Origin of the sequence: Sphingomonas sp. Leaf17 (genome assembly GCF_001421505.1) — a bacterium.
Classification (GTDB): Bacteria; Pseudomonadota; Alphaproteobacteria; order Sphingomonadales; family Sphingomonadaceae; genus Sphingomonas.
On the sequence record NZ_LMKL01000001.1, the window covers coordinates 1 to 226,326 of the forward strand.

The 226,326-nt window shown below is 67.6% G+C and carries 216 protein-coding genes, 2 tRNA genes and 2 pseudogenes (1 of these 220 only partly in view); 109 read left to right on the forward strand and 111 right to left on the reverse strand.

The window, feature by feature from the left end:
* Positions 1–189: 189 nt before the first annotated feature.
* Positions 190–1,425: a phospholipid carrier-dependent glycosyltransferase gene (locus ASE75_RS00005; RefSeq protein ID WP_055927040.1), complete on the reverse strand. Its 1,236-nt coding sequence runs from the start codon at positions 1,423–1,425 to the stop codon at positions 190–192.
* 94 nt (positions 1,426–1,519) lie between these two features.
* Between ASE75_RS00005 and ASE75_RS00010 the strand changes: the two genes are divergently transcribed.
* Genes ASE75_RS00010 through ASE75_RS00025 form a run of 4 tightly spaced genes read left to right on the forward strand, consistent with a single transcriptional unit; the run spans position 1,520 to position 4,490 of the window.
* Complete coding sequence (locus ASE75_RS00010) at positions 1,520–2,728, forward strand: trans-sulfuration enzyme family protein (protein ID WP_055927043.1); 1,209 nt, start codon at positions 1,520–1,522, stop codon at positions 2,726–2,728.
* A complete protein-coding gene (gene apaG, locus ASE75_RS00015; RefSeq protein WP_055927046.1) occupies positions 2,725–3,123 on the forward strand; it encodes a Co2+/Mg2+ efflux protein ApaG in 399 nt (132 codons plus the stop codon). The genes ASE75_RS00010 and apaG overlap by 4 nt, the downstream gene beginning before the upstream one ends.
* On the forward strand, positions 3,120–3,911 hold the full coding sequence (locus ASE75_RS00020; RefSeq protein WP_055927049.1) for a LysR family transcriptional regulator: 792 nt from the start codon (positions 3,120–3,122) through the stop codon (positions 3,909–3,911). Before apaG ends, ASE75_RS00020 begins: the two co-directional genes overlap by 4 nt.
* Before the next feature lie 60 nt (positions 3,912–3,971).
* Positions 3,972–4,490, forward strand: a complete 519-nt coding sequence (locus tag ASE75_RS00025) for a hypothetical protein (RefSeq protein ID WP_055927051.1) — start codon at positions 3,972–3,974, stop codon at positions 4,488–4,490.
* 49 nt (positions 4,491–4,539) lie between these two features.
* Here ASE75_RS00025 and ASE75_RS00030 read toward each other — a convergent pair whose 3' ends face one another.
* The 15 genes from ASE75_RS00030 to ASE75_RS00100 form a co-directional block, all read right to left on the reverse strand.
* On the reverse strand, positions 4,540–5,643 hold the full coding sequence (locus ASE75_RS00030) for a glycosyltransferase family 2 protein (RefSeq protein WP_055927054.1): 1,104 nt from the start codon (positions 5,641–5,643) through the stop codon (positions 4,540–4,542).
* Positions 5,640–6,683, reverse strand: a complete 1,044-nt coding sequence (leuB, locus tag ASE75_RS00035; protein ID WP_055927057.1) for a 3-isopropylmalate dehydrogenase — start codon at positions 6,681–6,683, stop codon at positions 5,640–5,642. The genes ASE75_RS00030 and leuB overlap by 4 nt, the downstream gene beginning before the upstream one ends.
* A 49-nt stretch (positions 6,684–6,732) precedes the next feature.
* The gene (recO, locus tag ASE75_RS00040) at positions 6,733–7,464 is read right to left on the reverse strand and encodes a DNA repair protein RecO (RefSeq protein WP_055927060.1); all 732 of its coding nucleotides are present in this window, start codon (positions 7,462–7,464) and stop codon (positions 6,733–6,735) included.
* Between the two features lie 28 nt (positions 7,465–7,492).
* Positions 7,493–8,404: a GNAT family N-acetyltransferase gene (locus ASE75_RS00045; RefSeq protein WP_235512441.1), complete on the reverse strand. Its 912-nt coding sequence runs from the start codon at positions 8,402–8,404 to the stop codon at positions 7,493–7,495.
* Positions 8,401–9,351, reverse strand: a complete 951-nt coding sequence (locus ASE75_RS00050) for a polysaccharide deacetylase family protein (RefSeq protein ID WP_082463703.1) — start codon at positions 9,349–9,351, stop codon at positions 8,401–8,403. The genes ASE75_RS00045 and ASE75_RS00050 overlap by 4 nt, the downstream gene beginning before the upstream one ends.
* A gap of 71 nt (positions 9,352–9,422) precedes the next feature.
* Positions 9,423–11,345 carry an excinuclease ABC subunit UvrC gene (gene uvrC, locus ASE75_RS00055; protein ID WP_055927063.1) on the reverse strand — a complete coding sequence of 641 codons (1,923 nt, stop codon included), beginning with the start codon at positions 11,343–11,345 and terminating at the stop codon, positions 9,423–9,425.
* A 428-nt stretch (positions 11,346–11,773) separates the two neighbouring features.
* On the reverse strand, positions 11,774–12,094 hold the full coding sequence (locus ASE75_RS00060; RefSeq protein WP_055927066.1) for a DMT family transporter: 321 nt from the start codon (positions 12,092–12,094) through the stop codon (positions 11,774–11,776).
* A 239-nt stretch (positions 12,095–12,333) separates the two neighbouring features.
* On the reverse strand, positions 12,334–12,987 hold the full coding sequence (locus ASE75_RS00065; RefSeq protein ID WP_055927069.1) for a F0F1 ATP synthase subunit B family protein: 654 nt from the start codon (positions 12,985–12,987) through the stop codon (positions 12,334–12,336).
* The gene (locus ASE75_RS00070; protein ID WP_055927072.1) at positions 12,980–13,474 is read right to left on the reverse strand and encodes a F0F1 ATP synthase subunit B family protein; all 495 of its coding nucleotides are present in this window, start codon (positions 13,472–13,474) and stop codon (positions 12,980–12,982) included. The genes ASE75_RS00065 and ASE75_RS00070 overlap by 8 nt, the downstream gene beginning before the upstream one ends.
* A gap of 74 nt (positions 13,475–13,548) precedes the next feature.
* Positions 13,549–13,776, reverse strand: coding sequence for a F0F1 ATP synthase subunit C (locus ASE75_RS00075; RefSeq protein WP_055927075.1), 228 nt, complete (start codon positions 13,774–13,776; stop codon positions 13,549–13,551).
* A gap of 42 nt (positions 13,777–13,818) precedes the next feature.
* Positions 13,819–14,610, reverse strand: a complete 792-nt coding sequence (locus tag ASE75_RS00080; protein WP_055927078.1) for a F0F1 ATP synthase subunit A — start codon at positions 14,608–14,610, stop codon at positions 13,819–13,821.
* A 34-nt stretch (positions 14,611–14,644) separates the two neighbouring features.
* Complete coding sequence (locus ASE75_RS00085; RefSeq protein ID WP_055927081.1) at positions 14,645–14,965, reverse strand: AtpZ/AtpI family protein; 321 nt, start codon at positions 14,963–14,965, stop codon at positions 14,645–14,647.
* A gap of 188 nt (positions 14,966–15,153) precedes the next feature.
* On the reverse strand, positions 15,154–15,531 hold the full coding sequence (locus ASE75_RS00090) for a YdbL family protein (protein WP_055927084.1): 378 nt from the start codon (positions 15,529–15,531) through the stop codon (positions 15,154–15,156).
* Between the two features lies 1 nt (position 15,532).
* Positions 15,533–15,715 (reverse strand): YnbE family lipoprotein, encoded by a 183-nt coding sequence (locus ASE75_RS00095; protein ID WP_055927087.1) that lies wholly within the window; start codon positions 15,713–15,715, stop codon positions 15,533–15,535.
* Between the two features lie 47 nt (positions 15,716–15,762).
* Entirely contained in the window at positions 15,763–18,870 is a 3,108-nt protein-coding gene (locus tag ASE75_RS00100) for an intermembrane phospholipid transport protein YdbH family protein (RefSeq protein WP_235512442.1), read from the reverse strand.
* 189 nt (positions 18,871–19,059) lie between these two features.
* On the opposite strand from ASE75_RS00100, the gene radC reads away from it, so the two are divergent.
* The 13 genes from radC (at position 19,060) to ASE75_RS00165 (ending at position 31,208) form a co-directional block, all read left to right on the forward strand.
* Positions 19,060–19,749, forward strand: a complete 690-nt coding sequence (radC, locus tag ASE75_RS00105) for a RadC family protein (protein WP_055927091.1) — start codon at positions 19,060–19,062, stop codon at positions 19,747–19,749.
* A 304-nt stretch (positions 19,750–20,053) separates the two neighbouring features.
* Complete coding sequence (locus tag ASE75_RS00110; protein WP_055927093.1) at positions 20,054–21,472, forward strand: methyl-accepting chemotaxis protein; 1,419 nt, start codon at positions 20,054–20,056, stop codon at positions 21,470–21,472.
* A 105-nt stretch (positions 21,473–21,577) separates the two neighbouring features.
* Complete coding sequence (locus tag ASE75_RS00115; RefSeq protein WP_082463704.1) at positions 21,578–23,431, forward strand: methyl-accepting chemotaxis protein; 1,854 nt, start codon at positions 21,578–21,580, stop codon at positions 23,429–23,431.
* A gap of 43 nt (positions 23,432–23,474) precedes the next feature.
* Positions 23,475–23,747: an STAS domain-containing protein gene (locus ASE75_RS00120; protein WP_055927095.1), complete on the forward strand. Its 273-nt coding sequence runs from the start codon at positions 23,475–23,477 to the stop codon at positions 23,745–23,747.
* A gap of 13 nt (positions 23,748–23,760) precedes the next feature.
* Positions 23,761–25,935, forward strand: a complete 2,175-nt coding sequence (locus tag ASE75_RS00125; protein ID WP_055927099.1) for a chemotaxis protein CheA — start codon at positions 23,761–23,763, stop codon at positions 25,933–25,935.
* Positions 25,932–26,810 (forward strand): CheR family methyltransferase, encoded by an 879-nt coding sequence (locus tag ASE75_RS00130; protein ID WP_055927101.1) that lies wholly within the window; start codon positions 25,932–25,934, stop codon positions 26,808–26,810. Before ASE75_RS00125 ends, ASE75_RS00130 begins: the two co-directional genes overlap by 4 nt.
* Positions 26,807–27,832, forward strand: coding sequence for a protein-glutamate methylesterase/protein-glutamine glutaminase (locus ASE75_RS00135; protein WP_055927102.1), 1,026 nt, complete (start codon positions 26,807–26,809; stop codon positions 27,830–27,832). Before ASE75_RS00130 ends, ASE75_RS00135 begins: the two co-directional genes overlap by 4 nt.
* Positions 27,820–28,374 (forward strand): chemotaxis protein CheD, encoded by a 555-nt coding sequence (locus ASE75_RS00140; protein WP_055927105.1) that lies wholly within the window; start codon positions 27,820–27,822, stop codon positions 28,372–28,374. The genes ASE75_RS00135 and ASE75_RS00140 overlap by 13 nt, the downstream gene beginning before the upstream one ends.
* 35 nt (positions 28,375–28,409) lie before the next feature.
* Positions 28,410–28,775, forward strand: a complete 366-nt coding sequence (locus ASE75_RS00145) for a response regulator (protein WP_055929060.1) — start codon at positions 28,410–28,412, stop codon at positions 28,773–28,775.
* A gap of 25 nt (positions 28,776–28,800) precedes the next feature.
* Entirely contained in the window at positions 28,801–29,244 is a 444-nt protein-coding gene (locus tag ASE75_RS00150; RefSeq protein ID WP_055927108.1) for a chemotaxis protein CheW, read from the forward strand.
* 39 nt (positions 29,245–29,283) lie between these two features.
* Positions 29,284–30,294, forward strand: coding sequence for a chemotaxis protein CheB (locus tag ASE75_RS00155; RefSeq protein ID WP_235512444.1), 1,011 nt, complete (start codon positions 29,284–29,286; stop codon positions 30,292–30,294).
* On the forward strand, positions 30,291–30,668 hold the full coding sequence (locus ASE75_RS00160; protein WP_235512445.1) for a hypothetical protein: 378 nt from the start codon (positions 30,291–30,293) through the stop codon (positions 30,666–30,668). Before ASE75_RS00155 ends, ASE75_RS00160 begins: the two co-directional genes overlap by 4 nt.
* A gap of 84 nt (positions 30,669–30,752) precedes the next feature.
* A complete protein-coding gene (locus tag ASE75_RS00165) occupies positions 30,753–31,208 on the forward strand; it encodes a MarR family transcriptional regulator (protein WP_055927114.1) in 456 nt (151 codons plus the stop codon).
* A 33-nt stretch (positions 31,209–31,241) separates the two neighbouring features.
* Here ASE75_RS00165 and ASE75_RS00170 read toward each other — a convergent pair whose 3' ends face one another.
* From ASE75_RS00170 to rpiA, 5 genes are all read right to left on the reverse strand, one after another.
* Positions 31,242–32,042, reverse strand: coding sequence for a Cof-type HAD-IIB family hydrolase (locus ASE75_RS00170; protein ID WP_055927116.1), 801 nt, complete (start codon positions 32,040–32,042; stop codon positions 31,242–31,244).
* Positions 32,039–33,025, reverse strand: coding sequence for a phosphogluconate dehydrogenase (NAD(+)-dependent, decarboxylating) (gene gnd, locus ASE75_RS00175; protein ID WP_055927119.1), 987 nt, complete (start codon positions 33,023–33,025; stop codon positions 32,039–32,041). The genes ASE75_RS00170 and gnd overlap by 4 nt, the downstream gene beginning before the upstream one ends.
* Before the next feature lie 121 nt (positions 33,026–33,146).
* On the reverse strand, positions 33,147–34,271 hold the full coding sequence (tal, locus tag ASE75_RS00180; protein WP_055927122.1) for a transaldolase: 1,125 nt from the start codon (positions 34,269–34,271) through the stop codon (positions 33,147–33,149).
* A complete protein-coding gene (tkt, locus tag ASE75_RS00185; RefSeq protein ID WP_055927126.1) occupies positions 34,268–36,364 on the reverse strand; it encodes a transketolase in 2,097 nt (698 codons plus the stop codon). The genes tal and tkt overlap by 4 nt, the downstream gene beginning before the upstream one ends.
* A gap of 69 nt (positions 36,365–36,433) precedes the next feature.
* Positions 36,434–37,123: a ribose-5-phosphate isomerase RpiA gene (gene rpiA / locus ASE75_RS00190; protein WP_055927129.1), complete on the reverse strand. Its 690-nt coding sequence runs from the start codon at positions 37,121–37,123 to the stop codon at positions 36,434–36,436.
* A gap of 385 nt (positions 37,124–37,508) precedes the next feature.
* Here rpiA and ASE75_RS00195 point away from each other — a divergent pair, with 385 nt between their 5' ends.
* Positions 37,509–38,006 carry a MucR family transcriptional regulator gene (locus ASE75_RS00195; RefSeq protein ID WP_055929067.1) on the forward strand — a complete coding sequence of 166 codons (498 nt, stop codon included), beginning with the start codon at positions 37,509–37,511 and terminating at the stop codon, positions 38,004–38,006.
* 126 nt (positions 38,007–38,132) lie between these two features.
* Here the strand turns inward: ASE75_RS00195 and ASE75_RS00200 are convergent, their stop codons facing one another.
* The 13 genes from ASE75_RS00200 to flgB all read right to left on the reverse strand — a co-directional run bounded on the left by ASE75_RS00200 (position 38,133) and on the right by flgB (position 48,873).
* Positions 38,133–39,035 (reverse strand): flagellar motor protein MotB, encoded by a 903-nt coding sequence (locus tag ASE75_RS00200; RefSeq protein ID WP_055927131.1) that lies wholly within the window; start codon positions 39,033–39,035, stop codon positions 38,133–38,135.
* 3 nt (positions 39,036–39,038) lie between these two features.
* The gene (gene motA / locus ASE75_RS00205; RefSeq protein WP_055927136.1) at positions 39,039–39,902 is read right to left on the reverse strand and encodes a flagellar motor stator protein MotA; all 864 of its coding nucleotides are present in this window, start codon (positions 39,900–39,902) and stop codon (positions 39,039–39,041) included.
* A gap of 226 nt (positions 39,903–40,128) precedes the next feature.
* On the reverse strand, positions 40,129–41,028 hold the full coding sequence (locus tag ASE75_RS00210) for a flagellin N-terminal helical domain-containing protein (RefSeq protein WP_055927139.1): 900 nt from the start codon (positions 41,026–41,028) through the stop codon (positions 40,129–40,131).
* Positions 41,029–41,033: 5 nt separating this feature from the next.
* Positions 41,034–42,380 (reverse strand): flagellar hook-associated protein FlgK, encoded by a 1,347-nt coding sequence (gene flgK / locus ASE75_RS00215; RefSeq protein ID WP_055927144.1) that lies wholly within the window; start codon positions 42,378–42,380, stop codon positions 41,034–41,036.
* Positions 42,377–42,706, reverse strand: coding sequence for a rod-binding protein (locus tag ASE75_RS00220; RefSeq protein ID WP_156340021.1), 330 nt, complete (start codon positions 42,704–42,706; stop codon positions 42,377–42,379). Before ASE75_RS00220 ends, flgK begins: the two co-directional genes overlap by 4 nt.
* Entirely contained in the window at positions 42,703–43,797 is a 1,095-nt protein-coding gene (locus ASE75_RS00225; protein ID WP_055927147.1) for a flagellar basal body P-ring protein FlgI, read from the reverse strand. The genes ASE75_RS00220 and ASE75_RS00225 overlap by 4 nt, the downstream gene beginning before the upstream one ends.
* A gap of 13 nt (positions 43,798–43,810) precedes the next feature.
* Positions 43,811–44,542: a flagellar basal body L-ring protein FlgH gene (locus tag ASE75_RS00230; protein ID WP_055927150.1), complete on the reverse strand. Its 732-nt coding sequence runs from the start codon at positions 44,540–44,542 to the stop codon at positions 43,811–43,813.
* Between the two features lie 2 nt (positions 44,543–44,544).
* Entirely contained in the window at positions 44,545–45,333 is a 789-nt protein-coding gene (flgG, locus tag ASE75_RS00235; RefSeq protein WP_055927152.1) for a flagellar basal-body rod protein FlgG, read from the reverse strand.
* A gap of 10 nt (positions 45,334–45,343) precedes the next feature.
* A complete protein-coding gene (locus ASE75_RS00240; RefSeq protein WP_055927155.1) occupies positions 45,344–46,096 on the reverse strand; it encodes a flagellar basal body rod protein FlgF in 753 nt (250 codons plus the stop codon).
* A 29-nt stretch (positions 46,097–46,125) separates the two neighbouring features.
* Positions 46,126–47,394: a flagellar hook protein FlgE gene (locus tag ASE75_RS00245; RefSeq protein ID WP_055927158.1), complete on the reverse strand. Its 1,269-nt coding sequence runs from the start codon at positions 47,392–47,394 to the stop codon at positions 46,126–46,128.
* Positions 47,395–47,427: 33 nt separating this feature from the next.
* Positions 47,428–48,114: a flagellar hook assembly protein FlgD gene (locus ASE75_RS00250; RefSeq protein WP_055927159.1), complete on the reverse strand. Its 687-nt coding sequence runs from the start codon at positions 48,112–48,114 to the stop codon at positions 47,428–47,430.
* 2 nt (positions 48,115–48,116) lie between these two features.
* Complete coding sequence (flgC, locus tag ASE75_RS00255; RefSeq protein WP_055927162.1) at positions 48,117–48,527, reverse strand: flagellar basal body rod protein FlgC; 411 nt, start codon at positions 48,525–48,527, stop codon at positions 48,117–48,119.
* Position 48,528: 1 nt separating this feature from the next.
* Entirely contained in the window at positions 48,529–48,873 is a 345-nt protein-coding gene (flgB, locus tag ASE75_RS00260) for a flagellar basal body rod protein FlgB (RefSeq protein ID WP_082463705.1), read from the reverse strand.
* Between the two features lie 459 nt (positions 48,874–49,332).
* Here flgB and ASE75_RS00265 point away from each other — a divergent pair, with 459 nt between their 5' ends.
* From ASE75_RS00265 to ASE75_RS00300, 8 genes are all read left to right on the forward strand, one after another.
* Positions 49,333–49,995 (forward strand): MotA/TolQ/ExbB proton channel family protein, encoded by a 663-nt coding sequence (locus ASE75_RS00265; protein ID WP_055927170.1) that lies wholly within the window; start codon positions 49,333–49,335, stop codon positions 49,993–49,995.
* Positions 49,992–50,528, forward strand: coding sequence for a flagellar motor protein MotB (locus ASE75_RS00270; protein ID WP_235512446.1), 537 nt, complete (start codon positions 49,992–49,994; stop codon positions 50,526–50,528). Before ASE75_RS00265 ends, ASE75_RS00270 begins: the two co-directional genes overlap by 4 nt.
* An 11-nt stretch (positions 50,529–50,539) precedes the next feature.
* Positions 50,540–51,070 carry a flagella basal body P-ring formation protein FlgA gene (locus ASE75_RS00275; protein ID WP_327196301.1) on the forward strand — a complete coding sequence of 177 codons (531 nt, stop codon included), beginning with the start codon at positions 50,540–50,542 and terminating at the stop codon, positions 51,068–51,070.
* A 64-nt stretch (positions 51,071–51,134) separates the two neighbouring features.
* Positions 51,135–51,431, forward strand: coding sequence for a flagellar biosynthesis anti-sigma factor FlgM (gene flgM / locus ASE75_RS00280; protein WP_055927173.1), 297 nt, complete (start codon positions 51,135–51,137; stop codon positions 51,429–51,431).
* Entirely contained in the window at positions 51,418–51,732 is a 315-nt protein-coding gene (locus ASE75_RS00285) for a hypothetical protein (RefSeq protein WP_055927176.1), read from the forward strand. The genes flgM and ASE75_RS00285 overlap by 14 nt, the downstream gene beginning before the upstream one ends.
* 98 nt (positions 51,733–51,830) lie before the next feature.
* Entirely contained in the window at positions 51,831–52,700 is an 870-nt protein-coding gene (locus ASE75_RS00290; RefSeq protein WP_055927180.1) for a hypothetical protein, read from the forward strand.
* A 3-nt stretch (positions 52,701–52,703) separates the two neighbouring features.
* A complete protein-coding gene (gene flhA, locus ASE75_RS00295) occupies positions 52,704–54,770 on the forward strand; it encodes a flagellar biosynthesis protein FlhA (RefSeq protein WP_156340023.1) in 2,067 nt (688 codons plus the stop codon).
* Positions 54,767–55,504, forward strand: a complete 738-nt coding sequence (locus tag ASE75_RS00300) for a FliA/WhiG family RNA polymerase sigma factor (protein ID WP_055927182.1) — start codon at positions 54,767–54,769, stop codon at positions 55,502–55,504. Before flhA ends, ASE75_RS00300 begins: the two co-directional genes overlap by 4 nt.
* A 180-nt stretch (positions 55,505–55,684) precedes the next feature.
* Here ASE75_RS00300 and ASE75_RS00305 read toward each other — a convergent pair whose 3' ends face one another.
* Positions 55,685–56,020, reverse strand: coding sequence for a hypothetical protein (locus tag ASE75_RS00305; RefSeq protein ID WP_055927185.1), 336 nt, complete (start codon positions 56,018–56,020; stop codon positions 55,685–55,687).
* A 331-nt stretch (positions 56,021–56,351) separates the two neighbouring features.
* Here ASE75_RS00305 and ASE75_RS15705 point away from each other — a divergent pair, with 331 nt between their 5' ends.
* On the forward strand, positions 56,352–56,633 hold the full coding sequence (locus tag ASE75_RS15705; RefSeq protein ID WP_055927188.1) for a DUF1993 family protein: 282 nt from the start codon (positions 56,352–56,354) through the stop codon (positions 56,631–56,633).
* A 257-nt stretch (positions 56,634–56,890) separates the two neighbouring features.
* Here the strand turns inward: ASE75_RS15705 and ASE75_RS00315 are convergent, their stop codons facing one another.
* Both ASE75_RS00315 and ASE75_RS00320 read right to left on the reverse strand, forming a co-directional pair.
* Positions 56,891–57,712 carry a flagellin N-terminal helical domain-containing protein gene (locus ASE75_RS00315; protein ID WP_055927191.1) on the reverse strand — a complete coding sequence of 274 codons (822 nt, stop codon included), beginning with the start codon at positions 57,710–57,712 and terminating at the stop codon, positions 56,891–56,893.
* A gap of 244 nt (positions 57,713–57,956) precedes the next feature.
* The gene (locus tag ASE75_RS00320; protein WP_055927194.1) at positions 57,957–58,778 is read right to left on the reverse strand and encodes a flagellin N-terminal helical domain-containing protein; all 822 of its coding nucleotides are present in this window, start codon (positions 58,776–58,778) and stop codon (positions 57,957–57,959) included.
* A 291-nt stretch (positions 58,779–59,069) separates the two neighbouring features.
* On the opposite strand from ASE75_RS00320, the gene ASE75_RS00325 reads away from it, so the two are divergent.
* The 18 genes from ASE75_RS00325 to ASE75_RS00410 all read left to right on the forward strand — a co-directional run bounded on the left by ASE75_RS00325 (position 59,070) and on the right by ASE75_RS00410 (position 74,360).
* Entirely contained in the window at positions 59,070–60,344 is a 1,275-nt protein-coding gene (locus ASE75_RS00325; RefSeq protein WP_055927197.1) for a sigma-54 interaction domain-containing protein, read from the forward strand.
* Complete coding sequence (gene fliE, locus ASE75_RS00330) at positions 60,341–60,697, forward strand: flagellar hook-basal body complex protein FliE (protein WP_055927200.1); 357 nt, start codon at positions 60,341–60,343, stop codon at positions 60,695–60,697. Before ASE75_RS00325 ends, fliE begins: the two co-directional genes overlap by 4 nt.
* A gap of 1 nt (position 60,698) precedes the next feature.
* Positions 60,699–62,432 (forward strand): flagellar basal-body MS-ring/collar protein FliF, encoded by a 1,734-nt coding sequence (gene fliF, locus ASE75_RS00335; RefSeq protein WP_055927201.1) that lies wholly within the window; start codon positions 60,699–60,701, stop codon positions 62,430–62,432.
* 6 nt (positions 62,433–62,438) lie between these two features.
* A complete protein-coding gene (gene fliG / locus ASE75_RS00340; RefSeq protein WP_055927204.1) occupies positions 62,439–63,452 on the forward strand; it encodes a flagellar motor switch protein FliG in 1,014 nt (337 codons plus the stop codon).
* Positions 63,433–64,221 (forward strand): FliH/SctL family protein, encoded by a 789-nt coding sequence (locus ASE75_RS00345; RefSeq protein WP_235512447.1) that lies wholly within the window; start codon positions 63,433–63,435, stop codon positions 64,219–64,221. The genes fliG and ASE75_RS00345 overlap by 20 nt, the downstream gene beginning before the upstream one ends.
* Positions 64,215–65,546 carry a FliI/YscN family ATPase gene (locus ASE75_RS00350; protein ID WP_055927212.1) on the forward strand — a complete coding sequence of 444 codons (1,332 nt, stop codon included), beginning with the start codon at positions 64,215–64,217 and terminating at the stop codon, positions 65,544–65,546. The genes ASE75_RS00345 and ASE75_RS00350 overlap by 7 nt, the downstream gene beginning before the upstream one ends.
* A gap of 1 nt (position 65,547) precedes the next feature.
* The gene (locus ASE75_RS00355) at positions 65,548–65,973 is read left to right on the forward strand and encodes a hypothetical protein (RefSeq protein WP_055927215.1); all 426 of its coding nucleotides are present in this window, start codon (positions 65,548–65,550) and stop codon (positions 65,971–65,973) included.
* Between the two features lie 39 nt (positions 65,974–66,012).
* Positions 66,013–67,173, forward strand: a complete 1,161-nt coding sequence (locus ASE75_RS00360) for a flagellar hook-length control protein FliK (RefSeq protein ID WP_055927218.1) — start codon at positions 66,013–66,015, stop codon at positions 67,171–67,173.
* 19 nt (positions 67,174–67,192) lie between these two features.
* Positions 67,193–67,840, forward strand: coding sequence for a flagellar basal body-associated FliL family protein (locus tag ASE75_RS00365; protein ID WP_055927220.1), 648 nt, complete (start codon positions 67,193–67,195; stop codon positions 67,838–67,840).
* A 4-nt stretch (positions 67,841–67,844) separates the two neighbouring features.
* Complete coding sequence (locus tag ASE75_RS00370; protein WP_055927223.1) at positions 67,845–68,798, forward strand: flagellar motor switch protein FliM; 954 nt, start codon at positions 67,845–67,847, stop codon at positions 68,796–68,798.
* On the forward strand, positions 68,795–69,085 hold the full coding sequence (fliN, locus tag ASE75_RS00375) for a flagellar motor switch protein FliN (protein ID WP_055927226.1): 291 nt from the start codon (positions 68,795–68,797) through the stop codon (positions 69,083–69,085). The genes ASE75_RS00370 and fliN overlap by 4 nt, the downstream gene beginning before the upstream one ends.
* 6 nt (positions 69,086–69,091) lie before the next feature.
* Complete coding sequence (locus tag ASE75_RS00380; RefSeq protein WP_055927229.1) at positions 69,092–69,346, forward strand: flagellar biosynthetic protein FliO; 255 nt, start codon at positions 69,092–69,094, stop codon at positions 69,344–69,346.
* Positions 69,343–70,206 (forward strand): flagellar type III secretion system pore protein FliP, encoded by an 864-nt coding sequence (gene fliP / locus ASE75_RS00385; RefSeq protein ID WP_055927231.1) that lies wholly within the window; start codon positions 69,343–69,345, stop codon positions 70,204–70,206. Before ASE75_RS00380 ends, fliP begins: the two co-directional genes overlap by 4 nt.
* Positions 70,207–70,212: 6 nt before the next feature.
* Positions 70,213–70,482, forward strand: coding sequence for a flagellar biosynthesis protein FliQ (gene fliQ / locus ASE75_RS00390; protein ID WP_055927235.1), 270 nt, complete (start codon positions 70,213–70,215; stop codon positions 70,480–70,482).
* A gap of 4 nt (positions 70,483–70,486) precedes the next feature.
* Complete coding sequence (gene fliR, locus ASE75_RS00395; RefSeq protein ID WP_055927238.1) at positions 70,487–71,260, forward strand: flagellar biosynthetic protein FliR; 774 nt, start codon at positions 70,487–70,489, stop codon at positions 71,258–71,260.
* The gene (flhB, locus tag ASE75_RS00400) at positions 71,260–72,393 is read left to right on the forward strand and encodes a flagellar type III secretion system protein FlhB (protein WP_055927241.1); all 1,134 of its coding nucleotides are present in this window, start codon (positions 71,260–71,262) and stop codon (positions 72,391–72,393) included. The genes fliR and flhB overlap by 1 nt, the downstream gene beginning before the upstream one ends.
* A gap of 81 nt (positions 72,394–72,474) precedes the next feature.
* Positions 72,475–73,962 carry a flagellar filament capping protein FliD gene (gene fliD, locus ASE75_RS00405; protein ID WP_055927246.1) on the forward strand — a complete coding sequence of 496 codons (1,488 nt, stop codon included), beginning with the start codon at positions 72,475–72,477 and terminating at the stop codon, positions 73,960–73,962.
* Entirely contained in the window at positions 73,947–74,360 is a 414-nt protein-coding gene (locus ASE75_RS00410; RefSeq protein WP_327196302.1) for a flagellar export chaperone FliS, read from the forward strand. Before fliD ends, ASE75_RS00410 begins: the two co-directional genes overlap by 16 nt.
* A gap of 26 nt (positions 74,361–74,386) precedes the next feature.
* Here ASE75_RS00410 and ASE75_RS00415 read toward each other — a convergent pair whose 3' ends face one another.
* The 6 genes from ASE75_RS00415 to ASE75_RS00440 form a co-directional block, all read right to left on the reverse strand.
* A complete protein-coding gene (locus ASE75_RS00415; RefSeq protein WP_055927249.1) occupies positions 74,387–75,070 on the reverse strand; it encodes a Fe2+-dependent dioxygenase in 684 nt (227 codons plus the stop codon).
* 49 nt (positions 75,071–75,119) lie between these two features.
* Positions 75,120–77,522, reverse strand: coding sequence for a TonB-dependent receptor (locus tag ASE75_RS00420; protein WP_055927252.1), 2,403 nt, complete (start codon positions 77,520–77,522; stop codon positions 75,120–75,122).
* Between the two features lie 78 nt (positions 77,523–77,600).
* On the reverse strand, positions 77,601–77,894 hold the full coding sequence (locus ASE75_RS00425; protein ID WP_055927256.1) for a ribbon-helix-helix domain-containing protein: 294 nt from the start codon (positions 77,892–77,894) through the stop codon (positions 77,601–77,603).
* Complete coding sequence (gene cobT, locus ASE75_RS00430; RefSeq protein ID WP_055927259.1) at positions 77,891–79,714, reverse strand: cobaltochelatase subunit CobT; 1,824 nt, start codon at positions 79,712–79,714, stop codon at positions 77,891–77,893. Before cobT ends, ASE75_RS00425 begins: the two co-directional genes overlap by 4 nt.
* A 6-nt stretch (positions 79,715–79,720) precedes the next feature.
* Positions 79,721–80,740, reverse strand: coding sequence for a cobaltochelatase subunit CobS (gene cobS / locus ASE75_RS00435; protein ID WP_055927262.1), 1,020 nt, complete (start codon positions 80,738–80,740; stop codon positions 79,721–79,723).
* A gap of 117 nt (positions 80,741–80,857) precedes the next feature.
* Positions 80,858–81,532 carry a winged helix-turn-helix transcriptional regulator gene (locus ASE75_RS00440; RefSeq protein ID WP_055927264.1) on the reverse strand — a complete coding sequence of 225 codons (675 nt, stop codon included), beginning with the start codon at positions 81,530–81,532 and terminating at the stop codon, positions 80,858–80,860.
* Between the two features lie 218 nt (positions 81,533–81,750).
* Between ASE75_RS00440 and ASE75_RS00445 the strand changes: the two genes are divergently transcribed.
* Positions 81,751–82,131: a DUF1428 domain-containing protein gene (locus ASE75_RS00445; protein WP_055927267.1), complete on the forward strand. Its 381-nt coding sequence runs from the start codon at positions 81,751–81,753 to the stop codon at positions 82,129–82,131.
* Positions 82,132–82,150: 19 nt separating this feature from the next.
* Here ASE75_RS00445 and ASE75_RS00450 read toward each other — a convergent pair whose 3' ends face one another.
* Positions 82,151–82,684: a J domain-containing protein gene (locus tag ASE75_RS00450; protein WP_235512448.1), complete on the reverse strand. Its 534-nt coding sequence runs from the start codon at positions 82,682–82,684 to the stop codon at positions 82,151–82,153.
* A 117-nt stretch (positions 82,685–82,801) separates the two neighbouring features.
* Between ASE75_RS00450 and ASE75_RS00455 the strand changes: the two genes are divergently transcribed.
* The 17 genes from ASE75_RS00455 (at position 82,802) to ASE75_RS15710 (ending at position 96,590) form a co-directional block, all read left to right on the forward strand.
* Entirely contained in the window at positions 82,802–83,092 is a 291-nt protein-coding gene (locus ASE75_RS00455; RefSeq protein WP_055929088.1) for a BolA family protein, read from the forward strand.
* Positions 83,089–83,796: a glutathione S-transferase gene (locus ASE75_RS00460; protein ID WP_055927270.1), complete on the forward strand. Its 708-nt coding sequence runs from the start codon at positions 83,089–83,091 to the stop codon at positions 83,794–83,796. Before ASE75_RS00455 ends, ASE75_RS00460 begins: the two co-directional genes overlap by 4 nt.
* Positions 83,793–84,257: an NUDIX hydrolase gene (locus ASE75_RS00465; RefSeq protein ID WP_055927273.1), complete on the forward strand. Its 465-nt coding sequence runs from the start codon at positions 83,793–83,795 to the stop codon at positions 84,255–84,257. Before ASE75_RS00460 ends, ASE75_RS00465 begins: the two co-directional genes overlap by 4 nt.
* Positions 84,247–85,146, forward strand: coding sequence for a pirin family protein (locus tag ASE75_RS00470; protein ID WP_055927276.1), 900 nt, complete (start codon positions 84,247–84,249; stop codon positions 85,144–85,146). The genes ASE75_RS00465 and ASE75_RS00470 overlap by 11 nt, the downstream gene beginning before the upstream one ends.
* Before the next feature lie 99 nt (positions 85,147–85,245).
* Entirely contained in the window at positions 85,246–86,127 is an 882-nt protein-coding gene (locus ASE75_RS00475; protein WP_055927279.1) for an alpha/beta fold hydrolase, read from the forward strand.
* A 74-nt stretch (positions 86,128–86,201) separates the two neighbouring features.
* Positions 86,202–86,879, forward strand: coding sequence for an ATP phosphoribosyltransferase (gene hisG / locus ASE75_RS00480; RefSeq protein WP_055927282.1), 678 nt, complete (start codon positions 86,202–86,204; stop codon positions 86,877–86,879).
* Complete coding sequence (gene hisD, locus ASE75_RS00485) at positions 86,876–88,171, forward strand: histidinol dehydrogenase (RefSeq protein WP_055927285.1); 1,296 nt, start codon at positions 86,876–86,878, stop codon at positions 88,169–88,171. Before hisG ends, hisD begins: the two co-directional genes overlap by 4 nt.
* Before the next feature lie 8 nt (positions 88,172–88,179).
* Entirely contained in the window at positions 88,180–88,632 is a 453-nt protein-coding gene (nusB, locus tag ASE75_RS00490; RefSeq protein ID WP_200922284.1) for a transcription antitermination factor NusB, read from the forward strand.
* A gap of 171 nt (positions 88,633–88,803) precedes the next feature.
* A complete protein-coding gene (gene thiL, locus ASE75_RS00495) occupies positions 88,804–89,709 on the forward strand; it encodes a thiamine-phosphate kinase (RefSeq protein WP_055927295.1) in 906 nt (301 codons plus the stop codon).
* A 147-nt stretch (positions 89,710–89,856) separates the two neighbouring features.
* Positions 89,857–92,010: a sodium-translocating pyrophosphatase gene (locus ASE75_RS00500; RefSeq protein WP_055927298.1), complete on the forward strand. Its 2,154-nt coding sequence runs from the start codon at positions 89,857–89,859 to the stop codon at positions 92,008–92,010.
* An 89-nt stretch (positions 92,011–92,099) separates the two neighbouring features.
* Positions 92,100–94,052, forward strand: coding sequence for an alpha/beta hydrolase family protein (locus tag ASE75_RS00505; protein WP_055929091.1), 1,953 nt, complete (start codon positions 92,100–92,102; stop codon positions 94,050–94,052).
* Positions 94,053–94,176: 124 nt separating this feature from the next.
* Positions 94,177–94,395: a translation initiation factor IF-1 gene (infA, locus tag ASE75_RS00510; protein ID WP_003049127.1), complete on the forward strand. Its 219-nt coding sequence runs from the start codon at positions 94,177–94,179 to the stop codon at positions 94,393–94,395.
* Between the two features lie 102 nt (positions 94,396–94,497).
* On the forward strand, positions 94,498–95,106 hold the full coding sequence (locus ASE75_RS00515) for a Maf family protein (RefSeq protein WP_055927301.1): 609 nt from the start codon (positions 94,498–94,500) through the stop codon (positions 95,104–95,106).
* A gap of 7 nt (positions 95,107–95,113) precedes the next feature.
* Positions 95,114–96,067 carry a ribonuclease gene (locus tag ASE75_RS00520; RefSeq protein WP_055927304.1) on the forward strand — a complete coding sequence of 318 codons (954 nt, stop codon included), beginning with the start codon at positions 95,114–95,116 and terminating at the stop codon, positions 96,065–96,067.
* On the forward strand, positions 96,064–96,246 hold the full coding sequence (locus ASE75_RS14995; protein ID WP_082463708.1) for a DNA gyrase inhibitor YacG: 183 nt from the start codon (positions 96,064–96,066) through the stop codon (positions 96,244–96,246). Before ASE75_RS00520 ends, ASE75_RS14995 begins: the two co-directional genes overlap by 4 nt.
* A 41-nt stretch (positions 96,247–96,287) precedes the next feature.
* Positions 96,288–96,363, forward strand: a tRNA-Phe gene (locus ASE75_RS00525).
* A gap of 71 nt (positions 96,364–96,434) precedes the next feature.
* Positions 96,435–96,590 (forward strand): hypothetical protein, encoded by a 156-nt coding sequence (locus ASE75_RS15710; RefSeq protein WP_200922285.1) that lies wholly within the window; start codon positions 96,435–96,437, stop codon positions 96,588–96,590.
* 245 nt (positions 96,591–96,835) lie between these two features.
* Here ASE75_RS15710 and ASE75_RS00530 read toward each other — a convergent pair whose 3' ends face one another.
* Positions 96,836–97,621: a glycosyltransferase family 2 protein gene (locus tag ASE75_RS00530; RefSeq protein ID WP_235512449.1), complete on the reverse strand. Its 786-nt coding sequence runs from the start codon at positions 97,619–97,621 to the stop codon at positions 96,836–96,838.
* A 185-nt stretch (positions 97,622–97,806) separates the two neighbouring features.
* On the opposite strand from ASE75_RS00530, the gene ASE75_RS00535 reads away from it, so the two are divergent.
* The 3 genes from ASE75_RS00535 to ASE75_RS00545 are packed head-to-tail and all read left to right on the forward strand — an operon-like array spanning position 97,807 to position 103,055.
* On the forward strand, positions 97,807–99,423 hold the full coding sequence (locus ASE75_RS00535) for a hypothetical protein (protein ID WP_156340027.1): 1,617 nt from the start codon (positions 97,807–97,809) through the stop codon (positions 99,421–99,423).
* A 54-nt stretch (positions 99,424–99,477) separates the two neighbouring features.
* Positions 99,478–101,967, forward strand: coding sequence for a DegT/DnrJ/EryC1/StrS family aminotransferase (locus ASE75_RS00540; RefSeq protein WP_055927313.1), 2,490 nt, complete (start codon positions 99,478–99,480; stop codon positions 101,965–101,967).
* Positions 101,964–103,055, forward strand: a complete 1,092-nt coding sequence (locus ASE75_RS00545; protein ID WP_055927316.1) for a glycosyltransferase family 2 protein — start codon at positions 101,964–101,966, stop codon at positions 103,053–103,055. Before ASE75_RS00540 ends, ASE75_RS00545 begins: the two co-directional genes overlap by 4 nt.
* Before the next feature lie 137 nt (positions 103,056–103,192).
* On the opposite strand, the gene ASE75_RS00550 is transcribed toward ASE75_RS00545, so the two are convergent.
* On the reverse strand, positions 103,193–103,912 hold the full coding sequence (locus ASE75_RS00550; RefSeq protein WP_443025280.1) for a murein L,D-transpeptidase catalytic domain family protein: 720 nt from the start codon (positions 103,910–103,912) through the stop codon (positions 103,193–103,195).
* Positions 103,913–104,126: 214 nt separating this feature from the next.
* Between ASE75_RS00550 and ASE75_RS00555 the strand changes: the two genes are divergently transcribed.
* The 8 genes from ASE75_RS00555 to ASE75_RS00590 all read left to right on the forward strand — a co-directional run bounded on the left by ASE75_RS00555 (position 104,127) and on the right by ASE75_RS00590 (position 114,330).
* The gene (locus ASE75_RS00555; protein WP_235512450.1) at positions 104,127–104,726 is read left to right on the forward strand and encodes a L,D-transpeptidase family protein; all 600 of its coding nucleotides are present in this window, start codon (positions 104,127–104,129) and stop codon (positions 104,724–104,726) included.
* Between the two features lie 69 nt (positions 104,727–104,795).
* Positions 104,796–105,575 carry a trehalose-phosphatase gene (gene otsB, locus ASE75_RS00560; RefSeq protein WP_082463709.1) on the forward strand — a complete coding sequence of 260 codons (780 nt, stop codon included), beginning with the start codon at positions 104,796–104,798 and terminating at the stop codon, positions 105,573–105,575.
* Positions 105,572–107,353, forward strand: coding sequence for a glycoside hydrolase family 15 protein (locus tag ASE75_RS00565; protein WP_055927319.1), 1,782 nt, complete (start codon positions 105,572–105,574; stop codon positions 107,351–107,353). The genes otsB and ASE75_RS00565 overlap by 4 nt, the downstream gene beginning before the upstream one ends.
* Positions 107,350–108,747 carry an alpha,alpha-trehalose-phosphate synthase (UDP-forming) gene (gene otsA, locus ASE75_RS00570; RefSeq protein WP_055929102.1) on the forward strand — a complete coding sequence of 466 codons (1,398 nt, stop codon included), beginning with the start codon at positions 107,350–107,352 and terminating at the stop codon, positions 108,745–108,747. The genes ASE75_RS00565 and otsA overlap by 4 nt, the downstream gene beginning before the upstream one ends.
* Positions 108,748–108,766: 19 nt before the next feature.
* A complete protein-coding gene (locus tag ASE75_RS00575) occupies positions 108,767–109,741 on the forward strand; it encodes a bile acid:sodium symporter family protein (RefSeq protein ID WP_055927322.1) in 975 nt (324 codons plus the stop codon).
* A gap of 53 nt (positions 109,742–109,794) precedes the next feature.
* The gene (locus tag ASE75_RS00580) at positions 109,795–110,937 is read left to right on the forward strand and encodes a fumarylacetoacetate hydrolase family protein (RefSeq protein ID WP_055929106.1); all 1,143 of its coding nucleotides are present in this window, start codon (positions 109,795–109,797) and stop codon (positions 110,935–110,937) included.
* Between the two features lie 11 nt (positions 110,938–110,948).
* Entirely contained in the window at positions 110,949–111,749 is an 801-nt protein-coding gene (locus tag ASE75_RS00585) for an SDR family NAD(P)-dependent oxidoreductase (protein WP_055929109.1), read from the forward strand.
* A gap of 103 nt (positions 111,750–111,852) precedes the next feature.
* Positions 111,853–114,330 (forward strand): glycoside hydrolase family 3 protein, encoded by a 2,478-nt coding sequence (locus ASE75_RS00590; protein ID WP_055927324.1) that lies wholly within the window; start codon positions 111,853–111,855, stop codon positions 114,328–114,330.
* Between the two features lie 304 nt (positions 114,331–114,634).
* Here the strand turns inward: ASE75_RS00590 and wrbA are convergent, their stop codons facing one another.
* Together wrbA and ASE75_RS00605 are read right to left on the reverse strand one after the other, a co-directional pair.
* Entirely contained in the window at positions 114,635–115,237 is a 603-nt protein-coding gene (gene wrbA / locus ASE75_RS00600) for an NAD(P)H:quinone oxidoreductase (protein WP_055927329.1), read from the reverse strand.
* A gap of 51 nt (positions 115,238–115,288) precedes the next feature.
* Positions 115,289–116,014, reverse strand: coding sequence for a pirin family protein (locus ASE75_RS00605; protein WP_055927333.1), 726 nt, complete (start codon positions 116,012–116,014; stop codon positions 115,289–115,291).
* A 111-nt stretch (positions 116,015–116,125) separates the two neighbouring features.
* On the opposite strand from ASE75_RS00605, the gene ASE75_RS00610 reads away from it, so the two are divergent.
* Together ASE75_RS00610 and ctrA are read left to right on the forward strand one after the other, a co-directional pair.
* Positions 116,126–117,049, forward strand: a complete 924-nt coding sequence (locus tag ASE75_RS00610) for a LysR family transcriptional regulator (RefSeq protein ID WP_055927335.1) — start codon at positions 116,126–116,128, stop codon at positions 117,047–117,049.
* Between the two features lie 96 nt (positions 117,050–117,145).
* On the forward strand, positions 117,146–117,847 hold the full coding sequence (ctrA, locus tag ASE75_RS00615; protein WP_055927338.1) for a response regulator transcription factor CtrA: 702 nt from the start codon (positions 117,146–117,148) through the stop codon (positions 117,845–117,847).
* A gap of 256 nt (positions 117,848–118,103) precedes the next feature.
* On the opposite strand, the gene ASE75_RS00620 is transcribed toward ctrA, so the two are convergent.
* The 3 genes from ASE75_RS00620 to ASE75_RS00630 all read right to left on the reverse strand — a co-directional run bounded on the left by ASE75_RS00620 (position 118,104) and on the right by ASE75_RS00630 (position 121,236).
* Positions 118,104–118,532: a hypothetical protein gene (locus tag ASE75_RS00620; protein ID WP_055927340.1), complete on the reverse strand. Its 429-nt coding sequence runs from the start codon at positions 118,530–118,532 to the stop codon at positions 118,104–118,106.
* A gap of 47 nt (positions 118,533–118,579) precedes the next feature.
* The gene (locus ASE75_RS00625; RefSeq protein ID WP_235512451.1) at positions 118,580–120,091 is read right to left on the reverse strand and encodes an amidohydrolase; all 1,512 of its coding nucleotides are present in this window, start codon (positions 120,089–120,091) and stop codon (positions 118,580–118,582) included.
* Between the two features lie 278 nt (positions 120,092–120,369).
* On the reverse strand, positions 120,370–121,236 hold the full coding sequence (locus ASE75_RS00630; protein WP_055927343.1) for an NAD(P)-dependent oxidoreductase: 867 nt from the start codon (positions 121,234–121,236) through the stop codon (positions 120,370–120,372).
* A 59-nt stretch (positions 121,237–121,295) separates the two neighbouring features.
* Here ASE75_RS00630 and ASE75_RS00635 point away from each other — a divergent pair, with 59 nt between their 5' ends.
* Both ASE75_RS00635 and ASE75_RS00640 read left to right on the forward strand, forming a co-directional pair.
* The gene (locus ASE75_RS00635; RefSeq protein WP_055927345.1) at positions 121,296–122,540 is read left to right on the forward strand and encodes a threonine ammonia-lyase; all 1,245 of its coding nucleotides are present in this window, start codon (positions 121,296–121,298) and stop codon (positions 122,538–122,540) included.
* 158 nt (positions 122,541–122,698) lie between these two features.
* A complete protein-coding gene (locus ASE75_RS00640; protein ID WP_055927348.1) occupies positions 122,699–123,490 on the forward strand; it encodes an arginyltransferase in 792 nt (263 codons plus the stop codon).
* A 34-nt stretch (positions 123,491–123,524) separates the two neighbouring features.
* Here ASE75_RS00640 and ASE75_RS00645 read toward each other — a convergent pair whose 3' ends face one another.
* Positions 123,525–124,352, reverse strand: a complete 828-nt coding sequence (locus ASE75_RS00645) for an IS5 family transposase (protein WP_082463710.1) — start codon at positions 124,350–124,352, stop codon at positions 123,525–123,527.
* Between the two features lie 236 nt (positions 124,353–124,588).
* Here ASE75_RS00645 and ASE75_RS00650 point away from each other — a divergent pair, with 236 nt between their 5' ends.
* Complete coding sequence (locus ASE75_RS00650) at positions 124,589–124,864, forward strand: hypothetical protein (RefSeq protein ID WP_055927351.1); 276 nt, start codon at positions 124,589–124,591, stop codon at positions 124,862–124,864.
* 149 nt (positions 124,865–125,013) lie between these two features.
* On the opposite strand, the gene ASE75_RS00655 is transcribed toward ASE75_RS00650, so the two are convergent.
* From ASE75_RS00655 to ASE75_RS00670, 4 genes are all read right to left on the reverse strand, one after another.
* Positions 125,014–125,820, reverse strand: a complete 807-nt coding sequence (locus tag ASE75_RS00655; RefSeq protein ID WP_055927354.1) for a transglutaminase family protein — start codon at positions 125,818–125,820, stop codon at positions 125,014–125,016.
* Complete coding sequence (locus ASE75_RS00660; protein WP_055927357.1) at positions 125,820–126,755, reverse strand: alpha-E domain-containing protein; 936 nt, start codon at positions 126,753–126,755, stop codon at positions 125,820–125,822. Before ASE75_RS00660 ends, ASE75_RS00655 begins: the two co-directional genes overlap by 1 nt.
* Complete coding sequence (locus ASE75_RS00665) at positions 126,755–128,263, reverse strand: circularly permuted type 2 ATP-grasp protein (RefSeq protein WP_055927360.1); 1,509 nt, start codon at positions 128,261–128,263, stop codon at positions 126,755–126,757. Before ASE75_RS00665 ends, ASE75_RS00660 begins: the two co-directional genes overlap by 1 nt.
* 70 nt (positions 128,264–128,333) lie before the next feature.
* Positions 128,334–130,367, reverse strand: a complete 2,034-nt coding sequence (locus tag ASE75_RS00670) for a protein-disulfide reductase DsbD family protein (RefSeq protein ID WP_055927363.1) — start codon at positions 130,365–130,367, stop codon at positions 128,334–128,336.
* A gap of 73 nt (positions 130,368–130,440) precedes the next feature.
* Between ASE75_RS00670 and ASE75_RS00675 the strand changes: the two genes are divergently transcribed.
* Entirely contained in the window at positions 130,441–132,114 is a 1,674-nt protein-coding gene (locus ASE75_RS00675) for an alkaline phosphatase family protein (protein WP_082463711.1), read from the forward strand.
* Positions 132,115–132,238: 124 nt separating this feature from the next.
* On the opposite strand, the gene ASE75_RS00680 is transcribed toward ASE75_RS00675, so the two are convergent.
* The 5 genes from ASE75_RS00680 to ASE75_RS00700 form a co-directional block, all read right to left on the reverse strand.
* Positions 132,239–133,165 carry a right-handed parallel beta-helix repeat-containing protein gene (locus ASE75_RS00680; RefSeq protein ID WP_055927366.1) on the reverse strand — a complete coding sequence of 309 codons (927 nt, stop codon included), beginning with the start codon at positions 133,163–133,165 and terminating at the stop codon, positions 132,239–132,241.
* Positions 133,166–133,371: 206 nt separating this feature from the next.
* Positions 133,372–136,089, reverse strand: a complete 2,718-nt coding sequence (gene metH / locus ASE75_RS00685; protein WP_055927369.1) for a methionine synthase — start codon at positions 136,087–136,089, stop codon at positions 133,372–133,374.
* Positions 136,090–136,208: 119 nt separating this feature from the next.
* Positions 136,209–137,255 (reverse strand): homocysteine S-methyltransferase family protein, encoded by a 1,047-nt coding sequence (locus tag ASE75_RS00690; RefSeq protein WP_055927372.1) that lies wholly within the window; start codon positions 137,253–137,255, stop codon positions 136,209–136,211.
* The gene (metF, locus tag ASE75_RS00695; protein WP_055927374.1) at positions 137,252–138,181 is read right to left on the reverse strand and encodes a methylenetetrahydrofolate reductase [NAD(P)H]; all 930 of its coding nucleotides are present in this window, start codon (positions 138,179–138,181) and stop codon (positions 137,252–137,254) included. The genes ASE75_RS00690 and metF overlap by 4 nt, the downstream gene beginning before the upstream one ends.
* On the reverse strand, positions 138,178–139,137 hold the full coding sequence (locus ASE75_RS00700) for an ArsR/SmtB family transcription factor (RefSeq protein ID WP_055927376.1): 960 nt from the start codon (positions 139,135–139,137) through the stop codon (positions 138,178–138,180). Before ASE75_RS00700 ends, metF begins: the two co-directional genes overlap by 4 nt.
* 137 nt (positions 139,138–139,274) lie before the next feature.
* Here ASE75_RS00700 and ASE75_RS00705 point away from each other — a divergent pair, with 137 nt between their 5' ends.
* The 5 genes from ASE75_RS00705 to ASE75_RS00725 all read left to right on the forward strand — a co-directional run bounded on the left by ASE75_RS00705 (position 139,275) and on the right by ASE75_RS00725 (position 143,018).
* Positions 139,275–139,556, forward strand: coding sequence for a hypothetical protein (locus ASE75_RS00705; RefSeq protein WP_055927378.1), 282 nt, complete (start codon positions 139,275–139,277; stop codon positions 139,554–139,556).
* Positions 139,557–139,639: 83 nt separating this feature from the next.
* Positions 139,640–139,825 carry a hypothetical protein gene (locus ASE75_RS00710; RefSeq protein ID WP_055927381.1) on the forward strand — a complete coding sequence of 62 codons (186 nt, stop codon included), beginning with the start codon at positions 139,640–139,642 and terminating at the stop codon, positions 139,823–139,825.
* Positions 139,822–140,778 (forward strand): aldo/keto reductase, encoded by a 957-nt coding sequence (locus ASE75_RS00715; RefSeq protein WP_055927384.1) that lies wholly within the window; start codon positions 139,822–139,824, stop codon positions 140,776–140,778. Before ASE75_RS00710 ends, ASE75_RS00715 begins: the two co-directional genes overlap by 4 nt.
* Before the next feature lie 88 nt (positions 140,779–140,866).
* Positions 140,867–141,847 carry a diguanylate cyclase domain-containing protein gene (locus ASE75_RS00720; RefSeq protein WP_082463712.1) on the forward strand — a complete coding sequence of 327 codons (981 nt, stop codon included), beginning with the start codon at positions 140,867–140,869 and terminating at the stop codon, positions 141,845–141,847.
* A 151-nt stretch (positions 141,848–141,998) separates the two neighbouring features.
* Positions 141,999–143,018 (forward strand): hypothetical protein, encoded by a 1,020-nt coding sequence (locus ASE75_RS00725; protein WP_162233694.1) that lies wholly within the window; start codon positions 141,999–142,001, stop codon positions 143,016–143,018.
* Positions 143,019–143,034: 16 nt separating this feature from the next.
* Here the strand turns inward: ASE75_RS00725 and ASE75_RS00730 are convergent, their stop codons facing one another.
* Positions 143,035–144,441, reverse strand: coding sequence for a helix-turn-helix domain-containing protein (locus ASE75_RS00730; RefSeq protein WP_055927390.1), 1,407 nt, complete (start codon positions 144,439–144,441; stop codon positions 143,035–143,037).
* A 234-nt stretch (positions 144,442–144,675) separates the two neighbouring features.
* Between ASE75_RS00730 and ASE75_RS00735 the strand changes: the two genes are divergently transcribed.
* A complete protein-coding gene (locus ASE75_RS00735; protein WP_055927392.1) occupies positions 144,676–145,626 on the forward strand; it encodes a cation diffusion facilitator family transporter in 951 nt (316 codons plus the stop codon).
* 13 nt (positions 145,627–145,639) lie between these two features.
* Entirely contained in the window at positions 145,640–146,272 is a 633-nt protein-coding gene (locus ASE75_RS00740; RefSeq protein WP_055927397.1) for a hypothetical protein, read from the forward strand.
* Between the two features lie 5 nt (positions 146,273–146,277).
* Here the strand turns inward: ASE75_RS00740 and ASE75_RS00745 are convergent, their stop codons facing one another.
* From ASE75_RS00745 to ASE75_RS00755, 3 genes are read right to left on the reverse strand one after another with little or no spacing between them, the layout of a single operon-like run.
* Positions 146,278–146,949, reverse strand: coding sequence for a DUF4893 domain-containing protein (locus ASE75_RS00745; RefSeq protein ID WP_235512452.1), 672 nt, complete (start codon positions 146,947–146,949; stop codon positions 146,278–146,280).
* A complete protein-coding gene (locus tag ASE75_RS00750; protein ID WP_055927404.1) occupies positions 146,946–147,731 on the reverse strand; it encodes a 3-hydroxybutyrate dehydrogenase in 786 nt (261 codons plus the stop codon). The genes ASE75_RS00745 and ASE75_RS00750 overlap by 4 nt, the downstream gene beginning before the upstream one ends.
* Positions 147,732–147,754: 23 nt before the next feature.
* Positions 147,755–148,849 carry a patatin-like phospholipase family protein gene (locus tag ASE75_RS00755; RefSeq protein WP_055927406.1) on the reverse strand — a complete coding sequence of 365 codons (1,095 nt, stop codon included), beginning with the start codon at positions 148,847–148,849 and terminating at the stop codon, positions 147,755–147,757.
* A 204-nt stretch (positions 148,850–149,053) separates the two neighbouring features.
* On the opposite strand from ASE75_RS00755, the gene ypfJ reads away from it, so the two are divergent.
* On the forward strand, positions 149,054–149,968 hold the full coding sequence (ypfJ, locus tag ASE75_RS00760; protein ID WP_055929122.1) for a KPN_02809 family neutral zinc metallopeptidase: 915 nt from the start codon (positions 149,054–149,056) through the stop codon (positions 149,966–149,968).
* 191 nt (positions 149,969–150,159) lie between these two features.
* On the opposite strand, the gene ASE75_RS00765 is transcribed toward ypfJ, so the two are convergent.
* Entirely contained in the window at positions 150,160–151,149 is a 990-nt protein-coding gene (locus tag ASE75_RS00765; protein WP_082463783.1) for an NADP-dependent oxidoreductase, read from the reverse strand.
* A gap of 195 nt (positions 151,150–151,344) precedes the next feature.
* Between ASE75_RS00765 and ASE75_RS00770 the strand changes: the two genes are divergently transcribed.
* Positions 151,345–151,420 (forward strand) — tRNA-Ala (locus ASE75_RS00770).
* Positions 151,421–151,451: 31 nt separating this feature from the next.
* Here ASE75_RS00770 and ASE75_RS00775 read toward each other — a convergent pair.
* Positions 151,452–152,741 carry a glycoside hydrolase family 130 protein gene (locus tag ASE75_RS00775; RefSeq protein ID WP_055927413.1) on the reverse strand — a complete coding sequence of 430 codons (1,290 nt, stop codon included), beginning with the start codon at positions 152,739–152,741 and terminating at the stop codon, positions 151,452–151,454.
* 219 nt (positions 152,742–152,960) lie between these two features.
* On the opposite strand from ASE75_RS00775, the gene ASE75_RS00780 reads away from it, so the two are divergent.
* Entirely contained in the window at positions 152,961–153,908 is a 948-nt protein-coding gene (locus tag ASE75_RS00780; protein WP_055927416.1) for a cation diffusion facilitator family transporter, read from the forward strand.
* A 7-nt stretch (positions 153,909–153,915) separates the two neighbouring features.
* Here the strand turns inward: ASE75_RS00780 and ASE75_RS00785 are convergent, their stop codons facing one another.
* From ASE75_RS00785 to ASE75_RS00890, 23 genes are all read right to left on the reverse strand, one after another.
* A complete protein-coding gene (locus ASE75_RS00785; RefSeq protein WP_055927419.1) occupies positions 153,916–155,082 on the reverse strand; it encodes a deoxyguanosinetriphosphate triphosphohydrolase in 1,167 nt (388 codons plus the stop codon).
* Entirely contained in the window at positions 155,079–157,415 is a 2,337-nt protein-coding gene (locus ASE75_RS15980) for a tetratricopeptide repeat protein (protein WP_055927423.1), read from the reverse strand. The genes ASE75_RS00785 and ASE75_RS15980 overlap by 4 nt, the downstream gene beginning before the upstream one ends.
* 118 nt (positions 157,416–157,533) lie before the next feature.
* The gene (gene ftsZ, locus ASE75_RS00795; protein WP_055929124.1) at positions 157,534–159,033 is read right to left on the reverse strand and encodes a cell division protein FtsZ; all 1,500 of its coding nucleotides are present in this window, start codon (positions 159,031–159,033) and stop codon (positions 157,534–157,536) included.
* Positions 159,034–159,148: 115 nt separating this feature from the next.
* Positions 159,149–160,411 carry a cell division protein FtsA gene (ftsA, locus tag ASE75_RS00800; RefSeq protein WP_055927426.1) on the reverse strand — a complete coding sequence of 421 codons (1,263 nt, stop codon included), beginning with the start codon at positions 160,409–160,411 and terminating at the stop codon, positions 159,149–159,151.
* Between the two features lie 4 nt (positions 160,412–160,415).
* The gene (locus ASE75_RS00805; RefSeq protein WP_082463715.1) at positions 160,416–161,360 is read right to left on the reverse strand and encodes a cell division protein FtsQ/DivIB; all 945 of its coding nucleotides are present in this window, start codon (positions 161,358–161,360) and stop codon (positions 160,416–160,418) included.
* The gene (locus ASE75_RS00810; protein WP_268796015.1) at positions 161,357–162,289 is read right to left on the reverse strand and encodes a D-alanine--D-alanine ligase; all 933 of its coding nucleotides are present in this window, start codon (positions 162,287–162,289) and stop codon (positions 161,357–161,359) included. Before ASE75_RS00810 ends, ASE75_RS00805 begins: the two co-directional genes overlap by 4 nt.
* A 5-nt stretch (positions 162,290–162,294) precedes the next feature.
* The gene (murB, locus tag ASE75_RS00815; protein ID WP_235512453.1) at positions 162,295–163,224 is read right to left on the reverse strand and encodes a UDP-N-acetylmuramate dehydrogenase; all 930 of its coding nucleotides are present in this window, start codon (positions 163,222–163,224) and stop codon (positions 162,295–162,297) included.
* Complete coding sequence (locus tag ASE75_RS00820) at positions 163,194–163,391, reverse strand: hypothetical protein (protein WP_055927431.1); 198 nt, start codon at positions 163,389–163,391, stop codon at positions 163,194–163,196. Before ASE75_RS00820 ends, murB begins: the two co-directional genes overlap by 31 nt.
* Positions 163,388–164,815, reverse strand: a complete 1,428-nt coding sequence (gene murC / locus ASE75_RS00825; protein ID WP_055927434.1) for a UDP-N-acetylmuramate--L-alanine ligase — start codon at positions 164,813–164,815, stop codon at positions 163,388–163,390. Before murC ends, ASE75_RS00820 begins: the two co-directional genes overlap by 4 nt.
* Complete coding sequence (murG, locus tag ASE75_RS00830) at positions 164,812–165,951, reverse strand: undecaprenyldiphospho-muramoylpentapeptide beta-N-acetylglucosaminyltransferase (protein WP_055927441.1); 1,140 nt, start codon at positions 165,949–165,951, stop codon at positions 164,812–164,814. Before murG ends, murC begins: the two co-directional genes overlap by 4 nt.
* Positions 165,948–167,177: an FtsW/RodA/SpoVE family cell cycle protein gene (locus ASE75_RS00835; protein ID WP_055927444.1), complete on the reverse strand. Its 1,230-nt coding sequence runs from the start codon at positions 167,175–167,177 to the stop codon at positions 165,948–165,950. Before ASE75_RS00835 ends, murG begins: the two co-directional genes overlap by 4 nt.
* Positions 167,174–168,568 (reverse strand): UDP-N-acetylmuramoyl-L-alanine--D-glutamate ligase, encoded by a 1,395-nt coding sequence (gene murD, locus ASE75_RS00840; RefSeq protein WP_055927447.1) that lies wholly within the window; start codon positions 168,566–168,568, stop codon positions 167,174–167,176. The genes ASE75_RS00835 and murD overlap by 4 nt, the downstream gene beginning before the upstream one ends.
* On the reverse strand, positions 168,565–169,635 hold the full coding sequence (gene mraY, locus ASE75_RS00845) for a phospho-N-acetylmuramoyl-pentapeptide-transferase (RefSeq protein ID WP_055927450.1): 1,071 nt from the start codon (positions 169,633–169,635) through the stop codon (positions 168,565–168,567). The genes murD and mraY overlap by 4 nt, the downstream gene beginning before the upstream one ends.
* Before the next feature lies 1 nt (position 169,636).
* Positions 169,637–171,007, reverse strand: coding sequence for a UDP-N-acetylmuramoyl-tripeptide--D-alanyl-D-alanine ligase (locus tag ASE75_RS00850; RefSeq protein WP_055929129.1), 1,371 nt, complete (start codon positions 171,005–171,007; stop codon positions 169,637–169,639).
* 5 nt (positions 171,008–171,012) lie between these two features.
* Positions 171,013–171,165, reverse strand: coding sequence for a hypothetical protein (locus tag ASE75_RS15295; RefSeq protein WP_156340029.1), 153 nt, complete (start codon positions 171,163–171,165; stop codon positions 171,013–171,015).
* Positions 171,162–172,577 carry a UDP-N-acetylmuramoyl-L-alanyl-D-glutamate--2,6-diaminopimelate ligase gene (locus tag ASE75_RS00855; RefSeq protein ID WP_055927452.1) on the reverse strand — a complete coding sequence of 472 codons (1,416 nt, stop codon included), beginning with the start codon at positions 172,575–172,577 and terminating at the stop codon, positions 171,162–171,164. The genes ASE75_RS15295 and ASE75_RS00855 overlap by 4 nt, the downstream gene beginning before the upstream one ends.
* 10 nt (positions 172,578–172,587) lie before the next feature.
* Positions 172,588–174,306 (reverse strand): peptidoglycan D,D-transpeptidase FtsI family protein, encoded by a 1,719-nt coding sequence (locus tag ASE75_RS00860; RefSeq protein WP_055927454.1) that lies wholly within the window; start codon positions 174,304–174,306, stop codon positions 172,588–172,590.
* Entirely contained in the window at positions 174,303–174,956 is a 654-nt protein-coding gene (locus ASE75_RS00865) for a hypothetical protein (RefSeq protein WP_055927458.1), read from the reverse strand. Before ASE75_RS00865 ends, ASE75_RS00860 begins: the two co-directional genes overlap by 4 nt.
* On the reverse strand, positions 174,953–175,885 hold the full coding sequence (rsmH, locus tag ASE75_RS00870; protein WP_055927460.1) for a 16S rRNA (cytosine(1402)-N(4))-methyltransferase RsmH: 933 nt from the start codon (positions 175,883–175,885) through the stop codon (positions 174,953–174,955). Before rsmH ends, ASE75_RS00865 begins: the two co-directional genes overlap by 4 nt.
* A complete protein-coding gene (locus tag ASE75_RS00875) occupies positions 175,882–176,382 on the reverse strand; it encodes a division/cell wall cluster transcriptional repressor MraZ (protein WP_055929131.1) in 501 nt (166 codons plus the stop codon). The genes rsmH and ASE75_RS00875 overlap by 4 nt, the downstream gene beginning before the upstream one ends.
* A 333-nt stretch (positions 176,383–176,715) precedes the next feature.
* Positions 176,716–178,209: a S41 family peptidase gene (locus ASE75_RS00880; protein WP_235512454.1), complete on the reverse strand. Its 1,494-nt coding sequence runs from the start codon at positions 178,207–178,209 to the stop codon at positions 176,716–176,718.
* A gap of 95 nt (positions 178,210–178,304) precedes the next feature.
* Entirely contained in the window at positions 178,305–178,601 is a 297-nt protein-coding gene (locus ASE75_RS00885; protein ID WP_235512455.1) for a hypothetical protein, read from the reverse strand.
* 49 nt (positions 178,602–178,650) lie between these two features.
* Positions 178,651–179,637 carry a cysteine synthase A gene (locus tag ASE75_RS00890; RefSeq protein WP_055927465.1) on the reverse strand — a complete coding sequence of 329 codons (987 nt, stop codon included), beginning with the start codon at positions 179,635–179,637 and terminating at the stop codon, positions 178,651–178,653.
* A gap of 174 nt (positions 179,638–179,811) precedes the next feature.
* On the opposite strand from ASE75_RS00890, the gene ASE75_RS00895 reads away from it, so the two are divergent.
* From ASE75_RS00895 to aat, 3 genes are all read left to right on the forward strand, one after another.
* Positions 179,812–180,198, forward strand: a complete 387-nt coding sequence (locus tag ASE75_RS00895; protein ID WP_055927468.1) for a hypothetical protein — start codon at positions 179,812–179,814, stop codon at positions 180,196–180,198.
* 176 nt (positions 180,199–180,374) lie between these two features.
* A complete protein-coding gene (locus ASE75_RS00900) occupies positions 180,375–181,082 on the forward strand; it encodes a ParA family protein (protein ID WP_055927471.1) in 708 nt (235 codons plus the stop codon).
* 2 nt (positions 181,083–181,084) lie between these two features.
* Positions 181,085–181,822, forward strand: a complete 738-nt coding sequence (gene aat, locus ASE75_RS00905; protein ID WP_055927474.1) for a leucyl/phenylalanyl-tRNA--protein transferase — start codon at positions 181,085–181,087, stop codon at positions 181,820–181,822.
* Positions 181,823–181,857: 35 nt separating this feature from the next.
* Here aat and ASE75_RS16090 read toward each other — a convergent pair.
* Both ASE75_RS16090 and ASE75_RS00915 read right to left on the reverse strand, forming a co-directional pair.
* A pseudogene (locus tag ASE75_RS16090) lies at positions 181,858–182,301 on the reverse strand (DUF2155 domain-containing protein); the annotation flags it as partial.
* Positions 182,298–182,690: an NADH:ubiquinone oxidoreductase subunit NDUFA12 gene (locus tag ASE75_RS00915; protein WP_055927480.1), complete on the reverse strand. Its 393-nt coding sequence runs from the start codon at positions 182,688–182,690 to the stop codon at positions 182,298–182,300. The gene ASE75_RS00915 and the pseudogene ASE75_RS16090, both read right to left, overlap by 4 nt.
* Positions 182,691–182,832: 142 nt before the next feature.
* Between ASE75_RS00915 and ASE75_RS00920 the strand changes: the two genes are divergently transcribed.
* Positions 182,833–184,107, forward strand: coding sequence for an SAM-dependent methyltransferase (locus ASE75_RS00920; protein WP_055929137.1), 1,275 nt, complete (start codon positions 182,833–182,835; stop codon positions 184,105–184,107).
* Between the two features lie 48 nt (positions 184,108–184,155).
* On the opposite strand, the gene ASE75_RS00925 is transcribed toward ASE75_RS00920, so the two are convergent.
* The 3 genes from ASE75_RS00925 to ASE75_RS00935 all read right to left on the reverse strand — a co-directional run bounded on the left by ASE75_RS00925 (position 184,156) and on the right by ASE75_RS00935 (position 185,906).
* Complete coding sequence (locus ASE75_RS00925) at positions 184,156–184,653, reverse strand: DUF192 domain-containing protein (RefSeq protein WP_055927483.1); 498 nt, start codon at positions 184,651–184,653, stop codon at positions 184,156–184,158.
* On the reverse strand, positions 184,650–185,201 hold the full coding sequence (locus tag ASE75_RS00930) for a cold-shock protein (RefSeq protein ID WP_055927485.1): 552 nt from the start codon (positions 185,199–185,201) through the stop codon (positions 184,650–184,652). Before ASE75_RS00930 ends, ASE75_RS00925 begins: the two co-directional genes overlap by 4 nt.
* A 147-nt stretch (positions 185,202–185,348) precedes the next feature.
* Positions 185,349–185,906, reverse strand: coding sequence for a RecX family transcriptional regulator (locus tag ASE75_RS00935; RefSeq protein ID WP_082463718.1), 558 nt, complete (start codon positions 185,904–185,906; stop codon positions 185,349–185,351).
* Between the two features lie 149 nt (positions 185,907–186,055).
* Here ASE75_RS00935 and ASE75_RS00940 point away from each other — a divergent pair, with 149 nt between their 5' ends.
* Both ASE75_RS00940 and ASE75_RS00945 read left to right on the forward strand, forming a co-directional pair.
* Positions 186,056–187,825 (forward strand): fatty acyl-AMP ligase, encoded by a 1,770-nt coding sequence (locus ASE75_RS00940; protein ID WP_055927491.1) that lies wholly within the window; start codon positions 186,056–186,058, stop codon positions 187,823–187,825.
* Between the two features lie 82 nt (positions 187,826–187,907).
* On the forward strand, positions 187,908–190,265 hold the full coding sequence (locus ASE75_RS00945) for a putative bifunctional diguanylate cyclase/phosphodiesterase (protein ID WP_055927494.1): 2,358 nt from the start codon (positions 187,908–187,910) through the stop codon (positions 190,263–190,265).
* 2 nt (positions 190,266–190,267) lie between these two features.
* On the opposite strand, the gene ASE75_RS00950 is transcribed toward ASE75_RS00945, so the two are convergent.
* The 4 genes from ASE75_RS00950 to ASE75_RS00965 all read right to left on the reverse strand — a co-directional run bounded on the left by ASE75_RS00950 (position 190,268) and on the right by ASE75_RS00965 (position 194,059).
* Positions 190,268–190,720, reverse strand: coding sequence for an MAPEG family protein (locus ASE75_RS00950; RefSeq protein ID WP_055927497.1), 453 nt, complete (start codon positions 190,718–190,720; stop codon positions 190,268–190,270).
* 126 nt (positions 190,721–190,846) lie between these two features.
* A complete protein-coding gene (gene lpdA / locus ASE75_RS00955; protein WP_055927499.1) occupies positions 190,847–192,241 on the reverse strand; it encodes a dihydrolipoyl dehydrogenase in 1,395 nt (464 codons plus the stop codon).
* A 63-nt stretch (positions 192,242–192,304) separates the two neighbouring features.
* Complete coding sequence (locus ASE75_RS00960) at positions 192,305–192,685, reverse strand: acyl-CoA thioesterase (protein WP_055929140.1); 381 nt, start codon at positions 192,683–192,685, stop codon at positions 192,305–192,307.
* Between the two features lie 21 nt (positions 192,686–192,706).
* Positions 192,707–194,059, reverse strand: a complete 1,353-nt coding sequence (locus tag ASE75_RS00965) for a pyruvate dehydrogenase complex dihydrolipoamide acetyltransferase (protein WP_055927504.1) — start codon at positions 194,057–194,059, stop codon at positions 192,707–192,709.
* A 109-nt stretch (positions 194,060–194,168) separates the two neighbouring features.
* Between ASE75_RS00965 and ASE75_RS00970 the strand changes: the two genes are divergently transcribed.
* On the forward strand, positions 194,169–194,624 hold the full coding sequence (locus tag ASE75_RS00970; protein ID WP_055927507.1) for a universal stress protein: 456 nt from the start codon (positions 194,169–194,171) through the stop codon (positions 194,622–194,624).
* Positions 194,625–194,647: 23 nt separating this feature from the next.
* Here the strand turns inward: ASE75_RS00970 and ASE75_RS00975 are convergent, their stop codons facing one another.
* On the reverse strand, positions 194,648–196,075 hold the full coding sequence (locus tag ASE75_RS00975; protein WP_055927511.1) for a putative nucleotide-diphospho-sugar transferase: 1,428 nt from the start codon (positions 196,073–196,075) through the stop codon (positions 194,648–194,650).
* Positions 196,076–196,275: 200 nt separating this feature from the next.
* On the opposite strand from ASE75_RS00975, the pseudogene ASE75_RS00980 reads away from it, so the two are divergent.
* A pseudogene (locus tag ASE75_RS00980) lies at positions 196,276–196,663 on the forward strand (glycine zipper 2TM domain-containing protein).
* Between the two features lie 258 nt (positions 196,664–196,921).
* A complete protein-coding gene (locus tag ASE75_RS00985; protein ID WP_055929143.1) occupies positions 196,922–198,202 on the forward strand; it encodes a M20/M25/M40 family metallo-hydrolase in 1,281 nt (426 codons plus the stop codon).
* 6 nt (positions 198,203–198,208) lie between these two features.
* Here ASE75_RS00985 and ASE75_RS00990 read toward each other — a convergent pair whose 3' ends face one another.
* The 5 genes from ASE75_RS00990 to ASE75_RS01010 form a co-directional block, all read right to left on the reverse strand.
* Complete coding sequence (locus ASE75_RS00990; protein ID WP_156340033.1) at positions 198,209–198,745, reverse strand: PH domain-containing protein; 537 nt, start codon at positions 198,743–198,745, stop codon at positions 198,209–198,211.
* 47 nt (positions 198,746–198,792) lie between these two features.
* Positions 198,793–199,932 carry an RcnB family protein gene (locus tag ASE75_RS00995; protein WP_055927516.1) on the reverse strand — a complete coding sequence of 380 codons (1,140 nt, stop codon included), beginning with the start codon at positions 199,930–199,932 and terminating at the stop codon, positions 198,793–198,795.
* A gap of 134 nt (positions 199,933–200,066) precedes the next feature.
* The gene (locus ASE75_RS01000; protein ID WP_055927519.1) at positions 200,067–200,549 is read right to left on the reverse strand and encodes a GAF domain-containing protein; all 483 of its coding nucleotides are present in this window, start codon (positions 200,547–200,549) and stop codon (positions 200,067–200,069) included.
* 239 nt (positions 200,550–200,788) lie between these two features.
* On the reverse strand, positions 200,789–201,214 hold the full coding sequence (gene arfB, locus ASE75_RS01005) for an alternative ribosome rescue aminoacyl-tRNA hydrolase ArfB (protein ID WP_055927523.1): 426 nt from the start codon (positions 201,212–201,214) through the stop codon (positions 200,789–200,791).
* 18 nt (positions 201,215–201,232) lie between these two features.
* Complete coding sequence (locus ASE75_RS01010; protein ID WP_055927526.1) at positions 201,233–201,910, reverse strand: RluA family pseudouridine synthase; 678 nt, start codon at positions 201,908–201,910, stop codon at positions 201,233–201,235.
* 30 nt (positions 201,911–201,940) lie between these two features.
* Here ASE75_RS01010 and ASE75_RS01015 point away from each other — a divergent pair, with 30 nt between their 5' ends.
* From ASE75_RS01015 to ASE75_RS01040, 6 genes are all read left to right on the forward strand, one after another.
* Positions 201,941–202,720, forward strand: coding sequence for a M15 family metallopeptidase (locus ASE75_RS01015; RefSeq protein ID WP_055929147.1), 780 nt, complete (start codon positions 201,941–201,943; stop codon positions 202,718–202,720).
* Positions 202,721–202,839: 119 nt separating this feature from the next.
* Positions 202,840–206,280: a glycosyl hydrolase 2 galactose-binding domain-containing protein gene (locus ASE75_RS01020; protein ID WP_235512456.1), complete on the forward strand. Its 3,441-nt coding sequence runs from the start codon at positions 202,840–202,842 to the stop codon at positions 206,278–206,280.
* A 59-nt stretch (positions 206,281–206,339) separates the two neighbouring features.
* Positions 206,340–208,280 (forward strand): glycoside hydrolase family 97 protein, encoded by a 1,941-nt coding sequence (locus tag ASE75_RS01025; protein WP_200922286.1) that lies wholly within the window; start codon positions 206,340–206,342, stop codon positions 208,278–208,280.
* Entirely contained in the window at positions 208,277–209,617 is a 1,341-nt protein-coding gene (locus ASE75_RS01030; protein WP_055927532.1) for a sugar porter family MFS transporter, read from the forward strand. Before ASE75_RS01025 ends, ASE75_RS01030 begins: the two co-directional genes overlap by 4 nt.
* Entirely contained in the window at positions 209,614–210,366 is a 753-nt protein-coding gene (locus tag ASE75_RS01035; RefSeq protein ID WP_055927535.1) for a GDSL-type esterase/lipase family protein, read from the forward strand. The genes ASE75_RS01030 and ASE75_RS01035 overlap by 4 nt, the downstream gene beginning before the upstream one ends.
* Positions 210,363–211,811 (forward strand): carboxylesterase/lipase family protein, encoded by a 1,449-nt coding sequence (locus tag ASE75_RS01040; protein ID WP_055927538.1) that lies wholly within the window; start codon positions 210,363–210,365, stop codon positions 211,809–211,811. Before ASE75_RS01035 ends, ASE75_RS01040 begins: the two co-directional genes overlap by 4 nt.
* Positions 211,812–211,932: 121 nt before the next feature.
* Here ASE75_RS01040 and ASE75_RS01045 read toward each other — a convergent pair whose 3' ends face one another.
* The 3 genes from ASE75_RS01045 to ASE75_RS01055 all read right to left on the reverse strand — a co-directional run bounded on the left by ASE75_RS01045 (position 211,933) and on the right by ASE75_RS01055 (position 217,619).
* Positions 211,933–212,829 (reverse strand): ROK family protein, encoded by an 897-nt coding sequence (locus tag ASE75_RS01045; protein ID WP_235512457.1) that lies wholly within the window; start codon positions 212,827–212,829, stop codon positions 211,933–211,935.
* A gap of 137 nt (positions 212,830–212,966) precedes the next feature.
* A complete protein-coding gene (locus ASE75_RS01050) occupies positions 212,967–214,220 on the reverse strand; it encodes an ROK family transcriptional regulator (RefSeq protein WP_055927541.1) in 1,254 nt (417 codons plus the stop codon).
* Between the two features lie 126 nt (positions 214,221–214,346).
* On the reverse strand, positions 214,347–217,619 hold the full coding sequence (locus tag ASE75_RS01055; RefSeq protein WP_082463721.1) for a TonB-dependent receptor: 3,273 nt from the start codon (positions 217,617–217,619) through the stop codon (positions 214,347–214,349).
* Positions 217,620–217,867: 248 nt separating this feature from the next.
* On the opposite strand from ASE75_RS01055, the gene ASE75_RS01060 reads away from it, so the two are divergent.
* Genes ASE75_RS01060 through ASE75_RS01075 form a run of 4 tightly spaced genes read left to right on the forward strand, consistent with a single transcriptional unit; the run spans position 217,868 to position 223,342 of the window.
* Complete coding sequence (locus ASE75_RS01060; protein ID WP_082463722.1) at positions 217,868–219,373, forward strand: tryptophan halogenase family protein; 1,506 nt, start codon at positions 217,868–217,870, stop codon at positions 219,371–219,373.
* Complete coding sequence (locus tag ASE75_RS01065; protein ID WP_055927548.1) at positions 219,370–220,767, forward strand: tryptophan 7-halogenase; 1,398 nt, start codon at positions 219,370–219,372, stop codon at positions 220,765–220,767. The genes ASE75_RS01060 and ASE75_RS01065 overlap by 4 nt, the downstream gene beginning before the upstream one ends.
* Positions 220,764–222,281 (forward strand): tryptophan halogenase family protein, encoded by a 1,518-nt coding sequence (locus ASE75_RS01070; protein ID WP_055927550.1) that lies wholly within the window; start codon positions 220,764–220,766, stop codon positions 222,279–222,281. The genes ASE75_RS01065 and ASE75_RS01070 overlap by 4 nt, the downstream gene beginning before the upstream one ends.
* Positions 222,278–223,342: an aldose epimerase family protein gene (locus tag ASE75_RS01075; RefSeq protein ID WP_156340035.1), complete on the forward strand. Its 1,065-nt coding sequence runs from the start codon at positions 222,278–222,280 to the stop codon at positions 223,340–223,342. The genes ASE75_RS01070 and ASE75_RS01075 overlap by 4 nt, the downstream gene beginning before the upstream one ends.
* A gap of 16 nt (positions 223,343–223,358) precedes the next feature.
* On the opposite strand, the gene ASE75_RS01080 is transcribed toward ASE75_RS01075, so the two are convergent.
* The 3 genes from ASE75_RS01080 to ASE75_RS01090 form a co-directional block, all read right to left on the reverse strand.
* Positions 223,359–224,168 (reverse strand): FadR/GntR family transcriptional regulator, encoded by an 810-nt coding sequence (locus tag ASE75_RS01080; protein ID WP_235512458.1) that lies wholly within the window; start codon positions 224,166–224,168, stop codon positions 223,359–223,361.
* Positions 224,169–224,249: 81 nt separating this feature from the next.
* Complete coding sequence (locus tag ASE75_RS01085) at positions 224,250–225,173, reverse strand: Gfo/Idh/MocA family protein (RefSeq protein ID WP_055927556.1); 924 nt, start codon at positions 225,171–225,173, stop codon at positions 224,250–224,252.
* A protein-coding gene (locus tag ASE75_RS01090) for an aldehyde dehydrogenase (NADP(+)) (RefSeq protein ID WP_055929162.1) crosses the window boundary here: on the reverse strand, positions 225,170–226,326 show its 3' portion. The gene runs 427 nt beyond the window's last position; only the last 1,157 of its 1,584 coding nucleotides appear in the window; the start codon falls outside the window, past its right edge; it ends in the stop codon at positions 225,170–225,172. Before ASE75_RS01090 ends, ASE75_RS01085 begins: the two co-directional genes overlap by 4 nt.

The following is a 226,326-nucleotide window of genomic DNA, read 5'->3' on the forward strand; positions in this document are numbered from 1 at the left end:
CCGACCAACCATCCGGTCAACCGCTGCGGTGAAACCCCTCTACGTCCAACCACCCCACACGTCAAACACAAACTGAAACTTTTCTGACTTTTCCTCAAAAATCACGGAACTACACGCCGTCGGCGCGTCGCTCCGGTGATATCCGTCATCGAATGCCCGAATCACTGGTACCGCCACGAATTCCCGGCATCACGCCCAACTGCCAAGCCACATCCAGCGCCTGAACGCGTCCGGTGCCGGAAGCTCCGCCGCCGACAGGATGGGATGAAAATACACGAACACGATGGTCGCCAGCGCCAGACAGCTTTCGTCCCAGTGGCGCACCGGTCGCTGGCGGGCGAACGCGATCGCCAGGACGATGCATAGCCAGATGCTCGACAGATAATAGTAATAGAAGAACCCGAGCGACTTCGGGATGATCGCCCAGATCAGCAGCGACCCGGCCCACAGCCCCGCGGCGGCCCCGGCCATGGCGTCGCGCCGACGGATGAGCATCCACAGGCACACGCCCACCGCCACCAGCCCGCCCCACATCACCACCGGGTTGCCGATCATCAGCACCCCGCGCACTGCACCATCGACCGGCTCGTACAGATACCAGATCGGCCGCAGATCGAGCGGCCACGTCCACCAGGACGACTGATAGGTATGCGCCGGCAGCACCTGGGTCTGATAGCCCCACATCTCACGCTGGAAGGGTATGAGCCGCGCGGGCGTCATCGGGCTGTCATGGTAGAAAAAGGCCGGCAGGAACGTCGCGAAATAGGTGGCGACACTGCCCACGCCCAGGGACGCCAGCGCCGCGAACCACCCGATCGTTCCGAAGGACGTCGGATGGCGCCGGCGGATGACCACGAAAGCGACGCCGGCAAAGGCCACATACGGCACCGCCGTCCACTTGACCCCGACCGCCAGCCCCAGCAGCACCGCGCCACCCAGCCATCGCCGCCACGCCTCTCCCCGACCGCCTGCACGCGCGCTCCAGAGCAGCATTGCCACCGCCAGCACGACGAAACACGCAAGGAACCCGTCGAGCATCGCAATCCGTGCCTGCACGAACACCGTGAAGTTCATCAGCGCGAACAGGCTGCCGATCACCGCCGGTCGCAGCCGCCCGACCATCAGCCACAGGATCCAGAACACGCCCAGCACGGTCGCGGTCCCCGCAATGCTCGACAGGATCCGCCACCCCAGCGGCCCGTCGCCGAACAACGCGATACCGGCCGCGATCAGGGTCTTGCCGAGCAACGGATGTTCGGGATTGTGCGATGGACCCAGCGCCAGCAGCGCGCGGGCGGCGGGCAGGTAGTGTATCTCGTCGAACATCGGTTTCGACGGAACGGTCAGGCGATAGCTGAACAGCGCCTGCGCCAGCACCGCGATGGCCGCCGCCGCGCGGCGTGGCGTGTTGAGGATCGGTCGCATCACCGCCTGTGTCCGCCAGCGCGCGCGATATCTCAAGCGGCAAAACCCGCGCCATAGTTGACGCCGCCCCCCCCTGCCCTGCAAAGCGACGCGCATGAAGCGCAAAGCCGGCCAGGACCCCTCGATCACCGCCCATTGGCGTCCCGCGACTCAAGCCATTCGCGGCGGCTCCGCCCGCACCGAATATGGCGAGACGTCGGAGGCGCTGTTCCTTACCTCGGGCTACAGCTACGACTGTGCCGGAGACGCCGCCGCGCGCTTCGCCGGCGAGCAGCAGGGCATGACCTATTCCCGGCTGCAGAACCCGACTGTCGAGATGCTGGAAAAGCGGATCGCGATGCTGGAGGGCGCGGAGGCCTGCCGAACGATGGCCAGCGGCATGGCGGCGATGACCGCGGTGCTGCTCTGCCAGTTGCAGGCGGGCGACCATGTCGTTGCCGGCCGCGCCGCGTTCGGGTCGTGCCGATGGCTGACCGACACGCTGCTTCCCAAATTCGGCATCGCCACCAGCCTGGTCGACGCGCGCGACCCGCAGGCGTTCCAGGACGCGGTGCGACCCGAAACCAAGGTCTTCTTCTTCGAAACGCCTGCCAACCCGACGATGGACGTGGTCGATCTGGCCGCCGTCTGCGGCATCGCCCGCGAACGCGGCATCACTTCGGTCGTCGACAATGCGTTCGCGACGCCGGCGCTGCAAAGGCCAATGGATTTCGGCGCGGACGTCACCGCCTATAGCGCGACCAAGATGATGGACGGTCAGGGCCGCGTGCTGGCCGGCGCGGTCTGCGGGACCGAGGATTTCATCACCAACACCCTGTTGCCCTTCACCCGCAACACCGGCCCGACCCTGTCGGCCTTCAACGCGTGGGTGGTGCTGAAGGGGCTGGAAACGCTCGACCTCCGGATCACCCGCCAGTCGGAAAACGCGCTGAAGGTCGGGCAATTCCTCGAAGGTCGCGTGCCGACGATCCTGCATCCCGGCCTGGCCAGCCATCCGCAGCACGAACTGGCGATGCGCCAGATGAAGGCGGCGGGCACGATCTTCGCGATCATCCTCGACGGCGGGCGCGAACAGGCACACGGCCTGCTCGATGCGCTGCAACTGGTCGACATCAGCAACAACATCGGCGATTCGCGCTCGCTGATGACTCACCCCGCCAGCACCACCCACGCCGGCATGGCCGAGGACAAGCGGCTGGAGATGGGCATCACCGAAGGCATGCTGCGCCTGAACGTCGGGCTGGAGGATCCCCAGGACGTGATCGACGATCTCGACCGGGCGCTGCGCGCCGTGGGGCTGTGAAGGCCTTTTTCCCCCACGCGGCGACGACCGGTGGCGTGACCGTGCGAGTCGCCACCAGCTACCTCGCCGACCAGTCGGAGCCGCGGCGGGGCCGCTGGTTCTGGGCCTATCATATCCGCATCGAGAATGACGGCGCGCAGCCGGTCCAGCTGCTGACCCGTCACTGGACGATCACCGACGGTCGCGGCGCGAGCCACACGGTCGAGGGCGAGGGCGTGGTCGGCGAACAGCCGATGCTCGATCCCGGTGCCAGCTATGATTACGTCTCGGGCTGCCCGCTGGCCACGCCGACCGGCGCGATGGAGGGATATTACAGCATGGTGCTGGGCGATGGCGCGCGGCTCGACGTCGCCATCCCCCGCTTCGTGCTGACCGCGCCGGCGGTGACCGGATGAAGCGGACGCACCTGCCCCTGAACGGCCTGCGCGTGTTCGATGCCGCCGCGCGCCATCTGTCCTTCACCCGCGCCGCCGACGAGCTGGCGGTGACACCCGCCGCCGTCGGCCAGCAGATCCGCGCGCTGGAGGATACGCTAGGCGTCGTCCTGTTCCGCCGCACGACGCGCGGGCTGGAGCTGACGCCGGAGGGCGAGGCCGGCCTTGCGCCATTGCGCGACGCGTTCCTCCAGTTTGAGGAGTCGGTGCGGGCGATGCAGTCGGGCCAGTCGTCCAAGTCGCTGACCATTGCCGCCCCGCGCGACGTCACCGAACGCTGGCTGATGCCCCGCCTCGCGCGCATCGCCGCCGCCGATCGCGATCTGCGCTTCACGCTGGTCGCGGCGGACGAGGGTGGCGACTTCACCGAGGCCAATCTGGATCTCGCCATCCGCTGGGGTGACGGGCCGGGCGAGCATGAAGGGCTGGCGATCGATTCCGATGGCATGGTCACACTGGCGGGTACGCAGGGTGGACCGGACGGAGCGATCGGCTGGCCAGGCGCGCCCGGTGCCGATACGACGCATTGCATCCGGGTGGCCGATGCCGGTCTGGCGATCGACGCTGCGATAGCCGGACTGGGCCACGCCACCGTGCCGCATCTGCTCGCCGTCGCCGATCTGGCCGGCGGCCGGGTCCGGCAGATCGGAGACCCGACGCCGTCGGCGTTCGGCTACTGGCTGGTCGCCCCCCTGCCCCAATGGCGGCAGAAGAAAGTACGCGCGCTGGTCGAGGCGCTGACCGCCTAAGTTCCGCTGACCCGCCAAGGCTAGCGAGGGCGCTCAATACAGGAAAGACAGGCAGTAACCGTGATCGAGTCAGCGGCCGACAAGGTGCGAATCTACCAGTTTCGGAAAATGGGCTACATAGGAACGCGGGCAGACATCGCGGATACGCGATCAAAGCGCCCCGCCGACAGCCTAGCCTTCGTCATTGACGCCGCGCCAGATATTCAGGCGCTGTACCGGTCACCTGACCCGGCGCTCTATGTATGGCTAAACAACGGTCAGGAGTTCCCTTGGTATGTGGGCAAGGCGGGCAAGGGGCTGAAGACCCGGTGGGATCAATGGATAAGCGGTTTCTACGCCACCGCCGCGGAACGCCGGAAACTGGCCGACCACGCCAAAGCAACGACGGGGCTGGCCATGGCCGAGCGCATCCGTCGACAACCCGCCGGCAGTGTCGAGCTATGGGCGCGTCCTGCCGGGTCCATCACACTACTGGGCCTGTCCGGTACACTTGTGAGCGCCGAGGAGGAAATCCTCATAAAACTCCTTCGACCGCGGTGGAACGACGGCGGAGACAGATCGCGCGACGATATCGTGTGACACCGCCACCCGCGCCCGCACGGCATCGCGGTCATGCGGGCCGACCGGATCAGTACCGTCCCCAGGTAAAGCGCGACGACAGCGCGTAATTCCACACCGCGCCCACCAGCACCCCGACCAGCGCCGACGTCGCCCATGCGCCGTCGCGCGCGCCGTGCAGGAACGCCGCGATCCCGACATTGGCGATCGCCCCGACCGAACACACCAGACAGAACGACACCCATCCATCCAGCAGCGCCCGCCACCCGGTCAGCCGCCGGTCGCGATAGGTCAGCGCATTGTTCAGATAGAAATTGAACGTCATCGCCACCAACGTCGCGACGATCAGCCCGGCGATATAAGACATGCCGAGCACGACGAAGCACAGCGCCAGCACGGCCATGTGCAACCCCACCCCCAGCACGCCGATCGCGGAAAACATCGCGAACCGCACCGGCACGAACCGCCCGAACATCCGGTCGTACAGCGCGATCAGAAACTCTATCGCCACGACATGGTCCAGCTTGCTCTCGCCCTCGGTCCGCACGCGGAAGGTATAGGGCAGCTCGCGAAAGCGCAGCGGCGCGGCGCTGGCGGTCATGATGTCGAGCAGGATCTTGAACCCGATCGCTGACAGGTCCGGGGCCAGCCGCCGCAGCGTCTCGGTGCGGATCATGAAAAACCCGCTCATCGGATCGGTCAGGTCCGCCTTCAGCACGCGCCGCGACAGCTTGGTGGCGAGCGCCGACTTGGCTACCCGGTCGCGGTCCCAGTCGCCCGTCCCGCCGCCCGCCACGAAGCGCGACCCGATCACCAGATCCAGCGACGGGTCGTCGGTCAGCGCCATCAGCATCGCCGGCAGGATCGTTTCGTCATGTTGCAAATCGCCGTCGATCACCGCGACCATCGGCGCGGCGGTCGCGCACATCCCCTCGATACAGGCCGAGGACAGGCCGCGCCGGCCGATCCGCTGGATCACCCGCACCCGCGTGTCGGTCCGCGCCAGCGCCCGCGCGACGTCGGCGGTCCCGTCGGGGCTGTCGTCGTCGACGAACACCGCCTCCCACACGAGTCCCGCCAGCGCCGCGTCGAGCCTTGCCACCAGCGCCGCGACATTGCCCTTCTCGTTGAAGGTCGGGATGACGATCGCAAGCGCGAGCGGCGCGGGGCTCACAGCGCGGCCAGGACCAGGTCGCCCATCGCGGTCGTGCTGACGCTGCCGCCCAGATCGGCGGTCCGCGCGCCGCCGGCGATCACCGTCGCCACCGCCGCCTCGATCCGGTCGGCGGGCGCCGGCATGGCGAGCGAATGGCGCAGCATCATCGCCGCCGACAGGATCGCGGCGCACGGATTGGCCTTGCCCTGGCCCGCAATGTCGGGCGCGCTGCCATGGATCGGCTCGTACAGCCCCTTGGCCGCGTCGTTGATCGCCGCCGACGGCAACATGCCGATCGACCCGACGCACATCGACGCCTGATCCGACAGGATGTCGCCGAACAGGTTGCCGGTCACCAGCACGTCGAACTGCCCCGGATTGCGCACCAGCTGCATCGCCGCATTGTCGACATACATGTGCTGCACGGTAACGTCGGGGAAGTCGCGCGCGACCTCGTTCATCACGTCGCGCCACAGCTGCGACGTTTCCAGCACGTTCGCCTTGTCGACCGACATGAGGCGGCGGCGGCGGCCCATCGCGGTGGTGAAGCCGACCCGCGCGATCCGCGCGACCTCCGCCTCGTCATAGCGCATCAGGTCATGCCCCTCGCGCAGGCCCTCAGGCGTCGTCCCGCGCCCCTTGTCACCGAAATAGACGTCACCGGTCAGTTCGCGGATGATAACCATGTCGATCGCACCCGCGACCTCCGGCCGCAGCGCCGACGCATCCTCCAGCCCGGCGAACATCTTGGCCGGGCGCAGATTGGCGAACAGCCCCAGATTCTTGCGCAGGCCCAAAATTGCCTGCTCCGGCCGCAACGCGCGTTCCAGAGTGTCGAACGCGGGATCGCCGACCGCACCGAACAGGATCGCGTCCGCGCGATACGCCAGATCCATCGTCGCGGGCGGCAACGGATGCCCCGCCGCGCGATAGGCGGCCCCACCGACCAGCCCGTCCTCGAACGTCAGCCCCAGGTCGAGCGCATCGAGCACGCGCCGCGCCTGCGTCGTCACTTCGGGACCGATGCCGTCGCCGGCCAGTATCGCGATCAGGGGCATGGACTGTTCACCTCTCGTTAGCCCCGCGTCCTTGCCGGGCGGCCCGGCATCACGCAACCGCCCTTTTCAACCGGTCGACCAGCCGCACCCGCGCCGACAGGACATCCACGCGCCGATCGACCAGCACATCGCGCGCCAGGAAATGCCCGGTCAGCGCGAGGCCATCGAGAATATCGGGCCACCCGGCCACCCCGCCGTCGCGCAGGAACGGCGGCAGGCGCATCAGCTTCGTCTCATAACCGACCGCCGCGCCTCGCGTCACCGCAGCCCCACTGCGCGGGCTGACAAAGGCCAGGTCGCGGTCGACGCCGGTCACGACGCAGACACTCAGATCCAGCCCGAATCCCATTTCGGCAAGCAACAGCCGTTCGTACAGCACCAGCGCCATCGCCCAGTCGCGGGCCAGCGGCGCGGCGGCGATCGCACCGATCAGCCCGCCCAGCCCGTCATACAGCCGGGGATAGGCCTGCCCCTCCGGCAGGCTGGCGGCGGTCAGCGCGGTCGCCCATTCCAAGGCACCGGCGGCCAGCGGCTCGCGGTGCAGCGACGCCCGGCTCGCCAGCGGCTCGACGGTCAGCGCCGGCAATTGCTCCTCGGTGCGTGCGCGCCACTCGCCCATCACCAGATTGGCGGGCTGCAACACGGGGCGCAACTGGCGCGACCGGCCGCCGCGGACATAGCCCGGCTGCACCCCGTCGGCACGGGTCAGCGCCCGCGCCACGACACCGTGTTCGCCGTGGTTGCGCGTCGACAGGATGATCGCTTCGGCCCGGATATGCATGGTCGCCGCCAGTCCTAGCGCGTGCCGGTCAGCGACGCACCCGTTTCGCGAACGCGGTCAGTCGCGGATGCGCCACCAGCCGCTTGGCCAGTCCGACCGCGCCGGCGAACCCGGCCAGGACCGCCACCGTCGCGCGATTGCCCGGCGTCCGCCGCAGCATCAGCAGATCGACGCACGGCGTCCCACCGGTCGCGAACTGCCGCTTGTGCTGCCCCTCGCCTTCCGTGAAGTCGAACCAGCGAAAGCCACCTTCATCCTGCAGGTCGCGCATCGCCGCGGCATGCAGGACCGCGCCGGGTGACAGCGCGGCAAACGCCGGATCGTGGCCGACATGATCGTACCGCACCACGTCGCCCTCGACCGAACACCACAGATATGCCGCGGGCCGATCGCCCATGAACAGCAACCATGCGCGAACGCATCCCGCCGCCGCCAGCGCCGCCAGCGTCGATCGCGACTCCGCGTCGTCGGGCAGCCCGTCACCGATCAGCCGCTCCTGATACGTCGTCGCCGAAACCGCGCGGGCAGATTCGTAGAATGTCGCGAGACCGGCGACGTCGCGACAGGCGCGCACGTCGATCCGGCCGCCATTCGCCTCCGCCAGCCGCCGCGTCTTGCGCCGGATCGCCGCCCGCGCATTGGTCGACAGCCCGGCAAGCCACGAACCATGGCCGATCGACAGGTCGGCATGGTAGCGGACATAGCGCTGAGTAACATGGACCAGCGCCCCCGGCATCCGCGCGGTCGCGTCCCCGACCAGCGCCACCGGCAGCGACGTGACGAGATACCCGTCGGCTGATGACGGCAGTGTCGGCAGGACCGGCATCACCCCTGCGCGCACCATATCCAGCGAGAAAGGCACCCGCACAAGCCGGCGGCGGATCGTCGCAAGTCTCCGCGCCCCGACCTGCAACTTCAGCGGCCACGGGACCGCGCTCACCCTTTGCGTTCCGACACCCAGTTCGACCAGAGCTGTTCCGCCTGCCGCCAGCGGGTTCGCAACGTGTCCGGCCCCAGCGGCCGGTCCGGCTGGTCCAGTGCCAGCGCGGGGCGATCGGCGAAATGCCGCGTCGGCAGGACGTCGCGCATCTCCGCCAGAACCCCGCACAGCGCCTCGAACCGGCGGACATGGACCGCATTGGCGCGCGTGCCCGACCGGTTGGCCAGTTCGAACCCGTGGCTGACGATCGTCATCGCGGTGTGCTGGCAGACCGCGGCATGTTCCAGCGCGTCGTACATCTCGCCGGTCGACAGCGCGCAGATCTGCACCGTGCGCAGCTTGCCCGGCTTGTCCTCGATGACGGTCACCGGCACTTCGATGACGTCGCGCAGGACCGGCGCGATCTGTCGGTGGTCCAGACCGATTCCGCTAGGCGACGGTGCCTGCGCCCCGTTGTGACTGCTGTCATACTGGAACCCCAGCGCCGCCAGCACCGCCAGCGTGTCGTCGTTCGCGGCATAGCTGCCGGCGCGGAACGCCACCGGCTGCGGCGCGCCGGCCGCCACCAGCAAGGCGTTCGCCTGTTCGATCAGCGCCCGCTGCTCCGCCCGGTCATATTCGGACAGGTCGCTGCGGGCATGAACCTTGCGGTCGGTCACACTGGCATCGGTCCAGCCGGGGTGAAGATGCAACTGCACTTCCTGCCCGGCGGTCAGGATCGCATCGACCGTCCGCCGGAACGGATCCAGCCCGAACACCAGCGCCGGCATCGGATCGACGAAGAAGCACGCCTTCAGCCCGTGCGTGTTCAGCCGGTCCAGCTGATAGGCGACACCAACGCCCGCCGGTTCGATCGAACGCTGATGGATTCCCGCGGCATCGTACCCGGCGGTGTGATGCCGCCAGGCGAACTCGGTATCTATCGTCAGGAACACGGCGGTCGTCACACGCGGAAGCTAACACGACCCGGTGAAGATTCCCTTGATCGTTTCGTACCACGGCAACGTGGCGGCGGGCATTACCGGGCGTGATAGAAATCATAGACCTGTTGCGCGACGCTTGTCGACACGCCCGGGGCCTTGCGCAGATCCTCCAGGCTGGCGTTGCGGACCGCGCGGCCGGTGCCAAAGTGCATCAGCAGCGCCTTCTTGCGCGCCGGCCCGATGCCGGGCACCTCGTCCAGCGGGCTGGCACCGATCGCCTTGGATCGCTTGTCGCGGTGGACGCCGATGGCGAAGCGGTGGACCTCGTCGCGCAGCCGCTGGAGGTAGAACAGCACCGGCGCGTTGACCGGCAACTGGAACTCGCGCCCGTCAAGCATGTGGAACACCTCGCGCCCGTCGCGGCCGTGCATCGGCCCCTTGGCGACGCCGACCAGGCACACGTCCTCGATCCCCAGCACCTCCAGCGCCTCCCGCGCGGCCGCCAGCTGCCCCTTGCCGCCGTCGATCAGCACAAGATCGGGCCAGTCGCCCGCATCCCGGTCCGGATCCTCGGCCTGCGCGCGGGCGAATCGGCGGGTGAAAACCTCGCGCATCATCCCGAAATCGTCACCGGGCGCGGTCGCCTTGTCCTTGATGTTGAACTTGCGATACTGGCCTTTCCGGAACCCCTCCGGCCCGGCGACGACCATCGCGCCGGTCGCGTTCGTCCCCTGGATATGGCTGTTGTCGTAGATCTCGATCCGGTTCGGCGGCTCGGGCAGGTCGAACAGGTCGGCCACCTCGCGCAGCAGCTTTGCCTGTGTCGTCGATTCGGCCAGCCGCCGCTCCAGCGCCTCGACCGCGTTCCGGCTGGCCTGGTCGAGCAGCCGCTTGCGGTCGCCCCGCTGCGGCACGGCCACCGTCACCTTGAACCCCGCCCGCTCGCCCAGCGCCTCGGCCAGCAGGTCGCCCTCCTCCAACTCGCGGTCGAGCAGGATCGTCTTCGCCGGCGGCACCTCCTCATAAAACTGGCTGAGGAAGCTTGTCAGCACCTCATCCTCGGGTACGTCGTTGGTGTGCTGCGGGAAGAAGCTGCGATGACCCCAGTTCTGGCCGCCGCGAATGAAGAACGCCTGGATGCCGATCAAGCCATTCGCCGCCGCCATCGCGAAGATGTCCGCATCGCCGACCCCTTCGGCATTGATCGCCTGTGTCCCCTGAATATAGGTCAACGCCTTCAGCCGGTCGCGCAGTATCGCCGCCAGCTCGAAATCCATGGCCTCTGCGGCCGCCTGCATCTGCGCGCCCAGCTTGGCCTGCACGCCGGTCGACTTGCCCGCGAGGAAGCTCTTGGCATCCTCGACCAGTTCGGCATAGGCGGGCGGCTCGATCCGCCCGACGCACGGCGCGGAGCACCGCTTGATCTGGTACAGCAGGCACGGCCGGTCGCGATTGTTGAAGAAACTGTCGGTACACGACCGCAGCAGGAACAGCTTCTGCAACGCATTCAACGTGTTGTTGACCGATCCCGCGCTGGCGAATGGGCCATAATAATTGCCCTTGGCCCGCCGTGCGCCGCGATGCTTCTGCACGCGGGGAAAGGCGTGATCGTCGCGCAACAGGATGAACGGGAAACTCTTGTCGTCGCGCAGCAGCACGTTGTACGCCGGACGATACCGCTTGATGAGCTGCGCCTCCAGCAGCAGCGCCTCCGCCTCGTTGTTGGTCGTCACGATCGTCATCGACCGGGTCTGTGCGACCATCCGCTGCAGCCGCTTCGTCAGCCGTTCGACCTGCGTATAGTTGGCTACGCGGTTCTTCAGCGCGCGTGCCTTGCCGATGTAGAGCACGTCGCCCCGCGCATCCTGCATCCGGTAGACGCCCGGCCGCGCCGGCAGCGTCGCCAGCACGTTGCGGATCGCGGCGACGCCGGTCGCCAGATCGGGCGTATCCGCCCCGCGCACCGCGAACGCGGCCTTGTCCTCGTTGAAACGATCGGGGGTGTTGGGTGTCGACATTACCGGGAATCTGGGGATGCGAGGGCGTAGCGGCTAGGGGGCCAGGCCGATGATTCGGGCTGGAAGGTTACAAAGGTTATACCCGCGAAGGGGGGGGTAGCGGCGTTTCGGGATGCCGGAGCGGCGTTGGAGGATCGGTCGGGCAGAACGCTGTCAAAGTCGGGGCGAATAGGACAGCGGTTTTTTTTCGGAACATCGCTGATCCTGTCGGGTGCCGGTACGGTGGCTAAACGATCGCCGATCTCCCGTTTCCCCGCGCCTGCGGGGGAAAGGGAGATGGAAATGACCCACCCCTTCTGGCCTCCCCGGCGAAAGCCGGGGCCCAGTTGGGAGACCGCCAATGATGAGGGACGGTCCACCGTTAGCAACGCTAACCCAACTGGGCCCCGGCCTCCGCCGGGGAAGGGATTAAGCGGCAATAAACACCATTACGCCGTAGCAAACAGCTTCGTCCCCACCACGCCGATGACGGTCAGCGCCATGAACCCGATCTGCACCGGGTTGAGTTTGTCCCCGAACAACAGGACGCCGCCGATGACCACACCGACCGCACCCAGGCCGGTCCACACCGCATAGGCGGTGCCGGCGGGCAGGCCGCGCATCGCCAGCGCCAACAGGCCCATGTTCACGAAGCTCAGGATGATCGGCACGCTCGACGCGGTCCAAGTGCCAAGCGTCGCGGCCCATTTCAGGCTGAGCGCCCAGCAGATTTCGGTGACGACGGCGATGCCGAGAATGATCCACGCCATTCGGATTGCTCCTTTGGGGCGGGCTCGGAAAGGACAGGCAGCATCGCCGGAAACCCGGAAGAGGCGATGGTGCGAAAGACCCGGATGCTGGGATGCGTCACAACAATTATTCCCCGGCGAAGGCCGAGGTCCAGTCAGGCAAGCGTCAGATCGAGCGTCCGGCACCAGCATCCAACGACTTGGCGACTGGACCCCGGCTTTCGCCGGGGAGCGGCAGAGCCAACCGCTAACGGCTTGATCTAGTTCAACCGACCCAGCCCGGCGATCGTCCGGTCGATCATCGCCCGGTCGCTATCGACGCCATGCTGCTCGGCGATCAGCATCGCGGCGGCGCGCTGGGCGGCGTCGGCGGCACGGGCGCGGACCTCGGCAATCGCGGCGCGCTCGGCTCCGGCGATCTTGTCCTCAGCCATCTTGGTCCGGCGGGCCATCAGTTCCTCGGCGTCGCGCTTGGCCTTGACCAGAATGGCCTGCGCTTCGTGATGGGCATGCTCACGCATCGTCGCGGCATCGGCCTCGGCGGCCTTGGCCTTTGCCTCATATTCGGCGCGCAGGGCCTCGGCCTCGGCGCGCAGCCGGGTCGCCTCGTCAAGCTGAACGCGGATCGCGGCGATGCGCCCGTCGAGCGCCTTGCCGATCATCGCCGGCACCTTCTTGACGATGGCGATGGCGATCACGACGAGCGCGGCCACCGCGACCCAGCCGGTCGAGTCCATGCCAAGCGCCATCGGGCTGGCGACATGTTCCACGCCACCATGCGCCTCGGTGCCGGCGACGTTGCCCTCGATCCCGTCCTTGCCGCGAATGGCCTGCTTTTCCAGACCCTCGGAGGAGGCGGCATCGGCGAGGTTCTCGGCGACGACCGCGCTGGCAATGAAGCTTGCGTCAGACATGGGCGGTGGTCCTGCGTACCGCGTCGGCGGCGGTGTCGATGCTGACGGTCAGGCCGGCGACCTTGGCGACCAGATCCTGAGTCACGTCGGCGGCGACGGTCGAAAGATTGGCGAGCGCCTCGGCCTTGGCGTTGGCGATGGCGAGGTCGTGATGCCCGGTCCGCTCGGCCAGTTCGGCGTCGGCGGCGTGCATCTGCTTTTCGAACGCGGCGGTCGCGCGCGCCTTGGCGGCGGTCGTCTCGGCATGGGCGGCGGCGCGGGCCGCGTCCATCTCGATGATCCACGCGGCCTCGGTCGCGTCGGCCTGTCGGCGGGCGGCTTCGGCGGCGGCAAGGTCGGCGGCGATCTGGCCGTCACGCTTCTGCACGGTCGATTCGACACGCGGCACCATGCCCCGACCAATGACGAAATAGGTCAGGCCGAAGATGAGCAGCAGCCAGAAGATCTGGGATGCATAGGTGGCGGTGATCTGCGCGATCTGAGGCATGGCGGACGCCCGTCTTTATGAAAACTGGTACGCGCCGGGTGCGAAACACCCGGCGCGCGAAGGTCGCGTGATGGTTACGCGACGAAGATCAGCAGCACGGCGACGACGAACGCCAGCAGGCCGAGAAGCTCGGCTGCGGCGAAGCCGATGAACAGGCGACCCTGCTGGCCGTCTGCCGCACCGGGGTTGCGCAGTGCGCCTTCGAGGAACTTGGCGAAGACGTTACCCACGCCGAGTGCGGCGAGGCCCGCACCGATTGCTGCCAGACCGGCACCGAGCAGCTTTGCGGCTTCTGCGTCCATGATGATACTCCCTTGGAAAAATACGATAGTGGTTGAAAGGACTTAGTGAAGGTTGACCGCGTCGTTGAGATACAGCGAGGTCAGCAACGCGAAGACATAGGCCTGGATCGCGCACACCAGCAGTTCAAGCAGGGTGATGCCGATCATCAGCAGGAAACTCGGGATGGCCACGACCGGCGCGACCCAAAGGGCCTCGGCGTTCAGGCCGTTGATGACGAACCCGGCCAGCACCTTCATCAGGATATGCCCGGCGGTCATCGCCACGAACAGTCGCAGGCCAAGGCTGAACGGCCGCACCAGGAACGAGAACAGCTCGACCGGCGGGATCAGCCACATCAGCCACCACGGCGTACCGTGCGGCACGAACAGCGAGAAGAAGTGCAGGCCGTGGCGCGAGAAGCCGACGATCAGCACGATCGCGAACGACAGGATCGCCAGCACGCCGGTGACGGTCAGATGGCTGGTGATGGTGAAGGGGTGGACGCCCGGCACGATCCCGAACGGCATCATGCCCAGGATGTTGGCGATCAGGATGAACATGAACAGCGAGAACACGTACGGCAGGAACTTGCGCCCCTCCGGCCCAATGTTCGCGGTCAGCATGCTGCCGATGAAGCCGGTGAAGGTCTCCACCGCCGCCTGCCAGCGACCGGGCACCAGTTCGCGCTTCATGCCGCCCAGCATGAACACCCACAGGACGAGCAGCGTCGCTACCATCCACAGGGCGGAATTGGTGAAGGACAGGTCATACCCGCCGACGATCCACCGCTGATCGAACACCGGTTCGATCAGGAACTGGTGCATCGGATCAATCTTGCCGCCCGTCCCTGCCACGATTCCCGTCACCCCACATACGACGAACGCCCGGTCACTCCGGGCGTTCGCCTGAAATCTTCATGATGGATCTGAACGCGACGCCGATCCCGAGGAACAGCGACACGAGCAGAAGCCAGGGCGACGTGCCAATCAGCCGGTCAAGGACCCACCCGATCAACGCGCTGCCGATGAGACTTCCGATCAACGCGGCAAGAACCCGGTTGCCCTGGGAATAACCCCTGTCGGCATCCACCGGTTTCTGCCCCGTCCGCAACGCTTCCCGGTCCCGCGCGACCTTCAGCCGCTCGTCGAGCGCCGTCAGTCGCGGGTCCGCGTTGCCATGGACGTCCCGTCCGGGTTCATTCTCCGCCACACGCTTCCCCACCCGATTGTCATCATTCCGGGAGAAAGCGCGCAGAGACGAACGCTCCCGCCAAGGCGCGGCCCGTTTAGAAACAGGGCGGGTTCAAGTCAACCGGTGTGGCAACCGGATCATCATCCGGCCGTCACACATCCGTCATCGCAGCCGCAACCGATGGACGCGGCTGGCCGCGCCCCTGGTCAGACGCAGCGCGGGTCGCGCTCCGGTGCGCCGCCGCCGCGCGTGGCCCATGTCCCGCCCGGCGTCTTGTACTTCTCGCCCGCATTGGTCTGCGCGATCAGGTTGCAGCCGCTGGTGAACGCAAGCTGCTCGACCGTCGCGCCGCTGGCGCTGGCCTTCTGGGTGTAGGCGGCCTTTCGCTGGATATTGATGTTGTTGACCAGCGCGCGCAGGTCGGCCGTGGCCGTCCCGACGATACCGATATAGCCATCGGGCTGTTCGCCGACCTGCCCCGCCGCCCGCGCCGCCGCATAGGCGGGATCGCGCTGGGCATAGGCGGTCGCCGACACACCGGCCAGGACGACCGCGCCCGCTATCAACCAGACCTTGGTGTTCATCTTAGAATATCCCCGGATTCTGCTGGATCAGCGACTTCGCCTCGCCATCGAGACGATAGACCACTTCCTGCGTGACGTTGATGTTGAGGTTGATCTCGATCGGCTTGTCCGGGGCGCTGACGTTGACGCATCCGCCAAGCGGCGCGGCCCCTGCGATCAGGCCAAGGACGATCATCCTTTTCATACGCACATAGGTCGTGGTTCCTGCCGGCATCTTCAATCCTGTTACGGTCATGGCACGGTCTCGCTTGCGGGGGGCTGAACGGATCCTGGCGTGGTGGGCGGTCTGGCCCGCTTGTTCTGTTCGTCGAGCAGATTGGGCAGATTGCGTTCGATCAGCCGCTTGGGATCGTAAAAGGACAGCGCGGAATCGAGCAGCCCGCGAAACGGCGCCTTGATGCGGATGTTGAACACGAACGGCAGCTTCTGGAGACGGCGGATCAGGAAGTTGGATTTCGCCCCCTCCCCCTGGCTGATGCCGGCAAACTTTACTTCCGTCACCATCTCGCCGGCCAGCGCGCCGTTCATCACGATCGACAGGTCGCGATAGCGCAGCGACTTCAGCGCCTGGAATGCCAGATTGGCCCATACGCCCAGATCCTTCTGACTGATCGCGCCGACATAGGCGAGCGTGCCGCCACCGGGCCGGACCTTCAGCGTGCCGTTCTCGATCCGCCCGCCCTTTTCATCGAAGATCATCGGCAGCGTCCCGTCGAAGATACCGGTCGCGCTGATGTTCTGAAACGAGAATTGCTGAAGGAACGCGCCCGCGCCCGCGCCATTGATGCGGAACGTCATCCGCCGGGCGCCGGGCGCGGAAAAATCGAGCAGTGTCGGGTCCAGCGTCAGCAGCCCGCCGGCAAACGGCCAGCGCCCGCTTTCCACCAGCACCCGCGAATCGGCATAGGTCTGGTATCGGATGGTGCCGTCGGTGACGGCGATGCCGGGATTGACGCTTGCGATGGTGGCGACCTGACCGGGCTCGCTTTCCAGCGCGAGCAGATCCTTGAACCGGATCTCGCCCCTGATCCCGCTGACCGGGCCGAAGGCGGCGGCCAGATCGGTGCCGGCGGTGCGGAACACGCCCGTCGAGCGCACCCCGGCGGGGGTCCAGGCGATATGCCCCTCGCCCGTCACGGTGCCCTTCACGTCGGCGATGACGCCGAACGTCAGCCGGGTCAGCTGGTCGGGCTGCAACCCGTCGCCGAAGGTCAGGCCGGGCACGGCCAGGGTCGCGTCGCCGGTGCCGGACGACAGCGCGTGGTCGATGCGGACGGTGGCGACCGTCACGCCGGCGTCGGGTGTGACGAGCGTGCCGGTGGTGGCGATCCGCCCATCGACCAGCGTCAGGGCGACGCCCTGCGCCCGCAACGGCTTGAACCGCGCCTCCGCCGCCGCATCGGCAACCATCAGCACGCCGTTGACCGACAGGCGGCCGTCGGTCAGACCCCAGCGGCCGTCCGCCGCCGACAGGACCAGTGGTACGTTGCCGATCTGACCGCCGCCGCCGGTGAACGCGCCGCCAAGCCCGCCGCCCGCCAGCCGCCCGGTCAGCGTCGCGAAATCCAGCCGCGTCACCCGGTCCGGGTTGCCGAGCCGCGCCGCCAGCCCGTCGATGGCAAAGCCCCGATCGCTCAACCGCAGCGTCGATCCGCTCGCCGCCAGCGTCAGCGGTGTCGTGCCCAGTCGCCCGCCGAGCCGCGCGCCCGCAATCCGCGCGCCACCACCGACGGTGCCGCCATTTACCCGGAGCAGTGCGCCATCGACCGGGCACAGCGTGATCCGCGCGGGGTCCAGCACTAGCCCGGAAACCGCCAGCCGCCGGACCGCGAGCGGGGCACAGGCCGGATTGACGACCAGCCGCGCCCGCCCGTCCCACAACGCGTTGATCGGCAGCGCCAGTCCATCCACCCGACCATCGCCGAGCGGACCGGACAGCGTCGCCCGCGTCGCGATCCGGGTCACGCCACTGGCCGTCGCGCTGAACGTCACCGGCGACAGCGCCAGACTGGCCCCACCCGCAGCATAGGGCGCGATACGGGCCAACCCGCGTACCGGTGCGCCGGGCTGTGCCTGCGCCAGTGATACGCGCGCGACCGGCAGTCCGCCGCCGCTGGTGGCCAGCGTCGTATCCAGCCGTACCCGCGCGCCGGGCCAGCCGAGCGTCACGCCGCTGCCGCCGTCGAGCGCGACCCGCGCGCCGCTCGCCGCAGCCAGCCCGAGCCGGGACACCCTCGCCCCGCCGCGCCCGTCACGCAGACGGACCGCGATATCCGCATCGCCGTCGAACCCGCGCCCCGCCCGGCGGATCGCATCGGCCAGTTGCGCGACCAGCGGCGCGACCGGCGTGCCCGCCCCGCTGCCGCCCCAGCCGGTCGCGCGATCGACCAACGCCGACGCGATCGACACGCCGCCGACCCGGACCTTGCCCTCGAACGCGCTGTCGCTGCCGATCCGATAGGTGCCGGCGATGGCGACGGTTTTCGCCCGCGCCTGCGCCGCGACCGCGCTGGTGCCCGTCAGGTCGACCGCGCCCCGGGTCGCGGCGGCGCTGCCCGCGAACCGGACCGTGCCGGCCGTACCGGCCAGCCTTGCGGCCGGATGCGTGATGCCGGCGGTGGTCAGCCTGGCCTGCCCCTGCCAACGATCCAGCGCGGCCCCCAGCGCCAGATCGAGGTCGGCCGAAACCTGCCGTACCGTCACGGGACCGCACGCCACCATGCCCAGCCGGATGGGGCCGGTGACGGTCGGCGCGGCCTTGCGGATCGACACGCGCAAGGGTGCCGCGACCTTCTCAACGATGCAGGAACCCGCCTTCAGCCGGTCACTGACGACCGCCAGCGTGCCCCTGAATCCGTCGTCCAGCCGCCCCGCCCCGGCCAGCCGCAACCCGACCAGTCCGGCCGGCGTCTCCAGCCGCATCCGACCATCGGCAAGGTCCAGGTCGATCGACGGCAACGCAAAGGGCTTGCCCGATGGCGGCGGCAGCAGCCGGTCGATCGCGCCAAGCGACACCTTGCCGCCCACAACCCGCCCGCGCATCCGCACATGGCCCGCGCGCAGGCCCGTCACGCGCGCGCCGGACAGGTCGATCGACGTCCGCGTCTCGACCCAGTCGGCCACGAGGTCGGGGTTCGCCGGATCGCCGATGACGACATCGAGCAGCCGCTGACCGCCCAGTCCCAGGTCGGCGATGCGATAGCGTACCGGCACCCCTTTCGCGGCCAGCGTCCGGTCGATGACGTCGCTGGCGATCGTCCGCCGTTGGGTCCACGCCACGACCAGGGCGATCAGCACAAGAAGGGCCAGGGCGAGGATGACGCGCAGCCACAGGGCCATGCGCCCGAAACCCATGCGCCCGAAACCCCCGCGCCCGAAACCCAAGCGCCGGAAGGCAGGCACCGCGGGCCGGTCGTCGCTTGCCTCGCTCACCCGCCCCGACACTCCAACCCAAAAAGACGCACATGTCCTTGGCAGGCCCCGCGCCCGCTTGCAATTGCGACCACGCGCATCCTACGCTTGGCCACGATGGCCGACACCGACGCCCCGCACGACAATCACGGCCATCGCGGGCGGCTGCGCAAGCGGCTGGCCGAGGGCGGGGGCGATGCGCTGCTCGATCACGAACTGATCGAATATCTCCTCGCGCTGGCAATTCCGCGCCGCGACACCAAACCGCTGGCCAAGGTGCTGCTGACACAGTTCGGCGGCATCGGCGGGGTGCTGACCGCCGACCCGGAGGCGCTGTCGCGGGTATCGGGCATGGGCGAGACGTCGGTCGCGGCGATCAAGATCGCCCATGCCGCCGCGATCCGGCTGGTGAAGTCGGAAGTGGCGGCGCGTCCGGTGCTGGCGAACTGGCAGGCGCTGCTCGACTATCTGCGCGCCGACATGGCCCATCACCCGGTCGAACGCTTTCGGGTGCTGCACCTGAACACCAGGAACATGCTGCTGCGCGACGACGTGATGAGCAAGGGCACGATCGACGAGGCGGCGGTGCATGTCCGCGAAGTCATCCGCCGGGCGATCGACTTCGGCTCGGCCGCGCTGATCCTCGTTCACAATCACCCCTCGGGCGACCCCGCCCCCAGCCGCGCCGACATCGACGTCACCCGCGCCATCGTCGAGGCGGGCAAGCGGATGGGCATTGCCGTTCACGATCACATCATCATCGGCACCGGCGGCCATGTCAGCTTCCGCGCGCAAGGGCTGCTTTGAGGCTGGCGATTGTGGTTTCAGGGTCGGCCATGCCGACAGGACCGGTAGCTGCTATATCGCCTCGTAAGACGCTTAATAATAGAGTTTTTTCGGCACCGTTGGCAACCACGTCGTCTTGGACGTCCTGATTGCTGACGGAAAAAGGGCCAAACCGGCCGTTAACCTTTTCCGGCTATCCTGGCATCCAACGAAATGACGCACGTCGGCATTCTGCTGCACCGCCCGCATCGGATCTGACCGTCATCGGCTTGCTCACTGTGTCGCGATACAGTGAGCAAGCCAGAGATAGGATTGGATACCGCTGATGTTCGCTTGGTTCGTAAAAGCCGCACCGATCCGCACAAAGTTCAAGGTCTTACTTCTCGCTCACGCGGTGCTGGGTTCCACGGGCGTAATCACGACTTGGCTGGCGGCGGGCGGATCGGGCAACATGGCGCTGACGGCCATGGCGGGCGGTGCCCTCATCGCCACCATCGCGCTCGTGCTGGTCAGCGGGCGGGCGATCTGCACGCCCTATGTCGAAACCGTGGTCCGCATGGAACATCTCGCGGCGGGCGACCTGACGTCCCCGATCAGACACACCACGAACACCGACTGTGTCGGCCGCATGACCAAGGCGATGGCCGTGTTTCAGGACAACGCCGTGGTCGTCCGTCAGGCGGGCGAGAGCCAGCGGATCATCGTCGACGCGCTGGGGACCGGCCTCGGCCGGCTGGCGGGCAATGACCTGACACACCGGATCACCACGGCGTTTCCCGCCGAATACGAGGTGGTCCGCGACAATTTCAACAGCGCCATGGACGCCGTGGCCGGCGTGATGGCGTCGGTGACGGAGGCCACGTCGGGCATCACCAGCGGGGCCGGCGATATCCGCCAGGCCTCCGACGACCTGTCGCACCGCACCGAGCAACAGGCGGCCAGCCTGGAGGAAACCGCCGCGGCGATGCAGGAGATCACCGGCACGGTGCGCCAGACGGCCAAAGGGGCCGCCCGCGCCAATACCGTCGTCAGTGCGGCCCGGGTCGAGGCGGAAAAATCCGGCGCGATCGTCACCCGCGCGGTCGACGCGATGAGCGGCATCGAACGCGCGTCGGCGGAAATTTCCGAGATCATCTCGGTCATCGACGGCATCGCGTTCCAGACCAACCTGCTGGCCCTGAACGCCGGGGTCGAGGCCGCCCGCGCGGGGGATGCCGGACGTGGCTTCGCGGTCGTCGCCTCCGAGGTCCGCGCGCTCGCGCAGCGGTCCGCTGACGCGGCCAAGGACGTGAAGACCAAGATCACCGCGTCGTCGGAACAGGTCGACATCGGCGTCGGACTGGTCAGCGAGACGGGCAAGGCCCTGACCCGGATCATCGAGCGGATCGCCGAAATCAGCACGCTGGTGTCCGCCATCGCCATTTCCGCCGAACAGCAGGCGACGGGCCTGCAACAGGTCAACACCGCGGTCGGCGAGATGGACAATGTGACGCAGCAGAACGCCGCCATGGTCGAGGAGGCCACCGCCGCCGCCCGCAGCCTGGCGGTCGAGGCCGACGCGCTGGCGCGCGAGGTCGCACGTTTCAGGCTGGGCGATGCCGCAGCCGCCCGACCGGCGCCGGTGGTCCACCAGCTTCAGGCCCGCGCCGCCTCCGCCGGCCGCGCCATGGTCCGGCCGGTGCGCCGCGCGGGCGGTGGCGGATCGGCGTCCGCCACCGCCCAGGACGACTGGTCCGATTTCTAACGGATCGGTGGTCGCCGCCAAACCAACCGATCGAATACGGTTAGGGGTTTCTCAACCAGCGTTCCGTATGACTTGACCGGACATTTTCGACATCTGGAGCCTGCCGTGAACAACATCAAGATAGGCGGCAAGCTGGCCATCAGCTTTGCCGTCGCCATGCTCGCGCTGATCGCGCTTGGCGGCCTTTCGATCTTCAAGATGAATTCGCTGGCGGGCGCGGCACAGCAGCTTGGCGTGGTCGAGCGTGACAAGCTGACCGCCATGGGCGAGCTTGACGCCGCCATCAGCGATTTTCGGTCGGCCGAAGGCCTCGTCATCATCGGCACCCTGCCCGATGAAAAAAAGATCGCCATCGACCGGGTCAAGGGTGCCGACGCGACGATCGACCGTCAGTTGACATTCCTCAGCGGCACGCTGGCCAACCCGGTGTCCAAGACCCGTCTCAAGGAATTTGCCGACAACTGGCGGCCGCTGCGGCAGGGGGCGAACGAGACGATTCGCCTTGGCCTGGCCAACCAGAACGATGTTGCCGGCGCGCAGTATCTCGACGAACTCAAGCCGTTCATGACGGCGGCGGCGGCGGTCGACACGATGCTCGACAACCAGAAGGCCCTGTCGCAGACCCGCGCCGACGATGCCAAGGCATTGGCCGGAACCGCAAAGACCATCACCATCGTCGCGACGCTCATCGTGCTCGCCACGCTTGGGTTCCTGCTGTTCATGCTCATCAAGGGCATTGCCCGGCCGGTGGCGGCGATGACGGCGGCGCTGACCGAACTGGGTCGCGGCAACCTGGCTGTTGCGGTGCCGGTCGACGCGCGCAAGGACGAAATCGGCGATCTCGCCACCGCGATGACCGCGCTGCGCGATCAGTTGTCGGCGGCCGAACGCGCCAAGCAGGAACAGACCACGCTGATCGTCGACAGCATCGGCACCGCCCTGGAGCAGCTGGCCAAGGGCGATCTGACCACCCGCGTCCATGCCGACCTGACCGGCCCGTTCGCCACGCTGAAGACCAATTTCAACGCGGCCCTCGACGAAGTGTCGTCGGTGATGGGCGCGGTGTCGGAGGCGACGAACGGCATCAACAGCGGTGCCGCCGACATCCGGCAGGCCTCCGACGACCTGTCGCATCGCACCGAACAGCAGGCGGCCAGCCTGGAGGAAACCGCGGCGGCGATGCACGAGATCACGACGACCGTCCGCCAGACGGCGGAGGGTGCGAACCGCGCCAACGTCGTCGTCGACGAAACCCGGATCGAGGCGCAGAAGTCGGGCGACATCGTCAGCCGCGCGGTCGAGGCGATGAGCGGCATCGAACGCGCGTCGGCCGAGATTTCCGAGATCATCTCGGTCATCGACGGTATCGCCTTCCAGACCAACCTGCTGGCGCTGAACGCGGGGGTCGAGGCCGCCCGCGCCGGGGATGCGGGACGCGGCTTCGCGGTCGTCGCCTCCGAAGTCCGCGCGCTCGCGCAGCGATCGGCTGATGCCGCCAAGGACGTGAAGACCAAGATCACCGCCTCGTCCGAACAGGTCGATATCGGGGTCGGGCTGGTCGGCGATACCGGCAAGGCGCTGACCCGCATCATCGAGCGCGTGACGGAGATCAGCAGCCTGGTATCGGCGATCGCCGCCTCCGCCGAACAGCAGGCGACGGGCCTGCAACAGGTCAACACCGCCGTCGGCGAGATGGACAATGTGACGCAGCAGAACGCCGCCATGGTCGAGGAGGCCACCGCCGCCGCCCGCAGCCTTGCGGTCGAGGCCGACGCGCTGGCGCGTGAAGTCGCCCGCTTCAAGCTGGGCAACACGGTCGCCGTCCGCGCCGCGCCGGTGGTCCACCAGCTTCAGGCCCGCGCCGCCTCCGCTGGCCGCGCCATGGCCCGGCCGGTGCGCCGCGCGGGCGGTGGCGGATCGGCCGCGCCCAAAAGCGACGACGACTGGTCGGACTTCTGACGCCCGTTAACCATAAAAAAACCCAAATACGGGATCATGCAGCATGACCGCTCTTCCGCTCACCTCCACCCTCGACACCGCATCCGCCGGCCTTCTCCGGTCCCGGTTGCTGCAGATGATCGAGCGCCGCGAAGCCATCGTGCTGCACGGCGGCGAGGTCGAGCGGGTCGGCCAGTCCTGCCTGCAGGTGCTGGAAGGCGCGCGCGTCGCGGCACGCGGTGCCGGTCTGCACTTCTCGCTGGTCCACCCCAGCGAGGCCCTGACGTCGATGCTGACGCTCACCCGTCTCGACGCCCTGCTCGATCCTGCTGCCTGAAGGGCCACCGGTCATGAACCTCGACGAAATCCAGCAGATTTTCTTCCAGGAATGCGACGAGGGTCTGGCCATGATGGAGGCCAGCTTCGCGCAGCTCCGCTCCGGCGACTATGACGCGGAGACGATCAACACCGTGTTCCGCGCGGTCCATTCGATCAAGGGCGGGGCGGGTGCGTTCGGCCATGACCGGCTCCAGGGCTATGCCCATCATTATGAAACCGTGCTGGATCAGGTCCGCAACGCCCAGCTTGCGCTGACGCCCGATCTGCTGAACCTCATCATTGGCGCGTTCGACAAGCTGTCCGACCATGTCGGCGCGGCGCGCGGCGAAACCGACACGCCGGCCGACGCGGTCATGCTGGAACGCCTGGCCGCCGCGTCGGAGGGTCGCGCGATCGCAACCGACGACGACGGCGCGACGGCACCGGCCGCCTCGACGGCCCCCGCCGACGATTTCGACTCGCTGTTCGACCTGCTCGACGCCGAGGACACCGGCCCGGCACCGTGGCGCGTATCCCTGCGCCCCGGGCCACGCGCGTTCGACCATGGCGGCGAACCCGTGCTGCTCCTGCGCGAGCTGGCGATGCTGGGTGCCGATGTCATCGCGGTCGACACCGATGCGTTGCCCGCGCTGGCCGACCTCGACACCGACCGGTCTTATCTCGCCTGGACGGTTCGCGTCCCCGGCACGGTCGACGAGGCCGATATCCGCGGCATCTTCGACTTCATGGACGACGCGTTCGAGCTGGACGTGGTCCGCGATCACGGAATCGTCGCCACGGCCCCGGTGGAGGCCAGTGCCGATGCTGGCGACGATACCGATATTTTCGACGCGATGCTCGCCGACCTTGGTCCCGCCCCCGTCGTGGAGGCACCAGCACCAGCGCCTGCCGCAGCGCCAAAACCCGCCCCCGTCAGCCCGGCGGCCGCCGTCGTGCCGATCCAGACCGTCCTGCCGACCGAGGCCGCGACCCCGCGCGCCGCCACCCTGCCCGCCAGCCAGACGATCCGCGTCGACCTCGACAAGCTGGACCGGCTGGTCAACCTGGTCGGCGAACTGGTCATCACTCAGGCGATGCTGGCGCAGCGGCTGTCCGAACACAGCCTGACCGGCATTTCCGAACTGACCGACCTCGATCACCTGACCCGCGAGTTGCAGGACAGCACGATGGCGATCCGCGCGCAGCCGATGAAGACCGTCTTCAGCCGCGTGCCGCGCATCATTCGCGAACTGGAACTGGAAACCGGCAAGCGCGTCCGCCTGGATGTCGAAGGCGAGATGACCGAGGTCGACAAGACCGTCGTCGAGCGTATCGGCGAGCCACTGACCCACCTGATCCGCAACGCGGTCGATCACGGCATCGAGACGCCGGCCGAACGCGTCGCCGCCGGCAAGCCCGAGGAAGGCGTCGTCAAGCTGTCCGCCGCGCACCAGTCGGGCCGGATCGTCATCACCATTTCCGACGACGGACGCGGCATCGACCGCAAGCGCGTCCGCGAAAAGGCGATCGAAAAGCGCATCATCGCCCCCGACGCGACGCTGAGCGACGAGGAGATCGACAACCTGATCTTTGCCCCCGGCTTCTCGACCGCCGCCACCGTCTCCAACATTTCGGGACGCGGCGTCGGCATGGATGTCGTGCGCAAGAACGTGCAGGCGCTGGGCGGCCGGATCGGCATCGTCTCCAATCTGGGCAAGGGGTCGAGCTTCAGCCTCAGCCTGCCGCTGACGCTGGCGGTGCTCGACGGCATGATCGTCACGGTCGGCGAACAGACCTTCGTCATCCCCTTGAGCCACATCGTCGAAAGCCTGCGTCCGCAATCGGGCGAGGTCCGCGCGATGGGCCCGGACGCCTCGCTGCTGAACGTGCGCGGCGATTATGTACCGGTCCACCGCGTCGGCGAGCAGCTCGGCATCGCCCAGTCGACCGTCGACCCGGAAAAGGCGGTACTGATCGTGGTCGAATCCGACGCAGGGCAAGCGGTGCTGATGGTCGATACCATCCAGGACCAGCGCCAGGTCGTGGTCAAAAGCCTTGAGGCCAATTACGAGGCGATCCACGGCCTTGCCGGTGCCACCATCCTTGGCGACGGCCGGGTCGCGCTGATCCTCGACGTCGATGCGCTGATCTCGCGCTGGCGGCGGGACGGTCGTGGCGGCGGCGCGCCGCAGCGGCTGGCCGCATGAGCGCCGCCCCCGCCGCCCGCGCCTTCGACGTGCCGCCCGCCCGTGCCGCCGAGTTCGCATTCGAGCACCGCGATCATGTCGCGATCGCCGAGATCGTCTATGCCGATTCCGGCATCCTCCTGCCCGACGGCAAGATGCAGCTCGTCTATGGCCGGCTGGCCAAACGGTTGCGGATTCGCGGCCTGACCCGGTTTTCGGAATATGTCGCGCTGCTGGGCACCGACCCGGCCGAGCGGATCGAGGCGATCGACGCGCTGACGACGAACCACACCAAGTTCTTTCGCGAGGATCATCATTTCGATCATTTCCGCGACACGGTCTGGCCCGGCCTGACCCGCCGTCTGGAAACCGGCGGTCGCGTGCGGATGTGGTCGGCCGCCTGCTCCAGCGGCGAGGAACCCTATACGCTGGCGATGACGATGCTGGGTCGCGACAAGGCCAACGCCACGCGGCTCGGGCGGCAGGATTGCCAGATCCTGGCGACCGACCTGTCGCCCACCATTCTCGATCAGGCGCGCGCCGGCACCTATCCGGCTTCGGTTTCGCAAGGCGTACCAGCAGACCTGCGCAACCTGTGGCTGGTGCGGCGCGGCGATCTGGTGGAGGTTCATCCCGCGTGCAAGGCGCTGGTCGCCTATCGCCCGCTGAACCTGCTGCGCGACTGGCCGATGAAACAGATGTTCGACGTCATCTTCTGCCGCAACGTCATGATTTATTTCGACGAACCCACCAAGGCGACGTTGCAGGCGCGGCTGGCAGACCAGCTCGCGCCCGGCGGTCACCTGTATATTGGCCATTCGGAACGCCTGTCGCCCTCGGTCGCCCCGCGATTCGAATCGATCGGCCGGACGATGTATCGAAAGCTCGGCGCATGACTGTGCGTACCCTGATCGTCGACGACTCCGCCACCATGCGCGCGGTCATCGCCCGAAACCTGTCGCAGGCCCCCGGGATCGAGGTCGTCGGCGCGGCCGACGGCGTGACCGCGGCGCGCGAGATGATAAAGGCGCTGAACCCCGACGTCATCACGCTCGACGTCGAGATGCCGGGCATGAACGGCCTCGACTTCCTCGACAAGATCATGCGCCTGCGGCCGATGCCGGTGGTCATGCTGTCGACGCTGACCAGCCGCGGGGCTGACGCGACGATCCGCGCGCTGGAGCTTGGCGCGTTCGATTGCGTCGCCAAGAACCCCAACGGGCTGGAAATCCGCAACAACCCCGGCGAGCCGACGCTGGCCGACATCGTCCGCGCCGCTGCCCGTCGCGGCCACAAGCCCCGCATGGAATCGAGCGTACCCAAGCCGCCGGCCGCCTACACCGCGCGCGCCGACGCCCTGATCGCGATCGGATCGTCGACCGGCGGGGTGGAGGCGCTGATCGAGGTCCTGCGCGGCTTTCCCGCCGACTGCCCGCCGACGCTGATCGTGCAGCACATGCCCGCCACCTTCACCACCACCTTCGCCGCGCGGCTCGACCGGCTGTCGCTGCCGACCGTGCTGGAGGCGCGATCGGGCGTGCCGCTGCAACGTGGCCATGTCTATCTCGCGCCCGGCGGCAGTCACCATCTGGAGGTCATCGGCACCAGCGAGCTTCGCTGCCGTCTGGTCGCCGACGATCCCACCAGCGGCCATCGCCCGTCGGTCGACCGGCTGTTCACCTCGGTCGCCAGGACCGTGGGTGCCAGCGCGGCCGGCGCGATCCTGACCGGCATGGGCCGCGACGGCGCCGCTGGACTGAAGCTGATGCGCGACGCCGGCGCATTCACGGTCGGCCAGGACGAGGCCAGCTGCGTCGTCTACGGCATGCCGCAGGCCGCCTATCAGATCGGCGCGTGCGAGGTGCAGCTGCCGCTAACCAAGGTCGCCGGTCGCCTGCTGCTGGAATGTCGTGCATGAGCACGGCCGAACCCATTTTTCGCCGCGTCAGCGTGATCCAGGGGGAAACCCGGGTATCCGACGATCCACAGGTCGTGATGTCGACCATATTGGGCAGTTGCATCGCCGCCTGCCTGTACGATCCCGACGTCAAGGCCGGTGGCCTGAACCATTTCCTGCTCGCCGAACCCGGACAGGGCGACACCGACCCCCGGTCGATGCAGCGCTACGGCGTCTACGCCATGGAAGTGCTCATCAACGCCATTCTTGCCAAAGGTGCATCGCGCCACCGCCTGCGCGCGCGCATCTATGGCGGAGCGGCGATGCACGACGGCTTTCGCGACATAGGCTCGGCCAATGCCGCGTTCGCCCGCCAGTTCCTGCGCGACGAAAGAATCGCGCTGGTCGGAGAAGATGTCGGCGGAAAGTCGGCCCGCCGGGTCGAGTTTCGTGCAGCCCTGGGCCTCGCCCGGTGTCGCATCGTGACCGACACGATGACGCCAATCCCCAAACCAGTCCGTCGTCCGGCACCGCCGCCGATCGGTGATGTGGAGTTCTTTTGATGTATCTTACCAGCCCCAAGGGCGGAGGAGGCCCGGTGTCCAGAAAAATCATGACCGTCGACGATTCGCCCAGCATGCGCATGCTGCTGCGCGTCGCCCTGACCGATCTCGGCTATGACGTGGTCGAGGCCGAGGATGGCCTCCAGGCGCTGGAACGGTTTCCCGACGAGGAACCCGACCTGCTCATCACCGACATCAACATGCCCCGGCTCGATGGCTTCGGCCTGATCGAGGCGGTGCGCGGCGATGACGGCAACCGCAACCTGCCGATCCTGGTGCTGACCACGGAAAGCTCGGACGAGAAAAAGGCCCGCGCCCGCGCAGCGGGTGCGACCGGCTGGATCGTCAAACCCTTCCACCCGGAAAAGCTTGCCGCCGCGATCCGTCGCGTTCTTCATTAACCATTGGGCCTGTAAGGAAGAGCGCATGTCACGTCAGCTCATCACGTTCCAGCTCAGCGACCAGGTCCTGGGTGTGGACATCATGGCCATCCGCGAAATCCGCGCATGGTCCCCCGCCACCCCCCTGCCCAACGTGCCCTCGCACGTTCGCGGGGTCGTGAACCTGCGCGGCGTCGTGCTGCCGGTGCTCGACCTGCGCCACCGGCTGGGCTGGGGCATCACCGATCCGACCGCGCGCCACGTCATCATCGTCGTGCGGATCGGCGAACAGCTTCAGGGGCTGATCGTCGATGCGGTGAACGACATCGTCACGATTCCGGAGGACGGCATGCAGCCGTTGCCGGACATCGGCGACACGCCGGCCGCCAATTTCCTCGAAGGGCTGGCGACGATCGAGGATCGGCTGATCCTGGTGCTGGCGCTCGAACGGCTGGGCGATCACAGCGTCAACCAGCTCGAAGCCGCCTGACCCGCCACCCCATCCGTTTCGCGTAAGAGTATCATCGCAATGGCCAAGACCAAGGTTCTCGTCGTCGACGATTCACTGACCATGCGAGCGCTGATTTCCGGCGCGCTGGAGCGTATTCCCCAGGTCGAGGTCGTCGGCGTCGCCGATGGCGCGGACGAGGCGCGCAGCATGGTGGTGCAGTACAACCCCGACGTCATGACGCTCGATATCGAGATGCCGGGCATGAGCGGCCTCGAATATCTGGCCGAGATCATGGAAAAGCGGCCGATGCCGGTCATCATGTTCTCCACCCGGACCGAGGCGGGGGCCGAAGCCTCGGTCGAGGCGCTGCGGCTTGGCGCGGTCGACTGTTTCCCGAAACCCAAGGTCGCTCTGCAAAGCGAGTTCGAGGCGATCCTCGGCAAGCTTGGCAAGCGGATCAAGACGGCCAAGGGCGCAAAGCCCCGCGCCACCGGCGCACCCAAGCCGGTCGTGGCCAGCGCCCCGTTCGACTGGAACGGGCATCTGGTGACGATGGGTGGCGACGCGGCCAACACCCAGCTGCTGTTCGACGTGTTCGGCGCGTTTCCCGCCAACTGTCCGCCAACCCTGGTCGTCCAGCATCTTGGCAACGGCCTGGCCGAAACGCTGGTCCGCAAGCTCGATGAAACGGTCGCGCCGCGCGTCGTGCTGGCACAGGACGGCATGGCCGTCGAACAGGGCACGATCTATTTCGCGCCCCCTGGCGACGCGCATCTCGTCGTGGATTCGTGGCCGGGCGGCAAGTTGCGGCTGCTGCCACGCGACCCGGTCAGCGGCGAACGGCCGTCGATCTCGCTGCTATTCGCCTCGGCTGCCAAGGCCGCCGGCAACGCCGCGATCGGCGTCCTGCTGGCACCCGGCGGCGAGGACGGCGCGACGGGCCTGAAGGCGCTGATGAGCGCCGGCGGCTACGGCATCGCCCCCGCCGACCTCGAAGGCTCCGGCTTCACGCTGTCGCGCAACATGGCGCAGCAGCCGGTATCGACCGATGCCGTCGCCCCGACGATCATCAAGCTGTCGGGCAAATGACCATGGCCCAGTCGGGGATCCAGTCTGGGGGCCGGTCAGGCAGCCAGCCGGGTGGAACGGCCGCGCAGCCGTCGACATTCGACGATACCGGCGGCGTATCCGCGCCGCTGGCCGCCGCACTGGCCGACGAACTGGTAGCGCTGACCGTGCAACTGTCGGATCTTGCCTATGACCTGGGCCAGTATCCCGACACCCTGCGCCGGCACATGACCAGTATCCAGGCGATCGACCGGATCACGCAGGCACAGCTTGCGATCGCCGACGTTCTCCGCTCCGACGAAACCGTCGTCGACCGGCTGGCCCACATCACCCTTGCCGGCCTGTCGAGCAGCATCGCCACGCGGATGGACCCGCCGGCGAACCGGTCCGGCTGACGCCTCGTCCCGCCGCGAACCGACCGTCGCGGGTATTTGCATCGTCGCGATTTTCATCTACCCGCCCCGCCTCCGAACAGGAGGATGACGGATATGGACATCAACGACCGGCATGATCCGGTCCGGTCGCGCTCCTTCGCAGTGACCGACGACGCGCCGCCGACGTCGATGCCGATGCATCAGCCGCCATCGCCCTATGCGGCGCTGGTCACGAACATTCTCCAGGCACGCGCGCAGTTTTCGGACCTGTTCGACGCGTCGCTGTTCTCCGATCCCGCCTATGACATGCTGCTGACGCTGTTCACTGCGGGCGAGGATGGACGGACCATGACGACCAACAGCTGCTGCGCCGCCTCCCGCGTCCCGCGAACGACGGCACTGCGCTGGATCAAGCTGTTGACCGCGCGCGGTCATGTCATCGCGGTTGATGATCCCAACGACCGCCGCCAGACCCTGCTGCGACTTTCGCCGGCCGCGCGGGAGCATGTTCGCGGCTGGCTCGACGAGCATGTGCTTTCGCAAGCGACGATCGCCACCTGACCCGCCGCGGGGGCGGGCACCCGTATCCGCCCTTCAGGCCAGTATGATCGTGTCGATCGCGTGCGCCACGCCGTCCGCGTCATTGCCCCGGGTCACATGGTCGGCCGCCGCCTTCACGTCGTCGGGCGCCTGACCCATCGCGATCGACAGCCCCGCCTTCGCGAACATCGGCAGGTCGTTGCGCATGTCACCGATCACCGCGACCGCCGAGAGCGGAACGCCCGCCTCCGCCGCCAGCATTTCCACCGCGACGCCCTTGTTCGCCTTCCGCGCGGTGACGTCGAGATAATAGGATTGCGACAGGGCGATGGTCGCCGCATCGCCGAACCGCTCCTTCATTGCGGTGGCCAACGGGTCGATGACCGCCGGATCGTCGCTGACGAAGGTCAGCTTGGCGACGCGGTCGAACAATGGTGCGAAATCATCGGTTTCGACCGGCTCCTGCGCCGACGCCCTGCGTTCGCTCTGGCTGTGCGGTCCGTCGGCGTCATCGGCATACCATTTGCCATTGGCGAAGACCCACAGGCCAAGGCCCGCATCACGCGCCATCGCCACCGTGTCGCGTGCGATGTCGGCCGGCACCAGATGCTCACCGACGATGGTGCCGTCGCTGGTAAAGGTCTCGCCGCCGTTGAACGCCGCCATCGGCATCGTCACGTCAAGCGCACGGCCCAGCGCCAGGATTCCCGATGTCGGCCGTGCGCTGACCAGCGAGAAGCCGATCCCAGCATCGCGCAGCCGCTCGACCGCAGCGATCGTCGCCGGGGTCAACTGCTTGTCGAGATCGACCAGCGTGCCGTCGACGTCGGAAATGACCAGTCGAATCCCGTTCACTGCGGAATCTCGACATGGCCGCCAAAGCCATAGCGCATCGCCGACAACAATTTGTCGCCGAAGGTCGTGTCGACGCGGCTGCGGAACCGCGCATACAGCGCCGCCGACAGGACGTTGGCCGGCACCGATTCCTCCATGGCCGCGTCGATCGTCCAGCGCCCCTCCCCGGAATCCGCGACATTGCCGGAAAACTGTTCGAGCATCTGGTCCTTGGCCAGCGCCTGCGCCTGCAGGTCGAGCAGCCAGGACGAAATCACGCTGCCCCGACGCCAGACCTCGGCGATGTCGGTCAGGTTCAGGTCGAACCGCTCATCCTCGGGCAGTTTGTCGGACGCCTTGCCCTTCAGGATATCGAAGCCCTCGGCATAAGCCTGCATCAGGCCATATTCGATGCCGTTGTGGATCATCTTGACGAAATGGCCCGCCCCCGCCGGCCCGGCGTGGATGTAACCCTGCTCCGCCCGATCGTCGGCATGGTCCGCCGCGTCGCGGCCCGGCGTCCGGGCAATGCTGCCAAGCCCCGGGGCCAGTGCCGCGAAGATCGGGTCGAGCATCGTCACCGTCGCATCGTCGCCGCCGATCATCATGCAATAACCGCGCTCCAGGCCCCATACGCCGCCGGACGTGCCGACATCGACATAATGGATGTCCCGCTCGGCCAGCGCCTTGGAGCGGCGAATGTCGTCCTTGTAGAAGCTGTTGCCGCCGTCGATGATGACGTCGCCTGCGTTGGCGTGTTCACTGATCGCGGTGATCGTATCCTCGGTCGGACCGCCCGCAGGCAGCATCACCCACCAGATCGCCGGGCTGGCCAGCTTGCCGCGCATGTCGTCAAGCGAATCCGCCCCTTCCGCGCCATCGGCGACCAGCGCCGCCACCGCGTCGGCCGATCGGTCGAAGGCGACGATTTCATGGCCCGCGCGCATCAGGCGGCGTGCGATATTGCCACCCATGCGGCCAAGGCCGATCAATCCGATCTTCATGCAAGGTCTCCGGTAGATGCGGCCGCTGCGGGGTTCGCGCGGGTCCGCTGAAAGGTAACGGCGGCCGGGGTCGATCCCGGCCGCCAGACGCCTGCCCCGTGCCGGGACAGGGTGGAAGGGATCAGGCCGTCGCCGGATGCTTCCCGGCGATCGCCCCGAGCAGGTCGTCGAACGCCTTGACGAACGAGGCCACGCCCTCCTCGACCAGCCGGTCGGTGACGCCGTCCAGATCGAGACCAAGGCGTTCCGCCTCGGCCAGCGTGTGCCTCGCCGCGTCGATATCGTCGGTGATCGTTTCGGCCACCATGCCGTGATCGCGGAACGCATCCATCGTCGCGGGCGGCAGCGTGTTGACCGTGTCCTGGCCGATCAGCGTGTCGACATACAGCGTGTCGGGATAGGCCGGATCCTTGACCCCGGTCGATGCCCACAGCAGCCGCTGGACCTGCGCGCCCTTGGCCGCCAGCGCCTGCCAGCGCTCCGACTGCAGGAACTCCAGATACCATTGGTAGGCAATGCGCGCGTTGGCGATCGCGACCTTGCCGCGAACCGCCTTCAGCGCGTCGGACTCCGCGTCGCCGTCCGCGATCCGCGTGTCGATCTGCTTGTCGATCGCGGCGTCGATGCGGCTTACGAAGAAGCTGGCGACGCTGGCGATCCGGTCGATAGGCTGGCCTTGCTTCACCCGCTCCTCAAGGCCCATCGCATAGGCCTCGGCCACGCGCTTGTAGGCATCGAGCGAGAACAGCAGCGTGACGTTGACGTTGATCCCGGCGGCAATGGTCGCCGCGATTGCCGGTGCGCCCGCTGGCGTGCCCGGAATCTTTATCATCAGGTTCGGGCGGTCGACCGCGTCCCACAGTTTCTTCGCTTCGGCGATCGTCGCATCGGTATCGTCGGAGATATAGGGCGAGACCTCAAGGCTGACATAGCCGTCCTTCGCCGCCAGGCGATCATAGACCGGGCGCAGCGTTTCAGCCGCCGCCTTGATGTCCTGGATCGCCAGATGCTCGTACCGGTCGATCGTCGCCGCATCCGGGTTTTCCCGGTCATAGTCGGCCAGCGTGGCGTCATAGGCATCGCCATGACCCATCGCCTTTTCAAAGATCGACGGGTTCGACGTGACGCCGGTCAACCCGTCCTCGTCGACCAGGGTCTGGAGACCGCCAGCCTCCAGAAACTTGCGATCGACGAAGTCCAGCCACGGTGCCTGTCCGATGGCACCCAGTTCTTTCAGGCGGCTCATGCCTTGTTCCTTTCGATCAGTTCGCGCGCGACCTTGACGACGTTGTCACGGGTAAACCCGTATTTATCCTGCAATTTGGCAAGCGGTGCGGACGCGCCGAAGGTCGACATGGTGATCGTGTCGCCGTCCAGCCCGACATAGCGGTCCCAGCCCATCGACCCGGCCTGCTCGACCGCCAGTCGCGCCTTGACGCCCGGCGGCAGTACCGAGTCGCGATAGGCGCGATCCTGCTGCTCGAACCGGACCCAGCTTGGCAGGGAAACGACGCGCGACTTCACGCCGTCCGCCGTCAGCGCCTCGTGCGCGTCCAGCACCAGCGACAATTCGCTGCCCGTCGCGATCAGGATCACGTCGGGGTTCTCGTCGCCGGTCAGTACATAGCCGCCCTTTTCCAGCCCGTCCGCCGATGCCAGAGTGCTGCGATCCAGCGTCGGCAGCGCCTGACGCGAAAAGATCAGCGCGGTCGGGCGGAACTCGCTTTCGACCGCCATCTTCCACGCCACCGCGACCTCGGCCGCGTCGCCTGGACGGATCGTGTCGAGACCGGGAATCGCGCGCAACGTCGCCACATGCTCGATCGGCTGATGCGTCGGGCCATCCTCGCCGACGCCGATCGAATCGTGAGTGAACACGAACGTCACCGGCAATTCCATGATCGCCGCCAGACGGATCGGCGCGCGCATATAGTCGGCGAACACCAGGAACGTCGCGCAATAGGCGCGAAGGTACGACAGCGCCATGCCGTTGGCGATCGCGCCCATGCCATGTTCACGCACGCCGAAATGGAAATTGCTGCCCGAATAATCGTCCGCCTCGAACGACGGCTTGCCCTCCAGCAGCGTCTTGGTCGACGGGGCCAGATCGGCCGATCCACCGATCAGCCACGGCACGTTCCTGGCGATCCCGTTCAGCACCTTGCCGCCGGAATCGCGCGACGCGACACCCTTTGGATCCGCCGGGAAGGTCGGGATGCCGGCATCCCAGCCATCGGGCAGGCGACCGTTGAGCAACAGGTCCAGCTCGGCCGACAGCTCAGGGTGTGCCGCGGCATAGCGGGTACGCATCGCATCCCACTCACTGCGAAGCGGCTGGCCGCGCCCGGCGATCTCGCCGTTGAATCCGTCGATCACACCGTCCGGCACCAGGAAATCCTGATCCTCGGGCCAGCCATACGCCTTCTTCGTTGCCTTGATCGCATCGGCACCCAGTGGCTCGCCGTGCGCCTTCTCGCTGCCAGCCTTGGGGCTGCCCCAGCCGATGACCGAGTGGACGACGATGAAGGTCGGCTTGTCATCGGTTGCCTTGAACGTCGCCAGTGCCTCGGCCAGCGCCGCGGTGTCGTTCGCATCGTTCACATGCAGCACGTTCCAGCCATAGGCCTCGAACCGCTTGCCGACATCCTCGTCGAAGGCGATGCTGGTGCTGCCCTCGATGCTGATCTGGTTGCTGTCGTACATCCAGCACAGGTTCGACAGCTTCAGGTGACCGGCAAGGCTCGCCGCCTCGGCCGATACGCCCTCCATCATGTCGCCGTCGCCGCACACGACATAGACGTCGTGATCGAACAGCGGGAAACCGTCCTTGTTGTAGCGCGCCGCCAGCCAGCGCTCGGCGATCGCCATGCCGACCGAATTGCCGCAACCCTGACCCAGTGGGCCGGTCGTCGTCTCGACGCCTGTGGTGTGACGATATTCGGGATGACCGGGGGTCCGTGACGACAACTGGCGGAACTGCTTGATGTCCTCCAGGCTGATCGCCGGGTTACCGGTCTTTTTGCCCTCGCGATCAACCTCCTCGACGCCGGCCAGATGCAGCAGCGAATAGAGCAGCATCGACGCGTGACCGACCGACAGCACGAAGCGGTCGCGGTTCGGCCAGAGCGGTGCTGACGGATCATAACGCAGGAACTTCGACCACACCGTCCAGCCGACGGGGGCCAGCGCCATGGGCGTGCCGGGGTGGCCGGAATTGGCCTTCTGCACCGCGTCCATCGACAGGGTGCGGATGGTGTCTATCGCAAGGCGGTCGGGCGATCCGTCCTCGTGCAGCGCAGTTGGGGCGGAAGCGGAAGTCTTGGTATCGACGTCGGACATGCAGGGAGCCTCATTCTGGTCGCTGGTCGAACGCGCATGCGCCCGAACTGGTTGCCGGATGCAATGCCCTTAATCACAGTCGGGCGATCGTTCCAACCGTGTCACGACCCCATCGGACCCGATATAGGCCGCATTGATCTCGCGCAGGAACAGGCCGTGGCCAAGCACACCGGGTATCGCGTCGAGCGTGGCCGCCAGCGCGCCCGGGTCGGCGATCCCGGCAAAATGGCCGTCGACCACCAGATTCCCCTGATCCGTCCGGTACGGCCCGGCATCCCCCTGCCGCACCGTCACCCGGCCAAGGCGTCCCAGCGCGGCCAGGATGGAGGCACGGGCGAAGGGCAGGATTTCGACCGGCACCGGGGCCGCGCCGATCCGGGCGACCCGCTTGCTGCCGTCGGCGATGGCGATCATCCGGTCGGCGGCCACCGCCACCAGCTTTTCGCGCAGCATCGCACCCCCCGCACCCTTGATCGCGAAGAAGCGGTCGTCGATCTCGTCCACCCCGTCGATCGCCAGGTCCAGCCGCGCGATATCGGCAAAGTCGCGCACCGTGATACCGTGCGCGACCGCCAGTGTGGCCGTCGCATCCGACGTCGCCACGGCATCAATACGCAGGCCGGCGCGAACCCGTGCGCCGATCGCCGCGACGGCATGGGTCGCCGTCGATCCGGTGCCCAGCCCGACGATCATGCCGTCCTGAATTTCCACAACGGCCGCCTCGGCCGCGCGCCGCTTGTCGTCATCGGTGCGCGTCATCGTCCGATCGTCATCGCAAAGGCCATCCTTTTCAATTCACTACATCGACAGGCCACATCGTCAGGCCACTGGGCGCCGCCGAATGCCTGATCGAGACAGGGCGTTTCGCGCGTCGATGACCCGTCCGCCATATAGTCCTTCATCCACCTGCACAGAACCGGGCGATCCGGGAATATATCCATGGATCGTATATCAAGTTTTTCTCATGCGTCGTGCGGATCGCCACCCGCGATACTAGACCAGCATCCAGTTTACACGCAGTCCTCGTGGATAAAACGGTCAATCAGGTCGTGATGGGGAACGAGATCGGCCTATATTTTGACGATTGCCGGTTGACGCTGTGCTTTGGAAGTCTAGTTGGAAGCAACAGTTTTGGAGCTTCATGATGACCGAACAGACCGTCGACACCAATGCCGTCGAACTGGCAACCGAATTGACCATTGCCTGGCTTGGCAATCCCAATACCCGCATCTCCGCCGACGAAGTGCCGGCATTTCTCAGCAAGATGCATGACACCGTGTCGGCATTGCTGGGATCGATGGATACCGCACAGGTCACCGAAGTCGCGACCGAATACACGCCGGCCGTCACTGCGCGAAAGTCGCTGGCGTCGCGCGATCACATCATTTCGATGATCGACGGCAAGCCGTACAAGACCCTGCGTCGTCACCTGACCACGCACGGCCTGACGCCCGAGGAATATCGCGAGCGGTATGGCCTGAAGTCGGATTACCCGATGGTCGCCGAAAGCTATTCGGAAAGCCGCCGCGCCATGGCCAAGAAGATCGGCCTCGGCCGCAAGCCCGGCCAGCGCAACGCGCCCAAGACCGACCAGTCGGCTCCCCGCGCCAAGCGCAAGACCGCCGCTCCCGTCGAGGCGTAACGGGTCCGCCGTCCGGTTGCGACCGGACGGCTGCCCGTTTCAGTGAAAAGCCCGTCGCCATCGTCATGATGGCGGCGGGCTTTTTCGTGTTGGGCGCGGCACCGTCCCCGCCGGATGTTGCCCCTTCTACTGGCCGAACACGCCCGGCCGGTACAACAGGGTGATCGCCACCCGCCGATTGCGCGGGTCCATCGGATCCTTGGCGATGATCGGTTCGCGGTCGGCAACGCCCTCGATCCGCTCGAACCGCTTTTCCGGCAAGCCCCCTTGCAACAGGCGACGACGCGTCGCCTCCGCGCGGCTGCTCGACAGCATCCAGTTGTTCATCGCGCGCGGGTCGCCGTAGGGGACCGCGTCGGTGTGGCCGCGGATCATGATCGGGTTGTCGGCGCTGGCGATCGTCGTCGCGATGAAGCCGATCAGCTTCGAGGCTTCAGGCTCCAGCGCGGTCGTGCCGCTGCCGAACATCGAATAATCGGCATTGTCGATCAAGTCGATGCGCATCCCGTCGCGGGTCTGGACGAAACGGATATGCTTGGCGAGCTTGGCCATGGCCGAGGTCCGCGACACTTCGCGCATCACCTTCTGGCGCATCGACGCGAAGTTCCGGCGATCCTCCGCCGCCATCGCCTCGCGACTTTTCAGCGATCCCTTCTGTCCGGTGCCGACATCCTTGCCACCGGTCGCGCCGGCGGGAATGGTCAGCGATCGCGTGCCGGTCTGCGCCGCCTTGTGCGGGTAGTTGTCCTTGTCGATGATCGACGATCCGCCGAACAAGCCGTTCGACCCGGCGCTGTGCTGGCGCAGGTCGACCAGCGTGGGCGCGAAATAATCGGCCAGCGCCTTGCGCTGCTTCTCGGTCGTCGCGCCGAGCAGCCACAGCAGCAGGAAGAACGCCATCATCGCCGTCACGAAATCGGCATAGGCGACCTTCCATGCGCCGCCATGATGGCCGCCATGCCCCTCGATATAGATCTTCTTGTAGATGATCTTCGGGGGCACGTTGGCCCCATGCGGTGCGCGCGCCATCGCTTAACGCCCCCGCAGCCCGTCGAACACTTCGGCGAAACCGGGCTGGTTCTTGTGTGCGATGCCGCTGCGCGCGGCCTCGATGACCAGCGGCTGCGGATGACCGTGCAGCGAGGCGATGATGATCTGCTTGACGACGATGTAGATCGCCGCGTCGGCATCCAGCACCTGCTTCAGCCGTCCGGCCAGCGGGGCGACGACGCCATAGGCCAGCAGCACACCCATGAACGTGCCGACCAGCGCCGACCCGATCATCCCGCCCAGCACGCTCGGCGGCTTGTCGATCGACCCCATCGTCTTCACGATGCCCAGCACGGCGGCGACGATACCAAGGGCGGGCAGCGCGTCGGCCAGGCTGGCGAGCGTCGTATGCGGGCTTTCTGCCTCGTGGTGGTGGGTCTTGATCGCGTTGTCCATCACCTCCTCGACCGCGTGCACGTCCAGCGTGCCGGACGACACGACGACCAGGCGCAGCGTGTCGGCGATCAGGTTGACCAGCGTGTGATCGCCCAGCAGGCGCGGATATTCGGCGAAGACGGCGGACGACTTCGGATCCTCGACATGCGGCTCCAGCGCGATCGGCCCCTCCGTCCGCAGCATCTTCATCAGCTTCGACACCAGGAAGATAACGTCGAGATAGTCCTGTTTCTTGTATTTCGGCCCCTTGAACACCTTGGCAAGACCGCCGCCCATCGCTTTCAGTTCCTTGCCGGAATTGCCGATGATGAGCGCGCCCGCGGCGGCGCCGCCGATGATGAGCATCTCGTGCGGGATGGCCTCCATGACGGGGCCGAGCGCGCCGCCGGTGATCGCGAAACCACCGAACACCATCGCGAACAGGACGACGAGGCCGATTGCCGGAAACATGGTCTTGGATACTCCCTGGGCGTCGGCAACACCGACAGGCCATCTGCCGCCATGGTTAATCCGAGAAGGTAGCTATTCGGTTACCATCCGGAGGCAATCCGTTTGCCCGGGGCGGATTGATGTTCACCATCCTTATCGCCGATCCCGGCCAATTCCGCCGTCATCGCCCGTGACCCTGGATCCCAGCGCGCTGGGATGCCGGTCGAACAAACCAGGCGGCAAAAACTCAGCGCAGATAATCGAACAGCGACAGTGACGACAGCTTGCTGAAGCTTGCCTGCGTCGCGGACAGCGCGGTCATCATCTTCTGCATCTCGACGATGGCGGTGGACACATCGGTGTCCTCGATCGACGAACGCAGTTCGGCGCGGTCGGTCTGCGCGGCTTTCGACAAGCCCTGCTGCAATTCGACCGACGCCGCGCGCGCGCCCACCGCGCCGCGCGCGACCGACACGGCGTCGTTCGCCCCGGTCATGCTGGTGATCGCCGATTTTGCGGCCGTCGTCGCCTCTCCGGCAGTCCCCGTCCGCAGCGCGGTAGCCAGCGCATCCAGCACGGCAAACGCGTTGGTGCCGCCGACCGTGAAGATGCGCGACGCGGTTTCGCTGCCCTGCACCGACTGGGTGTCCGAAATCGGCACCGCGCCCGGCGCGGTGTCGGCCAGCGTATAGCTGCCGTTCGCAGTCTTCGTGACTGCGGCCGCCCCATCGGCTCCACCGAACAACGGCTGGCCATTGGCGTCGCGGGTGTTGGCAAGGTTCAGCAGCGTGGATGAAATCGCGTCGATCTGGTCCGCCGCGGTGCCGCGGTTGGCCGCGCTCAGCGTTCCGTTGGCGGCCTGCACCGCCAGCTCCAGCGCGCTCTGCACCTGCGTCGCGACCGATGCCAGTGTCGTATCCGACTGCTGCAACGAGGCCCCGACGGCCTTCATGTTGGCCTGATAGGTGACGTCGTCGCTCGACAGTCGCGTCAACCCGGCCAGCGTCTGCGCCGACATCGGATCGTCGGCGGCGGTCACCACCTTCTTGCCGGTCGCGATCTGCGTCTGCAACTCCGTCGCCTTGGTCGACAACGCGCCCATCCGCTTGGCGGTGGTGTCATAGAAGCTGCTGGATGAAATCTGCATGGCGCTCACCGGATGTCGATCAGGGTCTGGAAAATGTCGCGCGCCACCGAAATGACGCGGCTCGACGCCGAATAGGCCTGCTGGAAGCGCATAAGTTCGACCGCCTCGGTATCCAGGTTCACGCCCGTCGCGGAATCACGCATGGCGACCGCACCGTCACGGATCGCGCCTTGCGCGTCGGCGATCGTCTGCCGCTGTTTCAGCGTCGTCGCGTTGCCGGTGATAAGTGCGGTGATGCCGGTTTCGAACCCGCCGGCGGTCCGCGCCGCGTCGATCGCGCTCAGATTGCCGCTGTTGCGCACGCCACCGCCGGTGCTGGCCGCGGCGATGCCGCGCGGATCGGTGATGACGACGCTGATGTCGGTCGGCCGGTCACCGGTCGCGAACAGCGCGGTGCCGGGCTTGCCGGTCTGGTCGTCACCGCCGGTCTGGATGGTGTTCATCCGGTCGGTAAACTCGCCGGCGATGGTATCCAGCGTGGCACGCGCCGTTGCCAGCTTCTGCGCCCCGTCGACCGTGCCGGCCAGCGCGCCGCCATTGGCGGTCAGGCTCGATTCGCGGCCGTCCATCGTTACCGTGAAGGCCGGGACGCCGTCGCTGGTCTGTTCATATCCCAGCGCGCCGACGGTCTTGCCCGACACGAAGAGCGGTCCGGACTTGCCGCCAAGCGTGACGGTCGCCCGGCCAATCGGGTCCAGCTTGCTGTCGACATCGACCAGCGCGCTCATCTGTTCGAGCAACTGGTCGCGCTGATCGGACAGATTGGCGGCAGCCGAACTGCCGCTTGCCGCCCGCCCCAGCCCGTCATTCACCTTGGCCAGCGATTGACCCAGCCGTTGCAGGGTATCGACCGATGCGCGTGCCATGGTGTCGAGATCATCGGCAGCCTGCGTGAACGCGGCCCCGGTGGCGGTAAAGGCGGTGGCCGTCGAGGTCGCCGCCCCCAGCATGTTGGACCGCAGCGCGGTGGAGGTCGGGTCGGACGCCAGCGTACGCGCGGCGTTGAAGAAGCCCGTCACCCGCTCGTTCAACTGGTTGCCGGCCATGACCGAATCGATTCGGTCCAGCCAGTTCACGCCGGTCGCGGTCCGCGCCAGATCGGCCCCCGAACTGCGAACCGCGTTGCTGGCATATTCGTCGGCGGACCGCACGACGCCGCCGGCGATGACACCGCCGCCGGCCAGATTCTTGTTGGTGGCAAGGACACCGGCGGGCGCGCCGATTTCCTTCAGGTCGGTCGTGCGCCGCGCATAGCCGGTCACATTCGCGTTCGCGATGTTCTCCGACACGGTCGTAAGCGCGCTCTGATACGCTTTTACGCCGCTGGCACCGATCGACAGGAGATCGCTCATGCCGCCGGTTCTGGCGGATCATGATTAACAATTGGTTGCGACTTCGCGAGAAAATCGGTCATCGCCTTGCCGATCCCCATCGGCGCGTGGACCGCCATCGACTGGGCAAGGTTCTGGTCCTGCATGTCGCGAAAAGTATCGCTGGCCTGGCTGTCGAACAGCGGTTCGGCCAGCTTGGTCTTGCGCATCGCCTTCAGCATCATGCCGGTGAAGACCGCCTCGAACTTCTCGCCCGCCGCCTTCAGGTTCGCCTTGCCGGCCAGCCGGCTGGTGTCGCCCGATATGCCGCCGGTGGCCGGAAGTGCTGGTGTAGCGATCGGCGTCACAGGACGATCAACTCGGCCTTGAGCGCGCCGGCTTCCTTCAGCGCCTCCAGGATGGCGACCAGATCGGCCGGCGATGCGCCGATTGCGTTCACCGCCTTGACGATGTCGGCCAGCTTGGGACCGGGGGCCAGCAGGAACATCGGCCGCTTCTCCTCCTCGACCGCGACACCCGACTTCTGCTCCAGCGCGGTCTGGCCCTGGCTGAACGGCGCGGGCTGGCTGATCCGCTGGTTTTCGTCGATGCGGACCGTCATCTTGCCGTGCGTCACCGCCGCCGGTCCGACCCGGACCGCCGAGTTGATGACGACGGTGCCGGTACGCGCGTTGACGATGACCTTCGCGGTCGGTTCGGCCGACACCACGTCGAGATTCTCGATCATGCTCATCAGCGTGGCGCGTGTATCCGCGCCCATCGGCGCGCGGACCGCGACCGACACCGCGTCCATCGCCTGCGCGGTACCGAAGCCCAGCTTCTGGTTGATCGCGCCGGCGACATTCTGCGCGGTCGTGAAGTCGGCACGCGCCAGGTTGAAGGTCAGGTTCGGGGCGGTGTCGAACCCGGTGGCGACCGCGCGCTCGACGGTCGCACCCTCGGGGATGCGCCCGGTCGAGGGGACGTTGACCACGATCTGCGACCCGTCCTTGCCCTCGGCACCGAGACCGCCGACCGCCAGATTGCCCTGCGCCATCGCATAGACCTGGCCGTCCGCACCCAGCAGCGGCGTCAGGATCAGGCTGCCGCCGCGCAAGGACTTGGACTTGCCCATCGAGGCGACGGTGATGTCCAGCTTCTGCCCCGGCTTGGCGAAGGGCGGCAATTCGGCGGTAATCATCACCACCGCCGCGTTCTTCATCCCCGGATTGGCGCTCGGCGGCAATTGCAGGCCGAAGCGCGAGGCAACCGCCTTCAGCGACTGGACGGTATATTCCAGATTGTCGTCGCCCGTGCCGGGCAGGCCGACGACGACGCCGTAACCGGTCAGCTGGTTCGATCGGATGCCCTGGAATCCGCCGAGGTCCTTGACCCGGTCGGCCCAGACGGGAGTCGCGACCAGCAGGCTGGCGAGAAAGGTGAGAAGCGCGCGGATCATGGGAATACGGTCCTTAGAACGGACTGATGACCGAGAAGAACCGGCCAAGCCAGCCCTGTCGGCCGGCGCGGGCGACGTCGCCCTTGCCGGTATAGGCGATCTGCGCGTCGGCCACGCGGGTCGACGGCACGCGGTTGTACGCGTCGACATCGGCAAAGCGGACGATGCCCTTGATCTGGACGAACTCGTCGCCGCGATTGAGCGTCACGCGCTTCTGGCCCTGCACCAGCATCGTGTTGTTCGGGAACACCTGCGCCACGGTCACGCTGATTTCGCCCGACAGCGAGTTGGACTGATCGGCCGACCCCTGCCCGTTGAAATTGCGGCCGCTGCCGGCACCGATATCGGTCGGCCTGAACAGGCTGAGCGAACCGGTCGACGGCGGCGTGATGCTGAGGCCACCGTTCGAATCCAGTTTGGACGACGAGGATTTCGACGCCGCCGTCCGTTCGACCAGCACAATGGTCAGCGGGTCGCCAACCCGCCGCGCCCGCGTGCCTTCGTACAGCGCGGCATAACCGTCGCTGGCCTGGAAGATCGAGCCGTTGGCGGGGGCCGCGACCGGCGCGATCACGGGCGCGCGGGCGACGGTGAAATCCTCCTTCGGGGCCTTCTTGCCGAACAGGCCGGCATCGGCCGGGGTCGGCACGACCGCCGCGACGACCAAAGTGCCGGCGACGGCGGCCAGCGCGATCTCGATCCAGCGGGTGCCGAACCGGAATGGGGTGGGTGCTCTGGATGCCATGATTACAGGTTCTGGTTCACGTATTTCAGCATGTCGTCGGTGGCCGAGATCATCTTGGAATTGACCTCGTACGCGCGCTGGGTCTCGATCATGTCGACCAGCTCCTCGACGACGTTGACGTTCGACCCTTCCAGCATATTCTGGCGGATCTTGCCGCGGCCATCCTCGCCGGCGACGCCCAGATTGGCCGCGCCCGACGCCGACGTCTCGATCAGGTAATTGTCGCCCGTCGCCTGCAGCCCCGCGCCGTTCGGAAAGCTCGCGACCTGGATCTGGCCGAGCGTCGTCGATTCCGACTGGCCGGGGATGCTGGCCGACACGGTGCCGTCGGTGCCGATGCTGATCGACGTCGCGTTTTCCGGAATCGTGATGCCCGGCTGAACCTGATAGCCCTCGCCCGTCACCAGCAGCCCTTCGGCCGAGCGCGAGAAGTTGCCGGCGCGGGTGTAGCCAAGCTGCCCCCCCGGCAACTGCACCTGGAAATAGCCGTCGCCGTCCAGCGCCATGTCCAGCGCGTTGCCGGTGGTGTTCAGCGACCCCTGCTTGTCCATCCGCGCCGTGCCCTGCACGCGCACGCCGGTGCCGAGGTTCAGGCCGGTCGCGTATTTGCTCTCCGCGGTGCTCGCCGCACCCGGCGCGGTCACCGTCTGGTACGCCAGCGTCTCGAATGCGGCGCGATCCTTCTTGAACGCGGTGGTGTTCACGTTGGCGAGGTTGTTCGAAATAACGCGCATGCGCATGTCCTGGGCATCAAGCCCGGTCCGCGCGATATGCATGGCTGCACTGCTCATTTGGCTATCCTCAGCTCGGCAGACGCATCAGGGATGCGCTGCTCTCGTCCAGGTTCTTGGCTTCCTTCATCAGGTTCGCCTGCACTTCGTAACTGCGCTGGTTCTCGATCATGTCGACCAGCACCTGCGTCATGTTCACGTTCGATCCCTCGACCGCGCCCGACTGCACCTTGGCCGTCAGATCCTGGGGCAATGCACCCCCGCCGCGCACGCGCAGCAGATTGTCGAGACCCTTGACCGTCTGGCTGCCCTTGATGCTGGCCAGCTTGATCTGGTCCAGCGCCTGTGGGGCATTGGGATCGCCCCCTTGGGGCACGATGCTGATCGACCCGTCGGCGGCGATCGACACGGAATCGGCGGGCGGCAGCGTGATCGGACCGCCCTGCCCCATCACCGGATGCCCGTCGCCGGTCTGGAGCACGCCCGACGGCGCGACCTCAAGGTCGCCGCGACGGGTATAGGCCTCGCTGCCATCGGCCGCCTGCACCGCGATCCAGGCGTCGGGGCTGATGACCGCGACGTCCAGCGACCGGCCGGTCTGCTGGATCGCGCCCTGCGACATGTCGGCGTCGGTCACCTCCTCCGACGTCGGCGCGCGCGCCATCAGTTCGGCCCCGCCGCCCTTCAGCTCCAGCCGGTCGAACACGACGCGGTCGGCGCGAAAGCCGATCGTCGACACGTTCGCCATGTTGTTGGCGATCGCGGCCTGCGCCGCCATGTGCGCCTTCAGCCCCGTCGCCGCCGTGTAGACCAGCTTGTCCATCGCTTATATCCCCCCGCCCTGCGTCGTCGTCAGCTACGGATGTTGAAGATGGTCTGCGAAATCTGGTTCGCGGTATCCAGCGCCTTGGAATTGGCCTGGAAGTTCCGCTGCGCCGCGATCAGGTCGACCAGTTCTTCGGTGATGTCGACGTTGGACCGCTCGATCCGCCCCGACATGATCTCGCCCAGACCGTCCTCGCCCGGCGTGCCGGCCAGCGGCGTGCCGGACACGCCGGTCGCGGTCCAATAGCTGTTGCCCTGCTGACGCAGGCCCGCCGGATTGACGAAGTTGACGGTCGCGACCTGGCCCAGCGCCTGCACGTCGCCGTTTGAGAAGCTGGCCTTGACCACGCCCTTCGCGTCGACGGTCACGCCCTGCAACTGGCCGACTTCCTTGCCGTCCTGGCTGCGTTCGGACACGGTGAAGGCGGAGGCGACCTGCGTCGTCTTCAATCCGAAATCCAGGCTGATCGCCTGCGACGCGGTGCTGCCCGCCGGGGTGATCGGGTCGAACGTCGTCTTGGCGAGCGGCGCGGTGATCTTGCCGCTGCTGTCGAACGTCATCGCCACGCGGCCGGCCCCGCCGCTGTTCAGGGGCGTGTCGCCGACATAGGAATAGGCGGCCCAGGTGCTGGTCGGGTTCGCCGCGTCGCCCACCGTCTCACGCTTGAAATACGTCGTCATGGTCAGAGCGTTGCCGGCCGCGTCATAGATCTGCGTGTTGGTCGACTGGTTGTAGCTGGTGGCGTCGAACCGGTCGAAGGTCGCGGTCGCCGGCACGACGGCGTTCGCCGACAGATTGGCGGTCATCGTCACCGCCTTGGTCGCGATCGCCGTGCCGCTCGTCTCGGGCAGCTTCAGCGCGGTCGCGGATCCCAGGCCGGTCGCCGTCGCGGTGCCCGATGCGTCGACCGGATAGACCTGCAGATAGCTGCCCTGCGGGTCGGTGACATAATGGTTCGCATCGACCTGGAAACTGCCGTTGCGCGTATAGTTGATCGCAGCGCTGCTCGTGCTCGGCTTGACCGCGAAGAACCCGTCGCCCGAAATGGCAAGGTCCAGCGAGTTGGACGAGGCGATCATGTTGCCCTGCCCGAACTGCTGCTTGTTGGCCTGCACGACGACGCCCGACCCGACCATTTGCGTCGGCGACAGGTTGACGCTGGACGCGATGACGTCGGCGAAGTCGGTGCGGCTCTTCTTGAACCCGTTGGTGCTGACGTTGGCCAGATTGTGCGAGATGGTCGACATCTCGGTCTGCGCGGCCTGAAGCCCGCTGAGCGACGTGTAGAAGGACATGGGAGGTTACTCCTGAAAACGCGAAGTTGGGGTTCAGCCGATCTGGCGGACGGCGGTGGTGGCGATCGTGCCGATACCCGGCAGGGTCAGTTGCGCGGGGCCGGTCGACGGGATCGACACCGACTGCACCGGTGCCCAGACCAGCGCGCGGCTGGCCACCGTCCTGCCAGCATCCTGCGCCAGCGCGGTGACGGTGAAGGGACCGGCCCCCGCGTCCGCGCCGGCATCGGTCTTGCCGTCCCAGTCGAAGGTCGTCGTGCCCGCCGTCTGCGCACCGAGGTTCATCGTCTTCAGCACCAGGCCGCTGGCGTCGGTGATCGTGACGTTCACATTGCTCGCCGACGCGTCCAGCTCAACCCCGCCGGCGATCCCGCCCGCGCTGCGGCCATACGCCGTCGACCCTGCGGTCAGAACGGTCTTGCCGACATAGGACATGGCGTCGGTCGCCGATGTCGCGCCCAGCTTGTCCGAAATCGCCTTCAGCGTGCCCGACATCTCGGTGATGCCGGACAGCTGCGAGAACTGCGCCATCTGCGCGACCATCTGCGTGTTGTCGACCGGGTTGAACGGGTCCTGATTGTTCATCTGCGCGGTCATCAGCTTCAGGAAATCCGCCTGCCCCAGCGTGTCGGATTTCGACGTAGCTGTGGCGGCCTTGGCCGCCGTCGCGCTGCGGGTGATGCCGAGGCTGCTGAGCGTGGAGTCAAAGGATGTGGCCATGATCAGCGTCCGAGCTTGAGGGTGTCGATGATGAGCGACTTGGCGGTCTGCATCACCTCGACATTGTTCTGATAGCTGCGCGCGGTCTCCATCATGTCGACCAGCTCGCGCGTTTCATCGACCGCAGCTTCAAAGACGTTGCCGTCCTTGTCCGCCTGCGGGTTGCTGGGGTCGTATCGCTTGGTCGGCGCTTCACCGGCGTTGACGATGCTCTCGACATCGACCGTGGCAAGACCCGTCGCCTTGTCGAAACTGGTGCGGAACACCGGCTTCATCGTCTTGTACGCCTCGGCCTCGCTGCTCGCGATGCCGTTGGCGTTGGCCAGGTTCGACGCGGTCGTGTTCATCCGCACCAGCTGCGCGGACATTGCCCGACCGGCAACCTGGAAAATCGACATGGGCGCGTTGGCCATCTTATTCGCCCTTCAGCGCGCGCGTGATCTGGCTGATCCGCCCGTTCAGGAATGACAGCGTTGTCTGGTACTGGACCGCATTCTCGGCGAAGGCGGTCTGTTCCTGGCTCAGCTCGACGGTGTTGCCGTCCATCGACGCCTGGGTCGGCACGCGGTACTTGATCGCACCCGCCATGCCGGTGCCGCTGTCGCTTTCCATCGAGGCGAGCGCCTGTCTGAAATCAACGTCCTGCGCCTTGAAGCCGGGGGTCGACGCGTTCGCGATGTTCGACGCCAGCACGCCCATGCGTTGCGAACGCACCTGCAGCGCCGCGCCATGAACGCCGAAAAGCGAGTCTCCTGCCACCGATGGCCTCCTTCACGCAGGGATTGCGCGTCCGACCATAAGCAATGGCCGTGCCAGTTCGGCTTTCAGGGGTGAGCGGGCGCCGGATCGACGGGCGGCACCGGCGAGGCGGCAAACCCTTGCCGGTCGGGCGGCAACCCTGCCGGGCAGCGATTGCCGCTTGTTCCGTTCCCCGGCGAAGGCCGGGGCCCAGTCGCGACTTCCTTGTGACGACGTTTGACCGCGCCCCAGGCCCGCCTTGCCCGTCATCGCCGGGATCCCACTTCTACCCACCCCGGCGGAGGCCGGGGCCCAAGTGGGTTGGCGTCCGCAGCTATTTACCACCGTTTGCCCAATTGGGCCCCGGCCTCCGCCGGGGTGGTGTAGATAGCGTACTGGCCGACCTGTCACACGCCCCACCCTCGCAACCTTCCATCTCCCAGACGCGCATCTGGCCCGGCCCTTGCTACTCACGCACCCATGACCGCACCCGACCAGTTTTTCGCCCAGCTCCTCGACCCCGTCGCCCTGGCCATCGTCCTTGGCGGCACCGCGCTTGCCGTCGTGTTGCGCGCGCCGTTCGCCGATGTCGGCCGGGCGCTGGCCGCACTCGCCACCCTGACGCGTCGCCGGTTCGACGCCGAGCCGCTGCTCGTCCAGATCGCCGCCCTCTCGCGGATCGCCAAGCGCCACGGCGTCATCGCGCTTGACCGCACCGTCATCGCCGACGCCGACATCGCCGCCGCGATCGCCGTCATCGTCGACGGGGGCAATGCGACGATGGTCGCCGATCTCGTCCATTATCGCCGCCGCGCGCGCGCCGAACGTCACCTTGCCGCCGCCGAGGTCTGGGCCGGGGCCGCCGAGGCGGCACCGGCGATGGGCATGGTCGGCACGCTGATCGGGCTGGCCAGCATGTTTGCGACGATGACCGATCCCGCCACGATCGGCGCGGCCATGGCCATCGCCCTGCTGGCGACCCTGTACGGCGCGCTCATTGCCAATCTGGTCGCGATGCCGATCGCCACGCGCCTGCGCGCGCAGGCGCGGCACGAGGCGTTCGAGCGGACCCGGCTGGAGGCCCCTCTGGTCGCCCTGGCCATCCGCGAAACCCCGCGCAGCCTGTCGAGTGTGGCGGCATGACCCATGACGACGATTTCCCCGCCATCGCACCCGGCAAGCCGCTGTGGCTCATCACGCTCACCGACCTCGCCCTGCTGCTGGTCGGCTTTCTCGTGCTGATCCAGGCCACCCGCAACAGTGACGGCGACGCGCTGGCACAAGGAATCCGTGCCGGCTTCGGGTCGCGCGCGCCGCAGGAGGAGGCCATGCCCGTCGCCGCCGCCGGCATGATGAACTTCGCACCCGGATCGTCGATGCTGCCCGCCGCGCCCGACGCGCTCGTCGCCTGGGCGCACGAAGTCACCCGTGATCCCCGCGTCCTGCTGACCGTCACCGGTTCGTCGGACGGGACCGCGCAGGATGTCGACCCGACCAGCGGCAACGGCGCAGTCCTTGCCGCCGACCGCGCCCGCACCGTGGCCGCCGTCCTCGCAACGCGCGGTGCCGTGTCGCCCGGCCGGATGGTCATCACTACCGATACCCGCCCCGGCCGCAGTGCCGCGACCGTGACGCTGGCCTTTGCCGGCACGCCGTCGCCCGACGCGCGCCCCTGATGGAGACGATCATGTTGCGTATTCTGCCCCTTCTCCTGCTCGCCACGCCCGCCTTGGCGGCCGGCTTCCAGGACACCGCCGGCCTCGACCGCGCGGTCGCCGCCTTCACCGGCCGGCCAATCGGGGCGGAGGGCGGCGCGCGCACGCCGGTCGACCCGCGCCTGCGCCTTGCGACCTGCCCGATGGTCGCGATGTCGTGGCGGACCGAGGCGCACGACGCGGTCGTCATCACCTGTTCCGGGCCGGACTGGCGGATCTTCGTCCCCGTCCTGAAACCCGCCGCCGCTGTCCCGGCACGGCCGACCGCCATCGCGGCGGTCGCGGCCGCGCCGGCGGCGAAGGCGGAGGTCGTCATCAAACGCGGCGATCCCGTCATGATCGAGGCGGGTTCCGCCGGCTTCTCCATCTCACGTCAGGGTATCGCCATGGGCGATGCCGCCGCCGGCGCGCGCTTCATGGTCAAGGTGGAGGATACCCGCACGCCGGTGCAGGCCGTCGCGGTCGAGGCCGGTCGTGCCACCCTGCCCGGCTGGCAGGAATAATTTCTAAATCTTTTCACACGCCGGCCGTTTCCTACAATGTCAGCAATTACCAAAGGGTGCGGACATGGTGGAAACGGTAGGATCAAAGCCGGTATCGATCGCGGGGGCCGCGGTGTCGCGTCTCGCGCAGACGGCACCGACGCCGACCGTTCAGGCCGGTATCGCACGCAAGCAGGACGCGGCAACGATCGTGTCCGGCACGACGGCCAGCATGCTGGCCGCCGCGCCACCGGTCGATGTCGAGCGGGTCGCCCTCATCAAGAAGGCGATCGCGGACGGGACGTTCCCGATCCAGCCCGCGACGATCGCCGACCGCATGATGGCCCTGAAGCTCGAATGGAGCCCCAATGACCAGGCGTGATGCCCTGATCCGAGTCATCGACGCGCTTCATGCCGAAATCGCGGCGTTGAAGGCGAACGACGCCGGCGAGCTGGAACGCGCGACCCAGGAAAAGCTGGTCGCGATCGAAGCGATCGCCGCCGCCGGCACCGGCCCTGCGGGTGCCGAACTGCGCGGCCTGGCCGAGGAAGCCGACCGTCTGAACGAAACCTGCCGTATCTATGTCAACCTGATGGCGGCAAATGTTCGCCGCCGCCTGCAAACCCTGACCGGTGACAGCGGCAACGCCTATCGCTCGCCGGTGGCCCGCGCGTACGCGTAAGGGGTGAAACGCGCGGGAAACCGCCGTTTTTGATACAGGGCCGCAGACTGGCACGGCCCTTGCTGAATTGGTTCCCAACAAGGGGCCAGATTTCCGCGATGCCAGTCAATCCCATCCCAGTCACCGCAGTTGGTGCCAGCCGCGTCCAGTCCGCGATCCAGCTTGCCAGCAGCAGGACGGGCGTGGATTTCGACTATCTGCTCGGCCAGGCCAAGCTGGAAAGCGGGCTGCGCGCCGATGCGAAGGCCGGCACCTCGTCCGCCAGCGGCCTCTACCAGTTCATCGAACAGAGCTGGCTGGCGGTCGTGAAGAACCACGGTGCGAAGCATGGCCTCGGTTGGGCCGCCGACAGCATCGGCCGGACCGCCGGCGGCAGGCTGAGCGTCGGCGATCCCGCCACGCGGCAGGCGATCCTGGCACTGCGCAACGATCCCGCCACCGCCTCGCTGATGGCCGCCGAACACGCCTCCGACAACAAGGCCGCGCTGGAACAGACGCTGGACCGCGATGCGACCGGCACCGACCTGTACATGGCGCATTTCCTGGGCCTTGGCGGCGCGAAGAAATTTCTGGGCGCGATGGAATCGGGGTCGGCGACCACCGGTGCCGCGCTGTTCCCCGCCGCCGCCCGCGCCAACCGCAACGTCTTCTACGCGTCCAACGGCCAGCCGCGCTCGCTCGGCGAGATCTACGATCGCTTCTCGGCCAAACTGGGTGCCGCCGGCTCGGCCGCGCTGCCCGCCGTCCAGTATGCCGCGCAGGCGTTCGATGCCGAGGGATCGACCGTCATTACCGGCGGCGGGCAGAGCATGAACGATGCGCTGGCCTGGGCCAGCACCGCGCTCGGCAAGTTCCGTCAGGCGTCGTCCGGGATGCCGGCCGGCACGCAGTCCGCCGCCAACTTGCTGCGCCCGACGCCCGACACCGCCCGCCTCGCCTACATGATGCTCGCGAGCATGGGAGCCTAACGGGTGCCCGCCTTCCTCTCCAACCTGCGCGGTTCGGCCCTGCCGCTGGCGATCCTGCTGCTGGTCGTGCTGATGGTCGTGCCGATGCCGTCGGCGATGCTCGACGTGTTCTTCGTCGCCAATATCGCGATCAGCCTGGCCGTCCTGATGGTGTCGCTGAACGCGCAGAAGCCGCTCGACTTCTCCGCCTTTCCGACGGTCCTGCTGTTCGCCACGCTGTTCCGCCTCGCGCTCAACGTCGCCTCGACCCGCGTCGTGCTGGTCCACGGACATGAGGGCGAGGCCGCGGCGGGCCATGTGATCGAGGCATTCGGCACCTTCCTGATCGGCGGCGACTATGTCGTCGGCCTGTTCGTCTTCGCGATTCTGGTCATCATCAATCTGATCGTGGTCACCAAGGGCGCGGGCCGCGTGTCCGAAGTGTCCGCCCGCTTCACCCTCGACGCGTTGCCCGGCAAGCAGATGGCGATCGACGCCGACCTGAACGCCGGCCTCATCACTCCCGACGAAGCCAAGCAGCGCCGCATCGACACCGCCACGGAAGCCGAATTCTATGGCTCGATGGACGGTTCGTCCAAGTTCGTGAAGGGCGATGCGGTCGCCGGCCTGCTGATCCTTGCCGCCAACATCGTCGGCGGCCTGATCCTGGGGCCGGTCAGCCACGGCATGACCATCGCCGATGCGGCGCGCACCTATATCCTGCTCGCGATCGGCGATGCCCTCGTCGCGCAGCTGCCGTCGCTGATGCTGTCGATCGCCGCCGCCGCCATCGTCACCCGCGTCACGTCGAAGCACGATCTCGCCGGCCAGATCGGCAGCCAGTTCGGCTCGGTCCGCACCTGGACGCCGGTCGCCGGGATCCTCGCGCTGCTCGGCCTGATGCCGGGCATGCCGCATCTCATCATCCTGTCGGCCGCAGCCCTTGCCGGCTTCGCCGCATGGAAGCTGCGCCAGATCGAGCGCCGCCCGCCGCCGCCCGAACCTGTCGTGGCCGCAGCACCGCTCGACCAGTCGAAGATCGGCTGGGACGAGGTCACCGACGCGATGCAGGTCAATCTCGACATCGGTTACGGCCTGGTGCCGCTGGTCGATGAACGCCGTGGCGCGCCGCTGATGGGCCGGATCACCGGTGTTCGCCGCCAGCTGTCGAAGGAACTGGGCTTCGTCGTGCCGCAGGTCCGCGTCCGCGACGACATCAACCTGGCACCCTATACCTACCGCGTCCTCGTCAACGGCGTATGCGTCGGCGAGGATCAGGTGTCGCCCGACGAGATGCTCGCGCTCGATACCGGTCAGGCGTTCGGCGAATTACAGGGCAAGAAGGCCAAGGATCCGACCTTCGGCCTCGACGCAACCTGGATCGCGCCGGGCGATGCCGATGCCGCGACCGGTGCCGGCTATCTGGTCGTCGATCCCGGCACCGTCATGGCAACGCACCTGAACCATGCGCTCGGCCAGCACGCCACCGACCTGCTCGGCCAGGACGAGGTCCAGTCGCTGCTCGACGGGCTGAAGGAACGCGCGGCGCAGCTGGTCGCCTCGCTGTCGCCCAACCCGCTGCCGATCACGACGCTGACCCAGGTGCTGAAGGGCCTGCTGGCGGAGAACATCCCGCTCAAGGAGTTCCGCCTGATCGCCGCCGCCATCGCGGTCGCCGCGCAGAAGTCGGCCGACGCCGACGAGATCATTGAACTGATCCGCCCGCAGCTTGGCGCGCTCATCATCCAGAAACTGTGCGGCGTGCGCGAGCCGCTGCGCGTGATGACGCTGGAGGGTCAGCTCGAAGGGCTGCTCGGTCAGGCGATGCGCGGCGATCCGTCGCGCCGCCACGTCATCGAACCCGATCTCGGCCGGCGCATCGTCGACGCGCTGCAAAGCGCCGCCCAGCCGCTGATCGCCGAAGCCAAGCCGTTCGCGCTGGTCGTCCAGCCCGCGATCCGTGTCGCCATCCGCAAGCTGGTGAGGACCTGCATGCCCGATACCCCCGTCCTGAGCTTCTTCGAAGTGCCTGAAGAAAAAGCCGTCGAAGTCGTCGCCGTCATCGGCGCACCCGGAGCATTGCCAGCATGAGCGCCCTACCGATGCGCAGCGCCTTCGCCGACGCGACGCCGCTGACCTACGCCCCCGCCCCCAGCGCCGAACTGCTGGTCCGCAAGCATTTGCCGATGGTCCGCCGGATCGCGTGGCACGTCCATGGCAGCATGAGCAGCGTGGTCGAGATCGAGGATCTGGTCCAGGTCGGCCTCGTCGCGCTGGTCGAGGCGGCGGCCGCGGCCGAGGATCGCGGCGGTCATGCCTTCCAGCTGTATCTGAAGACCCGCCTGCGCGGGGCGATGATCGACGAACTGCGGCGTCAGGCCACCACGACGCGCGGGGCGATGCGCCGCCGCCGTGCGCTGGCCGAGGCGGTGTCGGCACTGACCGTCGAAACCGGCAAGGCCCCGGGCGAAGCGTCGATCGCCGAGCGCCTGGGTGTCAGCGTCGACAAATTGCGTACCGAATATGCGACGTCGGAGGCGATCCGGTTCGAGCCGATCGACGACGTCTACACCGACGACACGCCGTGGTTCGCCTCCGACATGCCAGACGCGTTCGAGCAGCTGGCCGACGGGCAACAGCGCGACGCCCTGATCGCCGCGATCGCCAGCCTGCCCGAGCGCGAGGCGATGACCATCCAGCTCTATTATGTCGAGGAACTGAACCTGGAGGAAATCGGCCAGGTGCTCGACGTCACCGCCGCCCGCGTCTGCCAGATCAAGAAATCCGCGCACGACCGGTTACGCAAGGCACTGACCGGGCATTGATTCTTCTCTCGGCCGGGGGGCCGTCCAACGACAGGGCGTCGGTCGAATGGCCGGCGCCCTTTGTGCATGCGCCCGGCATTGACCGCGACCGCACATATTCATTTGCGACAAACATGCGATTACGGAGCCGGTTACGTGAAACAAGGCTCAGGACTGTCCGAGCCTGAAGGATTGCGCCCCTTAACTCAACTGCTCACGAAACTTGCCGTCAGGTGTCGTCGGCTGCTGCGGCACGTCGCTCCAACGAAGTTGTGAGGCATCCACGAGGTCGCCGCCCATATGCTCAACGAATGCGGCGCGGATCGCCAGCTTATGTCGGGTCCATCGTTCCGGCTGCGAGTTTGGATTCATGTCGTCTGCGAGAAAGACCCACTCGACGAACTGGTCTGCCGTTACTGGTCCTTCGGACGGTATGAGTTGATCGACGTGCATCGGCTGATCGTTCTTTATGCAACCGCAAAAGCCCCACTCGACGCAAACCACATGCATGAGCTGATCGTACCCGTCCTTCGTCATATGACTTTCATGGCGCGGCGGGGAAATGTCCGCAACTGGGCGTTTGCCGATAGGCGGCCTTCACGATGTCGACAGCAGCGGCTGTTCCTTCCGGCCCGGTGCGGGGCCAACCCCGAGGCGGTCCTTTGTCGCCCACGCCGCTGTTGGCAAAGCGCGCGCAGACGCTCCCGTTCGTCACACGGCAAGCATGATCTTCGGGTTCAGTTGGACTGACGCTGGCGCTCGCAGCGACTTGGAGTGCATCTTCGATCCGCTACGAAGAGCGAACACTCATGCCCCTGTGGGACCATCTTTGGCCGACATAGGGTCAGATGCTGGAGTCGTTGTCCAAATGGTTCGCCAAGGCCGGGGCGCGGAGGCGATCGCCGATACGCTGCCTGATGGCATGATCCTGAACCTGACGGCGGCTCGTTATGCACGCGACCGGGCGCTAGCGCGCGCCTACTTTCATATCGTTATCGCCCATCCGATCGTTCGCGTGCAGAGCATCGGCCTCGGCAAGGCGGATCATGCAACCCGCATGGTCGGCGATTTTCGCATTTACGATCTTGACTGGACCGGAACCAAAAGTTTCTCGTCATTCTGGACTCGGCCCAGAATCAAGAGCCGCTAAGGTTGCGCGTCACTGCTCTGGATCCCGGCATGCGCTGGGATGAAGGACGTTTCGGCGATGAACGACAGCGGTGATACGTGAATGTCGACCGCTCCTGAGGCGAGCCGCCGCGAGCCGTTGATTGCCTCAGCGCATACCAACGACCGAAACCCCGGTGGCGTGGTGCCACCGGGGTCCGTCTCGACCTTTTCGCATGAGAAGGCTCGGCCTTGCGCCGGCACCCGTTGGGGGGCGGCGGTACCGGCGCGAGAACGCCGTTATTTCAGGAGCGACAGGACGCCCTGCGTGCTCTGGTTCGCCTGGCTCAGCATCGCGGTCGAGGCCTGGCTCAGGATCTGGGCCTTGGCGAGTGCGGTCGATTCCTCGGAGAAATCGGCATCCTCGATCCGGCTGCGCGCGTCCTGCATGTTGGTCGAATTGCTGGTCAGGTTGTTGACCGCCGACTCCAGCCGGTTCTGCACCGCACCCAGGCCGGCGCGGGTCGTCGCGACCTTGGCGATGGCGCTGTCATACTTGGTAAGCGTTGCGGCAGCTACCGAGGTGCCGCCCGACACCACGCCTGCCAGATCGGTGTCCGTGGCAAGGTTGCCCAGCACCACCGGAATGGCGTCGTTGGAATTCGCGCCGGCCTGGATGGTCACGGTGCCGCTGGTGCCGGCCGTGCCGTTCAGCAACTGCTTGCCGTTGAAACTGGTGTTGGCGACGATGTTGGTGATCTGGGCCGCAAGCGCATCCTGCTCCAGCTTGATGTTGCCGACGTCGTTGGTGGAATAGGTGCCGTTGGACGACTGGACCTTCAGTTCGCGCATCCGCTGCAGCATGTTGGAAATCTCGTCGAGCGCGCCTTCCGCGGTCTGCGCCATCGAAATGCCGTCGTTCGCGTTACGGATGCCCTGGTTCATGCCGCGCACCTGCGCCGTCATCGACGAGGCGATGGCGAGGCCGGCCGCGTCGTCCTTGGCCGAATTGATGCGCTTGCCCGTCGACAGGCGTTCCATCGCGGTCGCAAGCATCGTCGATGCCATCGTCGATGCGCTGGTAGCGCGCAGTGCGGAAATATTGCTGGCAATTACAGTCATTGGTGGTCTCCATCTGCATGACGCTCTCCGCCGCCCCCCGGACGAAGGTCGAGCCGCCACAAAGGGAAACGGCGCGACCGGGCCAGGCTTAAGCAAAAAAAATGCAGTGCAGCAGAAATGGGGCCTCCCCGATCGGCACGATGCCGTCGGGGTGTCCGTATTTCTGGCAGATGACACAAGGTTTCGGTGGGTCCGAACCCGGCGCCCTTGGGGGGGCGGCGCCGGGTTCGGACCCTTCCCGACCTTAGCGCAGCAAGGACATGACGCCCTGCTGGCTCTGGTTTGCCTGGCTCAGCATCGCGGTGGATGCCTGGCTCAGGATCTGGGCCTTGGCGAGCGCGGTCGATTCCTGCGAGAAGTCCGCATCCTCGATGCCGCTGCGTGCCGAAGCGAGATTGGTCGAATTGCTGGTCAGGTTGTTGACCGCCGACGAAAGCTGGTTCTGCGAGGCACCAAGGGCCGCACGGCTGGTCGCCACCTTGGCGATCGCTGTGTCGTAGTTGACCAGCGTCGCGTTTGCGACCGATGCACCGCCGGTAACGACGGCGGTGATCGCCGAATCGGCCTTCAGGTTGCCGAAGGTGACGTCGATCGAGTCGGCGGCGTTCGCGCCGGCCTGGATCTTGACCACGCCGCTGGCGCCAGCGGTGCCGTCGAACAGTGCCTTGCCGTTGAACTTGGTGTTGGTCATGACGTTGTCGACCTGCTTGGCCAGCGCGTCCTGCTCCAGCTTGATGTTCGCGACGTCGGCGGTCGAATAGGTGCCGTTCGACGACTGGACCTTCAGCTCGCGCATACGCTGCAACATGTTGCCGACCTCGTCGAGCGCGCCTTCCGCCGTCTGCGCCATCGAGATACCGTCGTTCGCGTTGCGGACGCCCTGGTTCATGCCCTTGATCTGCGCGGTCATCGACGATGCGATGGCCAGGCCGGCTGCGTCGTCCTTGGCCGAATTGATGCGCTTGCCGCTGGAGAGACGCTCCATCGCGGTCGACAGCGCACCCGACGCCATGGTCGAGGCAGAGGTAGCGCGCAGGGCGCTGACGTTCGTTCCGATAACAGTCATTTTCCGGTCTCCATCAATGGCGCCCCCCAACCGTCTGGAGTGAAAGCCGAGCCGCCAAGTGGAGAAACGGCAATCGACCGGCAGGATTTAGCCGGCGGCCGAACATTTTTTGCCGGTCCGTTGCCGGCCGGGAAAATGCCGGATTCGAAGAATCGACGCTAAACCTTCGATTCCCTGTGCCGTTCATGCGCGCGCGGGCGTGCCCGGAAAAAAGTTGCCGCCCTGGCTGCCGGTTTAACCACCTGTTTACCACGCATGGCGCATCTAAGGTTTCTCGAAAGGATGCCGTACATGCCCGCGATCTGGCCCTCTGAAAGACTGAAGTCCGAGAAGGTGACCCTCCTCTCGTCGCTGCGTGCGCAGGGGCTGGTGCTGGGTGATGCGGCAAAGGGGCGTCCCGCCGCCGGCGACACGCTGCTGGTGATGGACGGCGAGGACGTGACGTCCCCTGCCCGCACGCTGGTGGTCGCCGATGGTCCGCGTGGCCTGGTTCGTGCATCCGAGGGCAAGCCCGCCCGCCTGTCCTTTACCCATGACGATGCAGCGGTCGGCAACGGCTTTGCCCGCGCGCTGGTCGCAGGCGCCGACGCCCCGACCGCCGCCGATCCCGAAAGCCTCGCCCTGTTCGCGCTGGCCGAGCGGGTGGCGCAGGCGGACATCACCGTCCTCATCAACGGACCCACCGGCACCGGCAAGGAAGTGCTGGCCCGCGCGATCCACAACGGCAGCAACCGCCGCGACAAACCGTTCATCGCCATCAACTGCGCCGCCCTCCCTGAGTCGATGCTGGAAGCCCTGCTGTTCGGTCACCAGAAAGGCGCGTTCACCGGCGCGTCGGCCGGCGGCGAAGGCTTCTTCCGCGCGGCCGATGGCGGTACGCTGCTGCTCGACGAGATCGCCGAGATGCCGCTCCAGTTGCAGGCCAAGCTGCTCCGCGTGTTGCAGGAGCGCGAGGTCGTGCCGCTGGGCGCTTCCACGCCGCAGTCGATCGACGTCCGCGTCATCGCCTGCGCCAACCGCGACCTGCATGCAGAGGTCGCCGCCGGCCGGTTCCGCGCCGATCTCTACTACCGCCTGTCGGTCTTCCCGCTGTCGACCCGCTCGCTGGCCGAGCGTCGCCAGGACATTCCCGCGCTCGCCGCGACGATGATCCTGCGCCACGCCGGCAACCGCAGCGTCGTGCCGTGGCCGACCGCCGAGGCGATCGACCAGCTGATGCACCACGACTGGCCGGGCAATGTCCGCGAGCTGGAGAACGTGATCCAGCGCGCGTTGCTGTTCGCCGGTGGTGATACGATCGGGGCGCATCACATCGTGTTCGACCGTCCCGCTGCCCTGCCGATGGCAGAGCGCGCCGCCAACGACACCCCGTCGACGCTGGGCAACATCGTCCAGATGAGCGAGTTCGCCGCGATCCGCGAGACGCTGGCCGCCTGTGGCGGCAGCCGAATCGAGACGGCCAAGCGTCTGGGCATTTCCGAGCGCACGCTACGCTACCGTCTCGCCAAGGCGCGCGAACAGGGTGAGGACATCACCCAGCCGACCTATCGGGCCATGTCGGCATGAGTCCCGTCTCGGGTCCGATGGGCGTCGACCGGGTGATGGCGCTGCGCGCGCAGATCCTGGAGCGCAACCAGGCGCTGAGCCGGGCCAGCGCCACCGGCAACGCCGCCGCGCCGACCGCTGTCGCCGCGGAACCGACCAGCTTTGCCTCGACGATGGAAACCGCGCTGAAAAGCGTGAACGAAGGCCAGCAACAGGCTTCCAAATTGTCCGAGGCGTATGAACGCGGCGAAACGATCGACATCGCAAAGGTCATGCTGGCCCGCCAGCAGGCCTCGGTCGGGTTCGAAGCCACGCTGCAGGTCCGCAACAAGCTGCTGAGTGCCTACAAGGACATCATGAGCATGCCGGTCTGATATGAGCAACGCTCTCGCCACAACCTCGCCGATCGCGGTGCCGGAACGGTTCGCCAATCCGCTGCGCCAGATCCAGGGCGTCCTCGCCCAGCCGGCGGTTCGCCGTTCGCTGCCCATGGCCATGATGGTCGGGATGGTGGGCGCGGCTGCGCTCGCCTGGGCCACGCTGTCGACGCCAACGCAGAAGACGCTGTTCAGCGGCCTGCCCGATGCCGACAAGGCGGCGGTCACCTCCGCGCTGACGCAGGCCAACATCACCAGCCACATCGACGACGGCAGCGGCGCGCTGACCGTCAACGAGGAGGATTACAGCCGTGCCCGCCTGTTGCTGGCGGGTCAGGGCCTGCCCAAGGCGGCACCCGGCGGCTATGCGATCCTCGACCAGTTGCCGATGGGCGTCAGCCGCGCGGTCGAGGGCGAGCGTCTGCGCCAGGCCCGCGAAAGCGAACTCGCACGATCGGTCGAGGAAATTGATTCTGTCGCCGAGGCGCGCGTCCATCTGGCCATGCCGGAATCGACCGTGTTCGTCCGCGACAAGGCCAGCCCGTCGGCATCGGTCATCCTGAAACTGGCTGCCGGCCGGTCGCTGTCCGACGCGCAGGTGTCGTCGATCGTCAACCTCGTCGCCTCGTCGGTGCCGGGCATGAAGCCCGACGACGTCACCATCGTCGACCAGATGGGCGCACTGCTCACCAAGTCGGGTGGTGCCGGCGGTGGCTCTGCGGCGGGCGACGAACGCATCGCGTTCCAGCGCCGGGTCGAGGAAAAATACCGCCAGCAGCTCAACCAGCTGCTGACCCCGCTCTACGGCGCAGGCAACTTCACCGCCGAGGTTCAGGCCGATGTCGATCTGGACGAAACCCAGGCGACGCGCGAAAGCTATGACAAGCAGGGAACGCTGAAGGCCGAAACCGGCAACTGGACCGGCAACATGGCGGCATCGCCCGCGCCCGGCGGCATCCCCGGCGCGCTGTCCAACACGCCGCCGCCCGCCAGCACGTTGCAGGCCCCGCAGGCGGCGACCGGCGCACCCGGCACCACGCCCGCACCGGTCGCCGGTGGCCCCGCACCCGATCCGGCCAAACAGTCGGACAGTTTCCAGCGCGCCTATGATCTAGGTCGCGAGGTCTCGGTCACGCGCGCATCCCCCGGCGGAATCAAGCGGCTGTCGGTCGCGGTCCTGCTGCGCGATCCCGAAACCGGCAAGCGGACCCAGGCCGAAATCGGTCAGGTGACCGAGCTGGTGAAAAGCGCGGTCGGCTTCAACGCCGGGCGCACCGATCAGGTCACCGTCATCAGCCGCAAGTTCGCCGGCGCTGAAGCCCCCGCCGACGCGCCTTGGTACGACGCCGGCTGGCTGCCGGTCGTCGCCCGCAACGTGACCGCGATCCTGATCGCGCTGATGGTGCTGCTGCTGGGTGTCCGGCCGATGGCCAAGGCGCTGATGAAGAAGCGCGAGGATGCGACGGCGGGTACCGATGGCGGCCCCGCGACCGGCGAAGGCGGCGGCGAGATGGTCGAGGTGATGGAGACGGGCGACGACGGCGTCGCGCGGCCCGTCATGCGCGCGCTCGCCCCCGGTGGTCGTGGATCGTCGGGCGGATCCGCCCCGATCAGCATGGACCAGCTGGAACAGACGCGCGGTTACGACGAGCGGATCGGCGCGGTCCGCGGCTTCACCCGCGACAACCCCACGCGTGCGGCACTGGCCGTGCGCGACATGATCAAGGCCTGATCCCCGATGGCCGAGGCCGATCACAACCGTAGCTATACCGGCGTCGAGCGCGCGGCCGTCCTGATGATGCTGGTCGGCGAGGAAGAAGCCGCCGCGATCCTGCAGAAACTGGAGCCGGAGGAAGTGCGCCTGCTGGGCAAGGCGATGTTCGCGGTCGCCGACGTCAGCGAGGACGAGGTGGAACGCGTGCTCGACGATTTCGTCGACAAGGCGCGCGAACGCACCACCATCGGCTTCGAGCCGCGCATGCAGATCGAGGCGGTGATGCAGCGCGCGCTGGGCCAGGAAAAGGCCGACAGCATCCTGGCGCGCATCACGCCCGCAGAGGCGGCGTGCGAGATCGACCTGCTCGACTGGCTCGACGCAAGCGAGATCGCCGCGCTGATCGAGAAGGAACACCCGCAGATCGCCGCCGTGCTGATCGCCAATCTGGATCCGTCGATCGGTGGCCAGGTGCTGGAAATGCTGCCCGACACGGTGCAGCCCGACATTCTTCACCGCATCGCCAAGCTGGGGCCGATCACGCCCGAGGCGGTCGACACGCTGAAGACCATGCTCGCCAACCGCACCGGCGGCGCGTCGAAGAAATCGGGCGTCACGCTGGGCGGCACGCGCGAGGCGGCCAAGATCCTGTCGGGCGCGCGCAAGACGGTCGAACAGCGGGTCATGCCCAAGCTGTTCAAGATCGACAAGGAAGTCGCCAAGGCGATCGAGGAGGCGTTGTTCGTCTTCGACAACCTGCTGGAGATGGACGACAAGAATCTGGGGGCGCTGATCCGCAACGTCGACGGCGACATCCTGGTCCGCGCGCTGAAGGGCGTCGACGAGACGATGCGCAACCGCTTCCTCGGCTGCATGTCGGCGCGCGCCGCCGACGGCATCCGCGACGAAATCGAAAGCCGTGGCCCGATGAAGCTCAGCGAAGTGCTGGAGGCGCAGAAGATGATGATCCAGATCGCGCGCAATCTGGCCAAGGACGGCACGATCATGATGGGTGGGGGTGAAGACGACTATGTTTGATGTCCGGGGGGGCACGGCGGATGTCCAGGGGGCCGGGTTCGCGGCGGGGTTCGCATCCCGCCACGACACGACCGCCAACGTGCTGGCGGCCGCGTTTGCACCGGCCGGCGGCTTTTCGGCGGTCGACATGCGCGGCACGCACAGGGCCGCCGCCCATGTCGATCCGACGACGTTCGCGGCGCAGGGTGGCCCGCGCCACTTCAGCCCGGCCGATCCCACGACCAACCCGACCGAGGGATGGGACCTGATGGACCCGGACAGCGCGCACGACGCGTCGTTCGTCAACCCGCTGGAGGCCGCGCACAGCGCCGGCTATGCCGAGGGTCTTGCCGCCGCCGCCGCTGCACAGGCAGACGTCGCCGAACGCGATCGCGCGCTGCTGACCGGACTTGCCGCCGCGATCGGATCGGGCGACCGGATCGACCGCGAACAGGTCGCGCAACGCCTGCGCCAGACGGTGCTGTTCCTCGTGACAAAGCTGGTCGGCGAAGTCGGCATCGCGCCGGACCTGATGGCCGCGCGGATCGCCGCCGCCTCCGACTTGCTGGCCGAGGCCGGCGAACCGGCGCTGCTGCGCGTCAACCCGGACGATGTCCACCTGCTGGACGGCCACCTGCCGAACAGCGTGTTCGCCGCCGGCGACGCGACCATCGCGCGTGGCACCTTCGTCATGGAAAGCGCATCGACCATCATTGAGGACGGCCCCGAACTCTGGCTGGAACAACTGGCCCGGGCGATCGACCGCGTACCGGTGCCGCCGCTGTGCTGAACCGCTTCACCGCCGATTACCTCAAAACGCTTGGCATCGCCGATTTCACCCCCGCGCCGCAGGTATCGGGTCGGCTGTCGTCGTTCGACGGCCTGCTGATGGAGGCGGTCGGCCTCACTTTGCCGGTCGGCACCGTCTGCCAGGTCGGCGGCCTGCACGATGCCAGGGTCGAGGCGGAGGTCATCGGCTTTCGCAACGGCCGCACGCTGCTGATGAACCTTGGCGGACCCGCCGCCCTTCTGCCCCGCGCCCCCGTCCGGCCGGTCGGCCCTCCGGGTGAGGCGGAGGTCGGCGCGGCCCTGCTTGGCCGCGTGGTGGATGGTGCGGGCAAGCCGATCGACGGGCTTGGCCCCATTCGCGGTGCCGGGCGCTGGCCGCTCGCCGGCAAGCTGCAATCCCCGCTCGACCGGGGCCGCGTGCTGGAGCCGATGGACGTCGGCGTCCGCGCGATCAACGGCCTGCTGACCGTCGGTCAGGGCCAGCGCGTCGGCATCATGGCCGGGTCGGGCGTCGGCAAGTCGGTACTGCTGGGCATGATCGTCCGCGCCGCCGCCGCCGATGTCGTCGTCATCGGCCTGATCGGCGAGCGCAGTCGCGAAGTCGCCGACTTCCTGGAAACCAAGATCGCCGGCGCGGCGCGGGCGCGGTCGGTGGTCGTCGCGGTGCCGGCCAATCACTCGCCGGTCCTGCGTATCCGCGGCGCCCTGCGCGCCACCGCCATCGCCGAGGCGTTCCGCGCGGAGGGCAAGAAAGTCCTGCTCATCATGGACAGCCTGACCCGCGTCGCCCATGCCGGTCGCGAAATCGGTCTGGCGCTGGGCGAGCCGGCATCGGCGCGCGGCTATCCGCCGTCGGCCATCGCGATGCTGCCCAACCTGATCGAACGCGCCGGGGCGGACGCGAAGGGTAGCGGTTCGATCACCGCGATCTACACCGTGCTGGCGGACGGCGACGACGGCAACGATCCGGTCGTCGATTCCGCCCGCTCGATCCTCGACGGGCATATCGTGCTCAGCCGCGCGCTAGCCGAACACGGCGTCTATCCCGCGATCGACATCGGCCCGTCGGTCAGCCGGGTCATGACCGATATCGTCGACAAGCCGCATCAGAAAGCCGCGCGGCAGTTGCGCCGGCATCTGGCGACCTATGAGGAAAATCGCGATCTCGTGCTGATGGGCGCCTATCGCCCCGGCACCGATCCGGCGATCGACGCCGCCATCGCCAGCCACCCGGCGATCATGGAATATATCCGCCAGGATTATGACGAGATCATCCCGATGGCCGACGCGGTCGCGGAGCTGACCGGCGTGTTCGGCGAGTTCTGAAATGGCCGCCGACCGCGCCAAGACGCTCGCACGACTGCACCGGGTCCGCACGCTGCAACTGAACCTGAAGCTGGCCGACGAGGCGACCGCGCGCGACCGGTTCAGCCGGGAATCCGCGCTGACGACCCGCATTGCCGAACTGGCGGATGCGGTGTCGCCGGTCCCGTCGCTGGCGGCCGGCTTCTCGCTTGGCGCACAGGCGCATTACCGCGAGCGCCTGCATCACTCCGCCGCCGCCGCCGGCAGCCGGATGCGCACCGCGCAATATCAGGCGGATCAGGCCAGCGAGGCGACCAAGGCGGCCAAGCGCGACCAGAGCGCGGTCGAAAAGCTGATGGCCCGCGCCGATAAGGAAGCGGTGCTGAAGGAAATCCGCGCGATGGAAGACGCGCCGGCCTTCCGCCGAAATCGGCACGATCCTTGCTGACCTAACGGCAAGCCGATGCGCAAAGGGGGATTTTGCCGCGTGATTGCACCACCAACCATCGACCGCGCCAACGCCGGCGCATCGCCCGTGCGGGTCGATGCGGGCGTCGGTCGCGGCGGCCCGCGCCAGTTCGCGCAGACGCTGGCCGGTTTTCTCGACCAGGCCGACGACGCGGCGATGCCCGCCACCACTCCGCCACCGGTTGCCGGGCGGCAAGACGAAGCCAGTGACGGCAAACCGCTGCCGGACGAGACCGAGCCGGTGACGGCCGACCCCGCCTTTGCCTGGGTGACGATGGCACCGTCGGTCGTTCCGCTCCGCCCGGTCGCATTCGCCGCACCCGTCGCAAGCGCCGCCGGTGGCGTGCTGCCGCCGCCCGCCGTCGATCCGGCCGCAACCATCGGCGCGGTGCCAGCCGATCCGCGACCCGCCGGTCTTTCAGCGATCCCACCTGAGGCGACGGCATCCCTGCTCGCGGCGGTCGACCTGTCGGCCGTTCCGCCATCCGCCGGACAACCGACCAGCCCGACGACGCCGGGCATTATCCGCGACTCCGCCGGGGCGGTGCCCGATGCGCCGCTGCCGGTTGTTTCCCGTGAAGGTCCAGTGCCTGAACCCATCGTCGCCAGCGCAACCCCTGCCCCCGCCGGACAGGTGTTCGCCGCCGCGATCAAGGCCGCCCGCGATGACGATCGCCCGAACGCCACGTCGCGTGACCCGGCCGCCCCCCTTGCCGCGCCGGGGGCCGGCCCCACGGCCGAGATACGGACCGTGACCGCCACCAGCGATGCGCAGCAGGCTCCGCTCGACATGCGACGACAGGACTGGCCGCAGGGGATGATCGACCGGATCGAGCAGTTGCGCGACGCCGCCGACGCCGCCGATACGCGCATCCGCCTGATCCCCGATGCGCTGGGCGCGATCGACGTCGGCGTCCGCCGCGACGGCGATACGATGCACGTCCATTTCACCGCCGATCAGCCCGCGACCGCCGCGCTGCTGGCCGATGCACGCCCGCAACTGGTCACGCTGGCGCAGTCGCGCGGGCTGACGCTCGGGCAGAGCGCGGTCGATACCGGTGCCGGCCAGTCGCATACGCCATCGCAGCAGCAGCAGGCAGCTCCGCCGCGCGCGCCCGTTTCCGTCGCCCGCCCGTCCGCCGCACCGGCGACCGGCACCGACGACCTCCGTTTAGCCTGAACCCGAAGGAACCCTGACCATGGCCGACAAGAAGGAAGACCCCGCCGCCCCGAAGAAAAAGGGGAAGATGGGCAAGATCATCGTGATGGCCGTCGGGCTGGTCGTGCTGATCGGCGGCGGCGTGGGCGGCGGTATCTATGCGGCCAGTTCCGGCATGATCGGCGGCGGCAAGCATGAGACGGCCGAAGACGAGAACAAGCCGAAGCTCGTCCCGAAAAGCGAGCAGAAGCATCCCGGCGACGAAGCCGAGGGCGAAGGCGGCGGGCACGGCGGCGGCGAGGCCGAAGGCGAATCGGCAGCGGTCGAAAACCACGGCAAGCCCACGCCCGAGGGTGAAGGCGGCGACGCCTATGCCTCGAATTATTACGCGATGGAAAAAGAGTTCACATCCAACCTCGCGGACTCGGTCCACTTCGTCCAGGTCGGCGTCGCGGTGTCGACGCCTTATGACAATAAGGTCATAGAAAACCTGAAAACCAATGACATAGCGGTCCGTTCGGCGGTCTTGATGACCCTATCGGACACGTCGGAGGAGCAGGTTTTCACCAACGACGGCAAGGAACAGCTGCAACGCCGACTGGTCGCGGCGATCAACAAAACCCTCAAGCAAAAGGAAGGGTTCGGCGGGGTCAGTAACGTTTACTTTACCAGTTTCGTCGTTCAGTGACGCCATGGTTAACGGCCCATCAACCACGACAGCGTCCGACCGGCGCGAGCGTACCCGGCCCCCGGCCGCCCATCAGGGCGTGCTGGGTCCGGCCAAGCTCAATCCGTTCGGCGACCTGCACACGCTGCAGCACCTGTCGGTGCGGCTGGCGCGGTCGCTGCGCGGGGTGTTCGAGCCGCTGCTGCATCAGGAGGTGCGCTGCTGGGCCGAACCGCTGATCGTCCAGCGCTTCGCCGATTACCGCGCCGAGCGTCCCGACGGCCTGACTGCGTGGCTGCCGCTGGCGATGGATCCGCCGAGCGGCGTCGCGCTGTGCGTCGTCGATGGCCGGTTCGTGCTGGAACTGCTCGATCTGTTCTTTGGCGGATCGGGCGGCACCCCGGCCGAGCTGCCCCCTGAGTTCTCGCCCGCGTCCGAGGCGATGGTCCACCGGCTGGGCAAGATGATCGCCGTGCCGCTGCGCGCGGTCTGGGAGCCGCTGGCGCGGATCGAATTCGTCCCCGGCCATGTCGAATCAAACCCGGCGATGCTGTCCGACATCGACGGCGACGATGCGATGATAGTCACTCGCTTCGGCATTGCCGCCGGCAGCGCGCGTCCCGTGTTCATCGACCTGGTCTATCCGGTCACCGCGCTGAAGCCGCACAGCGTCTCGCTGACGGCCAAGGTGCTGGGCAAGTCGGCCGAACCGGATCCGACCTGGCGTACCGGCCTGACCCGCGCGGCGATGGGCGTGCGCTTTCCGGTGCGATCGGTGCTGGCCGAACCGATGGTCAAGCTGTCGCTGCTGATCGACCTGAAGCCCGGCGACGTCATCCCGATCCAGTTCGGCGCGGAGGTGCCGGTCATGGTCGGCGGCCTGCGGCTCGGCACCGGCACGGTCGGCGTCTCTAACGGTCAGGCGGCCGTACAGCTTACCCACATCATGCGTATCGACGACGAGGGATTTTCATCATGACCGACATGACCGGCGGGTTTCCGGTCGACTCCGCGGTGGCCGCCAATTTCCGGCTGCTCCAGGACGTCGACGTCAAGCTGACCGTGGAGATCGGCTCGACCAACCTGTCCCTGCGCGAACTGCTGGCGCTGGGTGAATCCAGCGTGATCGAACTCGATCGTCAGGCCAACGAGCTTCTCGACGTGTTCGTCAACGGCACGCTGATCGGGCGTGGCGAGGTCGTGACGGTCGGCGAACGCTTCGGCGTGCGGATGACCGAGATCCTCAACCCCGACAAGCGCGGCTGACCGTCCATGCTCTGGTCCTATATCCTGAAGCTCGTCATCCTCCTGCCGCTGGTCTGCGGCCTGATGATCGGCTGCCTTTATCTGTGGCGCAAGCTGGAGACGCGGATGCCCGGCAAGTCGACCGCGCGGCTGGTGACGATCAAGGAAACGATGATGATCTCGCCCGGCCTGCGCCTGGCGGTGATCGACTTCGAGGGCCGCCGGCTGCTCGTCTCGGTGGGGCGCGGCGGCGTGACCCTGGTCGACAAGGTGGACGCGTGACCATCACCGTATCACGGCATGGCACCGGGCCTGCGCTGATCCGCGGTGCGCGGTCCAGACCACGGCGCAGCGCCGCGACGATCCTGTGGATCGGCCTTGCCATCCTGCTGGCGATGCTGATCGCGATGCCGGCCTTCGCACAAGGCGCGCCGGCCGCCGCGCCCGGTGCCGGCGACGCGGTCGACCGCGCGCTGGGCCAGCTTGGCGGCGGCGCCAATGGCGGCTCCGGCTCGCTGAGCCTGTCGCTGCAGGTGCTCATCATCATGGGCCTGCTGACGATCCTGCCCGGCCTGCTGTTGATGATGACCAGCTTCACCCGGATCATCATCGTCCTGTCGATCCTGCGGCAGGCGATGGGCCTGCAACAGACCCCGCCGAACCAGGTGCTGATCGGCCTGTCGCTGTTCCTCAGCTTCTTCATCATGGCCCCGACGATCAACCAGATCAACGCGACCGCGATCCAGCCCTATGCGGCGGGTCAGCTGGCCGGCACCGACATGATAAAGGCGGCGGGCGTCCCCCTGCACGCCTTCATGGTCAAGCAGACCCGTGTGAAGGACGTGACGATGTTCGCCGAACTGGCGAAGTCCGGCCCCTATGCCTCGGCCAACGACATTCCCTTTTCGGTCCTGCTGCCGGCGTTCATCACCAGCGAGCTGAAGACCGCGTTCCAGATCGGCTTCCTCGTCTTCCTGCCGTTCATCGTCATCGACCTCGTCGTCGCCACCGTGCTGATGGCGCTGGGCATGATGATGCTGTCGCCGACGATCATCTCGCTGCCGTTCAAGCTGCTGCTGTTCGTGCTGGTCGACGGATGGGCGCTGACGATGGGCAGCCTCGCCAACAGTTTTTCAGGGTAAGCGACGATGGACGCACAATATTTCCTGTCGGTCGCGAACCAGACGATGTGGGTGCTGGCACTCGCAACCGCGCCGATCCTGATCCCGGTGCTCGTCTCCGGCCTCATCATCGGCATGGTGCAGGCCGCCACCTCGATCAACGAACAGACGCTGTCGTTCGTCCCCAAGCTGATCGTCGTCGCGGTCTCGATCGTGATCTTCGGCAGCCTGATTTTGGGCCTGCTCAGCGACTTCACGATCGGCATCTTCGACCGCATCCCGGATCTGGTCCGCTAAGCGCATGCTCGGCTTCGGCCTCTCGATCGAACCGCAGTTCTGGGCGCTCGTCTTCGTGATGGTGCGCGTCGGCGCGGCCTTCATCACCGCGCCGGTGTTCAGCGCGGTGTCGATCCCGTTGCAGGTCCGGGTCATCCTGGCCGGGGCGATCGGCGTGCTGGTGCTGGCCGTCCACCCGGTCACGCCACCGGCGCAGATCTTTTCGGTCGCCACCTTCCTGTCGATCGCCTCCGAAGCCCTGATCGGCCTGGCGATGGGCTTTGTCCTGCAGATCGCCTTTTCCGCGCCGCTGATCGCCAGCGAGCTGATCGGCGGGTCGATGGGGCTGAGCATGGCGACCAGCGTCGATCCGATCAACGGCCGCCCCTCGCCCGCGCTCGGCCAGTTCTTCTCGCTGATGCTGACCCTGCTGTTCCTGTCGGTCGACGGGCATCTCGTCCTCGTCGAAATGGTCGTGAAAAGCTATGAAGCGATGCCGCCGGGCGAGGCGTGGCTTGGCGCGGAGCGGCTGAAGAACATCGCGTTCTTTGGTGGTTATGCCTTTCTCGCCGGGTTGCTGCTGGCGTTGCCGGTCGGCTTCCTCCTGCTCTGTCTCAACCTCGTGGTCGGCATGATCTCGCGCTCGGCCCCGTCGCTGAACCTGTTCGCGGTCGGCCTGCCCGCCAGCCTTGCGGTCGGCGTCATTTCCCTCGCCATCGGCTTTCCCGCCATGGGCGACTACATGCTCGTCATCATCCGCGAGGCGCTGGCCGCCACGCAGAGCCTGGTGCTCGGCTGATGTCGGACGAGGGCGGCGAACGCACAGAAGCCCCATCAGCCAAGCGCAAGAAGGACGCCGTCGAAAAGGGCGACGTCCTGAAAAGCGTCGAGCTGGCTACCGCGCTCAGCATGGCGGCGGGCGTGGGCTGGATCGTCATGGCGGGGCCGTCGCTGGTCAAGGCCTGCCGCGAGGTGATGGCGACCAGTTTCCAGTTCGGTCGCGCCGATATCGAGGATTTCTCGCCCTTCCGCCCGTTGCTGGAGGCCGGGTGGAAGCTCGCGCCGTCGATCGCGACGCTGTTCGCGGTGTCGATCCTGGCCGCGCTGCTCAGCCGGGCCGCACTCGGCTCGCTCGGCTTCAACGCCGGGCTGATGGCCCCCAAGGTGTCGCGGATGAACCCGGCCAAGGGGATGTCGAAGATCATCGGCGTCACCGGCTGGATCGAGCTTGGCAAGTCGCTGATGAAGGTCGTGCTGCTCGGCAGCATCGGCGCGTGGATGCTGTGGAAGACATCGCACAGCACCTTCGGTCTCGGATCGTCCGATCTTGGTCAGGCGGTCGGCACGCTTGGCGGCACGCTGACCACGATCCTGATCGCGATGGCCGGCGGCCTTGTCGTCATCGCCGGCATCGACGTGCCGATCCAGGCGATCCGCCGCCTGTCCAAGATGCGGATGACCAAGCAGGAGGTAAAGGACGAGCACAAGGAAAGCGAAGGTTCGCCCGAAGCCAAGGGCCATATCCGCCAGCGCCAGCGCGAGATCCTGAACGGCGGCGCGCGCAAGGCGGTGGCCGAGGCGCATGTCATCCTGACCAACCCGACCCATTTCGCGGTTGCCCTGCGCTACGATCGCGGGCGCGACCAGGTGCCCGTCGTGGTCGCCAAGGGGCGCGGTGCCACCGCTCTTGCGATCCGCGAGATCGCCGCCGAGTTCGCGGTCCCGGTGCTGGAGTATCCGCAGCTAGCGCGTGCCGTCTATTACACCAGCCGCGAGGGGCAGGAGGTCCGCGACGACCTGTATGCCGCGATCGCCACCGTCCTTGCCTTCGTCTTCGGGCTGAACGCGCGCGCCGGCGGCACCGCACCGATGCCGACCGTCACCGTGCCCGAAACCGCCCGCTACGACGAACATGGGGTGAAACGGCCATGACCGATCCGAATAGTGTGAATCCCGCTTAAGATTTGCCGCCGCCCGGCCGTTTAACCCTGTGATACGCATCGGACACAGCCCATGGCCACCGTTACTTCTACCACGACAGCCTCTGCCAGCACCGTCGTCAGCTCGGCCTCGCAGGAGATCCTGAAGTCGCTCGGGACCGGCTCGGGCGTCGACACGACATCGCTGGTCGCCTCGCTCGTCAAGGCGCAGTTCGCGGCCAAGACCGCGGCGCTGACCGCGCGCAACGACACGTTGTCCAGCCAGATTTCCAGCGTCAGTACCATCAAGAGCGCGATTACCGGGTTCTCGAACGCCCTGGACTCCCTGGTCAAGGGCGGCTCGATCGCCAGCCAGCCGACGACCAGCAACGCCGGCATCCTGACCGCCACCGCGCTGTCGGGTTCCAAGCTGTCGGGCCTGTCGAAGACGATCGCCGTCAACCAGCTGGCCGGCGCACAATCCGCGACGACGCAGGTGGCGATCGCCGACCGGACCGCCGCGATCGGCACCGGCGAGTTCACGCTGACCACCGGCACCGCCACCTATTCGGCCGACGGCACGGCGATGACCGGCTTTGCCGCTGGCAGCAGCCCTGCCGTCAAGATCACCATCGATTCCACGAACAACAGCCTCGATGGGCTGATGAAGGCGATCAACCTGGCCAATGCCGGCGTTTCCGCCTCGATCGTCACCGACGCCGATGGCTCGGCCTATCTGTCGTTGAAGGGCACGTCCGGCGCGGCGCAGGCCTTCACGCTGGCCGCGACCACCGACACCGATGGCACCTTGTCGCGGTTCAACGTCGGCACCGGCGCGACGGGGACGAAGCTGAGCGGGGTCGCACAGAACGCGAAACTGACGGTCGACGGCGTACCGATCCAGCGAAGCTCAAACACGATCAGCGACCTGATCGACGGCGTGAAGCTGTCACTCAACAGCGCGTCGCCCGGCACCGTCGTGACGCTGGGCAGCCAGACGCCAACGGCCGCGCTGCAACAGGCGGTCAGCGATGTCGTCGCCACCTATAACGAGGTGATGACCGCGATCGCGAAGGAAACCGATCCGATCAACGGCGTCCTGCGATCGGATCCCGCGGCCAAGGCCCTGCTCCAGTCGATGAAGGGCCTGACGACCAAGGCGCTCTACACCGGGGCCGCCGCCGGCGCGCCGACCACGCTGTCCGAAATCGGCGTCGCCACCAATCGTGACGGCACGCTGAAGCTGGATACCACGCGGCTTGGTCAGGCGCTGACCCAGTTTCCATCGGCGGTGGAATCCATGTTCGCCTATTCCAGCCTGGGCATCAGCGGGCTTTCCGCGGCGATCACGGCGATTTCGACCAACGCCGTCAGCCCGTCGTTCGGGCTGGGCGCCTCCAACACCCGCTATGTCGCGCAGCAGAGCGACATCGCCTCGGCCCAGGCCAAGCTGGACGACGCCTCGGCCGTCATGTCGACCCGGCTGACCAAGCAGTTCGCCGGATCCAGCGCCCGCGTCACGGCCTACAAGGCGACCCAGACCATGCTGACCAACCAGATCGCCCAGTGGAACAAGAACTGACGATGTACGCCTCCCCCCTCTCCCGCGATCCGGAAGCGATGTACCGGCAGATCGACGTCGTCGGTCGCACCACCAATGCCGATGGCCCGGCGCTGGTCCAGCTGCTGTACGAGGAGCTGGTCCGTGCGCTGCGCGTCGCGGCCTGGGCCGCCGAACACCGGCAGTTCAAGGCCAAGAGCGAGCGCGTGACCCGCGCCACCGCGATCCTGTTCGCGCTGGAGGCGGGCCTCGATTTCGACAAGGGCGGCGACCTGTCGGTCACGCTGTCGCGGCTCTACGCCGGCGCGCGGCGGCAGGTCGTCGACGCCAGCCTCGGCCACGACCCGCAGCCATTCCGCGACGTGGCCACCAGCATGGAGGAAATTGCCCAGGCCTGGCGCACGATCCGGGCCGGGTAAGCGACCGGACCTGCGCCGCTACGCGCTCAGGCGTCCGCCCAGCGGCGCAGCAGATTGTGATACACGCCCGTCAGACGCACCACGGCCGGGTCGCCCTGCCCTGACATAGCCGCGACCGCCTGGACGCCGGAGTCGAGGTCGAACAGGATGCGGCGCGCGGCGTCGTCGCGCACCATCGACTGGATCCAGAAGAAGCTGGCGACGCGCACACCGCGCGTGACCGGCGTCACCCGGTGCAGGCTGGATGCCGGGTACAGCACCATATGCCCGGCCGGCAGCTTGACGCTTTGCGGCCCGTACAGATCCTCGACCACCAGTTCACCGCCGTCGTAGCTGTCCGGGTCGGACAGGAACAGGGTCGCCGACAGGTCGCTGCGCATCCGGAAATCGGTTCCGCGCCTCAACCGGATGGCGTTGTCGACATGCAGGCCGAAATCCTGCCCGCCGGCGTAGCGGTTGAACAGCGGCGGATAGACCTTGAGCGGCAGCGCGGCAGCCACGAACAACGGGGTCCGCCCCAGCGCATCCAGCACCATGTCGGCCGCCTCGCGCGCCGCCGGCAGATCCTCCGGCAATTGTTCGTTGCGCTTGGCAAGCGCCGCCTGCGGACCCGAGGTGGCGTTGCCGTCGATCCACCCGGCCGCGTCGATGATGCCGCGCAGGCGCGCTACGGCCGCCACATCGAGCACGTCGGGAATCGCGATCAGCATGGCGGCATCTCCGTGTCCTCCCCGCCTTCGGGCAGGGAGGGATAGCAGGTCAGAAACTGTAGAACAGGCTCAGCACCGCCTGCCGCCGCTCACCCGGGGTCGCCCAGCCGCCGCTGACCGCACCGGTCGTGGCGTTGACGTTGTTGCGGATGGTGGTGAAGTATTTCTCGTCCGTCAGGTTCTGCACATTCAGCTGCGCGGTCAGCCCGCCGCCAAAGGTATAGGCCAGATAGGCCCGGTGGGTCAGGTAATCGTCCGACCGATACTGCACCGGATTGGCGATATTCGGCGCATTCAGCGCGAAGTCGCCCTGATAGGTCAGGCCATAACCGACCTCCAGCCCGAACGGCAGCTTGTAGGTGGTGAACAGGCTGCCCGAATGCTTCGGCGTCTGGATCAGCTGGCTGTCGGCCTGCGGATCCGGGTTGGCGACGCTGTTGCCGCATCCCGCAAGGCCGGGCCGGGCAAGACAGGTGTTCGACACGCTCTGGCGGATCGTGCCGTCGAGATAGGTGTAATTGGCAAAGATCGTCCAGTTTTTCGTCACATTGCCCGACGCGCCCAGCGCGACACCGTCGACCCGGCTCTTGCCGTCCAGCACCTGCAAGGTCGGCAGGGCCGGATCATTCGACGCGACACGGTAATTCGTGCGTTCGTTGCGGAACAGCGCAGCGGTCAGCTCCAGCCGCCGGCCGAACAGCCCGGCCTTGGCCCCAACCTCGTAATTCTTCGCGGTTTCCGGGGCCACGTCGCAGAAACTGGCGGTGCCCACGCCACAGCCAAGCCGGACGGTCGACGACGACGGCGTCTTGGCGTTGCCATAGCCGCCATACAGGCTGACATTGTCGACCGGCTTGAACACCGCGCCGACGCGGTAGGAGAACAGCCGCTCGTTGCTGCGTTGCGGCGCGGCCGTGGCGTCGGTCAGCGCGACCGTCCCCGGCGGGACGAACGGCAACGGCAGTGCACGGAAGGTCGCATCGACGCTTTCCCAGCGGACACCGCCGTTCAGCTCGAAGTGCCGCCCCAGTTCCAGCGTGTCGAACGCATAGACCGCGATGTTGGTGGTGGTCGATTTCGACTGCGCGGTGATCGTATAGTTGGTCGGGCCGGTATAGGTCGTGTTCGGGCTGGCGAGGCCGATCAGCCCCTGTGCGACCGCCACGCCGCCGGCGGTACGCAGCAGCGACCCGCTCGTGATGGTGTAGTCCTCGACCGCCGCCGACATGCCGATGTTCAGCACGTTGCGGATACCGCCCTTTTCACCGGTCTGCACGCGCAGGTCGGTCTGGTTGAACAGCAATTGGTTCTCCTGATCGCGGACCAGCCCGCGCGGGCCGGACGGCAGGTAGTTGCCCGCCGGAACCGCGGTCGGACAGGCCAGACCGACCGTGCTGGCCCCCGTCGCGCCGATCGGCTGCAAACCGGTGGTCCCAAGGCAGAACGTCCCCTGCGGTGCGCTGGTGACGCTGTACTGGCCGACCCGCTGCCACCGGGTCAGGTTGCGGACGGAAAGGGCGTCAGACACCGCGTGCCGGAACGTCGCGGTCGCGCGGTCGACGGTCGTCTCCTGCGTATCCAGATTGACGATGCCGAAATAATCGCTGTTGTCGACGCCGGGCAGCGCGCCGTCGTTCACGCCGCTGCGGAAATAAGGAACGCCGTAGATCGGCGTATTGTCGTCGCGCTGGTGGACATAGGCCAGCGTCAGGCTGGTCGGACCGTCCATGCCGAGCGTGATCGACGGCGCGATGCCCCAGCGCTCGTATTTCTCGACATTGCGACCCGGCACGTCGTTGTGGTGATAGACACCATTCAACCGCACCGCGACCTGATCGCCGACCCGCACGTTGCTGTCGATCGCGCCGCGATAATAATTGTCGGTCCCGACCGATCCTTGCGCGATCGTCAGCGTCTGGTCGGTCGGCTCCTTGGTGACGAGGTTGATCGTGCCGCCGACGCTGCCCGATCCGTTGAAGACCGAATTCGCGCCGTTGTAGACCTCGATCTGCTGAAGGTTGAACGGGTCGGTGCGGCTGTACTGCGCGCTGTCGCGCACGCCATCGACGGTGATGTCGTTGTTCGCGCTGTAGCCGCGCAGGTTGATGCTGTCGCCGTAACCGCCGCCGCCCTCGCCCGCGCCGAAGGTGATGCCCGGGATCGTCTGCAAGGCATCGCGCAGCGTCTGCAGGTTCTGCTTGCGCAACACCTGGTCGCTGATGACGGTGATCGTCTGCGGCGTGTCGAGCAGCGCCGACGTCGCCTTGGGGCTTTCCACCTTCGTCGCTGGCAGCGCCTGACCATTCACGACGATGTCGTCGCGGGTGTCGTTGCGCTTCTGGTCGGCGGTATCGGCGGCGGCAACCGCGACCGGCGTGTCAGCCGCGACGGCTGGTGCGGAGGCGATGAAGCCGACGCAGGACAGCGCCAGAAACGATACGGACTTCGACAATGCAGTTCCCCTTTGCTCTTGGGGACGCCGCTATTGAGAGTCGTTCGCATTGTCAACGCTAATGCGAGTGCATCGCACTTACGCCTGGTGTTTTTGTTCCATCTCCGCACCGATCGCCGTCGCGCGCCCATCCACGGCCTGCGCGAACAGCCAGCTCCGGATCGCGCTGGCGAGATTGGGTGGCGCGTCGGCGGCGATCCGCAACACGTCGATCTGCGCGACCAGCGCGCTGAGCGGCAGGGCGAGCCGCTGCGCTTCTCCCTCCAGCGCCGCCCAGAACACCGGCTCAAGGCTGATCGATGTCTGATGCCCGGCAATGGTGATCGAACGCTTGAGCGGGCCGTAAAACCCGCCCGGCGGGCTTGCGATCATTCGGTGTCGAACAACGCGGCCAGCTGTTCGATCAGCGTTCCGCCCAGTTGCTCGACATCCATGATCGTCACGGCGCGCGCGTAATAGCGCGTGACGTCGTGGCCGATGCCGATCGCCGACAGTTCGACCGGCGACTTGGATTCGATCCAGCCGATCACCTGCCGCAGATGCCGTTCCAGATAGCTGCCCGAATTGACGCTGAGCGTCGAATCGTCGACCGGTGCGCCGTCCGAAATGACCATCAGGATCCGGCGATCCTCCGGCCGCGCCATCAACCGGCTATGCGCCCACAGCAGCGCCTCGCCGTCGATATTTTCCTTCAGCAACCCCTCGCGCATCATCAGGCCCAGGTTGGTGCGCGCCCGCCGCCACGGCTCGTCCGCCTTTTTGTAGACGATGTGGCGCACGTCGTTCAGCCGCCCCGGCTGCGGCGGGCGACCGGCAGCAAGCCACGTCTCGCGGCTCTGCCCGCCCTTCCAGGCGCGGGTCGTGAAGCCGAGGATCTCAGTCTTGACCCCGCACCGCTCCAGCGTCCGCGCCAGAATATCCGCGCTGATCGCCGCGATCGAGATCGGACGGCCGCGCATCGACCCCGAATTGTCGATCAGCAGGGTGACGACGGTGTCGCGGAAATCGGTCTCCCGCTCGATCTTGTAGCTGAGCGACTGGGTCGGGTTGACGACGACGCGAGCGAGCCGTGCGGCGTCCAGCATCCCCTCGTCCTGATCGAAGTCCCACGACCGCGCCTGCTGCGCCATCAGCCGCCGTTGCAGGCGGTTGGCCAGCTTCGACACCGCGCTCTGCAGATGCACGAGCTGCTGGTCGAGATAGCCGCGCAGCCGCGCCAGTTCGTCGGCGTCGCACAATTCGGTCGCGGCCACGACCTCGTCAAACCGGGTCGTCCACGGCTTATAGTCGAACTGCGACGACGGGTCGAAGCTGGGGCGATTAGGGCGGACGGGCTGCATGCCCTCCTCGCCATCGTCGCCGGGTTCGCCGTCCAGATCGTCGGGCGGATCGCCGCCATCCTCGCTCTGCCCCTCCTGATCCTCGGCCTCGCTGGTCTCGCCGCGCGCCTCGACCTCACCCTCGCCCTGACCGCCCTCGTCCTCGCCGTCGTCGGCGTCGTCATCGGCGTTCGTCTCGTCGGTACCCTCGTCCTCTACGCCGCCCTCATCGGTGGATTCGGGGGTCTGCTCACCCTCGATCAGTTCCAGATCGCGCAGCAGTTTGTTGGTCAGCGCCTGAAACGCCCGCTGGTCCTCCAGCGCGATCGACAGCGATCCCAGATCGGCCTTTGCATCGATCCAGTCTCGCACCAGCGCCAGACCTGGCGCGGCTACCGCCGGCGGCGCGCGTCCGGTCAGCGCCTCGCGCACCATCAGCCCCAGCGCGGTCGACAGCGGCACCTCGTCCCGGTTGCGTGCCCGCGTGATCGGGTCGGCACGCAGCCGCGCATCCAGCGCCACGCCCAGATTATCGGCGATCCCCGCATAGCCGCGCGCGCCCAGCGCCTCGACCCGCGCGCCCTCGACCGCATCGAAGACCGCGCGCGCGACCGCATCGGCCGGCGCGCCGCGGGTGTGCAGCGCGACGTCATGGTGGCGCAGCCGCAGGGCAAAGCCATCGGCATAGCCGCGGGCTTCAGCGACCTGATCGGCCGGCAGGGTGCGCGACGGCATCGGCACCTTGATGTGCTTGCCCGACTGCGCCGGCGCGTCGGCGGTGAAGGCGAGTTCGACCTCGCCCTCGCCCGACAGCGCACGCGCGGTGCCGCCGAGAACGGCCTTGAACCGGTCGATGGGGGTTTCCTGCGCCAACGGTCGTTACGCCTTGCCGACCACGCTCTCGGGCAAATCCTTGCCGAACACACGCTGGTAATATTCGGATACCAGCGCCCGCTCCGCCTCGTCGCACTTGTTCAGGAACGACAGGCGGAACGCGAACCCGACATCGCCGAAGATCAGCGCATTCTGGGCCCAGGTGATGACGGTGCGCGGACTCATCACGGTCGAGATATCGCCATTGACGAAGCCTTTTCGCGTCAGGTCGGCGACGCGAACCATGTTCTCTACCGTTTTCTTGCCCTCGGGCTTGTCATATTCGCCCGACTTGGCGAGCACGATCTGCGCCTCGACCGCCGCCGGCAGGTAGTTCAGCGTGACGACGATGTTCCAGCGGTCCATCTGGCCCTGGTTGATCTGCTGCGTGCCGTGATACAGCCCGCTGGTATCGCCAAGGCCGACCGTGTTGGCGGTCGCGAACAGGCGGAACCACGGGTTCGGGCGGATCACCCGGTTCTGGTCGAGAAGCGTCAGCTTGCCCTCCGTCTCCAGCACGCGCTGGATCACGAACATCACGTCGGGACGGCCGGCGTCATATTCGTCGAACACGAGCGCGGTCGGCGTCTGCAACGCCCAGGGGAGCAGACCTTCGCGGAACTCGGTGATCTGCTGCCCGTCCTTCAGGACGATGGCGTCGCGACCGACCAGGTCAATGCGGCTGATATGCGCGTCGAGGTTGATACGGATACACGGCCATTTCAGGCGCGCCGCCACCTGTTCAATGTGCGTCGACTTGCCGGTGCCATGATAGCCCTGCACCATCACCCGGCGGTTGTGCGCGAAGCCCGCCAGCACCGCGATCGTGGTATCCGCGTCGAAGACATAGGCCGGATCGAGGTCGGGGACACGTTCGTCCGCTTCGGAAAAGGCGGGCACCTCCATATCCGAATCGATGCCGAACAGGTCGCGCACCTTGACCATGCGATCGGGCGCATCGAGGATCGTCGTCTCACGGCCATCTTCGGAAGACCGGGCAGGCTGGGTATTGGAAATATCGGTCATGCCACTCTCATTGCCGTCGCGGATAGGGGCAAGGGACCGGCCCCTGCCGACCGCATAACGGTCGAGGGAGGAAAACGGCACCTCAGGCTTTCTCAGTGCGAAGCGAAACCGCCGGCGTCAACCCGTCACCGCCGTGTCGGCCGCCCGCGCCGCCACGGGAAACAGCCGGACGAAGCGTTCGGCGAGCGCACGGCTGCCGGTGTAGCGCACACGACTTTCCGCGACGGCGTCGGCGAGCGGACGGCCGTCGAACACCACGGCCGCAATCGTCGCTGGATCGCCCTCGATCATCAGGTCGACCCGGTCACTATCGTCGCGGCGGATCGCGATGCCGTGGATATCAACCCGCGCGACGAAGCGATCGAGCGGCAGGGTAAAGCCGATGACCGCGACGAAGCCGCGCGCAAGCTCGGCGCTGAACGCGCCGCGCAGGGCCAGCATCAGCGAGGCGGCGCTGTACGGTCGCCCGGCCTCCAGCGCGACCGCCCCTGCGACCCAGCGGTTCAGCGCGCGCAGGATCGGTTCGATTTCAAGCCCCCACGCCGTCAGTTCATAGACCTGGACCGGCCGGCGTCCCTCGATCACCCGCCGGCGCACGACACCTGCCGCCTCCAGCCCCTCCAGCCGCTGGGTCAGGACATTCGCGCTCAGGCCGGGTAGCCCGGCGCGCAGGTCGCTGAAGCGCCGCGCCCCGAACAGCAATTCGCGCACCACCAGCAACGCCCAGCGTTCGCCAAGCCGCTCCAGCGCCTGGGCCGTGCCGCAGGCGTCATCGTACCAGCGCTTGGCCATGCGCGGCGCGATATTCTGTCCCGCTGTGGCTCCGTCAGACCCGATAGGTTGCAATTGTTAACCCTCATATGCACCACCCGCTTATCAGCGGCGGTGCGTGGCGCAATGCCCATGCTGATTTTCATCGACCGGCCCGGCAGGTCGTTCAATCTGGACGCGACCCCCGTTCCCATGCGACCGACGGCTGCGACACAGGATCATCACGAGGAACGACGATCATGAGCTATATCCAGGGGTTCGTCATACCCGTCCCGACCGCCAACAAGGATGCGTATCTGGCGCTGGCATCGAAGGCGGCCCCGGTGTTCGTCGAATATGGCGCGTTGCGCGTGGTCGAGACGTGGGGCGACGCGGTGCCGGAGGGCGACGTGACCGATTTCTGGAGCGCGGTGCAGGCGACCGGGGACGAGGCGATCGTCTTTTCGTGGATCGAATGGCCCGACCGCGAAACCTATGTCGCGGCCGAGGCCAAGATCATGGCCGATCCGCGCATGGCCCCCGACGGCCCCATGCCGTTCGACGGCAAGCGGATGATCTACGCCGGCTTCGCCCCGCTGCTCGACACGATGGTGGTGCAGGCGCCCGCCGAGGAGGCGTAACCGTTGGTCGGCGGCACGGTCACGCGAACGCCTGCGCGCCCTTCAGTTCCTGATAGGCGGCGATCACCCGCTGCAATGCGCCTTCGTGGCTGCGGTCGCCGCCGTTGCGGTCGGGATGGTAGCGGCGCACGAGTTCGCTGTACCGCTTGCGCAGCGCGGTCCGGTCGACGTCGGCACCAAGGCCGAGCACCTTCAGCGCCTTGCGCTCGCCATCCGACAGGGGTTTGCCGTCCGCCCGTCCCGCCGGCGACGCGGCACGCCCGGCGAACCGCGCGCTGATCGCGTCGAGCGGATCGGCGAAATCGGCCCATCGCGGCGGCCGGTCGCCCGACTGGCCGGTAAAGGCACGGGTCTCGCGCTCCCACCCCGCGAACGGGCGCTGGGCGTCGTGAATCTCGTCGGCGGTCATCCCGTCGAAGAAATTATAGCCGGCGTTGAACGCGCGGACATGCTCAAGGCAGAACCAGCGGAACTGCGGCGGACGATCGCCGCCACCGCTACCCTCCAGCGGCGGCGCACGAAACTCGCCCGCCTCCGCACAGCCCGGAAACATGCAGACGCGCCCCGTCCCTTCCACCCGGCCGTGAAACCTCGGACCGGGCCGATCCTTCTTTTCCGTCGAACGCGTCACCGGTTCCCCATGAAACAGCAAATCGGCTATATAGGCGCGATGGACAGCACCGCCACCGCTCCGCTCGCCGAGTTGATCGCCGCCCGTCTGACGACCGCGCTCAACCCGACGCATCTGGATGTCGTCAACGACAGCCACCACCATGCCGGCCATATGGGCGACGACGGCACCGGCGAATCGCACTTTACCGTGATCGTCGAAAGCCCCGCCTTCGCAGGCCAGTCGCGCGTCGCACGGCAGCGCCGCATCAACCACGCGCTCGCCGACCTGCTCGCGACACGGATCCATGCGCTGGCGATCCGCGCCCGCGCGCCCGGCGAACCGGCATGAGCTATCGCCTGTGGTACTGGCCCGACCTGCAGGGGCGCGGCGAGTTCATCCGCCTGCCGCTGGAGGCGGCCGGCATCGCCTATAACGATTGCGGCCGGATGCGCGGGGCCGAGGTGATGCTGGAGAACATGGAAAGCCATGGCGGTCGCCAGCCCTTCGCTCCGCCCTATCTAGAACTCGACGGCCTGATCGTCGCGCAGACCGCCAATATCCTGATGTATCTGGGCGAGCGGCATGATCTGGCCCCGTCGGGCATGCGCGACCGGTTGTGGCTGCACCAGCTGCAACTGACGATCGCCGATCTGGTGGCGGAGGTGCACAACGTCCACCATCCGGTCGCGGCGATGGATTACTATGACGCGCAGAAGCCGGAGGCCGCACGCGCGGCGCTGCAGTTCCGCAACGAGCGCATGCCGAAATATTTCGACCATTTCGAACAGGCGATCGCCAGCAGCAGCGGCGACTGGCTGGTCGATCACCGCTGGACCTATGCCGATTGCTCGCTGTTCCAGATCGTCGAGGGCCTGCGCTACATGTTCCCGCAACGGATGGCGACGCTGGAACCCGATTATCCGCGGCTGGTCCGCATCCGCGACCAGGTCGCCGACCTGCCCGGCATCCGCGCCTATCTGAAAAGCGACCGGCGGATCCCGTTCAATACCGACGGCATCTTCCGCCACTATCCCGAACTCGACGCGGCGTGACCCTCGCCGACACCGTCCGGGTGGCGCGGCCCGCCGCGCGCATCCTGCTGGTCGATGCGCAGAACCGGGTGCTGATGTTCCGCTTCACCCCCGATGATCGCCCGCCATTGTGGTGTACGCCGGGCGGCGCGGTCGATCCCGGCGAAACCTATCCGCAAGCCGCGCGCCGCGAATTGTGGGAGGAGGTCGGCCTGGATGTGGATTGCGGCCCGGAAGTCGCACGCCGCGTCGTCGACTTCCGCACCTTCGAGGGGACCGAGGTCTGTGCCGACGAACGCTATTTCCGGGTCGATATCGACGCCTGCGACGTCCGCCCCGGCGGCCTGACCGCGCAGGAACAAGCCCTGCTGGTCGGCCACCGCTGGTTTACGCGGGACGAGATCGCACAGCACGACGAAGCCCTGTATCCCGCCGATCTCGTCGACCTGCTCGACGCAACGGAGAGCCACCATGCTCGATGATTTCATCCTACAGACGATCACCCCGGTTACTCACGATCTGGGCGGGTTCAAGGTCCACCGGACGCTGCCGAACAAGGCGCGGACGATGGTCGGCCCGTTCCTGTTCTTCGACCAGATGGGACCGGCAACGCTCGCGGTCGGCGGCGGCATCGACGTGCGCCCGCATCCGCACATCAACCTGTCGACCGTCACCTATCTGTTCGACGGCGCGATCGACCACCGCGATTCGCTGGGCACCGATGCGCGGATCGAACCGGGCGCGGTGAACCTGATGACCGCAGGGCACGGCATCGTCCATTCCGAACGCTCGCCCGGCGACGAGCGTGCGCATGGCCCCACTTTGTCCGGCATCCAGACCTGGCTCGCGCTGCCCGACGCGATGGAGGAAATCGACCCTGCGTTCGAGCATGTGACCAAGGCGCAACTGCCGGTCATCGACACGCCGGGCGCGCGCGCGCGGATCATCATGGGGTCGCTGTGGGGCCAGACCGCGCCGACCACGACCTATGCCGGCACGATCTATGCCGACATCGCGCTGGAGGCCGGCGCGGCGGTGCCGATCGACGCGGTGGCCGAGGAGCGCGCGATCTATCTGGCGATGGGCGAGGCCACGCTGGAGGGGGTGCCGCTGGAGCCGCAGGTCCTCTACGTCCTGCGCCCCGGCATCGCCGCCACGCTGCGCTCGGCCACCGGCGGCCGGGCGATGCTGTGCGGCGGCGATGCCTTCGCGACGCCGCGCCACGTCTGGTGGAACTTCGTCAGCTCGCGCCGTGACCGGATCCAGCAGGCCAAGCGCGACTGGAACGCCGGTGACTTTCCCAAGGTGCCCGGCGACGACCAGGAATGGATCCCGATCCCGGAGGTACCGAACACGGTCAGCTATCCCTGATCGGCTTGCGGCGCACGGCGGGCGTGGGCATGGTCCGGCAGGCCGGGACGGCAGCAAGGCATAAGCCCGCGCCGTTCGCCATCGGGAGGGGATCTGACCATGCAGCGTATCGCACTGACCACGGGCGTCGAGCTGGACGTCGCCACCGCCGGCGACCCCGCGCACCCGCCGATGATCCTGCTGCACGGCTTTCCGGAGTCGCACCGGACCTGGCGGCACGTCATGCCCGACCTGGCGCGCGACCATTTCGTCATCGCGCCCGACCAGCGCGGCTATGCCGGTTCGTCCAAGCCGGAGGGCGTCTCCGCCTACACCCCCGACAAGCCGGTCGCCGACCTGATCGCGCTGGCCGACCATTTCGGGCTCGACCGGTTCACGTTGGTCGCCCATGACTGGGGTGGTGCGATCGCATGGATGGCCGCGCTGAAGCATCCTGACCGGATCGCCCGGCTGGTCATCATCAACGCGCCGCACCCGCTGATCTTCCAGCGCACGCTGTTCGACGATCCGGCCCAGCGCGCCGCCAGCCAGTACATGACTGCCTTCCGCAACCCGACCCTTGAACGGCATATCGAAACGATCGGCCTCGACGCGTTCTTCGACACCAGCTTTGCCAAACACGCCGATCTGGCCATGCTCGCCGACGACAAGCCCGACTATCTGGCGGAGTGGAGCCAGCCGGGCGCGATGACGGCGATGCTGAACTGGTACCGGGCCAGCGCGATCATCGTGCCGGCGATGGACGAAACGCCGGCACGCCCCGACTGGCTGGACGCGCCGTTCCCGCCGCTGGCGATGCCGGTGCTGGTCATCTGGGGCCTGCGCGACGTCGCCCTGCTGCCGAGCCAGCTGGACGGTCTGGATACGCTGGTCCCCGACCTGACGATCGCCAGGGTCGACGCCGGGCATTTCGTGCCGTGGGAAAATCCGGATGCGGTCATCGCCGCCATCCGCGACTGGGAAAGACATCAGCCCGGTTGATTGTGATGGCGGCCGGGATCGTTCCGCCACGCTTGGTTGCGCCAGCCCGCGCGCACCAGTAAAGCCCCGGCTCCATGCCACAGCCGCCACTCATCCCCCCGCTCATCATCGCCGTCCCCAAGGGGCGTATTCTTGTCGAGGCCATGCCTTTGCTGGCGGCGGCCGGTATCCATCCGGAAGCGGCGTTCACCGACCCAGACAGCCGGGCCTTGCGGTTCGAAACCGACAACCCGGGCATATCGCTGATCCGGGTGCGCGCGTTCGACGTGGCCACCTTCGTCGCGCACGGGGCGGCGCATATGGGCATCGTCGGGTCGGACGTGCTGGCGGAGTTCGCCTATTCCGAGCTGTACGCGCCGGTCGATCTCGGGATCGGCCACTGCCGCCTGTCGGTCGCCGAACCGGCCGACATGGCGCAGAAGAACGATTCCCGCGGCTGGAGCCATGTCCGCGTCGCGACGAAGTATCCGCATGTGACGGCGCGCTATTTCGGCGATCGGGGCGTGCAGGCGGAGTGCGTGAAGCTGAACGGCGCGATGGAACTGGCCCCCACGCTCGGCCTCGCCCCGCGCATCGTCGATCTTGTATCGTCGGGCCGCACCCTGAAGGAAAACGGATTGGTCGAGGTCGCGCACATCATGGACGTCACGTCGCGGCTCGTCGTCAACCGCGCGGCGATGAAGACGCGCGGCGACGTCGTGCCGCTGGTCGACGCCTTCCGCCGCGCGGTCGGCGAGAGGGTCGCGGCATGATCCGCCTGTCGACGACCGATGCGGGCTTTGCCGAGGCGTTCGATGCGCTGGTCAACGACCGGCGCGAATCGGATTCGACCGTCACCCGCGATGTCGCGGCGATCATCGCCCGCGTGCGGGCCGAGGGCGAGGGCGCGGTCCGCGACCTGACGCTGGCGCTCGACCGGCATGATCTCGATGCGACCGGCTGGCAGGTCGACCTGGCCGACTGCAAGGCGGCGTTCGAGCGACTTGAACCCGAATTGCGGATCGCGCTGGAACTCGCGGCCACCCGCATCCGCGCCTATCATGAAAAGCAGCTGCCGGTGGACAGCGACTTCACCGACGCGGCCGGCGTCCGGCTTGGTGCGCGCTGGCGGCCCGTGGATGCGGCCGGGCTGTATGTGCCCGGCGGCCGGGCGGCCTATCCCTCGTCGCTATTGATGAACGCCATTCCCGCCAAGGTGGCGGGCGTCGGCCGGATTGCGATGGTCACCCCGACGCCCGACGGCAAGATCAACCATCTGGTCCTGGCCGCCGCGCATCTGGCCGGCGTCGACGAAATCTGGCGTATCGGTGGCGCGCAGGGCGTCGCCGCGCTGGCCCACGGAGCCGGACGGATCGCCGCCGTCGACGTCATCACCGGTCCCGGCAATGCCTGGGTCGCGGAGGCCAAGCGCCAGCTGTACGGCGTGGTCGGCATCGACATGGTCGCCGGCCCTTCCGAAATCGTCGTCCTCGCCGATGGCCTGAACGATTCCGAATGGACCGCCGCCGACCTGCTGAGCCAGGCCGAACACGACGTCACGACCCAGTCGATCCTGTTCACCGACGACGCCGACTTCGCCGACCGGGTCGCCGCCGCCGTGGATCGCCAGATCCCGGAACTGGCCACCGCCAACGTCGCGCGCGTGGCGTGGGACGCGAACGGCGCGATCATCGTCGTGCGCGATCTGGACGAGGCGATGCCACTGGTCGACCGGCTTGCGCCCGAGCATCTGCAATTGTCGGTCGACGCTCCCCAGACGCTGTTCGACCGGGTCCGCCATGCCGGATCGGTGTTCCTCGGCCGGCATACGCCCGAGGCGATCGGTGATTATGTCGCCGGTCCCAACCACGTCCTGCCGACCGGCCGGCGCGCGCGGTTTGCGTCGGGCCTGTCGGTTCTCGACTTCATGAAGCGCACCAGCTTCCTCGGCCTGACCGAGGACAGTCTGCGCGAACTCGGCCCCGCCACCGTCGCGCTCGCGCGGGCGGAGGGGCTGCCCGCCCATGCCAAATCGGTGGCGCTCCGCCTCCGCCTGAACGATTGAACGCTGTCATGACCCGCACTTCCGCCCGCTCCAAGGCGCGCGCCGCCGCCCGCCTCGCCGCCGTCCAGGCGCTGTACCAGCACGAGATGGAGGGGACGCCGGTCGTTCCCCTGCTGCATGAGTTCCATGCTCACCGGCTGGGCGCGGTGATCGAGGATGTGGAATATGCCGAGGCGGAGGTCGATTTCTTCGACGACATCGTCAAGGGCGCGACCGCGCGCGCGGGCGAGATCGACCTGCTGATCGAGGGCAAGCTGGCCAAGGGGTGGACGCTCGCCCGCCTCGACAAGCCGATGAAGGCATTGCTGCGCGCGGGCACCTATGAGTTGCTCGCGCGCGTCGACGTGCCGGTCGGCGCGGTCATCAGCGAATATGTCGACGTCGCCCACGCCTTTTACGAACGACGCGAGGCGGGGTTCGTCAACGGCCTGCTCGACGCGATCGGCAAGGATGTGCGCTGACCTGATTCCTCCCCGGCACAGGGAGGGGGACCGCGCTCAGCGGGCGTGGTGGAGGGCGCGTGCCCCAGGCGGGACGCTCAATAGACCTCTCCAAGCGTCGGACTCGCTGCCCTCCCCCTCCACCATCGCTGCGCGATGGTCCCCCTCCCCGTGCCGGGGAGGAATTGGCGGGTGACCGAAGCCGAGTTTCTGACCGCGTTACGCAGCCTGCCGCTGCACCCCGGCGCACGCGGACTGACCGACGATACCGCCGTCCTCGACGCCGGCCCGCTGGTCGTCACCACCGACACACTGGTTGAGGGCGTCCATTTCCTCAGCGGCGACCCGCCCGGCGATGTCGCGTGGAAACTGCTGGCGACCAACCTGTCGGACCTCGCCGCCAAGGGTGCCTCGGTCGAGGGCGTATTGCTCAACTACCCGCTGCGCGACGATGCGTGGGACCGCGCGTTCCTGACCGGTTTCGGCACGGCGCTGAAGGCGTTGGGCGCGCGGCTGATCGGTGGCGACACGGTGACATTGCCGCCGGGCGCACCGCGCGTCCTGACGCTGACCGCATTCGGCCGCGACGCCGCCGCCCCGCCCCGGAGCGGCGCGCGGGCGGGCGACGCCTTATGGGTGACGGGGACGATCGGTGACGCCGGCATCGGGCTGGCCATCGCCGGCGGGCAGACCGGGCCTGAGCGGTTGCGCGACGCCTACCGCCGCCCTTTGCCCCGTCTGGCCACGGGACGCCTGCTGGGGCCTCAGGTGTCGGCGATGATGGACGTGTCGGACGGGCTGCTGATCGACGCCGCGCGCATGGCGGCGGCAAGCGGGCTGGCGGTGGCGATCGACCTGTCGGCGGTGCCGCTGTCCGATGCCCTGCGCGATTTCGCGGGCGAGTCGCGCGACGTCCGGCTGGCGGCGATGACGGCGGGCGACGATTACGAACTGCTGTTCGCGCTGGCCGATGGTGCCATGCCCGCCGCGCCGGCGACCCGGATCGGGATGTTCGCGGTCGGGTCTGGGTTGAGCCTGCACGATGCGGGTGAGACGATCCCCCTGCCCGGCAGGCTCGGCTATCAACACGGCGGTTGACCGCCCCCCATCCGTTCGTTTCGGACGTAGTCGAAACGACCGGGATCGGGACACCCTTGCGCATTCCTCCACCCCTGATAGCCTCCCGCTCCTAACGATGAACGACCCGGACAACCGGGCGTCCGCCAGGAGAGGGAATAGCGACGTATGACCACGGTCTACCTCGCCATGATCTGCGGCCTTGTCGCCGTGATCTATGGCTTCGTCACCAGCCGTCAGGTGCTGGCCGCATCGCCCGGCAACGCAAAGATGCAGGATATCGCCGCAGCGATCCAGGAGGGGGCGAAGGCCTATCTGGGCCGGCAATACGTCACCATCGCCATCGTCGGCGCGGTCGTGGCGCTGGTCCTTGCCTTCACGCTGGGCTGGCTGTCGACCGTCGGGTTCCTCATCGGCGCGGTGCTGTCGGGCGTGGCGGGCTATGTCGGCATGAACATCTCGGTCCGTGCGAACGTCCGAACGGCGGAAGCCGCGCGAACCTCGTTGCAGGCCGGGCTGACGATGGCGTTCCGGTCGGGCGCGGTGACGGGGATGCTGGTTGCCGGACTCGGTCTTCTCTCGATCAGCGGCTTCTTCTGGTATCTGGTCGCGGTCGCGCGCCACGCCCCCAACGACCGGATCATCGTCGAGGCGCTGACCGCGCTGGCATTCGGGGCCTCGCTGATCTCGATCTTCGCGCGGCTGGGCGGCGGGATCTTTACCAAGGCGGCGGATGTCGGCGCGGATCTGGTCGGCAAGGTCGAGGCGGGCATCCCCGAGGACGACCCCCGCAATCCGGCGGTCATCGCCGATAACGTGGGCGACAATGTCGGCGACTGCGCCGGCATGGCCGCCGATCTGTTCGAGACATACGTCGTCACGCTGGGCGTCACGATGATCTCGATCGCGCTGCTGATTCAGGCGGACGCGGCCGAACTGATGCGGCTGATGACGTTGCCGCTCGCGGTCGGGGGGGTGTGCATCATCACCTCGATCATCGGCACCTACATGGTCCGGCTTGGGCGCGGTACGATCATGGGCGCGCTGTACAAGGGGTTCTGGACCAGCGCGATCCTGTCGGTCCCGGCGATCTACCTCGCGACCAGCATGGTGCTGGGCGATATGCATGCGGTGATCGGCGGGGCGGGCTTCCTCGACGCCGGGACCGACGCGCTGACCACTGGGGCGGAGAGCGTGGGCCAGCGGTTCACCGGCATGGACTTGTTCTGGTCGATGCTCGTCGGCCTGGCGGTCACCGGACTGATCGTCTGGATCACCGAATATTACACCGGCACCAATTACCGCCCGGTCCGCAGCATCGCCAAGGCATCCGAGACGGGCCACGGCACCAACGTGATTCAAGGGCTGGCGATCAGCCTGGAATCGACCGCGCTGCCCACCCTGGTGATCGTTGTCGCGGTCATCGTCGCCTATCAACTGGCGGGGATCATCGGCATCGCCTTTGCCGCCACCGCGATGCTGGCGCAGGCGGGGATGGTCGTCGCGCTCGATGCCTATGGCCCGGTCACCGACAATGCCGGCGGCATCGCCGAAATGGCCGGCCTGCCCGACGATGTCCGCCAGCGCACCGATGCGCTGGACGCGGTCGGCAACACGACCAAGGCCGTGACGAAGGGCTATGCGATCGGCTCGGCCGGGCTGGCGGCACTGGTGCTGTTCGGCGCGTACACCACGGATCTCGCGACCTACTTCCCCGACCTGACCGTCGATTTCAGCCTGTCCAACCCCTATGTCATCGTCGGCCTGCTGCTCGGTGCGCTGCTGCCCTATCTGTTCGGCGCGTTCGGGATGACGGCGGTCGGCCGCGCGGCGGGCGCGGTGGTCGAGGAGGTGCGCGCGCAATTCCGCGACAATCCCGGCATCATGCTGGGCACCAGCCGGCCGAACTACGCGCGCACCGTCGATCTGGTCACCCGCGCCGCGATCAAGGAAATGATCGTCCCCTCACTGCTGCCGGTGCTGTCGCCGATCGTCCTCTACTACGTCATCACCGCGGTCGCCGGACAGGCGCAGGGGTTCGCGGCACTGGGTGCGATGCTGCTCGGCGTGATCGTCTCGGGCCTGTTCGTCGCGATCTCGATGACCAGCGGCGGCGGCGCTTGGGACAATGCCAAGAAATATATCGAGGACGGCCATCACGGCGGCAAGGGGTCGGAGGCGCACAAGGCGGCGGTGACCGGCGACACCGTCGGCGACCCGTACAAGGACACCGCCGGCCCGGCGGTCAACCCGATGATAAAGATCACCAACATCGTCGCGCTGCTGCTGCTGGCGGCGCTGGCCGGGGGCGGTGCAGGCTAGGTTTTCGCGCTTGCAATGTTGGAAATGAAGGGGGATGCACAGGGCCATGGTGCCGCGATGGGGATGGCCGTGCCATGGGAGGCAAGGTCATGACATCACTGTTGTTCGGGGTCGTTGGCACGGCTCTCCTGCTCGCGACCCCGACCGCCGCGCCGGTCGCCGCGTCACCCGGTGAAACGCCCCCCGCCACCGACCGCATACCGGTCGAGACATTCGCCACCCTGCCCAATGTGACCGACCCGCAACTGTCGCCCGACGGCACCCGGATTGCCGCCAAGTTCAACGTGAAGGGCGAGCAGTTGCTGGTCATCAGCCAGTTGTTCGCCGCCGCCGGCGAGATGAAGCCACCGGCCATCGTCCGCACCGGCAAGACAGTGGACGTCAACTGGTGGCGCTGGGTCGGCAACGACTGGCTGGCGGTCGGCCTGGGGTCGCAGCAGACCGTGTACGGCACGGAGACGTATATCACCCGCACGCTGGGCGTCAGCGCCGACGGCCGGACGATGAACAAGATCGACTGGGAAAAGTCCGGCCTGCGCGCCGACGATGTGATCTGGCGCGCCCATGACGGCAGCCCGCGCATCCTGCTGTCCAAGCAGACGGGGATCGACACGATCGACCAGTTCTACCCCGGCGTGTTCGAGGCCAATCTGGCGACCGGCAAGATGAGGCGGATCACGGTCGGCTATGAAAATGTCTATGACTGGTACGCCGACGCGCAGGGGCGGCTGCGCATGGGCTATCGCCTGGATGACGACACTGGACACAGCACGCTGCTGTACCGTGACGCGGCGAGCGGTGGGTTCAAGACGATCGCGCGGGCCGGCAAGGGCGGCGACATGGTCATTCCCGCGCTGTTCCGCGCCGACGGCACCGCCCTTGCCACCGACGACACCGATGGCCGCGACGCACTGTACGAGGTGTCGTTGCCCGACCTGAAACTGGGCAAGCGGGTCTATGGCCTTGCCGATCACGATATCGACGGCATCGTCCGCTCGGCGTCGGGTGACGGACTGGACGGCGTCGTCGTCACCGACCGGTATACCCATACCGACTGGCTTGATCCCGCGATGAAGGCGATCCAGGCGAAGATCGACGCGGCGATCGGATCCAGTCGCCGCGCGCGGATCGTGTCGCGCAGCCAGGATGGCGCGCGCATGCTGATCGAGGTCGGCGCACCGGACCAGGCCGGGGCACTCTATTACTGGGATACCGCCGAAGGGTCGATGAAGCTGTTCGCGTGGCAGAACCCGGTGCTGAAGGGGCGCCGGCTGTCGCCGGTCACCACCGTGCAATACACCGCGCGCGACGGCACGCCGATTTCGGCGGTGATGACGTTGCCGCGCGGGCGCGAGGCCAAGGGGTTGCCGCTGATCGTCCTGCCCCATGGCGGCCCGTTCGCGCGCGATTCGGAAGGCTATGACTGGTGGGTCCAGTATCTGGCCGAAAGCGGCTATGCGGTGATCCAGCCCAACTATCGTGGATCGTCCGGGTTCGGCCGGGATTTCGCGAAGAAGGGCGAAGGCCAGTGGGGCCTGACCATGCAGGACGACCTGAACGACGCGCTGACCTACATGACGAAGGCGGGGATCGCCGACCCCAGGCGCGCCTGCATGATCGGCGCGTCCTATGGCGGCTATGCGGCGATGCGCGCCGCCCAGCGCGATGGCGCGCTGTACCGGTGCGCGGTGTCGTTTGCAGGCGTGTCGGACCTGGCGGCGATGCGCCGCTACGACAGCCAGTTCCTGTACGGCAAGACGCGCACGGCCTGGCTGAAGAAGCAGGCCCCGGATTTTCGCAGCGTGTCCCCACGCTTTGGCGCGGCCGGCTTCGCCATGCCGATCCTGCTGGTCCACGGCAAGGAGGACAAGCGCGTTCCGGTCAAGCAATCGCGGCTGATGGCGGACGAACTGAAGCAGGCGGGCAAGCCGTACGAGTATCTTGAACAGCCGCTGGCGGATCACCATTTCTCACGCGGGGAAGACCGGCTGGAGTTCCTGACACGGATGAAGGCGTTTCTGGATCGCCACAATCCGGCGTGATCGCGTCAGCCTGATCGGGCGGCGTGTGAGCGACAACACCGCCCCGGCTTTCCTTTTCAACCGTCCCGCGTTAAGGCGGCGCGTTTTTACGACCAGATTGCTGTCTAATTAGGGGCCTTATCGCTTGGCGAAAGAAGAACTTCTCGAAATGCGCGGACAGGTGGTTGAGCTGTTGCCCAACGCCATGTTCCGTGTCCGCCTGGAAAACGATCACGAGATCCTGGGCCACACCGCCGGCAAGATGCGCAAGAACCGCATCCGCGTCCTCGTCGGCGACGAAGTGCTGGTGGAACTGACGCCGTATGATCTGACCAAGGGGCGGATCACCTATCGTTTCAAGTAAGGCGTTTTGACCCGTGCCGGTGCGCGATCGCATCGCGTAACGGCATCAGGGCGCTTCAAGCATGGTTGACGCAGGCGGTGCAGTCCCCGACACGCCGCCCCCATGCCTGACCTGACCGCCGCCTCGACCCACAGCCCCCTTCCCCGGCTTGTTCTTGCCTCGACCTCGCCACGACGCCTCGCGCTCGTGGAGCGACTGGGGGTGCAACCGTCGCGCGTGGCCGCCCCCGACATCGACGAAGCCCCGCGTCCACGCGAAATCCCGCGCGACTATGCGCTGCGGATGGCGGTCGAGAAGGCGCATGCCGTGCCGCGCGGCGAGGGTGAGGTCATCCTGGCCGGCGACACCACCATCGCACTGGGTCTCAGCGTCCTGCCCCCGGCGGAGACGGAGGCCGTGCAGCGCGACCTGCTCGCCCGCCTGTCCGGGCGGCGGCACCACTGCCTGTCGGCGATCTGCGTCATCGACACCGCCGGCACCGTCCGCACCCGCATCGTCGACACGATCGTCGCGTTCAAACCGCTGTCGGCGGCCGAGATCGACGCCTATGTCGCCTGTGGCGAGGGGCTGGGCAAGGCGGGCGGCTATGCCATTCAGGGCCGGGCGGAGGCGTTCGTCCGGTTCCTGTCGGGCAGCCATTCGGGCGTCATCGGCCTGCCGCTGTTCGAGACGCGCGCGTTGCTGAAGACCGCGGGACTCCCACTTGGCTGAGGGGCGATTGGCGGAGTGGCTGTACGAGGACGGGATCGGCGAGGCGCGGGCCGCGCTCGTCGCGGACGGCGCGATCGTCGAGGCGCTGATCGAACCGGAGGGCGAGGCGCTGCGTCCCGGCGACGTGGCCCCGGCACGCCTCGTCGAACAGATGCCGGGCCGCCAGGGCCGCGTGACGCTGGTCGACGGGCGTGGCGATGCCTGGCTGGCGCATATTCCCCCCGGCGTGACGCTGGGCGCAACCCTGATGGTGGCGATCACGCGCGGTGTCATTCCTGAACGGGGTCGTGCCAAGCTGGCCAAGGCGGTGGCGACCGACGCGCGCCCCGGCCCCGCGCCCGACCTGCTGGCACGGATCACCGCTACCGGCATACCGGTACGGCATTTGCGCCCGCATGAGGCCGATGCGCTGGAGGCGGCGGGCTGGTCCGAATTGCTCGACGAGGCGGACAGCGGCGAGATCCTGTTCCCGACCGGCGCGTTGCGGATGGCGCTGACGCCCGCCATGACCCTGTTCGACGTCGACGGCGCACCGCCGCTCGACCGGCTGGCGCTGGATGCCGCGCGGCAGGTGGCGCTGGCGATCCGTCGCCACGGGATCGGGGGGTCGATCGGCGTGGATTTCCCCAACCTGACCAACAAGGCCGCGCGGCAGGCGGTGGCGGCGGCGATCGACGCGCATCTGCCGTTGCCGTTCGAGCGGACGCAGGTGAACGGCTTCGGCTTCCTGCAGATCGTGCGGCCGCGCATGCGGATGGCGATTCCCGAACTGATTCGTACCGATCCGGTGGGAGCCGCGGCGCGGGCGGCGATGCGCGTGCTGGAGCGTACGCCACCGGGCGGTCCGGCCGCGCACCGCCTGCCGCCGGCAGTCGTTGCGCGAATCGAATCGCATCCTGACTGGATCGCGCGACTGTCCGCGCGCATGGGGGCCATACCGATCCTGGAGCCTGACCGATGACCACGACCCGCTGCCCGATGTGCAAGGCGCCCGCCGTGCCAGAATATCGCCCCTTCTGCTCGCGCGGCTGCCGCGATCGCGACCTTTTGCAGTGGCTGGGCGACGGATATCGCATTCCGGGCCGACCAATTGGCGATGATGAACCGGACGGGGTAGACAGACCCCAAGACCCTGTTTAAAGGCCGCGCTTCCAGACGCGGTTTCGACCAAAACTGGATGTGCCCGGATAGCTCAGTTGGTAGAGCATGCGACTGAAAATCGCAGTGTCGGCGGTTCGACCCCGTCTCCGGGCACCACTTTCCCGCCCCCCGCGTTGATGCGATGACAGCGACCCCGATTGGCGGGTTGCGGCTGAGGAAACAGTCCCATGAGCGACGCACTGGCCGACACGACCATCGACACGCCCGAGGGGCCGATGACGTGGGCGGAATGGAAGAAGAAGAACCCGGTGCAGATCCCGTCGCGCCGGACCAAGGGCAAGAAGCTGCCCAACAAAGTCAAGCTGACGACCGACGAGGTTTGAGGGCGCTTCCCGCACCCGTCATCCCGGCGAATGCCGGGATCCAGCGTTGCAAGGGTCTGCCCCGAGGCTCTTGATTCCGGATCAGGTCCGGGATGACGGCTGATTGGTTTGTCAGCGCACTGTCCCGCCGCCTGTTCCCCGGCGAAGGCCGGCGCCCAGTTGGGCAGCCGATCGTACTTCATCACCGCCACTGACCCACCTGGACCCCGGCCTTCGCCGGGGAACAGGCGGCGTGGTAACGTGAGTCAGACGCGAACGGGGCGCAACTCGGTCCGCGCCGCATCATCCGCATCCAGACGGGCCTCGTCGCCCGATTCGAACAGCGCGGAGCGCACCAGCTTCATCTTGGCGAGGCGATAGACGATCGCGGTCCGCACGCAGCCAAGGCCGTAGATGCAGCTGCGGCGGAAATTGATGCTGGAGGCTTCGGCGAAATATTTGGTCGGGCAGGAAATCTCGCCGATGCGGAAATCGAACCACGCGGCCTGCGCCACCATTTCATTGTCGAACACGAAATCGTCCGAACAGGCCAGCAGCGGCAGCCGCTCCAGCACGGTGCGGTTCCACGCGCGATAGCCGGTGTGATATTCGGACAGCTTCTGCCCCATCACCAGATTCTGGAACGCGGTCAGCAACCGGTTGAACACGTATTTGTAGCGCGGCATCCCGCCCGCCAGCGCGCCGTTACCCAGGATCCGCGATGCCATCACCGCGTCGTAATGACCCGATGCGATCATCCCCGCCATCGCCGTCACCAGATGCGGCGTATACTGGTAATCCGGGTGGAGCATGACAACGATGTCGGCACCGCGCGCCAGCGCCGCGGCGTAGCACGACTTCTGGTTGCCGCCGTAACCACGGTTACGGTCGTGCGCGACGACGTGGAGGCCAAGCTCGCGCGCGACGGCGATGGTCTCGTCCTTGCTGCAATCGTCGGTCAGGATGACGTCGTCGACCAGATCGCGCGGGATTTCCGCCACCGTCTGCCGCAACGTCTTTGCCGCGTTATATGCCGGCAGTACGACTGCCACCTTCCGACCACCGATCATGTCCGCTACTACCCGAAAAAAAATTAGCCTCAAGCCGACGCCCGTAGCCGTCTTCGCGGCATGGCGATACGGCAAGCTTGAACGAACATGGTTACCATTCCAATAAGGTGGCGCTTTCCCCGCATGTGCAATGCTTTGACACCGTCCGTCGTACCGGCGCGCGCCTGATGACCGTTCCCCTGCCCGAAACCGCCGCCAGCGTGCAGTCGCGCCCGTGGTTCGTATTGCCCGCGCGACCGTCGGGCCGCGCGCTGTGGGCGCGGGCCGGCCTGTTCGCGGTCTGGCTGATGGTCGTTGCCCTGCTGGTGTCGCAGCATGTGTTCTGGCGGGACGAAGTCCGCGCCTTCTCGCTGGCCTTGCAGGGCGACAGCCTGATCGCGATGGCCCGCGGCGTGCAGGGCGAGGGGCATCCGGCGCTGTGGTACATCCTGCTGCGGCTGGCGCACATGGTCGTGCCGGTGCGCGAGGTGTTGCCGGGCGTGGCCGCCGCGATCGGTATCGTCGGAGCCGCGATCCTGACCTTTCGCGCGCCATTTCGGCTATGGTTCGTCGCGATCGTCCTGTTCGGCGCGTTCGGGCTGTTCGAGTTCGTGGTGATGGCGCGCAATTACGGGATCAGCATGGTGGTGCTGTTCGCGATCGCCCTGGCGTACGACCGGGGGCGTGATCGCGGTATCCTTCTGGGGCTGCTCCTGCTGGCGCTGTGCAACACCAATGCGCAGGCGATTTTCTTTGCCGGTGGCATCCTGCTGTTCTGGCTGGTCGAGATCGTGTGCGCGCACGGCCTGCGCCCCAACCGGGCGTGGCGCGAGTGGGCGGTCGCCGCTGCGCTGACGCTGATCGGCGTCGTGCTGTGCGCGGTGACGGTGTACCCGCCGTTCAACGACGCCGCCGTGTCGCCCCGGTCGGAGGCGTTGAGCGTCGGCCTGATCGTGCAATCGATGCTGTCGGTCGCGGCCCCGTTCGGCGACCTGATGCCGGACATGCTGAAGTGGATTCCGGGCATCGCCGTGCTGCTGGGCCTGTTGATGATGGGCAGTGTCCTGTCGCTGATCCGCACGCCGGCGGGCCTGCTGTCGGGCGTCGTGGTGCTGGTCGCGCTGCTGCTGTTCTTCCAGCTGGTCTATCCGGGCAGCTACCGCCATCAGGCGCTGTTTCTGGTGTTCGTGATGACGATCCACTGGCTGGTCGCGCAGGGCCATGGCGGGCGCTGGCCGGGTGACGGGACCGCGTTCCGGCTGATGGAGGGCATCGGCCAGGGGGCGTTCGTCGTCCTCCTCGCGCTGCAACTGCTGACCAGCTACGATATCCTTGCCGGCGCGGCACGCGGCGTCCCGTTCGGCCGGGCCGCCGATCTGGCCGCGCTGATCCACCGTCGCGGGCTGGACGATGCCACCGTCATGGCCGACCCCGACGTGATGGTCGAGGCGCTGCCCTATTACGCCGACAACCCGATCTGGATGGTACGCGAGCACAAGTTCGGCCGCGTCGTCCGCTTCACCCGCCATGCCCAGATCCACCTGACCGCCGGCGATCTGCTGCATACCGCGCAAGACCTGCGGCGGATGCGCGGCAAGCCGGTGGTGATCGTGATCCAGCGTCGCATGAACCCGGATGCCCCCGCCTTCCGCGAACGCGCCGGCTATGTCGGCAGCTACAGCTCGACGCCCGAACAGGTCCGCGCATTTCTGGACGCGACGACGCGGATCGCGGTGTTACGCCCCGCCCGGACCGACGAGGACTATGCCGTCTATCTGCTGAAGGACCCCGTAACCGGTTCTTAGGAGCCGGAAGCGTAACCGTATCGGCACCGTATCAACGAAGCGAGCCGACGCGCGATGAAGCCCTTGCCCCTGATCGCTCCCAACCCACCGCGCCTCAGCGACCTTGTCGCCGACCTGCGGCGGGTCGAGGCGTCGGGCGTGTACAGCAACAACGGGCCGGAGGTACGCGCGTTCGAGCGCGACGTCACCGACCAGCTGTTCGGCGGTTGCGGGGCCAGCCTGGCCGTCGCCAACGCCACGCTGGGGCTGATCGTCGCCATACGCCATGCCGCCGGCCTGAACCCCGCGCCGGGCAGCTATGCGCTGATGCCCGCGCTGACCTTTGCGGCGACTGCGCAGGCCGCAACCTGGGCAGGGCTGACGCCGCTGATCTGCGACATCGACCCCGACGACTGGGCGGCGGCCCCGGCGGAGGAGGAACGGCTGCTGGCGCTGCACGGCAGCCGGATCGGCTGTATCGTGCCCTATGCTACCTTCGGCAACGCGATCGACCTGGACCGCTATGCCTGGCTGCAACGGCGCTACGCGGTCGGCGTGGTGATCGACGCCGCGTCGTCGCTGGGTACGATCGATGCCGCCGGCCACGGGTTCGGCGCGGATGCCCCCTTCGCGATCGTCCATTCGCTGCACGCCACCAAGCCGTTCTCCGTGGCCGAGGGCGGGCTGATCCACAGCGGCGACACACATCTGATCGCGACGCTGCGCGCGATGGGCAATTTCGGATTCGAGTCCGGCCGCAGCGCCACCCTGCCCGGCATCAACGCGAAATTGCCCGAGGTGCTGGCGGTGGCGGCCCGCGCCAAGCTGCGCGCGATCGGCGGCCTGTGCGACCACCGCGCGACGCTGGAGGCCGCCTATCGTGCGCGGCTGGACGGGTTCCAGATGCAGTGCGTGGCAGGCATGCGCCGGACGATGCAGTTCATGCCGGTCCTGCTGCCCGCCGACGCCGCGCATCGCCGCGACGCGGTCATCGCCGCGCTGGCGGCCGAGGGTATCGGCTGCGGTCAGTATTTCAGCCCGCATCTGGGCGAGCAGCCCTGGTTCCACGCGACCGCGACGATCGAGGCGACGCCGGTCGCCGACGCGGTCGCCGCGCGGATGCTGTCGCTGCCGATCACCGATGCGATGGACGTGGCGGACGTCGCGCGGATCGCCGACACGCTGCGCCGCGCGGTCGCCACGACGCGGACGGCGGTGGCGGCCCAGCCGCGTAGCCAGACGCCGGCCATCGCCTCGGTCGTGGTCGTCGGCGGTGGTCCGGCCGCCACCGCGATGCTGACGTCGGCGACCAAGCGCGGGCAACTGGGCGCGCTGGCGGCCAGCGGCCTGGTGATGGTCGAACGGGACGCGGTCGTCGGTGGCGGACGGCTGGGGCGCTACGCCATCACCTCGGATTCGACCGCGCAAACCTTCCTGACCGCGGTGAAGGACAATCCGTACCCACAACTGGCCGCACTGGCCGATGGTCCCGCCGCGCGGGTGGTGATGAGCCATGCCGACCAGCTTGGCGTACCACTGGTCGAGGTCGGGCCACTGCTGCGCGCGACCGGCGACCGGCTGGCCGATATCGTCCGCGATAACGGCGGCGCGGTGCTGACGGGTCATGAGGCGCTGGGCGCGACGCGGATCGGCGCGGACCTGTGGACGGTGCAGATGAAGCGGCTGTCCGATGGCGCGACCTTCGACCAGCCGACCCGGTCGGTCGTCATCGCGACCGGCGGGCATCAGCCGATCGACCGGCTCGCGACGCAGATGGTCGCGGGCGCGAAGCTCGCCGATCTCGCCGCCGACCGGCTGATCCAGTCCGATTCGGTGCTGACCGTCGGCGGGTTCGAGATGGTCGCCGACCTGCTGTCGAAACATCGCGCGCCGCGAATCGCGGTCGTGGGCGGATCGACCAGCGCGCTGACCACGCTGGCGCTGTTGCTGAAGGGCCGCCCCGCCCTGCCGCTGGGCGCGGGCGCGATCACCCTGCTGCATCGCCGCCCCTTGCGCCCCTTCTATCATTCGGTGGCGGCGGCGTACGCGGAGGGGTTTACCGATTTCGGCCCCGACGATATCTGCCCCGTATCGGGCTTCGTCTATCGCCTCGCCGGGTTCCGGCTGGAGGCGCGCGACCTGGTCGTGCGGATGCTCGGCATCGACGGGCGCGCGCCCGATCCGCGCGTGGCCCTGCACCGCATCACCGGCGATGACGATCGGCGCGCGCGCGACCGCATCGCCAATGCGGACCTCGTGATCGCGGCCCTTGGCTATCGTCCGTACGCGCTGCCGCTGGCGATGCCGGACGGCACGCCGATCCCGCTGGCCGCGCAGGACGGGCGGCCGATGGTCGACCGGCATTGCCGCGTGCTGGACGCCAGCGACACCCCCCTGCCCGGCCTGTACGGCATCGGTCTGGCCGCCGGCTTCGTGCCATGGGGCAATCTTGGCGGCGAGGCGAGTTTTTCGGGGCAGGCCAACGGCCTGTGGCTCTGGCAGAACGATGTCGGCCAGATGATCGTCGACCAGGTGCTGCGCGACGGTGTACGCGCGGTCGCATGACCGATCCTGTCGCCCCGGACGCCGCCACGACCGCCGCCCCGACCGTCAGCGTGGTCATGCCCGCCTATAACGGCGCGACGCTGATCGGCGCGACGCTGGCGTCGTTGCAGGCGCAGACCTTCACCGATTTCGAGGTCATCGTCGTTGACGACCATTCGACCGACGACACGCTGGCGGTCGCGCGCGCATGGCCCGATCCGCGCATCCGCGTCATCCAGACGCCGGCAAATGGTGGCCCGGTCAAGGCGCGCAATCACGGCGTGGCGCAGGCGCGGGGGCGCTATATCGCCGGGCTGGATCATGACGACCTGTGCCATCCCGACCGGCTGGCGGCGCAGGTGGCGTGGCTCGATGCCAACCCGGCCTGTCCGCTGGTCGCGACCAACGTCGCCTTCCTGTGCGACGGCGTCGTGTCGCGCTCCAGCTATCCGGTCACGACCAGCCCGGCCCTGATCGGCTGGCTGCTGCACATCGAAAACCCGCTCGCGTGGTCGACCGTCATGATACGCGGCGACGCGGCTCGCGCGCTGGATCCGTTCAGCCGGCACGAGCGGCTCTATGCCGAGGATTTCGACCTCTATCACCGCCTGCTGCCGGTCGGGCCGATCGCCCGCCTCGACGACGTGCTCGTCCAGTATCGCCAGCACCCCGGCGGCGTGTCGAAACGCTTTGCCGACAGGATGCGGGTCAGCGCGATCATGGTCCTGACCGACGTGCACCGGCCGGCGTTCGGCGACATGGCGGAGCAGGTTGCCACGCTGTTCGTCGAGCATCTGATGATGGGTAAGCCGGTTGGCGACCGGGCGACGCTGGGCGCGCTGGCGGCGGCGCTGGCGGCGGCGCAGGCGACCTTTTTCGCCGGACGTGCCTGTACGCCGGCGGATGTGGCGCTGATCGACCGGGAAACCGCCAGACGCTGGGCGCGTATTCAGCGTACCGCGTTACGCTCGGGGGCGCTCGGGCTGGCGGATGTTGTTAAAATCCCGTTCGGCCGGCGGAAGCAGGGCGGTATCGGTTTCGGCGAACTCGCCGCGTCGGGACTGGTCGGCGGTGTCCGGCGACTTGGGCGTCGGCTTGGGTTGGCCTAACGACGAACCCGCACAGCTCGCCTTCGATACCTTACCGGTTGCAAGTCGTTGGCGGCATGATCGTTACACTCCCCCAGACGTACCACCCCGGCAGAGGTCGGGGTGATGCAGGCGTCAGGCGGGTTGCCCCCGGCCCGTCAGGCCTTGGCGGCGAAGATCAGCCGGTCCGGCCCGAGCTTTGCGAACACCGTATCCAGATCGCGCTCGCCGACCGCGAAACAGCCTTGGCTGCGGCCCAGCATCCCGCGCGTCGCGATCATGTCACGGTTCGCATACCACGCCGAATGGACGACGATCGCCCGGTCCAGCGCGTTGCAGTTCGTGCTGTCGAGGCCGATCAGCCGCTGCGACCGGCCATGCTTGCCGACATAATAATCGGACGTCAGGAAAGCCCCCTCCGACGAGGCATTGGACCCCTCCCGGTTCGAGAACCGCTGCAGCCAGCCGGTGTGCGCGGGATCCGACCCGCTGCCATGCGTGACCAGCAACGACGTGCTGCGCCCGCTGGCCAGATCAATCAGATGCAGACGCGGTTCGGAGGACGATGCGGCGAAGTCGACAATCGCCATCCGGTCACGGCGGACGCCGTGCGATCCGGCACGGTTCAGCGCGGCCATCGCCTTGCGCATCAATTCCGGCCGGACGACGCGCGGCGATGTCGGCGTGGCGGCAACCGACCGGCGCGGCAACGGCGGCTGGCTCATCGGTTGCAGGTCACGGCCGGTCAGCCGGTTGGCGGCGGACACCGCGCTTGGCACCGACAAGGCGCCGGCCAGCACCAGACCATTTTTCAACATCGCACGCCGCGAGCGCAGCGAATTATCGTGTTCGATCATCGAATACCCCAGATCCCGCATGCCCATGGATATAGCAAAAATCGTTAGCGTTTTCCGTAAGGGTTGCCACAACTTGCCCCGGACTCAGGCCGGTTCGGCGCGCTTTGAATACCAAATCGGGATTTCGCGCACGGCACCAGCGGCCGGGTCGCGCGTTATGGACCGCAAAGAAAGACTGGCACATCGCCAGCCTGAACGCCGAGCAGAAGCGCCGGCAAGCCATTGGAGACAGGCGATGTTCCGCGCGATGACGGGTTTGGGGATCGGACTTTTCGCCGCGATGGCCGTGGCGATGCCCGCCGCCGCCGAGGATATCGCCCCGGCCAGCGCCGTCGCCCTGGTCGAATCCGCCGCCATGCTGGAACCCGGCAAGTTCGTCTGGAGCGATCCGGCCACCGCCGAACCCGTCACCATCGTCATCAGCCTGCCGCTGCAGCGCGCCTATGTCTATCGCGGCAAGGCGCTGGTTGCGGCGACCACGGTATCGACCGGCATGGACGGCAAGGAAACGCCGGTCGGCATCTATCCCATCCTGCAGAAGAATCGCGATCATCGGTCCAACCTGTACAATGACGCGCCGATGCCGTTCATGCAGCGCCTGACCTGGGACGGGATCGCCCTGCATGCCGGGCGCAATCCGGGCTTCCCCGACTCCCACGGCTGCATCCGCCTGCCGATCAGCTTTGCGCGCAACCTGTTCGCGATCACCAATGTCGGCACCACGGTGGTCGTGACCGATGACCTCGTGGCCGACGCCACGCTTGATCCCGCGCTGTTGCAGACCGAGGCCGAGCGCGCGAACATGGCTATGCTGGACCTGCCGCCCATCCGCTGAACCGCGTCGTCGGGCGCTTCTTTTGCGGTGCAGCGGAACGCAACCGGCGGTCGATGTGTTCACGAAACGATGTCAGCCAGCCTTCATGAACCCGCCCGACGCGGCACCGCCCCTCGTTCGCCCACCAGCGCGCCGCCACTACTTGACCCCGGTGCCAGCCTGTTCCTCGACTTTGACGGGACGCTGGTCGAACTGGCCGAAACCCCGGACGGTGTCGTCGTCGACGCCGAGCTCAACGGTTTGCTGGCCGCCTTGCCGGTCATGCTGGGTGGCCGCGTCGCTATCGTGACGGGTCGCTCGATCGCCCAGATCGACGCGCTGCTCGGGATGCCCGACCTGCCAGTCGCCGGCAGCCACGGGGCCGAACAGCGTGTGTCGGCGAGCCACGACACGCCGCAGCGTCCGCCCGCGCTCGATGCGGCCAGCGCCGCGTTCCGGGGCTTCGCCAATCGCGACCCGCATCTGGTGGTCGAGGACAAGAGCCTTGGCACCGCGCTGCATTATCGCCAGTCGCCCGGTCACGAAGGCGCGGCGCGGGCCTTGGCGGAGGGGTTGGCGGCAAGTCTTGATCTCGTCGTGCAGCACGGCAAGATGATGGTCGAACTGCGCGCGCCCGGCGACAAGGGCCGCGCGATCGCGGCACTGATGGCCGCCCCTCCGTTTGCCGGCACCGTGCCGGTTTTCCTTGGCGACGACCTGACCGACGAGGACGGGTTTGTCGCCGTCGCCGCGCTTGGCGGTACCGGCATCCTGGTCGGTCCGCCCCGCGACACCGCCGCCACCGCGCGCCTCGACGGCGTCGCCGATGTGCGGCGCTGGTTGATGAACAGTCTGGAGCACAGCGCATGACCGCCGACATGAACCTTTGGCCGATCGGCAATTGCCAGGTGTCCGCCCTGGTCGATTCGACCGGCCGCTTCGTCTGGGGCTGCGTACCGCGCGTCGATGGCGACCCGGCGTTCTGCGCGCTGCTCGGCGGCGAAAATAGCGAGACGGGCTATTGGGCGATCGAGCTTGAGGGCGCGACGACCACGACCCAGTCCTATCTGCGTAACACCCCGATCCTCGTCACCCGGCACGAGGACGCACAGGGCAACGCGGTCGAGGTGACCGATTTCTGCCCGCGCTTCGTGCGCGAGGGGCGGACCTATCGCCCCACCACCTTCATCCGCATCGTCAAGCCGGTGGCGGGGTCGCCGCGCATCCGCGTGGCCCTGCGCGTTGCGACCAACTGGGGCACGCCCGCGCCGCAGACGGCGGGGTCGAACCACGTCCGCTACATCATGCAGGATCAGGTGCTGCGCCTGACCACCGACGCGCCGGTCGGCCGCGTGCAGGAGGGCGATTGGTTCCGCCTCGAACGGCCCCTCCACTTCTTCCTCGGGCCGGACGAGAGCTTCACCGGCGTCATCGGCGAAGCGACACGGATCATGCTCGACCGCACCATTGCAGAATGGCGCGACTGGGTGCGCGGCCTTGCCACCCCGCTGGAATGGCAGGACGTGGTCATTCGCGCGGCGATCACGCTGAAGCTGTGCCAGCATGAGGAAACCGGCGCGATCGTCGCGGCGCTGACGACCTCGCTGCCCGAACATGAGGGGTCTGAGCGCAACTGGGATTACCGGTATTGCTGGATCCGCGACGCCTATTACACGGTGCAGGCGCTGAACCGGCTCGGCGCGCTCGACGTGCTGGAGGGGTATCTCGAATATCTGCGCAACATCGTCGACGCGGCCAAGGGCGGGCATATCCAGCCGCTGTACGGCGTCGGCGGCGAGGCGGTGTTGACCGAACGGATCGAAACCGGCCTGCCTGGCTATCGCGGGATGGGTCCGGTCCGCGTCGGCAACCAGGCCTATGAGCAGATCCAGCACGACGCCTATGGCCAGATCGTCCTGTCCAACGCGCAGGCGTTCTTCGACCAGCGGCTGTACCGCATGGCGGGCGAGGAGGATTTCCGGTCGCTGGAAAAGGTCGGCGAGCTGGCGTGGACCGTCTATGACAAGCCCGACGCGGGCCTGTGGGAGCTGCGCACCAAGGCGCATGTCCACACCTATTCGGCGGCGATGTGCTGGGCCGCGTGCGACCGGCTCGCCAATGCTGCGGTCGCGCTGAAGCTGGAGGATCGCCGGGCGTTCTGGCAGGACCGCGCCGACACGATGCGTAGCCGGATCGAGAAGGAAGCGTGGCGCGGCGACACCCACCGCATTTCCGCGACCTTCGGCGGCGACGACCTCGACGCCAGCCTGATCCAGTTGCTCGACCTGCGGTTCCTGTCGCCTGACGACGTCCGGTTCCGCGGCACGTTGTACGCGGTCGAGGAGGGCCTGCGCCGGGGCAGCCACATGTTGCGCTATGCGACCGAGGACGATTTCGGCCTGCCGCACACCGCGTTCAACGTGTGTACCTTCTGGCTGATCGAGGCGCTGCACGTCACCGGCCGCGATGCCGATGCCCGCGCGCTGTTTGACGAGATGGTCGCGCGCCGGACCCCGGCCGGCCTGCTGTCCGAAGACATCGACCCCGCGACCGGCGAGTTGTGGGGCAATTATCCGCAAACCTATTCACTGGTCGGGTTGATTAACTGTGCCGTCCTGCTGAGCCGCCCATGGAGCGCCGTGCGATGAGCCGACTGATCGTTGTTTCGAACCGGGTCCAGCCACCCAGCAACGACCCCAACGCCAATCAGGGCGGCCTTGCCGTCGCGTTGCTGGCGGCGTTGAAGGAAAAGGGCGGGATCTGGTTCGGCTGGTCGGGCGAGACGACCGAGAAATTCACCGGCCACATCAATTTTCAGCAGGGTGGCGGTGTGACCACCGCGACCGTCGACCTGGAGGAACAGGATTTCGACGAATATTACAACGGCTTCGCCAACCGGACGCTGTGGCCGCTGTTCCATTACCGCATCGACCTGACCGAGTTCGAGCGTGACTTCAAAGCGGGCTATGTCCGCGTCAACGCGCGCTTCGCCGACACCGTCGCGCCGCTGGTCGAGCCGGACGATATCGTCTGGGTCCACGATTATCACCTCATCCCGCTGGGTGCCGAAATGCGCGCGCGCGGCATGACCAACCGGATGGGCTTTTTCCTGCACATCCCGTGGCCGCCGATGCGACTGCTGACGTCGTTGCCCAATCACCGCGAACTGGTCGAATCGCTGTTCGCCTATGACGTGGTCGGGTTCCAGACGCACGACTGGCTCGACAGCTTCCTGTCCTATGTCACGGGAGAGCTTGGCGGCACGCTGGGCGACAATGGCATGGTGACGGTCGGCGACCGTACCATCCGCGCGATCGCCGCCCCGATCGGCATCGAAACCGCCTCGTTTGAAAAGGCCGCCCAAAGCACCACCGCGCGCCACGCCTGCGAACGCATGTGGATGAGCGCTACCGGCCGCAGTCTGATCGTCGGCGTCGACCGGCTCGATTATTCCAAGGGGTTGCCCGAACGGTTTCTGGGCTACGAACGCTTCCTCGCCAGCCATCCGGAGCGCAGCGGCCTTGTCTACCTGCTGCAGATCGCGCCGCCGAGCCGCGAGAAGGTCGATACCTATCGCGAGATCCGCGCGACGCTGGATTCGCTGTCGGGCCGCATCAACGGCGAATATGCCGATATGGACTGGGTGCCGATCCGCTATGTGAACAAGGGATATCCGCGCGACATGCTGGCCGGCATCTACCGCGCCGCCCGCATCGGACTGGTCACGCCGCTTCGCGACGGGATGAACCTGGTCGCCAAGGAATATGTCGCGGCGCAGGATCCGAACGACCCCGGCGTGCTGATCCTGTCGAAGTTCGCCGGGGCCGCCGAGCAGCTGACCGACGCGGTGCTGGTCAATCCGTACAGCGCGGAGGAAATGTCCGACGCCATCGCCACCGCCCTCGCCATGCCGCGTGAGGAACGCATCCGCCGCTGGGAAAAGCTGATCGACAATGTCCGTCGCGAAGACGTGATGTGGTGGTGCGAACTGTTCATCGACGCGCTGAACGCGGTGCCGCAAAGCGCCGAGGCCAGGGCCTAACGATCACAGGACCGGCCCGATGCTGGCGCGTATCCTGTCGGTCTTCGAGCCGTTCATCCTGATGCTGCTCGGCACCGTCGCGCTTGCCAGCCTGTTGCCGGCGCGCGGCGGATTTGCGGATGCGGTGGCGATCATCGCCGACGCCGGCATTGTCGCACTGTTCTTCCTGCACGGCGCCAGGCTGTCGCGCGACGCAATCGTATCCGGCCTGCGCGCGTGGCGGCTGCATCTGGTGGTGCTGGCGGTGACGTTCGGGCTGTTCCCGCTGCTCGGGCTGGCGCTGAGCCAGTGGTCGATCCTGTCCCCGCCGATCGCGATGGGCCTGCTGTTCCTGACCCTGCTGCCGTCGACCGTGCAGTCGTCGATCGCGTTCACCGCCATCGCGCGCGGCAATGTCGCGGCGGCGGTGTGCAGCGCGTCCTTTTCCAACCTGCTCGGCATCGTGGTCACGCCCGCGCTCGTCGCGCTGCTGATGCACGCGACCGGAGGCGTGTCGCTCGATTCGGTATGGACGATCGTCGGACAGTTGCTGCTGCCGTTCGTCGCAGGCCATCTGTTGCGCCCCTGGATCGGGGCGTTCGTCACCCGGCAGAAACGATTGCTGACCGTTGTCGATCGCGGCTCGATCCTGCTGGTCGTCTACTCCGCGTTCGGCGCGGCGGTGGTCGGCGGGCTGTGGCAGACGCTGTCGCCTTTCGACCTGGCGACGATCGCGCTGCTTTGCTGCGCGCTGCTGGCCGTCATACTGGGCGCGACGGTGATGCTGGGCCGGGCGATGGCGCTGCCGCGCGCGGACGCCATCGTTCTGCTGTTCTGTGGGTCGAAGAAGAGCCTCGCGTCCGGCGTGCCGATGGCGGGCGTCCTGTTCCCGGCGGCGCAGGTCGGCGCGATCCTGCTGCCGGTCATGCTGTTCCACCAGATCCAGCTGATCGCCTGCGCGGTTATCGCCCGTCGCTATGCCGACGCGGCCCCGGTCACCGACCCGCCATCTTGACATCCCTGGAGGCGCCCGACACTGATAGCGCTAACAAGAGGATGAGGATGGACATGGCGGACTTTACGTTCGATCCGGCCGATGCGCTGGGATCCGACTGGGAGCAGGCGACCTTCGTCGGCCGGCTCGATGCGGGCGACGGCCCCACGCCGATCCTGGTGAAGCACGGTCGCGCGTACGACATGAGCCGGGTCGCACCGACCGTCGCCGACCTGATCGAAAGCGGGTCGTTCGACCCCGCCGCCGGCCGCGATCTGGGGCCGCTGGCCGATCTTGGCCTTGTCGTCACAGGCGACGGCCCCAGACTGTTGTCGCCCATCGACCTGCAATGCGTGAAGGCGGCGGGTGTCACCTTCGCCGTCTCCGCGCTGGAACGGGTGATCGAGGAACGCGCGCGCGGCGACGCCGATGCGGCGGCCGGTGTCCGTGCCCGTCTGGAACAGCGGATCGGCGGCAGCATCCGCAGCGTCGTCCCCGGTTCGCCCGAGGCCGCCGCGCTGAAGGCGGCGCTGATCGAGGACGACATGTGGTCGCAATATCTGGAGGTCGCGATCGGCCCGGATGCGGAGGTCTTCACCAAGGCCCCCTGCCTGTCGACCGTCGGCTGGGGCGCGGAGATCGGCATCCGGTCGGATTCGACGTGGAACAACCCGGAACCCGAAGTCGTCCTGCTGGTCGACAGTCGGGGCAAGATCGTCGGCGCGGCGCTGGGCAACGACGTCAATCTGCGCGATTTCGAGGGGCGGTCGGCGCTGCTGCTCGGCAAGGCGAAGGACAATAACGCGTCCTGCTCGCTCCACGCGTTCGTGCGGCTTTTCGACGGGCATTTCACGCTGGACGACATCCGCGACGCGGTCGTCTCGCTCCGTATCGAGGGGCCGGAGGGCTATGCGCTGGAGGGGGCGTCGTCGATGCGCGAGATCAGCCGCGATCCCGAGGCGCTGGTCACACAGACGATGAGCCAACACCAATATCCCGACGGTTTCGTCCTGTTCACGGGCACGATGTTTGCGCCGACGCAGGACCGCGACGATCCGGGACGCGGCTTCACCCACAAGGTCGGCGACACGGTGCGGATCGCGACCCCGCGCCTCGGCTATCTCATCAACCGGGTGACGACGTCGGCCGATGCCGCGCCCTGGACCTTCGGGCTGGGCGCGTTGATGCGCAATCTTGCCGGCCGCGGCCTGCTGTGAACGGAACGACCATGACCGACATCATCGCGCCAAAGACCGTGCCCGCCGATCAGCGCGCGCGCTATCCCAGTCTTGCCGGCAAGCATGTCCTTGTGTCCGGCGGCGGCAGCGGCATCGGCGAGGCGCTGGTGACCGGCTTCGTCGCGCAAGGCGCGCGCGTCTCGTTCATCGACGTCGCGGTCGAGGCGTCGGAGGCGCTGGTCGAACGGCTGACGCCGGGTGCCGCCCATGCGCCGCGCTTCGCGCGTTGCGACCTGCGCGACATCGACGCGCTTCACGCGACGATCGCCGGGTTCGAGGCGGAGAGCGGCGGTATCGACGTGCTGGTCAACAACGCGGCGAACGACGACCGGCACGAGGTCGGCACCGTGACGCCGGCCTATTGGGACGACCGGATGGCGGTCAACCTGCGCCACCTGTTCTTTGCCGCACAGGCGGTCGCGCCGTCGATGAAGGCGGCGGGCGGCGGCGTCATCCTGAACCTGGGGTCGATCAGCTGGCACCTCGCGCTGCCCGACATCGCGCTGTACCAGACCGCCAAGGCCGGGATCGAGGGGATGACCCGCGCGCTGGCGCGCGATCTGGGCGGTGACAATATCCGCGTGGCGACCGTCGTCCCCGGTGGCATCAAGACTCCGCGTCAGGATGCGTTGTGGCATGACGACGCGGAAACGAACCGGATGCTGGCCGCGCAATGCCTGAAGGCACGCGTGTTGCCCGACGACGTTGCCGCGCTGGTCCTGTTCCTGGCGTCGGACGACGCGCGGATGTGCACCGCGCACGAATATTTCGTGGATGCCGGCTGGCGCTGAGCCGCCTGCCCCCTTCCATCCCGGCCGCGATGTCGTTAAACCAGTTAAAGAAAATTGAATAACAATTGATCGCGATCGGAATCGCGGTTCGGGAGGATCATTCATGAACGTCACGAAACTTCGGGCAGGCCTGCTCGCCACCGCATTGGTCGCGATGACCCCCGCGTTCGCCCAGACCGCCCCCGCTCCCGCCGCCGATCCGTCCGCCAGTGTCGCGCATCCCGCCCTGTGGCCCGCCGCCAAGAGCCAGGGTCTGGTCGATGCGAAGACGGAGGCTTTCGTCACCGACCTGATGAAGCGGATGACGCTGGAGGAAAAGATCGGCCAGATGATCCAGGCCGATGTCGGTTCGATCAAGCCGGAGGAACTGCGCCGCTATCCGCTGGGCAGCATCCTCGTCGGTGGCTCGACCCCGCCGATCGGCGCGCCCGACCGCACCGGGCCGACCGCCTGGCTGAACACCGCCAACGCGTTCGGCGCGGTCGCCAATGAAAAGCGCAGCGGCCACACCGTGATCCCGCTGATGTTCGGCATCGACGCGGTGCACGGCAACAACAATGTTATCGGCGCGACGCTGTTCCCGCACAATATCGGCCTTGGCGCGATGCGCGACCCAGCGTTGATCCGCAAGATCGGCCAAGCGACCGCCGTCGAGCTGGCCGCGACCGGGTGGGACTGGGCGTTCGGCCCGACCATCGCCGTGCCGCAGGACGACCGCTGGGGCCGCGCCTATGAGGGGTATTCGGAGGATCCGTCGATCGTCCGCTCCTATGCCGGCGTGATGATCGAGGGGCTGCAGGGCAAGCCCGGCAGCAGCCGCATCCAGGACGGCCATGTCGCGGCCAGCGCCAAGCATTTCCTCGGCGACGGTGGCACCAAGGACGGCGTCGACCAGGGCGACGACCAGATCCCCGAAAGCGAGCTGGTCGCGATCCACAACGCCGGTTACCCCGCCGCCATCAACGCCGGCACGATGACCATCATGGCGTCGTACAACAGCTGGTACGGCCAGAAGATGCACGGCAACAAATCGCTGCTGACCGACGTGCTGAAGGGCAAGATGGGCTTTGACGGCTTCGTCATCGGCGACTGGAACGGCCACGCGCAGGTCGCGGGCTGCACCAAGGACAATTGCGCGCAGACGTTCAACGCCGGCCTCGACATGGCGATGGCGCCGGACGGCTGGAAGGGCCTGTTCGACAACACGCTGGCGCAGGTGAAGGCGGGCACGATCCCGATGGCGCGCGTCGACGACGCGGTCCGCCGCATCCTGCGCGTGAAGGCCAAGCTGGGCCTGTTCGACCCGGCACGCCCGCTCGCCGGCAAGTTCGACCTGCTCGGCAGCCCCGATCACCGCGCGATCGCGCGCGAGGCCGTCGCCAAGAGCCTCGTGCTGCTGAAGAACACCGGCGTCCTGCCGCTGAAGGCCAGCGCCAACATCCTGGTCGCCGGGTCCGCGGCCGACGACGTCGCCACCCAGTCGGGCGGCTGGACGCTCAGCTGGCAGGGTGACGGCAACACCCCCGACATGTTCCCCGGCGCGACGTCGATCTATGCCGGCATCGCAAATGCGGTGAAGGCCGGTGGTGGCACCGCGACACTGAGCGCGGACGGCAGCTTCACGAAGAAGCCCGACGTCGCGGTCGTGGTCTTCGGCGAGCAGCCTTACGCCGAAATGCGCGGCGACATCCGCACGCTGGAGTTCCAGCCGGGCGACAAGGAAGCACTCGCCATGCTCAAGGGGCTGAAGGCCAAGGGCGTGCCGGTCGTCTCCGTCTTCCTGTCGGGTCGTCCGCTCTGGGTAAACCCCGAGCTGAACCAGTCGGATGCGTTCGTCGCCGCCTGGCTGCCGGGCAGCGAGGGCGCGGGCATCGCCGACGTGTTGGTCGGCGATGCGACCGGCAAGCCGCGCCGCGACTTCACCGGTACGCTGTCGTTCAGCTGGCCCAAGACCGCCGGCCAGTTCACGCTGAACAAGGGCAAGACCGGTTACGACCCGCTGTTCCCGCTCGGCTACGGCCTGTCCTATGCCAAGGGTGGCACCGTGCCCACGCTGGGCGAAGTCTCCGGCGTGGACGCGAGCCTGGCCAACACCAGCCTGTTCTTCTCGCGCGGCAAGGTGCCCGCCCCGTTCGCCTTCGCGACCGACAGCAAGGTGACGCGCGCGCCGGTCGACAGCGCGACGACGCAGGAGGGCGCGGTCAAGCTAACCTGGCCGGCAGGGGCTGCATCGACCGTCCGCATCGGCGGTCCGCTGCTGGACCTTGGTCGCGAGACCAACGCCGAGGTGCTGTTGCAGATCACCTACCGCGTCGATACCGCCCCAACGGGCAAGGTCGCCATGGCAATGGCCGGTCCAGGCGGCGCGACGACGCTCGACGCGACCAGCCTGTTCGCCGGCGACGTCGGCAAATGGAAGACCGTCCGCGTACCGCTGAAGTGCTTCCGCGAAGCGGGGCTGGACGTGACCAAGGTGAACAGCCCGTTCGCACTGACGGCGAGCGCCCCGTTCACCCTGTCGGTATCGGACCTGCGCCTCGCGACCGATCCCAGCGGTCAGGTCTGCCCGCCGAAGATGTGACGGGGTGCGGTCACGTTGACGATCCCTTCTGTTCCCCGGCGAAGTCCGGGGAACAGTTCGGTAAACGTCAATAATGGCTCGCCAGACCTGACGCTTTGGAAGGTCCACGCATTGCAAGCTGCCATCCTTTCCCCGCAAAGGCGAGAATCCAGGGTCAAGCAAAGCAACAGCTTGCAATACTTCTGGTCCTGCCCCTGCGCCTTCGCGGGGGGGAACGCAGGGACTAACGGCGTCAGAGTAGTCCCCGCCGGGCCACCCGTCGCCCCCACCATACCATCCGGCACGGCAGGGACGACGCCCATGTTCAGCCGGCCAGCTTCGCGGCCGTCTCCGCGATCCGCTTGCCCTGATACCGTGCGCCGTCCAGCTCGACCGCGCTCGGCATCCGGCTGCCATCGCCATCGGCCAAAGTCGTCGCGCCATAGGGCGAGCCGCCCTTGATCTCGTCCAGCCCCATCTGGCCCTGGAACCCGTAGTCCAGCCCGACGATCGTCATGCCGTGATGCAGCAGGTTGGTCAGGATCGAGAACAGCGTCGTTTCCTGCCCGCCATGCTGGCTGGCGGTCGAGGTAAAGGCACCACCGACCTTGCCGACCAGCGCGCCGCTGAACCACTGCCCGCCGGTCGTGTCCCAGAACGCCGCCATCTGCGATGGCATCCGCCCGAACCGGGTCGGCGCGCCGACGATGATCGCGTCATACGCCTCCAGCGCCTTCGGCCCCTCGATCTCGGGATGCGCGGTGTCGGTCTTGAACCCGGCCGACTTGACGACCTCAGCCGGCGCGGTTTCAGCGACGCGGCGGATATCGACCTCCGCACCGCCGGCACGCGCGCCCTCGGCCACCGCAGCGGCCATCGCCTCGATATGGCCGTAGGACGAGTAATAAAGCACCAGAACCTTGGTCATCGCATATGCCCTTGATTGGCCCACCGCACGCAGCGGAAGGCAGGAAAATGATTACGCGGCGTCGACAAGCACGATCTCGGCGTCGTCGGTGGCGGTGATCGTCACCGTCCGCCCGCCCGACAGCGCCGCGCCGTCGCGAGGCTCGAACGCCTGACCGTCGATCGTGATCCGCCCGACCGCCGGCACCAGATAGGCATGCCGCCCCTCGCCGACGCTGTGCGTCACGCTCTCGCCGGCTTTCAGCGTCGCCCCCATCACCCGCGCATCGGCGCGGATCGGCAGCGCGTCGCCGTCATCGGCAAAGCCGCTGGCCAGCACCACGAACTGGCCCGACCGTTCGCCCTTCGGGAACGGCTTGGCCCCCCAGCTGGGCGATCCGCCCTTGCGGCTTGGCTCGATCCAGATCTGGAACAGCGTCGTCTCGACCGGCTCCAGATTATATTCGGCGTGGCGCACACCCGATCCGGCGCTCATCACCTGCACGTCGCCAGCGCCGGTCCGCCCGGTGTTTCCCAGCGAGTCCTTATGGGTGATCGCGCCCGACCGGACATAGGTGATGATCTCCATGTCGCTGTGCGGGTGCGGCGGGAAGCCAGCGTTCGCGGCGATCGCGTCGTCGTTCCACACCCGGATCGCACCCCAGCCCATCCGCGACGGATCGTAATAATTGGCGAACGAGAAATGGTGCCGCGCGTCCAGCCAGCCATGATTGGCATGGCCCAGGCTGTCGAAGCTGCGGCGGTCAATTCCGGGTTTTGCAATCGTATCGGTGGTCATCGAAGCCTCCTGTCTGTTGCCGCCAAGATAGGGATTGCCATCACGCCGTAAATGGAAACACTGGAAACCGATCGTTTCCCGATATAGCCTGCGGTGGACGACGGAGGACCGATGCGACTACCCGATCTCGAAGCCTGGGCAATCTTCGCCGCCGTCGTCGAACATCGCTCGTTCAGCGGTGCCGCCGACGCGATCGGCCTGTCGAAAGCCACCGTGTCGAAGGCGGTAACCCGGCTGGAGGCGCATCTGGGCCAGTCGCTGTTCCATCGCACCTCGCGCCGGCTCGCGCTGACCGAGGCCGGTCGCCCGCTCGCCGACCATGCCGCGCGCATCCTGGCCGAGGCGCGCGCGGCGGAGGAAGCCGCGCATGACGCCGCCACCGCGCACAGCGGCCGCGTCCGGCTCGCCGCGCCGATGAGCTTCGGCGTCATCCATGTCGCGCCGCTGCTGGCCGCGTTCCTGACGCTACACCCCGGAATCGAGATCGACCTGCATCTGTCCGATGCGCGCGTGGACATCGTCGCGGAGGGGTTCGATGTCGCGCTCAGGATCGCCGAACTGCCCGACAGCTCGCTGCGCGCACGCCGGCTGTGCACGGTCGCCGCGTTCATCGTCGCCGCCCCCGCCTATCTCGCGGCCCACGGCATCCCGGGCCACCCGGCGCAACTGGGCGAGCACCGGCTGCTCGGCTATTCCAACGTCACCGGCCCGTGGCGGTTTCGCGGCCCCGGCGGCGCGGACGTCGCGGTGCGGGCGCAGGGTCCGCTGACCGCCAACAGCGGCGAGGCGCTGGTGCCCGCGCTGATCGCCGGGCTTGGCATCGCCCGCCTGCCCGACTTCATCGTCAACCCGCATCTGGCATCGGGCGCGCTGGTCGAAATCCTGGCCGACTGGGCCCCCGCGCCGATCGCGTTGCACCTGATGACACCGCCGAGTCCCTTGCGGCCCGCCCGAGTCGAGGCGCTGATCGCCTTCCTCGCGGACCGGCTGCGCGACCGGGCAGAGGCCGCCACCCCGCGGATTTCCGCCACTTAACCCCGAATTAACCTTTTGCGTTCAGATATTCCGTAGTTAATGAATCAAGTTGGGCGCGGGCTATGCCGTCCGTCGGGCCGAACGGGGGAATGCGGGATGCGCGTACTGCTGATCGAAGACGAGCCGACGACGGCCAAGGCCATCGAACTGATGCTGACCAGCGAAGGCTTCAACATCTACACGACCGATCTGGGCGAAGAGGGCCTCGATCTGGGCAAGCTGTATGATTACGACATCATCCTGCTCGACCTGAACCTGCCCGACATGCACGGATACGACGTGTTGAAGAAGCTGCGCGTCGCGCGCGTCTCCACGCCGGTGCTGATCCTGTCGGGTGTCAACGAAATGGACTCGAAGGTGCGTTCGTTCGGCTTCGGCGCCGACGATTATGTGACCAAGCCGTTCCACCGCGAGGAACTGGTCGCGCGCATCCAGGCCGTCGTCCGCCGCTCCAAGGGCCACAGCCAGTCGGTCATCCGCACCGGCAAGCTGGCGGTCAACCTGGACGCCAAGACGGTAGAGGTCGACGGCGCGCGCGTCCACCTGACCGGCAAGGAGTATGCGATGCTGGAGCTGCTGAGCCTGCGCAAGGCGACGACGCTGACCAAGGAAATGTTTCTCAACCACCTGTATGGCGGGATGGACGAGCCGGAACTGAAGATCATCGACGTCTTCATCTGCAAGCTGCGCAAGAAGCTCAGCATGGCCTGCGACGGCGAGAATTATATCGAGACGGTCTGGGGCCGCGGCTATGTGCTGCGCGATCCCGACGAGGTGCCGGCCGTACAGGTCGCCTGACGTTTCGCTACCGAGGTCCCGGTCACCCGGGCATCAGGTCGCGGTGCCGGGGGGCGCCGCGACCTTTCTCGTTTGTGGCGCTCCGTCATTGCGAGCCCAGCGAAGCAATCCAGTGCGTCCTGCCGCGACCCTGGATTGCTTCGCTGCGCTCGCAATGACGGAAGAAGGGTTCAAGCGCAGCCCCGCAATCCCCCCACCACCGTTCGTTTCGAGCGACGTCGAGAAACCGCAAAGCCTAGCGCACGTCAGCCATAGCTTATCGTAAACGCCAGAGCAAAAGGCTCATACCGATCAGGGCGACGATAACGGCAATGCATCCCCACAACGGTATGGGCTTCGAAAAGCGCTCGCCATCCGGATCATGCTCCACCCAGAACGCATTTTGATGCGCTTCCACGGAAGCAACCAAAGTCGCCAAATCGGCATCACCTGACACAGGTTCGCCGACAGACCCCAGATACGACGACAAGAGCCGTTTAAGGTCGTTCGGCCGGGGGGACATCGCTGATGGCTCAATGACCACCAAATCGCCCCGCGCCACGATGTCATACATCTCGCCCGCCGGACCGTAAGCTCTGGGATAAACGTTGTCTTGAATATCGACGGCCTCGAGATAGGTCTCGGCTACCTCAATCGACGGAAAAACAAGAAGGGGTTCATCCGCTTCCACAAACAGCATCGGCATGATTCAAGCGTGTCAGGATCGGATGATCGCCGCAAGCGAGCTTGCCCCTATTTCCTTACCCACGCCTTCTGCCCGCCGATCCACGTCTCCTCGACCTTCGTCGCGCGCAGGTCGCTGGGTGAGGCCAGCGTCGGATCGCGGTCGACGATGATGAAGTCGGCAAGCTGCCCCGGGGCCAGCCGCCCGAACTGGTTCTCGGCAAACCCGGCATAGGCACCGCCGGTGGTGAACGCGGCCCAGGCCTGTTCGCGCGTCACGGCTTCCTCCGGCCGCCAGCCGCCGAACGGCTGACCGGCCGCGTCCATCCGCGTAAAGGCGGCGGCCCAGCCCGCGAACGGGTTGGGATCCTCGACCGGATAGTCCGACCCGAACGCCAGCGGCACGCCGTTCTTGAGCATCGTCGCCCAGGCATAGGCCCCGGTAAGCCGCACCGGACCCAGCCGCGCCTCGGCCATCGTCCGGTCCGACGTGGCATGGGTCGGCTGCATCGACGCGATGGTGCCGTGCTTGGAAAAGCGCGGCAGGTCGGCGGGATCGACGATCTGCGCATGTTCGATCCGCCAGCGCCGGTCGCCCTTGTAGGTGCCCGACATCTCGTCGATCGCATCCAGCGCCTGTGCGTTCGCCTTGTCGCCGATCGCGTGGACCGCGACCTGATACTTGTCCATCGACGCGCGGCTCATCAGGTTGCGGATCACGTCGTCGGACATGAAACCCGCGCCCGACTGGCCCGGCGCATCGCTGTAAGGCGCCTTCAGCCACGCGCCACGCGACCCCAGCGCCCCGTCGCTGTACAGCTTCACGCCGACCAGCTTCAGCTTGTCGCCGTACAGCCACGGCGTCGGCCCGGTGCCGCCGATCGTCACCGTCGTGTCGACACCCGCGCCATAGCTCATGATCCGCACGCGCAGATTGCCCAGATCGCCGATCCGGCGATAGGTCATCCAGTCGTCCAGCGTCGTGCCCATGTCAGCGGTGGCGGTGATGCCGTCTTCCAGCAGCATCAGCTGCGCCTTGAGAAACGCGGCGTTGCGGTCCTTGGCCAGCGGTTTCGGCACCGCCGCCTGCACCAGGTTCATCGCCGAATCGACGAACACGCCCGACGGCTGCGCGCCAGCCTTCTCGATCCGCCCGCCCGCCGGGGCCACGCTCTTTGCCGTCACGCCGGCGATCCGCATCGCCTCGCTGTTGGCCCAAGCGGCATGGCCGTCGGCGCGTTGCAGCCAGACCGGCCGGTCCGGGACCGCGCGGTCCAGTTCGGCCGCGGTCGGGAAGCGCCCCAACCCCCACGCCTCCTGATTCCAGCCGCCGCCCATGATCCATTTCTTGTCCGGGTTCGCCGCCGCATAGGCCGCGATCCGCGCCAGCGCCTCGTCCAGCGACTTCGCCGCCGACAGGTCGAGTTCCAGCGCGCGGAACCCCAGATCCATGATGTGACCATGCGCATCGACGAAGCCGGGGATCAGCACCCGCCCCTTCATGTCCGCCCGCCAGTCCAGTTTGTCCGGCCTTTTGTCCTTTGCGGACAACAGCCTGGTGACCTTGCCATCCAGGCTCATCAGCAGCCCGGTGAAGCGGACGACCTTCCCGTCCTTGTCCAGCGTGATGCCAGTGACGTTGTCGACCAGCGCATCGGCGAAGGCCGGGGTGGCGAGGAGGGATAGGGCGACGAGGGAAGCCGTGATCCGCCAACTCTTTTCAGTTCCCCGGCGAAGGCCGGGGCCTAGGTGGGAACGGGATCGTGACGACAGACGGTCCTTCGTTGGCAACGCGGACCCGGTTGGCCCCCGGCCTTCGCCGGGGTGGTAGATGACTGAGGAATCCACACGCACACCCTTCACTTCGGCAACCTCCGCACCAGCGCGCTCGTATCCTGCCGCGCGCCACCCATCGCCTGCACCTCGGCATAGAAGCCGTCGACCAGCGCCGTCACCGGCAGGTCCGCGCCGATGCGCGCGCCCTCGTCCAGCGCCAGCCCCAGATCCTTGCGCATCCAGTCCACGGCAAACCCGAAATCGAACTCGTCGCGGGCCATCGTCGGCCAGCGATTGACCATCTGCCAGCTTTGCGCAGCACCACCCGAAATCGCCTCCAGCACCCGATCCAGGTCGAGGTCGCTCTTCTGCGCGAATCGCAACGCCTCGGCCACGCCCTGCACCACGCCGGCGATCGCGATCTGGTTGCACATCTTGGTCTGCTGGCCGGCGCCGGCCGCACCGACATGGACGATGCGCGCGGCATAGGCCTGCATCAGCGGCGTCGCGGCCGCCATCGCGTCAGCGGACCCGCCGCACATGATGGACAGCGCGCCCTTTTCGGCTCCCGCCTGCCCGCCCGACACCGGCGCGTCGATGACCAGCAGGTCGCGCGCCGCACCCTCCTCGGCCAGCCGCCGGGCAATGGCCGCCGACACGGTCGTATGGTCCGCGAACAGCGCCCCCGCCCGCATCACCGTGAACGCGCCGTCCGGCCCCAGCGCCACCGCCGCCAGGTCATCGTCATTGCCGACACAGGTGAACACCGCATCGCATCCCGCCGCTGCCTGTGCCGGGGTATTCGCGACCGCGCCGCCATATTTGTCCGCCCACGCTGCCGCCTTGGCGCGCGTGCGGTTATAGACGGTGACGTCATGTCCGGCGGCGGCAAGATGCCCCGCCATCGGCGCGCCCATGACGCCGGTCCCGATGAATGCAAGTTTGGCCATGGACCCAGCGCATAAGCCGTGTTCCCCCGCCGCGCCAGATGGTCTAGTCCCTCGCCGTCATGGCAACCCTATCCGCCGAACCGGCCGCAACCCTTCCCGTCACCATCGCCGACGTACAGGCCGCGCACGCGCGCATTCGCGACTCGATCGTGCGGACGCCGACGCTCATCAGCCGCACCCTGTCGCAGATGACCGGTGCGACCGTGTATCTGAAGTTCGAGAATCTCCAGTTCACCGCCGCCTACAAGGAACGCGGCGCGCTCAACACATTGCTGCAACTGTCGGACGAAGCGCGGGCGAAGGGCGTCATCGCCGCGTCGGCCGGCAACCATGCGCAGGGTCTGGCCTATCACGCGCACCGGCTCGGCGTGCCCGCGACCATCGTCATGCCGCGCAACACTCCGACCGTGAAGGTCACCCAGACCGAGGGCCATCACGCCAAGGTCGTGCTGCACGGCGAAACCTTCGACGAGGCCTATGCCCATGCCCGCGTGCTGGAGGCGGAGTGCGGCTTCACCTTCGTCCACCCGTTCGACGACGTGCGCGTCATCGCCGGGCAAGGCACGACCGCGGTCGAAATGCTGGAGGACGTGCCGGCGATCGACACGCTCATCACCCCGATCGGCGGCGGCGGGCTGATTTCGGGCATGGGCGTCGTTGCGCGCGCGGCCGACCACCCCATCGAGGTGATCGGGGTCGAGGCCGAGCTGTTCCCGTCGATGTTCAACCGGATCAACGGCACCGACCTGCCGTGCGCCGGCGATACGCTGGCCGAGGGGATCGCGGTCAAGGAACCGGGCGGCATCACCTCGTCCATGGTATCCGAACTGGTCGACGACATCCTGCTGGTGTCCGAACGCAGCCTGGAGGAAGCGGTCAGCCTGCTGCTCCAGATCGAAAAGACCGTGGTCGAGGGGGCCGGGGCCGCCGGCCTCGCCGCGCTGCTCGCCAACCCCAAGCGGTTCGAGGGGCGGACCGTGGGCATCGTCCTGTGCGGCGGCAACATCGACACGCGGCTGCTCGCCAACGTCCTGCTGCGCGATCTCGCCCGATCCGGCCGGCTGGCGCGTTTGCGCATCCGGCTTCAGGATCAGCCGGGCGCGCTCTACAACATCGCCCGCATCTTCGACGAACAGCGCGTCAACATCATCGAAATCTATCACCAGCGCGTCTTCACGACGCTCCCCGCCAAGGGCCTCATCACCGACATCGAGTGCGAGGCGCGGGATCGCGCCCATCTGGAGCGGCTGGTGCTGGCGATCCGCGCCGGGGGGTACGAGGTCAGCACGGTCGAACTGGCCTGATCCACCCCGACGGCGGCGGTGCGTCCCGGACCTGGACGACGACCGCCGCCGGGTTAACCCATTTTGATGGTAAAGCCGCTTTGCACGCCGGCCCGCACTGTCCATATACGATGTCCGGGTCGGCTGTTCGTCCCCAACAGGATCGAGGACAACCCCCGGTGACCGCGCCCTTTCGTTTCCCGCGCTTCTTCGTCACCAGCCCGTCACCGTGCCCCTATCTGCCGGGTCGCGAGGAGCGCAAGGTCTTCACCGAACTCACCGGACAGCACGCCATCGAGCTGAACGACGCGCTCGGCCGCATCGGTTTCCGCCGCAGCCAGGGCGTCGCCTATCGCCCGAACTGTTCGGGTTGCACCGCCTGCGTCTCGGTCCGCGTCGTCACCCATGAATTCGTCCCCAACGCGACGCAGCGCAAGCTGCTGCGGCGTCACGGCGACCTGACCGTCTCCGCCTGCCGCGCCTGGGCGACCGACGAGCAGTATCAGCTGCTGCGCCGCTACCTCGCGCTGCGTCATCCCGGCGGCGGCATGGCCGGCATGGACGAGGAGGATTATGCCGACATGGTCGAGCATTCCCCCGTCAATTCGATGATACTCGAATACCGCGAACCCTCGATCGGCGGCGCGCGCGGGAAACTGGTCGGGGCCTGCCTGACCGACCGTCAGGCCGACGGCCTGTCGATGATCTACAGCTTCTTCGCCGCCGAGGGCGACACCCGGCCGGGCCTCGGCAACTTCATCATCATGGACCACATCCTGCGCGCCCGCGACGCCGGGCTACCCTATGTCTATCTCGGCTATTGGGTAAAAGGATCGGCGCGCATGGCCTACAAGGTGCGGTATCGCCCGATTGAAGTCCTCGGCCCGACCGGCTGGAAACTGCTGGTCGACGAAAACGCCCCCAGCGCGCCGCCGGCGGTCGCAGGATTGGCGATGCCGCAGCCGGCGTAGGCGGCGGTGGGCCAGGATGGCCTGAGAGCCCGACTCATAATTCGAGTTTAGCGATGCGGCGTGTCATGCGCCTGATCGAAGCGATGATGAGCCATGCTTCTGCGGAGGCAATGGACGCCTCCCAGTCCTTGGCGAGACGTCGGCAACGGTTGAGCCATGCGATGGTGCGCTCGACGACCCAGCGCCGGGGCAGGACGACGAAGCGGTGGGCATCGGAACGCCGGACGATCTCGATGACGAGGCGGTCGATATGCGCGATGGCGGTGGCCAGTTTCTGCCCGGCATAGCCGCCATCGGCGAAGCAGCGGCTCAGGGACGGATAGGCATCGCGACAGCGTTCGATGAGGTCCGGTGCGCCGTCGCGGTCTTGGATGTCAGCGGAGAGCACCAGTCCGTCGAGGAGGTTGCCGGCCGTGTCGGTCGCAATGTGGCGCTTGCGGCCCTTGATCTTCTTGCCGGCGTCATAGCCGCGCGGCCCACCCGCTTCGGTGGTCTTGACCGACTGGCTGTCGATGATGCCCGCGGTCGGTTCTGCCTCGCGCCCTTCGGCAACCCGTACTCCGGCCACCAGTACCGCGTTGATCGCATCGAGCAGGCCGCTGTCGCGCATCCGGTAGAAATGGTACTGCACGGTGGTGAACGGGGGAAAGTCCCGAGGCAGTTGTGCCCACTGGCATCCCGTCGCGGCAAGGTACTGGATCGCGTTCCACAGATCCCGTGCCCGGTGCAGGCGCGGGCGGCCCACCCTGGTCGTGCGGGCCAGCAGCGGCGCGATGATCGCCCATTCCCGGTCGGTGCAGTCGCTTGTGTAACGCAGCCTTCTTCTGTCATGCTCGCGACGAGCGGTTTCGGTCCAGCCCATGTGCTCTCCAAGGTGTTCGCAAACCCCGGTGAATCACAACTGACTGAAATCGCTCAACCTAATTTTCGGTCGGGCTCTTAGCACACGACCGTGATTGCTCTTCTGACCGATCAAGACTACAATTTCTAAAAACTTAATGACCAAAGGCGACTCCTGCCGGCAGTTTTTGAGCGAAAAAGCGGGCCGTCGGTCAGCGACCACTATCGGACGTTCTCTGCACAGCCTATGAAGATCTGATGAGCGACGGCACACGTCTAAAAATGGTCCAAGTTGTGCTGCGATGGGCTTGGGACCCTATTCAAATCGCGAGCGCCGACGAAGCGTCCGACGAATACGATATGTATGCTCCTAGGGTGCTCGAATTGCTTGATCAGGGCGCTCCGAATGAGCGCATTGCCGATTATCTGACGAGTGTCGTTCGAGACCGAATGGAACTTCCCGTCAGACGAGAGCGGGACGAAGACATTTCCTCGATGCTGCAAGAACTAAGCAAATTGGTTAGAAGCGGCTAACGTCCGCTCTCCTCCATTAGGGCTGATACAGGCTTTGCGTTCTGGACGATGCCAAAACGTATGCTGGGTCGCGGTAGCGGACATAGTTGCCATAAAGTCCGGCAGTCCGGCAGTCCGGCATCGCGAGCATCCACCCTACCCGGCCCCCGCTATTCCTCCCGCGTCACCACGACATCCACGTCCAGTGCCTCGCCACCGTCGCCCAGCCGCGACCCTGCCACCGGAGCGGCGCCCATCGCGTCGAGCGCGACCGCGACGCGGACATAGCCTTCTTCCGGGCACACCCCGGCACACGGGTCGAAACCGATCCAGCCGATGCCGTCGACATAGGCCTCCGCCCAGCCATGCGGCGTCGGGCGGTGGGTGCCGTCGAACACCGCCGCGCAATAGCCCGAGACATAGCGCGCCGGCACGCCCAGCGACCGCGCAGCCACGACGAACATCTGCGCCATGTCGCGCGGCGTGGCGGACCGGCGACCGAACGCTTCGCCTGCGCTGAGGCCAACCAGAGGCCGCCCACGGTCGACTGCGAACCGGGCGTGCAGCGCGCGATTGATCGCGTGCAGCGCGCTGAGCGGCGTCACCCCGGCGGACAGGTCGCCGGCAAACCTGGCGATCGCTACATCCGCCTCGGTCGCCGGCGTCGCGCGCAGGAACAGCAGCGGCGGCAGCGTTTCCGGCACGCCGTGCAGCACGCCGTCGGAATGGCTGGTCAGCACTTCGCCGGTGACGGTGATCTCGATCCCGTCGAGCGGCCCCTCGGCATACAGCATCGTGATCGCGTTGCCGAAGCCGTCGCGCCCATCGCGCAGGCGCACGTCGCAATCGACGTCGATCCGCCACGACGCGACCGTCTGGTCATGGCTGTTTTCCGGCGTCATCCGCATCATCTGAACAAGGCGACCCTGCGGTGCCGAAAAGCGATAGATCGTGTGATGCTCGACCGACAGCCGCATCAGTTGAACTTGAACTGACGGCCGATCGCCGCGTGGAGCAGATCGTTCTCGGCAATGAACGCCTGGAGATGTTGATGCAGGCCGGACACGATGACCGCGCTCGACCGTGTCTTGGCCACGCGGGCGGCACGCACTCGCGCCATCCGGTCCGCCTCGCCGTGCAGGCCGGTCCGCTTGGCCAGCAGGCCGAGGATATCGACCGTCTCCTCGACCGACGCCGCCAGGCTGCGCGGCAGTTCGGACCGTGCCAGCAGCAGATCGATGACGTTGCCCGGCCGCAACCCTTCCGAATACAGCCAGCGATAGGCGGTCACCGCCGACACCGTTTGCAGGATCGTCGTCCACTGGTCACGGTCGACCACGCCGCCGACCTGCTCGCCCTCGGGCAGCAGGATGTGGTATTTGACGTCGAGCAGCCGCGCGGTGTTGTCCGCCCGCTCGATCGCCTGCCCCAGCCGGATGAACCACGTCGTCTGGTTGCGCAGCATCCGGTGAATCGCGCCCTCGAACCCGCGCGTCTCGGTCTTGGTTGCCTCGACCAGCCCCAGCGTCGCGTCCGGCCCGTTCAGCGTCGCGCGGTTCTCGAACAGCAACCACGCGCTGTTGATCGCGGTCCACGCCTCGCGCGTCAGCGCGGTCCGCACCGCCCGCGCATTGTTGCGGGCCATGTCGACACACCGCGCGATCGACCCGGGATTGGCCGAATCCAGCGTCAGGAACCGCGCGACCGTCCCCTGGCTGAGCGTCGCGCCGCTCGCATTGAAGGCATCGCTGCTTTCGGTCACCGCCAGCGCGGACAACCACGCCTCCTCGCCCGCCGGCCGCGACGACAGGACGTCCAGCCGGACGGTCGCCTCCACCAGTCGCGACACGAAATCGGCACGCTCGACATAGCGGCCAAGCCAGTACAGCGACGATGCGGTGCGCGACAGCATCAGGCGATCCCGCCCTGCGTCTGCGTCATGCCGCCCATCGTCTGGCTCTGCCCGCCGCCGCCCTGTTGCTGGATCAGCGCGTCGCGCATCAGCACGAAACTGTCCTTGGTCCCGCCGCCCTGGCTGGAGTTCACCACCAGCGACCCTTCCTTCAGCGCGACGCGGGTCAGGCCACCCGGCACGACCTGCACCCCGTTCGATCCGGTCAGCACGAACGGACGGAAATCGACATGGCGCGGGGCCAGCCCGGACTCGGCCAGCGTCGGCACCGTCGACAGGGCCAGCGTCGGCTGCGCGATGTACCGGTGCGGTTCGGCGATCAGTGCGGCGCGGAACGTCTCGATCTCCGCCCGGCTCGCGGTCGGCCCGACCAGCATGCCGTAACCGCCCGATCCGTCGACCAGCTTCACCACCACCTCGTCGAGATGCTCCAGCACGTATTTCAGTGCCTGCGGTTCGCGACAGCGCCATGTCTCGACATTGGGCAGCCTGGCCTCGCCGCCTGAATAGAATTTCACGATTTCGGGCATGTAGCTGTAGATCGCCTTGTCGTCGGCGATGCCGTTGCCCGGCGCGTTGATGATCGCGACATTGCCCGCCGCATAGGCCGCGATCAGCCCCGGCACGCCCAGCGCCGAGTCCGGGCGGAACACCAAAGGATCGAGGAAATCATCGTCGATCCGGCGATAGATCACGTCGACCTTCACCCGGCCCGCGATCGTCCGCATCCACACGACATCGTCGTCGACCACCAGATCGACCGCCTCGACCAGTTCGATCCCCATCGAATCGGCCAGAAAGCTGTGTTCGTAATAGGCCGAATTGTAATGACCCGGCGTCAGCACCACGCAGATCGGCGCGGCCACCCCGTGCGGCGCGACCGACTTCATCGTCTCCAGCAACCGGTCGGGATAGCTGTCGACCGCCGCCACCCGGAATTGCGCGAACAATTCGGGGCACAGCCGCAACATCGCCTCGCGGTTTTCCAGCATGTAGCTGACGCCCGACGGCGTGCGGGCATTGTCCTCCAGCACGAAGAAGTCGTCCGGCCCGGTCCGCACCAGATCAATGCCGCAGATATGGGCCCAGATCCCGTGCGGCGGGCGCATGCCGGCGATTTCGGGCCGGAATTGCGGATTGCCGTAGATCAGGTCGGCCGGCAGCACGCCTTCCTTCAGAATCCGCGCCTCACCGTAGATGTCGTCGAGAAACGCGTTGATCGCGAGTACGCGCTGTTCCAGCCCCTGCGCCAGCCGCGCCCATTCATCGGCCAGGAATACGCGCGGGACGATATCGAACGGAATGATCCGCTCGGCCGCGTCACTCTCGCCATAGACAGCGAAGGTTATGCCAAGCTGGCGAAAGGTGGTTTCGGCCGCCTGCTGTCGACGCCGTAGTTCAGTGTCGGGCGTCTCCTCCAGCCAGGCACCCAGTGCCGCCAGTTCAGCGCGTGGCGTCGTGCGATCGCCCTGCCCCAGAATCTCGTCGAACGCGCGCCCTATCCCCATGTGCGTCCCAACGTGCCCCTTCGTGTTTCAGTTGCATGCTGGGACAGAATGTTGCGTCGCACAAGCGGATTTATTGCGCCAGTTGCTCCAGGAACGACGTCGTCAGTACTTGCGGCAACACCCGGGGTTCGGCCGTGCCGGGCGCATAATACAGGTACAGCGGCACCCCGGCCCGGTTGTGCGCGGCGATGAAACGCCCCAGCACCGGGTCGCCATCGGTCCAGTCGCCGACCAGCACCGCGACGTTGTTCGCGGCAAAGGCGGCGCGCGTGCCCTCCGTCTCGATCGCGGTCTTTTCGTTGACCTTGCACGTCAGGCACCAGTCGGCGGTGAAATAGGCAAAGACCGGCCGCTTCTGTGCGCGCAACGTCGCCAGCCGGCTTTCGCTGAACGGCTCCGCTTCCATTCCGGCCCCCGCTACCGTCTGCGCCGCCGCCGCCGGCGCGCGCGTGACGATCGCCGCACCCCCGACCGCCGCGACAACCAGCACCGCCGGGGCGATCCAGCCAAGCCCCAGCCCGCGCGCCTGCCGTCGCCCGCCCGCCCACAGCGCCAGCGCGCCGACCAACGTCACGCCCAGCCCGATCGTCAGCCCGTCGACTCCCGCCTGCCGCCCCAGCACCCAGCCCAGCGCCAGCGCGGTCAGCCACATCGGCACCGACAGAATATGCCGCAAGGTCGCCATCCACGCCCCCGGCTTCGGCAACCGCCGCCGCAGCGCCGGCACGAACCCCAGCAGCAGGAACGGCAGCGCAAGACCCAGCCCCAGCCCGCCGAAGATCGCCAGCGCCGCGGGCCATGGCAGCACCAAAGCCGCGCCGAGTGCTGCCCCCATGAACGGCCCCGAACACGGTGTCGCCACGAACGCCGCCAGCGCGCCGGTCGCGAATGATCCGGCCGCCCCCGCATGCCCGGCAAAGCGCGGCATCGGTACCTCGAACAGGCCGGCAAGGTTCAGCGCGATGACCACCGACAGCAGCATCAGCACCAGGATCGCACGCGGATCCTGCAACTGGAACGCCCAGCCGACGGCGCTCCCCCCGGCCCGCAGCGCCAGGATGATCCCGCCCATCGCCAGACAGACGAGGATGACGCCGGCGGCATAGGCCAGCGCATCGCCGCGCGCGGTCCGCGCATCGGTGTTGCCCTTCGCCAGCGCCAGGGCTTTCAGCGAGAGGATCGGGAACACGCACGGCATCACGTTCAGGATCAGCCCGCCCAGCACCGCGCCGGCAAAGGCGAGCAGTGCCGTCGTCCAGACCGCTCCTGCGCCCCCGGCGCTTTCCTCACCCGCCGCGGGCACGGCACCGGGTGCCGCCATCACCGCCAGCCCGGTGCCGTCGCCGATCCGCAGCACGCCGTCGATCGGCCCGCCCGCCGCATGGGTCGGCTTGACCTTGGTCGCGACGATCACCCGGTCACCGGCGCGGGTGATCGTCTGCGGCGCCGCCGCCTCGATCGCGTCGACACCGATCGGAAAGAAATAGGCGTTCTCCAGGCTGGCAGTGGCCGGATAGGGTATCGCGATCCGCACCCCGCCATCGGCCTGCGCCGCATACGCCGCCCTGGCGTCCAGCACGCGCGGGATGGCCCGCCGCCAGTCGCCGAACGCGGTCGTCTGCGCCGGCGAAATCGCGCCATCGCCGACGCGCAGCGTCAGCGCCAGTTCCTGCGACTCCGGCACGCATACCGTATCGGTGCACACCAGATAGCTGGTCTTCAGCCGAACGGGGAGCGGGGTGCCGACCGCCAGTCCCGCCGGCACCCGGAACCGCACCAGCGGCGCGTACGGCGCTTCATAGACATAGTTCATCAGGCCAGCGACGATCAGCGTCGTCGGCACCGGCCATTCGGGATCGGACATCGACGCGCCCGAAGGCAGCGTCCAGGCATAACTCGGCGCGAACCCGGCATCGCCCGGATTGCGCCAATAGCCGTGCCAGCCCTTTTCGGGCACCGTCGCCAGCGCGATCGTGACCTCCTGGCCGCTACGCGGCACGGCGCTTTCGGCGACCATCCGCATCCGCAGATGCTGTGCACCGGCCGGTGTCCCCAGGAGCAAAGCCAGGACCAGTGTCACAATGCCGAAACCGAAAGCGCGCACTGGCTGATCCTTGCCTTAAACCCGTCACGCGGCCCATAGCGGTCGCGGACAGGCTTTGCACTCAAGGATACCGATGAAAGCGTTGATCGCCGCCGCCCTCATGGCCTCCACTGCGCCGCTGGCCGCCCAGACTACCCGGACTGCGACCGCGCCCGCACCCGCGGATCAGGCCATACCGGCGGCACCCGCCCCCCGGTCCGCGATCACGCCGCCCAGGCTGATCGTCGCGATCTCGGTCGATCAGCTGTCGGCCGACCTGTTCGCGCAGTATCGGGGGCGCTTCACCGGCGGCTTCGCCCGGCTGCTCAACGGGGCGGTATTCCCCAGCGGGTACCAGAGCCATGCCGCGACCGAAACGTGTCCGGGCCATTCGACGATCCTGACCGGCTATCGCCCCGCCAACACCGGCATCATCGCCAACAGCTGGGTCGACCAGCGCGCCGGCCGGCCCGACAAGATCGTCTATTGCGCCGAGGACGAGCGCGTCGCCGGCAGCAACCACGACAGCTACACCGTATCGGACACGCACCTGAAGGTGCAGACGCTGGGCGAACGGATGAAGGCCGCCAACCCGGCGACCCGCGTCGTCTCGGTCGCGGGCAAGGACCGCGCGGCGGTGATGATGGGCGGCCACAAGGTCGACGAGCTGTGGTGGTGGGGCGGCAAGGGCTTCGTCTCCTATGCCGGCCGCGTGATGCCCGCCGTCGTCGCCCGCGCCAACGCCGCCACCGCCGCGCTGATCGCGCAAGCTCAACCCGCCCTGCCGCTGCCCGGCTTCTGCAAGCCGCTGGACCGGCCGATCACGATCGGCGGCAAGGTCTATGGTCAGGGCCGGTTCGTGCGCGACGCGGGGGATGCCAAGGCGTTCCGCGTGTCGCCCGCCGCCGACGCCTCCGTCTTTGCGCTCGCCGCCGGGCTGGTGCAGGACATGAAACTGGGTCAGGGTCCGGCGACCGACATCCTCGCGGTCGGCGCGTCGGCGACCGACTATATCGGCCACACCTATGGCACGCAGGGCACCGAGATGTGCATCCAGATGACCGAGCTGGACCGCAGCCTCGCCGGCTTCTTCGACGTGCTCGACGCGACCGGCGTCGATTACGAGGTCATGCTGACCGCCGACCACGGCGCGCACGACGCGACCGAACGGCAGATGGAACGCGCCATGCCGATGGAGGAGCACATGGCCGAAAACGTGCTGGCCAGGCAGGTCGGCACGGCCATCGCCCGCGACATGGGGCTACCGGGCAGCGTCCTGCTGGGCACCGAGGGCGACGTCTATATCGACGACACCCTGCCCGCCGCGACCCGCGCAAAGGTGCTGGCCGAGACGATCCGCCGCTATCGTGCGATGTCGCAGATCGCCGCCGCCTTCACCGCCGCCGAGATCATGGCGACGCCGATGCCGGCCAGCCCGCCCGAAAGCTGGACCCTGATCGAGCGCGCCCGCGCCTCGTTCGACCCCGACCGGTCGGGCCAACTGGTCGCCCTGTTGAAACCCCGCGTCACCAGCATCGTCGCGGCCGGCGGCGGCTATATCGAAACGCACGGATCCCCGTGGGATTACGACCGCCGCGTCCCGATCCTGTTCTGGCGCAAGGGGCTGACCCCGTTCGAGCAACCCCTGTCGGTCGAAACGGTCGACATCATGCCGACACTCGCCGCCACCATCCGCCTGCCCGTCTCCGGTCAGGACGGCCGCTGCCTCGACCTCGACCCCGGCCCGGCGACCACCTGCCCGATGTGAAACCCCTGTTCCCCGGCGAAGGCCGGGGTCCAGTGGCGAAAGCGGTAGTGATGGCCCGCTACCCGTCATTATAGCGACTGTGGCGACTGGACCCCGGCCTTCGCCGGGGAACGGGCGCGTTCCCCTACCGCGCCTCGAACGCCCGCACGCCCGGCCCCAGCCGGTTCGCGCCGATCGCCAGTTTTTCGCCCGTGAAATCCGCCACGAACGCGGGACTTTTGGTCTGCCCCGGCGCGAGCCGCGCGTCGTTGTCCTCGATTCGCAGGCCAGCGGCCGAATAGGTCTTCGCCTCCGCCGCGATCACGATCAGCGCGGACGAATTTTCCTTCCCCCGGCCCTGCACGAATGTGTTGCGCGCGATCAGCCCGGTGCCGCCTTCGGACAGGTCGATCATGTAATTCGACTTCGTGCCCTTGGTATCGTCGAAGCTGTTGTCGGTGATGACGACGTTCGGCACCCGCAACTTGACGTAATGTCCGCCGGTCCCGCGCTCGAACCGCGAATGGGTCACGGTCACGCTACCCTTGTTGGCGAGATAGATGGCGTGCGAACAGCCCGGCGATTCATCGCACTGGCCAAGTCCCGCAAAGGTCGACCGGTCAATCACGATCTTCTGCGCCACCGGCTCGCCGCCAAGGATCCCCTCCTGACTATCGAGGAACATCGCGTTGCGGACCGTCAGGTCGCCCATCTCGGTACGGATTCCCGCGCCGTTGCCGTCGCTGACCCGGTATCCGCGGAACACCAGCCCGTCGACCACGCTGCCCTGCCCGCGCAGCACCAGCGCCGCCTTGTCCTCGCACGCGACCGCCTCGAAGATCGCGGTCCCCGGCGTCGCCGCCTTGAACGTGATCCGCCCGCCCTGCTGCACCGCGCATTGCCGATAGGTGCCCGGCGCGATCAGGATCGTTGCGGTCCCCATGCGGATCGACGACACCGCCTCCTGCAGATCGGAGAATCGTTCGCCGGTTTCGACCACGGTGAACGGCCCGCCGGATTGGGCCGCAACCGGGCCGGCCAGCAGGAGCGAGAGGGCAAGGAGATGACGCATGGGAGATCCTTTCGGCGACCGGCCTGCCGGAAATTACGGGTCGCGCAAAGGGGCAACCCCGATCCCGTTCGTCCTGAGTAGGGACTGAGCGAAGCCGAAGGCGCGTATCGAAGGACAGGTCACGCGCGAAAACCCATCCTTCGATACACCACGTCGACTTCGCTCGGTGGCTACTCAGGACGAACGGAGAAAACCGACGGCAGCCATCAGTCAATATTCGGCCGCAACCACCGCTCCGCCTGCGCCAGTTCCACCCCGCGCCGCGCGGCATAATCGGCGACCTGATCCGGCCCGACCCGCGCCACGCCGAAATATTCCGCCTGCGGATGGCCGAAGTAGAAACCCGACACCGCCGCTGTGGGAAACATCGCGAAACTCTCGGTCAGTTCCAGACCCGTGGCGGCCGGCGCATCCAGCAGGTCGAACAGGATCGGCTTCAGGCTGTGATCGGGGCACGCCGGATAGCCCGGTGCCGGCCGGATCCCGCGATATTGTTCCTTGATGAGCGCATCGTTGGTCAGTTGTTCGTCGGGCGCATAGCCCCACAGGTTCTGCCGGACATGTTTGTGCAGCCGCTCGGCGAACGCCTCGGCGAAGCGGTCGGCCAATGCCTTCAGCAGGATGTCGTTGTAATCGTCATGGGCCGCCTTGAACCGCGCGATATGCGGGTCGATGCCGTGGATGCCGACCGCGAACCCGCCGAACCAGTCTCCGGCGGGATCGACGAAATCGGCCAGGCACATGTTCGCCCGCCCCTCGCGCTTGGCGATCTGCTGGCGCAGCATGGGGAACCTAAATTCCTCCCCGGCACGGGGAGGGGGATCATCCGCAGGATGGTGGAGGGGCGCTTCCGCAAGGGCTTCGCTTCGTGGCAGCCCCCCCTCCACCGGCTGCGCCGGTCCCCCTCCCCGTGCCGGGGAGGAATAAACGACCACGTCATCGCCCTCGCGCCGCGCCGGCCACAGCCCCGCGACCCCACGCGGCGTCAGCCACTTTTCGGCAATGATCGTGTCGAGCATCGCCTGCGCGTCCGCGTACAGCGACGATGCGCTCTCCCCGACCACCGGATCGGTCAGAATCGCCGGGAAATTCCCCGCCAGCTCCCACGCGCGGAAAAACGGCGTCCAGTCGATATAGTCGCGCAGGTCGCTCAGATCCCAGTCTGGGAATACGTGCACGCCCGGCTTCGCCGGCGCGGCCGGCTTCAGCGCGAAGTCCGCCACGAACCCGCGCGCGCGCGCCGTCTCGATCGGGATCAGCTCGCTCTGCCCCTTGTTGGCCCGCGCGATCCGCACCGCTTCATACTCGTCCGCCGTCCTCGTCACGAATTCGTCGCGGATCGTGTCGCTGACCAGCGTCGACGCGACCCCCACCGCGCGGCTGGCGTCCAGCACATGCACGACCGGCCCGTCATAAGCCGGCGCGATTCTGAGCGCGGTATGCACCTTCGACGTCGTCGCCCCGCCGATCAGCAGCGGCATGGTCATGCCCGCGCGCTTCATCTCCTCGGCCACCGTCACCATTTCGTCCAGCGACGGCGTGATGAGGCCCGACAGGCCGATCATGTCGGCGTCATTCTCGTTCGCCGCCTCCAGGATCTTCGACCAGGCGACCATCACGCCCAGATCGACCACGTCAAAGCCGTTGCACTGGAGCACGACGCCGACGATGTTCTTGCCGATGTCGTGGACGTCGCCCTTCACGGTCGCCAGCACGATCTTGCCCTTGCCGCGCGCGCCCGGCTCCTTCATCGCCTCGATATAGGGCAGCAGGTGGGCGACCGCCTTCTTCATCACCCGCGCCGATTTCACGACCTGCGGCAGGAACATCTTGCCGCTGCCGAACAGGTCGCCGACGACGTTCATGCCGTCCATCAACGGCCCCTCGATCACCTCGATCGGGCGTCCGCCATTGCCGGCGATGATCTGGCGCGCCTCCTCGGTGTCCTCGACGACATGCAGGTCGATACCCTTGACCAGCGCATATTCCAGCCGCTTGTTGACGCTCAGCGACCGCCATTCCGCCGCCGCCTTCTCGGCGACCACGTCGGTCCCGCGATACCGCTCGGCCAGCGCCACCAGCCGGTCGCCGGCCTCCGCGTCGGTGTTGAGCACCACATCCTCGACCGCCTTGCGCAGTTCGGGGTCGATATCGTCATAGATGTCGAGCTGGCCCGCATTGACGATCGCCATGTCCATGCCGGCGGGGATCGCGTGATACAGGAACACGCTGTGCATCGCCCGGCGCACCGGCTCGTTGCCGCGAAACGAAAAGCTGAAGTTCGACAGCCCGCCCGAAATATGGACGTGCGGACAGCGCGCCTTGATCTCGCGGCACGCCTCGATGAAGTCGACGCCGTAATTATTGTGTTCCTCGATCCCCGTCGCCACCGCGAACACGTTGGGGTCGAAGATGATATCCTCCGGCGGGAAGCCGATCGTCATCAGCAGGTCATAAGCACGCGAGCAGATTTCGACCTTGCGGTCCTTGGTGTCCGCCTGCCCGACCTCGTCGAACGCCATCACGACGACCGCCGCGCCGTACGCCATGCACTTCTTCGCCTGTGCGATGAACTGCGCCTCGCCCTCCTTCATGCTGATCGAATTGACGATCGGCTTGCCGGACACGCATTTCAGTCCCGCCTCGATCACGCTCCATTTGGAACTGTCGACCATGAACGGGATGCGCGCGATGTCGGGCTCCGCCGCGATCAGCTTCAGGAACGTCGTCATGGCGTGTTCGGCGTCGAGCAGCCCCTCGTCCATGTTGACGTCGAGCACCTGCGCGCCCGACTCCACCTGCTGCCGCGCGACCTCGACCGCCGCCGGATAGTCCCCCGCCATGATGAGCTTCTTGAAGCGCGCGGATCCGGTGACGTTGGTGCGCTCGCCGATGTTGACGAAGTTGGTGGAGGAGGTGGTCATTCTTCTACTTTCCTCCCCTCCCGCTTGCGGGAGGGGTCGGGGGAGGGACTGATGGAACCGCGAGCGAGACGCTGGAGGAGCGTGCCCTCCCCTAGCCCCTCCCGCAAGCGGGAGGGGAACTATGCCGCCATCGTAAACGGTTCGAGGCCGGCCAGCTTGGTCCGCACCTCGGGCCGGGCGACGACGCGTGGTTCCAGCCCGCGCACGCCGTCGGCCATCGCCTTGATATGCGCGGGCGTCGAGCCACAGCATCCGCCCAGCACGTTGACCTGCTTGGCCACCGCCCATTCGCCGACCAGCCCGGCGGTCGTCGCCGGCTGCTCGTCATATTCGCCCAGTTCGTTGGGCAGGCCGGCATTGGGATAGATCATGATGAGCGTATCGGCGATCGCGCTCAGCGTCTTCACATGCGGCCGCAACTGTTCCGCGCCGAACGAACAGTTCAGCCCGATCGTCACCGGCTTCGCATGCCGTACCGCATGCCAGAACGCCTCGACCGTATGCCCCGACAGGTTGCGCCCGCTAAGGTCGGTCAGCGTCATCGACAGCATGATCGGCAGGTCGCGACCCAGCGCCTCGCCCGCCTCGATCGCGGCCATGATCCCGGCCTTGGCGTTCAGCGTATCGAACACCGTCTCGATCAGGATGAAATCCACCCCGCCCTCGACCAGCGCGTCGATCTGGGCGCGGTACACGTCCTTCAGGTAATCGAACGTGATCTCGCGGTATCCGGGATCGTTCACGTCCGGCGACAGCGACAGCGTCTTGTTGGTCGGCCCGATCGCGCCGGCAACGAAGCGCGGCCGCCCGTCCTTCGCGGCATATTCATCCGCCAACGCCCGCGCGATCCGCCCCGACTGCACGTTGATCTCGCGCACCAGATGCTCTGCACCGTAATCGGCCTGCGAAATCAGGTTCGCGCTGAACGTGTTGGTCGACACGATGTCCGATCCCGCGTCGAGATATGCGCGGGTGATCGTCTCCGGCACGTCCGGCCGGGTAATCGCCAGAATGTCGTTATTGCCCTTCTGGTCATGGCTCAGGCCCAGGTCACCGGCATAGGCGGCCTCGTCCAGCTTCCAGTTCTGGATCTCGGTGCCGAAGGCGCCATCGGTAATCAGGATGCGCTTCGCCGCCTCGGCATTGAATCGATCGCGGATGCTCATGCTGTGGTTCCCTTCGCCCGAACGCCCAGCAGGTGGCAGATCGCATACGCCAGTTCCGCCTTGTTGAGCGTATAGAAATGCAGCGACCGTACGTCGCCCGCATAGAGTTTGCGGCACAATTCGGCCGCCAGCGTCGCCGCGACCAGCCCGCGTGCGCCGGCATGATCCTCCAGCCCGTCGAACAGCCGCCCCAGCCATGCGGGGACGTCGGTGCCGCACATCGCCGCCATCTTCTGCACCGCCGCGAAGTTCGTCACCGGCATGATGCCGGGAATGATCTCGGCGGTGATCCCCGCCGCGCTGGCCCGGTCGCGAAAGCGGAAGAACGTCTCCGGCTCGAAGAAGAATTGCGTGATCGCCCGCGTCGCACCCGCGTCCAGCTTGCGCTTCAGATTGTCCATGTCGGCATCGAGGCTGGCCGAATCCGGATGCCCCTCAGGGTAAGCCGCCACCGAAATCTCGAACGGATGCAACCGTGCCAGCCCCGCCGTCAGGTCGGCGGCGTTGGTGTAGCCGTCGGGGTGCGGCACGAAGCCGTCCGCGCCGGGCGCATCGCCGCGCAGCGCGACGATATGCCGCACGCCCGCCGCCCAATATCCCTGCGCCACCTGGTCGATCTCGGCCTTCGACGCCTCGACACAGGTCAGGTGCGCGGCCGCCGCCATCGTCGTCTCGCCCGCGATCCGCGCGACGGTCGCATGGGTCCGCTCCCGCGTCGTCCCGCCCGCGCCATAGGTCACCGACACGAAATCCGGGGCCAGCGGCTCCAGCATCCGCACCGCTTCCCACAATTGCGTCTCCATCTTCTCGCTCTTGGGCGGGAAGAACTCGAAGCTCACCGCCACGTCGCCCGCCACATCGGCATAAAGGGGGGCCGCCAGCGCGTTGCGCGCCTCCTCAAGCTGCGAAACCGAAATCGTCGTCATGCCGCCATCCTATCGCGCGCCGCCCCGTCAGCCTTGCGCCCCATCCAGAGTTTTACCGTCAATTCCCCGCCCCCCAGCGTCTCGCCGCGCACCGGGACCAGCCCGTTGGCCACGAACCAGCTCTCGATCTGCGCGTCGGAAAAGCCAAGCCGGGTATGCGCGTCGCGCTGGCGCAGATCCTCGCGGTCGTGCGGCGCGAAATCGGCGATCAGCAGCCGCCCGGCCGGCCCCAGCACCCGCGCCGCCTCGGCTATCGCGGCATCCGGCGTCTGCGCGAAATGCAGGACGTGGTGCAGGATCGCGACGTCGGCGCAGGCATCGCCCATCGGCAGCGCATACAGGTCTGCCTGCCGCAACTCGGCATGGGTCAGCCCGCGCTCGCTCAGTTTCACCCGCGCCAGCCGCAGCATTTCCGAACTCCGGTCGATCCCCATCGCCTCGCGCGCGCGGCCGCCGAACAGCTCCAGCATCCGACCCGTGCCGGTGCCGATGTCGATCAGCGTGCCGATCGGTTCGGCCCCCAGCATCGCGCCCATCGCCGCCTCGACCTCGCTTTCGGCGATGTGCAGCGACCGGATCGCGTCCCATTCGCCGGCATGCGCCTCGAACCACGCCGATGCCGACGCCGCCCGGTCGGCCCGCACCGCCGCCAGCCGCGCGCTGTCCGCCTGCGCCCAGTGATCGACCTGCGGCCCGGCCCAGCCGTCCAGCGCGGCGGTGACCGGTGCCACGACCTGCGCCTTGCCCAGCGCGACGAAGACCCAGCTTCCTTCCTTGCGCCGTTCGGCAAGGCCCGCGTCGCACAGGATCTTCACATGCCGGCTGACGCGCGGCTGGCTCTGCCCCAATACCTGCGCCAGTTCGCCGACCGACAGTTCCATCGACCGCAGCAGCGCAAAGATGCGCAGGCGGGTCGCGTCGGCAAGCGCGCGAAAGACGTCGAGGGCGGCAATCATCGGCCATCATATAAAGATATCTTTATATGCGGTCAATGAAACGCTCGCTTGCGGACCCGAATGGCGTGCCATAGCGTTTGCACCCGGATCACGACCGTTTTCGAGATCCTTTGCGTAAACAACAGGGAGTACCCCGTATGAAGAAGCTCATCATTCCGGCAATCGCCGCCATCGCCCTCGCCGCCTGCAGCCAGAACGCGCAGAACGAAACCGCCGAGGCCGGCAACGCGATCGCCGCCGACGCCGCAGCGACGACCGATAACGCGGCCGACGACGTCGCCGCCGCGACCGACAACGCGCTCGACAAGGCTGGCCAGTCGCTCGACAATGCCGGTGCAGCCCTTGCCAACGCGGGCGACCGCGCCGCCGATTCGACCGGCGAAGCCCTGACCGACGTCGGGAACAAGATGAAGGATTGATCGCTTCAACGATATCCGGCTGGCCGGGGTGCGACATGGCATCCCGGCCATTCCGACCTACTGATTTCCGGTGACCGATCATCATGCCGACGCCAGCCATTCCCGCCGCCCTGGCAATACTGCTGGCTGTGTCCGCCTGTTCCGGTGCCGACGACCAGCCCGGCACCGTTTCCGCCGACGAGGCCCGACAGTTGAACGAGGCCGCGGCGATGCTCGACGCGAACAGTGTCGATCCCGCCCTTCTCAATACGCAGGATACCGCGCGATGACCGACCAGCCCACCCGTCGCCTTGGCGCGACCGATCTGCACATCGCGCCGCTGGTGCTGGGCGGCAACGTCTTCGGCTGGACCGCCAACCGCGCCGCCAGCTTTGCCGTGCTCGACGCGTTCGTCGCCGGCGGCGGTACGATGATCGACACCGCCGACGTCTATTCCGCCTGGGTCGATGGGCATCAGGGTGGCGAATCCGAAACCATGATCGGCGAATGGCTGCGGGTCAGCGGCAAGCGCGACGATGTGCTGATCGCGACCAAGGTCGGGATGCTGCCCGGTGAAGGCGGCGAGAAGCTCGCGCCCGCCCGCATCGCCGCTGCCTGCGACGCCTCGCTCCAGCGGCTGGGCACCGACCGGATCGACCTGTATTTCGCGCATCAGGACGATGACGCGGTGCCGCAGGATGCGGTCCTCGAAGCCTTTGGCCGCCTGATCGACGCGGGCAAGGTGCGGGTGCTGGGTGCTTCCAATTTCGGCGCGATGCGGCTGAAGTCCGCGCTCGACACCGCCGCCGCGCACGACCTGCCGCGATACCATGTGCTCCAGCCCGAATATAATCTTGTCAGCCGCCACAAGTTCGAGGGGCAGTTGCAGGATCTGTGCGTCGTCGAAAATATCGGCGTCGTTCCCTATTACGGCCTCGCCTCGGGCTTTCTGACCGGCAAATACCGGACGAAGGACGATCTCGGCAAAAGCGTGCGCGGCGGCCGGATGGGCGAATTGCTGGAGGGTCGCGGGGCCACCGTCCTTGCCGCGATGGATGCCGTCGCCAGTGAAACCGGCGGATCGCTCGCCCAGATCGCGCTGGCTTGGCTCATGGCCCAGCCGGGCGTGACCGCACCGATCGCCAGCGCCACCTCGTCCGCACAGATGGACGAACTGATGGCCGCGATGACGCTGTCGCTTGACGAGGACCAGCTGGCCCGCCTGACCAACGCCGGCGCCTGAGCCGCCCGCGCATCGTGTAGCAATTGGTTCATCACTGCCGCGTAATGGTGACCATAGGTTTGCTGATCGAAGACGGGAGTGTCCGCGCATGTATCATACCGCCCGGTTCTCAACCGCCGATCCGGCGGGCGACCGGGCCGTGGCGGATTATGCTGATCCCTACGCCGTGATCGCCGCGTTGCAGGCGCGGATCGCCGAGCAGGAGGCGCAACTGGCCCATGCTCACAAGACCTTCGCCCATGCCTCGGTCGCGGCCCGGATCGGCGTATGGGAATGTGATCTGGCCAGCAACAGCCTGACCTGGACCGACACGATCTACGACATGTTCGACCTGCCGCGCGGATCGCCGCCCGACCGCGACCGGACGGTCAGCGCCTACACGCCCGAGTCCGCCGCCCGCCTCGACAGGCTGCGCCGCGCGGCGATCGCGGAGGCCGGATCGTTTTCGCTCGATGCCGACATCGTCACGGAACGCGGCAACCGCCGGGTCATCCGCGTCACCGCGCTGGTCGAGGCCGAAAACGGCGTGGCGGTCCGCCTGTTCGGTATCAAGCAGGATGTGACCGAGGAGCGCCGGATCCTGGACCGGATGCGCTATCTCGCCAGTTTCGACGCGATGACCGGCCTTGCCAATCGCGCGGGGTTTCAGGCGCGGCTGGCCGATGGCGACCGTCCGATCGCCGCGCTGTTGCTGGTCGACCTCGACGGATTCAAACTGGTCAACGACACGCACGGGCATCTTACGGGGGACGCCTGCCTGCGCACCGCCGCCGACCGCCTGGCCACCGCCTGCGAGGGCGTGGACATGGTCGCGCGGATCGGTGGCGACGAGTTTGCCGTCATCTTCGCCGACGGTCGCGATGTCCCGCACGCCGCCGACCTTGCCGCCCGCATCGTCGAAACGATGGCGGATCCGGTGTCCGTTGCCGGCGCGAAGCTGGCGGTGGGCGCGTCGGTCGGCGTCGCCTTCGCCAACCGCGAGGATACCCCCGATTCGCTTTTCGCGCGCGCGGATGCGGCCCTGTACGCGGCCAAGGCCGGCGGACGCGGCGTCTATCGCATCGCCTGACGCTGCCGTCGGGACAGGCTGGCGGCACCGCCCCAACACCACCGCGCCGGGGGCGCTTCCACCGGGCGGTCGATCGCGCGGCGCGCCGGCTTGGCAAGGCTCCCCCGATCGGCGATGATATCGTATCCGGACGGCATCGTGCCCGGCGGATATGACAGGGGACGGATTCGCGATGATCGTCAGCGGCGGAACCCACACACCGGGCGTACCGGCCTCGGCCTTCGCGATGGAACCGGGGATGGCGATCCGGTACGACCAGCCAACGGCCATGCTGTCGGCGGCGGTAACCGGCTACACCGTCTATCACGCGGCCAGCCCGGAACCCCGGACGGACTGGTTCCTGCCCGCCCCCGCCATGATCTGCACCACGGTCGACGCCGGACCGATCACGACGCAGATCGCGGCGAACATCGCCTCGCCGCCGCCCGGCCCGTTCCTCATCGGACCCAGCAGCGCGGTGCAGCGGACCCTGACCCACGGCGGTGCGATGGTCGGCATCGGCCTCAGCGCCGCCGGCTGGGCCAGGTTGACGGACCGGCGGGCCAGCGACCTGCACAATCGCGTCGTCCCGCTGTCGTCCATGATCGACCCGGCCCTTGCCCAGCAGCTTGGCGACGCCATCACCAGCACGCCGAACGACGCCGGCCTGAAACCCCTGCTCGATTCGCTGTTGCCCGGGCTGCTGCGGCGCGACCATGGCGACGAGGCCGCGATCCATGCGCTGATGGCCGCGATCGTCACCGACGGGCTGATCGAGGTCGGCGACGTGAGCGCGCGGCTCGACATCGAACCCTTCACCCTGCGCCGGCTGTCGCTGCGCTATTTCGGGATGCCGACCAAGCTGTTGCTGCGACGCGCACGCTTCCTGCGCTCGCTGCTGCCGATGCTGTCCAATCCGGGATCGCCGGATCGCGGGTGCATTGATTCCAGCTATCACGACATGTCGCATTTCCTGCGCGATTCCAACGCCTTCATCGGCACGACCCCGCGCCGGTTCCTGGCCCACGCCACGCCGTTCCTGCTCGCCAGCCTGCGCGCGCGCGCCGCCGTTCTGGGGGCGGCGACCCAGGCGCTGCACGGTGATGCGATGCGGATCTCGATGCCGGCCGCACCGTGCCCGTTCCCCACGCCAGCCCAGCAGCCGGCGCCGGCCGGCGCGTCTCCCGCCTGACCCTTGCCAGCCGGCGTCAGTCCCCGGCGAACGTCAGCGCCGATACTCGCCGCTCGCGGTCGTTGATCGTCAGCGGGCGGCCCGCCGGCGGCTGCGACCGCTGCGGACAATCGGCGCGCAGGCAGGCGCGGCATCCCAGCCCGATCGGCGTCGCGGCCCCGCTCAGATCGACGCCTTGCGCGGCCGCCAGCGTCGTCGCCACGTCCGCCGCCACGCCAAGACCGATGGTGAAGTCCGCCGCCACCCCGCCGTACCGCCGCCCCTGCGGCTGGACCGTGCGCGCCAGCGTCAGGAACCGGCTGTCATCCTCCAGCACGACCAGTTGCACCATCAGGCTGCCGGGCCGCTCGAACGCGCGGTGCAGGTGCCACAGCGGGCAGCGCCCCTCCGCATCAACCAGCGCCGCGCCGCTGGCCCCGGCATAGCGTTTCGACGCCTGCCCCGCCCGGTCGATGCGGATCATGAAGAACGGCAGGCCCCGCGCGCCGACCCGTTGCAGCGTCGTCAGCCGGTGCGCGACCTGCTCGAACCCGGCACCGAACCGTCGTTGCAGCAGTTCGATGTCATACCCGGTCGCCTCGCACGCGCGCAGGAACCGGGCATAGGGCATCATCAGCGCCGCCGCGAAATATCCCGTCAGGTGGCGGCGATACAGCCGGTCCGCCGACCGGTCGGCAAAGCCTGCGGCGCGCGCCAGCGCCTCGATCTCGGCCCGCGCCTCGATCTGCGCCAGCTGGAACGCGGCGGCAAAGGTGCGCGAGGCGGGGTCGAGCAGTTCGGACAGTTGCAATTGCCGCGCGTGCAGGTCCAGCCGGCGCAGCACGTCGGGCATCACGTCGACCGGCAGGATGCGGATGGTCAGCGTGTGCCGCACCCGCAACCGCTCGCCGATCGCGCCATACAGGTCACCCGCGCCCAGCCGCAGTTCGTCGGCCAGCGTTTCCGCCGCCGCGTCCAGATCGGCGAAATGGTTGCGCCACCGCCCGATCTCGCGCCGGACCAGCGCGACCGGATCGACGGCATCCGGCGTCGCCCCGGCCATGCCACCACCGGCCACGCCACCACCGGCCAGCGCATCGAACGCGCGCGCGAACGCCTCCGCCCCGCCAGGGGCGGCGGCCAGCCATTCCTCCAGCTCGCCCCGGTCGATGTCCAGGTCGGCGAACAGCGGGTCGCCCAGCCGCCGCCGCATCGCCTCCGCTCCGCCCCCCGGCTCGCCCGCCGACAGCACGCGCGGGTCGAAATCGAACGTCTCGACCATCTTCATCAGCAGCGTCGCCGACACCGGCCGCTGGTTGCGCTCGACAAGATTGAGGTAGCTCGGCGATATCGCCAGCATCTCGGCCATCGCCGCCTGCGTCAGCCCCGCCTGCCGCCGCACTCGCCGCACCGCATGCCCGGCCAGCAATTTCCGTTCGGCCATCAATCCCCCCTCCGCCATCCATCCTTACAATCGTCAAGATTTTACAGGATGACAAACGGCAATTGCACCGTTTCCCGCCCATACCCCTTTTCCGGGGTAACCTTTGCAACCTTCCGCTGTGAAGACCGCCATTTTGCGCGGTTCGTGACACGATCCGGGCATCGCCCGCCATCACGGTGGCGCGGCGTAGCGCCAGTCGTCATAAGCGGGACCGCAACGTCATCAGGAACACCCGTGGCCAAACCCGTCGAGCGCGAATCGAACATCGTCATCCTTGCCGCGCTGGCCGCCAATGTCGGCATCGCCATCGCCAAGTTCATCGCCGCCGGCATCAGCGGATCGTCATCGATGCTGACCGAGGGCGTCCATTCGCTCGTCGACAGCGGCAACCAGGTTCTCCTGCTGTACGGCCAGCACAAGGCCAAGCGCCCGCCCGACCATGCCCATCCGTTCGGCTATGCCCGCGAACTGTATTTCTGGAGCTTCGTCGTCGCGATCCTGATCTTCGCGGTCGGGTCCGGCGTGTCGATCTACGAAGGCTGGCGGCACATCTGGGAACCGGAACCGCTGCGGTCGCCGACGATCAACTACATCGTGCTCGGCGTCGCCTTCGCCATGGAGGGTGCGTCCTGGGTCATCGCCATGCGCGCGTTCGGCCGGGCCAAGGGCAGCGTCGGCTGGCTGCGGGCGGTGCATGATTCGAAGGATCCGTCGGGCTTCATCGTGCTGTTCGAGGATTCAGCCGCACTCGCCGGCCTCGTCATCGCCGCGATCGGCGTCTGGCTCAGCCACGCGCTGGGCGACCCGCGGATCGACGGCATCGCCTCGGTCATCATCGGCGTCGTGCTGGGACTGGTCGCGATCCTGCTGGCGCGCGAGGCCAAGGGGCTGCTGATCGGCGAGCGCGCGGACCCCGCGATCATCGAGACGATTCGCGGCATCGTCGCGGCCAGCCCCGGCATCACCGCCGTCAACCACGTCCGTACCATCCACACCGGGCCGACCGAGATCTTCGTCGCGATCAGCGCCGATTTCGAGGATTCGCTGACCATGGGCCGCGCCGAAACCATGATCGAGGATATCGAACGCGCGTTGCACGATGCCGAACCGATGCTGACCTCGATTTACATTCGCCCGGAAAAACAGGAAGATGCGGCCACCCTGCCACCCCCCGACCCTGTGTAAAGGTTCGTACCCCATGCGTATCGCGCGTCCCTTCCTGACGGGGTTGCTGCTCTGGCTCGCGCTGGCGATGCCGGCGAATGCCGCCGTCACGATCACTTTCTGGAGCCACGAGCTCGGCAACAGCTTCCCGCACGCCTTCTTCTCGCTGCGCGGGACGCCCGACGCCGGCGGTCCGCCGGTCGACGCCAATTACGGCTTCACCCCGAAGGCGATCACGCCGGCCATGCTGTTCGGCACCATCCCCGGCCGGCTCGACATCGCCAAGCCCGGCTATATCCGCGGATCGGATGCGCAATTCGCGATGACGATCACCGATGCGCAATATGCCGCCGTGCTCGGGCTGGTACGACAGTTCGGCGACCCGGTGACGCGCTACGACCTGAAGACCCGCAACTGCGTCCATTTTACCAAGGAGGCCGCCCGCCTGCTTGGCCTCGACGGGATCGACCAGCCCAAGCTGATGAAGAAACCGCGCAGCTATCTGAAGGCGGTCGGCCGGGCAAATATCGGGCGCGTCACCATCCTCGGCATTCACGGCAAGACCTATCTCGCCGGACTTTCGCCGCTGGGCGCGGCGGCGGACACCAACCCGGCGCGGGTCCGGCTGCCCGCCGGCAGCGCGCCGGCAACCGCCGCCGCCGACTGATCGGGTCAGGGACCGGCCACGATCTCCAGCAGGTCGAGCGTCGATTCATAGTGCGGATAGGGCAGGACCAGCCGCCACCGTTTTTCGCCGATCCGTTCGACAAAGCCGGCCATGTCGCGCTGCGTATCGCGACCATAGGCCAGCCCGCCGCGCTCGTCGCCCAGCGCCAGCGTGCCCAGAAACACGCTGCGCGCGTCGGTATCCTCGAACAGCGACCCCGCCATGCGCTGCGATCCGGTCATTTTTTCCAGCCGGTCGATCGCGCCCTCCTCGCTCACGCGGCAGGCAAACCAGCCATAGGCGACATGGGTCAGGCCGTATGGTCCCTGCCCGCCCAGCTTGATCGTACGACAGCGATACGTCCCCGCCGGCGGTACCGGGTCGGGCAGCGACCGATCGGGGTCGTAGAGGGCCGGATCGGCGGCGATCACAGCCCCCTTTCCGTCCGCCCTGACCGCCGACAGCGCCGCCATCCACGCGGTGCGCCAGCCGCGCAGGCGCGAGCGGTCGGTCGCCGTGGCCACCTTGCGCCAGTCGACCGCGCGCGGTGCCTCCGCCGCATCCATCGCCGCCGTCATCCGCGCCGGCAGGCCACCGCCTGCACACCCGCCCAGCAACAGGCAGGTCGCCAGCCCCATCCGCGCCGGATCCCCGATCCGCTTCGCTCGTCCGGTCACGCGGCGGTCCAGCCCCCGTCCATCGACAGGTTCGCGCCGGTGATCGACGCCGCCTCGTCCCGGCAGAGGAACAGCGCGAACGCCGCGACCTGCTCGGACGTCACGAACTCCTTGGTCGGCTGCGCCGCCAGCAGAACGTCCTCCATCACCTGTTCGCGGGTCAGCCCGCGCGCCTTCATCGTGTCGGGGATCTGCTGTTCGACCAGCGGCGTCCAGACATAGCCCGGCGAAATGCAGTTGACGGTGATGCCATGCGTCGCGGTTTCCAGCGCGACCGTCTTGGTCAGCCCGGCGATGCCGTGTTTCGCCATGACATAGGCCGACTTGTTGGGACTGGCGATCAGCGAATGGGCCGACGCGGTCGAAATGATCCGCCCCCACCCCCTGGCCTTCATGTGCGGCACGGCGGCGCGCATCATGTACCAGGCCGATGTCAGGTTGATCTGGACGATCGCCTCGAATTTTTCGGGCGGGAAATCCTCGATCGGCGCGACATGCTGGATGCCGGCATTGTTGACGATGATGTCGACGCTGCCGGTTTCCGTCACCGCCCGTTCGATCATCGCCGCGATCTGGTCCGGCTTCGTCATGTCGGCCGCGTCGTACAGCGCCGCAGCACCGCTCGCCTCGGCCAGCTTCGCGCGCTCCGCCTCGATCGCGTCGGCGGGGCCGAAGCCGTTGATGACGACCGCCGCCCCTTCCGCCGCGAACGCCTTGGCATACGCCAGACCGATGCCGGAGGTGGAGCCGGTGACGACCGCCGTCTTGCCCTTGAGGAACATGCGTATTCTCCCGTGAAAATCTTTCAGCGACCAAGATCGAATGCGGCGGTGCGCCCGGTCAGCATGTTTTGCGCGACCAGTTCGGCATTGGCCATCGTCCGGTCGACCGCGTCTGCGCCCGCGCGCCAATGCTCCTGCATCGTCCGCGCCGAAAATTCGTAATCGCTCGCCCCGCCGGCCCAGGCGTTGGGCCGGTGGATCAGATGGACGACGCTGACCGGCTGCTCGGCCGCCATCGCGGTCAGCGCCACGACATCCGGGTCGCCAGCCATGTCGGCGGGCAGCTTGGCCAGTACCCGGCGGATCGCGTCGCGGTCACCACGCTGGCGCATCAACTGGTCGGTCACCTGCCGGGTCCGGCTGGAAAAGCGGATTTCCTTCTCGCGCGCCGCGACCTCCATGATGGTGCGCGGGCGCTCGGCGCTGGCGGAAAACAGATCGACCTGGAACACCAGCATCGCCCCCTCCTGATGGTCCAGCACATGCGCCAGCGGCGTGTTGGACACCAGGCCGCCGTCCCACCACCATTTGCCGTCGATCTCGACCGGCGGCAGGCCCGGCGGCAACGCGCCCGACGCCATGATGTGCCGCGCATCGAGCCGTTCGTTGCGATTGTCGAAATACCGGAAATTGCCGCTTTCGATATCGACCGCCCCGACCGACAGCCGCACCGGCCCGTCATTCAGCAAATCCCAGTCGATCAGTCCGTTCAGTGTCGCGACCAGCGGCGTCGAGTCATAGAAGCTCAGCGCGTCGCACGATCCCGGCACCGCCAGCATCGGCGGCACGAACCGCGGGCTGAAGAACCCCGGCACGCCGGTCATCGCGACGAAGCCCGCCGACCATTCGTGCAGGAATTCGCGGATCCGGTCGTCGGGAAAGATCGGGAAGCTCGGCAATGCGCCGGTCATCGTGTCCCAGAACGCGCGCAGCCGTTCGACCCGGCGCTCGGGCGGATTGCCCGCGACGATCGCCGCATTGACCGCGCCGATCGAAATGCCGGCAACCCAGTCGACCGGAATATCGCTCTCGGCCAGCCGTTCGATCACCCCGGCCTGATAGCTGCCAAGCGCCCCGCCACCCTGCAGCACCAGCGCGACATGATCGGGCAGCGGCATCGCGCGTGCCTTGCGACGGGGTCGGGGATGTGCGCCGGACGCTGGCGTAGGGTGTGCGCCGGACGGCGGCTTGGGATCTGCATCGGCCATCGGTCAAGGCTTGTGCAGCGAACCGCCATGCCAATCAACCATCGCTTGCAACCCGCGGGCCGCCTGCGCATTCATGACGCAAGTGTAACGCGTATTGCGAACAGGGGGATGGCCATGCGGCTCGACGATTTCGATCCGAACATCAATGTCGAGGACCAGCGCGGGTCCGGCGGCGGCGGGTTCGGTGGCGGTGGCGGCGGGCTGCTGATGGGCCTGCTTCCGCTGATCGGCAGCCGCTTCGGCTGCGGCGGCATCGTCGTCGTGCTGATCGTGATGGCGGTGTTCGGCGGGTTGGGCAATCTGGGCGGCATGATCGGCGGCGGCCAGCAATCGGCGCCCACGACGCAGTCCGGGCGTCCTTCGGCGGGCACCGACACCACGACCAGTTGCACCCTGAACGCCGAAAGCAAGGCCGCCTGCGACAGCTTCAGTTCGGCCAACGCGACCTGGAAGGCGCTGTTCGCCCAGCAGGGCGGTCAATTCGTCTCGCCCAAGCTGGTCTTCTTCGGCAGCCAAGGCGGTCGCTCGGGCTGCGGCGCGGCGCAATCGGCGATGGGGCCGTTCTATTGCCCGACCGACCGTGGCATCTATCTCGACACCGATTTCTTCGGCGAACTGGCCAACCGCTTCGGCGCGAAGGGTGATTTCGCGCAGGATTATGTGATCGCGCACGAATTCGGCCACCATATCCAGAACCTGCTCGGCACGTCGGACAAGGTCCAGTCGATCCAGCGGTCGGCAAGCGAGACCGAGGGCAATGCCGCCTCCGTCCGGCTTGAGCTACAGGCTGATTGCTATGCCGGCGTCTGGGCCGCGCAGAACCGCGACCGGCTGGAGCCGGGCGATATCGAGGAGGGGATGACCGCTGCCCGCGCGATCGGCGACGACACCCTGCAACGCGAGTCGCAAGGGCGCATCGTCCCCGACAGCTTCACCCATGGCAGCGCGGCTCAGCGCATGAGCTGGCTGAAGCGCGGTCTGGAAAGCGGTGATCCGGCGCAGTGCGACACGTTCGCAAGCGCGATCTGACGAGGCGGGGGCTTGCGCGCCCCCTTACCCCCCCCCGGCGAAGGCTGCGGTCCAATCGGGCTAACGTCGGCAGTTACATACCAACGGCGGCCCCAACTGGACGCCGGCCTTCGACGGGAGATTGTGGGTCACGGCCGGAACCGGCGCGTTTGGCAGGCCGAAAACACACAGCCCCTGAACGCGCCTCGTGATTACACCTTCACCAGCATCTTGCCGGTGTTACCGCCGGAAAACAGCCCCAGGAACGCGTCGGGCATCGTCTCCAGCCCCTCGTGCACCGTCTCCTGCCGCTTCAGGCCACCGGACGCCAGCAGCGCCGCCATCTCCTGCTGGAACTCGGCCGTCCGCTCCATGAAGTCGCTGACGATGAACCCCTGCATCCGCACCCGGTTGCCGATCAGCCGTGCCAGATACCGCAATTCGGTCGCCTTGCCGTCGTTATAGACGTCGATCATGCCACAGATGGCAAACCGCGCGCCGGGCCGCGCCGTCGCCAGCGCCGCGTCGAGATGCTCGCCGCCGACATTGTCGAAATACACGTCGATGCCCTTGGGCGCGGCGGCCATCAGCTTTTTCACCAATGGTCCTTCCGACTTGTAGTCTACGACCGCATCAGCCCCCAGCGACGTGACCCAGGCGCATTTGTCCGCACCACCCGCCGATCCGATGACGGTCATGCCCTTGGCCTTGGCGATCTGCACGACGGTCGATCCGACCGCCCCGGCGGCGGCGGACACGAATACCGTGTCACCCGCCTTCGCCTCGGCCACCGCGAGCAGGCCGAAATAGGCGGTCATACCCGGCATGCCGAGCTGACCCAGATACGCCTGCATGTCGACGCCCAGATCGGGAATCACCTGAACCTGTGCCGCCGGCAGGACCGCTTCGTCGCGCCATCCGGACATATGCTGGACGATCGCGCCGACCTTGACCGAATCCGACCGGCTCTCGATCACTTCGCCAACCGCGCCGCCCTGCATCGGCTTGCCCAGCTCGAACGGCGGGACATAGCTTTTCACGTCGTTCATCCGGCCCCGCATATAGGGATCGACCGACAGCCAGCGGTTGGCGACCCGTACTTCGCCATCCTGCAATTCGGCGGGATCAAGATCGACCATCGCGAAATCGGTATGTTTCGGCATACCCTGGGGGCGTGCCTTCAGGCTCCACGCTCGTGCCATGTCCATCTCCTTGTCATGCTACATTCGAACGATCGGTACGCCGCCTTGCAATGTCGATCAAGACCGTTGCCAAAACGGCGGGGGGCCGTTGCCCGACGCCCCCTTCCATATTCATGCTACCCGGTGCGCGCGCCATATTGCCAAGCGAAAACCCGCCGATTAAACGAAACCACACGGGCCTGGCCCGAAAGGCGCGGGGCCGTAGCTCAGATGGGAGAGCGCTGCAATCGCACTGCAGAGGTCAGGGGTTCGATTCCCCTCGGCTCCACCACCGCGCCTGACGCAACGCTCCCCTCGTCCGATCAGGCCGGCTCCATCGCCGCCAGCAGGTCGTCGACCGCCCCCACCGCGAACGCGCTGAACTCGTCACCGATCGCATAGGGCAACAGGATCCGCCGGTCCTTCAGCAGCGCGCCACAGCTATAGGTGACGTTCGGCACATAACCGCCACGCTGTTCGGAACTGGGGAACAGCAGGGGCGACGCGGTCCGCATCAGCACCTTCGACGGATCGTCCTTGTCCAGCAGGCAGGCACCGACGCAATAGCCGCGCACCATGCCGACGCCGTGGGTAAAAACCAGCCAGCCCTCGTCGATCTCGATCGGCGACCCGCAATTGCCCATCTGCACGAACTCCCACGGGTATTTCGGACCCATGATCGGCGCGCCGGTTTCCCAGGTGTAGAGGTCGTCGGACCGCAGCAGCCAGATATTCTCGTTGTCCTGCCGCCCCAGCATCACGAACTGCCCGTCGATCCGCCGGGGGAACAGGGCCATGCCCTTGTACCCGGTCATCGCGCCGGTCAGCGGCCGCATGTCGAACGTTCGCATGTCGACACCGCGCAACATCTCCTGCCGCGACGATGTCCCGTCGAACGCGGTATAGGTGCCGATCATGCTCTTCACGCCGTCATGATCGGTGAAGTTGACCAGACGCAGATCCTCGACCCCCTGACGCTGGCTCGGCAGGACGGGAAAGATCACGGTTTCGGACGGATCCTGGCTGTCCTCGCACTGCAGCCGCACCCAGTCGTCGTCATCGTCCTGTTCGATCTGCGGCGGCACACCGTGCGCGCTGGGCGGATCGAGCGTCAGCTGGTCGTCCGCGCCCCAGACGCCGGTCCGGAACGTCACCGACGAAATATGCCCCTCACCGATACCGCGCAGCGACAGGACGAAGCGGACACCGCCCTCGACCGTCTGGTCCTCATCAGGAAGCCGGACGATGCTCGGGTTGAACAGGGCGGCCGATTCAAACGCATATTCCTGACTGAAATAGGCACCGATCAGCAGGGCGGTCTCCTCGTCGACCTCGACCTCGCCGATCTCGCCGCGAACCGCCTCGAACCGGCGGCGGAACACGGCGTCGGCGTTGCGATGCCGCTCGCGCATCGGCTTCTCGATCAGCCGGAGCATACGCGTCCGCATCGCCGGATCCAGCGCCAGAACGCGCTGCACCACCGCTTGCGCGCGCGACGGGCGACCGTCCTTGAACGCGTCCGGATAGTCGAAGCTGAACGGGCGGATCACCGTTCGCGACGGATCGGGCATCAGTTCGATGTCGAGCTTGGTAAAGACGTCGGCGGCATTCATCGGCACTTCAACCTTTCATGGCAGGCCGCTGGCAATCGCGGCACCGGGATACTCGTACCCTGAGCGATGCGCGGACGGTTTGTATCCCTCCGACACGCCGATCGGTGCAGGATATTCCCGTTTCGGGCCTTGCCTGGCGCTTTGCCGACCGGTCCTAGTATCACACGGCCCGCCGATGCTACGGCCCCTCCGACTCAAGGGGCAGTCGAAAGGCGGATCTTGGCACACGATCATCACGCACATGGCCACGGGCACGGACAGGGCCACACCCATGCCGGCGGCCACGGGCACGCGCACGCGCCGGCTAGCTTCGGTCGTGCCTTTGCGATCGGCATTGCCCTCAACATCGCCTTTGTTCTGGTCGAGGGCGGGGCCGGACTGTGGACGGGGTCGGTCGCGCTGCTGGCCGATGCGGGTCACAACCTGTCCGACGTGCTGGGCCTCGCCGTCGCCTGGGGCGGTGCTGCGCTCGCACGGTCCGCGCCGTCGAAACGCTTCACCTACGGGCTGAAGGGGTCGACGATCCTCGCCGCGCTGTTGAACGCCCTGCTGCTGCTGGTCGCGCTGGGCGCGATCCTGCTGGAGGCGATCCAGCGCTTCGCCGACCCGGCCCCCGTGGCGGGGCTGACCGTCTCGGCGGTCGCCGCGATCGGCATCGCCGTCAACGCGATCACCGCGATGCTGTTCGCCAGCGGGCGCAAGGGCGACGTGAATATCCGTGGCGCCTATCTGCACATGGTGTCCGATGCGGCGGTGTCGGCCGGCGTCGTCGTCGCCGGGCTGCTGATCTGGAAAACGGGCCTCGGCTGGATCGACCCGGTCGTCAGCATCGTCATCGCCGTGCTCATCTTCTGGCAGACCTGGGGCTTGCTGCGCGAGACGGTGGAAATGGCGCTCGGCGCGGTGCCGCGCGCGGTTGATTACGACGCGGTCGACGCCGCGCTGGCCGCCCTGCCCGGCGTCACACGCGCCCACCACATCCACATCTGGCCGATGAGCACGACCGAAACCGTGTTGACCGCGCATCTGGCGATGCCGGCGGGCCACCCCGGCGATGCGTTTCTCGACTCCGTCCAGGCGATGCTGCGCGACCGGTTCGCGATCGGCCATGCGACGTTGCAGGTCGAGGTCGGCAGCCAGCACTGCGACCCGCAGACCTGCGCCTGACCGAGCCTTAAAATCCTTCGGGCAGGTCGATCGGCCCGACGACCTCACGATAGCGCGCGACCGCATAGCGATCGGTCATGCCGGCGATGAAGTCGGCGATATGCCGGCTGCGATCCGGTTCCCCCGCCGGCAACCGGTCGCGCCATTCCGCCGGGATCAGGGTCGCATCGTCGCGATAGGCCGCGAACAGGCCAGTGACGATGCCATGCGCCGCGTTCGCCGCCGCCATCTGGCGCGGATGGTGATACAGGTTGGCGTACATGAAGCGTTTCAGGTCACGCTCCTCCTCGCGCATCGCCGGTGAAAAGGCGGCCAGACACTGCCCCGCCGCGCGCACGTCGTCGACACGGTCGATCCCGCTGGCGGCGATCCGCGCCCGCGTTTCGCCGATCAGGTCGTTGACCATCTCGCCGATCTGCCCGCGCACCAGTTCGCCCAGCAGCCGCCGTTCGGCCACGTCCGGGAACCGCGCGCGCGCCGCATCCCAGTTCCGCGCCACGATCGGCACCGCCATCAACTGGTCGAGCGTCAGCAGCCCCGCACGCAGGCCGTCGTCAATATCGTGATTGTCATAGGCGATGTCGTCGGCGATCGCCGCCACCTGCGCCTCCAGCGAGGCAAAGCTGGTCAGGTCGAGCGGAAACGTCGCATCCGCCGCGCGCAGCGCCCAGCCCGGATGCCGCACCGGGCCGTTATGCTTGGCCAGCCCCTCCAGCGTTTCCCACGTCAGGTTCAATCCGTTCCACAACGGATAGGGCCGTTCGATCTCGATCAGGGTACGCAGCGTGTGGCCGTTATGATCGAAGCCGCCGACACCCATCAGCGCCGCCTTCAATGCATCTTCGCCAGCATGGCCGAACGGCGGATGACCGATGTCATGCGCCAGACACAGCGCCTCGGTCAGATCCTCGTTCAACCCCAGGATCCGCGCGACCGTACGACCAATCTGCGCGACCTCAAGACTATGCGTCAGGCGGACCCGGAAATGGTCGCCGTCGGGGGCCATGAACACCTGCGTCTTGTGACGCAGCCGGCGGAAACTGATCGAATGGATGATCCGGTCGCGATCGCGCTGAAACGCATTGCGCGGGCCGCGTACCGACCCGGTCTGCTCCGCGTGGAGCCTGCCCCTGCTGCGCTCCGGGTCCGACGCCCAGGGCGCACTTTGGGTCATTTGGTCGGCAGTTTCGTCAATTTCTGGCCCTTGTCGCTGGTGAAGGTAAAGGCCGAAACCCCCTGCTTGGCCAGCGTGTTCACGAACGTCCGCGCTTCCGCTTCGGTCTTGAACGGTCCGGTAACGACCCGGTTCGTCGCGCGCAATGGCGTCGCATAGGCCGGACGCCCCTTCAGCGCCGCCGCCTTGGCCTGCACCGACGACCACGCCTTGGGCAGGTCGTTCGCGTTGGCACCACCCGCGACCTGCACCCATATCCGTTCGGGATCGGCCTTGGCCAGCTTCTTTTCCTCGGCCGCAGCCTTGTCAGCCAGCACCTTCTTGTCCGCCGCCGCCTTCTTGTCGGCCAGCAGCTTCTTTTCCGCGGCAAGGGCCTTGGCCGACTTCTTTACCGACGTCTTCGGTGCGGCCTCGGCCTCGGCCAGTGCATCCGCCTCGGCATTTTCCCGCGCGGCGGCGGCGGCGGCGCGCGCGGCCTGACGACGGCTCAGGCGCGGCGTGACAGCAACCGCCTCGACCGGTTCCGCCGGCATCGCGGCCGGCAGCTTTGCACGTGTCGCGCGCGTCGACCGTGCGGGGGCCGGTGGGTCGTCGGTGACCGCCGCCGTCGTGCGCGGTGTGACGGTACGCGCCGGCGAAGTCCGAACGGGCGCTGTCCGGGTCGCGACCCGCGTCGGCGTGGTCACGGCGGCGGCGACCGGCGGCGCGCTGGTTGCCGCGTTCGGGTCGATCGTCAGGTCGGCCATCGGCATCGACAGGCCGGCGACGATCCGCGCGAGGATCGCATCGTCACCGCGCGTCGCGGGCGGCATCGCCTCCGGTCCCGTGGCGGGTGCGGTACTCTGCGCCGCGACGGCCGGTGAAGCGGACTGCGGCCCGCTGGCCGATGCCGGGGTCATCGCCGCCATGTTGGCCAGCGATGTGGCGTTCGGCTGGGACGGCGTGGTTGCGCGCGATACCGACATGCCCGAGGCCACCGGTCCGGTGCTGGCGAAGCCGGGTCGCGTGTCCGCTCCCATGGTCTGTTGCGGGGTCTCCGGGCGGACAGGGATCGCCGCAAGCTGCGCGACCGTCGATGCCGCGAGGGTTCCGTCCGCCTGCGGACGCGTCGCGGCCCCACTCGCCGCCACGGACGATCCCGCCTGTCCGGCAAAGCCCGGACCAAGCGGTCGACCGCCCGGGACCGGCGACGACGGCGACGCAGCCGGCGTTGCCGTCACACCCGGTTGCACGGCCTCCACCCGCGCCGTCGCGGTCGGCAGCGACTGCACCATCTGCATCGGACTCGCGACCGTCGTCACGGTCGATGCCGCCAGCGGAACGCGACCGGGCACACCCGCTGTCGTCGCAGCCATCTGCACGGGTGCCGTTTGCGCCGGTGCCGACGTTCCGCGCTGCGCGCGACGATCATCGCGCGTCCGGCCACGGTTTCGCTTCGGGTCGATCGCGGCGGTCCGGACCGGCGCGACCGGCGTGGTCGCTGCCATCATCGGCGCGGTCGGGTCGCGGCCCAGCGCCGGCAATGGCGGCACCATTCGCGCATCCGCCAGCCGCTCGGGCGTCGGACGGACCTCACCGAAATGGACCGCAAACGCCCGGTCCGCCGCCGGCAGCGTCGGCAGCCGCTCGAAAAACGGTTGCAGCCCGCTGCCAAGCGCACCCGGCATCATCGTCGTCGCAATCTTCGTCGCCCCAGCCTGATCGCCGGTCATCGCCAGGATGAACGCACGCGCACGCCACGCGCCACGATCCTGCCGGCGCACCAGCGTGTCGATCTGTTGCAGGGCCAGTGGCTGGTTGCCGGAAATGCCGAGCGACAGCGCATACCGGCGCAGCGTCTCGTCATCACCGCCGCGTGACAGCGCCAGCCGGTAGTCGCGTTGCGCCCGGTCCTGCTCGCCGATCAGGTCATAGGCCAGCGCCCGGTCGCCGGCAAACGAGCCGGGGTCTAGGCCAAGCGACTGCGCCTGCGCGAAATAGCGCAGGGCTTCACCGGGGCGTTCGGACCGCACCAGAATTGACGCCATCCCCGCCTTCACCCGGGCATTGCGCGGATCCGCCTTTTCCGCCCGCGCGAAGAACGCCGCCGCCGCCCGCAGATCGTCGAGCTTCAGCGACAACTCCCCCGCCGTCACCAGCGCATCGGCGTCGTTGGGCGCAGTCGCCAGGCGACGCATGACGACACCCAGCTTGTCGGCGTCGGTGTTGAGCGGCTGAACCATCTGCAGGCCCTGCGCCATGATCGGCGTCGGCATGGCGACCAACGCGATGGGCAGCGCGATGGCCAGCGGGGCGGCAGAGAGCAGGGCGAGCGGGCGTAGGGAATGTCGCATGGATATGTTCACCCTAGACCGCAATCCGCATGGAGCGGCAAGGCAGGGATCCCGGTGTCACGCCAGACCGGGGCACGCCGGCGATGAACCGGCGCGCCCCGCTGGCCTGACCGACACGCTATTGATTGTTCTGGCGATGGAGGAACCGCGGGATCTCGATCGAATCGGCTTTCTCCGGCTCGCCGTCCTCGCGCACGGCCCCGCGCGCTGCGTTCGACATCCGCTCGAACAGCGTGCCGCCCAGCTTGACGCGCGGCGCTGCCGCCGGTGCCTCGATCGGCGCGGCCTCGCTGCCGGGTGCGAGCCAGCGACGCCGCGCGCCGCCCTCGTCCGCCGCTGGCGTCGGCACACCCTGCGGCATGGCCGGGGCCGCGACCTGGGCGACCGGCGCGGTCGGAACCGGGGTTGCCGGCACCGCCGTGTCGGCCCCGAGAACCAGTTCGTCCTCGCCTGCGCCCGCTTGCGCGGTCAGGTCGAGCGGCTCCTCGACCTTGGCCACAGGCGGCGCAACCGGTGCCGGGGCCGGGGCCGGCGCAGCAGCAGCCGGAGCCTGCGTCGCAGCAGCGGGGCGGAACGACGTCGTGTCGTCGGTCTTGCGCGCGCCGAAACTGAAGCCGCGGGTCGGTTCGGGTGCCGGCTGCTCGGGCTGGACGTCAGCCTCGATCCCCGTCGCGACGACCGAGACGCGGATCTTGCCTTCCAGCTCCTGGTTGAACGCCGAGCCCCAGATGATGTTCGCATCCGGGTCGACCAGATCGCGGATATGGTTCGCCGCCTCGTCGACCTCCAGCAGGCGCATGTCGTCGCCGCCGGTGATCGAGATGATGACGCCCTTGGCCCCCTGCATCGACACGCCGTCGAGCAGCGGGTTGGCGATCGCCTTCTGCGCGGCTTCCAGCGCGCGGTTGTCGCCGCTTGCCTCGCCGGTGCCCATCATCGCCTTGCCCATTTCCTGCATCACCGAGCGCACGTCGGCGAAATCCAGGTTGATGAGGCCGGGCATGACCATCAGGTCGGTGATGCCGCGAACGCCCTGCTGCAGGACCTCGTCGGCCATCTCGAACGCTTCCTTGAAGGTCGTGTTGGCGTTGGCGATCAGGAACAGGTTCTGGTTCGGGATGACGATCAGCGTATCGACGTACTTCTGCAGTTCCTCGATGCCGGCATCGGCCGACTTCGACCGGCGCTTGCCCTCGAACGCGAACGGCTTCGTGACCACCCCGACGGTCAGGATGCCCATGTCGCGCGCCGCCTTGGCGATGACCGGCGCGGCACCCGTGCCGGTGCCGCCGCCCATGCCCGCCGCGATGAAGCACATGTGGCTTCCCTCAAGCAGCTTGGACAGTTCGTCGATCGATTCCTCGGCCGCCGCGCGACCGATCTCGGGCCGGCTGCCGGCACCCAGCCCTTGCGTGATCTTGGTACCCAGCTGGATCCGGCGCGGCGCGATCGACTGCTTCAGCGCCTGCGCGTCGGTGTTGGCCACCAAAAAGTCGACGCCCTGCACGTCGGCCCGCATCATGTTCGCGATCGCGTTGCCGCCCGCGCCACCGACACCGATCACCGCGATTCGCGGGGTCAGTTCGTCCACTTCTGGAGCCAGGAATTCGATGCTCATCGCCATATTCTCCGCCGTACCCGGTCCGATACGCATGACCGGGTGCCTGATTAACCCTGATGCACGTTTCGCCGGACCCGTTCCAGCCGAAATGCCATGCACCCCTTACGAAATATCAATAATTCGCCCGCGCGGCCTGGATCAGCTTGCGGACGAGCTGGAACCCGCGCGGTCGATGTACCGTCGTCTGGGGGACCTGCAGCGCGCGCAGGTCGATCGGATCGGTCGCCGCGTAAAAGGCCAGCCCGGCCAGCGTCGCGAACGCCGATCCGGCATGGGCCTCGGGCAACCCGGTCAGCCCGCGCGGCCGGCCGATCCGCACCGACCGGCCCAGCGACTGCTGCGCGTAATCGGCAATGCCCTTCAGCTCCGCGCCACCACCGGTCAGCACGACCTGACGCCCGACCGGCCCCTCGAACCGCAGGTCGACCAGCGCCTTCTGCACCAGCCCCATCAGATGCTCCAGCCGCTGGCGGATCACGCCGATCAGCTGCGCCTTGGTGATCTGCGCGCCCTCGCCCGCGCCGTCCTCGGCCGAAATCGGCATCACCGGGATCATGTCGTGATTGTCGCGCGGCGACGCGTTGGCCGAACCATGGAAGCACTTCATCCGCTCGGCCACCTGCCGCCGCGTGCCGAACGCGCTAGCAATATCGTCGGTGATGTCCGACGCACCGACCGGGATCGACGCAAGGCCCACCAGCATCCCGCCCGCGAACAGCGACACGTTGGTGATCCCCGCCCCCATCTCGACCAGCGCGACGCCGAGTTCGCGCTCCTCCTCCGACAGGCAGGCAAGGCCGGTCGCGACGGGGGAGGCGATGATCGACTTCACCTCCAGATGCGCCGACCGCACGCACAGGTCCAGATTGCGGACCGGCGACCCGTCGGCGGCAACGACATGGATGTGCACCCCCAGCCGGTCGGCATGCAGCCCGAGCGGCTTCTTCACGCCTGTCAGCCCGTCCAGCGTGTAGAGCGCGGGCTGCGCGTGCAGCACCATCCGCCCCTGCGGGTCGATCGAGTTGCGCCCCGCCGCCAGCAGCGCGTCGATATCGCCCTGTTCGACCCGGTGGCCGCCCAGTTCGAACTCGATCGAGGCGACGTCGGACACTAGGCCACCGGCCGAAAATCCGACCCAGACATTCTCGATGTTGATGCCCGCGATCCGCTCGGCCTGCTCGACCGCCTCGCGCACCGCCGCCTCGGTCGCGCCCATGTCGGCGATGTAGCCGCGCTTGACGCCCCGGCTCTCGCGCTGGCCCGTGCCCAGCACGATCAGTTCGCCGCCATCGCCCTTTTTCGCGATCATCGCCGATACCTTGGACGACCCGATGTCGAGCGCGGTAATCAGCCCCTCCGGTGCGGTCTTGGCCATGTCCCTACCCCTCTTCGCGCGACGTTGCCGCTGCCCCAGCAGCAACCGACGGCGTCTGTTCAGTCTGCGCGCCATCGCCCGGATCGGCAAGCGCGTGATTTTCGTCAGCGCCGGGCTTGCGCGCGACCAGCTTGCGGGGATCGCGCATGTCGAACCGCTTCCACCCCTTGCCCAGCAGCGCGCGTGCGCCGTCCAGCTCGGCGAACTTCACCAGCGCCCGGTCCGCCCCGTCCTGCGGCAGCGCCAGCGTCTCGCCGGTCGCAAAGGTCAGGTCCCAGCGCCGGTTGCCGATCCAGGTCGCCGCGCGCACCTTGGGCCGCAGCGCGGGCGCGGCGGCGAGCAGCGCCTGATACGCCCCCTCCTGCCGGTCCGCGCCGGGACCGATGACCAGCGGCAGGTCGGGGATCGCATGCGCCTCGACCGGGGCCAGCAGCACCCCCGACGCGTCGATCAGCGTCAGTTGCCCGTTGTCCTGCCACACCGCCGCCGGCGTCCGCTCGACCACATGCACCAACAACGTGTCGGGCAGCCGGCGCGACACATGCGCGTCGGCGATCCAGCCATAGCGCAGCAGCTTCTGCCGCACCGCCTCAAGGTCGACCAGCGGCATCGCCCGCGACTGCTGGTCCAGCGCGACGGCATAGACCGACATCCGGTCCATCCGCTTCAGGCCCGTCACCTCGATCTGCTCGACGCGAAACCCCGCCTTGCCAGCACTTTCGGCCAGCGCGGTGCCGATCATGCCGGGAATCCCGATCCAGCTGGCCGCGACCACCACGACCGCACCCACCGCGCCCAGAATCGACCAGGTCGCCAGACGCTTCAGCGCGGCTTCGCTGACCGGCAGCGCGCCGACGATCCGGTCCAGCGTCGATGCGCGCTTGACCGCCACCTTGCGCCGGGCGGTCGGCCGCTTGGGCGGGCTGCCGCGCTTGATCGTCCGGCTCATCCGTCGCGCGTCCCGTCATCGGCCATCGCCTCGTCGACGATTCGCTGAACCAGTTGCGGATAGCTCATGCCGATGTGCCGCGCCTGTTCGGGGACAAGGCTCAGGGGCGTCATGCCCGGCTGTGTATTCACCTCCAGCAGAAACAGCCCGTCGACCCCGCGTTCGTCGTCCCAGCGGAAATCGGCGCGCGACGCCCCCTTGCAACCCAGCAACCGGTGCGCCGCCAGCGCGATGTTCCGGCACGCATCGGCAATCGTGTCGGGGACCTCGGCCGGGCAGACATGCTCGGTCAGCCCGTCGGTATATTTCGCATCGAAATCATACCAGCCGTTTTTGGGCTTCAACTCAGTGACGCCCAGCGCCTTGCCACCCAGCACCGCCGTCGTCAGTTCGCGTCCGCGGATATACGGCTCGGCCAGCAACTCGGCGAATTCGCTCCACGGTCCCACCGCGTCGCGGCCGATCGGATTGCCGTAATTGCCCTCGTCAGTGACGATCGCGACCCCGACCGACGACCCTTCATTGACGGGCTTCAGCACATAGGGGCGCGCCATCGGGTCGCCCTCGAACAGATCCGCGCTTTTCACGATCCGCCCGCCCGGCATCGGCACGCCCGCCGGCACCAGCGTCTGCTTGGTCAGTTGCTTGTCGATCGCGATCACCGAGGTCGCGAGGCCGCTGTGCGTGTAGCGCAGGCCCATCAGGTCGAGTAGCCCCTGCACCGTCCCATCCTCGCCCGGCGTCCCGTGCAGCGCGTTGAACACCAGGTCGGGCTTCACCTCGGCCAGCCGTGCGGCGACGTCGCGGTCCATGTCGATCCGCGTCACCCGGTGGCCAAGCGATTCCAGCGCATCGGCGACGCCCGCGCCAGACATCAGCGACACCGGCCGCTCGGACGACCAGCCGCCCATCAGGACGACGATATGCAATGGATTCAACGTTCAACTCCCACCCGCTGGATTTCCCATTCCAGCGTAACGCCCGAATGCGCCAGCACCCGTTCCCGGACTTCCTCGCCCAGCGCCTCGATCTCGGCGCTGGTGGCCGACCCAAGGTTCAGCAGGAAGTTGCAATGCTTCTCACTGACCTGCGCGTCGCCGCGTGTGAGGCCGCGACAGCCCGCCGCGTCGATCAGCGCCCATGCCTTGTGCCCGTCCGGGTTCTTGAACGTCGATCCGCCGGTGCGGCTGCGCAACGGCTGCGACGCCTCGCGTTCGGCGGCGATCCGGTCCATCTCCGCACCGATCGTCGCCGGGTCGCCGGGGGTGCCGGAAAACACCGCTTCGACCACCACCGCGCCCGCCGGCAGGTCCGAATGACGATAGGTGTAGCCCAGCCGTTCCGCCGGCCAGACCTCGACCGCGCCAGCCCGCGTCACCACCGTCGCCTCGATCAGGATGTCGGACACATCGCGGCCGTAAGCGCCGGCGTTCATCCGCACCGCACCGCCGATCGTGCCGGGAATCCCGCGCAGGAACTCAAGCCCCGCAATGCCGGCATCGCGCGCGGCGCTGGCGACCGTGATTCCCATCGCGCCCGCGCCGGCCCGCACCCGGCCATCCTCGACCGACACCTTCGCCATCGCCTTGGGCAGGCGCACCACGACACCGGGCACGCCGCCATCCCGCACGATCAGGTTGGATCCGACGCCGACCGGCAGGACCGGCGTCGCGGCGTCCAGGTCTCGCAGCATCGCCGCCAGATCCGCGACATCTGCGGGACGCACCAGCCATTCCGCCGGCCCGCCAGTGCGAAACCAGATGAAGTCCGCCAGCGATCCGCCGGCCTCGACCCGCCCACGCACGTCCGATGGCAATGTCGAGGCCAACGCCGTCACCGCCCCATGCCCCACAGGTTCATCCACGCGGTCCACGCCGCCATGTTGGCCTCGGCCGCCTTTTTCGCGGCCTCCTGCGCCTTCACCAGCGCGTCGCCGGCACCAAGCGCATGGTTGCCCGCCTCCAGCGACTTGCGCTGCGCGTCCAGCATCTGCTGCTGCATCTTGATCGAGGCACTGAACCAGTCGTTCATCGCGTCTCTCCAATAGCCTGGGCCAGCCCCGCCGCCCATTTGGTGATATCGCCCGCTCCCAGGCACACGACCATATCGTCGGCCTGAAGGGTCGCCGCCAGTTCGGCCGCCAGCGCATCCGCGTCCGCCACCGTGGCCGCGAACCGGTGCCCACGCCGTTTCAGCCCCTCGACCAGCGCGTCAGCGTCGACGCCCGGCACGGGATCCTCGCCCGCCGCATAGACGGGGGTCACCAGCACGCGGTCCGCCTCGTTGAACGCGGTCTGGAATTCCTCCATCAGATTGCCGAGCCGCGAGAAGCGATGCGGCTGTACCACCGCGATCACGCGGCCCCGTGCGCCCTCACGCGCCGCCGACAGGACCGCGCGGATCTCGACCGGGTGATGGCCGTAATCGTCGATGATCGTCGCCGTGCCGCCATCGACCGCGACCTCGCCGACCTTGGTGAAGCGTCGCTTGACCCCGCCGAACGCCGAAAACCCCTTCTGGATCGTCGCGTCGTCGATCCCGAGTTCCAGCGCGACACCGATCGCGGCCAGCGCGTTCTGCACATTGTGCCGCCCCGGCATCGGCATCTCGATCCCCTCGATCGACCGCGTCGCGCCATCGCGCGCGCGGACGATGCACTCGAACCGGTTGCCGCCGGGAATCGGCACGACATTCACGCCGCGCACATCGGCCTGCGCCGAAAAACCATAGGTCACCACGCGCCGATCGCGCAGGCGCGGCAGGATCCCCTGCACCTCCGGATGATCGAGGCACAGCAGCGCCGCGCCGTAAAACGGCACATTCTCGACGAACTGGACGAACGCATCCTTGACCGCATCGAACGACCCGTAATGGTCGAGATGCTCGGGGTCGATATTGGTCACGACCGCGATCGTGCCGTCCAGCCGCAGGAAGCTGCCGTCGCTCTCGTCCGCCTCGACCACCATCCAGTCGGACGCACCCAGCCGCGCGTTCGAGCCGTAGCTGTTGATAATCCCGCCATTGATGACCGTCGGATCGACCCCGCCCGCATCCAGCAGCGCGGCGACCATGCTGGTCGTCGTCGTCTTGCCATGCGTCCCCGCGACCGCGACGGTCGACTTCAGGCGCATCAGTTCGGCCAGCATCTCCGCGCGCCGCACGACCGGGATGCGCGCCTCCAGCGCCGCCTCGACCTCGGGGTTGCTGCGCACGATCGCGGTCGAGGTGACGACGACCGCCGCATCGCCCAGATTATCCGCCCTGTGACCGATCGCGACCGGGATCCCCTTGTCGCGCAGGCCCTGCACGACATAGCCCTCGGCCACGTCTGACCCCTGCACGCTGTAGCCAAGGTTCTTCATCACCTCGGCGATGCCCGACATGCCGATGCCGCCGATGCCGACGAAATGGATCGTGCCGATGTCGGTCGCGACGCCCTTGGTCCGGGTGCTCATGCGTAGGCTGCCTTTGTGGTCTTCGTCGTGACGGGCAGGCGGACGCGCGGCGCGTCGAGGCTCTCGACCAGATCGGCCAGATCGCTTGCCGCATTGGGTCGGCCGCACGACCGCGCACGGCCCGCCGCGTTCTGCAACGCCGCCGGGTCCAGCCCCAATTTCTGCATCTGCTTGGCCAGTTCGACTGCGGTGAAATCCCCTTGCGCGATCGTCCGCGCACCGCCCGCCATCGCGATCTCGCGCGCGTTCACGCTCTGATGATCGTCGGTCGCGCTCGGCAGCGGCACCAGAATCGCCGGACGCCCGGCGGCGGTCAGTTCGGCGATGGTCGACGCGCCCGCCCGCGCAATCACCAGATGCGCCCACGCCAGTTGTTCGGGCATGTCGGGCAGGTAGGTGGCGATCTCGGCCGGAATCGCGTGCTCGGCATATTTCGCGCGCACCGCGTCGATATCCTCGATCCGCGCCTGATGCGTCACCTGCAACCGCCGCCGGAACGTGACCGGCAACATCGCAAGACCATCCGGCACGACCTGACTGAGGATGCTCGCGCCCTGACTGCCGCCCGTCACCAGCACGCGGAAGATGCCGTCTTCCTCCAGCAGCGGATAGGGCCGCGCGCGCAGCGCCAGCACCGCCTCGCGTACCGGATTACCGACCAGATGAACCTTGGCCGACAACTTTGCCGCCAGCCGCTGCGTATCCTCGGACGACGTCGCGATCGCATCGACCCGCCCCGCCACCAGCCGGTTGACCCGGCCCAGCACCGCATTCTGTTCATGCACCGCGGTCGGGATCTTCTCGGCGAACGCCGCCAGCAGCGCCGGGAGCGCCGGATATCCGCCGAAACCGATTACGGCAGCCGGCTTGAACGTCCGGTACAGTTCCCGCGCCATCGCCCGGCCGCGCCACATCTCGCGCGCCGCCTTCGCCCAGCCGACGGGTCCGCCCGTAAAGCGCCCGGCCGGCAGGACATGCGTCTGCACCTCCTCGAACAGGCCGGGAAAGCGCACGCCGCGCGCGTCGCTGACCAGCGCGACCCGGTGGCCGCGCTTCGTCAGTTCGGTGGCCAGCGCGGCGGCCGGGACCATGTGACCGCCGGTGCCCCCGGCCGCCAATACGTAATGCTTGCTCATGTACCGCTCCAGCGGACGATATAGGGCGACCGCGTCAGGAACGGATTGCGCCGGGTGAACGCCAGCAGCAACCCCATACCGATCGACAGCGCGATCATCGACGACCCGCCATAGCTGATGAACGGCAGGGTCATGCCCTTTGACGGGGCAAGGCCGGTGTTGACCGCCATCGACACCATCGCCTGCGCACCGAACTGCACCGCAAGGCCGGACGCCGCCAGCAACCGGAACTCGTCCTGCTCGTCCAGCAGCTTGACGAACACCCGGACGACGATGGCCAGAAACACCAGGGCGACGATGGCGCAGGCGATCAGCCCGAATTCCTCGCCGATGACGGAAAAGATGTAATCGGTATGCGCCTCGGGCAGGCCGAATTTCGCGCTGCCCGCCCCCGGCCCGGTCCCGGTGAACCCGCCGGCGGTCAGCGTCGCACGCGCCGCGTTGACCTGAAAATGGTCGCCCGCGCCCGACCCCTCGACGCCGGGAAACAGGAACGCGTCGATCCGCGACCGCGCCGTGCCATAGAAGACATAGGCCGCGACCAGTCCGACCGGGACCATGCTGACCAGCCCGACCAGCACTTTTGTCGGTGTGCCCGCGATCATCAGCAACGCCATCCACACCGTACAGAAGATGATCGTCTGCCCGAAATCGGGCTGCAGCATCAACAGGCAGGCGATGCCCGCGGTCATCGCGCCGGTAATCAGCACGGTCGGCAGGTCATCGTCCTTCGCCTTCAGCGACAGCAGCCACGCGACGGTCACGATGAACAGCGGCTTCAGGAATTCGGACGGCTGAAACTGCGCAAAGCCGAAGCCGATCCAGCGCGCCGCGCCGTTGACCCGCACCCCGATCAGCGGCGTCAGCGCCAGCATCAGCGTGAACAGGCCCGCGCCCGCGACCGCCAGACGCCGTGCGGTCGCCACCGGCAGCATCGACACCGCGAACAGCACCGGCAGCGAGATGCCGACCCAGATCAGCTGGCGCCAGAAATAATAGAGCGGCGTGAACTTCAGATGCTCGCCCGAATAGCGCACCGCCGACGCCGGCGACGCCGCCGCCACCGCCAGCAGGCCGATCGCGATCAGGAACAGCGTCAGGACCAGCAGCACGCGGTCGATATCCCAGAACCACGTCCCCAGCGGCGACCGGTCGCCACGCCCGCCGCGCTTGGCTCGCGTCGTGACCGTCGGCGGGGTCTGGCAGGATGCTCGGACGTCGGTCATGCCAGTCCCTCCACAGCGGTTCGGAATGCGGCACCGCGCGCTTCGTAATCGCGAAACTGGTCGAAACTGGCGCAGGCCGGCGACAGCAGCACCGTATCACCGGCCCGCGCCCGCGCGGCGGCGGCACGGACGGCCGCATCGAGCGTGCCCGATTCCTCCACCGGCATATGCGATCCGAGTATCTTGGCGAACGCCGGTCCCGCCTCGCCGATGGTATAGGCACGGACGATGTTGCCGAAATGCGGGGCGCAGGCGTCCAGCTCGTCGCCCTTGGGCTTGCCACCGACGATCCAGTGCGTGCGCGGAAACGCGGCCAGCGCCGGCGCGGTCGATTCCGGATTGGTCGCCTTGCTGTCGTCGACATAGGCGACGCCGTTCACGACGTCGATTCGCTGCATCCGGTGCGGCAGGCCGGCAAAGCTTTCCAGCGCGCGGTCGATGTCCGCCTCGCCGACGCCCAGTGCCTTGGCGACCGCGATCGCGGCCAGCGCGTTCTGTGCGTTGTGCGGCCCCTGCAACGACGGCCAGCGCGACTGGTCCATGCACACGCCGGGCGCGATCTTGGTCAGATGTTCGCCCCGCGCCGATAGCCCGCGCGCGATCGCAGCGGAGGCCGCATCGCCGATACCGATGATCGCTTCATGCTCCGGCGACTGCATCGCGAACAGCCGCGCCTTGGACGCGGCATAGCCCTCGAATCCGTCATACCGGTCGAGATGATCGGGCGTGATGTTCAGCAATACCGCCACGTCGCAGTCGAGCGTCGCAGTCAGGTCGATCTGGTAGCTCGACAGTTCGAGGACATAGACCCCACCCGCCGGCAACGGTTCCTGCCCAAGAATCGGCAGGCCGATGTTCCCGCCCATCAGGCTGGGAATGCCCGCGGTCCGGAGGATGTGGTGGACCAGCGCGGTCGTGGTCGACTTGCCGTTCGTCCCGGTGATCCCGACGACCTTGTGCGCCGGCAACGACGCGCGGCCTTGCGCGAACAATTCGATGTCGCCGATCACCGGCACGCCAGTATCTCGCGCTTTCGCGGCGATCGGATGGGTATTCAACGGCACCCCCGGCGACACGACCAGCGCGTCGAAGCCGTTGAGATCGTCGAGCGGTGCCACCATCAATTCCTCCCCGGCACGGGGAGGGGGACCATCCGCAGGATGGTGGAGGGGCGCTGCCACGAGCGACCCGCCCGTGGCGCCCCCCCCTCCACCAGCTTCGCTGGTCCCCCTCCCCGTGCCGGGGAGGAATGGCGCACGCTTCGCCGCCTCCGAATCCCACGCGACGACCGACGCACCGCCCGCCAGCAATGCCCGCACGGTCGCCGCCCCCGACCGCGCCAGCCCCAGCACCGCGTACCGCTTCCCCGCCCAGTCGCCTGAAACGATCATCGCAGCTTCAACGTCGACAGACCCGCCAGCGCCAGCACGAACGCGATGATCCAGAACCGGATCACGACCGTCGGCTCGCTCCAGCCAAGCTGCTCGAAATGGTGGTGGATCGGGGCCATGCGGAACACGCGCTTGCCGGTCCGCTTGTAGAAGAACACCTGGATGATGACGCTCATCGCCTCCAGCACGAACAGCCCGCCGACGATGCCCAGCACGATTTCGTGATGCGCAACCACCGCGATCGTCCCCAGCGCGCCGCCCAGCGCCAGACTGCCGGTGTCGCCCATGAACACCGCCGCTGGCGGCGCATTGTACCACAGGAACCCGAACCCTGCGCCGACCACCGCACCACAGAAGATCGCCAGCTCGCCCGCCCGCGGCACATGCGCGATGCCCAGATAATCGGCGAACTTCGCGTTGCCGACCAGATAGACGATGACCATGAACGTCACGCTGGCGATGATGACCGGCATCGTCGCCAGGCCGTCCAGCCCGTCGGTCAGGTTCACCGCATTGCCGAACGCGACGATCGTGAACGCCGCGAACAGCGGGAAGCCCCAGCCGAGGTCGATGTACATCCGTGTCGTGAACGGCAGGTACAGGTGGCTGCCATTCTGCTGCATGATGATGAATGCGGCGATGCCGGCGATCGCGAACTCCAGCATCAGGCGGGTCCGGCCGGAAACCCCGGCGGTGCTCGCCTTTCGCACCTTGTCATAATCGTCCATGAAACCGATTGCACCGAAGCCCAGCGTCACGAACAGGCACGACCAGACGAACGGGTTGCTCAGGTCCATCCACAACAGGATCGCCAGCCCCATCGACGTTAGGATCATCAGCCCGCCCATCGTCGGCGTGCCGCGCTTGGCCAGATGCGTCTGCGGGCCATCGGCGCGAATCGGCTGCCCCTTGCCCTGTCGCACGCGCAACCAGCCGATGAAGCGCGGCCCGATCAGCAGGCCGATGAACAACGCCGTCGCCACCGCCCCGCCGGTGCGGAACGACTGATAGCGGATGAGGTTGAGAAGACCCGGAAACCCCAGCGCTTCGGCGATCAGATACAACATGTCATTTTGCCCCGCCCGCCAGCCCGGCTACAACACGCGCCAGACCGACCCCGTTCGATCCCTTGATAAGGACCGCATCCCCCGGCGACAGCATCGGTTTCAGCCGCGCCAGCGCGGATGCGGCATCGGCCACATGGACGAAATCGACCCGCCCCTCAAGCGCGGCGGCCAGCGGCGCCATCGCTTCGCCGACCAGCAGCGCCGTTTCGACGCGCGCGGCCAGAATAGGCTCCGCCAGATCGGCATGATAGGCGTCGGACTTCTCGCCAAGCTCCCGCATTTCGCCCAGCACGGCGATGTGCCGCCCCGGCTCCTGCGCCAGCACGGCCAGCGTCGCGCGCATCGACGCGGGGTTTGCATTGTAGCTTTCGTCGATCACCAGCGCGTCGCCACCGGCCACGCTCACCATCGCCCGCGCGCCACGCCCGGTCAGTCCGCCCATCTCCGCCAGCGCAAGGCCGGCAAGGCCCAGATCCGCGCCCGCCGCATCGACCGCCGCCAGCACCGCCAGCGCATTCGATACCCAGTGCATCCCCGGCTGCGCCATGGTGAAGCTCAACTCGCGCGCGCCGATCCGCGCGGTGACGAAGGTCGCGCCCGTCTTCAGCCGCATCGTCTCGGTCGGATGGACATCGGCCGCGCGGTCCAGACCGAACGTCACGATCCGGCTCGCAAACGGCCGGGCGGCGGCGATCAGCCGGTCGCGGTGCGGGCTGTCATAGGGCACGATCGCGGTGCCGCCCGGCTCCAGCCCGGCAAAGATCTCGCCCTTGGCATCGGCGATCGCGCTTTCATCCGGGAAAAACGCGGTATGCGCCGGCGCGATCGCGGTCACGATCGCGATGTGCGGCCGAACCAGCGTGGTCAGGTGCGCCAGTTCGCCGGGATGGTTCATTCCCATCTCGAACACCCCGACCCGCGTCGCCGCCGGCATCCGCGCGAGGCTCAAGGGAACGCCGGTATGATTGTTGTAGCTCTTGACCGACCGATGCACCGCCCCCGGTATCCCCCGGTCGAGCGCGGCGAACAGCGCCTCCTTGGCGCTGGTCTTGCCGACCGACCCGGTCACGCCGATGATTTTCGCACCCGTCCGCGCCCGCGCCGCCCGGCCCAGATCCTCCAGCGCCGCAAACGTATCGGCCACCCGGACATGCGATCCCGCGCAATCGCCGCCGACCAGCGCGCCGCCGGCCCCTTGCGCGAATGCCTGATCCAGAAAGCGGTGGCCGTCGGTCGCCTCGCCGGTCAGCGCGACGAACAGGTCGCGTGGCCCGACCTCGCGCGAATCAAAGGCAACGCCATCGACGGTGAAATCGCCGGACGCCGTGCCCCCCGTCACAGCGGCGATATCGGCAGCGGTCCACAGCGGCACCGCACTCACGACGGCCGACCTTCTTCCACCGGCTCTCCGCCTGCCCCGCCATAGTTCAGGCCAAGCCGCCGACGCTCGCGCGGCTTGGCCGCCGCGGTGTCGGCGCAATCGGCCGGGCCGGTCGCCGCGCGCTTGGCCGGCATCACGATCTTCTTCATGCCACGCACTCCCGCGCCACCGCGACGTCGTCGAACGGCAGCACCATGTCGCCGACGATCTGGCCCTGTTCGTGTCCCTTGCCTGCGATCAGGACGATGTCGTCCGGACCGGCATCGGTCACCGCCGCACGGATGGCATCGCGCCGGTCGCCGATCTCGTCCGCCCCGCGCGCGCCGGCCAATACCATGGCGCGGATCGCGGCCGGATCCTCGGTTCGTGGATTGTCGTCGGTCACGATCACCCGATCGGCCATCGCCACCGCGACCTGCCCCATCGCCTCGCGCTTGCCTTGGTCGCGGTCTCCGCCGGCCCCGAACACCACGATCAGCCGCCCGCCGGCATGCGGCTTCAACGCCGCGATCGCCGCCTCCAGCGCATCGGGCGTATGCGCGTAATCGACATAGACCGGCGCACCCGCCGACGTGATGACCGCGCGTTCCAGCCGCCCGCGCACCGGCTGCAATCGCGACAGGTTCGCCAGCGTCGCCGCCACGTCGCCGCCGGTGGCGATGACCAGCCCGGCCGACACCAGCGCGTTGGCGGCCTGATACGCGCCGATCAGCGGCAACTGGATCTGGAACGTCCGCCCCGCCGCCTCGATCGTCAGCCCCTGCCCCAGCAGCGTCGGATCACGCCCGACCAGCCGCAGCGTCTCACCGCGCGTGCCGACCGTGATGAGGGGGTTGCCCCGCGCGTGTGCCAGGTCGATGACCCGCGCCGAATATACATCGTCGGCCCACACCACCGCCGTGCCGCCAGACGACAGCACCTCGGAAAACAGCCGCAGCTTGGCGGTCAGATACGCCGCCATGTCGCCGTGATAATCCAGGTGATCGCGGCTCAGGTTGGTGAAGGCGGCGGCGGCGACGCTCAGCCCCTCGGTCCGGTACTGGGTCAGGCCGTGGCTCGACGCCTCGAACGCCAGGTGGCTGACCCCCTCGCGGGCCAGCCCGGCAACGTTCGACAGGAAGGTGACGACGTCGGGCGTGGTCAGCCCGGTCGTGACCCGTTCATCGGCGGTGGTCACGCCCAGCGTCCCGATCGACGCGGCATGATGCCCCGCCATCCGCCACAGTTGCCGCACCATCTCGACGCAGGACGTTTTGCCGTTGGTGCCCGTCACCGCGACCGACACCGCCGGGAACGGCGCGAAGAAACGCGCGGCCAATCGGGCGAAGGCGGCGCGCGGTTCGTCCGCAACGATATGCACCGCACCCTCAACCACCGCGCCCGGTGCCGCCACGACCGCGATCGCGCCGGAGCGGACCGCATCGGCGATATAGTCCTCTCCGTTGACGCGCGCGCCCCGGAACGCACCGAAGATGGTCCCCGGCGCAACCTTGCGGTGGTCGATGGCAAAGCCGGTGACGACCATGTCCTGCGTCCCGCCGGTCAGCATGCCCAGTTTCATCGCGCGCGCCTCAATTGCCGGTTGCCGGCTTCACGCTCGGATCCTGCCACAATGTCGGCAGGATGTCCGATACGTCGATGTCCTGCCGTTCCTGCGGCACCACCCCCAGCATGGCACCGACCCGCGCGATCGTGCGACCGACGACCGGCGCGGTGTTCCAGGCGGCGGTCTTCCAGCCGAACGTCTCCTTGGTGCCCAGCGGTGAATCGAGCATGGCCAGCACCACATAACGCGGCGCGTCCATCGGAAACGCCGCCGCAAAGGTCGCCACGTTGCGCGACCGGTCATAGCCACCGGCCACCGCCGCCTCCGCCGTACCCGTCTTGCCGCCCACCCGGTAGCCCGGCGCGTCGCCCTTGCGCCCCGTGCCGCGCTGCACGATCAGGCGCAGCATCTGCCGCATCCGCGCGCTCGTCTGCTCGCTGATGACCCGCCGCCCCTTCGGCGCATGGCCGGGCGCGACCTTCAGCAGCGTCGCCGGACGCCAGATGCCACCGTTGACCAGCGCGGCATAGGCACTGGCCAGATGCAGCGGCGTCACCGCGATGCCGTGGCCATAGGCCGTCGTCATCGTGGTCGTGCGCGCCCAGTATTTCGGCCACAGCGGCCCGCCCTTCTCGCGCAGCTCGATGTCGGGCTTGGTGTCGAACCCCAGTTTCCTGAACATCGTCTGCATCCGCTGCGGCCCGACCTCGTCGGCGACGCGCGCGGTGGCGATGTTGGACGAATAGATCAGCGTTTCGGCCATGTTCAGCCAGCGCTTCGGATCGCCGCGTTCGTCATGGATCGTGTAGCCGCCGACCTGCAACGGGTGGGTGGCGTCGAACCGGCGCGCCATGGATGTCACGACGCCGGTATCCATCGCGGTCGCCATCGTGATCGGCTTGAACGTCGACCCCAGCTCGAACACGCTCTGGGTCGTGACGTTGCGCAGCTGTTCCGACCCCGCCATGCCGACCCGGTTCGGGTTGAACGTCGGCAGCGACACCATCGCGATCACTTCGCCGGTCGCCACGTCCAGCACGATCCCGCCGCCGCCACGCGCGGAGAACGTGTTCATCGCCCGGCCAAGCTCGCTTTCCATCGCCGCCTGCACCCGCGTGTCGATCGACAGCGCGACCGGCGCGCCGTTCAGCGCCGGGTTGGTCAGCCGGTCGTCGAGCACCCGCTCCATCCCGCTCATCCCGTGCCCGTCGGTCGACAGGAAGCCCAGCGCATGGGCGGCCAGCGATGATTGCGGGTACAGGCGCTGCGTCTCGCGGTCGAACACGATCGCCGGCTCGCCGATCGCATTGACCGCCTCGACCAGCGCGGGGCTGGCGCGCCGTTGCAGGTAGGCAAAATTGCGCCCCGACGTCAGCAGCCGATAAAAGGTCGGCTGATCGCCCCGATCGGGCATCAGCTCGGCCAGCTTCTGGGCGATGTCGGTCGGATCGCCGATCAGTTTCTTGGGGTGGACGGCGATCGTCCAGGCGTCGATCGTGCGCGCAAGCGGCGCGCCGTTGCGATCGACGATGTCGCCACGCGGCGGCACCGCCAGCACCGACGTCCGCGCCGCGCCGCCGGTGGTCATCACCGCCAGCATGCCCAGACGGCCGATCACCAGCATCACGCCCGCCGCGAACAACAGCATCAGCATCATCAGCCGCATATGCGCGGTCGCGAACAGCGCGTGGCGCTGGCCGTTGGTGCGTTTCGACTGGACCGGGCGGGCGACCGTCACTGTCACCGTTTGCGCGCCCGTTCGGTCCGCGCGCCGGTCAGGATATCACCGAAGGTCTGGTCGCTCAGCAGCTTGCGGTCGAGCATCGCCACCGCCTGTGGCCGGACCTTGGCCACCGCCGCGCTCCTTACGGCCGACGCGATGCGCACCAGCCGTGGCTTGGGCGCAGCCTCCGGCACCGCCTGGCTCACGGCAGCGACGCGAACTGCGGCGGGTGCGGGTGCAGACGCGGCCGACGTTGGCTTGGCCACCGCGACGGCAGCAACGGCGACAGGCGCGGTTACAACCGGCGCGACCGGCAACGCAGGCACCAGCAGCGCGGCCATCTGCGCGGCGCCACCCTCGCCCATGTTCGGCACGGCATGAAGGTCGATCGCGGCCAGTGCCGCCTCATCGGGCACGAACTGCGACGCGGTCGGCGACGACAGCGCCAGGATGTCGCCGTTCCACTTTTCCAGCTGGGCAAGGTTCGCCCGCGTGTCGAATTCGGTTTCCAGCGCGCGGATATCGCGCTCGGCATCGCGGATGCGGCCGTTCAGCGCCTCGACCTTCTTGCGCTCCGACGCGACCTGCAACGACACCAGGTAGAAGCCAAGGATGATCGCGACGCAGCTGCCGAACCAGCCAAGCCCCTTCATCCGATACGCCGCCGTCATATGCCGAATCCCTCTGTCCAGGCCGGTGCGGCCGTTCGCCGCGCCGTCCGCAATGTCGCCGAGCGCGCGCGCGGGTTGCGCGCCAGCTCATCGTCGCCCGCCTTCACGCCGCGACCCACGCGCTCGAAGCTCGGGGCAGGACCATCGACGATCATCGGCGCGTGCCGCGACCCTGTCGGAGCCGACCCGCTGCGATCGCGCAGGAAGCGTTTGACCATCCGATCCTCCAGGCTGTGGAACGTGACCACCACCAGGCGACCGCCCGGTTTCAGCGCACGCTCGGCCGCGAGCAGTCCCGCCGCCAGCTCGTCCAGCTCGCGGTTCACATGGATGCGGATCGCCTGAAAGCTGCGCGTCGACGGATCCTTCTTGTCGTGCGGCTTGTACCCCAGCGCGCGGCGGACGACGTGCGCCAATTCGGCGGTGCGCGTGATCGGCCGGGCCGCGACGATCGCGCGCGCGACCCGGCGCGACTTCTTCTCGTCGCCATACTGGTACAGCACGTTGGCGATCGCCTCCTCGTCCGCCTCGTTGACGAAGTCGGCGGCGCTCATGCCGACCTGCGCCATCCGCATGTCGAGCGGACCGTCCGACTGGAAGGAAAAGCCACGGTCCGCCTGGTCGAGCTGCATCGACGACACGCCGATATCCATGACGACCCCGTCGACCGGCCCGTCCAGCGCCGATTCCAGCCCCGAAAAATCCGCATGAACCAGCCGCAGCCGATCCTCCGCCGCCTCCAGCGCGCGTCCGGCCGCGATCGCATCGGGATCGCGATCGAACGCGATGACGGTTGCGCCCGCCGCCAGCATCGCCCGCGTATAGCCGCCCGCGCCGAACGTCGCGTCGACATGCGTCTCGTCCGGGCCGATCGACAGCGCGACCAGCACCTCGTCCAGCAGGACCGGGATGTGCGGAGCCTCGCTCACAGCGAAATCCCCTTTTCGGCGCAGTGGAACCGCGCGGCGGACTTCATCATGTCGGGGGCGTCTTCGGTGTCGATCAGCGTCTTGGGATCCCAGATCTCGATATAGTCGAACACGCCCCAGAAGAAGGCGTGCGCGCCGATGCCGGCATGAAAGCGCGGGAAGCCCGGCATGATGAAGCGCCCCGAACCGTCGAACGGCACGGCCTCGCCGTTCGCGCCGCGCCGCTTGATGTTGTAATCATACTCGCCGTCGTCGGCGGTGTGCCCCGCCTCGCGCATGTCGAGCCGGCTTTTCAGAACCGCGACGAAACCCGGATCATAGGCGACCAGGCACCGGTTGCGCTGGTGGACACCGATGATGACGGTACCGCCATCCTTGCCGTCGGCGCGCGGCGCGTTCTGGGCGAGAGTAGCGCGAAGGCTTGCGGGAATCGCGACCCGACCCTTGTCATCGACAAGCCCGAGGCCACTGCCCTGATATTCGCCCCTTTCCGCCACGCCGACCTCGCACAAGGCGCACACGACTTCGCTGTCCGAACCACGGCGAAACCCGCGATCCGGTGGCCTTTTCCAAAGCTGCAGCGAGCCTGCCCCGTTCTTAACGTAGAGTTATCAGGGGCACCCTGGGGATGCAACGGGTGATTTGGGGATTTCACGGGATATCAGGGCGCTTGCCCGCGTTTCGGCAGCGCGCATGGCAATCGTGCAACATCCGTCATCAGATACGTCGCGCCTGTCCCTTTTTCCTCTTATTACAACAGCATGGGGAGCATTTCTCCAGCATAATCGCAAGCCGACCGACCCTCATGGCAGGCTGGCCCGCCGCCACCATCAGAACAGACCGGGCACATCGCGCTGCGCCGGCGCGCGCCGCGTGGGGATCAGCAACGTCCGCTCGTCACCAAGCCCGGCGTTGGCCGATTGCGCGGCGTTGCGGCCGCCCTGCGCCTGCCCGGAAACCGAAGCGCTGATCGGGGTGCAGCTTCGCCCGGCCAGGAAATCGAGCGCGGCGCGGGTCGACGCCTCCTGCGGATTGCCCATCGGATAGCTGATATCGTCGTCGGCGCGGCAACTGGCCTCCACCGTCCCCGCCAGCCCGGTGTAATAAGCCCCCTGTCGCGCGCTGTTCTGCGTCGCCAGCGCGACCACCCGCAACCGGTCGTCACACGCCGCCTTGTCCAGACCGATCTGCCCCACCGGCTTGCCGTAGGTATTCGTGCCGATCAACGCGGCCCGTCCGTGCAGATACGGGATGAACGAATTGATGACGAGTTCGCTTGCCGAGGCCGTCCCGCCGGTGCCGATAAACGCGATCCGGTTGGGCACGACCGACTGCGGCTGCGGCATGAAATAGCGTGTCTCGTTGAACTCCGATTTTTCCGGGCGGAACGTCGTGTAACTCAGCACGTCGGCGGTCGAGCGGTTCCCGCCCAGCAGATCGCTCATCAATTCGGCGATCTGGATCAGGCCGCCGCCATTGTAGCGGAAATCAACGATGAAATCGCTGATCCCCTGCGCCTTGAACGTCGCGAACGCCGCGCGCAGCGCCGGGTCGGCGGTCGAAATGAAGGTTCGCAAGTTGAGGTAGCCGACCCGGCGTCCGCCATCGTTGATGACCTGCGTACCATAGCGGCTCGACACCGGCGTCAGCGCGAAGTCGCTCTTGGCGACGCTGACCGTCCGCGTACCGCCGGCGTCGGCGATTCGCAGGAACCGGGTCGTGCCGACGGTGTCGGGGCCAAGCGCATCGGACACGCCGGACAATCCGCTGGCCGCCGCGATATCGCCGACCGTCCGCAGGTTGCTGCTGCTCGTGCCGATCGCCAGGATTTCGGTGCCCCGATCGATCCCCGCCGCCAGCGCCGGTCCGTTCTCGAACGCCTCGATCACGAACAGGCGACGCTGCGTCGAATCGGTGCCCAGACGGACGCCAAGCCCCGCACTCGACCCCGACTCGTAATAGGCGTTTTCCTCGGCGATCGACGTCAGATAGGTGAAATAGCGGTCGCGGCTCTGGCTGCGCGCTGTCGCGGTCATCGCATCAATATAGTCGTCGACCGTGGAATAGGCGCCGGGATCAAGGCTAGCGGGCAGGGTTTCGGGAAACAGATACCATTCCCGCAACTGCGCCGCGGCCCAGTCCTGACGCTCGCGCAGCGAGCATCCGGCCACCGCGACCGGCGTCGGCGTGGGGGTCGGTGCCGGCGTCGTGACGACCGGAACATTGCCCGTACCGCCGGCACTCGACGAATCGCCGCCACCGCAACCCGCGATCATCGCGGCCAGCCCCGTCATCGCCCCAAGCCGCCGAATATTCATGGACATCGCCTCTCCTGTTACGGACAGGTCTAGGCGGACGCGATGCCCCTGTCAGTCCCAATAATATCGACAGTCTTTCAGCGGATTACGGCGCATCCGGATCAGGGAACGGCGGGCGTCGCCGGCGTCGCGCTGTTGGCCGTCACGCTGGTCGCGCCCGGCGAGACGCCCAGGTCGACAAGCGGCTCGTTGGTGGCGGCAACACCGGTGTCGTTCGCCACGATCAGATTGGCGACGACATCGGCCTTGGGCGCACCCACGGCCGTCACCGCGCCGTCCTGCCGCACGGCGGAGAAGATGGCGCTGGCCAGACCGATCAGCAGGATGACAGCGGCAAGGCCGATCATCCCGACCTTCACCCGTTGCTTCGTCTGCGCGATATCATGTGCGTTCGGCATCATCGTACCGCACCCTGATAACGGATCACCGCGCACTTGTCGAACAGGGTCAGGCTCCCGCCTCCCCGACGGCCAGCCCCTTCGCCGCCAGCCATTCGGGGTTGTACAGCGTCGACAGATAGCGAAAGCCGCTGTCGCACAGGATCGTGGCGACCCGCGCGCCCGGTCCCAGATGCCGGCCAAGCCGTACCGCCCCGGCGACGTTGATCCCCGACGACAGGCCCAGGCACAGCCCCTCCTCGGACAGCAGGCGGCGGACCCAGGTCATGCCCTCGGCATCGCCGATGCGGAACTGCGTGTCGATCGGCGCACCTTCCAGATTGGCGGTGATCCGGCCCTGCCCGATCCCTTCCGCCACCGACGAGCCTTCCGATTTCAGTTCGCCATGCGCGTAATAGGCATATAGCGCCGCGCCGTGCGGGTCGCTGAGGGCGATGCAGACCGCCTCGTCCCTGGCCTTCAACCCCAGCCCGACGCCGGCGATCGTGCCGCCCGTTCCGGCCGCGCAGGTGAACCCGTCGATCCGGCCGTCCATCTGCGCCCAGATCTCCTCGGCGGTGCCGGCGATGTGCGCGCGACGATTGGCGATATTGTCGAACTGGTTGGCCCAGACCGCGTTTTCGGTTTCCTCCGCGATCCGACGCGAGGTGTGCACGAAGTGGCACGGGTTGGAATAGGGCGCGGCGGGCACGAGCACCAGTTCGGCCCCCAGCGCGCGCAGCGTGTCCATCTTCTCGCGGCTCTGCGTCTCGGGCATAACGATGATCGTCCGGTATCCCTTGGCGTTGGCGACCAGCGCCAGGCCGATGCCGGTGTTGCCCGCCGTCCCCTCGACGATTGTCCCGCCGGGCTTCAGCGCGCCACGCGCCTCGGCATCCTCGACGATGAACAGCGCCGCCCGGTCCTTCACCGACCCGCCCGGATTGGCATATTCGCATTTGCCGAAAATGTCGCAGCCGGCGGCCTCGCTCGGCCCCTTCAATCGGACGAGCGGCGTGTTGCCGATGAGGGCCAGGGTATCAGGAACAATATGCATGGATACCAGATGGGCCGGATCGCCGCCGCCGACAAGGCAAGCGATGCTTGGCAACGCCCAAGCACGGCTGAGTCGCTGGGCGCTGCCGCATCGTCGCGCCCACCCGTCGGGCCATCACCCCTTCCGTCAGACGCCTTGACCTGTGTTGCTGCATGCGCGAGATGTCGCGCCGCTATGAAAAGCCCCATCCTCCCCGCCATCGCCGTCGCGTCGCTGTTCGCGCTGGCCGCCTGCAACCCCAAGCCGACGACCGAAGTCGTCGACGCCAACCCCGATCCCATGGCCAACACGCTGGCCAACGCCGCGCCGATCGCGCTGCCGCCCGCGATCGAGGCCGAAAAGTCGATGCGCTGCAAGGACAACAGCCTTGTCTTCGTGACCTTCTTCCAGGGTGCAAAGCAGGTCGTGGTCCGCACCGAGAAGGACGGCACCCCGACCACCCTGACCGGCGAGACCGAGGGTGGCGAACTGACCGCGCCCGGCGGCTGGGCCTTCAAGGGCAACACGTCGAACATCACCCTGACCCAGCCGGGCAAGCCCGCGCTGACCTGCAAGGCCTGATCGCCGCCCACGCCGGCATGACCTGAATCTGCTGCCCGGGCAGGGGTTCAGGTCCCGTCGGCGTCCTGCCTGATAACCCGGCACCCCACACCCCGTCGGACGAACGCCCGACGAAAGTCGCGGCGCGACCCGCTTTGCCCATTGCGGCCGATGGTCGCGATAGGCATTTTGCCTGCATGAAAACAGTCGCGATCTACAGCCTGAAGGGCGGCGTCGGAAAGACGACGCTGTCGGTCAATCTCGCCTGGTGCGCGACCAGCCTCAGCGCGCGGCGAACCTTGCTGTGGGATCTCGACCCGCAGGCGGCGGCCAGTTTCATCCTGTCGGCCGACGCCCCGCGCGACCGCGCCCAAGCCGCGTTCGCCAAGGATGTCAGCCCCGCCCGCCTTGCGCAGCCGACCGCGTGGCCGCGCCTCGACCTGATCGCCGCCGACGCCTCGCTGCGCGGTCTCGATCAGTTGCTGCACGAACTCGACAAGAAGAAGCGGCTGCACAAATTGCTGTCGGGCCTGTCGGGCTATGACCGCGTCGTCCTCGACTGCCCGCCCGGGCTGACCGAAACCGCCGAACAGGTCATGCGCGCAGCCGACCTGATCGTCATCCCCGTCGTCCCCTCGCCGCTGGCCCAGCGCGCTTATGCCGAGGTTGAACGGCATCTCGGTGGTCGCACCCCGTTGATGCCGGTCCATTCGATGGTCGACCGCCGCCGCCGGCTGCACGCCGATGCGGTGGCCGCCCAGCCCGACTGGCCGATCATCCCGATGGCCAGCGTGATCGAGACGATCGCCGAACACCGCGCGCCGATCGGGGCGATTGCGCCGAAATCCGCCGCGGCCACCGCCTTTGCCGACCTGTGGCGCAGCATCGAGGCACGGCTCGCCTGACGATGAAGCCGCTCGACCCGCACATCGTGCTCGGTGCCTATTCCGTCGGCGTGTTCCCGATGGCCGACGCGCGCGATGCGCCCGACATCTACTGGGTCGAACCACGCCAGCGCGCGATCCTGCCGCTCGACGGCTTCCGCCTGTCGCGCTCGCTGAAAAAGACGATCGCGGCCGACCGTTTCCGCGTCACCGCCGATACCGCCTTCCACGACATCATGCTCCTGTGCGCCGAATCCGCACCCGACCGGCGCGAAACCTGGATCAACGCGGCAATCGAGCGGGTTTTCCTGACCCTGCACGCCATGGGTCGCGCCCATTCGATCGAGTGCTGGGACGGCGACCGGCTCGTCGGCGGCCTCTACGGCCTGTCGCTGGGGCGGGCGTTCTTCGGCGAAAGCATGGTCAGCCGCGCGACCGATGCGTCAAAGGTCGCGCTGGCCTGGCTTGTCGCCCGGCTGCGGGTCGGCGGCTATGATCTGCTCGATTGCCAGTTCCAGACCGATCATCTCGCCTCGCTCGGCGCGATCGAGATCCCGCGCGCGCGTTATGTGGCGTTGCTGGCCGCCGCGCTTGCCGGGACCGATGGCGCGCCGTCGTCGGCAGGAGCAGCCTCCTCCGCGTCCGGTGATTTCCGCGCGCTCGACCGCCTGGCCGCCGGGGCCGCGCCGTCGCCGGCGGATACGGTGTCCGGTCCCTTGTCGGGGAAGGCCATCGCACAGCTCTTGGTCCACACGTCGTAGACCGGGTGCTGGACGACGTTCAGGCCGGGGCGCTCCTTGTAGAGCCAGCCGGAGAATGCGCCGCGCCACTTGCGGTCCGCCGCCTTCACGTACAGCTGCACGAACGCACCGGTGAGCTGCTCCTGTTCCCAGGGGGCGGTCTGTTCGCAGGCGCGCAGCTTGATGACGACATCGCCCAGCCGGGTCGCCTGGCCGGGCTTCAGCGTCACGTCGCGGGCGACACCATTGCGCTTGTTCAGCAGGCCGACGACAGCGACACGCTGCGCCATCGGCGTCGATCCGGTGTCGACCGCCGCCTGCGCACCGGTATCCACCGTCTCGACCGCATCCGGGCCGGCGGGCGCGTCGGGAATTTCGACCGAAACGGGGGTTCGCTGCGGCACGGCCATGTCCTGCCGGGTCAGCGCGGTATAGCCGAACCAGCCGCCTGCCCCCACGCCCGCCACCAGAACGCCCGCGGCGAGCAGCCGCCGGTTCATCCCTCTGGCGTCCAGGCTTCGTAATCGCCGGTCGCGGCGGGACGCTTGCCGCCCTTTTCCATCGCGCCTTGCGGACGATAGGCCAGCGGCGTGCCGGTCATATTGGCAACCGCCGGCTTCTGCCAGCCGCGCACCGGCGGCAGCACGTCGTCAGGCGCGCCGTCGATCTGGTGATGCAGCCAGCTGAACCATTCGGGCGGCACCCGGCTGGCGTCAGTCGATCCGTTATAGATCACCCAGCGTCGCGGGTTGCCCGCGGTGTCGCGGCCGCCCTCGTAATATACGTTGCCAAGCGAATCGGTGCCGACCTTCGCCTTGCCGCGAAGCCCGAATTTGGTGCCGAGAGTGGCGCCGTTCCACCAGGTGAAGGTCGATGCGAGAAAGCCCATGCCCGCCGCTTACCGCGCACGCGATGCGAGGGCAACCGTGGGTATGCCCGTTGGCGGCGCACAGGCATGGAAATCGGCCGGCCGAATCCGCTGGCATCGGCCCTGCCGCACTGCCATCCTGTATCGTCACAAGGGGATCGCCATGGCGCAGATCGAACGCGCGCGCGCCTTGATCGCGCATATTGCCGAGCATCTCCGCGCGGATCTGTCCGTCGAATTGTGGAACGGCGACGTCCTGCCGCTCGGGCCGGGCGCACGGGCGGACATCCGCATCCGGATCGCCTCGCCCGCCGCGATCGGCCGCCTCGTCCGCTCGCCTCGCCTGACGACCCTGGTCGAGGTATATCTGGCGGGCGACCTGGACATCGTCGGCGCGAGTCCGCTCGACGCCCTTGGCCGCTGGGATCACCTGAATGCCGTCCACCTGAAACGCAACGTCGACCGCCGGATCGTCCTGCGCAATGCGCTGCCGTTCCTTGCGGCGCGCGCGCCGGCGGACGCCGGGTTGCGCTTTACCGACCGGGTCCGCCGGCTGGCCGGCCGTGGCCGCGACGACCAGTCGATGATCCAGTTCCATTATGACGTGTCAAACGCCTTCTATGCGCTGTTCCTTGGGCAGGACATGCAATATTCGGCCGCGGTGTTCGCAAACGACGCGGACGACCTGGATGCTGCCCAGCAACGCAAGCTGGCGCTGATCTGCGCCAAACTGCGCCTGAGGCCCGGCATGCGGTTGCTGGATATCGGCTGTGGCTGGGGTGGCCTGGCGGCCTATGCGGCGGACCATCACGGGGTGACGGTCCACGGCGTCACGTTAAGTGCCGCGCAACTCGCGGAGGCAAGGAGGCGCACGGCACGGTTCGGCGACCGGGTTACCCTCGAATTGCGCGATTACCGCACGCTGGACGCCAGCGAAGCCTATGACGCGATCGCGCAGATCGGCATGTTTGAACATGTCGGCATCGACAATCACGACATTTTCTTTGCCCAGATGGCCAGGCTGCTGGTGCCCGGCGGCCTGTATCTGCATCAGGCAACGACCCGCCGCGCCACCCGCGACCTGACCCGGTTTCGTCGCCAGTCCGCCTATATGAAGGTCATCAACCGCTGGATCTTCCCCGGCGGCGAACTGGACTATCTCGGGATGACCGCCACCAATCTGGAGCGGTGGGGATTCGAGGTGCGCGATGTCGAGACGATGCGCGAACACTATCACCTGACGCTGAAGGCATGGAGCGAACGCCTGTATGCGCGCCGCGACGAGGCTGCCGCCGAAGCCGGCCTGACCCGCACCCGCCTGTGGCTGCTGTATTTCGCGCTGTCGGCGACCGGTTTCTGGCGCGGCGTCCTCTGCGACTTTCAGACGCTGGCACAAAAGAAGATCACGGGCCGGTCGGGACTGCCGCCACTGCGCTGACCCGATCGGCCATCCGCCCGCCGTGATCGCTTCGACCAACCGGTCCTTTTACTTTCCCGGCCCGCCGGTCCAGCGGACGCGGTCACCCTCGGCGATCCCCAGTTCGCTCGTACGACCGCCGACCAGTTCCAGCACGGCCCCGACCGGTTCGCCCGACGGAATGGGGCTTTCCGAAAACGGCACGGTGTTCTCGGCGATATGCGCGATCGTGCCGTCGGCGCGGATATAGACGATGTCGAGCGGCGTCGGCGTGTTCTTCATCCAGAAGCTGGCCTCGCGCGGCGCGCCCCCCTCTGGCGGATAGGGCCAGAACAACATGCCGCCGTCGGGCTTCAGGTCGGTACGATACATCAGGCCGCGCGCCTGCTCCTCGGTGGTCTTGGCGGTTTCGACCGTGAAGACATGCGACTTGCCCGCGCTCTCGATCGTCACGGGTATCGTCGCGGCCGCGGCCTGCGCCGCGTTGGCACCGGCATCGCTCGCGGCACAGCCCGGCAACGCGGCCATAGGGGCCAGAACCAGCAGCATCGCCATCATCGTCTTCATGCGTCACCCTCTTCGACACTGACCGCCAACGGCCCCTTGCGGCCATCGACGATCCGCGCCTGCAACGGCTGATCGGGTTCGACACCCATCAGGCCCGCGCGGCGCAATGTCTCCATATGCACGAACACATCGGCCCCGTCACGGTCGCGGACCATGAAGCCATAGCCCTTCAGCCGGTTGAACCATTTGACGGTCACGCCCTCATACGGTCCCGCCTCGTCGATCAGCGCGACCGGATCGACCCGGTCTGGCTCCCGCGGCCGCGGCGGTGGCGGCTCGATCGCATTGGTCATGTCGATCGTCAGGATCTCGCGCGCCTGATAGCCCCGGTCGCGACGAATGGTCACCATGTCGACCCGCGCGCCTTCGGGCAGGCTGCGGCGGCCATGCGCCTGCAACACGGAAAAATGGATCAGCACGTCGCCATAAGCGGCATCGTCGGCGACCGCGAAACCGAATCCGCGGGTCACGTCGAACCATTTCATGATTCCGCCGACGCGACCGTCCCCGACGTCCAAGGCCGGCGTGTCGGCGTCGCGTACTTCCATCCTGTCATCCCGTTGCGCGTCGCTACGCATGGTATACCCCCGTGGCCTTGCTACCATAGACCGTCGGCATCGCAATGCAGCAAACGTCGATGACCTACGGCAATTGTACTATATTGCGCCAGCCGCCGGATCGTGATGGCGTGCCGTTCAGGCGTCCGCCCCGTCGCAGAACACGTCCGGATCGAAATCCACGTCCGGCTCCATCGCGGCGATGCGGCGGGCCAGTGCAAAGCCGTGCCCGGCCCGCAGCATCGCCGCGATCTGCTTTTCACGGGCAGGACGATCGACCACCGTGTTGCCATACGGCCCGATCCGCTTGCGCCGCGCGAAGGTCAACGCGGCCCTGCACGACCGCGCATCCACGTCGGGGGTCAGCGCGGCGATATCTGCACCGTCGATGCCCGACGCGCGAAACTCGTCGGCCACCCGGCGCGCGCCAAGGCCACGCCGTGCCATCGCCGCCGCCCGCGCCTCGGCGAACGCCCGGTCGTCGATATAGCCAAGGCCGGCCATCCGCTCGCCGATCGCCACCGGGTCGGCCGGCTCCCCGTCCCAGCCGCGCTCGCGGATCTTGCGGCGCAGATATTCGACCAGCCGCCCCCGCGTCGTCGCGAAACGTTCGACATAGCGCAGCGCCATCCGCTCCAGCGCTGGCGCATCGAGCGGTGGGGGCGGCGTACGCGGCTGGCGACGATCGTGGGGCATCCGCCTTGTTTGTGCCACACTGGCGTAGGATTTTGAACGACCGTGCCGACGATATGTCGAAACGGGATGGATCGCAGGCGGCTTCGCGTGCGAGATAATCGGGATAGCGTGCGCCCCGCACGCCTGGGACGACAAGGTAAGACCACGGCATGACGACCGCGATCGCAGACTCTTCCATCACCCCGTCGGCCGTCGATCCGACGCGTCCGACGCCGACGACGGACAGCCTGCCACGCCGATTCGCCGATTTCGCCACGCTGGGCGAGGCGCTGGATTATGCCGCGACCGGTTCACGCGGACTTAATTTCCATGACGCCCGCGGCACGCTGACCCGTCCCTATCCGTTTTCGGAATTGCGCGACGACGCCCGCGCCATGGCCTGTCGCCTGATCGCCGCCGGCGTGGCACCGGAAGACCGCATCGCGCTGGTCGCCGAAACCGGGCCGGAGTTCGCCGCGCTGTTCTTCGGCGTCGTCTATGCCGGCGCGTGGCCGGTGCCATTGCCGCTGCCGACCTCGTTCGGTGGTCGGGAATCCTATATCGAGCAGTTGCGCGTACAGCTGTCGAGCTGCGACCCGACCATGCTCATCTACCCGAACGAACTCGCGCAGATGGCCGGCGATGCCGCGACGCTGGCGGGTGTGCAGGGCATCGACTGGTCCGAATTCGCCACCCGCGAAGCAGGAGAGGTCGCGCTTCCCACCGCCGACGCCGATTCGATCGCCTATCTTCAGTACAGCAGCGGCTCGACGCGCTTCCCGCACGGCGTCGCGATCACCCACGCCGCCCTGCTCAACAATCTGGCCGCGCACAGCCACGGGATGGAGGTGCGCGACAGCGATCGCTGCGTCTCCTGGCTACCCTGGTATCACGACATGGGGCTGGTCGGCTGCTTCCTCTCGCCGGTCGCCAATCAGGTTTCGACCGATTACCTGAAGACCGAGGATTTCGCCCGTCGCCCGCTCGCCTGGCTCGACCTCATCAGCCGTAACGAGGGTACGACGCTCAGCTATTCGCCGACCTTCGGCTACGACATCTGCGCCCGCCGCATGTCGTCGCAGACCCGCGCCTCGGACCGGTTCGATCTTGCCCGCTGGCGCGTGGCGGGCAACGGCGCGGACATGATCCGTCCCGACGTGATGCAGGCGTTCGTCGACGCCTTCGCCGATGCCGGGTTCCAGGCATCCGCCTTCCTGCCCAGCTACGGTCTGGCCGAGGCCACGCTGGCGGTGTCGATCATGCCCCCGGGCGAGGGGATCCGCGTCGAGCTGGTCGAGGAAACCCAGCTGTCCGGCGGCAGCGCCGATGGTGGGCGCCCGCAACGCTACCGCGCGATCGTCAACTGCGGCAAGCCGGTGCGCGACATGGTCGTCGAAATCCGCGAGGAGGACGGAACCCCACTGCCCGAGCGCGCGATCGGCAAGGTCTGGTGCCGTGGCACGTCGGTCATGGTCGGCTATTTCCGCGACGATCCCGCCACCGCCGCCTGTATGGTCGATGGCTGGCTCGACACCGGTGACATGGGCTATATGTCGGACGGTTACCTCTACATCGTCGGCCGCGCCAAGGACATGATCATCGTCAACGGCCGCAACCACTGGCCGCAGGACATTGAATGGGCGGTCGAACAGCTGCCCGGGTTCAAGGCCGGTGACATTGCCGCCTTCGCGATCACGACGCCCGGCGGCGAGGAAACCCCGGCGGTACTGGTCCAGTGCCGCAGCTCGGACGAAAGCGAGCGTACCCGTCTGCGCGACGAGATTCGCGAGCGCGTCCGGTCGGTCACCGGCATGAACTGCGTGATCGAACTGATCCCGCCGCGCACTCTGCCCCGCACTAGCTCGGGCAAGCTCAGCCGCGCCAAGGCCCGCAACCTGTATCTCAGCGGCGACATCAAACCCTATGACATTGCCGCCTGACCTCTACGGGAACCGGTTTTTCTTCGATACCGACCCGGTGATGGCAACACTCCGCTAACCAGCGCCGCCGTACCGTTGCAGGGTGTCAAGAACCCAAACGCCTCTGCCCGGCCCGATCACGGTCGATACCCGTTCCCTGATCGGCCTGCGAGAAGGCGCGAACCCGGCCGAATGGGGCCGGATCCGCGCGACCCAGCTGGAGGCGGGGCGTCAGCTCGCCCTGCTCTGGATGGCGGCCAACCTGGTCGCCGGCGCGATCACGATCTCGGTCTTCGCGCCGATCGCCCCGGCGCTCCATCTGGCCGGCTGGGGTACGCTCCTGACCGTCATCGCGGTCACCGTCGCCATGCGCCGGCTGTCGGTCCGTCCGGTCGAGGGTGCGGTCGCCTCGCTGCGCGACATCCGCGATACCGCATTGGAGGGGATTGCGCTGGCCGCCGTCTGGTCGATCCCGCCGCTGTTCTTCGCCATCGGGGGCAGCACACCCGCCTATGCCCTGTTGATGATCCTGTCGGTCCTGATGGCCGCCGCCGCCTTCGCGATGGCACCGCTGGTGCTGGCTTCACTCGTCTTCCTGGCCGTCGTCGGCCTGTCGCTGGCCTTGGCGCTGGCGATCGGCACCGCCTGGACCGCCGCCGCCGCGACGCTGTTCCTGACCGGCCTGCTGATGACCACCTGTTTCGCCCGCGCCCGCGCGCTGGTGGCGATCCGGGCGGCGGAACTGGCGTTGGCCGAACGCGACGGGACCGTCAGCCTCCTGCTGCGCGAGTTCGAGGATCACGCCGCGCACTGGCTGTGGGAAACCGACGCGGCCCGGCGGATCGTCCGGCCGTCGGCCCGCTTCGCCAGCGCCTGCGGCCGTGAGGCCACCGACATCGACGGGACGCCCCTGCTGCAACTACTCGCCGGACCCGACTGGGACAGCGGCGACGTCGCCCCCGCCCTGCGCACGCTCGCCAACCGGTTGAAGGCGCGTGAAAGTTTCCGCGACCTGCGCCTGCCGGTGCAGGTCGACGGCGCGGAACGATGGTGGGACATCGCCGCCAGCCCGCGCTTTGACGAACGCGGCGCGTATCTCGGGTTTCGCGGTGTCGGTTCCGATGTGACCGAACAGCGCGCGTCTGCCGACAAGATCAACCGGATGGCCCGGTTCGACATGCTGACCGGCCTGCCCAACCGCCTGCTGGTCAACGAAAAACTGGCGCAGGCGATGGCCGAGGCGGATCGCTGGGGCGGCCGGTGCGCGTTCCTGATGATCGACCTGGACCGGTTCAAGGCGGTCAACGACACCCTTGGCCACCCGGTCGGCGACCGGCTGCTGAGCCGCGTCTCGGAGCGGCTGAGCCAGTTGATGGGCACCACCGCGACCTGCGGCCGCCTGGGCGGTGACGAATTCGCGGTCGTCATTGGCGACGTGCGCGATCTGGATGCCGCCGAACGGGTCGCCCATGCGATCATCGAAACGTTGTCGCGGCCCTATGAACTCGACCAGCACACGCTGCACATCGGGGCCAGCGTCGGCCTTGCCATCGGCCCGCGCGACGGGCGCACCGCCGAAACGCTGATCCGATCGGCAGACCTGGCGCTCTACCGATCGAAGGACAAGGGCGGCGGCGTCTTCCACGCTTACGAGCCGCAACTGCATGCGGAGGCGGAGGAACGCCGGATCCTGGAAATGGCGCTGCGCAAGGCGCTGGAGCACGGCGAGATGCACCTTGCCTACCAGCCGGTCGTCGACGCCGGCACCGGGTCGCCCACCGGGTTCGAGGCGCTGTTGCGCTGGACCCACCCCGATCTCGGCGTGGTGCCCCCGTCCCGGTTCATCCCGTTGGCCGAGGAAGCGCGGATCATCGCGCCGATCGGCGAATGGGTTCTGCGTACCGCCTGTACCGAGGCCGCCGGCTGGCCATCCGAGGCGCGGATCGCGGTCAACGTGTCGGCCGATCAGTTGCACAGCCCGGGCTTCGTTGCGGTCGTCGCCTCCGCGCTCGCCAGCAGCGGCCTGTCGCCCGAGCGACTCGAACTGGAGGTCACCGAAAGCGTGTTCATGCGCGAGGAGACGGGTGCGACCCGCGCGCTCGAACGAATCCTCGACATGGGCGTTCGCCTGAGCCTCGACGATTTCGGCACCGGCTTTTCGTCGCTCGGCTACCTCTCGCGCACCCGGTTTTCCTCGATCAAGATCGACCGCAGCTTCGTGCAGGAGGCCGCCGCCGGCGGACGCGAGGCCACCGCGATCATCCGCGCGGTCGTCGCACTCGCCGACAGCCTCGGCATGGCGACCACGGCGGAAGGCGTAGAGACCGATATCGAACACCGGATGGTCCAGACGCTGGGCTGCACCAAGGTTCAGGGCTATTACTTCAGCCGGCCGCTAACCGTGGCGGATGCCCGCGCCCTGATCGACCAGCACTGGCGCGGTGCCGCCGATGCGGCGTAACGCTATCCGGCGAGCGCACGATAGGCGTGCGCCGCCGCCAGCATGTCCATGAAAAATCCGATCCACATCGCGGCCAGCACGGCGTTCGACACCAGATACAGCCGGAAGCGCGTTGGCACGGCGAGCCTCCGTACATGCGCATGACTGTGCAGGATCCGCGTCAGCACATAGATCCACGCCAGCAGCGCCTGCGCCACGCCGGCCTGCCCGGTAAACAGCAGCAGCGGGACCAGCACGAAGTACAGCACCGGCATCTCGAACATGTTGGCGAGATTGTTGGCCGGCAGATCGACCGACGCGAAATAGGCGCGGGCCGTCGTTCCATCGGTGAAATCGGACGCACTCGGCGGCGTCGCCTTCATATGCCCCAGCCGCGCCCGCACCATCAGGCCGAACATAACGAAGGCCAGCCCGACCAGCAGGAAGGTCGGCCATATTATGTTGAGCAGGATCATCGTGCGTCACTCCCCGGATGTCGCAAGGATCATGGAGGTACGATCGCCGCGCGCGGCCCGCCGCATGGGCACCTTCACGATACCGCACCACTGGAACGCCCCCGGCCTCAGCCAGGGGCGATCCCATCACATATGGATCGTGCGGCCATACGCGCCGAGCACGCTTTCGTGCATCATTTCCGACAGCGTCGGATGCGCGAACACCGTTTCCATCAGCTCGGCTTCGGTCGTCTCCAGCTGGCGGGCGATGACATAGCCCTGGATCAGCTCGGTCACTTCCGCGCCGACCATGTGCGCGCCCAGCAGTTCGCCGGTCTTGGCGTCGAACACCGTCTTCACAAAGCCCTCGGCCTCGCCCAGCGCGATCGCCTTGCCGTTGCCGATAAAGGGGAACTTGCCGACCTTCAGCGTATAGCCCGCTTCCTTTGCCTTCGCCTCGGTCATGCCGACGCTCGCCACCTGCGGGCGGCTGTAGGTGCAGCCCGGGATGTTGCCCTTGTCCATCTGGTGCGGTGTGCCGCCCGCGATCTTTTCGACCGCGATGATGCCCTCATGGCTCGCCTTGTGCGCCAGCCACGGCGCGCCGGTCACGTCGCCGATCGCCCAGATGCCGTCGACATTGGTCTGGCCGTAACCGTTGGTCTTGATGTGACCACGATCGGTTTCGACGCCCAGCGCCTCCAGCCCGATATTCTCGGTATTCGGCACGATGCCGATCGCGACGATCGCGTGGCTGAACTCGTGGGTCGTGACCGTGCCGTCCTTCCCCTTGATCGACGCCTTGACGCCGCCGACGCCGGATTCCAGCTTTTCCAGACCCGTACCGGTCATCAGCGTGATGCCCTGCTTGGTCAGCGCCTTGTCCATGAACGCGCTGACTTCCTCGTCCTCGACCGGCAGGATGCGCGGCAGCATCTCGACGATCGTCACGTCGGCACCCATGTCGTTGTAGAAGCTGGCGAACTCGACGCCGATCGCGCCCGACCCGATGACCAGCAGCTTGGTCGGCATCTCGGTCGGCACCATCGCGTGGCGATAGGTCCAGATCCGCGTGCCGTCGGCCTTGGCGAACGGCAGGTCGCGCGCGCGCGCGCCGGTCGCGACGATGATGTTCTTGGCTTCCAGGTCGACGGTCTTGTCCGCCTGCTTGACGCTCAGCTTGCCTTTTGCCGTGATCGTGCCGACGCCCTCGAACACCGTCACCTTGTTCTTCTTCATCAGACCCTTGACGCCGGCGTTCAGCTGGCCCGCCACCTTGCGGCTGCGGTCGACGATCTTGGCAAGGTCGAAGCCCGGCTTCTCGCAGCTGAGACCGTAGGAATCGGCATGCGTCATGTAATGATAGATTTCCGACGTCCGCAGCAGCGCCTTGGTCGGGATGCACCCCCAGTTGAGACAGATGCCGCCCAGCCGCTCGCGCTCGACGATCGCGACCTTCAGGCCAAGCTGGCTCGCGCGGATCGCCGCGACATAGCCGCCGGGGCCGGAACCGAGGATGATGAGGTCGAAAGTATCAGCCATGAAAAGCTCCGCAAACCAATGGGATATCACGCACGCCACCCCGCCGGGGCAGCGGCGCGTCGTTCAGATCTCTACCGGCGGCACCCGGCGCGGCTGGCGATCCTCGCCGATCGCGACGAAGGTGAACTTGGCCTCCGTCACCTTGTAGCTGCGATCGTCATGCCGCGCGCGCCGCCAGCTTTCGACGTCGATCGTCATCGACGTGCGCCCGACCTTGGTCAGCCGGGCATAGACCGACACTTCGTCGCCGACCACGACCGGCCGGTGAAAGGTCATGCCCTCCACCGCGATCGTCACCGCCCGGCCATGGCTGTGGCGCGACGCGACCGACCCGGCGGCCGAATCCATCATGCTCATCAGCCACCCGCCAAAGATGTCGCCATAAGGGTTGGTATCCGCCGGCATCGCGATCACGCGAACCGCCGGCAGGCCCTCTGGCGGCATTTCGTCGGGATGCACGTTCACTTACGCCAGCATGCCCAGCGGCGCTTCGACCAGTTCCTTGAACGCCTTCATCAACTGCGCGCCATCCGCGCCGTCGATCGCGCGGTGATCGAAGCTGCCGGTCGCGCTCATGACGCTCGCCACGCCCAGTTCACCGTTCACGATGTACGGCCGCTTCTCGCCCGCGCCGATCGCCATGATCATGCCCTGCGGCGGGTTGATGACCGCCTCGAACTGCTTGATGCCGAACATGCCCATGTTGCTGAGCGACGCGGTGCCGCCCTGGAACTCATGCGGGGCCAGCTTGTTGTCGCGCGCGCGGGTCGCCAGATCCTTCATCGACGTCGAGATCGTCGACAGCGATGCGGTGTCCGCCCCCGTGATGATCGGCGTGATGAGGCCCGACGGCGTGCTGACCGCGACCGAAATGTCGGCGCGGGCAAAGCTGACCAGCTGGTCCGGCGTGAACATGACGTTGCACTTGGGCACCGCCATCAGCGCGACACCCAGCGCCTTGATGAGCAGGTCGTTCACCGACAGCTTCACGCCGCGCGATTCGAGGCTTGCGTTCAGTTCGCCGCGCAGCTTCAGCAGCGCGTCGAGGCGCACGTCCACCGTCAGGTAGATGTGCGGCACCGTCTGCTTCGATTCGGTCAGGCGGCGCGCGATCGTCTTGCGCATGTTGCTGAGCTTGGTCAGCTCGTGCGGGATATCCGGGATCGCGGCGGGCTTGGCGGCAGCGGCAGGCGCGGCTGCGGGAGCCGGCGCAGCGGATTCGGGCTTGGCGGCCGGTGCAGCACCAGCCTTCGCACCATCAACGTCCGCCTTGACGATCCGCCCGTTGGGTCCGGTGCCGGTCACGGCCGACAGGTCCAGTCCCTTGTCGGCGGCCAGACGGCGCGCCAGCGGGCTGGCCTTGACCCGAGTGCCCGAGGCTGCCGACGCGGCAGCCTTGCCGGCGTCGGCGGGACGGCCGTGATCTTCGGCCTGTGCTTCGGTGCGCGTCGCGGGTGCCGCCTCGCTGCCGGTCTTGTTCGGGTCGGTCGCGTCGGGCTTCGCTTCGCTGGCCTTGGCGGCGGGAGCAGGCGTCGAATCCTTGGCCGACGAATCGGAAATGCTGGCGGCGTCCTCACCCTCTTCGGCAAGAATCGCGATGACCGATCCGACCTTCACGCCGTCGGTTCCCTCGGAGATCGTGATCTTGGCGATCACGCCCTCATCAACCGCCTCGAACTCCATCGTCGCCTTGTCGGTCTCGATTTCGCACAGGATATCGCCCGACTTGACGCTATCGCCTTCCTTCACAAGCCATTTGGCCAGCGTGCCTTCCTCCATCGTGGGCGACAGCGCGGGCATCTTGATCTCGATCGACATGAAGGTCCTCGTTTCCGTAGCGGCCCCGTTCTCTCGCGTCCCAACCGCGCCGGGTCAAGGCTTGCGTCGCATCGCCAGTCACGTCACCGTAGCGAAAGGGGAGCAAAACATGCGTATCTATCTCGTGGTGATCGACGACAGCCCGGAAGCGGAGATCGCGCTGCGCTTTGCCGCGCGGCGCGCGGTGAAGACCGGCGGCGGCGTCGAAATCCTGACCCTGCTGCCGCCACAGGAGTTCATCGCCTTTGGCGGCATCCAGGCCACGATCGAGGAGGAGGCGCATCTGCATGCGGAGGGGCTGGTGACCGCGGCGGCCGGCACGCTGCTGGAGGAATCGGGCCTGCGCCCCTCGATCACCGTGCGCGAGGGCGACGGTCCCAGGATTGTCCGCGAGATGATCGACGCCAACCCCGATATCGCCGCGCTGGTGCTGGGTGCCGCCGCCAACGGCCCGCCCGGCCCCCTCATCAGCCATTTCGCCGGCCCCGACGCCGGCGCGCTGCCGGTCCCGGTCATGATCGTCCCCGGATCGCTGACGCGCGAGGCCATCGACCGGCTGAGTTGAGCGGCACGACGACCCGCGCCGGTTCAGACCATGTCGTTGCCGAACAGGTCGGACTCGATTTCGGCCACCCGCGCCCGCCGGCGGCACAGTGCCTGCTGCACCGAATCGTTGACCTCGTCGGCGCGGTTTTCCCGGCTTGCCTGCAGATGTTCGATGTAGACCGGTTTGTCCTCATGGCTCTCCCGGCGTTTTCGATAGAAGTCGAAGATGCCGCACAGCGACGGCGGCAACAGATTAAGAGTATAGCCCAGCGCCGCACCGCCCCGGATATCCCGCTGAATATCGTCCAGCGGCCACTGGTCCCACGCCAGGGGATCGGCATCCATCCGCTGCTGCCAGTCCTTCAGGAATATATGCGCGCCGGGTGTGTCGGCGAGATAGATCGTGCCGCCGCGCATCTTCCCGTCCCGAAGCACGGCAACGCCGACATCCTCGCCGATCCCGCGTAGGTACGGCCAAGGGTCGCGGTGCAGGATGGCATCGACGTCGACATAAAGCAGCGGGCCGGCAAGGTTACGGCGCTGGTCCGCCAGGAATGCGGCTTTCCGCCGCACGACGGTCAGCCAGTCCTGTCCCGACGGCATTTCGGTCATCACGATCGGCAGGCCTAGCCGTTTCGCCGATGCCTCCAGCCGGCGGGCTTCCCGGCGGTACACGGGGTCGTCGGTATAATAGGCGACGATCGTCCCGCAGCGATCGTCCAGCCCCTCGGGCGCGCTCTGCGCCAGCGTGTCGAACCACTGCCGGTCGGTTTCATACCCCAACGCTTCCAGATGATCGAACAGGCCCGGCGCAAGACGGAATTGACGGACGAGCCGCGCGGCGTGAACTGGATCGGCCCAACTGTTGCGCCGCGCGGCGTCGATCGGCCGGATGCCGTTCAACGGCATCGTCAACCCGTCTGGTATCGGCCGTTGGTGAAACGACGCAAATTTATGCGCGAACGACAGCCCGGTCCAGCGTGCGATCGCCCGCTGGCAGGATCCGGGTGTGGTGACGAGCTTTTCATAGCGGATCATGCGACAGGACAGGTCTGTCCGCGAGAGCGCCTCACGGACCGCGTCTGCGTAATCGCTCAGCCCGGGATCGGCGAACGACTCATAATCAGGGGTAACGTTCAGGCTGTAATCATGGCCGATGAAAGGCTGGCGATCATAGGATGCGTGGCGCGACACCAGAACACTGCGCGGATCACGCACGGTCAGCAGGATGAATCGTTGCCGCCGGCGCCGGCCCAGCGTCGACAGGATCTTGTCGATCGCAAATATGTCCTTGGGACGCTTCGTGACAACGAGGTCTCCAACCCTGTTTTCCTTATGCAGCGCGGATACCTCCGCCGGCGAAAAGCGGACCGGCAGGCCGTCCTGCGTCGCCCCCGCATTCGCCATCGCCATATAGAGCAGGGTCGAACCGCTGCGGGGAAAGCCGCATATCGCGATATTTCGCAGCATGTGGCGTAAACCCCGACCGTTGACCCACTGCGGCGTACAGCAGCACGGGTTCCAATCTACCAGCTTCGACCGGCACCGCGATCTGTTTTTCGTTCGGCATGTTGGGCAGGCGCATGGTCGACCCATGTCATGTGCGAAAGGGTGCGGACCTTTCGCACTCACCCGTCGTTACGCTTGCTCTGGATCAGGAGCATTGTCCCATAAAGAAGCATTTCATCGCCGCGCTGATGGCCGTGGCTGTCGCGACGCCCGCCATGGTGCCGGTCGAGGCAACGGCCCAGCGGCGGGACAACGACCGCCGCTGGCAGGGCGACCGGGACAACCGCAACTGGGATCCGGCCAGCAGCCATCGCGACGGCAGGTATCGCGAACGTCGGCTTGGCCGCAACGACCGGATCTATCGCGGTCGTGACGGGCGCGCCTATTGCAAGCGCAACGACGGCACCACCGGTCTGGTCGTCGGTGCGGCGGCCGGCGGCCTGCTTCGCCAACCTGATCGGCGGCGGCACGCTTGGTACGCTGGCGGGTGCCGGTGGCGGCGCGCTGCTGGGACGCTCGGTCGATCGCGGCAATGTAAAATGCCGGTAAATATCTGGTAAACAAGGGCCTATCGACGGCAACCGGGTTATCGGTCGCCGTTTTTTGTCGCGCAAGATCTGTCTTTGGCGAAAAAACGCTGTCCTACACGGGCGCTGTTTGACATGGTTTTGCAAGGTCGTGACCGGCTTCTGCGGACAGACCACCGCCCCCCTTTGCGGGTATAACCTTTATAACCTTCCGGCGCACTGCCGCCGATTCGCGGCCCTCCCCTTGCGTCTCGTCGGCATCCCCGGCACCCTTGTCGTCATGCTGATATCCCTGCTTCTCGCCGCCGCCGCGCCGGCCCTGCCCGCCCCGTCGCAGCCACGGCTGCGTGCGACAGTGACGGCGCTGGTCGGGTTCGGCACGCGCCACACCCTGTCGACCACCACCGATCCGAAGCGCGGCATCGGTGCGGCGCGCGACTGGACGGCCTCCCGGTTCCGGGCGCTCTCGGCCGGGTGCGGCGGCTGTATCACCGTCGAACGGATCAGCCGCCGGTTCACCGGCCCGCGCGCCCCCCAGGGCGTTCTGGTCGAGGACGTGCTTGGCATCCAGAAGGGCCGCGATCCGACCCGCGTCATCATCGTCGGCGCGCATGTCGACAGCCGCGTGACCGGCGAGATGGACGCGACCTCCCACGCGCCCGGTGCCAACGATAACGCCTCGGGCGTGGCGCTGGTGCTGGAGGCGGCGCGACTGTTGTCCGGACGCCAGTTCGACGCCACCATCGTCTATGCCGTCTTCTCGGGCGAGGAGCAGGGGCTGTGGGGCGCGACGCTGCTCGCCGATACCGCCAGGGCGCGCGGCTGGACCGTTTCCGCGATGCTCAACAACGACATCGTCGGCAACAGCGTGGGGCAAGGCGGCGTCCGGGTGGCCGACCGGGTCCGCGTCTTTTCCGAAGGGATCCGCGCATCGGAAGACATCGCCCAGCAGCAGCGACGCCGGGCGGAAGGCGGCGAGGATGACGGACCCAGCCGCGCGCTGGCCAAGACGGTCGACGGCGTCGCCCGCACCCTGCCCGACGGGCTGGACGTGATGCTCGACCGCCGGCCCGACCGGTTCGGACGCGGCGGCGACCACGAACCGTTTCTGAAGCTCGGCTATCCGGCGGTCCGCTTTTCGGTCGCGGCGGAAAACTGGGATCGTCAGCATCAGGATCTGCGGACCGAGGGCGGCACCGACTATGGCGACACGATCGCCGGCATGGACTTTGTCTATCTGGCCCGGGTGACGGCGATCAACGTCGCCACCATCGCCCGCCTCGCCGCCGCGCCCGCGGCGCCATCCGACGTCGGCATCGCCGGGGCGTTGTCGCGCGACACGACGGTGACCTGGAGCGCCGTGCCGGGTGCCGCCCGCTACCGGGTCCGCTGGCGGCGCAACGACACCACCGACTGGACCGGCAGCCGCGACGTGACGGGGACGCAGACCGTCCTGACGCAGACGCCGGTCGACGACCATTTCGTCGGCGTATCCGCACTGGCGGCGGACGGCAGCGAAAGCGTGGTCAGTTTTGCCGGACGCGTTGCCCGGCCGCGGTGAAACCGCTCAGCCGCGCTGCCCGCGAATGATGGCATAGACGGCCCTCGCATCGGCAATGCGCAGGAACCGGGCCGATGCGCTCAGCGCCGGGGTCCAGATTCCGAACCCCGACCGGCCGCTGAACAGCGATTCCGTCTCGAACTGGATCGTCCCCGGCCCTGCCGCCGTTTCGCGCAGGTCGAGCATCGGCAGATTGCGGATATCGAGCGAGCGCATCGACCCGCCAAGGCCCTGCCGCCGGATCAGGATACGTTGGTCTGTGACGGCGTAGCGCGTGCGCCGTCGCAACCACATGTCGTGCAGGAACCGCCCGGCGACGACATAGACCCCGACCACCAGAAACGGCACGCCGAACAGCGTGAATTCGGTCGGTGCGTCCGCCGTCCAGGCCGTGATGTTCCAGAACACCATGAACCCGCCCCAGAGCAGGCTGAACGGAATCAGCAGCCACTCGATCGGCCGCAGGAACAGGCCGCCATCCGGCCGCCCGGTCCAGAGCAGACGTTCGCCGGCGAACAGCGTGTCGTGCCAGGCGTCCGTCACGGTGCCTGACGACGCGGGGACCAATACGGGATCGGCCCGGTCCGTCGTCACCGACGGACCAGCTTCGATCCGCGCGCCTTGGTATATACCGTCCGGGTACGCGGGCGGCTGTAGGAAACGACGTCCTCATAGGTCGTCGTGGTCGTCGTCGTGACGCTGGGCGCGTTCTGGACGGTGACGGTCGTCGTGCCGCCCGGGCCATAGCTGACCACCGGCGCGCCATAGCCGTGGTTCCCACCGACCTGGGTCGTGACGACGGTCGTCTGTCCATCCGCCGAGGTCCAGCGGCCGTTACCCCGGTCGATCATGGCCGGCGCCGTGCGATAGGCGTCGGCATAACCGCGGTCGCCATAATATGGCGGCGGCGGGCCGTCGGGGGCCATCGGCACATCATAGCCCGCGCCATAGCCATCCGGCCCGGCGTCATGGCCGCGTGGCGGCGGCGGCGGCGGCGGCATCCGCCGACCGCGATCTTCAGCCCTGCGATCTTCAGCTTTGTCGATCGCATAGCCCGCCGCGGCACCGACACCAGCGCCGATCAGCGTACCACCCAGTCGGTTGCCGCGTCCGGCGATCACGTTGCCCGCAACGCCGCCGGCAACCGCACCGATCGCCGCGCCGCCGACCCCGGTATCACGTCGCACCGGAGGCGGAACTTGCGTGAAGCCCGGCCGGGCGTAATCGCGCACGACGGCGGGCGGCGGCACGCGATCGGCGGCGTAGGCGACGTCATCCCCGGCATAGTAACCGGCGTCGTCATACCGGTCCCAATTGACCGCGCTCATCGAATCATACACCGCGCCGCGCCCGTCGATCAGCACCGCGTCGTCGTAATAGCGCGTCCAGCGGTAGCCCTGCGGGGGCCGCGCCAGCCCATAGGTCGACCAGTCGTTGATATAGAAGCGCGGTGCGTTCCAATAGGCCGGCAGCGCATAGCCCCGGGTAGGGCGACGATAGGCGCGCCAGCCGCCGGGTGCGTTGGTCCCACCCCACCAGCGGCCATCGACCTTGCTGCCCCAGCGCGGTGCGTGAACGGTCGGCGACAGGGGGCGGGCGCCGGGCGCGGCATAGGTGGCACCGGGCGCGCGCTGGACGATCCGCTGCGCCTGCGCGTCACCGGCAAATGCCATCCCGGCCATCAGGCCGGCGGCGATCCCTGTCGTTGTCCACCCGATCGTCCGTCGCATCGTCGCTACTCCCTGGTTCCGCCCACCTCGCGCCAACGCACGATCTGTTAAGGTGTTGCTTACCAAGGCCGCCAGCGAGTCGCCATCGCCCGCAGCGTCCCGATTCGGATCAGCCCCAGGTCGATAGGACAGGGTTAACCGATCCGGGTCGACAGCAGCACGCCGATCGCCGCGCATCCCGCCTCGTCCTCGGCGTCGAACCGCGCCGGCACGGGGCTGTCCAGATCAATGACCGCGATCACGCGCCCGCCCTGCATCACCGGCACCACCAGTTCCGACCGGCTGGCCGCGTCGCAGGCGATGTGGCCGGGAAAGGCATGGACGTCGTCGACCCGCTGCACCTGCCCGCGCGCCGCCGCCGTGCCGCACACCCCCTTGCCGATCGGAATGCGGATGCACGCCGCCTTGCCCTGAAACGGCCCGAGGACCAGTTCGCCCTCGATCACGCGGTAGAACCCGGCCCAGTTCAGATCGGGCAGATACTGCCACAGCAGCGACGCGGCATTGGCCATGTTGGCAATCCCGTCGTGCTCGCTGTCGGTGATCGCGGCGATCGCCGACAGCAGGTCACGATAGGTTTCGGCTTTCGAGCCGGCGGAAATGGTGAAATCGTACATGCGCGGTCAGATAGGGCGCGGGTGGCGCGGCGTCATCCCCCCGTGTCCCCGCGCGATCTTCAGGACTATGCTATCGCCCTGCTACCACCCCGGCGAAGGCCGGGGCCCAGTAGGGAGAACGCTCATGACAAAGGGCTTCACGACGTCGGCAACGCTTGCCCGATTGCCCCCGGCCTTCGCCGGGGAGGTACGAAACGACAGGACGTCGAGAACACGGTACAGCGCCGCAAAAGTCGCCCCTAATCCTCGCGCACGCGCCCGCGCCCGGCCTTCACCCCCGCACGCCCCTTCTTCGCATCGACCCGCCTGGTCTGCGACGCCTTGGTCGGGCGGGTCGGGCGGCGCTTCTTGGGCACGATCGTCGCCTCCTGGATCATCGCGATCAGCCGCTCGCGCACCTCCTGGCGGTTCAGCAGTTGCGAGCGCGATCCTTCGCTGCGCAGCACCAGCACCCCGTCGCGGGTCAGCCGCGATCCGGCAAGCACCGCGAGGCGCGCCTTCACCATCTCGGGTAAATTGGGCGATCCGGCAACGTCGAAGCGCAGGATGACGGCACTGTCGGTCGTGTTGACATGCTGGCCGCCCGGACCACCCGAGCGCGTCGTCGTTTCGCTGATCTCGTCGCTGTCGATGGCGATGGAGCGGGTGACGGGAATGGCGACCATGGCGCAACCGCTCCGGGATTACCCGGCGGCGGGATCCGGTTCGAAGCCCGTTCCGAAACCCGCGTCCACGAACCGCTGCGGCAGCGGCGCGGTCGCGGTGATCGGGTCCTTCGTCGCGCGCGGCACGATCAGTTCGGCGGCGTGCAGCATCATGCCCAGCCGGTCGGCCCGGCCATAGACGCCATCGCCGACCACCGCCGCGCCAAGGCCGGTCGCGGCATGGACGCGGATCTGGTGCGTCCGCCCGGTCTGCGGCCGGAACTCGACCAGCGCGCGACCGCCATCGGTGCGGATCAGCGTCCATTCGGTGCGCGACGGCTTGCCCGCCGGATCATGCACCATCCGCCAGCCCGTCTCGCGCGTGCTGACCTTGGCCAGCGGCAGGTCGATCAACCCGTTCTCGCCCTCCGGAATACCCTCCAGCACCGCCAGATAGCGCTTGGACACCAGCCCGCCCTCGAACGCCTGCTGCAACCGGGCGTGCGCCTTGGGGTTGCGCGACAGCAGCAGGCAGCCGCTGGTATCACGGTCCAGCCGGTGGACCGCGTGCGGCCAGCGTTTGAACCCGAACTTCAGGCTGTCCATGTGATTTTCCAGGCTGATCGACCCGTCGCGGGGCCGGTCGACCGGGAGTCCGGCGGGTTTGTCGATGACAAGCGCTTCGCCGTCGATGAAAAGAACGTGGTCACCATGCATGCCACCGCCCTTGCCACCTCGACGCTTCGCATGCCAGTGCTTGGTGCAATGCTGGTCCGGCTTTTCCTCGCGACGGTGCTGGTCGCCGCCCCCGCCATCGCCGCCGCGCAGGTCTGCGACGGCAACGGCGTCGCGCGGTCGGCCGATGGCCGCATCCTCGGCCACCTGCCCTACGGCGACGTGGCCGAAGGCGACCTGATCGACGCGCCCGAGGGGTTTTCGGTGGGCCAGCGCTGCATGATCCGGCGCGAGGTGCTGCCCGACCTGATGCACCTGCTCGATGCCGCGCGGGGCGATCCGGCGGTCATGGGGCAGCTTCGCGGCCTGTCCTGCCACCGCTCGATCGGCCGGCAGAGCGCGGTCTTCTGCCGTGAAGGATCGAAGGGCGACGCCGCCGACCGGGCGATCTCGGTCGCGCCGCCGGGGCACAGCGAACACACCACCGGCTATGCGATCGACTTCGCGGTACGCCCGTCACCCAACTGCCCGGATGCCGAAACCTGCATGGCCGCCACCCCCGCCTATCGCTGGCTGCTGGCGAACGCGACCCGGTTCGGGTTCGAGCAGTCGTTCCCGATCAGCAACCGCCAGACGGTAAAATGGGAACCCTGGCACTGGCGCTGGGTCGGCACGACGCGGACCGCGCCCGGTGCCGCCCGCGCCCGCTTCGTCTTCGCCCGCGCCCGCTCGGCGTTTCCGGCCAATCCGGGGATCGCGGACCTGATCGCGATCACGGTCGGTTCCCAGCCCGCGCCACCCGTGCCGATGCCACCGGCCAAGCCGACCAAACGCAAGGCCGGGCGACGCTGACCCGACGGCTGATGGCCGCGGCAATTCATATTTCAATTTGGCTTTTTCCGGTCCCTGTGCTTGATGGACCGTACCGGCACGGCGACGAAGACCATGCACCGGAAGCGATCTTTGAGGGGATGACGATGCGCAAGGCCATGCTGAAAGCCGCACTATCCGGCATGATTTCCGGGCTGGCCGCCTTGACATCTGGGCTGGCCGTTCCCGCCGCCGCCCAGTCCTATGGTCCGATCAACGCCGACCTGCCCACCGGCGGCGAGGCGATCGTTACCCCGTTGGCGCCCGACGGCACGCCGCGCTTCGCCGGTCAGGACTGGACCCTGTCGACCTGGGTCCAGCCGTGCAGCCTGCCGACCGGCCCCGTCCGCGTCGCCGGCGTCGGCGATCCGCTGGTCGGGCCGAACCGCTATCTCGCGCTGATCGACGGCCGCCCGGCACTGGTGACGGAGGGCGGGACGCTGGTCGCGGCGGCGAAGCTGGCACCCGGCGCATGGCGACATATCGGCGCGGTCGTCACCAACGGACAGGCGCAGTTGTTCATCGACGGCAAGCGGGTCGGTCAGGGACCGATGGCGGCGGCACCGGTGCCGCTGACCGCACGCCTCGCCCCGCGCGGGATCGGACAGGCCTTTGCCGGACGGGTCGCCGACTTCCGCTTCGATGGCAGCGCGGTGGCGAACGACGCGATGCGCGACCGCGCCGATGCGAAACCCGACGTGTCGCTGATCGCGTTCCAGCAGGGCAGCCCGCGCTGGCCGGTGCAGGTTCGCCAGTCGCTCGGCCAGACCGCGCCCCAGCCGGCATGGACGCTGCCGCGATCGAACGCGCCGATCCCCGATGGCGTGGCCAAGCCGGTATCAACCCTGCCCGCGCTGGTCGCGACCGGCCCCGGCGCGTGGACCGTCAATGGCTGGCGGCTGGCCGAAGCGCCGAAGGTCACCGCGCCCGGCATGGTCATCAGCCGCGCCGGCTTCGACGCATCGGGCTGGTACGCGGCGACCGTGCCCGGCACCGTTCTGACCACATTGGTCGATCGCGGCGTCTATCCCGACCCGGCCTATGGCCTGAACAACATGGTCATCCCGGAAAGCCTGGCGCGACAGGATTACTGGTATCGCACCGAGTTCGACGCGCCCGCCGGTGCCGCTCCCCGCCAGTTCCTGACGCTGGACGGCGCGAATTACACCGCCGAGGTCTGGCTGAACGGCCAGCCGCTCGGCACGATGAAGGGCGCGTTCATCCGCGGCCGGTTCGACGTGACGGGCAGGCTGCTGCCCGGGCGCAACGCCATCGCCGTGAAGATTTCACCGCCGCCGCATCCCGGCATCGCGCACGAGGAATCGATGACGGCCGGCGTCGGCGAAAACGGCGGCATGATGATGCTCGACGGCCCGACCTTCGTCGCGACCGAAGGGTGGGACTGGATCCCCAGCATCCGCGATCGCAACACCGGCCTGTGGCAGGGCGTCCGCCTGACCGCGACCGCCGACGCGGCACTGGGTGATGCGCAGGTCGTGACCACCCTGCCCAGGCCCGACAACAGCGTCGCCGATGTCGAGATCACGGTGCCGGTCACCAACCTGTCCGACGCACCCGTCACCGCCACCGTCCGCGCCGCCTTTGACGACGTGACGGTCGAACGGCAGGTCGCGCTGTTCCCGCGTCAGGCGACCAGCGTCGTGTTCAAGCCCGCCGACTTTCCGCAGCTTTCGGTGCAGAACCCGAAGCTCTGGTGGCCCAACGGATATGGCGACCCCGCGCTCCACGACCTGACGCTGATCACCAGCATCGGCCAGACCGTCAGCGATACGCGCAAATTGCGCTTCGGCATACGGCAGGTGACCTATGACATCTCGCTGATGGATCAGGCCGGCGACCTCGACCGCGTCCATATCGACCTCAGCAAGGCGCGCAGCCTCGGCCAGCAGATCGTCGACGGCACGCATGACGGCATCCGCAAGGTGCCCGACGGCTGGGCCGCCAGCCTGGTGCCGGGTGCGGAAAAATCACCCGCCGTCACCCCCGTCACCGACGCACCCGGCCTGTCGCCCTATCTGGTCATCCGCGTCAACGGCGTGAAGATCGCGGCGCGCGGCGGCAATATCGGCATGGACGACTTCATGAAGCGGACCGAGCGGTCGCGGCTGGAACCGTATTTCCGGCTGCACCAGGACGCGCACCTGAACATCATCCGCAACTGGGTCGGCCAGAACACGCAGGACAGTTTCTTCGACCTCGCCGACGAATATGGCCTGATGGTCCTGAACGATTTCTGGGAATCGACGCAGGATTACAATATCGAGGCGCAGGATCCCGCGCTGTTCGTCGCCAACGCGACCGACGTGGTCAAACGCTACCGCAACCACCCCTCAATCGTCGCATGGTTCGGCCGGAACGAGGGCGTGCCCCAGCCGATCCTGAACGAGGCGCTGCAATCGCTCATCAATACCGAGGACGGCACGCGGCTGTACATGGGATCGTCCAACCGGGTGAACCTGCAGAACTCCGGCCCGTACAACTGGCGGCCGCCGGTCGAATATTTCACCGAGCTGGCCAAGGGCTTTTCGGTCGAGAGCGGCACCCCGTCGCTGCCGACGCTGGAGGCGTGGAAACGCGCGATCCCCGCCGCCGACCGCTGGCCCATCGGCGACGTCTGGGCCTATCACGACTGGCACCAGACCGGGAACGGCGCGGTCAAGACCTACATGGACGCGCTGGAGGCGCGCTTCGGCCCCGGCACCAGCCTGGAGGATTTCGAGCGCAAGGCGCAGATGATGCAGTATGAATCCTACCGCGCCATCTTCGAGGGGATGAACGCCGGCCTGTGGACGCAGAACAGCGGCCGGATGCTGTGGATGACGCAGCCGGCGTGGCCGTCCTCCGCGTGGCAGATCTTCTCGTCCGACTACGACACGCAGGCCAGCTTCTACGGCGTGAAGAAGGCGTCGGAGCCGGTCCACGTTCAGATGAACCTGCCCGATCACAAGGTCGTGCTGGTTAACAACCGCCTCGCCGACCTGACCGGCGTGACGGTGACCGCCAAGGTCGTCGGCCTCGACAACACGGTGCTCGCGCAGAACAGCACGACGCTGACCGCGCCCCACGAACAGGCGACCGACGCCTTCACCCTCGACCTTGCGCCCGCGCTGGCCAGGGGGGTGGCGCTGGTCCGGCTGGACGCGACCGACGCCATGGGCAATGTTTTGTCGACCAACACCTATTGGCAGGCCGCCGGCGATGCGCAGTACCGCGCGCTGAACGATCTCGCGAAGGTGGTGCTGGAGGCGCAGACGAAAATATCGAGCGAGGGCGACGACGGGGTGATGACCGTCATCCTGCGCAACGCCGCCGCCGTGCCCGCGATCGAAACCAAGCTGACCGCGTTCAACGGCGACGGATCCCAGATCCTGCCCGCCTATTTCAGCGACAACTACGTCACCCTCCTGCCCGGCGAGACCCGGACGGTCACCGTCCATTATCCCGCCGCCAAGGCCCAGCGCCCTTACGTCGCACTGCGCGGCTGGAACGTCACCAACGCCCGCGTGGGGACCGCGAAATGAATGATTGTCTGTCCACCTTCATCCCCGTCGCCCTCGCGAAGGCGGGTATGGTGGCGCTGATGGCTACCCCAGCCACCGCCCAGACAACGCCCGCGCCCGCCCCCAGCGTGACCTCCCCGGACGGCCGCGTCACCGTCACGATGGGCACCAGTGCCGACACCCAGCCGACTTACACGCTCGCCGTCGCCGGCCGCACGCTCATCACCCCCTCCCCGCTCGGCCTTGAGTTCGAGCGTTATGCCAAGCTGGCCAACGGCCTCGCCGTCGCCAGCGTCGACCGGCGCGCCGGCGAGGATCGCTACACATTGCCGGCGGGCAAGGTGTCGTCGGTCGCCGAACGCTATAGCGAAATCACGGTCCATTACGCGGAACCGACCGACCAGCGCCGCCGCCTCGACATCGTCGTGCGTGCCTATGACACCGGCATCGCCATCCGCTACCGCGTGCCCGCCCAGCCGAATGTTAAGGCACTGCGGATCGCCAACGAACTGACCCAGTTCGCCTTTGCCGGCGACTATGCCTGCACCGGCCTGAACCTCGGCAGCTTTGGCACCAGTCACGAGGGCGAGTATGATCCCGTCCGCGCCTCCGCGATCCGCCCGCACAATCTGTACGAACTGCCGCTCGTCTGCGAAACCGGCCCCGGCGCACCCACGATCGCCATCGCCGAGGCCGCGGTCGAAAACTGGCCGGCGATGTACCTGACCGGCACCGAAACCGGTGCGACCGGCGTGGCCGCGAAACTCGCGCGCCGCCCCGACGATCCCGACATTGCGGTGAAGATCGACGTCGGCACCGGCGGCATCCAGTCGCCGTGGCGCGTCGTCATGGTCGGCACGACACCGGGATCGTTGATCGAAAACACCTTGCTGACCTCGCTCAACCCGCCCGCGCAAGGCGATTTCGCCTGGGTGAAGCCAGGCAAGACCGCCTGGGACTGGTGGTCCGGCCCGATCCTTGCCAGCGTGCCCGACGCCGGCACCAACGACGCGACGATCAGGGGCTATATCGACTTCGCGGCAGCGCAGAAGCTGCCCTACATGATGGTCGACGAGGGCTGGTATGTGAACGCCGGCGGCGGCGCGATGCTGAAGCCGGGCGCCGATCCGCTGACCGTCGTGCCGGCCGTGAACCTGCCGGCGATGGTCGAATATGGCCGCCAGCGCGGCGTCGGCCTGATCGTGTGGGTCCACTGGAAGCTGCTCGATGCCGACATGGACCGGATCCTCGCGCAGTATGAACGCTGGGGGCTGAAGGGGATCAAGGTCGACTTCATGAACCGCGACGATCAGGAGATGATCGGTTTCTATCACCGCATCGCCGCCGCGACCGCGAAGCATCACCTGCTGCTCGACCTGCACGGCGCGACGCATCCGTGGGGCATGACCCGGACATGGCCCAACTACGTCACGCAGGAAGGCGTGCTGGGCGCGGAATACAATAAGTGGACAAAGCGGATCACCGCGCGCCACAACATCACGCTGGCCTATACAAGGATGCTCGCCGGGCCGATGGACTATACGCCCGGTGGCTTCCGCAACTGCAGCCCCGAGGCGTTCCGCATCACCGCCACCGCGCCCGAGGTGCAGACGACGCGTGGGGCGGGCCTTGCCATGTACGTCGTCTATGAAAGCCCGCTGGCCAGCGTCGCCGACAGCCCCGACGCCTATCGGGGGGCGAGCGGCGTGGACTTCCTCGCCGCCGTGCCCGCAACCTGGGACGAGACACGGTTCCTGTCCGGCGAACTGGGCGAGCACATCGCCGTCGCCCGGCGCAGCGGCGACCGGTGGTATGTCGGTGCGATGACCGATGCCGCCCGCACCGTCACCGTACCGCTGAGCCTCCTGAAGGCCGGACGCTACACCGCCACGCGTTGGCAGGACGGCACCAGCCCGACCGACGTCACCCGCGATCAGGTGCCCGTCACCGCGCGCGACACGCTCACCCTGACGCTCGCCCGCACCGGCGGCGGCGTCGCGATCCTGGAACCGGCACGATGACGAACACCACGACCAGAAAAGGGCGCGGCGTCCTGATCGCCAGCATCGGCACCGCCGCGCTGGCCGGCCTGTTGTTCGGCTTCGACACTGCGGTCATCGCCGGCGTCACCGGCGACCTGACCCGGCTCTACGGCCTCAGCCCGGAGACGCTGGGCGTCACCGTGTCGGCGGCCTTGTGGGGTACGATGATCGGCGCGATCGTCACCGGCAAGCCCGGCGACCTTTACGGCAGCCGCCGTGTGCTGGCGGTGCTGGGCGTGTTGTACGTCATCGCCGGTCTTGGCTGCGCGCTGGTGACCGACTGGTACGCCTTCCTCGCCTTCCGCTTCGCCTGTGGCCTCGCGATCGGCGGGTCGTCGGTGCTGGCCCCGGTCTACATCGCCGAGATCGCCCCGCCGAAGCAGCGCGGCCTGCTGGTCGGCCTGTTCCAGCTGGCGATCGTCACCGGCATCCTCGTCGCCTATCTCAGCAACGCCATCGTCGCCGGACTGGTCGAAACCGATGCCTGGCGCTGGAAGCTGGGCGTCACCGCCGCACCGGCGATCCTGTTCCTCGTCCTGCTCGCGCGCATCCCGGATTCGCCGCGCTGGCTGCTGACCAGGGGGCGTGACGCCGACGCGCGTACCGCGCTTGCCCGGATCGGACTTGCCTCGGCCGAGGCGGAGGCTGAAATCGCCTCTGCTCGCGCGGCGGCCCTTGCCGATACCGGCGGGGCGAAGCTCTCCTGGTCGCGCCACCGCCGGCCGATCCTGCTCGCGATCCTGCTGGCGATGTTCAACCAGCTCGCCGGGATAAACGCGGTCCTTTATTATCTGAACGACATCTTTGCCGGCGCGGGCGACGTCTCGCCCGATCGACAGGCGATCCTGATCGGCTGCGCGAACCTTGCCTTCACCCTGCTCGGCATGGTCCTGATCGACCGGGTCGGACGCAAGACGCTGCTCGCGGTCGGCGCGGCCGGCATGACCGTGTGCCTGTCGATCGCCGCCGCCGTGCTGTTTGGCGCAGCCGGACGGGGGCTGCTGCTGCCCGCACTGGTCGGCTTCATCGCCTTCTTCGCGACCAGCCAGGGCGCGGTCATCTGGGTCTATCTCAGCGAGATCTTCCCGCAGGCCGTCCGCGCGCGCGGCAGCGGCCTTGGCGCCAGCACCCACTGGCTGATGAATGCGGTCATCGCCAGTATCTTCCCGGTGATGGCGGCATGGTCGGCGGGCGCGCCCTTCGTCCTGTTCGCGGTCGCGATGGCGGTGCAGTGCGTCGTCGTGCTGATCTTCTTTCCGGAAACCAAGGGCGTCGCGCTGGACGACATGCACGCCCGCATGGAGACGCCCGCATGACCCGATACTGGATCGCCGCCGCCATGGCCCTGCTCACCGCCGCCACGCCCGCCCTCGCGCAGACCGATGCGCAACGCCAGCAATGGGCGCGCGAGGACGAGGAGCGCCTGCACACCGACTGGAGTCACCTGAAACGCTATCAGGCGGCCAATGCCGCGCTGGTGCCGACGCCCGGCCACCCCCGCATCGTCTTCATCGGCGATTCGATCACGCAGGGCTGGTTCGACCGCGTCCCCGCCTTCTTCACCCCCGGCCGGATCGGGCGCGGCATCAGCGGCCAGACGACGCCGCAGATGCTCGTCCGCTTTCGCCAGGACGTGATCGACCTGAAGCCCGACGTCGTCCAGATCATGGCCGGCACCAACGACATCGCCAGCGCGACCGGGCCGATGACCGTCGAGCAGAGTCAGGCCACGATCATGTCGATGGCCGAACTCGCGCGCGCGCACGGCATCCGCGTCATCCTCGCCTCGATCCCGCCGGCCGATCATTTCGAATGGCGGCCCGGCCTCGTCACCGCGCCCCGGATCGCGATAATGAACGCCTGGCTGCGCGACTATGCCGCGCGCACGGGTGCCACCTACGCCGATTACTGGCGTGTCCTGCACGACGGTGACGCCCTGCGAGCCGACTACGGCAGCGACGGGGTCCATCCAAACGAGGCCGGCTATGCGGCGATGGCCCCGGTGGCCGAGGCGGCGATCAAGGCCGCCCTGGCCAAACCCGCGCCAAAGGCGATCGCCCGATGATCCTCGCCGCCCTGCTGCTGGCGACCGCCGGCCCGGTTGTCGTGACCGATGACGGCCCGGTGCGCGGCGACAGTGCCGGCGCGGGCGCGGTATTCCGCGGCATCCCCTATGCCGCGCCACCGGTCGGCCCGTCACGCTGGCGTGCACCACGACGTCCCGCCCGCTGGACCGCCCCGCGCGACACGACCGGCCCCCACGCCGCCTGCCCGCAGATCGCCGCCGGCTGGAATGACACCGCGGCGGCGGCCAGCGACGAGAACTGCCTGTTCCTCGACGTCCGCACGCCCCGGCTGACGGCAGGCGCGAAGCTGCCGGTGATGGTGTGGATCCACGGCGGCAGCAACCGCGCGGGCAGCGGCAGCGGCACCGTCGATTCGCGGATCACCGACGACGGTATCGTGCTGGTCAGCATCCAGTACCGGCTCGGCGCGCTCGGCTTCCTGTCGCACCCGACACTCAGCGCCGAACAGGGTGGCCGATCCGGCAATTACGGCCTGATGGATCAGCAGGCCGCGCTTGGCTGGGTCCGGCGCAACATCGCAGCGTTCGGCGGCGACCCCGCGCGCGTGACGATCGCGGGAGAGTCCGCCGGCGCACAGGATGTCGGGCTGCACCTGCTGTCGCCCGGATCACGCGGGCTGTTCGCGCGGGCCATCGCCGAAAGCGGCACCGCCGGCTTCGGCCTGCCACCGCGCAGCCTGGCGCAGAACGAGGCACTCGGCACGCTGATCGGGCGGCAAGCCGGGCTGACGGCGCAGACCCCGGCCGCCTTGCGCGCGCTGTCGGTGGCGCAGGTGCTGAAGGCGGACACGGACGTCAACGTTCCCAACCTCGACGACGACAGCTTCATCTGGTTGCAGGCGGTGGTCGACGGCCGCGTCCTGACCGAAGCCCCCGCAAGCGCGCTGGCGCACGGCCAATTCGCCCGCGTGCCGCTCCTGATTGGCGTCAACGCCAGGGAACTGACCCTGCATGGCGGTCGCCCCGCCGCCGCGGCCACGGTCCGTCGCGAATTCGGTGCGAACGCCACGGCCGCGCTGGCGCTGTACGGCCTGCAACCGGGGGGCACGCCGGTCGACGATCCCCGCCTTGGCGACGTCACCCGGCAACTGGCGACCGACCTCACCTTCCGCTGTCCGGCCATCGCCGTCGCGAACGCCTTTGCCGCGCGCGGCGTGCCGGTGTGGCACTATCAGTTCGATTACGGCGCGGACGTCAGCCACGCCAGCGAACTGCGCTATGTCTTCGGTGAAACGAAGCCGGGCGAACCGCCGATGCGCCGCTACTGGAGCAATTTCGTCAGGGGCGGAACGCCCAATGGTGCGTCGTTACCCGTCTGGCCCGCCTATGCCCGCGGCCGTGCGTACATGGCGTTCGACCAGACCGGACCTGTGGCAAAGCAGAACCTGCGCGGGGCGATCTGCGCCTTGCGAGCGGTGCCCTGAAAGCCGAGAGCCGCACGAGACAACGCAAACAAAAAACCACCCCGGCATCCGCCGGGGTGGCATAGGTACTGCAGGCAACAACGGCGTCCTGTACTGTCGCCGACAGACCCGCCGCCCGCCGCTACATCGCCCAGAGCCGCGCCGCGCCGCGCACGCCCGAACTGTCGCCCCATTTGGCCGGCACGATCGCCCCCTCCCACGCGTCGGCAAAGGTATAGCGCCGGATGACGTCGGGCAGCCGGTCGTAGATTTCCTCCACGTTCGACATGCCGCCGCCCATCACGAACACGTCGGGGTCGATGACGTTGACCAGCAACGCCATCGCGCGGCCAAGACGGTCGACATAGGCCTCGACCGTTGCGGTCGCGTCCGCTGCACCGCGTCGCGCCGCCTGGATGATCGCCGGCCCGTCCAGATGATGCCCGGTCCGCGCGGTGTGATCGCGGGTCAGCCCGGTGCCCGAAATCTGGATATCGAGGCAGCCACGCTGGCCGCACCAGCATTCCGGCCCCGGAAACTCGTCCCCGCGCATCCATGGCAGCGGAATGTGGCCCCATTCGCCGCCGATCCCGTTCGCGCCCTCGACGATCTGCCCGTCGACGACCAGCCCACCACCGACGCCGGTGCCGACGATCACCGCAAAGGCGATCCGCGCCCCCGCCGCCGCCCCGTCGACCGCTTCGGACAGGGCCAGACAATTCGCGTCATTGGCCATGCGGATCTCGCGGCCCAGCGCGACCTCCAGATCCTCGCGAAAGGTGCGACCGTTGAGATAGGTCGAATTGGAATTGCGCATCCTGCCGGTGCGCGGGCTGATCGACCCCGGTGTGCCGATGCCGATCGTGCCGGACGCGCCCGCCTCCTGCTCGGCCCGCGCGATCAGATCGCGGACGTCCAGAATGGCCTGGTCGTAATTGCCGGGGTTGGGGGTGCGCACCCGCGTCAGGAACCGGCCGGTCGCGTCCAGCGCGGCGGCCTCGATCTTGGTGCCGCCGAAATCAATGCCGATCTGTATCACGTTGTTGGCGCTCCCTGTTTTCGGGGCGCGTCGCCCTCTCCCGTCATGCGCGGCCTGTGACCGCTGCATGTGGTGTTACCAGTGTGCCCCCGGTTTAATAAAGTCAATTTGAATTGGTTAGTCCAGCCACCACGCGTTTATTTCATCAGGATCGAATCGGACGGCAGCATCCGGTCGAGAAACGGCAGGATCGCCGCGCCCACCGCCGGCGCATCGCGTGACAGTGTCGCCCGGCGGATCGGTGCGGCCGCCGGCAGCACGCCTGCGCGGTCACGCAGCCGTTCATAGGCGGCGATCGCCAGCCGGTCGAGAATATTGTCCGGCAACCGTCCGCTGACCAGCACCGCCGCGGGATTGATAAGGCAATTCACCGCGATCAGCGGCGACGCCAACGCATCGGCCGCATCGGCTATCCAGGCGGCGACGACGGCCCCGGAACCGGTCGGCAGCGCGATCGTCGGGTCATCCAGCCCGCGCGTGAAGCCTGCCGCCTCCAGCCGCGCGGTCAGGCCCGACAGCGACACCAGATCCTGCAACACGCCCCCCCCGGCATGGCCGCCCGGATGGCCCGGCTCCAGGGGCAGGAAGCCGATCTCGCCGCTGCGCGCGGTCGCGCCACGGACATAGGATCCGTCGATCACCAGTCCACCGCCAAGCCCCGCGCTGACCAGCAGATAGAAGAAGCTGCTGTGGTCGTGGCCGCTGCCGAACTGCGCCTCGCCGATCGCCGCCGCCGCCGCGTCGTTGTCGATATGGATCGACCAGGGCACGACGCCACCGATCAGCGCGGCCACGTCCAGTCCGTCCCACCGGGCATACGCCGCCGGGCGGTGCGGCATGGTCACGCGCCCGAGATCATCGGGCAGGGCCACGCCGACGCCCAGGACGCGGTTCATGTCGATGCTGCCGCTGGTGCGGATCGCCTCGACCGCGTCGCGCACGATGTCGCAGACGTCGCCCGGCATGGCGAAGGCGATCTGACGGGTAAACCGCGAGCGCACCGTACCCGCAAGGTCCAGCGCCACCAGCGTCACATGATCGCGGTCGATGTTCAGGCCGACCGCAAAACAGCCGTCGGGATTGATCTGCAACCGCGTGGCAGGCTGGCCGCGCCCGCCCTGCGTCCGGCCAGCATCGACGATCAGGTCGGCCTCGAAGAGACGCCCGGTGATGTTGGCGATGGTCGGCGCGGTCAGCCCGGTCATCCGCGCGATTTCGGCGCGGGTGATGTCGGGGTTGCGGCGCACCGCCTGCAACACGACACGCTGGTTGTAGTCGCCCGCGCGCGCCAGGTTGGTGCCCGACAGGCTGGCACCCAGTCGCGCCGCCCGGTCGCTGGCACTGGTTCCGCCACTGGCGGGTGGTCCGAAATCGGCAAGATCGAACGCCATAGAGTCCCTTCGCAACGCACGCGGGCCGCAGGGTATACCCTGCGGCCCGCGCCGTCACCTTTTACACACGCGCGAGACGGAGAACCGGTGGCATATAGGTCGATGCCGCCGGTCCGCGCGACCGGATCAGAGCGTCAGGCGGACGCTCAGCTGGAACTGGCGATCGCTCTTGAAGAACGAACGCGCCGCTCGCAGATCGCCGCCAAGCCCGTAAGTGGTCTTGGTCGTCTGATCGAGCAGGTTCTGAACCTGCAGGCCGATCTTGAACTGCTTGTTGACCGTGTAGAACAGCGAACCGTCCGCCTGACCGCCGGCCGATGCGAACACCGGCAGGAACGGGAAGCAGCAGTCGCGGTTGGTCAGCAGGAACTCCGAGCGCCAGCTATAGGCGATACGGGCATAGATGCCGAACTTGTCGTAGAACGCCGACACGTTGAAATTGTACTTCGACAGACCGGCGAGCGGCAGGTTGGCGTACAATACCGCAGTGTCGATCGGCGGCGCGTTGTTGGGGTCGGGGTTCGACGCGACGCCGTTCGGGATGTTGCTCGGGTCGACATAGGTGAACGTCGCCTGCGTTCCCAGACCGCTCAGGACGCCCGGCAGGAAGTCATAGGTCTGCTGATAGCTCAGCTCGGCACCCTTGATCTTGCCGGTACCCGGAACGTTGGCCGGACCGTTCACCGTGATGTCAAACGTCTGGCCGTTGTTGGTCAGCGTCCGGGTAAAGCCGGCGTTGTCGAGGATGATGTTCGACAGTTCCTTGTAGAACACCGCACCGGTCAGCGAGCCAACCTTGGCGAAATACCACTCGGCGGTCAGATCGAACTGCTTGGCTTCGACCGGCCGCAGGAACGGATTGCGCGACGTTGCCGCGAAGCCGAACGTGCCACGACCCTGCGCGGCGTTGACGCCGACATAGTTGCGCAGATCGCCGAAGCTGGGACGCGAAATCGCCTTGGAGCCGGCCGCACGGAACAGCAGCGTCGGCGTGACCTGCAGCTTGATGTTCGCGCTTGGCAGCCAGTGGTTGAAGGACTGCGTCGCGACGTCCGGGAACGATGCGCCGTTGGCGAATGCCACCGCGGCATTCTGCTGCGCCGGGGTCAGAAGACAGACGGCCGGTACGGTTTGAAGCGTGGGATCGGCGCAATATTGCGTGACCGAGCCATATTGCGCCGGCAGCACCTGGTTGCGCTGCGGATAGGTCAGCGCGCCGAACGATTCGTCCTTGGTACGAACGAAGCGCAGGCCCACGTTACCCGTCAGCGACATGCCGTTGCCGAAGTCCGACACGCCGAAGTCGGCACGGGCGTAGCCGCCCCACGTCGTTTCCTTGTTGCGGTAATATTCGTTGGCACGGAAATACTTGTCGACCAGATCCGAACGATCCTCAAGCGGGGTGTAGAACCCGCCGCCGACCTTCGTTGCCGCACGCAGCAGCGCCGTCAGCGCGTCATGGTCGCGCATGATCTCGTCGGAGATGTAATTGGTCGACGGCGGCTGGGTCGACTGGTTGCGATAGAAATCCTCGTAATTGAACAGTTCGGTCTGACCCGGGAAGTTGTTCAGCCCGGCCGGACCACCGCTGGTCCAGGTATCCGATACGGCACCCCAGTTGTTGTAGTCGTTGGTGCGGACCGTCTGGTCGCGCGTCGAATAGCGACCACCGACCGCGACCTTGCGCAGGAAGCCGTCCTCGCTGAAATCATAGACCGCATCGCCACGGAACGCCCATTCGTGACCGTCATTGTCGGTCCGGTTGTTCATGCCGTTCTGGATATAGATCGACGACGGGTTGGCAAAATACGCCGCCGTGTCGCGACCCTGCGGCTGGAACGTCACACTCGGCGACTTGCCGGTCAGGTCGATGTTGTAGCCGGCAAAGCTGTTGGTACCGGCGTTGTCGTCGATGCTGTTCGACGTCGATTTCACATATTGCGCGTCGACGTTGATGTGCAGGCGCTCGGTCGGCTCGAACTTGCCGTTCAGCGCGAAGTCCTGCGTAACCGCCTGACCGTCGGTGAAGCGGTTCGCGAAGGTCACCGGACCACCGTTCGACGCGAACTGGTTGAGCTGTCCGAAGCCGCCGCCATTGGGCAGATTGCCGAAGATGCCACCGATCGGGCGGTTCAGCGACCCGCTGGTAAACACGCCGTTCTCGTCATAGGTCGGAGTCGTCCCGGCCACCGGCTTGATGAGCACGGAATCAGCCAGCCCGACGCTCGGCTCGATCGTGTGCTCGATCCAGTTCTGACGCGAATCGGTCAACAGATACTGTGCGGTCAGCAACACGCTGCGGCTGGCGTTCTCATACTGCGCCGCGGCCGATGCACCGATGCGGACACGGTCGAACGACTGGGTCCGGTTGCCGCCACCCATCGGCACATACACCAGGTTGCGACCGGCCGGGACCGGATAGGTGTCGAACAACGTGGTCTGATAGGCGGTACCGGCGTTGATGGTGCGGCCCTCGCCGGCATCCTGCGTGCCGTTGCCGTTCCTGTCGTCATTGTAGCGCGGCAGCATCGCCGAGATGAACACCGCGTCCGACCGGCTGAACTGCTGCGAATAGCTGCCGCTCGCCAGGAAGCCGACGCGACCGCCATCGGGCAGGTCCCACTGCTGGCTGAACAGGCCGACGGCCGACGGCGCGCCCCGCTTCGCCATGTCGCCATAGCTCATCGAACCCGACATGTAGATCAGGCGCTCTTTCGAATCGAACGGCTTGCGGGTGTTGATGTTGACCGTGCCGGAAATGCCGCCTTCGATCAGATCGGCGGTGTTGTTCTTGTACACCTCGATCGAGCCGACCAGCTCGCTCGGCACGTCGTTGAAGCCGATCTCGCGACCACCGGCGACCGCGAAGCTGTCACGTCCGTTAAACTCGCCACGGACATAGCTGAGGCCGCGGATCACGACGCCCGAACCCTCGACCGAGAAATGCGCGGAATCGCTGGGTGCGGCGAAACGGCTGATCGCGATACCGGGGATGCGCTGCAGCGCCTCGTTGACCGACCGGTCGGGCAGTGCGCCGATGTCCTCGGCGGTCACCGCGTCGACGACGGTGTCGGCGTTGCGCTTCAGCGACTGGGCGTTGGCGAGCGACTGGCGCAGGCCGGTGACGACGATATCCTCGGACCCGTCATCGGCGGCCGGGGTGTCGATCTCGGCCGGGGTCACGGCGGTCTGGTCGGTGGTCGACTGGGTCGCGATGTCGCTCGGCGTCGACGACGGCGCCTTCACCGCGCTGCCCGCGGCCGACTGCGGCGAGGTTTCGCCGGCGGTCGGCGCGACCTGCGCGTGGGCGGCGGTCGTCACCATCAGCGCCAGCGCGGATACACCGGCCTTCAACATCAGGTCGCGCTTGGACGCGCGGGAAATCATCGAGTTTTGCATGGCTATTCAGTCCCCTCCCATTCGACCGCCCGGCCCTGTGCCCGGTTCGGATTTCGTGCAGCGCGCGACAGTCCGGCGCTGTGTTCCAGCGCCTTGGACCACAGTCGGGCGATGTCCGACAATAGCGAAATGGTAGCGCACCCAATTTATATTTTCAATTTGGGTTATTTGTTGCAGCAAGGACACAATTGCCCGAAGGCGCATAGTCGGACATGCGGAAAATACCCGTGGCGAGAGGATGCGTTGGCATGACGAAACCAGTCGAGGTCGTGATCGTGGGCGGCGGCACCGCAGGCTGGATGGCGGCGGCCGCGCTGGCAGCACTGCTGCCGGGCCGGGCGTCGGTCCATTTGATCGAGTCGGAGGAGATTGGCATCGTCGGCGTCGGCGAGGCCACCCTTCCCCATTTGCGCGCCTTCAACGAACGCCTCGGGCTGGACGAATCCGCGTTCATGGCCGCGACTCGTGCGACCTACAAACTGGGTATCGAATTCCGCGACTGGGGCCGGATCGGCGACAGCTATATCCATCCGTTCGGCACCTTCGGCCGCGATATCGACGGCATCGCCTTCCACCAGTTCTGGTCGCGCATGGCCGCGCAAGGACGCGCCGCGCCGCTGGAGGCCTATTCGCTGCCGGTGGTCGCCGCCCGCATGGCGAAGTTTGCGCCGCATGACGACCCGGACGCCGCCGTGCCGGGCTTCGGCTATGCCTATCAGTTCGACGCCACGCTGTTCGGCCCCTATCTGCGCCGCTTCTCGGAAGACCGCGGCGTCACCCGTACCGAGGGCCGCGTGGTCGACGTGACGCAGGACGCGCAAAGCGGCGACGTGACCGCGCTGACGCTGGCCGACGGCACGATCGTGACCGGCGATCTGTTCATCGACTGTTCGGGCTTCCGCTCGCTGCTGCTCGGCGGCACGATGGCCGAACCGTTTCAGGACTGGTCGCACTGGCTGCCGTGCGACCGCGCGATCGCGGCACCGTGCGGTGGTGTCGGCCCGCTGGCGCCCTACACCACCGCCGCGGCGATGCCGGCCGGCTGGCGCTGGCGGATCCCGCTCCAGCACCGGGTCGGCAACGGCTATGTCTACAGCAGCGCGCATGTCGACGATGGCGCGGCGGAGGATTCGCTGGTGCAGGCGATGGAATCCGCGCCGATCGTCTCCCCCCGCAAACTGCGGTTCAGGGCCGGACGGCGCGCGCGCAGCTGGGTCGGCAACGTACTGGGCGTCGGGCTGGCGGGCGGGTTCCTGGAGCCACTGGAATCGACCAGCATCTATCTGGTCCAGCTGGCGGTGCAGACGCTGATCGAGCTGTTCCCTACCCCCGGTGAGCCGGTCGTTTCGGTCGATCGCGACGCGTTCAACCGCAAGGTCGACCTGGAATATGACCGCATCCGCGATTTCCTGATCCTGCATTATCACGCGACCACCCGTGACGATTCGCCGTTCTGGGACCATGTCCGCACCATGACGATCCCCGACACGCTGGCCGCCAAGATGGAGCTGTTCCGCCGGCGCGGGCGGATCGTGCAATATGGCGAGGGGCTGTTCCTGGAACCCAGCTGGGTCGCGGTGTATCTGGGGCAACGCGTGGCCCAGCAGGGCATAGACCAGCGGGCGATGGCGATTCCCGCCGATCAGCTCGCCGCCGCGATGGACCGGCTGGCGCGCGAGACGCAGGCATTCGCGCAGAGCATGCCCGATCACGCCGCCTATATCGCCCGGCGCGGCGCGAGCATGGCCGCATGACGATGCCGGCCCCGATCCGCACGATCGCGGTCGTCGGCGATGGCCTGTCAGGCTGGACCACCGCCGCCGCGCTCGCCCGCCGCCTGCCCGGCGTCGTCGTCCGGGTGGTGCCGGTTGCGGGGGCCACGCCGGCTGCGACCGACCAACTGGCGACGATGACTCCGTCAGCGGTCGCGTTCCACGCAGCGATGGGATTGGGCGAACGGCAGGTGTTCGACGCGGTCGAGGGCGTCCACCGGCTCGGGGTGCGGCTGGTCGGATGGACCGACACGCCCGTCACCGTCGCTTATGGCCAGTACGGCGTGCCAACCGGGGCCGCCGCCTTCCATCTGCTCTGGGCGCGCGCCGACGATGCCGGACCGTTCGACGCACAGTCACCGGCCGCGATGCTCGCCGCCGCCAATCGCTTCATCGCCCCCGACGACGATCCCGCCTCGCCGATGTGCGCCTACGAAACCGGGCTGGCCGCCGATCCGGCGCGCTACCGCGACTATATGTGCGCCTATGCCCGCCATCTGGGCGTGCAGGACACGCCGCCGCTGGTGTCGGCGTCCGTGTCGGGCGACCGGATCACCGGCCTGACGGTCGCCGGAGGCACGCTGGTTGCCGACCTCTATGTCGACGCGAGCGGCCCTGACGCGGTCCTGCTCACCCGCCTGCCCGGCGGCGGCGACCGGGTCGACTGGTCCGGCTGGCTGCCCGCCAACCGGCTGGTGTTCGGCACCGCGCCCGCCGATCCCGCCCTGCCCCCGGTCGATATCGCGACGGCTCGCAAAGGCGGCTGGCACCTCGCGGTTCCCTTGAGCGACCGTACGCTGACCGTTCAGGTCCGCACCGGCGGCGAGGGCGTCTCGATGGCACAGGGCCGCCGCATCGCCGCCTGGATCGGCAATTGCGTCAGCGTCGGGGATGCGGCGGTCGAGATCGAGCCGCTGGCATCTCCGCACCTCCGCCTGCTCCACGCCGCGATCGACCGCATCGTCGCGCTGCTGCCCGACACCGGCTTCGCGCGCGTCGAGATCGACCATTACAACCACGAATGGCGCGACGAGGCTGACCGGATGCGCGACTTTACGATCCTCCACCACGTCGCCGGCAAGGCCGATGCTCCTTGCCCGCCCGAATTGCCCCCGGAACTGGAAGCGGCCCTTGCGCTGTTTCGCCAGCGGGGCCGCCTGCCGCATCAGGACGGCGACCTCGTCGGGCGCGACCGCTGGCTGGCGGTGCTGATGGGGCTTGGCGAGCGCCCGCGCGTCGCCGACGCCCTGCTCGACACGGTGGAGCCGGCCGCGTTCGACCGCCTTGCCGCCGGCCACCGCGCCGCCATTGCCCGGGCCGTCGCGCTGGCCCCGCGCCACGTCGACACCCTGCCGCCACGAAAGACTCGCGCATGACCGACCCGCAAGCCTTGCGCGACATCGTGATCGTCGGCGGCGGCACCGCCGGCTGGATGTGTGCCGCCGCCCTCTCCCGCTTCGTCGCCAACGACACGACGCGCGTGACGCTGATCGAAAGCGACGCGATCGGGACGGTCGGCGTCGGCGAGGCGACGATCCCGACCATCAATTTCTTCAACCAGATGCTCGGCATCGACGAGGACGTGTTCCTCGCCGAGGTCGGCGGCACCTTCAAACTGGGGATCGAGTTTTCCGACTGGGGCAAGATCGGCGATCGCTATCTCCATCCCTTCGGCCAGTATGGCCAGACGATGGAGGGGCTGCAATTCCACCATATCTGGGCCAAGCTCGCCGGCATGGGCAAGGCGGCCCCGCTGTCCGATTACAGCCCGTGTGCGGTCGCCTCCGCCGCCGGCCGGTTCGCGCGACAGGCCGGCGACCCCCGATCGCCGTTCAGCCGCCCGGCCTATGCCTTCCACATCGACGCCACGCTCTATGCCCGCTACCTGCGCGGCTATGCGGAAGGCAATGGCGTCACCCGGCTTGAGGGGCGGATCACGCAGGTCGACCGCGATGGCGAGAGCGGCCATGTCACCACGCTGATGCTGGACGATGGCCGGACCGTTGCCGGCGACCTGTTCATCGACTGCTCGGGCTTCCGCAGCCTGCTGCTCGGCGACACGCTGGGCGTGGGGTATGAAGACTGGAGTCACTGGCTGCCCTGCAACCGCGCGGTCGCGATGCCGACCGCGACGGTCGGCCCGCCCGCGCCCTATACCATGGCGATCGCGCGCGATGCCGGCTGGCAATGGCGGATCCCGCTCCAGCACCGGACCGGCAACGGCATGGTCTATGCCGACGCGTTCATGGACCCGGCCACCGCCGAGGCGACGTTGCGGGCGAACCTGGCCGGACCGCCGACCGGAGACGCGCGCCACCTGTCGTTCAAGGCCGGCCGCCGCGACCGGTTCTGGGAGGGCAATGTCGTCGCGCTGGGCCTTGCCGGCGGGTTCCTGGAGCCGCTGGAATCGACCAGCATCCATCTGATCCAGACCGGTATCTCAAAGCTGCTGGCGCTGCTGCCCGACCGCCGCTTCGCCGCCATCGAGCGTGCGGAATATAACCGGCTGATGATCCGCAGCTATGACGGCGTGCGGGACTTCATCATCCTGCATTATGCCGCCACGACCCGTAACGACACACCGTTCTGGAACCATGTCCGCACCATGGAACTGCCCGACAGCCTGTCGTCCAAGATCGAACTGTTCCGGCAGAAAGGCCGCTTCTTCCGCTACGACGACGAACTGTTCGAGATCGCAAGCTGGGTCGCGGTGCTGTACGGTCAGGGCGTGATTCCCGACGGCTACGACCCGATCGTCGACGCGCTCGACGAAACCCGCCTCGCCGCCGCGCTCGATCACATGCGCGGGCATATCCGGGCGTGTGTCGGCGCGATGCCGAGCCACGCCGACTTCATCCGCCAGCATTGCGCGATGGGCACGCGGGTATGACGCGCGCGCAGATCGCGTCGTTCGGCACCATGCCCGGTGGACAGGTGGTCGCGGCGGTGACGCTGACCAACCGCAACGGCCTGACCGCCCGTGTCCTGACCTATGGCGCGACGTTGCAGGCACTGACAGCATCCGACCGCGACGGGACGATGGCCGACATCGTCCTGGGTCACGCAACACTGGCCGAATATCTGGCGGAACGGCGCTATTTCGGCGTGACCGTCGGCCGCTACGCCAACCGCATCCGCCACGGCCGGTTCGCGATCGACGGCAAAGCCTATGCCATCGCCTGCAACAATGGCGAAAACAGCCTGCATGGTGGCGAGGACGGGTTCGACACCCGCTGCTGGACGATCGCCGATGCCGCCGCGTCGGCGGTGACACTGACACTGACCAGCCCGGACGGCGACCAGGGCTATCCCGGCGAACTGCACGTCACCGCGACTTACGAACTCGACGACAGCGACGCGCTGCACGTCACCTACACCGCGACCACCGACGCGCCGACGATCGTCAACCTGACCAACCACAGCTTCTTCAACCTGACCGGAGAAGGATCAGGCACGTCGATCCTGTCGCACCAGCTGACGATCGCCGCCGACGCCTGCCTGCCGGTCGATGCGACGATGATTCCGACCGGCGAGATCCGCCCTGTTGCCGGCACACCGTTCGACTTCCGCCAGCCCCGTGCCATCGGCGACCGGATCCGCGACGCGAGCGACGACCAGATCCGGCTGGGTCAGGGCTATGACCATAATTACGTCCTGCGCGCCGGGGACGCGGACGGGATGCGCGTCGCCGCCACCGTCACCGACCCCGCCTCCGGCCGTGTGCTGACACTGGAAACCGACCAGCCGGGCCTGCAACTCTACAGCGGCAATTTTCTCGATGGCCGCGCGATCGGCAAGGCCGGCCGCGCCTACCGCCAGTCGGACGGACTCGCGCTGGAACCGCAGCTGTTCCCGGACACGCCCAACCAGCCGGCGTTCGGCTCCGCCCGGCTGGATCCAGGCGCGACCTATTGCGCGCGGATCATCTACCGGTTGTCGGTCGACACCTGAGACGGTCGACCACCCCTCACGCCTTCAGCAGCGGCTCGGTATCTTCCAGCGCCAGCCGCACCAGCTCGGTCATCGCCGTGCGCGCCGCCGCCGGATCGGCATCGACGATCGCCTGATAGATCCGCCAGTGATCCGGCATCGGGTCGCGCGGCGGCGCATGGTTGCGCTGCTTGAAGATCGTCGTCCAGGTCACCGCCGCCGCGATCGAGCTGGCCAGCGCGACCAGCGGCGCGTTGCGCGTCGCCGCCAGCACCGCCTGATGGAATTGCTGGTCGGCGGTGCGCCCCTCCTCGGTCGACAGGCCGCATCGCTGCATTTCGTCCAGCGCCTGACGCATCGTCGCCAGATCCGCCTCGGTCCGCCGCTGCGCCGCCAGTTCGGCCGCCGACGGCTCGACGATCATGCGCAGCTCGAACAATCCCCGGACCAGGCTCTCGCTGGGTTCGGAGGCGAAGGTCCAGGCCAGCACGTCGGGATCGAGCACGTTCCAGCGGCTGCGCTCGCTGACGCGCGTTCCGGTCTTGGGCCGGCTCTCCACCAGCCCCTTGGCGGCAAGGATCCGCACCGCCTCGCGATATGCGCTGCGCGATACCTGCAACCGCTCGCTGAACTCGATCTCACCCGGCAGGACATCGCCCGGCACATATGCACCGGTCAGGATGGCGATGCCCAGGTCATGCGCGATCGAGCCATGGATTCGCCGCGCCGCGCCCGTCTCGAACGGCAGCCGGATCTTCTCCGGCTCGACCCAACCCGTGTCGATGGGAGCCGGATCAGTCTGGCCCGGATTACCCCTGTCCGGCGTATCCGGTTGCATCGCAGACATCGTCCTTTTCCACCATTCCCGCCACGCCGGCCCGCCTCTTATGAGAAACGGCGGGCCGCTTGTCGAGCAGGGCCGGCACCCTCAATCCTCAAACGCGTCGACCCTGTCGTGCCGTCCGCGCAAGAAAGCATCGGCGACATGACGCAGCGGGCTGACGTCGACATCGCTTTGCCTCGCCTTCACGAGTCCGGCAAAGCGATCGTACAGGCCGGGATATTCGGCTTCCGGCGGCAGATCCTGCGCCACGCCGTCGATCGACATTTCGCTGCCGCCCTTCGACAGCAGCAGGACACCGTCGCTGGTCTCGACGCGGATATCCCAGGTCTGCGGGCCGGTCTGCCGCCAGTCGAAGACCGCGTCGATCGGCACGTCGTGGCTGTCCTGAAACGTCAGCGTCGCCGCGATCGGTGCTGCGCGATTGGCCGGAAACTCCAGCACGGCGTCGGTCAGGAAGAACGGGCGCGGCAGGATCGCGGTCACGATCGACAGCGCGTTGATGCCCGGATCGAACACGCCAAGGCCACCGGCTTCCCAGATCCACGCCTGTCCCGGATGCCAGTGCCGGACGTCCTCCTTCCACGCGACCGACACGCGCGTGATGGTCCGCGCGGCCAGCCAGTCGCGCGCCGCCGCCACGCCGGACGCACACCGCGAATGCCAGCTGGCGAACAGCGTCACGCCGCGGTCGCGCGCCAGGTCGGCCAGTGCCTTCACCTCGCTCAGCGTCGCGCCGGGCGGCTTTTCCAGAAAGACATGCTTGCCGGCCAGAATCGCCTCACGCGCGGCGGCATAGCGGACCTGCGGCGGCTGGCAGAGCGCCACCGCGTCGATCGTCTCGCCGCCCGCCAGCATTGCCGTCAGGTCGTGATAGGCGGGCACCCCCTCGACGCCGCCGTTGCGGCTGGCGGTCGCCACCAGGTCGAAGTCCGGCGAATTGGTGATCGCGGGCACATGCTGGTCCCGCGCGATCTTGCCGACGCCGACGATTGCGATGCGGATCGTCATGCTGCCGTCGCCTGTTCCAGCACGCCGTCGACGCGGCGTGCGATCTTCCACGGATTGTCGTCACGAAGGCACGCCGGCAGCATCGCCTGCGGCAGGTTCTGGTAACAGACCGGGCGCAGGAACCGTTCGATCGCCAGCGTCCCGACCGACGTCGTGCGCGTATCCGACGTCGCCGGGAACGGCCCGCCATGGACCATTGCGTGACAGACCTCGACACCCGTCGGCCAGCCATTGGCGAGGATACGCCCCACCTTCGTCGCGATCAGCGGCACCAGTTCGGCCGCCTGCGCCTCGTCCTCGGGATCCATCAGCAGCGTCGCGGTCAGCTGACCCTCCAGCTGCGCCAGCACCGATGCCGCCTCGGCCATGTCCTTGACGGTCACGACGATCGACGACGATCCGAACACCTCATGCCCCAGCGCCGCGTCGGCCAGGAAGCTCTGCGCGTCGGTGCGGAACAGTGCGCCCTGCGCCTGATTGACGCCCTCGCCGACCAGCCCGCGCGCAACCGTCGTCACCGCGTCATGCGATGCCAGCGCCTCAACACCGCGCGCGAACGCGTCGTGGATACCCGGCGTCAGCATCTGCTGCGCCTGTGCTTCGGTCATCGCCTTGCCCGCCGCGTCGAGGAACGCGTCCAGATCGGGGCTGTCGACCGCGATCAGCAGCCCGGGATTGGTGCAGAACTGGCCCGCGCCCATCGTCAGCGACTGGATATACGCCGGGGCCAGGGCCGCGCCGCGCGCCTTCAGCGCCGCCGGGAACAGGATGACCGGGTTGATCGCGCTCATCTCGGCATAGACCGGGATCGGCTCGGGGCGCCTGGCGGCGATCTCGACCAGCGCCATGCCGCCGGCGCGCGATCCGGTAAAGCCGACCGCCTTGATGTTCGGATTGGACACCAGCGCCCCGCCCAGATCGTTGCTGGGGCCGGGCAGGTACGAGAAGACGCCGGGATGCAGGCCGCAATCCTTGACCGCGGCCTGGATCGCGCGCGCGACCATCTCGCCGGTACCGGGGTGACCCGGATGCCCCTTCACGACAACCGGGCTGCCGGCCGCAAACGCCGACGCGGTGTCGCCACCGGCGACCGAAAAGGCGAGCGGGAAGTTGCTCGCACCGAACACCGCGACCGGTCCGACCGACAGGTGAC

What these genes read in the sequence shown, in the direction of transcription:
- ASE75_RS00880 (WP_235512454.1), bottom strand. Translation starts at nt 178,209, where the DNA reads ATGTCCATGAATATTCGGCGGCTTGGGGCGATGACGGGGCTGGCCGCG.
- ASE75_RS00925 (WP_055927483.1), bottom strand. Translation starts at nt 184,653, where the DNA reads ATGAAGACGATGATGGCGATGCTGCTGGTTCTGGCCCCTATGGCCGCG.
- ASE75_RS15980 (WP_055927423.1), bottom strand. Translation starts at nt 157,415, where the DNA reads ATGCGACATTCCCTACGCCCGCTCGCCCTGCTCTCTGCCGCCCCGCTG.
- ASE75_RS00655 (WP_055927354.1), bottom strand. Translation starts at nt 125,820, where the DNA reads ATGCGGCTGTCGGTCGAGCATCACACGATCTATCGCTTTTCGGCACCG.
- ASE75_RS00060 (WP_055927066.1), bottom strand. Translation starts at nt 12,094, where the DNA reads ATGGCGTGGATCATTCTCGGCATCGCCGTCGTCACCGAAATCTGCTGG.
- ASE75_RS00320 (WP_055927194.1), bottom strand. Translation starts at nt 58,778, where the DNA reads ATGACTGTTATCGGAACGAACGTCAGCGCCCTGCGCGCTACCTCTGCC.
- recO (WP_055927060.1), bottom strand. Translation starts at nt 7,464, where the DNA reads ATGCATATCCGGGCCGAAGCGATCATCCTGTCGACGCGCAACCACGGC.
- ASE75_RS00110 (WP_055927093.1), top strand. Translation starts at nt 20,054, where the DNA reads ATGTTCGCTTGGTTCGTAAAAGCCGCACCGATCCGCACAAAGTTCAAG.
- fliD (WP_055927246.1), top strand. Translation starts at nt 72,475, where the DNA reads ATGGCCACCGTTACTTCTACCACGACAGCCTCTGCCAGCACCGTCGTC.
- ASE75_RS01035 (WP_055927535.1), top strand. Translation starts at nt 209,614, where the DNA reads ATGACCCGATACTGGATCGCCGCCGCCATGGCCCTGCTCACCGCCGCC.
- ASE75_RS00425 (WP_055927256.1), bottom strand. Translation starts at nt 77,894, where the DNA reads ATGATCGCAAGCCCGCCGGGCGGGTTTTACGGCCCGCTCAAGCGTTCG.
- ASE75_RS00160 (WP_235512445.1), top strand. Translation starts at nt 30,291, where the DNA reads ATGACCATGGCCCAGTCGGGGATCCAGTCTGGGGGCCGGTCAGGCAGC.
- otsB (WP_082463709.1), top strand. Translation starts at nt 104,796, where the DNA reads ATGTCAGCCAGCCTTCATGAACCCGCCCGACGCGGCACCGCCCCTCGT.
- ASE75_RS00230 (WP_055927150.1), bottom strand. Translation starts at nt 44,542, where the DNA reads ATGGCATCCAGAGCACCCACCCCATTCCGGTTCGGCACCCGCTGGATC.
- radC (WP_055927091.1), top strand. Translation starts at nt 19,060, where the DNA reads ATGGCCGACACCGACGCCCCGCACGACAATCACGGCCATCGCGGGCGG.
- gnd (WP_055927119.1), bottom strand. Translation starts at nt 33,025, where the DNA reads ATGAAGATCGGATTGATCGGCCTTGGCCGCATGGGTGGCAATATCGCA.
- ASE75_RS14995 (WP_082463708.1), top strand. Translation starts at nt 96,064, where the DNA reads ATGACCACGACCCGCTGCCCGATGTGCAAGGCGCCCGCCGTGCCAGAA.
- ASE75_RS01075 (WP_156340035.1), top strand. Translation starts at nt 222,278, where the DNA reads ATGACGCGCGCGCAGATCGCGTCGTTCGGCACCATGCCCGGTGGACAG.
- murG (WP_055927441.1), bottom strand. Translation starts at nt 165,951, where the DNA reads ATGAGCAAGCATTACGTATTGGCGGCCGGGGGCACCGGCGGTCACATG.
- ASE75_RS00155 (WP_235512444.1), top strand. Translation starts at nt 29,284, where the DNA reads ATGGCCAAGACCAAGGTTCTCGTCGTCGACGATTCACTGACCATGCGA.
- ASE75_RS00065 (WP_055927069.1), bottom strand. Translation starts at nt 12,987, where the DNA reads ATGTCTGACGCAAGCTTCATTGCCAGCGCGGTCGTCGCCGAGAACCTC.
- ASE75_RS00730 (WP_055927390.1), bottom strand. Translation starts at nt 144,441, where the DNA reads ATGGCCGAACGGAAATTGCTGGCCGGGCATGCGGTGCGGCGAGTGCGG.
- ASE75_RS00460 (WP_055927270.1), top strand. Translation starts at nt 83,089, where the DNA reads ATGAGCTATCGCCTGTGGTACTGGCCCGACCTGCAGGGGCGCGGCGAG.
- flgC (WP_055927162.1), bottom strand. Translation starts at nt 48,527, where the DNA reads ATGGCCAACGCGCCCATGTCGATTTTCCAGGTTGCCGGTCGGGCAATG.
- ASE75_RS00855 (WP_055927452.1), bottom strand. Translation starts at nt 172,577, where the DNA reads ATGAAACTGGGCATGCTGACCGGCGGGACGCAGGACATGGTCGTCACC.
- ASE75_RS00290 (WP_055927180.1), top strand. Translation starts at nt 51,831, where the DNA reads ATGCCAGTCAATCCCATCCCAGTCACCGCAGTTGGTGCCAGCCGCGTC.
- ASE75_RS15705 (WP_055927188.1), top strand. Translation starts at nt 56,352, where the DNA reads ATGGTTCGCCAAGGCCGGGGCGCGGAGGCGATCGCCGATACGCTGCCT.
- ASE75_RS00750 (WP_055927404.1), bottom strand. Translation starts at nt 147,731, where the DNA reads ATGTTCCTCAAGGGCAAGACGGCGGTCGTCACCGGCTCCACCTCCGGC.
- flhB (WP_055927241.1), top strand. Translation starts at nt 71,260, where the DNA reads ATGTCGGACGAGGGCGGCGAACGCACAGAAGCCCCATCAGCCAAGCGC.
- uvrC (WP_055927063.1), bottom strand. Translation starts at nt 11,345, where the DNA reads ATGTCGACACCCAACACCCCCGATCGTTTCAACGAGGACAAGGCCGCG.
- ASE75_RS00720 (WP_082463712.1), top strand. Translation starts at nt 140,867, where the DNA reads ATGTATCATACCGCCCGGTTCTCAACCGCCGATCCGGCGGGCGACCGG.
- ASE75_RS00265 (WP_055927170.1), top strand. Translation starts at nt 49,333, where the DNA reads ATGACCGCACCCGACCAGTTTTTCGCCCAGCTCCTCGACCCCGTCGCC.
- ASE75_RS00710 (WP_055927381.1), top strand. Translation starts at nt 139,640, where the DNA reads ATGCCGACGCCAGCCATTCCCGCCGCCCTGGCAATACTGCTGGCTGTG.
- ASE75_RS01050 (WP_055927541.1), bottom strand. Translation starts at nt 214,220, where the DNA reads ATGGCGTTCGATCTTGCCGATTTCGGACCACCCGCCAGTGGCGGAACC.
- ASE75_RS00785 (WP_055927419.1), bottom strand. Translation starts at nt 155,082, where the DNA reads ATGACCCAAAGTGCGCCCTGGGCGTCGGACCCGGAGCGCAGCAGGGGC.
- murC (WP_055927434.1), bottom strand. Translation starts at nt 164,815, where the DNA reads ATGAGCACCCGGACCAAGGGCGTCGCGACCGACATCGGCACGATCCAT.
- ASE75_RS00550 (WP_443025280.1), bottom strand. Translation starts at nt 103,912, where the DNA reads ATGCGGGATCTGGGGTATTCGATGATCGAACACGATAATTCGCTGCGC.
- ASE75_RS00975 (WP_055927511.1), bottom strand. Translation starts at nt 196,075, where the DNA reads ATGCTGCGAAATATCGCGATATGCGGCTTTCCCCGCAGCGGTTCGACC.
- ASE75_RS00445 (WP_055927267.1), top strand. Translation starts at nt 81,751, where the DNA reads ATGAGCTATATCCAGGGGTTCGTCATACCCGTCCCGACCGCCAACAAG.
- hisD (WP_055927285.1), top strand. Translation starts at nt 86,876, where the DNA reads ATGATCCGCCTGTCGACGACCGATGCGGGCTTTGCCGAGGCGTTCGAT.
- ASE75_RS00305 (WP_055927185.1), bottom strand. Translation starts at nt 56,020, where the DNA reads ATGACGAAGGACGGGTACGATCAGCTCATGCATGTGGTTTGCGTCGAG.
- ASE75_RS00200 (WP_055927131.1), bottom strand. Translation starts at nt 39,035, where the DNA reads ATGGCGCGCGCACCGCATGGGGCCAACGTGCCCCCGAAGATCATCTAC.
- ASE75_RS00165 (WP_055927114.1), top strand. Translation starts at nt 30,753, where the DNA reads ATGACGGATATGGACATCAACGACCGGCATGATCCGGTCCGGTCGCGC.
- ASE75_RS00775 (WP_055927413.1), bottom strand. Translation starts at nt 152,741, where the DNA reads ATGAATGCCGCCGACGTCTTTACCAAGCTCGACATCGAACTGATGCCC.
- tal (WP_055927122.1), bottom strand. Translation starts at nt 34,271, where the DNA reads ATGAGCCGCCTGAAAGAACTGGGTGCCATCGGACAGGCACCGTGGCTG.
- fliF (WP_055927201.1), top strand. Translation starts at nt 60,699, where the DNA reads ATGAGCAACGCTCTCGCCACAACCTCGCCGATCGCGGTGCCGGAACGG.
- tkt (WP_055927126.1), bottom strand. Translation starts at nt 36,364, where the DNA reads ATGTCCGACGTCGATACCAAGACTTCCGCTTCCGCCCCAACTGCGCTG.
- motA (WP_055927136.1), bottom strand. Translation starts at nt 39,902, where the DNA reads ATGTTTCCGGCAATCGGCCTCGTCGTCCTGTTCGCGATGGTGTTCGGT.
- ASE75_RS00965 (WP_055927504.1), bottom strand. Translation starts at nt 194,059, where the DNA reads ATGTCGATCGAGATCAAGATGCCCGCGCTGTCGCCCACGATGGAGGAA.
- ASE75_RS01085 (WP_055927556.1), bottom strand. Translation starts at nt 225,173, where the DNA reads ATGACGATCCGCATCGCAATCGTCGGCGTCGGCAAGATCGCGCGGGAC.
- ASE75_RS00895 (WP_055927468.1), top strand. Translation starts at nt 179,812, where the DNA reads ATGAAAAGCCCCATCCTCCCCGCCATCGCCGTCGCGTCGCTGTTCGCG.
- ASE75_RS00210 (WP_055927139.1), bottom strand. Translation starts at nt 41,028, where the DNA reads ATGCAGATTTCATCCAGCAGCTTCTATGACACCACCGCCAAGCGGATG.
- ASE75_RS00415 (WP_055927249.1), bottom strand. Translation starts at nt 75,070, where the DNA reads ATGCTGATCGCGATTCCCGACGTGCTCGATGTGGCGGCCGTAGCGCGC.
- ASE75_RS00240 (WP_055927155.1), bottom strand. Translation starts at nt 46,096, where the DNA reads ATGGACAAGCTGGTCTACACGGCGGCGACGGGGCTGAAGGCGCACATG.
- ASE75_RS00250 (WP_055927159.1), bottom strand. Translation starts at nt 48,114, where the DNA reads ATGGCCACATCCTTTGACTCCACGCTCAGCAGCCTCGGCATCACCCGC.
- nusB (WP_200922284.1), top strand. Translation starts at nt 88,180, where the DNA reads ATGACCCGCACTTCCGCCCGCTCCAAGGCGCGCGCCGCCGCCCGCCTC.
- ASE75_RS00450 (WP_235512448.1), bottom strand. Translation starts at nt 82,684, where the DNA reads ATGTTTCCGGGCTGTGCGGAGGCGGGCGAGTTTCGTGCGCCGCCGCTG.
- ASE75_RS00950 (WP_055927497.1), bottom strand. Translation starts at nt 190,720, where the DNA reads ATGATCCTGCTCAACATAATATGGCCGACCTTCCTGCTGGTCGGGCTG.
- ASE75_RS00455 (WP_055929088.1), top strand. Translation starts at nt 82,802, where the DNA reads ATGGACAGCACCGCCACCGCTCCGCTCGCCGAGTTGATCGCCGCCCGT.
- ASE75_RS00090 (WP_055927084.1), bottom strand. Translation starts at nt 15,531, where the DNA reads ATGAACACCAAGGTCTGGTTGATAGCGGGCGCGGTCGTCCTGGCCGGT.
- ASE75_RS00755 (WP_055927406.1), bottom strand. Translation starts at nt 148,849, where the DNA reads ATGCCGCTGCCCGATCATGTCGCGCTGGTGCTGCAGGGTGGCGGGGCG.
- ASE75_RS00700 (WP_055927376.1), bottom strand. Translation starts at nt 139,137, where the DNA reads ATGATTGCCGCCCTCGACGTCTTTCGCGCGCTTGCCGACGCGACCCGC.
- ASE75_RS00365 (WP_055927220.1), top strand. Translation starts at nt 67,193, where the DNA reads ATGGCCGACAAGAAGGAAGACCCCGCCGCCCCGAAGAAAAAGGGGAAG.
- ASE75_RS00765 (WP_082463783.1), bottom strand. Translation starts at nt 151,149, where the DNA reads ATGGCACGAGCGTGGAGCCTGAAGGCACGCCCCCAGGGTATGCCGAAA.
- ASE75_RS01010 (WP_055927526.1), bottom strand. Translation starts at nt 201,910, where the DNA reads ATGCATGGTGACCACGTTCTTTTCATCGACGGCGAAGCGCTTGTCATC.
- ASE75_RS00540 (WP_055927313.1), top strand. Translation starts at nt 99,478, where the DNA reads ATGAAGCCCTTGCCCCTGATCGCTCCCAACCCACCGCGCCTCAGCGAC.
- ASE75_RS00625 (WP_235512451.1), bottom strand. Translation starts at nt 120,091, where the DNA reads ATGAGCCTGGATGGCAAGGTCACCAGGCTGTTGTCCGCAAAGGACAAA.
- ASE75_RS00275 (WP_327196301.1), top strand. Translation starts at nt 50,540, where the DNA reads ATGTTGCGTATTCTGCCCCTTCTCCTGCTCGCCACGCCCGCCTTGGCG.
- ASE75_RS01080 (WP_235512458.1), bottom strand. Translation starts at nt 224,168, where the DNA reads ATGTCTGCGATGCAACCGGATACGCCGGACAGGGGTAATCCGGGCCAG.
- ASE75_RS01040 (WP_055927538.1), top strand. Translation starts at nt 210,363, where the DNA reads ATGATCCTCGCCGCCCTGCTGCTGGCGACCGCCGGCCCGGTTGTCGTG.
- ASE75_RS00440 (WP_055927264.1), bottom strand. Translation starts at nt 81,532, where the DNA reads ATGGCCAAGCGCTGGTACGATGACGCCTGCGGCACGGCCCAGGCGCTG.
- ASE75_RS00130 (WP_055927101.1), top strand. Translation starts at nt 25,932, where the DNA reads ATGAGCGCCGCCCCCGCCGCCCGCGCCTTCGACGTGCCGCCCGCCCGT.
- ASE75_RS00380 (WP_055927229.1), top strand. Translation starts at nt 69,092, where the DNA reads ATGCTCTGGTCCTATATCCTGAAGCTCGTCATCCTCCTGCCGCTGGTC.
- ASE75_RS00195 (WP_055929067.1), top strand. Translation starts at nt 37,509, where the DNA reads ATGACCGAACAGACCGTCGACACCAATGCCGTCGAACTGGCAACCGAA.
- ASE75_RS00660 (WP_055927357.1), bottom strand. Translation starts at nt 126,755, where the DNA reads ATGCTGTCGCGCACCGCATCGTCGCTGTACTGGCTTGGCCGCTATGTC.
- ASE75_RS00620 (WP_055927340.1), bottom strand. Translation starts at nt 118,532, where the DNA reads ATGCCGATGCTGTTTGTGGAAGCGGATGAACCCCTTCTTGTTTTTCCG.
- ASE75_RS00610 (WP_055927335.1), top strand. Translation starts at nt 116,126, where the DNA reads ATGCGACTACCCGATCTCGAAGCCTGGGCAATCTTCGCCGCCGTCGTC.
- flgK (WP_055927144.1), bottom strand. Translation starts at nt 42,380, where the DNA reads ATGAGCGATCTCCTGTCGATCGGTGCCAGCGGCGTAAAAGCGTATCAG.
- ASE75_RS00725 (WP_162233694.1), top strand. Translation starts at nt 141,999, where the DNA reads ATGACAGGGGACGGATTCGCGATGATCGTCAGCGGCGGAACCCACACA.
- ASE75_RS00555 (WP_235512450.1), top strand. Translation starts at nt 104,127, where the DNA reads ATGTTCCGCGCGATGACGGGTTTGGGGATCGGACTTTTCGCCGCGATG.
- ASE75_RS00835 (WP_055927444.1), bottom strand. Translation starts at nt 167,177, where the DNA reads ATGACCGACGTCCGAGCATCCTGCCAGACCCCGCCGACGGTCACGACG.
- ASE75_RS00645 (WP_082463710.1), bottom strand. Translation starts at nt 124,352, where the DNA reads ATGGGCTGGACCGAAACCGCTCGTCGCGAGCATGACAGAAGAAGGCTG.
- ASE75_RS01055 (WP_082463721.1), bottom strand. Translation starts at nt 217,619, where the DNA reads ATGCAAAACTCGATGATTTCCCGCGCGTCCAAGCGCGACCTGATGTTG.
- ASE75_RS01020 (WP_235512456.1), top strand. Translation starts at nt 202,840, where the DNA reads ATGACGATGCGCAAGGCCATGCTGAAAGCCGCACTATCCGGCATGATT.
- ASE75_RS00590 (WP_055927324.1), top strand. Translation starts at nt 111,853, where the DNA reads ATGAACGTCACGAAACTTCGGGCAGGCCTGCTCGCCACCGCATTGGTC.
- ASE75_RS00325 (WP_055927197.1), top strand. Translation starts at nt 59,070, where the DNA reads ATGCCCGCGATCTGGCCCTCTGAAAGACTGAAGTCCGAGAAGGTGACC.
- ASE75_RS00315 (WP_055927191.1), bottom strand. Translation starts at nt 57,712, where the DNA reads ATGACTGTAATTGCCAGCAATATTTCCGCACTGCGCGCTACCAGCGCA.
- fliE (WP_055927200.1), top strand. Translation starts at nt 60,341, where the DNA reads ATGAGTCCCGTCTCGGGTCCGATGGGCGTCGACCGGGTGATGGCGCTG.
- ASE75_RS00930 (WP_055927485.1), bottom strand. Translation starts at nt 185,201, where the DNA reads ATGGAAGTACGCGACGCCGACACGCCGGCCTTGGACGTCGGGGACGGT.
- otsA (WP_055929102.1), top strand. Translation starts at nt 107,350, where the DNA reads ATGAGCCGACTGATCGTTGTTTCGAACCGGGTCCAGCCACCCAGCAAC.
- ypfJ (WP_055929122.1), top strand. Translation starts at nt 149,054, where the DNA reads ATGCGGCTCGACGATTTCGATCCGAACATCAATGTCGAGGACCAGCGC.
- ASE75_RS01070 (WP_055927550.1), top strand. Translation starts at nt 220,764, where the DNA reads ATGACCGACCCGCAAGCCTTGCGCGACATCGTGATCGTCGGCGGCGGC.
- fliR (WP_055927238.1), top strand. Translation starts at nt 70,487, where the DNA reads ATGCTCGGCTTCGGCCTCTCGATCGAACCGCAGTTCTGGGCGCTCGTC.
- ASE75_RS00285 (WP_055927176.1), top strand. Translation starts at nt 51,418, where the DNA reads ATGACCAGGCGTGATGCCCTGATCCGAGTCATCGACGCGCTTCATGCC.
- fliQ (WP_055927235.1), top strand. Translation starts at nt 70,213, where the DNA reads ATGGACGCACAATATTTCCTGTCGGTCGCGAACCAGACGATGTGGGTG.
- ASE75_RS00505 (WP_055929091.1), top strand. Translation starts at nt 92,100, where the DNA reads ATGACATCACTGTTGTTCGGGGTCGTTGGCACGGCTCTCCTGCTCGCG.
- ASE75_RS00125 (WP_055927099.1), top strand. Translation starts at nt 23,761, where the DNA reads ATGAACCTCGACGAAATCCAGCAGATTTTCTTCCAGGAATGCGACGAG.
- ASE75_RS00140 (WP_055927105.1), top strand. Translation starts at nt 27,820, where the DNA reads ATGTCGTGCATGAGCACGGCCGAACCCATTTTTCGCCGCGTCAGCGTG.
- ASE75_RS01060 (WP_082463722.1), top strand. Translation starts at nt 217,868, where the DNA reads ATGACGAAACCAGTCGAGGTCGTGATCGTGGGCGGCGGCACCGCAGGC.
- ASE75_RS01000 (WP_055927519.1), bottom strand. Translation starts at nt 200,549, where the DNA reads ATGTACGATTTCACCATTTCCGCCGGCTCGAAAGCCGAAACCTATCGT.
- mraY (WP_055927450.1), bottom strand. Translation starts at nt 169,635, where the DNA reads ATGTTGTATCTGATCGCCGAAGCGCTGGGGTTTCCGGGTCTTCTCAAC.
- ASE75_RS01025 (WP_200922286.1), top strand. Translation starts at nt 206,340, where the DNA reads ATGGCTACCCCAGCCACCGCCCAGACAACGCCCGCGCCCGCCCCCAGC.
- leuB (WP_055927057.1), bottom strand. Translation starts at nt 6,683, where the DNA reads ATGCCCCTGATCGCGATACTGGCCGGCGACGGCATCGGTCCCGAAGTG.
- ASE75_RS15710 (WP_200922285.1), top strand. Translation starts at nt 96,435, where the DNA reads ATGAGCGACGCACTGGCCGACACGACCATCGACACGCCCGAGGGGCCG.
- ASE75_RS15295 (WP_156340029.1), bottom strand. Translation starts at nt 171,165, where the DNA reads ATGAAGAAGATCGTGATGCCGGCCAAGCGCGCGGCGACCGGCCCGGCC.
- ASE75_RS00100 (WP_235512442.1), bottom strand. Translation starts at nt 18,870, where the DNA reads ATGGCCCTGTGGCTGCGCGTCATCCTCGCCCTGGCCCTTCTTGTGCTG.
- fliN (WP_055927226.1), top strand. Translation starts at nt 68,795, where the DNA reads ATGACCGACATGACCGGCGGGTTTCCGGTCGACTCCGCGGTGGCCGCC.
- ASE75_RS00565 (WP_055927319.1), top strand. Translation starts at nt 105,572, where the DNA reads ATGACCGCCGACATGAACCTTTGGCCGATCGGCAATTGCCAGGTGTCC.
- ASE75_RS00475 (WP_055927279.1), top strand. Translation starts at nt 85,246, where the DNA reads ATGCAGCGTATCGCACTGACCACGGGCGTCGAGCTGGACGTCGCCACC.
- lpdA (WP_055927499.1), bottom strand. Translation starts at nt 192,241, where the DNA reads ATGGCTGATACTTTCGACCTCATCATCCTCGGTTCCGGCCCCGGCGGC.
- arfB (WP_055927523.1), bottom strand. Translation starts at nt 201,214, where the DNA reads ATGGTCGCCATTCCCGTCACCCGCTCCATCGCCATCGACAGCGACGAG.
- ASE75_RS00535 (WP_156340027.1), top strand. Translation starts at nt 97,807, where the DNA reads ATGACCGTTCCCCTGCCCGAAACCGCCGCCAGCGTGCAGTCGCGCCCG.
- metH (WP_055927369.1), bottom strand. Translation starts at nt 136,089, where the DNA reads ATGACCACCTCCTCCACCAACTTCGTCAACATCGGCGAGCGCACCAAC.
- ASE75_RS00940 (WP_055927491.1), top strand. Translation starts at nt 186,056, where the DNA reads ATGACGACCGCGATCGCAGACTCTTCCATCACCCCGTCGGCCGTCGAT.
- ASE75_RS00680 (WP_055927366.1), bottom strand. Translation starts at nt 133,165, where the DNA reads ATGCGTCATCTCCTTGCCCTCTCGCTCCTGCTGGCCGGCCCGGTTGCG.
- wrbA (WP_055927329.1), bottom strand. Translation starts at nt 115,237, where the DNA reads ATGACCAAGGTTCTGGTGCTTTATTACTCGTCCTACGGCCATATCGAG.
- ASE75_RS00675 (WP_082463711.1), top strand. Translation starts at nt 130,441, where the DNA reads ATGAAAGCGTTGATCGCCGCCGCCCTCATGGCCTCCACTGCGCCGCTG.
- fliG (WP_055927204.1), top strand. Translation starts at nt 62,439, where the DNA reads ATGGCCGAGGCCGATCACAACCGTAGCTATACCGGCGTCGAGCGCGCG.
- ASE75_RS00095 (WP_055927087.1), bottom strand. Translation starts at nt 15,715, where the DNA reads ATGAAAAGGATGATCGTCCTTGGCCTGATCGCAGGGGCCGCGCCGCTT.
- ASE75_RS00245 (WP_055927158.1), bottom strand. Translation starts at nt 47,394, where the DNA reads ATGTCCTTCTACACGTCGCTCAGCGGGCTTCAGGCCGCGCAGACCGAG.
- ASE75_RS00005 (WP_055927040.1), bottom strand. Translation starts at nt 1,425, where the DNA reads ATGCGACCGATCCTCAACACGCCACGCCGCGCGGCGGCGGCCATCGCG.
- ASE75_RS00070 (WP_055927072.1), bottom strand. Translation starts at nt 13,474, where the DNA reads ATGCCTCAGATCGCGCAGATCACCGCCACCTATGCATCCCAGATCTTC.
- flgM (WP_055927173.1), top strand. Translation starts at nt 51,135, where the DNA reads ATGGTGGAAACGGTAGGATCAAAGCCGGTATCGATCGCGGGGGCCGCG.
- ASE75_RS00920 (WP_055929137.1), top strand. Translation starts at nt 182,833, where the DNA reads ATGGCGCAGATCGAACGCGCGCGCGCCTTGATCGCGCATATTGCCGAG.
- ASE75_RS00635 (WP_055927345.1), top strand. Translation starts at nt 121,296, where the DNA reads ATGGCAACCCTATCCGCCGAACCGGCCGCAACCCTTCCCGTCACCATC.
- ASE75_RS00020 (WP_055927049.1), top strand. Translation starts at nt 3,120, where the DNA reads ATGAAGCGGACGCACCTGCCCCTGAACGGCCTGCGCGTGTTCGATGCC.
- ASE75_RS00865 (WP_055927458.1), bottom strand. Translation starts at nt 174,956, where the DNA reads ATGACGGCGGCGTATCGGATGAAGGGGCTTGGCTGGTTCGGCAGCTGC.
- ASE75_RS00935 (WP_082463718.1), bottom strand. Translation starts at nt 185,906, where the DNA reads ATGCCCCACGATCGTCGCCAGCCGCGTACGCCGCCCCCACCGCTCGAT.
- ASE75_RS00985 (WP_055929143.1), top strand. Translation starts at nt 196,922, where the DNA reads ATGCTGATATCCCTGCTTCTCGCCGCCGCCGCGCCGGCCCTGCCCGCC.
- ASE75_RS00300 (WP_055927182.1), top strand. Translation starts at nt 54,767, where the DNA reads ATGAGCGCCCTACCGATGCGCAGCGCCTTCGCCGACGCGACGCCGCTG.
- ASE75_RS00705 (WP_055927378.1), top strand. Translation starts at nt 139,275, where the DNA reads ATGAAGAAGCTCATCATTCCGGCAATCGCCGCCATCGCCCTCGCCGCC.
- ftsA (WP_055927426.1), bottom strand. Translation starts at nt 160,411, where the DNA reads ATGGCCAAGACCGCACCGGAGGGGCTGATTACCGCGCTCGACATCGGG.
- ASE75_RS00470 (WP_055927276.1), top strand. Translation starts at nt 84,247, where the DNA reads ATGCTCGATGATTTCATCCTACAGACGATCACCCCGGTTACTCACGAT.
- metF (WP_055927374.1), bottom strand. Translation starts at nt 138,181, where the DNA reads ATGACGACGATTTCGGTTTCGCAGCTTGAGGAGGCGCGCAACGCGCTG.
- ASE75_RS00075 (WP_055927075.1), bottom strand. Translation starts at nt 13,776, where the DNA reads ATGGACGCAGAAGCCGCAAAGCTGCTCGGTGCCGGTCTGGCAGCAATC.
- ftsZ (WP_055929124.1), bottom strand. Translation starts at nt 159,033, where the DNA reads ATGAGCATCGAATTCCTGGCTCCAGAAGTGGACGAACTGACCCCGCGA.
- aat (WP_055927474.1), top strand. Translation starts at nt 181,085, where the DNA reads ATGAAGCCGCTCGACCCGCACATCGTGCTCGGTGCCTATTCCGTCGGC.
- ASE75_RS00805 (WP_082463715.1), bottom strand. Translation starts at nt 161,360, where the DNA reads ATGAGCCGGACGATCAAGCGCGGCAGCCCGCCCAAGCGGCCGACCGCC.
- ASE75_RS00585 (WP_055929109.1), top strand. Translation starts at nt 110,949, where the DNA reads ATGACCGACATCATCGCGCCAAAGACCGTGCCCGCCGATCAGCGCGCG.
- ASE75_RS00575 (WP_055927322.1), top strand. Translation starts at nt 108,767, where the DNA reads ATGCTGGCGCGTATCCTGTCGGTCTTCGAGCCGTTCATCCTGATGCTG.
- ASE75_RS00740 (WP_055927397.1), top strand. Translation starts at nt 145,640, where the DNA reads ATGCGTATCGCGCGTCCCTTCCTGACGGGGTTGCTGCTCTGGCTCGCG.
- ASE75_RS00630 (WP_055927343.1), bottom strand. Translation starts at nt 121,236, where the DNA reads ATGGCCAAACTTGCATTCATCGGGACCGGCGTCATGGGCGCGCCGATG.
- ASE75_RS00270 (WP_235512446.1), top strand. Translation starts at nt 49,992, where the DNA reads ATGACCCATGACGACGATTTCCCCGCCATCGCACCCGGCAAGCCGCTG.
- ASE75_RS00580 (WP_055929106.1), top strand. Translation starts at nt 109,795, where the DNA reads ATGGCGGACTTTACGTTCGATCCGGCCGATGCGCTGGGATCCGACTGG.
- ASE75_RS01065 (WP_055927548.1), top strand. Translation starts at nt 219,370, where the DNA reads ATGACGATGCCGGCCCCGATCCGCACGATCGCGGTCGTCGGCGATGGC.
- ASE75_RS00605 (WP_055927333.1), bottom strand. Translation starts at nt 116,014, where the DNA reads ATGACCACCGATACGATTGCAAAACCCGGAATTGACCGCCGCAGCTTC.
- ASE75_RS00150 (WP_055927108.1), top strand. Translation starts at nt 28,801, where the DNA reads ATGTCACGTCAGCTCATCACGTTCCAGCTCAGCGACCAGGTCCTGGGT.
- hisG (WP_055927282.1), top strand. Translation starts at nt 86,202, where the DNA reads ATGCCACAGCCGCCACTCATCCCCCCGCTCATCATCGCCGTCCCCAAG.
- murD (WP_055927447.1), bottom strand. Translation starts at nt 168,568, where the DNA reads ATGATCGTTTCAGGCGACTGGGCGGGGAAGCGGTACGCGGTGCTGGGG.
- ctrA (WP_055927338.1), top strand. Translation starts at nt 117,146, where the DNA reads ATGCGCGTACTGCTGATCGAAGACGAGCCGACGACGGCCAAGGCCATC.
- ASE75_RS00010 (WP_055927043.1), top strand. Translation starts at nt 1,520, where the DNA reads ATGAAGCGCAAAGCCGGCCAGGACCCCTCGATCACCGCCCATTGGCGT.
- ASE75_RS00515 (WP_055927301.1), top strand. Translation starts at nt 94,498, where the DNA reads ATGCCTGACCTGACCGCCGCCTCGACCCACAGCCCCCTTCCCCGGCTT.
- cobS (WP_055927262.1), bottom strand. Translation starts at nt 80,740, where the DNA reads ATGACCGATATTTCCAATACCCAGCCTGCCCGGTCTTCCGAAGATGGC.
- ASE75_RS00960 (WP_055929140.1), bottom strand. Translation starts at nt 192,685, where the DNA reads ATGCCGCCAGAGGGCCTGCCGGCGGTTCGCGTGATCGCGATGCCGGCG.
- ASE75_RS00915 (WP_055927480.1), bottom strand. Translation starts at nt 182,690, where the DNA reads ATGGGCTTTCTCGCATCGACCTTCACCTGGTGGAACGGCGCCACTCTC.
- ASE75_RS00890 (WP_055927465.1), bottom strand. Translation starts at nt 179,637, where the DNA reads ATGCATATTGTTCCTGATACCCTGGCCCTCATCGGCAACACGCCGCTC.
- ASE75_RS00500 (WP_055927298.1), top strand. Translation starts at nt 89,857, where the DNA reads ATGACCACGGTCTACCTCGCCATGATCTGCGGCCTTGTCGCCGTGATC.
- ASE75_RS00135 (WP_055927102.1), top strand. Translation starts at nt 26,807, where the DNA reads ATGACTGTGCGTACCCTGATCGTCGACGACTCCGCCACCATGCGCGCG.
- ASE75_RS00120 (WP_055927095.1), top strand. Translation starts at nt 23,475, where the DNA reads ATGACCGCTCTTCCGCTCACCTCCACCCTCGACACCGCATCCGCCGGC.
- ASE75_RS01030 (WP_055927532.1), top strand. Translation starts at nt 208,277, where the DNA reads ATGACGAACACCACGACCAGAAAAGGGCGCGGCGTCCTGATCGCCAGC.
- ASE75_RS00885 (WP_235512455.1), bottom strand. Translation starts at nt 178,601, where the DNA reads ATGCCGAACGCACATGATATCGCGCAGACGAAGCAACGGGTGAAGGTC.
- ASE75_RS00690 (WP_055927372.1), bottom strand. Translation starts at nt 137,255, where the DNA reads ATGAGCATCCGCGATCGATTCAATGCCGAGGCGGCGAAGCGCATCCTG.
- rpiA (WP_055927129.1), bottom strand. Translation starts at nt 37,123, where the DNA reads ATGACGCGCACCGATGACGACAAGCGGCGCGCGGCCGAGGCGGCCGTT.
- ASE75_RS00995 (WP_055927516.1), bottom strand. Translation starts at nt 199,932, where the DNA reads ATGCGACGGACGATCGGGTGGACAACGACAGGGATCGCCGCCGGCCTG.
- ASE75_RS00355 (WP_055927215.1), top strand. Translation starts at nt 65,548, where the DNA reads ATGGCCGCCGACCGCGCCAAGACGCTCGCACGACTGCACCGGGTCCGC.
- flgG (WP_055927152.1), bottom strand. Translation starts at nt 45,333, where the DNA reads ATGAGCAGTGCAGCCATGCATATCGCGCGGACCGGGCTTGATGCCCAG.
- ASE75_RS00225 (WP_055927147.1), bottom strand. Translation starts at nt 43,797, where the DNA reads ATGATCCGCGCGCTTCTCACCTTTCTCGCCAGCCTGCTGGTCGCGACT.
- ASE75_RS00900 (WP_055927471.1), top strand. Translation starts at nt 180,375, where the DNA reads ATGAAAACAGTCGCGATCTACAGCCTGAAGGGCGGCGTCGGAAAGACG.
- ASE75_RS00545 (WP_055927316.1), top strand. Translation starts at nt 101,964, where the DNA reads ATGACCGATCCTGTCGCCCCGGACGCCGCCACGACCGCCGCCCCGACC.
- ASE75_RS00715 (WP_055927384.1), top strand. Translation starts at nt 139,822, where the DNA reads ATGACCGACCAGCCCACCCGTCGCCTTGGCGCGACCGATCTGCACATC.
- ASE75_RS00820 (WP_055927431.1), bottom strand. Translation starts at nt 163,391, where the DNA reads ATGAACGACTGGTTCAGTGCCTCGATCAAGATGCAGCAGCAGATGCTG.
- ASE75_RS01015 (WP_055929147.1), top strand. Translation starts at nt 201,941, where the DNA reads ATGCCAGTGCTTGGTGCAATGCTGGTCCGGCTTTTCCTCGCGACGGTG.
- ASE75_RS00650 (WP_055927351.1), top strand. Translation starts at nt 124,589, where the DNA reads ATGAGCGACGGCACACGTCTAAAAATGGTCCAAGTTGTGCTGCGATGG.
- ASE75_RS00970 (WP_055927507.1), top strand. Translation starts at nt 194,169, where the DNA reads ATGCGTATCTATCTCGTGGTGATCGACGACAGCCCGGAAGCGGAGATC.
- ASE75_RS00370 (WP_055927223.1), top strand. Translation starts at nt 67,845, where the DNA reads ATGGTTAACGGCCCATCAACCACGACAGCGTCCGACCGGCGCGAGCGT.
- ASE75_RS00665 (WP_055927360.1), bottom strand. Translation starts at nt 128,263, where the DNA reads ATGGGGATAGGGCGCGCGTTCGACGAGATTCTGGGGCAGGGCGATCGC.